221 protein-coding genes, 1 tRNA gene, 1 other RNA gene and 1 pseudogene (2 of these 224 cut by a window edge) are annotated in these 220,776 nt (G+C 66.8%); 98 read left to right on the forward strand and 126 right to left on the reverse strand.

Annotation, left to right across the window (positions count from 1 at the left end; all coding sequences use genetic code 11):
* The 3 genes in view from AC5FRZ_RS13525 to AC5FRZ_RS13535 are tightly spaced (each overlapping or abutting the next) and all read left to right on the forward strand, a layout consistent with a single transcriptional unit that may run on beyond the window.
* Nucleotides 1-934: the 3' portion of a DUF58 domain-containing protein gene (locus tag AC5FRZ_RS13525; RefSeq protein WP_493564846.1), read on the forward strand. The gene continues 488 nt to the left of window position 1, outside the view; only the last 934 of its 1,422 coding nucleotides appear in the window; the start codon falls outside the window, past its left edge; the stop codon is at nt 932-934.
* Nucleotides 931-1,428, forward strand: coding sequence for a DUF8163 family membrane protein (locus tag AC5FRZ_RS13530; protein WP_493564847.1), 498 nt, complete (start codon nt 931-933; stop codon nt 1,426-1,428). The genes AC5FRZ_RS13525 and AC5FRZ_RS13530 overlap by 4 nt, the downstream gene beginning before the upstream one ends.
* A complete protein-coding gene (locus AC5FRZ_RS13535) occupies nt 1,418-2,302 on the forward strand; it encodes a DUF7982 domain-containing protein (RefSeq protein ID WP_493564848.1) in 885 nt (294 codons plus the stop codon). The genes AC5FRZ_RS13530 and AC5FRZ_RS13535 overlap by 11 nt, the downstream gene beginning before the upstream one ends.
* 8 nt (nt 2,303-2,310) lie before the next feature.
* On the opposite strand, the gene AC5FRZ_RS13540 is transcribed toward AC5FRZ_RS13535, so the two are convergent.
* From AC5FRZ_RS13540 to AC5FRZ_RS13550, 3 genes are read right to left on the reverse strand one after another with little or no spacing between them, the layout of a single operon-like run.
* Entirely contained in the window at nt 2,311-3,333 is a 1,023-nt protein-coding gene (locus tag AC5FRZ_RS13540) for an AAA family ATPase (protein ID WP_493564849.1), read from the reverse strand.
* Nucleotides 3,326-4,432 (reverse strand): DUF4350 domain-containing protein, encoded by a 1,107-nt coding sequence (locus AC5FRZ_RS13545; protein WP_493564850.1) that lies wholly within the window; start codon nt 4,430-4,432, stop codon nt 3,326-3,328. Before AC5FRZ_RS13545 ends, AC5FRZ_RS13540 begins: the two co-directional genes overlap by 8 nt.
* 1 nt (nt 4,433) lies before the next feature.
* A complete protein-coding gene (locus AC5FRZ_RS13550) occupies nt 4,434-4,709 on the reverse strand; it encodes a DUF8044 family membrane protein (protein ID WP_170092437.1) in 276 nt (91 codons plus the stop codon).
* Between the two features lie 93 nt (nt 4,710-4,802).
* On the opposite strand from AC5FRZ_RS13550, the gene AC5FRZ_RS13555 reads away from it, so the two are divergent.
* From AC5FRZ_RS13555 to AC5FRZ_RS13570, 4 genes are all read left to right on the forward strand, one after another.
* Entirely contained in the window at nt 4,803-5,408 is a 606-nt protein-coding gene (locus AC5FRZ_RS13555; RefSeq protein ID WP_493564851.1) for a metal-dependent hydrolase, read from the forward strand.
* A 553-nt stretch (nt 5,409-5,961) separates the two neighbouring features.
* Nucleotides 5,962-7,182, forward strand: coding sequence for an aminotransferase class V-fold PLP-dependent enzyme (locus AC5FRZ_RS13560; protein ID WP_493564852.1), 1,221 nt, complete (start codon nt 5,962-5,964; stop codon nt 7,180-7,182).
* 62 nt (nt 7,183-7,244) lie between these two features.
* Nucleotides 7,245-8,393, forward strand: coding sequence for a galactonate dehydratase (gene dgoD / locus AC5FRZ_RS13565; protein WP_153554267.1), 1,149 nt, complete (start codon nt 7,245-7,247; stop codon nt 8,391-8,393).
* Between the two features lie 38 nt (nt 8,394-8,431).
* A complete protein-coding gene (locus tag AC5FRZ_RS13570) occupies nt 8,432-9,181 on the forward strand; it encodes an IclR family transcriptional regulator (protein WP_372480330.1) in 750 nt (249 codons plus the stop codon).
* An 865-nt stretch (nt 9,182-10,046) separates the two neighbouring features.
* Here AC5FRZ_RS13570 and AC5FRZ_RS13575 read toward each other — a convergent pair.
* Complete coding sequence (locus AC5FRZ_RS13575) at nt 10,047-11,111, reverse strand: aldose 1-epimerase (protein ID WP_170092441.1); 1,065 nt, start codon at nt 11,109-11,111, stop codon at nt 10,047-10,049.
* A gap of 667 nt (nt 11,112-11,778) precedes the next feature.
* Here AC5FRZ_RS13575 and AC5FRZ_RS13580 point away from each other — a divergent pair.
* Nucleotides 11,779-14,535: a methyl-accepting chemotaxis protein gene (locus AC5FRZ_RS13580; RefSeq protein WP_493564853.1), complete on the forward strand. Its 2,757-nt coding sequence runs from the start codon at nt 11,779-11,781 to the stop codon at nt 14,533-14,535.
* A gap of 70 nt (nt 14,536-14,605) precedes the next feature.
* Here the strand turns inward: AC5FRZ_RS13580 and AC5FRZ_RS13585 are convergent, their stop codons facing one another.
* From AC5FRZ_RS13585 to AC5FRZ_RS13595, 3 genes are read right to left on the reverse strand one after another with little or no spacing between them, the layout of a single operon-like run.
* A complete protein-coding gene (locus tag AC5FRZ_RS13585) occupies nt 14,606-15,328 on the reverse strand; it encodes a class I SAM-dependent methyltransferase (RefSeq protein ID WP_493564854.1) in 723 nt (240 codons plus the stop codon).
* Complete coding sequence (locus AC5FRZ_RS13590) at nt 15,329-16,213, reverse strand: aldo/keto reductase (protein ID WP_493564855.1); 885 nt, start codon at nt 16,211-16,213, stop codon at nt 15,329-15,331.
* A 41-nt stretch (nt 16,214-16,254) separates the two neighbouring features.
* Nucleotides 16,255-17,199 (reverse strand): ABC transporter permease, encoded by a 945-nt coding sequence (locus AC5FRZ_RS13595; protein ID WP_153554273.1) that lies wholly within the window; start codon nt 17,197-17,199, stop codon nt 16,255-16,257.
* A 195-nt stretch (nt 17,200-17,394) separates the two neighbouring features.
* Here AC5FRZ_RS13595 and AC5FRZ_RS13600 point away from each other — a divergent pair, with 195 nt between their 5' ends.
* Genes AC5FRZ_RS13600 through AC5FRZ_RS13610 form a run of 3 tightly spaced genes read left to right on the forward strand, consistent with a single transcriptional unit; the run spans nt 17,395 to nt 20,885 of the window.
* Nucleotides 17,395-18,579 (forward strand): ABC transporter permease, encoded by a 1,185-nt coding sequence (locus AC5FRZ_RS13600; protein ID WP_153554274.1) that lies wholly within the window; start codon nt 17,395-17,397, stop codon nt 18,577-18,579.
* A gap of 1 nt (nt 18,580) precedes the next feature.
* Complete coding sequence (locus AC5FRZ_RS13605) at nt 18,581-19,627, forward strand: ABC transporter ATP-binding protein (RefSeq protein ID WP_493565087.1); 1,047 nt, start codon at nt 18,581-18,583, stop codon at nt 19,625-19,627.
* Nucleotides 19,620-20,885 (forward strand): oligopeptide/dipeptide ABC transporter ATP-binding protein, encoded by a 1,266-nt coding sequence (locus AC5FRZ_RS13610; protein ID WP_372480324.1) that lies wholly within the window; start codon nt 19,620-19,622, stop codon nt 20,883-20,885. Before AC5FRZ_RS13605 ends, AC5FRZ_RS13610 begins: the two co-directional genes overlap by 8 nt.
* Before the next feature lie 11 nt (nt 20,886-20,896).
* On the opposite strand, the gene AC5FRZ_RS13615 is transcribed toward AC5FRZ_RS13610, so the two are convergent.
* From AC5FRZ_RS13615 to AC5FRZ_RS13630, 4 genes are read right to left on the reverse strand one after another with little or no spacing between them, the layout of a single operon-like run.
* A complete protein-coding gene (locus AC5FRZ_RS13615; protein ID WP_493564856.1) occupies nt 20,897-21,703 on the reverse strand; it encodes a hypothetical protein in 807 nt (268 codons plus the stop codon).
* Nucleotides 21,704-21,752: 49 nt separating this feature from the next.
* Entirely contained in the window at nt 21,753-22,262 is a 510-nt protein-coding gene (locus tag AC5FRZ_RS13620) for a DUF7519 family protein (RefSeq protein WP_493564857.1), read from the reverse strand.
* Complete coding sequence (locus AC5FRZ_RS13625; protein WP_493564858.1) at nt 22,259-24,184, reverse strand: DUF58 domain-containing protein; 1,926 nt, start codon at nt 24,182-24,184, stop codon at nt 22,259-22,261. Before AC5FRZ_RS13625 ends, AC5FRZ_RS13620 begins: the two co-directional genes overlap by 4 nt.
* Complete coding sequence (locus AC5FRZ_RS13630; protein ID WP_170092451.1) at nt 24,181-25,068, reverse strand: DUF4129 domain-containing protein; 888 nt, start codon at nt 25,066-25,068, stop codon at nt 24,181-24,183. Before AC5FRZ_RS13630 ends, AC5FRZ_RS13625 begins: the two co-directional genes overlap by 4 nt.
* 285 nt (nt 25,069-25,353) lie before the next feature.
* Between AC5FRZ_RS13630 and AC5FRZ_RS13635 the strand changes: the two genes are divergently transcribed.
* Nucleotides 25,354-26,772, forward strand: a complete 1,419-nt coding sequence (locus tag AC5FRZ_RS13635; RefSeq protein ID WP_170092452.1) for a sodium-dependent transporter — start codon at nt 25,354-25,356, stop codon at nt 26,770-26,772.
* Nucleotides 26,773-26,782: 10 nt separating this feature from the next.
* Here the strand turns inward: AC5FRZ_RS13635 and AC5FRZ_RS13640 are convergent, their stop codons facing one another.
* From AC5FRZ_RS13640 to AC5FRZ_RS13665, 6 genes are all read right to left on the reverse strand, one after another.
* Entirely contained in the window at nt 26,783-27,571 is a 789-nt protein-coding gene (locus AC5FRZ_RS13640; RefSeq protein WP_170092453.1) for an inositol monophosphatase family protein, read from the reverse strand.
* Nucleotides 27,568-29,082, reverse strand: coding sequence for an oligopeptide/dipeptide ABC transporter ATP-binding protein (locus AC5FRZ_RS13645; protein WP_170092454.1), 1,515 nt, complete (start codon nt 29,080-29,082; stop codon nt 27,568-27,570). Before AC5FRZ_RS13645 ends, AC5FRZ_RS13640 begins: the two co-directional genes overlap by 4 nt.
* The gene (locus tag AC5FRZ_RS13650) at nt 29,079-30,065 is read right to left on the reverse strand and encodes an oligopeptide/dipeptide ABC transporter ATP-binding protein (RefSeq protein WP_170092455.1); all 987 of its coding nucleotides are present in this window, start codon (nt 30,063-30,065) and stop codon (nt 29,079-29,081) included. Before AC5FRZ_RS13650 ends, AC5FRZ_RS13645 begins: the two co-directional genes overlap by 4 nt.
* Nucleotides 30,062-31,546, reverse strand: a complete 1,485-nt coding sequence (locus AC5FRZ_RS13655) for an ABC transporter permease (RefSeq protein ID WP_170092456.1) — start codon at nt 31,544-31,546, stop codon at nt 30,062-30,064. Before AC5FRZ_RS13655 ends, AC5FRZ_RS13650 begins: the two co-directional genes overlap by 4 nt.
* 1 nt (nt 31,547) lies before the next feature.
* A complete protein-coding gene (locus AC5FRZ_RS13660; protein ID WP_012807646.1) occupies nt 31,548-32,567 on the reverse strand; it encodes an ABC transporter permease in 1,020 nt (339 codons plus the stop codon).
* Between the two features lie 78 nt (nt 32,568-32,645).
* Entirely contained in the window at nt 32,646-34,568 is a 1,923-nt protein-coding gene (locus AC5FRZ_RS13665; RefSeq protein WP_493564859.1) for an ABC transporter substrate-binding protein, read from the reverse strand.
* A gap of 151 nt (nt 34,569-34,719) precedes the next feature.
* Here AC5FRZ_RS13665 and AC5FRZ_RS13670 point away from each other — a divergent pair, with 151 nt between their 5' ends.
* Together AC5FRZ_RS13670 and AC5FRZ_RS13675 are read left to right on the forward strand one after the other, a co-directional pair.
* The gene (locus tag AC5FRZ_RS13670) at nt 34,720-35,184 is read left to right on the forward strand and encodes a DUF7529 family protein (protein WP_493564860.1); all 465 of its coding nucleotides are present in this window, start codon (nt 34,720-34,722) and stop codon (nt 35,182-35,184) included.
* Nucleotides 35,181-36,119 carry a metallophosphoesterase family protein gene (locus AC5FRZ_RS13675; RefSeq protein ID WP_493564861.1) on the forward strand — a complete coding sequence of 313 codons (939 nt, stop codon included), beginning with the start codon at nt 35,181-35,183 and terminating at the stop codon, nt 36,117-36,119. The genes AC5FRZ_RS13670 and AC5FRZ_RS13675 overlap by 4 nt, the downstream gene beginning before the upstream one ends.
* 89 nt (nt 36,120-36,208) lie before the next feature.
* Here AC5FRZ_RS13675 and rdfA read toward each other — a convergent pair whose 3' ends face one another.
* Entirely contained in the window at nt 36,209-36,814 is a 606-nt protein-coding gene (gene rdfA, locus AC5FRZ_RS13680; RefSeq protein ID WP_493564862.1) for a rod-determining factor RdfA, read from the reverse strand.
* A gap of 135 nt (nt 36,815-36,949) precedes the next feature.
* Here rdfA and dgoD (AC5FRZ_RS13685) point away from each other — a divergent pair, with 135 nt between their 5' ends.
* The 12 genes from dgoD (AC5FRZ_RS13685) to AC5FRZ_RS13740 all read left to right on the forward strand — a co-directional run bounded on the left by dgoD (AC5FRZ_RS13685) (nt 36,950) and on the right by AC5FRZ_RS13740 (nt 51,071).
* Nucleotides 36,950-38,083 carry a galactonate dehydratase gene (gene dgoD / locus AC5FRZ_RS13685; RefSeq protein WP_493564863.1) on the forward strand — a complete coding sequence of 378 codons (1,134 nt, stop codon included), beginning with the start codon at nt 36,950-36,952 and terminating at the stop codon, nt 38,081-38,083.
* A 61-nt stretch (nt 38,084-38,144) separates the two neighbouring features.
* The gene (locus AC5FRZ_RS13690; RefSeq protein ID WP_493564864.1) at nt 38,145-38,840 is read left to right on the forward strand and encodes an IclR family transcriptional regulator; all 696 of its coding nucleotides are present in this window, start codon (nt 38,145-38,147) and stop codon (nt 38,838-38,840) included.
* A 705-nt stretch (nt 38,841-39,545) separates the two neighbouring features.
* The gene (gene dgoD / locus AC5FRZ_RS13695; protein ID WP_493564865.1) at nt 39,546-40,700 is read left to right on the forward strand and encodes a galactonate dehydratase; all 1,155 of its coding nucleotides are present in this window, start codon (nt 39,546-39,548) and stop codon (nt 40,698-40,700) included.
* Between the two features lie 49 nt (nt 40,701-40,749).
* A complete protein-coding gene (locus AC5FRZ_RS13700) occupies nt 40,750-41,556 on the forward strand; it encodes an SDR family NAD(P)-dependent oxidoreductase (protein ID WP_493564866.1) in 807 nt (268 codons plus the stop codon).
* Between the two features lie 309 nt (nt 41,557-41,865).
* The gene (locus AC5FRZ_RS13705; RefSeq protein ID WP_493564867.1) at nt 41,866-42,834 is read left to right on the forward strand and encodes a DHH family phosphoesterase; all 969 of its coding nucleotides are present in this window, start codon (nt 41,866-41,868) and stop codon (nt 42,832-42,834) included.
* 159 nt (nt 42,835-42,993) lie between these two features.
* Nucleotides 42,994-44,649: a long-chain fatty acid--CoA ligase gene (locus AC5FRZ_RS13710; RefSeq protein ID WP_493564868.1), complete on the forward strand. Its 1,656-nt coding sequence runs from the start codon at nt 42,994-42,996 to the stop codon at nt 44,647-44,649.
* Nucleotides 44,650-44,733: 84 nt separating this feature from the next.
* Nucleotides 44,734-46,947 carry a type II/IV secretion system ATPase subunit gene (locus AC5FRZ_RS13715; protein ID WP_493564869.1) on the forward strand — a complete coding sequence of 738 codons (2,214 nt, stop codon included), beginning with the start codon at nt 44,734-44,736 and terminating at the stop codon, nt 46,945-46,947.
* Nucleotides 46,937-48,829: a type II secretion system F family protein gene (locus AC5FRZ_RS13720; RefSeq protein ID WP_493564870.1), complete on the forward strand. Its 1,893-nt coding sequence runs from the start codon at nt 46,937-46,939 to the stop codon at nt 48,827-48,829. Before AC5FRZ_RS13715 ends, AC5FRZ_RS13720 begins: the two co-directional genes overlap by 11 nt.
* Nucleotides 48,826-49,533 (forward strand): DUF7289 family protein, encoded by a 708-nt coding sequence (locus AC5FRZ_RS13725; protein ID WP_493564871.1) that lies wholly within the window; start codon nt 48,826-48,828, stop codon nt 49,531-49,533. The genes AC5FRZ_RS13720 and AC5FRZ_RS13725 overlap by 4 nt, the downstream gene beginning before the upstream one ends.
* Nucleotides 49,530-49,979, forward strand: coding sequence for a DUF7266 family protein (locus AC5FRZ_RS13730; protein ID WP_170092473.1), 450 nt, complete (start codon nt 49,530-49,532; stop codon nt 49,977-49,979). The genes AC5FRZ_RS13725 and AC5FRZ_RS13730 overlap by 4 nt, the downstream gene beginning before the upstream one ends.
* Nucleotides 49,976-50,674 carry a DUF7263 family protein gene (locus tag AC5FRZ_RS13735; protein WP_493564872.1) on the forward strand — a complete coding sequence of 233 codons (699 nt, stop codon included), beginning with the start codon at nt 49,976-49,978 and terminating at the stop codon, nt 50,672-50,674. The genes AC5FRZ_RS13730 and AC5FRZ_RS13735 overlap by 4 nt, the downstream gene beginning before the upstream one ends.
* Nucleotides 50,667-51,071, forward strand: coding sequence for a DUF7262 family protein (locus AC5FRZ_RS13740; protein WP_372480298.1), 405 nt, complete (start codon nt 50,667-50,669; stop codon nt 51,069-51,071). The genes AC5FRZ_RS13735 and AC5FRZ_RS13740 overlap by 8 nt, the downstream gene beginning before the upstream one ends.
* A 49-nt stretch (nt 51,072-51,120) precedes the next feature.
* On the opposite strand, the gene AC5FRZ_RS13745 is transcribed toward AC5FRZ_RS13740, so the two are convergent.
* Complete coding sequence (locus AC5FRZ_RS13745) at nt 51,121-51,627, reverse strand: DUF3592 domain-containing protein (protein WP_208627093.1); 507 nt, start codon at nt 51,625-51,627, stop codon at nt 51,121-51,123.
* Nucleotides 51,628-51,786: 159 nt separating this feature from the next.
* On the opposite strand from AC5FRZ_RS13745, the gene AC5FRZ_RS13750 reads away from it, so the two are divergent.
* From AC5FRZ_RS13750 to AC5FRZ_RS13760, 3 genes are all read left to right on the forward strand, one after another.
* Nucleotides 51,787-52,485, forward strand: a complete 699-nt coding sequence (locus AC5FRZ_RS13750; RefSeq protein WP_493564873.1) for a DUF7261 family protein — start codon at nt 51,787-51,789, stop codon at nt 52,483-52,485.
* Nucleotides 52,482-53,291: a helix-turn-helix transcriptional regulator gene (locus AC5FRZ_RS13755; RefSeq protein WP_493564874.1), complete on the forward strand. Its 810-nt coding sequence runs from the start codon at nt 52,482-52,484 to the stop codon at nt 53,289-53,291. The genes AC5FRZ_RS13750 and AC5FRZ_RS13755 overlap by 4 nt, the downstream gene beginning before the upstream one ends.
* A 224-nt stretch (nt 53,292-53,515) precedes the next feature.
* Nucleotides 53,516-53,749 (forward strand): HTH domain-containing protein, encoded by a 234-nt coding sequence (locus tag AC5FRZ_RS13760; protein ID WP_012807666.1) that lies wholly within the window; start codon nt 53,516-53,518, stop codon nt 53,747-53,749.
* On the opposite strand, the gene AC5FRZ_RS13765 is transcribed toward AC5FRZ_RS13760, so the two are convergent.
* The 11 genes from AC5FRZ_RS13765 to AC5FRZ_RS13815 form a co-directional block, all read right to left on the reverse strand.
* Complete coding sequence (locus AC5FRZ_RS13765) at nt 53,746-54,294, reverse strand: DUF8054 family protein (protein WP_153554324.1); 549 nt, start codon at nt 54,292-54,294, stop codon at nt 53,746-53,748. The two genes, AC5FRZ_RS13760 and AC5FRZ_RS13765, sit on opposite strands and share 4 nt — an antisense overlap.
* The gene (locus AC5FRZ_RS13770; RefSeq protein ID WP_372480296.1) at nt 54,291-55,058 is read right to left on the reverse strand and encodes a nucleotide-binding protein; all 768 of its coding nucleotides are present in this window, start codon (nt 55,056-55,058) and stop codon (nt 54,291-54,293) included. Before AC5FRZ_RS13770 ends, AC5FRZ_RS13765 begins: the two co-directional genes overlap by 4 nt.
* Nucleotides 55,059-55,119: 61 nt before the next feature.
* Nucleotides 55,120-57,870 (reverse strand): hypothetical protein, encoded by a 2,751-nt coding sequence (locus tag AC5FRZ_RS13775; protein WP_493564875.1) that lies wholly within the window; start codon nt 57,868-57,870, stop codon nt 55,120-55,122.
* A 260-nt stretch (nt 57,871-58,130) separates the two neighbouring features.
* A complete protein-coding gene (locus AC5FRZ_RS13780) occupies nt 58,131-58,784 on the reverse strand; it encodes a cob(I)yrinic acid a,c-diamide adenosyltransferase (protein ID WP_170092480.1) in 654 nt (217 codons plus the stop codon).
* A complete protein-coding gene (locus AC5FRZ_RS13785) occupies nt 58,777-59,502 on the reverse strand; it encodes an adenosylcobinamide amidohydrolase (protein ID WP_493564876.1) in 726 nt (241 codons plus the stop codon). Before AC5FRZ_RS13785 ends, AC5FRZ_RS13780 begins: the two co-directional genes overlap by 8 nt.
* Nucleotides 59,495-60,544, reverse strand: coding sequence for a threonine-phosphate decarboxylase (locus tag AC5FRZ_RS13790; RefSeq protein ID WP_170092481.1), 1,050 nt, complete (start codon nt 60,542-60,544; stop codon nt 59,495-59,497). Before AC5FRZ_RS13790 ends, AC5FRZ_RS13785 begins: the two co-directional genes overlap by 8 nt.
* A gap of 47 nt (nt 60,545-60,591) precedes the next feature.
* Entirely contained in the window at nt 60,592-61,137 is a 546-nt protein-coding gene (locus AC5FRZ_RS13795; protein ID WP_372480789.1) for an NTP transferase domain-containing protein, read from the reverse strand.
* Nucleotides 61,137-61,892, reverse strand: coding sequence for an adenosylcobinamide-GDP ribazoletransferase (gene cobS / locus AC5FRZ_RS13800; protein ID WP_372480292.1), 756 nt, complete (start codon nt 61,890-61,892; stop codon nt 61,137-61,139). The genes AC5FRZ_RS13795 and cobS overlap by 1 nt, the downstream gene beginning before the upstream one ends.
* The gene (cbiB, locus tag AC5FRZ_RS13805; protein WP_493564877.1) at nt 61,889-62,830 is read right to left on the reverse strand and encodes an adenosylcobinamide-phosphate synthase CbiB; all 942 of its coding nucleotides are present in this window, start codon (nt 62,828-62,830) and stop codon (nt 61,889-61,891) included. Before cbiB ends, cobS begins: the two co-directional genes overlap by 4 nt.
* A complete protein-coding gene (locus tag AC5FRZ_RS13810) occupies nt 62,827-63,471 on the reverse strand; it encodes an HAD family hydrolase (protein WP_493564878.1) in 645 nt (214 codons plus the stop codon). The genes cbiB and AC5FRZ_RS13810 overlap by 4 nt, the downstream gene beginning before the upstream one ends.
* A 291-nt stretch (nt 63,472-63,762) precedes the next feature.
* On the reverse strand, nt 63,763-64,746 hold the full coding sequence (locus AC5FRZ_RS13815; RefSeq protein WP_493564879.1) for an aldo/keto reductase: 984 nt from the start codon (nt 64,744-64,746) through the stop codon (nt 63,763-63,765).
* Nucleotides 64,747-65,598: 852 nt separating this feature from the next.
* Here AC5FRZ_RS13815 and AC5FRZ_RS13820 point away from each other — a divergent pair.
* Nucleotides 65,599-67,452 carry a S9 family peptidase gene (locus AC5FRZ_RS13820; protein ID WP_493564880.1) on the forward strand — a complete coding sequence of 618 codons (1,854 nt, stop codon included), beginning with the start codon at nt 65,599-65,601 and terminating at the stop codon, nt 67,450-67,452.
* A gap of 71 nt (nt 67,453-67,523) precedes the next feature.
* A complete protein-coding gene (locus tag AC5FRZ_RS13825) occupies nt 67,524-68,567 on the forward strand; it encodes a glycosyltransferase family 2 protein (RefSeq protein ID WP_493564881.1) in 1,044 nt (347 codons plus the stop codon).
* Nucleotides 68,568-68,671: 104 nt separating this feature from the next.
* Here the strand turns inward: AC5FRZ_RS13825 and AC5FRZ_RS13830 are convergent, their stop codons facing one another.
* From AC5FRZ_RS13830 to AC5FRZ_RS13840, 3 genes are all read right to left on the reverse strand, one after another.
* Nucleotides 68,672-70,003: a hypothetical protein gene (locus tag AC5FRZ_RS13830; protein ID WP_493564882.1), complete on the reverse strand. Its 1,332-nt coding sequence runs from the start codon at nt 70,001-70,003 to the stop codon at nt 68,672-68,674.
* A 186-nt stretch (nt 70,004-70,189) separates the two neighbouring features.
* Nucleotides 70,190-71,035, reverse strand: coding sequence for a DUF7847 domain-containing protein (locus AC5FRZ_RS13835; RefSeq protein WP_372480287.1), 846 nt, complete (start codon nt 71,033-71,035; stop codon nt 70,190-70,192).
* A gap of 155 nt (nt 71,036-71,190) precedes the next feature.
* Nucleotides 71,191-71,264: transfer RNA gene (locus tag AC5FRZ_RS13840), tRNA-Tyr, on the reverse strand.
* Between the two features lie 211 nt (nt 71,265-71,475).
* Here AC5FRZ_RS13840 and AC5FRZ_RS13845 point away from each other — a divergent pair.
* The 4 genes from AC5FRZ_RS13845 (at nt 71,476) to AC5FRZ_RS13860 (ending at nt 75,983) form a co-directional block, all read left to right on the forward strand.
* Nucleotides 71,476-72,063 (forward strand): double zinc ribbon domain-containing protein, encoded by a 588-nt coding sequence (locus tag AC5FRZ_RS13845; protein ID WP_493564883.1) that lies wholly within the window; start codon nt 71,476-71,478, stop codon nt 72,061-72,063.
* A 227-nt stretch (nt 72,064-72,290) separates the two neighbouring features.
* Nucleotides 72,291-72,479, forward strand: coding sequence for a transcriptional regulator CdrS (cdrS, locus tag AC5FRZ_RS13850; RefSeq protein WP_012807698.1), 189 nt, complete (start codon nt 72,291-72,293; stop codon nt 72,477-72,479).
* A gap of 2 nt (nt 72,480-72,481) precedes the next feature.
* Nucleotides 72,482-73,675: a cell division protein FtsZ gene (gene ftsZ, locus AC5FRZ_RS13855; RefSeq protein WP_153554343.1), complete on the forward strand. Its 1,194-nt coding sequence runs from the start codon at nt 72,482-72,484 to the stop codon at nt 73,673-73,675.
* A 220-nt stretch (nt 73,676-73,895) separates the two neighbouring features.
* A complete protein-coding gene (locus tag AC5FRZ_RS13860) occupies nt 73,896-75,983 on the forward strand; it encodes a hypothetical protein (RefSeq protein ID WP_493564884.1) in 2,088 nt (695 codons plus the stop codon).
* 2 nt (nt 75,984-75,985) lie between these two features.
* Here AC5FRZ_RS13860 and AC5FRZ_RS13865 read toward each other — a convergent pair whose 3' ends face one another.
* Entirely contained in the window at nt 75,986-76,123 is a 138-nt protein-coding gene (locus AC5FRZ_RS13865; RefSeq protein ID WP_493564885.1) for a DUF7503 family protein, read from the reverse strand.
* Nucleotides 76,124-76,360: 237 nt separating this feature from the next.
* Between AC5FRZ_RS13865 and AC5FRZ_RS13870 the strand changes: the two genes are divergently transcribed.
* Together AC5FRZ_RS13870 and AC5FRZ_RS13875 are read left to right on the forward strand one after the other, a co-directional pair.
* Nucleotides 76,361-76,951 (forward strand): DUF7504 family protein, encoded by a 591-nt coding sequence (locus tag AC5FRZ_RS13870; RefSeq protein WP_372480284.1) that lies wholly within the window; start codon nt 76,361-76,363, stop codon nt 76,949-76,951.
* A gap of 43 nt (nt 76,952-76,994) precedes the next feature.
* Nucleotides 76,995-77,573, forward strand: coding sequence for a HalX domain-containing protein (locus AC5FRZ_RS13875; protein WP_493564886.1), 579 nt, complete (start codon nt 76,995-76,997; stop codon nt 77,571-77,573).
* An 82-nt stretch (nt 77,574-77,655) separates the two neighbouring features.
* Here AC5FRZ_RS13875 and AC5FRZ_RS13880 read toward each other — a convergent pair whose 3' ends face one another.
* The 5 genes from AC5FRZ_RS13880 to AC5FRZ_RS13900 form a co-directional block, all read right to left on the reverse strand.
* A complete protein-coding gene (locus AC5FRZ_RS13880) occupies nt 77,656-78,924 on the reverse strand; it encodes an FG-GAP repeat domain-containing protein (protein WP_493564887.1) in 1,269 nt (422 codons plus the stop codon).
* A 60-nt stretch (nt 78,925-78,984) separates the two neighbouring features.
* On the reverse strand, nt 78,985-79,983 hold the full coding sequence (ncsA, locus tag AC5FRZ_RS13885; RefSeq protein WP_493564888.1) for a tRNA 2-thiolation protein NcsA: 999 nt from the start codon (nt 79,981-79,983) through the stop codon (nt 78,985-78,987).
* Between the two features lie 122 nt (nt 79,984-80,105).
* A complete protein-coding gene (locus AC5FRZ_RS13890; RefSeq protein ID WP_493564889.1) occupies nt 80,106-80,807 on the reverse strand; it encodes an alpha/beta fold hydrolase in 702 nt (233 codons plus the stop codon).
* Between the two features lie 66 nt (nt 80,808-80,873).
* On the reverse strand, nt 80,874-81,932 hold the full coding sequence (locus tag AC5FRZ_RS13895) for a DUF2332 domain-containing protein (RefSeq protein WP_493564890.1): 1,059 nt from the start codon (nt 81,930-81,932) through the stop codon (nt 80,874-80,876).
* A gap of 61 nt (nt 81,933-81,993) precedes the next feature.
* A complete protein-coding gene (locus AC5FRZ_RS13900) occupies nt 81,994-83,613 on the reverse strand; it encodes a sensor histidine kinase (RefSeq protein WP_493564891.1) in 1,620 nt (539 codons plus the stop codon).
* 82 nt (nt 83,614-83,695) lie between these two features.
* Here AC5FRZ_RS13900 and AC5FRZ_RS13905 point away from each other — a divergent pair, with 82 nt between their 5' ends.
* From AC5FRZ_RS13905 to AC5FRZ_RS13915, 3 genes are all read left to right on the forward strand, one after another.
* A complete protein-coding gene (locus AC5FRZ_RS13905; protein ID WP_170092500.1) occupies nt 83,696-84,349 on the forward strand; it encodes a DUF7095 family protein in 654 nt (217 codons plus the stop codon).
* Nucleotides 84,350-84,460: 111 nt separating this feature from the next.
* Nucleotides 84,461-84,877, forward strand: coding sequence for a CopD family protein (locus AC5FRZ_RS13910; RefSeq protein ID WP_372480276.1), 417 nt, complete (start codon nt 84,461-84,463; stop codon nt 84,875-84,877).
* Nucleotides 84,870-85,394 carry a DUF7965 family protein gene (locus AC5FRZ_RS13915; RefSeq protein WP_170092502.1) on the forward strand — a complete coding sequence of 175 codons (525 nt, stop codon included), beginning with the start codon at nt 84,870-84,872 and terminating at the stop codon, nt 85,392-85,394. Before AC5FRZ_RS13910 ends, AC5FRZ_RS13915 begins: the two co-directional genes overlap by 8 nt.
* On the opposite strand, the gene AC5FRZ_RS13920 is transcribed toward AC5FRZ_RS13915, so the two are convergent.
* Complete coding sequence (locus tag AC5FRZ_RS13920) at nt 85,369-86,160, reverse strand: class I SAM-dependent methyltransferase (protein ID WP_493564892.1); 792 nt, start codon at nt 86,158-86,160, stop codon at nt 85,369-85,371. The genes AC5FRZ_RS13915 and AC5FRZ_RS13920 overlap by 26 nt on opposite strands.
* 37 nt (nt 86,161-86,197) lie before the next feature.
* On the reverse strand, nt 86,198-86,941 hold the full coding sequence (locus AC5FRZ_RS13925) for a TrmB family transcriptional regulator sugar-binding domain-containing protein (protein ID WP_170092504.1): 744 nt from the start codon (nt 86,939-86,941) through the stop codon (nt 86,198-86,200).
* A 92-nt stretch (nt 86,942-87,033) separates the two neighbouring features.
* Here AC5FRZ_RS13925 and AC5FRZ_RS13930 point away from each other — a divergent pair, with 92 nt between their 5' ends.
* Entirely contained in the window at nt 87,034-88,569 is a 1,536-nt protein-coding gene (locus tag AC5FRZ_RS13930) for a sensor histidine kinase (protein WP_372480273.1), read from the forward strand.
* 39 nt (nt 88,570-88,608) lie between these two features.
* Here AC5FRZ_RS13930 and AC5FRZ_RS13935 read toward each other — a convergent pair whose 3' ends face one another.
* On the reverse strand, nt 88,609-89,439 hold the full coding sequence (locus tag AC5FRZ_RS13935; protein ID WP_170092506.1) for a deoxyribonuclease IV: 831 nt from the start codon (nt 89,437-89,439) through the stop codon (nt 88,609-88,611).
* 80 nt (nt 89,440-89,519) lie between these two features.
* Between AC5FRZ_RS13935 and AC5FRZ_RS13940 the strand changes: the two genes are divergently transcribed.
* The gene (locus AC5FRZ_RS13940; protein WP_493564893.1) at nt 89,520-89,810 is read left to right on the forward strand and encodes a DUF8101 family protein; all 291 of its coding nucleotides are present in this window, start codon (nt 89,520-89,522) and stop codon (nt 89,808-89,810) included.
* 12 nt (nt 89,811-89,822) lie between these two features.
* Here AC5FRZ_RS13940 and AC5FRZ_RS13945 read toward each other — a convergent pair whose 3' ends face one another.
* A complete protein-coding gene (locus AC5FRZ_RS13945; protein WP_493564894.1) occupies nt 89,823-90,653 on the reverse strand; it encodes a lipoate--protein ligase family protein in 831 nt (276 codons plus the stop codon).
* Nucleotides 90,654-90,769: 116 nt separating this feature from the next.
* Between AC5FRZ_RS13945 and AC5FRZ_RS13950 the strand changes: the two genes are divergently transcribed.
* From AC5FRZ_RS13950 to AC5FRZ_RS13960, 3 genes are all read left to right on the forward strand, one after another.
* Nucleotides 90,770-92,401, forward strand: coding sequence for an NADH-quinone oxidoreductase subunit D (locus AC5FRZ_RS13950; protein ID WP_493564895.1), 1,632 nt, complete (start codon nt 90,770-90,772; stop codon nt 92,399-92,401).
* A 122-nt stretch (nt 92,402-92,523) separates the two neighbouring features.
* Entirely contained in the window at nt 92,524-93,054 is a 531-nt protein-coding gene (gene msrA / locus AC5FRZ_RS13955; protein ID WP_372480269.1) for a peptide-methionine (S)-S-oxide reductase MsrA, read from the forward strand.
* A complete protein-coding gene (locus AC5FRZ_RS13960; protein ID WP_012807721.1) occupies nt 93,051-93,473 on the forward strand; it encodes an acyl-CoA thioesterase in 423 nt (140 codons plus the stop codon). Before msrA ends, AC5FRZ_RS13960 begins: the two co-directional genes overlap by 4 nt.
* Here AC5FRZ_RS13960 and AC5FRZ_RS13965 read toward each other — a convergent pair.
* Nucleotides 93,470-93,823 carry a DUF8062 family protein gene (locus tag AC5FRZ_RS13965; RefSeq protein WP_170092511.1) on the reverse strand — a complete coding sequence of 118 codons (354 nt, stop codon included), beginning with the start codon at nt 93,821-93,823 and terminating at the stop codon, nt 93,470-93,472. The genes AC5FRZ_RS13960 and AC5FRZ_RS13965 overlap by 4 nt on opposite strands.
* Before the next feature lie 55 nt (nt 93,824-93,878).
* On the opposite strand from AC5FRZ_RS13965, the gene AC5FRZ_RS13970 reads away from it, so the two are divergent.
* The 3 genes from AC5FRZ_RS13970 to AC5FRZ_RS13980 all read left to right on the forward strand — a co-directional run bounded on the left by AC5FRZ_RS13970 (nt 93,879) and on the right by AC5FRZ_RS13980 (nt 96,995).
* The gene (locus AC5FRZ_RS13970; protein WP_170092512.1) at nt 93,879-94,550 is read left to right on the forward strand and encodes a hypothetical protein; all 672 of its coding nucleotides are present in this window, start codon (nt 93,879-93,881) and stop codon (nt 94,548-94,550) included.
* A 198-nt stretch (nt 94,551-94,748) separates the two neighbouring features.
* Nucleotides 94,749-95,654, forward strand: coding sequence for an RIO1 family regulatory kinase/ATPase domain-containing protein (locus AC5FRZ_RS13975; RefSeq protein WP_493564896.1), 906 nt, complete (start codon nt 94,749-94,751; stop codon nt 95,652-95,654).
* Between the two features lie 396 nt (nt 95,655-96,050).
* Nucleotides 96,051-96,995 carry an NAD-dependent epimerase/dehydratase family protein gene (locus AC5FRZ_RS13980; RefSeq protein ID WP_493564897.1) on the forward strand — a complete coding sequence of 315 codons (945 nt, stop codon included), beginning with the start codon at nt 96,051-96,053 and terminating at the stop codon, nt 96,993-96,995.
* 16 nt (nt 96,996-97,011) lie between these two features.
* Here the strand turns inward: AC5FRZ_RS13980 and AC5FRZ_RS13985 are convergent, their stop codons facing one another.
* The 5 genes from AC5FRZ_RS13985 to AC5FRZ_RS14005 all read right to left on the reverse strand — a co-directional run bounded on the left by AC5FRZ_RS13985 (nt 97,012) and on the right by AC5FRZ_RS14005 (nt 102,739).
* A complete protein-coding gene (locus AC5FRZ_RS13985) occupies nt 97,012-97,896 on the reverse strand; it encodes a DUF4350 domain-containing protein (protein WP_170092515.1) in 885 nt (294 codons plus the stop codon).
* Nucleotides 97,883-98,806, reverse strand: a complete 924-nt coding sequence (locus AC5FRZ_RS13990; protein ID WP_170092516.1) for a S49 family peptidase — start codon at nt 98,804-98,806, stop codon at nt 97,883-97,885. Before AC5FRZ_RS13990 ends, AC5FRZ_RS13985 begins: the two co-directional genes overlap by 14 nt.
* Nucleotides 98,807-98,857: 51 nt before the next feature.
* Nucleotides 98,858-99,823 (reverse strand): C-terminal binding protein, encoded by a 966-nt coding sequence (locus AC5FRZ_RS13995; RefSeq protein ID WP_170092517.1) that lies wholly within the window; start codon nt 99,821-99,823, stop codon nt 98,858-98,860.
* Nucleotides 99,824-99,969: 146 nt separating this feature from the next.
* Nucleotides 99,970-101,301, reverse strand: a complete 1,332-nt coding sequence (locus tag AC5FRZ_RS14000) for an Hvo_1808 family surface protein (protein WP_493564898.1) — start codon at nt 101,299-101,301, stop codon at nt 99,970-99,972.
* Nucleotides 101,294-102,739 carry an Hvo_1808 family surface protein gene (locus AC5FRZ_RS14005; RefSeq protein WP_493564899.1) on the reverse strand — a complete coding sequence of 482 codons (1,446 nt, stop codon included), beginning with the start codon at nt 102,737-102,739 and terminating at the stop codon, nt 101,294-101,296. The genes AC5FRZ_RS14000 and AC5FRZ_RS14005 overlap by 8 nt, the downstream gene beginning before the upstream one ends.
* Nucleotides 102,740-102,823: 84 nt before the next feature.
* On the opposite strand from AC5FRZ_RS14005, the gene AC5FRZ_RS14010 reads away from it, so the two are divergent.
* Entirely contained in the window at nt 102,824-103,396 is a 573-nt protein-coding gene (locus AC5FRZ_RS14010) for a cysteine hydrolase family protein (RefSeq protein ID WP_493564900.1), read from the forward strand.
* Here the strand turns inward: AC5FRZ_RS14010 and AC5FRZ_RS14015 are convergent, their stop codons facing one another.
* Complete coding sequence (locus AC5FRZ_RS14015) at nt 103,397-104,239, reverse strand: DUF8155 domain-containing protein (protein ID WP_493565088.1); 843 nt, start codon at nt 104,237-104,239, stop codon at nt 103,397-103,399.
* Between the two features lie 193 nt (nt 104,240-104,432).
* Between AC5FRZ_RS14015 and AC5FRZ_RS14020 the strand changes: the two genes are divergently transcribed.
* Nucleotides 104,433-105,134, forward strand: coding sequence for a lipoate--protein ligase family protein (locus tag AC5FRZ_RS14020; RefSeq protein ID WP_170092521.1), 702 nt, complete (start codon nt 104,433-104,435; stop codon nt 105,132-105,134).
* A 24-nt stretch (nt 105,135-105,158) separates the two neighbouring features.
* Entirely contained in the window at nt 105,159-106,427 is a 1,269-nt protein-coding gene (locus AC5FRZ_RS14025; RefSeq protein WP_493564901.1) for a dihydroorotase, read from the forward strand.
* Nucleotides 106,428-106,439: 12 nt separating this feature from the next.
* Here the strand turns inward: AC5FRZ_RS14025 and AC5FRZ_RS14030 are convergent, their stop codons facing one another.
* From AC5FRZ_RS14030 to AC5FRZ_RS14055, 6 genes are all read right to left on the reverse strand, one after another.
* Nucleotides 106,440-106,823, reverse strand: a complete 384-nt coding sequence (locus tag AC5FRZ_RS14030; protein WP_493564902.1) for a hypothetical protein — start codon at nt 106,821-106,823, stop codon at nt 106,440-106,442.
* Nucleotides 106,824-106,872: 49 nt separating this feature from the next.
* Complete coding sequence (locus AC5FRZ_RS14035) at nt 106,873-107,229, reverse strand: DUF7268 family protein (protein ID WP_493564903.1); 357 nt, start codon at nt 107,227-107,229, stop codon at nt 106,873-106,875.
* Nucleotides 107,229-108,158 carry an ABC transporter permease gene (locus tag AC5FRZ_RS14040; protein WP_170092524.1) on the reverse strand — a complete coding sequence of 310 codons (930 nt, stop codon included), beginning with the start codon at nt 108,156-108,158 and terminating at the stop codon, nt 107,229-107,231. The genes AC5FRZ_RS14035 and AC5FRZ_RS14040 overlap by 1 nt, the downstream gene beginning before the upstream one ends.
* On the reverse strand, nt 108,155-109,198 hold the full coding sequence (locus AC5FRZ_RS14045) for an ABC transporter permease (RefSeq protein ID WP_493564904.1): 1,044 nt from the start codon (nt 109,196-109,198) through the stop codon (nt 108,155-108,157). The genes AC5FRZ_RS14040 and AC5FRZ_RS14045 overlap by 4 nt, the downstream gene beginning before the upstream one ends.
* A 6-nt stretch (nt 109,199-109,204) precedes the next feature.
* On the reverse strand, nt 109,205-110,965 hold the full coding sequence (locus AC5FRZ_RS14050) for an ABC transporter substrate-binding protein (RefSeq protein ID WP_493564905.1): 1,761 nt from the start codon (nt 110,963-110,965) through the stop codon (nt 109,205-109,207).
* 100 nt (nt 110,966-111,065) lie between these two features.
* Nucleotides 111,066-113,777, reverse strand: a complete 2,712-nt coding sequence (locus AC5FRZ_RS14055; protein WP_493564906.1) for an ABC transporter ATP-binding protein — start codon at nt 113,775-113,777, stop codon at nt 111,066-111,068.
* A gap of 200 nt (nt 113,778-113,977) precedes the next feature.
* Here AC5FRZ_RS14055 and AC5FRZ_RS14060 point away from each other — a divergent pair, with 200 nt between their 5' ends.
* Nucleotides 113,978-114,487, forward strand: coding sequence for a DUF7529 family protein (locus AC5FRZ_RS14060; RefSeq protein WP_493564907.1), 510 nt, complete (start codon nt 113,978-113,980; stop codon nt 114,485-114,487).
* 192 nt (nt 114,488-114,679) lie between these two features.
* On the opposite strand, the gene AC5FRZ_RS14065 is transcribed toward AC5FRZ_RS14060, so the two are convergent.
* Nucleotides 114,680-115,345, reverse strand: coding sequence for a DUF5806 family protein (locus AC5FRZ_RS14065; protein WP_170092529.1), 666 nt, complete (start codon nt 115,343-115,345; stop codon nt 114,680-114,682).
* 129 nt (nt 115,346-115,474) lie between these two features.
* On the opposite strand from AC5FRZ_RS14065, the gene AC5FRZ_RS14070 reads away from it, so the two are divergent.
* A complete protein-coding gene (locus AC5FRZ_RS14070) occupies nt 115,475-115,843 on the forward strand; it encodes a universal stress protein (RefSeq protein WP_153554377.1) in 369 nt (122 codons plus the stop codon).
* Nucleotides 115,840-116,364 (forward strand): GNAT family N-acetyltransferase, encoded by a 525-nt coding sequence (locus AC5FRZ_RS14075; protein ID WP_170092531.1) that lies wholly within the window; start codon nt 115,840-115,842, stop codon nt 116,362-116,364. The genes AC5FRZ_RS14070 and AC5FRZ_RS14075 overlap by 4 nt, the downstream gene beginning before the upstream one ends.
* A 74-nt stretch (nt 116,365-116,438) precedes the next feature.
* Here AC5FRZ_RS14075 and AC5FRZ_RS14080 read toward each other — a convergent pair whose 3' ends face one another.
* Nucleotides 116,439-116,885 carry a universal stress protein gene (locus AC5FRZ_RS14080; protein WP_153554379.1) on the reverse strand — a complete coding sequence of 149 codons (447 nt, stop codon included), beginning with the start codon at nt 116,883-116,885 and terminating at the stop codon, nt 116,439-116,441.
* Nucleotides 116,886-116,952: 67 nt separating this feature from the next.
* Between AC5FRZ_RS14080 and AC5FRZ_RS14085 the strand changes: the two genes are divergently transcribed.
* The 4 genes from AC5FRZ_RS14085 (at nt 116,953) to AC5FRZ_RS14100 (ending at nt 120,413) form a co-directional block, all read left to right on the forward strand.
* Complete coding sequence (locus AC5FRZ_RS14085) at nt 116,953-117,414, forward strand: universal stress protein (protein ID WP_170092532.1); 462 nt, start codon at nt 116,953-116,955, stop codon at nt 117,412-117,414.
* A gap of 5 nt (nt 117,415-117,419) precedes the next feature.
* A complete protein-coding gene (locus tag AC5FRZ_RS14090; protein ID WP_493564908.1) occupies nt 117,420-118,451 on the forward strand; it encodes a hypothetical protein in 1,032 nt (343 codons plus the stop codon).
* Between the two features lie 143 nt (nt 118,452-118,594).
* Nucleotides 118,595-119,674, forward strand: a complete 1,080-nt coding sequence (locus AC5FRZ_RS14095) for a DHH family phosphoesterase (protein WP_493564909.1) — start codon at nt 118,595-118,597, stop codon at nt 119,672-119,674.
* A gap of 283 nt (nt 119,675-119,957) precedes the next feature.
* The gene (locus tag AC5FRZ_RS14100) at nt 119,958-120,413 is read left to right on the forward strand and encodes a hypothetical protein (protein ID WP_493564910.1); all 456 of its coding nucleotides are present in this window, start codon (nt 119,958-119,960) and stop codon (nt 120,411-120,413) included.
* A 7-nt stretch (nt 120,414-120,420) separates the two neighbouring features.
* Here the strand turns inward: AC5FRZ_RS14100 and AC5FRZ_RS14105 are convergent, their stop codons facing one another.
* Complete coding sequence (locus tag AC5FRZ_RS14105; RefSeq protein ID WP_372480250.1) at nt 120,421-120,852, reverse strand: DUF5807 family protein; 432 nt, start codon at nt 120,850-120,852, stop codon at nt 120,421-120,423.
* 90 nt (nt 120,853-120,942) lie between these two features.
* Between AC5FRZ_RS14105 and AC5FRZ_RS14110 the strand changes: the two genes are divergently transcribed.
* Nucleotides 120,943-121,119 carry a hypothetical protein gene (locus tag AC5FRZ_RS14110; protein ID WP_170092536.1) on the forward strand — a complete coding sequence of 59 codons (177 nt, stop codon included), beginning with the start codon at nt 120,943-120,945 and terminating at the stop codon, nt 121,117-121,119.
* Nucleotides 121,120-121,550: 431 nt separating this feature from the next.
* Here the strand turns inward: AC5FRZ_RS14110 and arlJ are convergent, their stop codons facing one another.
* From arlJ to AC5FRZ_RS14200, 18 genes are all read right to left on the reverse strand, one after another.
* A complete protein-coding gene (gene arlJ / locus AC5FRZ_RS14115) occupies nt 121,551-123,299 on the reverse strand; it encodes an archaellar assembly protein ArlJ/FlaJ (RefSeq protein ID WP_170092537.1) in 1,749 nt (582 codons plus the stop codon).
* Complete coding sequence (flaI, locus tag AC5FRZ_RS14120; protein WP_170092538.1) at nt 123,299-124,972, reverse strand: archaellum flagellar ATPase motor FlaI; 1,674 nt, start codon at nt 124,970-124,972, stop codon at nt 123,299-123,301. Before flaI ends, arlJ begins: the two co-directional genes overlap by 1 nt.
* A complete protein-coding gene (arlH, locus tag AC5FRZ_RS14125; protein WP_153554388.1) occupies nt 124,972-125,733 on the reverse strand; it encodes an archaellum protein ArlH in 762 nt (253 codons plus the stop codon). The genes flaI and arlH overlap by 1 nt, the downstream gene beginning before the upstream one ends.
* Nucleotides 125,730-126,182, reverse strand: a complete 453-nt coding sequence (gene arlG / locus AC5FRZ_RS14130) for an archaellum stator protein ArlG (protein ID WP_153554389.1) — start codon at nt 126,180-126,182, stop codon at nt 125,730-125,732. The genes arlH and arlG overlap by 4 nt, the downstream gene beginning before the upstream one ends.
* A gap of 1 nt (nt 126,183) precedes the next feature.
* Complete coding sequence (arlF, locus tag AC5FRZ_RS14135; RefSeq protein ID WP_170092540.1) at nt 126,184-126,627, reverse strand: archaellum stator protein ArlF; 444 nt, start codon at nt 126,625-126,627, stop codon at nt 126,184-126,186.
* Complete coding sequence (locus tag AC5FRZ_RS14140) at nt 126,611-128,260, reverse strand: FlaD/FlaE family flagellar protein (RefSeq protein ID WP_493564911.1); 1,650 nt, start codon at nt 128,258-128,260, stop codon at nt 126,611-126,613. Before AC5FRZ_RS14140 ends, arlF begins: the two co-directional genes overlap by 17 nt.
* Nucleotides 128,261-128,505: 245 nt before the next feature.
* On the reverse strand, nt 128,506-129,024 hold the full coding sequence (locus tag AC5FRZ_RS14145; protein WP_170092542.1) for a chemotaxis protein CheD: 519 nt from the start codon (nt 129,022-129,024) through the stop codon (nt 128,506-128,508).
* A gap of 2 nt (nt 129,025-129,026) precedes the next feature.
* Nucleotides 129,027-130,238: a chemotaxis protein CheC gene (locus tag AC5FRZ_RS14150; protein ID WP_208627153.1), complete on the reverse strand. Its 1,212-nt coding sequence runs from the start codon at nt 130,236-130,238 to the stop codon at nt 129,027-129,029.
* 1 nt (nt 130,239) lies between these two features.
* Nucleotides 130,240-130,599 carry a chemotaxis protein CheY gene (cheY, locus tag AC5FRZ_RS14155; RefSeq protein WP_012807767.1) on the reverse strand — a complete coding sequence of 120 codons (360 nt, stop codon included), beginning with the start codon at nt 130,597-130,599 and terminating at the stop codon, nt 130,240-130,242.
* Nucleotides 130,600-130,707: 108 nt separating this feature from the next.
* The gene (locus tag AC5FRZ_RS14160; RefSeq protein ID WP_493564912.1) at nt 130,708-132,732 is read right to left on the reverse strand and encodes a hypothetical protein; all 2,025 of its coding nucleotides are present in this window, start codon (nt 132,730-132,732) and stop codon (nt 130,708-130,710) included.
* A complete protein-coding gene (locus AC5FRZ_RS14165; RefSeq protein WP_493564913.1) occupies nt 132,729-133,214 on the reverse strand; it encodes a hypothetical protein in 486 nt (161 codons plus the stop codon). Before AC5FRZ_RS14165 ends, AC5FRZ_RS14160 begins: the two co-directional genes overlap by 4 nt.
* Before the next feature lie 46 nt (nt 133,215-133,260).
* A complete protein-coding gene (locus AC5FRZ_RS14170) occupies nt 133,261-133,821 on the reverse strand; it encodes a DUF7500 family protein (protein ID WP_170092546.1) in 561 nt (186 codons plus the stop codon).
* 90 nt (nt 133,822-133,911) lie between these two features.
* The gene (locus tag AC5FRZ_RS14175; protein WP_493564914.1) at nt 133,912-134,574 is read right to left on the reverse strand and encodes a flagellin; all 663 of its coding nucleotides are present in this window, start codon (nt 134,572-134,574) and stop codon (nt 133,912-133,914) included.
* Nucleotides 134,575-134,894: 320 nt separating this feature from the next.
* Entirely contained in the window at nt 134,895-135,557 is a 663-nt protein-coding gene (locus tag AC5FRZ_RS14180) for a flagellin (protein WP_208627157.1), read from the reverse strand.
* 213 nt (nt 135,558-135,770) lie between these two features.
* A complete protein-coding gene (locus AC5FRZ_RS14185) occupies nt 135,771-136,049 on the reverse strand; it encodes a DUF7521 family protein (RefSeq protein WP_012807774.1) in 279 nt (92 codons plus the stop codon).
* A 107-nt stretch (nt 136,050-136,156) separates the two neighbouring features.
* A complete protein-coding gene (locus AC5FRZ_RS14190; protein ID WP_153554399.1) occupies nt 136,157-136,492 on the reverse strand; it encodes an ArsR/SmtB family transcription factor in 336 nt (111 codons plus the stop codon).
* 148 nt (nt 136,493-136,640) lie between these two features.
* Complete coding sequence (locus AC5FRZ_RS14195) at nt 136,641-137,366, reverse strand: RAD55 family ATPase (RefSeq protein ID WP_493564915.1); 726 nt, start codon at nt 137,364-137,366, stop codon at nt 136,641-136,643.
* Nucleotides 137,367-137,438: 72 nt separating this feature from the next.
* The gene (locus AC5FRZ_RS14200) at nt 137,439-137,864 is read right to left on the reverse strand and encodes a chemotaxis protein CheW (RefSeq protein WP_170092549.1); all 426 of its coding nucleotides are present in this window, start codon (nt 137,862-137,864) and stop codon (nt 137,439-137,441) included.
* Between the two features lie 179 nt (nt 137,865-138,043).
* Here AC5FRZ_RS14200 and AC5FRZ_RS14205 point away from each other — a divergent pair, with 179 nt between their 5' ends.
* From AC5FRZ_RS14205 to AC5FRZ_RS14225, 5 genes are all read left to right on the forward strand, one after another.
* Nucleotides 138,044-139,120 carry a protein-glutamate methylesterase/protein-glutamine glutaminase gene (locus AC5FRZ_RS14205; protein WP_170092550.1) on the forward strand — a complete coding sequence of 359 codons (1,077 nt, stop codon included), beginning with the start codon at nt 138,044-138,046 and terminating at the stop codon, nt 139,118-139,120.
* A gap of 1 nt (nt 139,121) precedes the next feature.
* Nucleotides 139,122-141,071 (forward strand): chemotaxis protein CheA, encoded by a 1,950-nt coding sequence (gene cheA / locus AC5FRZ_RS14210; protein ID WP_493564916.1) that lies wholly within the window; start codon nt 139,122-139,124, stop codon nt 141,069-141,071.
* A gap of 13 nt (nt 141,072-141,084) precedes the next feature.
* Nucleotides 141,085-141,894 (forward strand): CheR family methyltransferase, encoded by an 810-nt coding sequence (locus AC5FRZ_RS14215; RefSeq protein WP_493564917.1) that lies wholly within the window; start codon nt 141,085-141,087, stop codon nt 141,892-141,894.
* Nucleotides 141,891-143,117 (forward strand): HEAT repeat domain-containing protein, encoded by a 1,227-nt coding sequence (locus tag AC5FRZ_RS14220; protein WP_493564918.1) that lies wholly within the window; start codon nt 141,891-141,893, stop codon nt 143,115-143,117. Before AC5FRZ_RS14215 ends, AC5FRZ_RS14220 begins: the two co-directional genes overlap by 4 nt.
* Before the next feature lie 70 nt (nt 143,118-143,187).
* On the forward strand, nt 143,188-144,051 hold the full coding sequence (locus tag AC5FRZ_RS14225; RefSeq protein ID WP_208627161.1) for a CheF family chemotaxis protein: 864 nt from the start codon (nt 143,188-143,190) through the stop codon (nt 144,049-144,051).
* A gap of 12 nt (nt 144,052-144,063) precedes the next feature.
* On the opposite strand, the gene AC5FRZ_RS14230 is transcribed toward AC5FRZ_RS14225, so the two are convergent.
* The 7 genes from AC5FRZ_RS14230 to AC5FRZ_RS14260 form a co-directional block, all read right to left on the reverse strand.
* Entirely contained in the window at nt 144,064-144,942 is an 879-nt protein-coding gene (locus AC5FRZ_RS14230; RefSeq protein ID WP_153554407.1) for a CheF family chemotaxis protein, read from the reverse strand.
* An 89-nt stretch (nt 144,943-145,031) separates the two neighbouring features.
* Complete coding sequence (locus AC5FRZ_RS14235) at nt 145,032-145,460, reverse strand: DUF7112 family protein (protein WP_170092555.1); 429 nt, start codon at nt 145,458-145,460, stop codon at nt 145,032-145,034.
* A 1-nt stretch (nt 145,461) separates the two neighbouring features.
* A complete protein-coding gene (locus tag AC5FRZ_RS14240; protein ID WP_153554409.1) occupies nt 145,462-145,854 on the reverse strand; it encodes a 30S ribosomal protein S6e in 393 nt (130 codons plus the stop codon).
* Between the two features lie 126 nt (nt 145,855-145,980).
* Nucleotides 145,981-146,397 carry a dCTP deaminase/dUTPase family protein gene (locus AC5FRZ_RS14245; RefSeq protein ID WP_493564919.1) on the reverse strand — a complete coding sequence of 139 codons (417 nt, stop codon included), beginning with the start codon at nt 146,395-146,397 and terminating at the stop codon, nt 145,981-145,983.
* A 41-nt stretch (nt 146,398-146,438) separates the two neighbouring features.
* Entirely contained in the window at nt 146,439-147,518 is a 1,080-nt protein-coding gene (locus AC5FRZ_RS14250) for an aminopeptidase (protein ID WP_493564920.1), read from the reverse strand.
* Nucleotides 147,519-147,768: 250 nt separating this feature from the next.
* Entirely contained in the window at nt 147,769-147,993 is a 225-nt protein-coding gene (locus tag AC5FRZ_RS14255; RefSeq protein ID WP_372480240.1) for a hypothetical protein, read from the reverse strand.
* Nucleotides 147,994-148,075: 82 nt separating this feature from the next.
* Nucleotides 148,076-149,059: a Gfo/Idh/MocA family protein gene (locus tag AC5FRZ_RS14260; protein ID WP_493564921.1), complete on the reverse strand. Its 984-nt coding sequence runs from the start codon at nt 149,057-149,059 to the stop codon at nt 148,076-148,078.
* A 501-nt stretch (nt 149,060-149,560) separates the two neighbouring features.
* Here AC5FRZ_RS14260 and AC5FRZ_RS14265 point away from each other — a divergent pair.
* From AC5FRZ_RS14265 to AC5FRZ_RS14285, 5 genes are all read left to right on the forward strand, one after another.
* On the forward strand, nt 149,561-152,755 hold the full coding sequence (locus AC5FRZ_RS14265) for a methyl-accepting chemotaxis protein (protein WP_493564922.1): 3,195 nt from the start codon (nt 149,561-149,563) through the stop codon (nt 152,753-152,755).
* A gap of 84 nt (nt 152,756-152,839) precedes the next feature.
* Complete coding sequence (locus AC5FRZ_RS14270) at nt 152,840-154,009, forward strand: nicotinate phosphoribosyltransferase (protein WP_493564923.1); 1,170 nt, start codon at nt 152,840-152,842, stop codon at nt 154,007-154,009.
* A 25-nt stretch (nt 154,010-154,034) separates the two neighbouring features.
* Nucleotides 154,035-154,467: RNase P RNA component (rnpB, locus tag AC5FRZ_RS14275), an RNA gene on the forward strand.
* Nucleotides 154,468-154,546: 79 nt separating this feature from the next.
* Complete coding sequence (locus AC5FRZ_RS14280; protein WP_372480235.1) at nt 154,547-154,741, forward strand: hypothetical protein; 195 nt, start codon at nt 154,547-154,549, stop codon at nt 154,739-154,741.
* Nucleotides 154,742-154,836: 95 nt separating this feature from the next.
* Entirely contained in the window at nt 154,837-155,130 is a 294-nt protein-coding gene (locus tag AC5FRZ_RS14285) for a WNWW family protein (RefSeq protein ID WP_153554417.1), read from the forward strand.
* Nucleotides 155,131-155,194: 64 nt separating this feature from the next.
* On the opposite strand, the gene AC5FRZ_RS14290 is transcribed toward AC5FRZ_RS14285, so the two are convergent.
* The 3 genes from AC5FRZ_RS14290 to AC5FRZ_RS14300 form a co-directional block, all read right to left on the reverse strand.
* Nucleotides 155,195-155,317, reverse strand: a complete 123-nt coding sequence (locus AC5FRZ_RS14290; RefSeq protein ID WP_018256486.1) for a hypothetical protein — start codon at nt 155,315-155,317, stop codon at nt 155,195-155,197.
* Between the two features lie 98 nt (nt 155,318-155,415).
* Nucleotides 155,416-156,261 carry an aldo/keto reductase gene (locus AC5FRZ_RS14295; RefSeq protein ID WP_493564924.1) on the reverse strand — a complete coding sequence of 282 codons (846 nt, stop codon included), beginning with the start codon at nt 156,259-156,261 and terminating at the stop codon, nt 155,416-155,418.
* Nucleotides 156,262-156,463: 202 nt separating this feature from the next.
* The gene (locus AC5FRZ_RS14300; RefSeq protein ID WP_493564925.1) at nt 156,464-157,435 is read right to left on the reverse strand and encodes a hypothetical protein; all 972 of its coding nucleotides are present in this window, start codon (nt 157,433-157,435) and stop codon (nt 156,464-156,466) included.
* 272 nt (nt 157,436-157,707) lie between these two features.
* On the opposite strand from AC5FRZ_RS14300, the gene AC5FRZ_RS14305 reads away from it, so the two are divergent.
* Nucleotides 157,708-158,937, forward strand: coding sequence for a carboxypeptidase regulatory-like domain-containing protein (locus AC5FRZ_RS14305; RefSeq protein WP_493564926.1), 1,230 nt, complete (start codon nt 157,708-157,710; stop codon nt 158,935-158,937).
* Between the two features lie 47 nt (nt 158,938-158,984).
* Entirely contained in the window at nt 158,985-160,073 is a 1,089-nt protein-coding gene (ygfZ, locus tag AC5FRZ_RS14310; protein WP_372480231.1) for a CAF17-like 4Fe-4S cluster assembly/insertion protein YgfZ, read from the forward strand.
* Nucleotides 160,074-160,103: 30 nt separating this feature from the next.
* Here the strand turns inward: ygfZ and AC5FRZ_RS14315 are convergent, their stop codons facing one another.
* The 3 genes from AC5FRZ_RS14315 to AC5FRZ_RS14325 all read right to left on the reverse strand — a co-directional run bounded on the left by AC5FRZ_RS14315 (nt 160,104) and on the right by AC5FRZ_RS14325 (nt 161,887).
* Nucleotides 160,104-160,487 (reverse strand): type II toxin-antitoxin system VapC family toxin, encoded by a 384-nt coding sequence (locus AC5FRZ_RS14315; RefSeq protein WP_372480230.1) that lies wholly within the window; start codon nt 160,485-160,487, stop codon nt 160,104-160,106.
* Nucleotides 160,484-160,708 (reverse strand): antitoxin VapB family protein, encoded by a 225-nt coding sequence (locus AC5FRZ_RS14320; RefSeq protein ID WP_012807798.1) that lies wholly within the window; start codon nt 160,706-160,708, stop codon nt 160,484-160,486. The genes AC5FRZ_RS14315 and AC5FRZ_RS14320 overlap by 4 nt, the downstream gene beginning before the upstream one ends.
* A 93-nt stretch (nt 160,709-160,801) precedes the next feature.
* A complete protein-coding gene (locus tag AC5FRZ_RS14325; RefSeq protein WP_493564927.1) occupies nt 160,802-161,887 on the reverse strand; it encodes a geranylgeranyl reductase family protein in 1,086 nt (361 codons plus the stop codon).
* A gap of 73 nt (nt 161,888-161,960) precedes the next feature.
* Here AC5FRZ_RS14325 and AC5FRZ_RS14330 point away from each other — a divergent pair, with 73 nt between their 5' ends.
* The 3 genes from AC5FRZ_RS14330 to AC5FRZ_RS14340 all read left to right on the forward strand — a co-directional run bounded on the left by AC5FRZ_RS14330 (nt 161,961) and on the right by AC5FRZ_RS14340 (nt 164,189).
* A complete protein-coding gene (locus tag AC5FRZ_RS14330; protein WP_493564928.1) occupies nt 161,961-162,347 on the forward strand; it encodes a hypothetical protein in 387 nt (128 codons plus the stop codon).
* Nucleotides 162,348-162,421: 74 nt separating this feature from the next.
* Nucleotides 162,422-162,697, forward strand: a complete 276-nt coding sequence (locus AC5FRZ_RS14335) for a DUF7562 family protein (RefSeq protein ID WP_153554424.1) — start codon at nt 162,422-162,424, stop codon at nt 162,695-162,697.
* Nucleotides 162,698-162,875: 178 nt separating this feature from the next.
* Nucleotides 162,876-164,189: an RNB domain-containing ribonuclease gene (locus AC5FRZ_RS14340; RefSeq protein WP_493564929.1), complete on the forward strand. Its 1,314-nt coding sequence runs from the start codon at nt 162,876-162,878 to the stop codon at nt 164,187-164,189.
* Nucleotides 164,190-164,248: 59 nt separating this feature from the next.
* Here AC5FRZ_RS14340 and AC5FRZ_RS14345 read toward each other — a convergent pair whose 3' ends face one another.
* Nucleotides 164,249-164,614, reverse strand: a complete 366-nt coding sequence (locus AC5FRZ_RS14345) for a winged helix-turn-helix transcriptional regulator (protein WP_208627175.1) — start codon at nt 164,612-164,614, stop codon at nt 164,249-164,251.
* Between the two features lie 283 nt (nt 164,615-164,897).
* Here AC5FRZ_RS14345 and AC5FRZ_RS14350 point away from each other — a divergent pair, with 283 nt between their 5' ends.
* The gene (locus tag AC5FRZ_RS14350; RefSeq protein WP_170092570.1) at nt 164,898-165,071 is read left to right on the forward strand and encodes a DUF8015 family protein; all 174 of its coding nucleotides are present in this window, start codon (nt 164,898-164,900) and stop codon (nt 165,069-165,071) included.
* A 254-nt stretch (nt 165,072-165,325) separates the two neighbouring features.
* Entirely contained in the window at nt 165,326-166,291 is a 966-nt protein-coding gene (locus tag AC5FRZ_RS14355) for a phytoene/squalene synthase family protein (protein WP_170092571.1), read from the forward strand.
* A 138-nt stretch (nt 166,292-166,429) separates the two neighbouring features.
* On the opposite strand, the gene AC5FRZ_RS14360 is transcribed toward AC5FRZ_RS14355, so the two are convergent.
* Entirely contained in the window at nt 166,430-167,020 is a 591-nt protein-coding gene (locus AC5FRZ_RS14360) for a 50S ribosomal protein L15e (protein WP_170092572.1), read from the reverse strand.
* A gap of 227 nt (nt 167,021-167,247) precedes the next feature.
* On the opposite strand from AC5FRZ_RS14360, the gene AC5FRZ_RS14365 reads away from it, so the two are divergent.
* Complete coding sequence (locus AC5FRZ_RS14365) at nt 167,248-168,156, forward strand: cobalamin-binding protein (protein ID WP_170092573.1); 909 nt, start codon at nt 167,248-167,250, stop codon at nt 168,154-168,156.
* Nucleotides 168,157-168,189: 33 nt separating this feature from the next.
* Here the strand turns inward: AC5FRZ_RS14365 and ubaA are convergent, their stop codons facing one another.
* From ubaA to AC5FRZ_RS14380, 3 genes are all read right to left on the reverse strand, one after another.
* Entirely contained in the window at nt 168,190-169,011 is an 822-nt protein-coding gene (gene ubaA, locus AC5FRZ_RS14370; protein ID WP_208627178.1) for an SAMP-activating enzyme E1, read from the reverse strand.
* A gap of 36 nt (nt 169,012-169,047) precedes the next feature.
* Nucleotides 169,048-170,037 (reverse strand): methyl-accepting chemotaxis protein, encoded by a 990-nt coding sequence (locus AC5FRZ_RS14375; RefSeq protein ID WP_170092575.1) that lies wholly within the window; start codon nt 170,035-170,037, stop codon nt 169,048-169,050.
* 82 nt (nt 170,038-170,119) lie between these two features.
* Nucleotides 170,120-171,637 carry a carboxypeptidase M32 gene (locus AC5FRZ_RS14380; protein WP_493564930.1) on the reverse strand — a complete coding sequence of 506 codons (1,518 nt, stop codon included), beginning with the start codon at nt 171,635-171,637 and terminating at the stop codon, nt 170,120-170,122.
* A 352-nt stretch (nt 171,638-171,989) separates the two neighbouring features.
* Between AC5FRZ_RS14380 and AC5FRZ_RS14385 the strand changes: the two genes are divergently transcribed.
* On the forward strand, nt 171,990-173,105 hold the full coding sequence (locus AC5FRZ_RS14385; RefSeq protein ID WP_372480222.1) for a hypothetical protein: 1,116 nt from the start codon (nt 171,990-171,992) through the stop codon (nt 173,103-173,105).
* A gap of 454 nt (nt 173,106-173,559) precedes the next feature.
* Nucleotides 173,560-174,513: a M48 family metallopeptidase gene (locus AC5FRZ_RS14390; protein WP_372480221.1), complete on the forward strand. Its 954-nt coding sequence runs from the start codon at nt 173,560-173,562 to the stop codon at nt 174,511-174,513.
* An 87-nt stretch (nt 174,514-174,600) separates the two neighbouring features.
* Here the strand turns inward: AC5FRZ_RS14390 and AC5FRZ_RS14395 are convergent, their stop codons facing one another.
* Entirely contained in the window at nt 174,601-175,131 is a 531-nt protein-coding gene (locus AC5FRZ_RS14395; protein ID WP_372480220.1) for a hypothetical protein, read from the reverse strand.
* Nucleotides 175,132-175,239: 108 nt separating this feature from the next.
* On the opposite strand from AC5FRZ_RS14395, the gene AC5FRZ_RS14400 reads away from it, so the two are divergent.
* The 3 genes from AC5FRZ_RS14400 (at nt 175,240) to AC5FRZ_RS14410 (ending at nt 178,347) form a co-directional block, all read left to right on the forward strand.
* On the forward strand, nt 175,240-175,626 hold the full coding sequence (locus AC5FRZ_RS14400; protein ID WP_493564931.1) for a RidA family protein: 387 nt from the start codon (nt 175,240-175,242) through the stop codon (nt 175,624-175,626).
* Between the two features lie 125 nt (nt 175,627-175,751).
* The gene (locus AC5FRZ_RS14405; protein WP_493564932.1) at nt 175,752-177,536 is read left to right on the forward strand and encodes a PAS domain-containing protein; all 1,785 of its coding nucleotides are present in this window, start codon (nt 175,752-175,754) and stop codon (nt 177,534-177,536) included.
* Between the two features lie 49 nt (nt 177,537-177,585).
* The gene (locus AC5FRZ_RS14410) at nt 177,586-178,347 is read left to right on the forward strand and encodes a response regulator receiver protein (protein WP_493564933.1); all 762 of its coding nucleotides are present in this window, start codon (nt 177,586-177,588) and stop codon (nt 178,345-178,347) included.
* A gap of 32 nt (nt 178,348-178,379) precedes the next feature.
* Here AC5FRZ_RS14410 and AC5FRZ_RS14415 read toward each other — a convergent pair whose 3' ends face one another.
* Nucleotides 178,380-179,507 (reverse strand): M20 family metallopeptidase, encoded by a 1,128-nt coding sequence (locus AC5FRZ_RS14415; RefSeq protein ID WP_493564934.1) that lies wholly within the window; start codon nt 179,505-179,507, stop codon nt 178,380-178,382.
* Between the two features lie 92 nt (nt 179,508-179,599).
* On the opposite strand from AC5FRZ_RS14415, the gene AC5FRZ_RS14420 reads away from it, so the two are divergent.
* Entirely contained in the window at nt 179,600-180,601 is a 1,002-nt protein-coding gene (locus AC5FRZ_RS14420; RefSeq protein WP_493564935.1) for a DUF368 domain-containing protein, read from the forward strand.
* Between the two features lie 132 nt (nt 180,602-180,733).
* The gene (locus tag AC5FRZ_RS14425) at nt 180,734-180,880 is read left to right on the forward strand and encodes a hypothetical protein (protein WP_208627186.1); all 147 of its coding nucleotides are present in this window, start codon (nt 180,734-180,736) and stop codon (nt 180,878-180,880) included.
* 99 nt (nt 180,881-180,979) lie between these two features.
* On the opposite strand, the gene AC5FRZ_RS14430 is transcribed toward AC5FRZ_RS14425, so the two are convergent.
* From AC5FRZ_RS14430 to AC5FRZ_RS14475, 10 genes and pseudogenes are all read right to left on the reverse strand, one after another.
* On the reverse strand, nt 180,980-182,242 hold the full coding sequence (locus AC5FRZ_RS14430; RefSeq protein ID WP_493564936.1) for an MFS transporter: 1,263 nt from the start codon (nt 182,240-182,242) through the stop codon (nt 180,980-180,982).
* Complete coding sequence (locus AC5FRZ_RS14435) at nt 182,242-182,637, reverse strand: PIN domain-containing protein (protein WP_170092584.1); 396 nt, start codon at nt 182,635-182,637, stop codon at nt 182,242-182,244. The genes AC5FRZ_RS14430 and AC5FRZ_RS14435 overlap by 1 nt, the downstream gene beginning before the upstream one ends.
* Entirely contained in the window at nt 182,634-182,867 is a 234-nt protein-coding gene (locus AC5FRZ_RS14440; protein WP_493564937.1) for a hypothetical protein, read from the reverse strand. The genes AC5FRZ_RS14435 and AC5FRZ_RS14440 overlap by 4 nt, the downstream gene beginning before the upstream one ends.
* Before the next feature lie 88 nt (nt 182,868-182,955).
* Nucleotides 182,956-184,551, reverse strand: a complete 1,596-nt coding sequence (ggt, locus tag AC5FRZ_RS14445) for a gamma-glutamyltransferase (RefSeq protein ID WP_170092586.1) — start codon at nt 184,549-184,551, stop codon at nt 182,956-182,958.
* 86 nt (nt 184,552-184,637) lie between these two features.
* Entirely contained in the window at nt 184,638-185,012 is a 375-nt protein-coding gene (locus AC5FRZ_RS14450; RefSeq protein WP_372480213.1) for a VOC family protein, read from the reverse strand.
* Nucleotides 185,013-185,157: 145 nt separating this feature from the next.
* On the reverse strand, nt 185,158-185,565 hold the full coding sequence (locus AC5FRZ_RS14455; protein ID WP_372480212.1) for a hypothetical protein: 408 nt from the start codon (nt 185,563-185,565) through the stop codon (nt 185,158-185,160).
* Nucleotides 185,566-185,662: 97 nt separating this feature from the next.
* Nucleotides 185,663-186,415: pseudogene (locus AC5FRZ_RS14460) on the reverse strand (energy-coupling factor ABC transporter ATP-binding protein); the annotation flags it as partial.
* A gap of 50 nt (nt 186,416-186,465) precedes the next feature.
* Entirely contained in the window at nt 186,466-187,263 is a 798-nt protein-coding gene (gene cbiQ, locus AC5FRZ_RS14465; RefSeq protein ID WP_493564938.1) for a cobalt ECF transporter T component CbiQ, read from the reverse strand.
* Entirely contained in the window at nt 187,263-187,571 is a 309-nt protein-coding gene (locus tag AC5FRZ_RS14470) for a PDGLE domain-containing protein (protein ID WP_170092590.1), read from the reverse strand. Before AC5FRZ_RS14470 ends, cbiQ begins: the two co-directional genes overlap by 1 nt.
* Nucleotides 187,568-188,209, reverse strand: a complete 642-nt coding sequence (locus tag AC5FRZ_RS14475; RefSeq protein ID WP_170092591.1) for an energy-coupling factor ABC transporter permease — start codon at nt 188,207-188,209, stop codon at nt 187,568-187,570. Before AC5FRZ_RS14475 ends, AC5FRZ_RS14470 begins: the two co-directional genes overlap by 4 nt.
* A 106-nt stretch (nt 188,210-188,315) precedes the next feature.
* On the opposite strand from AC5FRZ_RS14475, the gene nikR reads away from it, so the two are divergent.
* The 3 genes from nikR to AC5FRZ_RS14490 all read left to right on the forward strand — a co-directional run bounded on the left by nikR (nt 188,316) and on the right by AC5FRZ_RS14490 (nt 191,000).
* Nucleotides 188,316-188,726: a nickel-responsive transcriptional regulator NikR gene (nikR, locus tag AC5FRZ_RS14480; protein ID WP_012807829.1), complete on the forward strand. Its 411-nt coding sequence runs from the start codon at nt 188,316-188,318 to the stop codon at nt 188,724-188,726.
* A gap of 90 nt (nt 188,727-188,816) precedes the next feature.
* The gene (locus tag AC5FRZ_RS14485) at nt 188,817-189,059 is read left to right on the forward strand and encodes a hypothetical protein (RefSeq protein WP_012807830.1); all 243 of its coding nucleotides are present in this window, start codon (nt 188,817-188,819) and stop codon (nt 189,057-189,059) included.
* Nucleotides 189,060-189,113: 54 nt separating this feature from the next.
* On the forward strand, nt 189,114-191,000 hold the full coding sequence (locus AC5FRZ_RS14490; RefSeq protein ID WP_493564939.1) for a PINc/VapC family ATPase: 1,887 nt from the start codon (nt 189,114-189,116) through the stop codon (nt 190,998-191,000).
* A 230-nt stretch (nt 191,001-191,230) separates the two neighbouring features.
* Here the strand turns inward: AC5FRZ_RS14490 and npdG are convergent, their stop codons facing one another.
* From npdG to AC5FRZ_RS14510, 4 genes are all read right to left on the reverse strand, one after another.
* On the reverse strand, nt 191,231-191,899 hold the full coding sequence (npdG, locus tag AC5FRZ_RS14495; RefSeq protein ID WP_493564940.1) for an NADPH-dependent F420 reductase: 669 nt from the start codon (nt 191,897-191,899) through the stop codon (nt 191,231-191,233).
* 209 nt (nt 191,900-192,108) lie between these two features.
* Nucleotides 192,109-192,312 (reverse strand): hypothetical protein, encoded by a 204-nt coding sequence (locus tag AC5FRZ_RS14500; protein WP_012807834.1) that lies wholly within the window; start codon nt 192,310-192,312, stop codon nt 192,109-192,111.
* Nucleotides 192,313-192,350: 38 nt separating this feature from the next.
* Nucleotides 192,351-193,232 carry a TIGR01548 family HAD-type hydrolase gene (locus AC5FRZ_RS14505; RefSeq protein ID WP_170092595.1) on the reverse strand — a complete coding sequence of 294 codons (882 nt, stop codon included), beginning with the start codon at nt 193,230-193,232 and terminating at the stop codon, nt 192,351-192,353.
* Between the two features lie 28 nt (nt 193,233-193,260).
* Nucleotides 193,261-193,668, reverse strand: a complete 408-nt coding sequence (locus AC5FRZ_RS14510; protein WP_170092596.1) for a UPF0146 family protein — start codon at nt 193,666-193,668, stop codon at nt 193,261-193,263.
* 39 nt (nt 193,669-193,707) lie between these two features.
* Here AC5FRZ_RS14510 and AC5FRZ_RS14515 point away from each other — a divergent pair, with 39 nt between their 5' ends.
* Both AC5FRZ_RS14515 and AC5FRZ_RS14520 read left to right on the forward strand, forming a co-directional pair.
* Nucleotides 193,708-194,229, forward strand: coding sequence for an archaemetzincin family Zn-dependent metalloprotease (locus AC5FRZ_RS14515; RefSeq protein ID WP_153554451.1), 522 nt, complete (start codon nt 193,708-193,710; stop codon nt 194,227-194,229).
* Nucleotides 194,230-194,357: 128 nt separating this feature from the next.
* Nucleotides 194,358-194,570, forward strand: coding sequence for a hypothetical protein (locus AC5FRZ_RS14520; RefSeq protein ID WP_018256606.1), 213 nt, complete (start codon nt 194,358-194,360; stop codon nt 194,568-194,570).
* A gap of 24 nt (nt 194,571-194,594) precedes the next feature.
* Here AC5FRZ_RS14520 and AC5FRZ_RS14525 read toward each other — a convergent pair whose 3' ends face one another.
* From AC5FRZ_RS14525 to AC5FRZ_RS14535, 3 genes are read right to left on the reverse strand one after another with little or no spacing between them, the layout of a single operon-like run.
* The gene (locus AC5FRZ_RS14525; RefSeq protein WP_493564941.1) at nt 194,595-195,065 is read right to left on the reverse strand and encodes a hypothetical protein; all 471 of its coding nucleotides are present in this window, start codon (nt 195,063-195,065) and stop codon (nt 194,595-194,597) included.
* Nucleotides 195,066-196,895 (reverse strand): ribosome biogenesis/translation initiation ATPase RLI, encoded by a 1,830-nt coding sequence (locus tag AC5FRZ_RS14530; RefSeq protein WP_153554454.1) that lies wholly within the window; start codon nt 196,893-196,895, stop codon nt 195,066-195,068.
* Nucleotide 196,896: 1 nt separating this feature from the next.
* Entirely contained in the window at nt 196,897-197,196 is a 300-nt protein-coding gene (locus AC5FRZ_RS14535; RefSeq protein WP_153554455.1) for an EMC6-like membrane protein, read from the reverse strand.
* Between the two features lie 202 nt (nt 197,197-197,398).
* On the opposite strand from AC5FRZ_RS14535, the gene AC5FRZ_RS14540 reads away from it, so the two are divergent.
* Nucleotides 197,399-197,665 (forward strand): MarR family winged helix-turn-helix transcriptional regulator, encoded by a 267-nt coding sequence (locus tag AC5FRZ_RS14540; protein WP_012807841.1) that lies wholly within the window; start codon nt 197,399-197,401, stop codon nt 197,663-197,665.
* A gap of 47 nt (nt 197,666-197,712) precedes the next feature.
* Here the strand turns inward: AC5FRZ_RS14540 and AC5FRZ_RS14545 are convergent, their stop codons facing one another.
* Nucleotides 197,713-197,979: a thioredoxin family protein gene (locus AC5FRZ_RS14545; protein ID WP_012807842.1), complete on the reverse strand. Its 267-nt coding sequence runs from the start codon at nt 197,977-197,979 to the stop codon at nt 197,713-197,715.
* A gap of 117 nt (nt 197,980-198,096) precedes the next feature.
* Between AC5FRZ_RS14545 and AC5FRZ_RS14550 the strand changes: the two genes are divergently transcribed.
* The 3 genes from AC5FRZ_RS14550 to AC5FRZ_RS14560 are packed head-to-tail and all read left to right on the forward strand — an operon-like array spanning nt 198,097 to nt 200,067.
* Nucleotides 198,097-198,270, forward strand: a complete 174-nt coding sequence (locus tag AC5FRZ_RS14550) for a preprotein translocase subunit Sec61beta (protein ID WP_153554456.1) — start codon at nt 198,097-198,099, stop codon at nt 198,268-198,270.
* A 37-nt stretch (nt 198,271-198,307) separates the two neighbouring features.
* A complete protein-coding gene (locus AC5FRZ_RS14555; RefSeq protein WP_372480204.1) occupies nt 198,308-198,682 on the forward strand; it encodes a DUF7532 family protein in 375 nt (124 codons plus the stop codon).
* Nucleotides 198,679-200,067, forward strand: coding sequence for a ribonuclease FAU-1 family protein (locus tag AC5FRZ_RS14560; protein WP_493564942.1), 1,389 nt, complete (start codon nt 198,679-198,681; stop codon nt 200,065-200,067). Before AC5FRZ_RS14555 ends, AC5FRZ_RS14560 begins: the two co-directional genes overlap by 4 nt.
* On the opposite strand, the gene AC5FRZ_RS14565 is transcribed toward AC5FRZ_RS14560, so the two are convergent.
* Together AC5FRZ_RS14565 and AC5FRZ_RS14570 are read right to left on the reverse strand one after the other, a co-directional pair.
* A complete protein-coding gene (locus AC5FRZ_RS14565; protein ID WP_493564943.1) occupies nt 200,068-201,465 on the reverse strand; it encodes an LVIVD repeat-containing protein in 1,398 nt (465 codons plus the stop codon).
* Between the two features lie 39 nt (nt 201,466-201,504).
* Nucleotides 201,505-202,086, reverse strand: coding sequence for an LURP-one-related/scramblase family protein (locus AC5FRZ_RS14570; protein WP_493564944.1), 582 nt, complete (start codon nt 202,084-202,086; stop codon nt 201,505-201,507).
* Nucleotides 202,087-202,200: 114 nt separating this feature from the next.
* Between AC5FRZ_RS14570 and uvrA the strand changes: the two genes are divergently transcribed.
* The 3 genes from uvrA (at nt 202,201) to AC5FRZ_RS14585 (ending at nt 208,312) form a co-directional block, all read left to right on the forward strand.
* A complete protein-coding gene (uvrA, locus tag AC5FRZ_RS14575; protein WP_493564945.1) occupies nt 202,201-205,221 on the forward strand; it encodes an excinuclease ABC subunit UvrA in 3,021 nt (1,006 codons plus the stop codon).
* Nucleotides 205,222-205,362: 141 nt separating this feature from the next.
* Nucleotides 205,363-206,589 carry an MFS transporter gene (locus AC5FRZ_RS14580; protein ID WP_170092604.1) on the forward strand — a complete coding sequence of 409 codons (1,227 nt, stop codon included), beginning with the start codon at nt 205,363-205,365 and terminating at the stop codon, nt 206,587-206,589.
* Between the two features lie 901 nt (nt 206,590-207,490).
* Nucleotides 207,491-208,312: a sugar phosphate isomerase/epimerase family protein gene (locus AC5FRZ_RS14585; RefSeq protein ID WP_493564946.1), complete on the forward strand. Its 822-nt coding sequence runs from the start codon at nt 207,491-207,493 to the stop codon at nt 208,310-208,312.
* A gap of 6 nt (nt 208,313-208,318) precedes the next feature.
* Here AC5FRZ_RS14585 and AC5FRZ_RS14590 read toward each other — a convergent pair whose 3' ends face one another.
* Together AC5FRZ_RS14590 and AC5FRZ_RS14595 are read right to left on the reverse strand one after the other, a co-directional pair.
* Entirely contained in the window at nt 208,319-209,554 is a 1,236-nt protein-coding gene (locus tag AC5FRZ_RS14590; RefSeq protein WP_170092606.1) for a mandelate racemase/muconate lactonizing enzyme family protein, read from the reverse strand.
* Between the two features lie 54 nt (nt 209,555-209,608).
* On the reverse strand, nt 209,609-210,691 hold the full coding sequence (locus AC5FRZ_RS14595) for a Gfo/Idh/MocA family protein (protein WP_493564947.1): 1,083 nt from the start codon (nt 210,689-210,691) through the stop codon (nt 209,609-209,611).
* A gap of 160 nt (nt 210,692-210,851) precedes the next feature.
* On the opposite strand from AC5FRZ_RS14595, the gene AC5FRZ_RS14600 reads away from it, so the two are divergent.
* Nucleotides 210,852-211,643 carry an HpcH/HpaI aldolase family protein gene (locus AC5FRZ_RS14600; protein ID WP_493565089.1) on the forward strand — a complete coding sequence of 264 codons (792 nt, stop codon included), beginning with the start codon at nt 210,852-210,854 and terminating at the stop codon, nt 211,641-211,643.
* 43 nt (nt 211,644-211,686) lie between these two features.
* Here the strand turns inward: AC5FRZ_RS14600 and AC5FRZ_RS14605 are convergent, their stop codons facing one another.
* The 3 genes from AC5FRZ_RS14605 to AC5FRZ_RS14615 form a co-directional block, all read right to left on the reverse strand.
* The gene (locus AC5FRZ_RS14605) at nt 211,687-213,183 is read right to left on the reverse strand and encodes a CoA-acylating methylmalonate-semialdehyde dehydrogenase (RefSeq protein WP_493564948.1); all 1,497 of its coding nucleotides are present in this window, start codon (nt 213,181-213,183) and stop codon (nt 211,687-211,689) included.
* A 73-nt stretch (nt 213,184-213,256) separates the two neighbouring features.
* Nucleotides 213,257-214,996, reverse strand: a complete 1,740-nt coding sequence (locus AC5FRZ_RS14610) for a thiamine pyrophosphate-binding protein (protein ID WP_493564949.1) — start codon at nt 214,994-214,996, stop codon at nt 213,257-213,259.
* 63 nt (nt 214,997-215,059) lie between these two features.
* The gene (locus AC5FRZ_RS14615; protein ID WP_170092610.1) at nt 215,060-216,037 is read right to left on the reverse strand and encodes a TIGR03557 family F420-dependent LLM class oxidoreductase; all 978 of its coding nucleotides are present in this window, start codon (nt 216,035-216,037) and stop codon (nt 215,060-215,062) included.
* Nucleotides 216,038-216,207: 170 nt separating this feature from the next.
* On the opposite strand from AC5FRZ_RS14615, the gene AC5FRZ_RS14620 reads away from it, so the two are divergent.
* Complete coding sequence (locus AC5FRZ_RS14620) at nt 216,208-216,972, forward strand: IclR family transcriptional regulator (protein ID WP_170092611.1); 765 nt, start codon at nt 216,208-216,210, stop codon at nt 216,970-216,972.
* A gap of 632 nt (nt 216,973-217,604) precedes the next feature.
* On the opposite strand, the gene AC5FRZ_RS14625 is transcribed toward AC5FRZ_RS14620, so the two are convergent.
* The 4 genes in view from AC5FRZ_RS14625 to AC5FRZ_RS14640 are tightly spaced (at most 5 nt apart) and all read right to left on the reverse strand, a layout consistent with a single transcriptional unit that may run on beyond the window.
* Nucleotides 217,605-218,495 (reverse strand): glycerophosphodiester phosphodiesterase, encoded by an 891-nt coding sequence (locus tag AC5FRZ_RS14625; RefSeq protein WP_493564950.1) that lies wholly within the window; start codon nt 218,493-218,495, stop codon nt 217,605-217,607.
* 4 nt (nt 218,496-218,499) lie between these two features.
* On the reverse strand, nt 218,500-219,639 hold the full coding sequence (locus tag AC5FRZ_RS14630) for an ABC transporter ATP-binding protein (RefSeq protein ID WP_170092612.1): 1,140 nt from the start codon (nt 219,637-219,639) through the stop codon (nt 218,500-218,502).
* A 5-nt stretch (nt 219,640-219,644) separates the two neighbouring features.
* Complete coding sequence (locus AC5FRZ_RS14635) at nt 219,645-220,520, reverse strand: carbohydrate ABC transporter permease (RefSeq protein WP_170092613.1); 876 nt, start codon at nt 220,518-220,520, stop codon at nt 219,645-219,647.
* Between the two features lie 5 nt (nt 220,521-220,525).
* Nucleotides 220,526-220,776, reverse strand: partial view of a carbohydrate ABC transporter permease gene (locus tag AC5FRZ_RS14640; protein ID WP_493564951.1) — the final stretch only. Its footprint extends 643 nt past the window's final position; 251 of the gene's 894 nt are visible here — the last part of the coding sequence; its start codon lies off the right edge, out of view; it ends in the stop codon at nt 220,526-220,528.

Here is a 220,776-nt window from a genome sequence, read left to right on the forward strand (position 1 = left end):
GGCACCCGACGACCTCCACGTCGGCGAAGGCGGGAACCCGATCGCGACGGGCTTTGGCGAGCAGGCGTCGAGCCAGCTGGGCACCGGCATCGAGCCCGCAGAGATCCGGGAGTACGTGCCGGGCGACGCCGTTCGACAGATCGACTGGAAGGCGACGGCGCGGCTCGACCAGCCACACGTCATGGAGTTCGAGGGCGGCGCAGACCGGCAGACGATCCTGGTGTTCGACCACCGTGCCACGATGGCCGACGGACGAGCCGGGACGACGAAGCTCGACTACGCACGACAGCTCGCGGTCGCGATCGTCGACCGAGCACGCACGGACGACGACGGGATCGGCTACTACGCCGTCGGCGACGACGGCGTGACGACGGCGATCAGCCCGCTGGTCAGAACCGACGCCTGGGCCACGGTCCGAGCGAAGCTGCTCGCGGCCGCGACGACCGACGGTCGATCCGGCGGCGTCGGACCCAGAGGCTCACCGAACACACGGGTCGCCAGCCGGGTCGCGAGCGACGATTCGGCGTTCGGACGGACGCTCGCACCGTTTCTGTCGGAGGGTGAGGCGTACCAGCAGCGCTTCGACGCACAGCCGCTGGCGGGCGCGATCAGGACGGCCGAGTTCCCCAGTGACACCGTCGTTCGGACGGTCATCGTGACCGACGACAGCCGCCCGGACGAACTGCGAGCGGCGGTCCGGCGTGCCAGCCGGAACGGCAGCACCGTCGCGGTGTTCATGACGCCGACGGCGCTGTTCGAGTCGGGCGAACTCACCGATCTCGCCGGGGCCTACAGCGACTACGTCGCCTTCGAGGAGTTCCGGCGCGAACTCGCCGGCATGGAGGGCGTCGACGCCTACGAGGTCGGCCCCGGTGACCGACTCTCGGCGGTGCTGTCGGCGGGTCGAACGCAGCGACGGAGGGAGTCGGCGTGAGCGTCGAGGACGGCCCCGAGGGTCTGGGCGGTGCCCTCGCCGCGGATTCGCGAACGGCCCCGGCCGTCGTGGGGGCGGGTGCATTGCTGAGCGTCCTCACGGGCTGGCTCGTCGCCGGACTCGGCGGCGCACTGGCTGGCGTGGTCGTCGTGGCCGCCTGGCTCGCCGTCTCTCCGATCGTCGTCCTCGCGGTGGGGCACGTGCTGCTGGCCGCGGTCCTGCCCGAGAACCCGCCGCTCGCGACGCTCGCGCTCGCCCAGGCCCCCATGGTCGTCGTGTTCACCGGCAGCGTCCTCGACGCCGACAGGCCGAGGCGAACGCTCTGGCAGGGCGTCGTCGCGCTGACGGCGCTGTCGCTGGTCGTCGCGGGTAGTATCGCAACGTTCGGGACGCGCTGGCAGGTGGCCGCGATCCTCGTCGCCGTGGTCGCCGTCGCCGGCTACGGACTGCACCGCTACACTGTCGCGACACTGGAGGTCACCGATGAGTACTGATCGACACGCGACCGAACACCAGCAGACGACGGAGGAATCGACACCCGACGACGAGCTGTCGCCGGAGTTGGCGGCACAACTGGAGACGCTGCGGGCGGAGAACGAACGGCTCCGGTCGTCGTACGCCCGTGCCCGTCAGAGCCAGTACCGACAGACCGCGATCGGCTTTGCCGCCGTCGGCCTCGTCGCGACGATCGGGGCCCTCGTCTTTCCCTCGACACGGACGATGCTGCTCGCACTGGGCGGGACCGGCGTCTTCGCCGCCGTGTTGACGTGGTTCGTCACGCCCGAGCGGTTCGTCTCGGCCTCGGTCGGGGACGCCGTCTACGAGGCCCTGGCCCGCAACCACGAGCGCCTCTGTCGAGAACTCGGGCTCACGGACAGGCGGATCTACGTCCCGACCACCGATCCGGCGACCGGCGTCCGCCTGTTCGTCCCACAGCAGACGCCTTTCGAGATTCCAGATGCAGACGACCTGTCGGCGCTGTTCGTCACCACGGGCGAAGCGACGACCCGTGGCGTGGCGCTCCGTCCGACCGGTGAGACGCTGTTCGGCGAGTTCGAGTCGGCGCTGAGCGGGTCGTTGGCGGACACGCCGGGCGAGGTCGCGACGCAGGTTCGCGAGGCGGTCGTCGAGCAGTTCGAGATCGCCGACGCCGTCGAACTGGACCTCGACCGAGCGGACGGCCGGCTCACGGTGTCGACGACGGCCAGCGTCTACGGCGACCTCGGTCGGTTCGATCACCCGATCGTCTCGATCACGGCCGTCGCGCTCGCACGCGGACTCGACCGGCCGGTCCGAGCCGAGCTCGCCGGCGAGGAGAACGTGGCGACGCTGCGCTGGGAGCCCGCCGAGACGGAAAGCGACGAGTGACGCGCCGGCTACTCGACGCTCCCGCCGTCGGTGGCGCTCTCTTCGACGTCGGCCATCTCCGTGGCGGCGGCCAGCTCTGCCTCAGAGTCGCCGCCGGGAGGCGTCACGTCGGCCAGTACCTCCTCGATCACCGACGCCGGAGACACGTCGCTCAGTTCCGCGTCGGCAGTCAGGACGAGCCGGTGGATCAGGACCGCACGGGCCAGAGACTTCACGTCGTCGGGGACGACGTACTCGCGGCCGTGGATCGCCGCGCGGGCCTTCGCGACCTTCAGCAGTCCGAGCGACGCGCGCAGCGATCCGCCGTGTTCGACATCGGGGTGGTCCCGAGTCGCCGCGACCAGGTCCAGCACGTACTCGCGGACGCTGTCGGCGACGTGAACCTCACTGACCGCGTCGCGTGCGGCGGTCAGTGCCTCGGTGTCGACGACCTGTTCGACGCTCTCGGCGTCCAGTTGCGGGGCGTCGTCGAAGCGGTCGAGGACGCGTCGCTCCTCGTCGCGGTCGGGGATGTCGACGGTGAGCTTCAACAGGAAGCGGTCGCGCTGGGCCTCGGGCAACTCGAAGGTCCCTTCCATCTCGATGGGGTTCTGCGTGGCGATGACCACGAACGGGTCCGGGAGCGCGAGCGTCTCGCCCTCGATCGTGACGTGGCCTTCCTCCATGGCCTCCAGCAGCGCCGACTGGGTCTTGGGCGTCGCGCGATTGATCTCGTCGGCGACGACGACGTTGGCGAAGATCGGCCCCTTCTGGAGCTGGAACTCGCCGGTCTGGCTGCGGTAGACGCTGGTCCCGGTGATGTCGGCCGGCAGCAGGTCCGGCGTCATCTGCACGCGCGTGTACGCGAGCCCGCTCGCGCGGGCGAACGACTGTGCGAGCGTCGTCTTCGCGACGCCGGGGACGCCTTCGAGGAGGACGTGGCCCCGGCTCAGCAGCGCGACCGTGAGGTGTTCGACGAGTTCGTCGTGTCCCACGAGCACCGTCCCGACTTCGTCGCGGACGGTCTCGTACAGGGCGGCTGGCTCAGTCATTGCCATCACGTTCCGTCCGTCGCGTCATAATGGCTTGCGTTACGCGCTCGACTCGCTCGTCGTCCCACTCGGGGTGGCGAGCCGTCACGCCGCGAACGACCGCCTCGCGGTCGCGTGGTCGGTGGACCGTGTCGCTCGCTCCGAGACGGCGTCTCAGCGCCGCCACCCCGTCCACCAGGGCTGCGTGACCGGCCAGGACTCCGAGCAGCGCCGTTCCGACGACGGCCTGCCAGAGCGGCGACTCTCGAAGCGTGAGCAACAGCGCCTGCAGCGGCGGGAGACGCCCGGCGTGGGACACGTCGAGGACGACGGTGTCGTGGCCGGCGACGACGGTACGGGCGAACGCGCGATTGTCGCCGTGTTCGAGCATCGCATTGATGAAGACGCTCGGGTCACTGACGGCGATCACCCGCCCGTCGCCGACGCGTTCGGTCGTGGCGACCGGGTACCGAGCGACCGTCTCGTCGTCGTCGAGTGTCTCGTTGCCGTTCCGATCGAGGTAGGCGTACGGGGAGCTGGCCGCGAGGACCGTCGCGTTCGTCGCGCGAACGGCTCGCATCGTCCCGTTGGGGTCGTCGGCGCGAGTGGCTCCGGCCGCACGGATCGCGGTCCCGTGGTTCAGGACGACCGTCTCGACGCTGTCGTTGTCCAGCCCGACCGCCGTGGCGACCGGCAGCGCCGGCCCGTTCTCGTAGCGGCGTTCGTCGCGCAGGGGTGCGCCGTCGAACCGGGTCCGTGCGCCGACACCGCGGAGCAGCTGGTTCCCGTTCGGTCCCACGTCTTCGGCGATCAGCAGCGTCCCGCCCGCCTCGACGAACTGCCGAATCGATCGACGCTCGCGGTCGGTGTAGCGCTGTTCGGGCGAGAGGAGCACGGCCAGCGTCTCGTTGGCGTCGGCGGTGTCGTAGACGCTGGTGTTTCGGGCGATCGACAGCGACTCGGCCTCGTCACCGGCCATCGACCGGAAGTCGCTGGTACCGTCCCAGGCCGGGTTGTACGAACCGAAGGCACCGCCCGAGGTGCTTCCGGCGACGAGCAGCCCCAGAGCGACGGCGACGGCGAAGCCAGCGAGTACCGCACGCGGGTAGTCTGGAGCCACGTCAGATCACCCCCGGCGGGAGGATGGCGAGGATGCGTCTGACGACGACGTAACCGAAGGCCAACAGGCCGAGCAGGACGAGCCACTTGAGGCGGGCCCGCCAGCGTGGCGTCACACTGAACGGAGCCGTCAGTTCGATCACGACCAGAAAGCCGATCAGCGAGACGACGAAGAACAGCTCCAGAGAGAGCGAGCCAAGCAGCGCCAGCGCGAGGACCGTCGCGCTCATCCACGCGACCTGTCCGACGACGAATCGCTGGCGTCGCGGCGTTGTCATTGGCCGAGTCGAACGGTCGGCGACGGTATAAGCTGTCGGGATACGGGCCGAAGGGACAGGGTATTGTCGCTGGCAGACGACCGTCGGAGTAGTATGTGGCCGTGGGGACACCTCGCCGTTGGCTATCTCTGTTACTCGCTGCTGGCCCGAGCGACCGATCGGCGCGTGTCCGCGTTCGCGGTCGTCGCCGTCGCGGTCGGCACGCAGTTCCCGGACCTGATCGACAAGCCACTCGCCTGGACGGTCGCCGTGTTGCCCAACGGCCGCTCGCTGGCGCACTCGCTGCTCACGGCAGCGGTCGTCGGCGTCGTCCTCGTCACCGTCGCACGCGCTGTCGATGCACGCGACGAGTCCCGACAGCTCGGGGCCGACGGTGGCACCACCCCGATGCGTCCGACGGCGGTCCACCTCGCTGGCGCGTTCGTGCTGGGCTACGGTACACACCTCCTGAGCGACGGACTGCGCCCAGTCCTCGACGGCGATCTCTCCATGCTGGCCTATCTGGCGTGGCCGCTGCTCCCGGCGATCCAGTACGACGGGTCCAAGAGCTTCCTCGGCCACGTCGCGGCGATGGAGCTGACGCCGTTTCTCGCACTGCAGTTCCTGCTGGTCGGCGTGTCGCTCCTCGTCTGGAACGCCGACGGCAGACCGGGCCTCTCCGTGGCAAAGCGAACACTGTGTCGGGAGCGAGATAGGTAGCGAACGCCCGTCTGGCCGTCATCGAACAGCGCCGTTCCCAATCACGACTGCTGTGCTCTCGCCAGACGAATCCAAAACAGCAGCCAACCAGGCAGTGTGACCAGTGCCTCTTCCCAAACTGGGCCAACAGGACCAACTCCTACATACAAAATGGCGAAAACGTGACCACACGCCCCATAGTAGATGTGTTATTCGCCACACATCAGCAACATTCTTGTTGCACAGATATATTCGGCCTGAAAGAGAATAAAAGAGCGATGTCTGCCCAAAGAGAGTGGTCGTTCAGAGATTGCAAACAGTACCGCAGGTCCATCGACCGTAGTCGCTGTGTGAGTATCCCAGCGGTGAGTCGAACGATGAACTCCCGAGAAGGGGACAGTATCACGAGACCAGTTCGTGTCTGTCCCCGATCCAGTCATCGCTTTGAAATTCGAAATCGAGATCTCTGGTAGGCGTCTCTCGCTGGATGTTTCTCATCCTGAAATGCCCGTCTCAGTTGGAAGACATCGGAAACCGTCACCTATTCAACGTCCCGTGTTGTTACCCGACTACTATGGGTCTGTCACCAGACGGGAGAGTCGAACAGACGGATATCTATCGCGAGCTCGGGGTCCGGGAGGTCGTCAACGCCGCCGGGACGAAGACACGGATCGGGGGCAGCCTGATTCGGGAAGAAGCACTCGAAGCGATGAACAGCGCGGCCGAGGGGTTCGTCGAACTCGGCGACCTGCAGGCGCGAGCCAGCGAACTGATCCGCGATGTCACCGGGGCCGAAGCGGGATACGTCACCTCGGGTGCCGACGCGGGCCTGCTGCTCGGCGCAGCGGCCGCCATCGCCGGCTCGGACGTACAGGCGATGGATCGCCTCCCAGACACCGACGGGCTGGCCGACGAGATCGTCATGCCCCGCACCCACCGGACGGGCTACGACCACGCGCTCCGGGCCGCGGGCGCGACGATCGTCGACGTGGGGACCAACGACTTCCACCTCGGGACTGGCGCGACCAACGTCGAGCCGTGGGAGATCGAGCGCGCCATCGGCGAGGACACCGCCGCCGTCGGCTACGTCCAGAAGAGCTACACTCAGCCCGACCTCGAGACGGTCGTCGAGATCGCCCACGACCACGACGTGCCGGTGATCGTCGACGCCGCCGCGGAGGTCCCGCCGATCGACAACCTCGAACGGTTCGTCGAGACCGGCGCGGACCTCGTCGTGTTCAGCGGCGGGAAGGCCATCCGTGGCCCGCAGACGACCGGGATCGTCGCGGGTCGCAAGGACCTCATCCAGTCGATCGCGCTCCAGCACCTCGACATGCACGTCGCTCGCGAGGCGTGGGACCCGCCCCGCGAGCTGATCGATCCCGACAGCGTCGACGGCGTCCCGCGCCAGGGGATCGGTCGTCCGATGAAAGTCGGGAAAGAGGAGCTGGCCGGACTGATCCGCGCGCTGGAAGTGTTCGTCGACCTCGACTACCAGGCGCTCAGCGACGAGTGGCAGCGCCAGGCCGAACGCGCTGCCGACGGGCTCGCCGACGAAGAACACCTGACGGCGACCGTCACCGGCGGCGAAGGCGAGAACGTCTCGCCGGTCGTCGAGGTCACCCTCGACGAGACGCTGTCGGCGGTCGAACTCGTCCGGGCGCTCCGAGACGAGGACCCGCGCGTCTACGTCGGCGCGGACGGGATGGGCGACAACGAGATCGCGATCAACCCGATGTGTCTCGACGACGAGGAACTCGACTACGTCGTCGAACGGATCCGCGCCAACCTGTAAGCGGCCGTCCGCCACGCTCGCGATCACCCGCACTTATTGTCGAGCCACACGAGCGGTCCCACATGGAAATCACGGACTACGAGCTGTACGGGGTGCCGCCGCGGTGGCTGTTCCTGCGTCTGGAAACGGACGAGGGGGTCACCGGCTGGGGCGAGCCCGTCGTCGAGGGCCGAGCCGAGACCGTCAGGGCAGCCGTCGAGGAGATCATGGACTCGTACCTGCTGGGGAAAGACCCACGCCGCATCGAGGACCACTGGCAGGCGATGTATCGGGGGAGCTTCTACCGGGGCGGTCCGATCCTGATGAGCGCCATCGCCGGGATCGATCAGGCGCTGTGGGACATCAAGGGCAAGCAGTACGGGCTGCCGGTCCACGAACTGCTGGGCGGGCGCAGCCGAGACAAGATCAGAGTGTACCAGTGGGTCGGCGGCAACCGACCCGAGGAGCTGGCCGACGAGGCCGACCAGCTGGTCGACGCCGGCTACACGGCGCTGAAGATGGACGCGACCCACCAGATGCGCCACATCGAGTCACGGGAGACGATCGAGGAGATCGTCGATCGCGTCGAACACGTCCGCGAGGCAGTCGGCGATCACATCGACATCGGCGTCGACTTCCGCGGGCGCGTCTCGAAGTCGATGGCGAAGACGCTGACCCACCGTCTCAGCGATCTCGGTCTGATGTTCATCGAGGAGCCGGTGTTGCCCGAGAACGTCGAGCACCTGCCGGCGATCGCCGCACAGACCCGCGCCCCGATCGCCGCGGGCGAACGGCTCTACTCCCGGTGGGACTTCAAGCGGCTGTTCGAGACGGGAGCCATCGACGTGATCCAGCCGGACGTGTCCCACGCAGGCGGGATCTCCGAGATGGTCAAGATCGCAAACACCGCCGAGACCCACGACGTGGCCGTCGCACCAAACTGCCCGCTGGGCCCGATCGCGCTGGCGGCCTCGCTACAGGTCGACACCTACGTCCCGAACTTCTTCGTGCAGGACCACGGCTTCGACATCCACCTCCCCGCGTCCGATCGGACCCACCAGTACGTCACGGACGATCCGTTCGTGTTCGACGACGGCTACGTCGAGGTGTTGGACGATCCTGGACTGGGGGTCAACATCGATCGATCGCTCGTCGAGGAGCGTGCCGAGGCCAACGTCGACTGGCACAATCCAATATGGCGACACGAAGACGGGAGTATCGCCGACTGGTAACGTGAACACTTATCACGCTTAGGCATCAATGCCTCCGTATGGCTACGGGGGACACCGGAGGGACACTGACCGCGCTAGGCAAGACGTTCAGGATTGTCGAATACATGACCGAGACGGACGGGAGCGTCCGCATCACCGAACTGGCGACGGAACTGGACATCTCGAAGAGTACGGTCTACAAACACTTGAACACGCTCAGGTCGGAAGGCTACGTCGACAAAGACGACGTGGCGTACCGACTGAGCCCGCGCTTTATCGACGTTGGTGAGCACGTCAAAGACTCGTTCGAGCCCTACGCCCAGGCGAAGCCGGCGATCGACAGCCTCGCCGAGACCACCGACGAGACGGCGGGACTGGTCCTCGAACACGACCGACAGGCCGTCGACATCTACTCGACGGTGGGCACTCACCCGGAGGCGTGTTCGATGACGACGACGCGTCATCTCCACTGCAGCGCCCCTGGGAAGGCGATCCTCTCGACGCTGTCGGACGAGAGCGTCGACGAGATCCTCGAAGAACCGCTCGTGTCGCTGACGCCGGACACGATCACCGACACCGACCGCCTCCGGAGCGAACTCCGACGGATCGGAGAGCGAGGGATCGCCTTCGCGCGGGGCGAACAGCGTGCCGACGTCAACAGCGTCGCGGTGCCCATCGAGTTCGCGGACTACCAGGGTGCCGTCTACGTCGCTGGCACCGCGAGCCGACTGTCGAGCAAACGGCTCGAAGAGGACGTACCGGGGATGGTACTGAGTACGGTGCGAGAGATCGAAGCCAAAATCGCCTGATACTGCCGGCTGTCCGTCTGTAACGAATGTTGCGACCCCGTGGTCGCGAATATCGTGAAACAGTGACAGCCGGCAGTATGCGCCGGAGCACGTCACTCACCGATACGTCGCTACAGCTGTCGGGACGAAACGAGTCCGCACGCACCGTCGCTCCGTCCCGACGGAGCCCGCCGAGACACCACGACACGCTGTCCAACCGACCGCACAGCCGACGGCGTCGACGGCCGAGAGAGTCGATGCCGACGGTGATCTCCGCCCGACACGCGCGTTTCACAATGAGGGACAGGCAGCGATCTGCCGTGAGCGGGTCGATCGACAGCCCGTCCCAGCGAGTGCGAGGACCACCGTCGGTAGCCGCTCCGGACGAACCTCACACGAACGGCACTGGACCGTCCACGTGCGCGTCGTCGTGACTCGTTCGTCGTCCCTGTCCACGGAGCGGCACCGATACGGGTGTCCCGGCAGTGCGACCGGCCGATCTCCCCAGGTGTTTCACATTGTAGAACGTCAGCGGCGACGCCGCCGCGGATCGGCGGCGTGTGGGAGGCGTCGATCGAAACCAGCACCGAGGGGTCACTCCGAAAGCAGACGCTGACAGTTCGCTCGTACTGTCTGTCCGTCTGTAGCGTATCTCGTCGTCCTGGACGACGCGTCTCCGAAACGGCGACAGCCGGCAGTAGCGGCCGTCGGGCACGGCGAACAGGCGGTGTGTGGCGATCGATCGAGTCCGCATCGTAGTAACGATAGTACTGTCGTTACTGCCAAAGTCGGCGGCTAGACTGTCATGCACTATAATGAAACACCTGGCGATACATAACCCTTACCGTGGGTATTGTTGACAGTGTCGAGCGACGGCGGCGTCGCGCTACTCGACGACGCCGTTCTCGACGCCCGTGACTCGTTCGCGGCCGCCGTACGTAGTCGCCGTGAGTTCGACAGAGACGGTCTCGCCCGGTTCGAGCGTCTTCATCGTCCCGTTCTCGCGCTGTGCCTCCGGGTACGAGTGGCCGGGGTAGGCCGTCGTCGGTTCGAGCCCCGCGGTGTAGTTGCGGCCCCAGAACGGGGACTCGTCCATGCCGCCGAAGGCCTGCCAGTACCACAGCGACTCGAAGTGCTCGGCCGGGTACGACAGCGCGAAGCCAACGTCGAGTTCCCTGTTGGTGACGGCGTACCACCCCTCGTCGACGCCCAGCAGGTACGCCTGGTCGTGGATCTCGCTGTCGGTCGGCGGGAACGCGGTGAGGTCCACGTCCTCGCCGTCGACGGCCTCGGCGGTCGGCCACTCGAAGTGCTGGTCGCCCGCCAGGCGGTTTGTCTCGTGGTCCTCCGGGTAGTCGTCGATGTAGCTCTCGCCCGCGGGCACGTCGAGGCGCGCGTCGGGGCCAATCAGCGGCCGACCGAGCGCGACGTGGTGCTGCCAGGCGTATTCGAGTTCGTACTCGCCTTCGTTGGTCACCGATTCGGCCACCTCCAGGCTCGACTCGTCGGCCGGCAGCGTCAGTTCTCGGGTCACCGCGAAGGGGTACCGCCGGAGACGCGTCGAGAGTTCGAGGGTGACGGCGTCGGCGTCGTCCCGCGTCACCGTCGCGTCCCACGGAATGAGCGCACTCTCGCCGTGGTGGTCGTAGTGGTTGCCCGGAATCGACATCGGACCACCAGCGACCGGCAGGTTCAGCTGCCAGCCGCCGGGGTAGTGCTCGTTCCACGTCATCTCCGTCGAGGGAATGACGCGGTCGCCGGGCGGGTCCCACTGGTAGTCGGCGTGGTACAGCACGTCCACGTCGGTACGCTTGTCGCGGAACTCCAGGATGTCGCCACCCTTGCCGGGGAGCACGAGCACGCGGAGGTGCTCGTTCTCCAGAATCGCGGCGTCCATCCCGCGATACGTGAAGTCCGTCGAGACGGACGGCCGGTCGTCGAAGTATCCCATACCCATCGCTGTCGCTCGGGGGGTATAAAAATATCCCCGCATCGCGGATCGGATCCCCGGACTTAATATTAGCGTAGTGGTTTTTCCATAGTCTCATAAGAAGACCAACTTTATTAGGCGTCGATCGAGACGGGCCGGCAACGGCGAACGCTACGCCGTCACCATCGTCGTGGCGAGCACGCCATTTATCGACGTATTCGGGCTGTATGTCCCTGTTTTCCCCACAGATTCCCTTGTCGAGACGCGGAGCGTCTGCAGTGACGACGCCGAACCAGAACACACACAAAACGGTAGATAAGACGAATTTATCGCCGTTTTTCACGCTGGAAAGTCGCCAGACAGAGACGGAGTGCTACGTCGGGGCTCGAATGGCCTGGATCTGTTCTGAGTGGCGTCTTGCCCCCAATAGTCTGCTTTCGAGGTAGTATATATTCTTGATATATAGGGATCGTGAGTCACGCAGCGAAGCCAGAGAGTACGGGCCGTCCGGCCGTGGCACAGTTCGGGGCTCCAGAGAGTGAAGTCGTTGAACAGCGACCGCCGGGGGCCGGCGCACTGACCACGTTATTTGTCCACACAAATTCCTGTATATAGCAGACAGTAGCGCAAATTTCTGCTGAGAACTGGCGGGTAATACTTACGCGTGGTTTGGTCGTCGCCCCAGACGATGACACCGCCACGTGGGCGCGACTGGAAGCGGCGATTCGTCCCCGCGCGACTGCGCGAGAGCTACATGGCCAAGTTCGGCGTCGCGCTGGTAGTCCTCCTGCTCGTGACCGCATCGGTCGGCATCTACACGCAGGAGGCCGTCGCCCGTGAACTGGAAGCCGACGTCGACAGCGAGCTACAGACAGTCGGCGAACTGACGGCCAACGACCTCGAAAACTGGGTCGAGCAGCGACGCCTCATCGCCCGCGAGGTGTCGAAGAACCACTGGCTGGCCACCGGAGCGATCGCCTCGACGCTCAACTCCGAGTACAACGACCTCCCGGACGACGTGGTCGCGCTCCACTACGTCGACACGGCGAACCTGGACGTAGCGGCCACGACGATGAACACGCTCTCACAGCAGAATCTCCGGGAGCGTGGCGATCCCTGGGCACAGGACGACGTGACGTTCGACCAGATCGACACCGTCCTGGTCTCGGAGCCGTACACGCTCGACAGCGGTCGAACGGTGATGGCGTTCGTCAGCCCGGTGCCGTCTCAGCGCAACGAGGCGGTCGTCCTGGTCGCCGACGTGTCGCGGGTGGCCGGTGAGTTCCGCAGCCCGGTCGAAGGCAGCGTGACGCGCGTCGTCGACGGCGACGGACGCGTCGCGTTCGCGAACGAGACCAGTGCAATCGGCAGCGAGTACGCCGGGGCCTCGTCAGTACAGTCGACGGCCATCGAACGCGGGCAGGCGGGCGAGAGCGGCGTGCTCGACGGCTCGACTGCCGGGACGGCCGTCGATGGCGACGCGCTCGTCGCCTACGCGCCGGTCGAGGGAACCGACTGGACGGTCGTCGTCCACGCCCCACGAGACAACGCGTACGCGCTCGTCGGAACGGTGACACGGCCGTTGCTGGTACTGATCGGAGCGGTCGTCCTCGGACTCGGGACCGTCGGCCTGACGCTCGGTCGCAACACCGTCCGGTCGCTGGACCGGCTCACCGACTACGCCGGTGCGGTTGCCGCGGGCGATCTCGACGCGACGGCCCCCGACAGCGACCGGGACGACGAACTCGGCGAGGTCGTCGCCTCCGTCGGCGACATCCACGCGTACCTGTCGACGGTCGCCGGGCAGGCCGACGCGATCGCCGACCAGCGGTTCGACGCGCCGGTGCTCGACGACGAGGTGCCAGGCGAGTTGGGGGTCGCACTCGACCAGATGGCGACCGATCTGGAGACGATGATCGAGGACCTCGACGCGGCCCGGAGGGACGCCGAGGCAGCGAGACACGAGGCCGAGCAGCTCAGCGACCACCTGGAGACTCAGGCCAGTGAGTTCGCGACGACGATGGGGCAGGTCAGGGACGGCGACCTGACCCAGCGACTCGATCCGGCCGGCCAGAGCGATGCGATGACCGAGATCGCCGAGTCGTGCAACGCGATGCTCGCGGAGATGGAGACGACCATCGAAGAGATCCAGCGCTTCGCGGACAGCGTCGCCGACGCCGGCCACCAGGTCGCAGCCTGTGCCGACGACGTGGCAGAGGCCAACCGCGAGGTCGACGAGGCCATCGAGCGGATCGACGAAGGAGCCACGACCCAGTACGACCGACTACAGACAGTCAGCGACGAGATGAGTGACCTCTCGGGAGCGATCGAAGAAGTCGCCGCCTCGGCCGACGAGGCCGCGACCGTCACCAGCGAGGCCGCCACGGAGGGCGAGCGCGGCGCGGAGCTCGCCGCCGCGTCGGTCGACACGCTCGATCAGATCGAGTCGACCACGACCGAGACGGCCGAGGCGATCGCGGCCCTCGAACAGGAGGTCGAGGCGATCGGCGAGGTGGTCACCCTGATCGACGGCATCGCCGAGCAGACGAACGTGCTGGCGCTGAACGCCTCGATCGAGGCCGCACGGGCCGGCGAGTCCGGCGACGGGTTCGCGGTCGTCGCAGACGAGGTCAAGCAGCTCGCGACCGAGACCCGAGAAGCGACGCGCGAGATCGAAGACCGGATCGAGCGCGTCCGGACGACGGCGAACGACACCGTCACCGACGTGCGCGGGATGCAACACCGCGTCGCCGACGGGATCGAAACGATCGAGGAGAGCCTCGATTCCCTGGAGCGACTGGGAGAAGCCGTCCAGCGGGCCAACGAGAGCGTCCAGTCGATCGACGACACCACCGACAGCCAGGCGGCGGCCAGCCAGGAGGTCGTGGCGATGGTCGAGGCCGTCACGGAGATCAGCGAGCGCACTGACGGCGACACCGACCGCGCCGCGGAGTCGGCCGCCGCCCAGACCGACGCGGTCGCTGCCATCGCCGACAGCGCGGGGACGCTCACCGACGACGCGGCCGTCCTCACCGATCGACTCGCTCGGTTCGACACCGCCACCGAGGGCTCGGAGCCGTCCCGAAGCGAGGACGAACCCGACGGAGTGGAACAGACGGCGCTGGAGCGCGCCGACGAGACCGAACGAGCAGTCTCGGAGCGCCCCGACGACGCGCGGCCGGCCAGGCCTGAGACGACGCCCCCGCGAGACAGCGGCCTCGTCACGGTCGAGACGGACGTACTCACCGTCGACGGCGGAGAGCCGGCGGCGGACGACGACCAGTCGGCCGCGGAAGACGAACAGTCGGCGGATGGAGACGACCAGTCAGCCGCGGAAGACGAACAGTCGGCGGCAGACGGCGACCAGTCAGCCGCGGACGACGATCGAGAGACGGCAGCGGCGGTCTCGGCGACTGCAGACCGCGAGCCTCGACAGACGGAGTAAAGAGGGGGCTCAGCACGACGCTCTCGGTCTGCGCGGAGTCGGGTGTCGGCGCTGAGCTGGCGCGGACGAGTCACGCCGGCAGCCGAAACGCGAGGCTGTACATCCGACCGACAGATTCGGAGCCGATCTCCGTCGCGAGTCGGTCGGCACGCGCTGCCAGCCGGTCGCCGATATCGCCAGGCCAGGCCGCCGCGTGGTCGCGGGCCACGTCGGCGTGGGCCGACAGATGCGCCCCAGTCCAGGGCACCGGATCGAGCAGCGTCCGTTCGCGGTCGAACGACCAGCCCCCACCGACGAAGCAGCGTCTGAGCGCGTCTGGCGGGTAGAACGTTAGCGCCGGCCCACCAGTCGCAAGCTCCGAAGCGGCGTTCTCGACGGCGAACAGCTCGCGAACGGCAGCCGTCTCGGGCAGCGGAGCGTAGTCGTCGATCACGAGGTGACAGCCGGGCGCTGCGACGCGGCGGAAGGTCGCCGCGACCGCCGACAGCGCAGCGGGATCGAGGACGTTACAGAGCCCGTGGGCCGTGATCAGGTCGATCGAGTCGTCGGACAGCGCGAGCGTGCGTAGATCCGCGTCGAGGACGGCCAGCCGGTCGGATCGCGTGTCGTCGGCTACCCGGTCGCGGGTCGTCCGGGCGTGTTCTCGGTCGTTCGTGACGGCGTAGACTCGCTCGGCCCCGGCATCGAGGAGTCCAGCGGTCGTGTTGCCGACGCCGGCACCGGCCTCCAGACAGCGTCGGCCCTCGACCGGGCGATCCGCGAGGGCGGCGGTGACCGTGTTGGGAACGGCCATTCAGTGGTGGAGCTGTTCGGGGACCGGGCTGTCGTCGTGGCGCACCTGCTCGATCAGCGAGCGCTGGGCGGCCTCGTCCATCTCTTCGTAGTCGGCGGCGGCTTCGAGGATCATCGTCACGAGCTTGGGGTCGCCCGCGCTGACGACGCTGGTCAGCCCTTGAGAGGCCGCGAAGTCGAATCGTCGCCGGATCTCGTCGGGGGCCGTGACCGGTCGGTACCAGTTCGCGAACGGGCGATCTGCTTCGGGGAGCTCGTCGGTGTCGGGCCAGGAGCCGGCGGCGAAGGCCTTGATGCCGAGGGTCCCGACGTCGGCCGCGTGGGCCCGATCGAGCACTGCCTCGTAGTCGTGATTCCCGTCGTCCTTCGCCGCGACGACCGGGTTCAGCGGGAACATCAGCGAGTCGAGGTCGTCGATGCGATCGATCGCGTCGAGGACGAGCGCCGGTTCGCTGTGACTGGTCAGCCCGACGTGGTCGATCAGTCCTTCCGCTCGGGCCTCGCGGAAGGCCCGCAGTGCGCCGTCGTCGCCGGTGATCGCGTCGAGTTCCGTCTCGTACTCCAGCCCGTGGACCTGATAGAGGTCGATGGTGTCGACGCCGAGGCGGTCGAGCGATCGTTCGAGCATCTGCCAGGCCCCCTCGTAGTCGCGTTCCTGAGTCTTGCACCCGAGGAAGATCTCCTCGCGGTGCTGGCGGAGCTTCGGTCCGAGCTTCAGTTCCGCGTCGCCGTAGGTCGGTGCCACGTCGAAGTGATTGACGCCGTAGTCCAGGACGTGTTCGACCAGCTGGTCCGCACCGTCCTGTTCGAGCCAGTTGAGCGCGATCGCCCCGAAGGTCACGACAGTGCTGTCCTGACCGGTGTCGCCGAGCGGGCGTGTCTCCATACCCGAACGTGGGGCTGGGAGATGCATAAGCGTTGCAGCGCTCAGCGGCCCGAGTCGTCGATCCGGGGATCGAGCACGCCGTAGGAGAGGTCCTGCACGACGTTGCCGACGACGCCGACCGCGATGATGACCAGCGTTCCGCCCAGCAACACCGGGAGGTCGCGCTGGTCGACGGACCGGAAGAGCAGGGAGCCAAAGCCGTCGATTCCGAAGAGCACCTCGACGACGAACACCGCCAGCACGAGCAGCGCCAGCGCCTCGGTGAACACGAGCGAGAAGATCGGTACCGCCGCGTTCCGGAGGACGTGGGTCGCGACGCGGCGCGAGCCGGCCCCCTTGGCCCGCAGGAGGCGGACGAAGTCGGCCGAGGCGTGCTCGGCGGCGTGAGCGCGGGCGTAGCTGACGACCCCGCCGAGCAGCGTCGTCGCCGTGAGGACGATGGGCAACAGGTGCTCGAAGACCAGCGGCGGCCGCGAGATCACGCCGGCACGCGCAAGCGAGACCAGCAGTCCCCCGAGCCAGAAGTTCGGGACCGCGAAGGCGAGGTAGATCGTCCCGAGCCCGACGCTCCCGAGACGGCTCTCGGGCCGGAGCGCGAGGAAGAGCCCGAAGGCGACGCCGACGGCCACTGCGAGTGCGAGAGCGGGGAGCACGTACATCGCCGTCCGTCCCGCCGCCGCGAGGACGGTCCCGAAGACGGGATCGCCCGTGACGAACGAGCGTCCCCAGTCGAGGGTCACCATGTTGCCCAGCCAGTCGAGATACTGGACGGCGAGCGGGCGATCCAGCCCGCGGGTCCCGAGGTACTGGTCGCGGACGGCCGCGATGGCGTCCTCCTCCTCGCCGGCCCACTTGAGCGCGCCGACCTGTCGCTGCAACACCCAGTCCTCGGTGAGCGTAAAGAGCCCGAACACCGCCGTCAGGACCGCCCAGGCGGCCACGCCACCGAGAGCGACGCGCCAGGCGACGACGCGGAGGAACTTCATGGCGAGTGCCGGTGTGTCCGCGAGTCGGTTCGGTGCCGGGAGCGAGCGCGATCGGCCGTCCGAAGGGCGTTCGTGGAGGGCATCGAGGGATCGTTTTGGCGTGGGGTGTGAAAAAACCTCCCACGGGGAGCAGTGTGCCCTCGAAGGAACGGATAGATTTATCAGAGTGGCTGGTACGTGTTGACACAACCCTCCATGGCAGCGCCCTCCGAGCGTCCCCGGTTCGAGCGCGTCGACTGGTCAGCGGTCGACGCCACGCGACGTACCGTCACCCCAGAGCGAACGATCCTCGCCGTCGGGCTCCTGATCGTCGCGGCCCTCTGGCTGTACGACCGATACGTGGCCCACGTCTATCTCGTCGCCGAGTGGGCCGTGACGCCGGTCGACTGGGCCGTGATGGCGGGCCTGGTCGTCCTGACCGCCTACGGCGTCGTCCCCGCGGTGCGGAACCGCGAGGCGACCCTGCGCGTCGCCAGCGCGATACGAGACCGTCCGGTACTGGTCGCGGCGCTTTGCTTTCTCGGCGGCCTCTTCGTCGTCGGCACCGTCCTGCCGCTCGTACTGGGCCGCCCCGAACTCAACTTCGGATACGTCTACCAGCCGCCGCTGGGCTTTGCAGCCGACGCCGGCTGGAGCCCGAACTGTGCCGGCGAGATCCGACAGGGAACGGGGATCCAGCGGTACTGCGAGGGATCGCTCCAGGCACCGCTGGGGACCAACGGTCGCGGCCAGCTCGTCGAATCCCTGCTGGTGTCTGGCGCGCGCGTCGCCATCTACGTCGTCGTGTTCACCCTGGCGTTCGTCGTCCCGCTGGCGACCGCGGTCGGGGTCACGGCGGGTTTCCGTGGCGGTCGCCTCGACGACGTGTTGCGGACCTACGTCGACGTACAGCTTTGCATCCCGGCGATCTTCCTCTACTTCGTCGGCTACATGTACGTCGGCGCGTCGCTGGCGCTGTTGCTGGCGACCTTCGGACTGCTGAGCTGGGGGCCGGTCGCGCGGCTGGTCCGCAGCGAAGTGCTCCAGCGTCGCGAGGACGGCTACGTCGTCGTCGCGCGCAGCCTCGGCGCGTCCGACTGGTACGTCGCCCGACGGCACGTCCTCCCGAACGTCACGAACACGCTCGTGCCCGCGGTCGTCCACCTCGTCGCGATACTGATCGTCGCAGAGGCCGGGGTCGCCTTCCTCGGCTTCTCGGACGTGGAGCTGTACTCCTGGGGCTCGACCATCGCCGAGGGGCTGAGTCCGGACCGCGGGACGGCCCACCAGGTGTGGTGGGTCTCGACGGCCCCCGCGGTCGCGCTGGCCGCGACCGTCGTCTCGCTGAAGCTCGTCGGCGACGGGCTCCGGGACGTGCTGGATCCGCGAGGTGAGCACTGAGATGTCGGGCGACCACTCCGACCCGCTGCTGGCAGTCGAGGACCTCCGAACGCTCATCCGGGCAGACCGGGGGACCGTCCGGGCCGTCGACGGCGTGAGCTTCGCCGTCGATCGGGGCGAGGCGGTCTGTCTCGTCGGCGAGTCCGGCAGCGGCAAGAGCGTCACCTGCGAGTCCCTGACCGGCATCGTCCCACAGCCACCCGCAGAGATCGTCGGCGGCTCGGTTACCTTCGACGGAATCGACCTCCGGGCGGCCGACACGGATCGCTCTGCGATTCGGGGCGCGCGGATCGGTCACGTCTTCCAGAACCCCCAGCACGCCCTCGATCCCGTCTACTCGGTCGGCGACCAGCTCGTCGAGGCGATCACGATCCACCGGGAGGTCGACGAGGCGACGGCCCGAGAGCGGGCGATCGACCTGCTGGGGCGTGTCGGCATCCCCCGGGCGGCCCAGCGCGTCGACGACTACCCCCACGAGTTCTCCGGCGGGATGGCCCAGCGGGTCGCCGTCGCGATCGCGCTGGCCGCGGAGCCGGACCTGCTGATCGCCGACGAGCCGACGACGGCGGTCGACGTGACCGTCCAGGCCCGCCTGATCGACCTGCTGCGGGGGCTGCTCGACGACGGGATGGCGCTGTTGTTGATCACCCACGACCTCCGGGTCGTCGCCGCGCTTGCGGACCGCGTGCTCGTGATGTTCGGCGGCACCATCGTCGAGCGCGGCCCCGTCGAGGCGGTGTTCGACCGGCCGGCCCATCCCTACACGCAGGCGCTGTTCGACAGCTACGACGGGACGACGCGACTCGCCGAACGGCCCTCCCGCGACGAGTTGCCCGCCGACGGCTGTCGCTTCCGCGCGGAGTGTCCCCACGCCGTCGAGTCGTGTGCCGGCGGGGAACAGCCCGGATTCCACACCGTGGGCGACGGCGCGAGCATCGACGGCCACGCCGCCTCGTGTGTCTACTACGGCGACGGCTACGACGGCGAGGTAATCCAGTCTGCGGGCCGTGCCGTCCAGCAGAGCGCGACGGGGGACGACGATGACTGAGCGACCCGACGCCGAGGGCGAGCCGCTGCTCGCGGTCGAGGGCCTGGAGCGCCACTACCCGATCACCGAGGGGTGGCTCCGTCGCGAGGTCGGACGCGTCAGGGCCGTCGACGGCGTGAGCTTCGAGATCCGCGAGGGGGAGGCGTTCGGGCTGGTCGGCGAGTCCGGCAGCGGGAAGACGACGCTCGCCCACACCCTGCTGGGGCTCGAAGAGCGGACCGGCGGCACCGTCCGCTTCGACGGCGACCCGGTGAGCGAACTCTCCGATGCGGAACGGCGGTCGTTCCGCCGCCGCGTCCAGCTGGTCGTCCAGGACCCCAACGAGGCGTTCAACCCACGCATCCGGGTCGGTGAGGCGGTCGCGGAGCCGCTCGCGCTCAACGGGATGGACGACGCCGACCGGCGACGGGCGATCGTCGAGGACCTGCTGGAGCGGGTCGGCCTCGACGCCGCGGACACCGACCGCTACCCCCACGAGTTCTCCGACGGGGAGAAACAGCGCCTCGCGATCGCCCGCGCGCTGGTCGTGGACCCGGACCTGGTCGTGGCCGACGAGCCCACGAGCGCGCTGGACGCGCGAGTCAAGTCGGACATCCTCGCGCTGCTCGAAGAAGTCCGCCGCGAGTTCGACGTGTCGCTGCTGTTCGTCAGCCACGACATCGACGTCGTCCGGCGGTTCTGCGACCGCGTCGCGGTGATGTACCTCGGTGAGATCGTCGAGCGAGGCCCCACCCACCGAGTGCTCGACGCACCCGCCCACCCCTACACGGAGGTCCTGCTGGACTCTGTTCCCAGCCTCGATCCGTCGGACCGCTCGCTCGTTCGCCCGCTCACGGACACGATCCCCGATCCCGCCGACCCGCCGAGTGGCTGTCGATTCCACACGCGCTGTCCCGCCATCGTCGGCCCGGAAGAACTCTCGGCGGCGACGTGGGAGCGGCTGGCGAGCTTCCGCTTTACCGTCCAGACGGGCGAGCTTCCGGCGTCGATCGACCTCGCCGACCCGCCCGACCCGGCGACGATTCGGTCGGTCTTCGACCTGCCGGGGGCGATCGACGACGAGGCGATCGCCGAGGGAGTCGACGACGCCGTAGCCGCGCTCGCGGACGGCGACCTCGACCGGGCGTCCGAGCGACTGGCGGCCGTCCTCCCGAGCGTCTGCGAGCAGCAGGTCCCAGCGACAGTCACCGTCGACGGGCGGCCGGTCAAGTGCCACCGTCACGACCCGGCGATCGACGCCGAGCCGCGCCCGGAGTAGACCGGACCGACTCACTTTCGTCGCCCAATTGCGTCCCCAAGTGTCGCCAGGAGATCGTCGGGGTCGGCCAGGTCGTCGATCGCACAGCGGATCGGGAACGGCCACGGCAGCGAGCGCCGAATCGAGAGCGCGTCCGTACCGTGTTCGACTGACGACAACTGTCCGGCCGGGACGAACTGGTACACGACCGTGCCGCTGGCTCGGATCAGCAGGCCCTCGTCGAACAGCTGGTAGGTTCGGCTTCGGCCGTAGAAGATCGACTGGCCGATCAACATGCCGCCGATGCCAGGCCGAACACCTACGAACGGCGTATGAACGAACACCATCGAAGCGATGGCGATGATCCCCCCGACGAGGGTCGCGATCCTGACGCGCCGGCAGTACCGCTCGTCCGGCCGTGAACGCCACTCGGCGATCGGCGAGTCGGTCCCGGTCAGCAGAGCGGCGTACCGATTCGTTGTCGCCACGTAGATGACCGCACTCGCTACAAGCACTGCAATCAGACCCAGCAAGAGCCCGTCGTCTGGTGACCCACCGAGATCGAGCGGTGGAAAGAAGAACGGGCCAAGTACGAGGACGGCAAGCGGCACGACGAGCACGCCGAGGTGGACACGAGCCCGGACGAGCGTAGCCGGGAGGGAAGGAACACGCAGCGCCAACACCGCGGCTGCGATGCCACAGAGGAGTGCAATCGAGAGCGGGATCAGAGCGACTACTGCGGTGCGGAAAAACGCGACAGCGGGCACACCGACGAGCACCGCCGTCGCAGTGCCGACGGCGACGGCGAACGATCGCCTGGAGGGGCGGAGAAACGACATACTTTCACACACGCCAGAGCGAGTCAAATCCCTTGTGGAACGAGAACACTCACCCGCCCCCTCGCGCCGCCAGCGCACCGGCCAGACACAGCGCCGCGACGAGCAGGAAGACGGGGGCCGTCAGGGGCTGGGTCCCGAGACCGAGCTGGTAGATCGACCAGCCGATGGCCGCGGCGAGACCACCGACGAGGGCCGTCCCACCGGCGTGGACGAGTTCGAGCCGGACCGTCGTTGCCGACCGACCGAGCTGTGCCCCCAGGTCGATCGCCGTCCCGGCGCTGTCCCAGGCCACCGCCGTCGCGACGGCACCGACGAGCAGCGCCGTCACCGGTGCGCCCTGGACGCCGGCCGCGAGGACGCCGACGAACAGCGCCGCGGCCCCGGTCGAGACGGCGTCGTGTCGTGCGAGGGCGACGCCCGCGAGGAAGAGCGCGACGCCGACGGTGCCGACGGCGAGCGCGATCCAGGAGGTGGCTCCGGCGGCCGCGAGCGCGACGAGGGCGGCAAGCACCGCGAGCGCGCTGCCGGTCCGGGTCGGCGATCGATCGATCCCGGTCATTCCGACCACCCCGTCCGGGCCAGCGCCACCGGCAGCGACTGCTCCCACGGCCAGTCGACGACGGGGATCCCGGCGGCCCGGAGGTCGGCGATCCGGAAGCGCCGCGCCACCGTCGCGAGCTGGCCGGCCCCGGAGGCCGTCGTCGTCGGGTCCGGGCTGACGACGGTCACGAGGTGGCCCCCGGCGTCGAGCTGGCGAGCGACGGTGGCGACGGCGGGCGAGCACAGCGGCGAGAGGAGGACGACCTGTGCGTCGCCGGGCAGTTGGCTCCGCAGGGAGGCCAGCCAGCCGAACGGCAAGACGCTCTCGGGCGTCTCGCCGGGGGCGAGCGCGGGGTGGGTCGCGAGCAGCTCCCGGGCCCGGACGCGGTGGGCGTCGCCCGCACCCGGCGCGAGCCAGCAGTCGCGAGCCCCGAGCGCGGCGATGCCGACGCGGTTGCCGTCGTCGAGCAGCGTCGTGAACAGCCGGCTCGCGGCGTCGACGGAGCGCTGGACGGCGGTCTGGCCCCGCCGCGAGGGACCGACCGCGGCGGCCTCGTCGCGGTCGATCACCAGCACCACCGTCGCGGCTCGCTCCTCGCGGAACTCCAGGGTCGCGAGGTCGCCGGTCCTGGCGTGGCGGTTCCAGTCGATCCGCGACAGCGGGTCCCCCGAGCGGTACGCGCGCGTGGCGAAGAACTCGACGCCCTCGCCGCCGGTGGCGGTCTCGACGCGCCCCGTGTGGCGAGTGGGCTGGCGGCGCAGCGGGACCGGTTCGTCGATCGGCCGGAGCGGCGGGACGCAGGTGAGTTCGGTCGCCGTCTCGGGCTCGACGGCCAACTCTCGCTCGACGCTGCCCGACAGCGTTCGGACGAGGACCTGGGCGTGGCCGAATTCGTGGTGGCCCCGCCGTGTGGCAACCTCGTAGGTGATCGTCGCACTGGCACCCGGCCACAGCGCCGTCCCGAGCCGCGGGGACCCCTCGACCACGGAGAGGGCGGGCGGAACGCCGTCGACGAGTCGGAGATCCCACACCGGCCTCTCGCCCTCGTTGGTGACGGTCAGCGTGACGGTGACGGTCTCGTCGGGCTCCGGGTCCGCGGGCTCGACAGTGCGCTCGATCGAGAGCGGCGGCGCGGAGAGCGGCCGCTTGCGAGCGGCGGCCGCGTAGGCGATCCCGACCACGGCGACGAGGACGACGCCCGCTCGTTCGGCCAGTACGCCGACGCCGAGGGCCGAAAGCGCGGCTGCGCTGATCCCGCGCCAGTGTCCCGTCGAGCGTGTCGTCGGCGTCGGATCCGCGACGGCACTGGCCCGGTCGAGGCCCGCGTCCCGGCTGTCGAGCGGGCCGACGATCCGGTCCAGTTCCGGGCGGGTGGAGCCGTCGCGGTCGTCGGTGTCGACGCCGGCCGTCTCGGCGATCGCACGGACGGTGCGCTCGATCCCCTGCCAGTACGGTGACGCACCGCCCAGGCGCGTGCGGAGTCGGTCGGTGAGCGGAGGGCGCGAGCGTTCGTCTGCGAGGAACCCCGCGGCGACGGGATCGTCGGTCCAGGTGCCCCGCTCGATCGCCTCGCGGGCCGTCGCTTCGCTATCGCCCCGGTAGCGCGTCAGTACCTCGGTGGCCACGCGCCGGAGTTGCTTCCGGCGGCGGTCGGCCGTCCCGTAGCGCGTGGGGTCGAACGCCGCCAGCACGGCGTCTAGCTCCTCGCCCGGCGAGGGAACTGCGGGCACCGCCTCCGGCATCGCGGTCTCGGCGCGCCGTCTGGGGGCGTGGCGTCGCCCCTGCACGACGCGAAGCGCCGCGGCGACCGCCAGCAGACCGATCACGACGACGGCGTAGCGCTGGATGCCGAGCCCGAACACCCCCGGCGCGACGAGCGCCCCGACGCCGACCGCGAAGGCCACGAGCCCGACGGCCGCGAGGAGACGCCCGCGGCTCACGGCTCGCCCTCCGCGTACCGGGACTCGATCCGGCGCAACAGTTCGATCGCCCGCCGTTCGTCGTCTCCGTCGATCTCGTAGTCGTCGTACCGCGCCCGCTCGAAGAGGTCGGTCAGCGCCGCCACGTCGTCGGCGCTCAGCCCCGACTCGACGGCGGCGCGCTCGAACTCGCGGGCCGTCGTCGTCTCCGGGTCGGCCACGTCGAGGCGGTCCGTCATCTCGCGGAAAGCGCGGTAGACCTCGTTGTCCACCGCCGCCGTCTCCTCGATGCGGTCCGCCGCTCGACCGGCGGCCCGCCCGACCGCGACGGCCGTGCTCGTCTCGTCGTCGTCCGGGTCGGTCCGGTCGTCGGTCGAACCGTCGGCCGGTCGTCGGTTCGCGGCGACGGCGATCCCGACCACTGCGACGGCGATCACCACCACGAGTGCGACCGACAGCACCGACGGCTCCGTCGCCGTGCCGCCACCACCGCCCGCACCCACGCTGACGTTGTCGGTGCCGGGGACGCCGCCGCTGGACGGCTTCGGGATGGGGTCGAAGGGGACGCCCTGTAGCAGGGCAGCCAGTACCAGCGAGAGAACGAGGACCGGGACGGCGACCCGGAAGAGCGCGGGCCAGTGCCGATACAGCCCCCAGAGAGCGACCAGCACGAACAGGACGGCGAGGAGCGCGACCAGTTCCGCGAGCAGTGGCACGTCGAGCAACTGTGGAAGCGGCTCGGTCGAGCGTGCGGGAATACCGCCACCCTCGCCGATCCCCGCTCCACCCGTCCCGTCACCGCGGGGCTCTCGCTGGCGGGCCGTGGGGAGAGTCCGAGCGGTCAGTGCGACTGCGACGACCGCAAGCAGCCCCAGGGCGGCGTCTCGGAGTCGATCGCGTGACACAGTGGGTGAAAGTACGCAGAGTGGTATAAAACATCACGGCGACCAGCCCACGGGCGGCCACGGCGTCGCCGTCGGGGATGTCGTACTGCCGGCTGTCACTTCGTGAAGATCTTCGCCACCACGGGGTGGCGAAATCGGTCACAGATGTACAGCCGGCAGTATCAGGACAGACATCTGTTCGCTCGCTCTGGATATCCCAGGTACGTCACCTGGCGACGGCCTCTCGGCCGGGCACGCGCCGAACCAACACCGCTTTACTTCCCCGATAGACAGATCTGTACACGAATGGCTACACGTGACTCGTGGGTATCGAACGTCGGATTCGTGCTCGCCTCCGTCGGCAGTGCGGCCGGGCTGGGGAACCTCTGGCGGTTCCCGTGGCTGACGGCCGGCAACGGCGGGAGCGCCTTTCTCCTCGTCTACCTGCTGATCGTCGTCGGCGTCGGCGTCCCGGGACTGCTCGCCGAGTTCGTCCTCGGTCGACTGGGCCGACAGACGCCCGTCGGGGCGCTGCGCTCGCTGACCGACTCGCGCTGGGGGTCCGTGCTCGGGGGCTTCAACGTCCTCACGACGCTCGTGATCCTCTCCTTTTACTCGGTCGTCGGCGGGTGGATCCTCCGCTATCTGCTGGTGTCGCCGACGGGAGCGTACTTCGACCAGCCCCAGCAGTACTTCGGCGCGGTCAACTACGGCCTCGAAGCGGTCGCGTTTCACCTGCTGTTCCTGGGGATCGTCGCCGGAATCGTCTTCTTCGGCGTGAGCCGAGGCATCGAACGCGTCTCGAAGGTGATGCTCCCCGGCGTCGTCCTGTTGCTCGTCGGCCTCGCCGCGTGGACGGCGACACAGCCCGGCACCGCCGACGGCTACGCCTTCTACCTCGGGTTCGACGCCGACTATCTGGCGGCGAACTTCCTGCGCGTGCTCGGGCCGGCGGCGGGACAGGCGCTGTTTACCCTCTCGCTCGGTGCCGGAGTGATGCTGACCTACGCCTCGTATCTCGACGAGGACGCGTCGCTGCCGCGGGACACGCTCGTCATCGCGGTCTCGAACACGCTCATCGGCGTCCTCGCGGGACTGGTCGTCATCCCGCTGCTGTTCTCACAGGGGATCGACCCCGGACAGGGAGGGCCGGGTGCGCTGTTCGTCGCGCTCGCGCGAGCGTTCGCGTCGCTGCCCGGCGGCGCGCTCGTCGCGACTGCCTTCTTCGCGGCCGTGCTGATGGCCGCCGTGACGAGCGCGATCAGCCTCCTGGAGACGCCGGTGGCGACGCTCGTCGACACCGTCGGCGTCCCGCGACGCCGGGCGACGGCGCTGATCTCGGCGCTGCTCGCGGCCACCGGCAGCGGGCTGGCGCTTGCCAGTTCGATCTTCGAGTTCGTCTCGGGAACGGTCGCGGACCTGCTGTTGACGGTCGGTCTGTTCGCCTTTCTGGCGATCGTCGCCTGGCTCCTGGGCGACGAGGCGCTGGCGGAGTTTCGCGCCGGAGCCGGTCGGTTCGACTCGCTGGCGGTGCCGTGGCTGCTGACGGTCAGCTGGGTGTTGCCGGTCGTCGTCCTCTTCTCGCTGACGAACACGCTCGCGACGCTCGCGGGCGTGTCGATCGGGTTCGGCGGCCGAGCGGTCGTCGCCGTCATCGGTACCGTCGGCTGTCGACTGGCGCTCGGACTGCGAAACACCGATAGAACGAGTGCCGTCGAGGGGTAGGCCCCGCGCGCTACCTCGCGTCGATCGATCGGGCGGCGTCGAGAACCGCGTCGTGGAGCGGGCCGTTGGACGCGACGAGCCCGCGTGCGTCGTGCGTCCAGCGGTCGCCGTCGAGATCGGTGACGCGACCGCCGGCCTCGCGGACGAGGTGGACGCCGGCGATCGTGTCCCAGGGGTTGGTCTCGACGTTCGTGATCACGCCGTCGAGTTCGCCGGCCGCGAGTCGGCCGAGGGCGGCCTGTGCCGAGCCCGGCCGCTTCAGGTCGCCGAACCGCTCGACGATGGCCCGCGTCGCGCGGGCGTACTCGTCGCGGCGGTCCATCGGCCACCAGATCGTCGGACAGACGATCGCTCGCTCGGGGTCGGTCCGGTCGCTCGTCGTGACCCGTGTCCCGTTCAGTGCGACGCCGTCGTCGACGGTCCGGTAGGTGTCGTCCATCGCCGGGAGGACGTTGGCCGCGGCGACTGGTTCGCCGTCCGCGACGAGACAGACGCTCGTCGTGAAACAGCGCCCGCCGCGGACGTAGTTGTGGGTCCCGTCGATCGGATCGACGACCCACGCGCGGCCGGTCTCGGGGACGGACTTCGCTGCCGCCGCCTCTTCGCCGACGAGCGTCGCGTCGGGGTCCGCGTCGTCGACGACCGCCGCGACGGCCGCCTGTGCCTCGCGGTCGGCGCGGGTCACCACGTCGGTCTTGCCCGACTTCGTCTCGACGGCGAGGTCGCGGCGAAAGAGGTCGTGTGCGCGCTCGGCACCCGCCCGTGCGGCCCGGAGCGCGAGAGCGTCCGGATCGCTCACGGCTCTTCCTCCTGGCGGGCACGGATCGTCTCGGCGACGCCGTCGTACTCCGCCTCCTGGCGCAGACACTGGCTCGTCCGGTCCTCGCCGCCGTCGTAGGGTTCGGGGTGTTCGCGGTCACACCGCGACCCGAAGGCCTCTCGGAGCCGTTCGGCCGCCGCGTCGTCGTCGCCGCCGGCAGCCAGCTCTACCGCCGCGTCGACGGTCGACTGGGCCGCCGGCGGGAGATCGTGGTCCGCCAGCAGGTCGGAGACGGTCTCCCGGAGGTCCTGACCGGCCACGTCGAGTCCGATCAGTCGTTTGATCGTCTCGGCCGCGGAAGCCTCGGCACGGGCCCGCGTCCGGAAGACGACGCGGAGCTCGTCCAGCGCGCGCCAGGTCCGCTCGGGCAGGTCGTAGTCGTCGGGCCGGATCTTCGCCGGACACCGCGTCGCGAACGGACAGCCGGCGGGCGGGTCCCGCGGGTTCGGTGGCGAACCGCGCAGCGTGATTCGCTCGCCCGACCAGGGGGAGCCACTCCCCGGAATGGCAGACAGCAGCGAGACGGTGTAGGGATGGTGTGGGTCGGAGTAGACCGACTCCGTGGGCCCCAGTTCGACGACGTTGCCGAGGTACATCACCGCGACGCGGTCGGCGATGTGGCGCACGACCGAGAGGTCGTGGGCGATAAAGAGGTAGGTCAGCCCCATCTCGTCTTGCAGGTCTTCGAGGAGGTTGATGATCCGGGCCTGGACGGACACGTCCAGTGCCGACACCGGTTCGTCGAGGACGACGAACTCGGGTTCGAGCGCGAGCGCGCGAGCGATGCCGATGCGCTGGCGCTGGCCCCCGGAGAACTGGTGGGGGTACCGGTAGAAGTGCTGCTCCGAGAGCCCGACCCGGTCGAGGAGGTCGAAGGCCCGATCCCGCCTGATCTCCGCGCGGGACTTCTCGACGGTGACGTCGACCGTCGGTGCGTCGCCGCTCCGGTCGACAGCGGCGCTGACCGCGTCGGCCGACAGCGGCAGTTCGTCCCGGACCGTCACGTCGCCGTCGAGGCCGATCGTGAGATCGACCGTCTCGTCCGGCTCGGCCGGTCTGACGCCGCTGCCCCGAACCGTCGCGTCGCCGTCGACGGCGGCGGTCAGGACCGGCCAGTCGTGTGCCTTCAGGGGTTCCTGGACGATCTCGCCGATCGTCATTCGGTCGTTGAGGCTCTCCTCGGGGTCCTGGAACACCATGCCGACGCGGCGCTGCCAGTCGCGGGCCTGCGCTGCGTCGAACTCGGTCACGTCCAGTCCGTCGGCTTCGACGACGCCCTCGGTCGCGTCCGCGAGCCCGATGATCGTCCGTCCGAGCGTCGTCTTGCCGCTGCCGGACTCGCCGACGAGCCCGACTGTCTCGCCTTCGCGAATGTCGAGGTCGACGCCGTCGACGGCTCTGACTGGCGGTTTCGCGCCGACGATGCTGTCGTCGTGGTAGTAGGTCTTCAGCGACTGGACCGAGACGACGGGATCTTCGCGGGCCGTCACTGTGGCTCACCCCCGTCGCTGCGGGCCGACTCGTGGAGGAGACACGCTGCCGACCGTTCCCCGTCGAGCGAGACGTGCTCGGGGGCGACGGACCGACAGTCCTCGAAGGCCTTGGGACACCGCGGCGCGAACCGGCAGTCGGTCGCCGGTCCCGTCGGCGTCGGGACCTCTCCCTCGATGGTAGGGAGGCGCTCGTCCGGGTCCGTCCGCCCCGGAATGCTCTCCAGGAGCGCCCGCGTGTAGGGGTGGGCGGGCTGGTCGAACAGCGCCTCGGTGGGCGCACGCTCGACGACCTCGCCCGCGTAGATGACGTTGACCCAGTCGGTCGCGTCCTCGATGACGCCCATGTCGTGGGTGATAAAGAGGATCGCGAGGTCCTGCTCTGCCTGCAGCTCCGCGAGCAGGTCCAGAATCTGGGCCTGGATCGTCACGTCCAGTGCCGTCGTCGGCTCGTCGCAGACGAGCAGGTCCGGGTCACAGGCCAGCGCCATCGCGATGACGGCCCGCTGGGCCATCCCGCCAGAGAGCTGGTGGGGGTACTCGTCGACGCGGCGCGGTGCGTCCGGAATCCCCACGTCCTCCAGCAACTCGATCGCGCGGTCGGTCGCTGCCCGGCCGCGCAGGTCCTGGTGGATGCGCAGGGCCTCCTCGATCTGGTTGCCGATCGTGTAGACGGGGTTCAGCGAGTTGGTCGGGTCCTGGAACACGATCGCGATGTCGCCGCGGTGGTCCGCCCAGTTGTCCTCCGTGAGATCCTCGCCGCGGTACAGGATCTCGCCGCCTTCGATCCGTCCGGGTTCGTCGACGAGCCCGAGGATCGAACGGGCGGTGACGGACTTGCCCGATCCCGACTCGCCGACGAGGCCGACCGTCTGGCCCTCGTGGATGTCGAAGTTCACGCCGTCGACGGCGTGGATCTGCTCGCGCTCAGTGTGGAACACGACTTCGAGGTCCCGCACCGACAGCAGTGGCTCGTCGCTCACGCGCCACCACCTCTGCCGGCGGCGGCCCCGTCGTCGGCGTCCGATCCGGCAGCGTCCGAACGGGGGTCGATAGCGTCACGGATCCCGTCGCCCAGCGCGTTGAAGCCGGTGACCACCAGCGTGATGAGCAGGCCCGGAATCAGCGAGATGTGCCACGAGCCGGTGTCGACGTACTCCTGGCCGAGGTTGACCGCGCGACCCCACTCTGGAGTCGGCGGAGAGACGCCCAGTCCGAGGAAGGAGAGCCCGGCGATGGCGATGATCGCCCCGCCCAGCGTCATCGACCCGTAGATCAGCAGGTAGCCCGTGATGTAGGGCAACATGTGCTGGCGCATGATCGTCCGGGGGCGCTGCCCGAAGCTCTTTGCCGCGTCGATCCACTGTCGTTCCGAGACCTGTAGTGCGGGTCCGCGCAGCGAGCGCCACATGTACGTCCAGCCCGTGAAAGCGAAGATCAGGGCCAGTAAGAAGGCACCGCTGTACAGCCCCGCGACCCAGGTGTCTTTGAGCACCGTCGTGAGCATGATCAACAACAGCAACTGTGGCATCGCCATCACCCCGTCGGAGACGAGCACCATCCCGAGGTCGACACGGCCCTTGTAGTACGCGCCGATCAGTGCCAGCGACGTGGCGACGCCGACGCTGAGTCCGACCGACAGCAGGCCGATCACCAGCGAGATGCGCGACCCGACGGCGATGAAGGTAAAGAGGTCCCGCCCGGTCGGGAGCGTCCCGAACGGGTGGAACCGTCCGAAGTCGTCGTACTCCATCGGTCCGACGCGTTCCTCGCCGTCGCCCCGAGACTGAGACGCGAGGTTGGCCTCGCCGACGAGGATCGTCTCGACGGAGTCGGTCTCGGCGTCCCAGTAGGTGAGTTCGTTGTCGTAGGAGTTGCGCATGTTCTTGTCGACGGTCGTCGGTCCGAGAGCGGGGGCGAACACCGCCATGACGACGAACATGAACACGACCGCCAGGCCGAACAGCCCCCAGCCGTGGTTGCGGAACCGATCGATCACGTCGTCTCGCGGCGTCCAGTCGGCCGCCCGGTACTCCCGGCGGTAGAGCCGGTAGCCAAGCACCGCCCAGCCCGCGACCGCGAGCGCGTAGAGGTAGACCAGGGCGACGCGGATCCCCCAGGCGACCTCGGGACGGAGGCCGAGGAACGTCCCGACCCACCGCTGGCCGTTCCAGTACCCCTCGTTGGGGACGGTCTCGCGGGACAGCAGCGTCGGCAGCTGGCGGGCCGCGGCCTCGATCCCCTCGACGAAGCCGACGCCGGGGAGGGACGCGGCCGCCAGCGCGTCACTCAGGATCGCCACGAGGAACGTCGCGAGCGCACCGACTTCGAGCGCGAGCAGTCCAGCGCCAAGACCGACCCAGACGAGCGTCGGCGACTCGGTTGGCAGGATCGTCGACGCCGTCTCCGGCGTGGCCTCTGCCGTGTCGTCGGCGTCCGAAGACGGCCCGTGTGCGCCGGCCATCTCAGGCCCCCTCCAGTCCGACCCGCGGATCGATCACCGTGTACAGTACGTCCTGCAGGAGATTGACGCCGACGATCAACAGGATGAACACGTACATCAGCGTCCCGACCAGCGGGAGGTCACCCTGTGTCGCCGCGTTGAAGAAGAGGAGCCCGATCCCGTTGATGCTGAAGACGGTCTCGACGAGGACGCTGCCGCCGATCAGCAGGAACGCCTCGCTGGTGATGATCGGGACCAGCGGAATCAGCGCGTTCCGGAAGATGTGCTTCCAGACCAGCGCCCGTTCCGAGACGCCCTTGGCTCTCGCGAGATCGACGTAGTCCTCGTTTCGCACCTCGAGCACGGCCGTGCGGCCGATCCGCATCTCGTTGCCCATCGAGGCCGAGCCGAGGACGATCGCCGCCGGGAGCACCTTCTTCGTCGCCGCGAGGAAGCCCTCGACGGTGTGGAGCCGCGAGAGGTCGGGGCTGCCGGTCAGGGCGTCGAGTTCGATCCACAGCGACTGCCAGTCGAAGCCGAAGATCGCCTGTGAACTGCCGAGCACGGCCAGCAGCATGATCCCGAGCCAGAAGTTCGGCATGGCACGCCAGACGATCCCGCCCATCGAGGCGACGTAGTCAGACGCCGTGTTCGAGCGCATTCCCGCGTAGAAGCCCAGCGGAACGCCGATACACACCGCGATCAGGACCGACCAGAACCCCAGCCACAGCGTTCGGGGCAGGAAATCGAGAATCAGGGCGTTCACGTCCGAGCCCTGGTACAACAGCCACGTCTGCCCCAGATCGAACGTCAGCAGACTCCCCATCCAGTCGAAGTAGTGCTGGAGCGGGGGCTGGTCGAGCCCGAGCTGGGTCCGTGCGGCCTCGTAGGCCGCCGGGTTCTGTGTCTGGCCCTCACTGAGCAGTCGCGTCGCGGGATCGATCGGTCCCAGATAGATGATCGCCCACGTCATCGTCGTCCCGAGCCAGACGACCGGGACCGACAGTGCCACCCGTTTGGCGATGTATCGGAGTCGGCTCACCGTCGCTCACCCCGGCTGCGGTGCCCCACCGCCCGAACGAAACCATATCCTCGAAGATACATATGTGAGAGCAGTCGGTTACTCGCCTTTCGTGACCTGGTCGAACGTCTGGTTGCCCATGACGCCGTGCATCTCGACGTCGACGTAGTCCTGCCAGAACCGCTGTGCGACGGGGTTGACCGTCGGGAGTTCCTGGACAGAGGCCCAGTTCATCTCCTCGACGGTCTGGAAGGCCTCGTTGCGGGACTGCTGGGTCGAGTCGTCGGGCTGGTACTTGTTCTCCCAGGCGTCCATCGCGGTCTGGCGGTACTCCTCGGTGTAGAAGCCGCCCTCGGCACCCCAGCGGGTGAACTGCGAACCGGGGTTGTTCCCCCAGAGGAATCGCAGGAAGTTCTGTGGCCCGGGGTACTCCATCCCGTCGCCGAGGCCGAACACTTCCATGTCGCCGTTGATCGCGCGGCTGATGATCGTCCCGAACTGGGACTCCTCGATGCTCATGTCGATGTAGGCCGACCGGAGCTTCGACTGGAGACGGGTGAACACGGAGCCGTAGGCGCTGTCGCCCGCGATCGTCGTCGCGGTGATCTCGTAGCGGTCGTTCTCGCCGTAGCCCGCCTCCTCCATCACCGACCGGGCCTCGTCCAGTAGCGTCTCGCCGTAGCCGTACGGGTAGCCGTCGGCCCCGAACTCGGTGACCGACTGATAGCCGTTCTCGGCGTGGCGGTCGTACGTCTCGGCGCTGCCGACGCCGTCCTCGAACGTCGGATACGCCGCCGGTGGCGTCATGTGGTAGGCCGGCTGTCCGGTGCCCTTGTAGACGTTCTTTGCGATCTCGTCTTGATTCATCGCGTACGCGAACGCGCGTCGGACCGGGAGCGGGACCTCCAGGCAGTTGAACACGATGTACTCGGTCCGGAGCGCCGGGATCTCGCCGTAGTTGACCGTCGTGCCGTCGTCGAAGGTGTAGGTCCCGACCGACTGGCTCCCGCTGGTCTCCTCGATGGAGACGCTGTCGGGGTTGAACGCGGCGGTCGAGATGTCCTCTTGCATGAGGTCGGCGTTGCCGTTCTGGAAGCGGCTAAAGCGCGTGTTGGCGCTCTCGACGACGGTGATCGTGACGCCGTCGAGTTCCGGACCCTCGCCGTAGTAGTCGTCGAAAGCCGTCAGGTGGAGCGCGTCGCCCTTGTTCCACTCGTCGACTTCGAACGGACCGAGGCCGGCGTAGGCGGGACCGTCCCCCGCCGTACTGAAGAACTCGTTGTACTCGTACTCGCCGTCGTACCCTTCGACGTCGCCGACCGAGCCGGCGGGGAGGATCGCGAACGTGCCTCCGGCGATCTGTGAGAGGGTGTACTGGAACGGCGAGGCGAGCGTGAACTCGAAGGTGTAGTCGTCGACGGCTTCGACCGCGAGCGAACCGGGGACGTAGTCGGTCAGGCTCTCCTCGTCTGCGGGCTCGGACCGGGACGCGTCCTTCTCGTGGTCGATCGTCATCGTCTCGCCGATGATGTCGTCGCGGTTCCGAGAGTTCTCGGAGCCGGCCAGGCGACGGAACGAGTAGGCCACGTCTTCGGCGGTGAGTTCGGTCCCGTCGTGGAAGGAGACGCCCTGTTTGAGCTGGAAGGTGTAGGTCAGCCCGTCGTCGGACATCGAGTAGTCCTCGATGACCGCCCCTTCCGGCGGGTACTCTCCGTTCGGGAAGTCCATCAGGGAGCTGCCGTACTGGTTGAACCCGACGCCCGACCCCTTGGCGTTGATCGGGTCGAGTGTCTGGACTGGCCCCGGAGACATCATCTGGAGCGTGTTGCTCACCGACGACGTGCTGTCGTCGGAAGCGTCGGAGGACTCGGTGGACTCGTCGCCGCCGTCGTCCGTGCTGTCGGTCGGTTCGTCCGTCGCGGTGGACTCTTCGGACGGGCCACTGGAACAACCCGCGAGCGCTGTGGCTGCACCGGCACCAGCAACCGTCAGAAAGCCTCGCCGCGTCGTATCCTCAGGCATCACGTCCATCTGTTTAACCCGTAGGTAACTGTGTTGCTATTATCAACCTATATTTCCTTATAGATTTCCATTGATAGCCAGATTCTATATAGAGTTACCAAAGTAACCAGTAGTGGAAACGTACTTGTACAGTCACGGGAAACGAGAACCGATGTCGGAGAACGCCAACGAGTGGGGTCGAACCCTCGAGACCGCCACGGAGATGGCCGAGGAGCTCCGGTCCGAGGGGTGGTCCGTCGAGACCGTCCGCGCGGCCCACGTCGCACCGGAGCCGCCGTCACACGGTGAGACCGATCGGTTCGGGTTCGTCTACCTGGCACAGGGCGAGGTCGCCGACGACGTGCGCGCGGCCGTCGCCGAGGGCGAGTTCGACGGCTACGAACTGTTCACACACCGGGACGGCTCGGACCTGTACGCGGTCACGCGACTGACCGACCGGGACCGCGATCTGGCGGTGTTGCTGGTCGGCGCGATCGACCTCACGGCGGCCGGTGAGCTGGCCACCGTGGCGCGGGACCGCGGCGAGATGTACTCCCACGTCCAGCTGGTCGACGGCACCCACCTGGCGACGTTCCGCCACGACGACGCCGACCCCTTCTTCCCGGAGGACGTATGACCACGTTCGACGACGCCGGGCCGGTCGTGGCCCGACTGGACGAGCCACGCGGGGACCACACGCGCTTCGCTGTGCTGGCCGACCCGCACGTCTCGACGCGCGAGGAGGGTACGTCGAAGCTGTTCGAACACACGCTCGACCACCTGGAAGCGGCCGTCGCGGACATCGCCCGCCGCGACGTCGACGCCGTCCTCTCGCCGGGCGACCTGACGAAAGACGGCGAGCCCTGGAACTACGACGCCGTGGATCGAGCCCTGTCCGAACTGGACGTGCCCTTCTATGCCGTCCCCGGCAACCACGACGTACCGAAGACCAGAGACGAACACGACCCCCTCTCCGTCGACGGATTCGCCGACCGCTACGGCCCCGGCGAACTCCCCTACCACGTCGAGGTGGGCAGCCTGGACGTGATCGGGCTCAACACTGCCGGCACGGCAGATCGCCTGTACGAGAGCCACGAGGGACGGGTCACCGAGGCGACGCTGGACTGGCTCGGCGAGACCCTGGCCGAGGCGGAGACGCCGGTGGTCCTCCTCCACCACAACCTCCCGGCGGTGAGCGACCAGATCGACGCCCACCGGGAGATCGAGTCCGAGATGGTCGAGATCCCGGCGATGGTCGACGCGGACCCGCTGGCCGAGACACTCGCCGACGGCGGCGCACAACTCCTGCTCAGCGGCCACTACCACCTGCCCGCGACCGGCGAGTACCACGGGCTCCGAGAGATCGCCGCGCCGACGACCTGCTCGTTCCCGCAGTCGTATCTCCTCTGTGAGACGACACCGGCCGGGACGACGATCCGCCTCGTCCCGATCGCCGACGAGGTCGGACTGGAAACCGCACACGCCCGCCGGACCGACGACTCCGCGACCGCGAAGGGCCTGACCGCTATCGCCGCCGCTCGGCTGGCCTCGTTCCCGCTGGTCAACGAGTGACTGTCGACTCATACTGCCGACTGTAACTTCGTGAAGATCTTCGCCATCCCGGGGTGGCGAAATCATTCACAGATGTACAGCCGGTCGTATCAGGGCTCCGGCTCGTCCTGGCAGTCACAGCCGCCGTTCGTGAGCAGTTCGTCGGCGCTGTACTGGGTCCCACAGTCCTGGCAGAACACCTGTACGTCGACGAAGACGCTGAAGTTCCCGATCGTGATGCGGTCGGTGTTGTGGAGGCTTTCGAGGTTGTTGCGGACGACGGCCTGAGTCCGGCTGACCAGTCGACTGATCGACTCCGCGGTCTTCTCGATCTGTGAGCTGTCGGAGCGCTCCTCGCTGGGCTTGGAGACGCCCCGTTCGTCGGTGAGGTAGGTGTAGATGCTCTGGTGAGAGACGAACGACGTGCGGAGCGATTCGAGGTCGATACCGCGCTGTTCGAGGCGCGTCTCGACCTCCGCTCGCGTCCCGGTCCCCACGTCGTCGTCGGTGAGGAGTTCGTAGGTGTTCTCGATCTCGCCGTCGACGTAGGCTTCGTCGGCCCGGTCGTGGGCGGCCGCCAGCAGCCGCTGATTGAACCAGTCTGCCAGCTCCCGGAGACTGTACTGTTCGTCACCGGTCCCCAGCCAGTAGTCTTCGAGTTGCTGGCCGACGCCGTCGAGTTCCCACTCGTCGATCAGCCTGGCGACTTTGCTCACCGCGTCTCCCCCCGTGCTGTGACAGCGTGCATACGCGCATCTACCGAGAGAGTGCCACATGAACGTTCGCTTCCACGAGGTCGACGCGTCCCGCCCGTCGACAACGCTTAACACGGCCGGCCGTCGATGGGGGACATGACCCGGATCGTCGACTACGAACTGTTCGAGGTGCCGCCGCGCTGGCTGTTCCTGAAGCTCGAAACGGCCGACGGGACGGCCGGCTGGGGGGAACCCGTCCTCGAAGGGCGCGCCGCGACCGTCCGGACGGCCGTCGAGGAGCTACTGGAGGGGTACCTGCTGGGCGAGGCGGCGGGTCGGATCGAAGACCACTGGCAGACGATGTACCGCGGCGGCTTCTACCGCGGGGGTCCCGTGCTCATGTCGGCGATCGCCGGGATCGACCAGGCGCTGTGGGACATCGAGGGCAAGCGGACGGATCGGTCCGTCGCCGACCTGCTGGGCGGCCCCACGCGCGAGCACGTCCCGGTCTACAAGAAACTCGTGCCGGAGCGCGTCGACAGGATTCCAGAGCGGGCGACCGACGCCGTCGATGCGGGCTACGAGACGCTCAAGCTGCTGACGACCTACCAGACTGCACCGCTGGAGTCGGGTGCCGACGTCGACGCGATCTGTGAACACCTGTCGCTCGCTCGCGAGGCGGTCGGGCGGGCGGTCGACATCGGGATCGACCTCCACGGCCACATCTCGGCGAGCATGGCTCCGCGGGTGTGTGCCCGACTCGCGGCGGACGACCCTGCGTTCGTCGAGGAGCCCGTCCGACCCGAGCACCTGCGGACGCTGGATCAGTCGGCCACGCACGACATCCCGGTGGCGTTCGGCGAGCGACTCTACTCGCGCTGGGAGTTCCGCCCGCACCTCGAAGCGGGGCGGGTCGACATCGTCCAGCCAGACGTCAGTCACGCGGGCGGGATCACCGAGATCGCGAAGATCGCGTCGCTGGCCGAGACCTACGGAGTGCAGGTGATGCCGAGTTGCTCGGTCGGGCCGATCGCTCACGCGGCCAGCACGCAGCTCAGCCACCACCTCCCGAACGCCGTCACGCAGCCCGACCTGGGCGAGCACTACGTCGACGCCTACGTCGACAACGCCGACGAACTACGCAGCGAGAACGGGCGAGTGACCCTCCCAGATCGGCCCGGCCTCGGCGTCGACGTGAACGAGGCTGGCGTCCGGGACCACGCCGGCACGGGAAGCGACTGGCGACCGCCGGTCCGACGGTACGAGGACGGGAGTTTCGTCGAGTGGTGAGCGCTCGCTGGCGGCCGACACTGACAGTGGACTTATCCTCGCGCCAGCCCAGCGAGACCGTATGGCAGATGGCGACCGCATCGCGGCGACGAAGACGGCCTTCGAACTGCTGGACGTGGTCTACGAGTCCGGCGGCGCTTCGGCCGCGGAGCTGATGGACGCGACCGGGCTCTCTCGGGGCGGCGTCTACAAACACCTGCGCACGCTCGTGGAGGTCGGCGCACTGGCGAATCGCGACGGCGTCTACGAGCTAGGACCGACGGTCGCCGAGTACGGAGTGGCGGCGAGCGCTTCCCACGCGGTCCTCGACCAGACCGACGCGGTCGATCGGCTGGCCCGCAGCATCGACGCCCCGGCGAACCTCTGGGTGAGCGACGGCGAGGAGTGTCACTGTCGATACACGGCGAACGCGGACCGCGCTGGGTCTCCCAGAGCCGTGGGCGACAGCGAACGACTCGTCGAGAGCCCGCCCGGGAAAGTGATGCTCGCTCGACTCCCGACGCGGCGGCGCACGGAGCTGGTCGGCACCCACAACGAGACGCTACTCTCACAGCTGGAGACGGCCAGAGAGCGTCAGTTCCTGGAGGAACGACTCCTGTCGGCACCCGACTGGCTCTCGATCGCGGCTCCGGTGCTCGCGCCGGGAGACGACGCCCCGGCGGCGATCGAGACCGTCGTCCCGTCCGAGCGGGCCGACCGGATCGACGTGACGACGCTCGGTGAGTCGCTCGTGGAGACGGCAACGGAGATGCAGTAGGCTGTTCCGACGGACTTTCTCGGTATTCTCGCTATTCTGTCAGTAGCGTCGAACGCAACTATATATGAGACATTTCGGCCGCACGAGGCAGTGGCACGGAGTGCGTCGGCGGCTGTCGTCGACCCGCCCGGCATCGAGGCACCGCTTCGGTCGATCTGACTCCAGTTTACTGCTACGGTTCCCCTGCATCGATCGAGTGAGGGAGCCGACGAACGATAGCAGCGGCGGCGTCGGCTCGACGACGGTCGTCCCCGATAAAACGGTCTGTAGCGGCGTCTCGTGGACAGTTGCACGGCTCTCGGTCGGCGACCTCGACAGGACCAGACGCACCGTCGAAAGTCGATGCTCTGCCCTGAATTGACAGAAGTACTCTGAAGGGAACATAGAACGCTTACTGATCTGTATTTCTTCATAGTTTTTCGTCTTCGAATGGCAGTGTCACAGCGGTCGACGTTCGAACCGCCGACGACCGTCCATCTGCGGTCGAGACGGACGATCACGGCGGGCAGCGTTGTACACAGATAGTGTACTGTAGCCACGACCTATTACAGCATTATGGCTGTAAAGCAGAGCAGAGAGTCCACAGTGAGTGTACGCCCGATGGCGACGCCGGTCCGAGAGTCGCCACCGCGAACACGCGCCTCCCGGATCGGCCAGCCCCCGAAACGACTAAACGAGCCGAAACCACACGTCAGAGCGAACACGATGAGCGAGATTACCGACTACGAGCTGTTCGAAGTGCCGCCGCGGTGGCTGTTCCTCCGAATCGAGACCAGCGACGGCCTCGTCGGCTGGGGCGAACCAGTCGTCGAGGGCCGGGCGAAGACCGTCCGCACCGCCGTCGAGGAACTGATGGACAACTATCTGCTGGGCGAGGATCCGTCACGGATCGAGGACCACTGGCAGACGATGTACCGCGGGGGCTTCTATCGCGGGGGCCCCGTGCTCATGTCGGCGATCGCCGGGGTCGACCAGGCGCTGTGGGACATCAAGGGCAAGCGCTTCGACGCCCCGGTCCACGAGCTGCTGGGCGGGAAGGCCCGCGACCGCATCCGCGTCTACCAGTGGATCGGCGGGGACCGTCCTTCCGACGTGGCCGAGCAGGCCCGCGAGCAGGTCGAAGCAGGCTTCACGGCGCTGAAGATGAACGCCACCGAGGAGATCGAGCGCGTCGACGACCCCGCCACCATCCAGGCCGCCGTCGACCGGCTCCGGCAGGTCAGAGAAGCCGTCGGCGATGACATCGACATCGGCGTCGACTTCCACGGCCGCGTCACGAAACCCATGGCCAAGCGCCTGGTCGAGGAGCTCGAACCCCACGAACCCATGTTCGTCGAGGAGCCCGTGCTGCCCGAACACAACGACGCCCTCCCCGAGATCGCTCAGCACACGACGACGCCCATCGCCACGGGTGAGCGAATGTTCTCCCGGTGGGACTTCAAGCAGGTCTTCGAGAACGGCACCGTCGACGTGATCCAGCCGGACCTCTCTCATGCTGGGGGGATCACCGAGGTCAAGAAGATCGCCAGCATGGCCGAGGCCTACGACGTGGCGATGGCCCCGCACTGCCCGCTGGGGCCGCTCGCGCTGGCGTCGTGTCTCCAGGTCGACGCCACCGCCGCCAACGCCTTCATCCAGGAACAGAGTCTCGACATCCACTACAACGAGACCACCGACGTGCTCGACTATCTCGCCGATCCCGCGGTCTTCGACTACGACGACGGTTACGTCGAGATCCCCGACGGCCCCGGTCTGGGCGTCGAGATCGACGAGGAGTACGTCCGCGAGCAGGCCGAACTCGACCACGACTGGCACAACCCCGTCTGGCGACACGACGACGGCAGCGTCGCCGAGTGGTAGCGCGACCGGAACGGAGAATACTTACCGAGTGGCCAAACACGTTCACTCGATGCCAGCAGACCCGACAGCCAACGCCGTCCCGAACAGACACGCAGACACCGTCGCCGTCGTCACCGGTTCGACCCGCGGCATCGGCGCTGGCGTCGCCCGCCGCTTCGCCGCCGAAGGGGCCTCCGTCGTCGTCACCGGTCGCTCCGTCGAGCCCGGCGAGCGGGTCGTCGCCGAGATCGAAGCCGACGGTGGCGAGGCGACCTTCCTGCGGGCGGACATGCGCGATCCCGCCGAGATTCAGGCGCTGATCGAACACACCGTCGAGGAGTATGGCCGCGTCGACACGCTGGTCAACAACGCGGGCGTCCAGACCGAGACCACCGCCAGCGAGGCGACGCTGGACGACTGGGCGTTCGTCGTCGAGACCGACTTCCGGTCGTTCTGGCTCTGTGCGAAACACGCGGTCGAGCACATGCCCGAGGGCGGCACCGTCCTCAACATGTCCTCGAACCACGCCCGCCTGACAATGCCGGGGCTCTTCCCGTACAACGCCGTCAAGGCCGGCATCGACGGGATGACCCGCGCGATGGCACTGGAACTCGGCCCCGAGGGGATCACGGTCAACACGATCAACCCCGGCTGGATCGAGATCGAACGCACCGCCGAGGAACTGGGCGACGATTACGAGTACACCGAGGAGATCCACCCCGTCGGCCGACTCGGGACGCCGGCCGACGTGGCCGGCCTCGCCGCCTTCCTCGCCAGCGACGACGCGACGTTCGTCACCGGCGAGAGCATCCTCGTCGACGGCGGACGCTCACAGGTGATGCAAGACGACGTGTACCTCGACTACCGTCGAGAGTGATCGATCGGCCACAGTCGCCGATAGCAGCGAGTGTGTGTCGGCATCGGATGGTAAGGTGCGACCATGCCAGCACAAGTGGCCCTCTTTGAGGAGTTTCTGCACACACTGCACCCACAATTGCCCACAGAGTTCAGATATTCTGTTCATAAGACCCGTTCCCGCCCCAATTTCTGGGCAATAGTCCCCAAAGAGCCCACGCCTGCTGTCGAAAAGATCCACCGTGGGAGAAAATCGCAGCAGACGGCTGCGCGTGCGGTCGATCGACACACCGCCCAAGCGCATTTGTGTCGCGATCGAGACAGCGACGGTATGGCAGATCACACAGCCGTCGCCGGCACACTCGAAGGGCAGGATTCGTGTCTGCTGGTGGTCCACGCCCAGGCCGACCTCGACACGGTCGGTGCCGCCGTCGGACTCGCACGCACGCTCGACAGCGAAACGCGGATCGTCGCGCCGGACGGCCTCAAACAGCGAGCCCGGCAGCTGGTCGAGGCCCTCGACGAGACCGTTCACACTCCCGACGCGGTCGGCGACGCCGACTGTCTGGTCGTCCTCGACGCACCGTCGAGCGACCGCATCGAGCCGGTGTGGGGAGCGGTGACGCCGGAACCCCTCGTCGTGATCGACCACCACGAACCCGACGACCTCGTCGAGGCGTCGACGATCGCCGCCGTCGACACGGCTGCCGGTGCGACGGCCGCGCTGGTCGCCGACGTGATCGACGCGCTGGATGCCACAGCGGACTCGAAAGCACGGATCGCGCTGGCAGCGGGACTGTTCGACGACACGGGCGGGCTCGCGGATGCCTCGCCCGAGGAGATCAGTCGCTTCGGCGACCTCCTGGCCGACAACGACCGCGTCGACGTGCTCTCGTCGCTGCTCGAACACGAGCGGTCGTTCGGCCAGCGAGTCGCCGCGAGCAAGGCGGTCGTTCGGGCGACGGGCTACCGTGCCGACCGGACGCTGGTCCTGACGACGACGATCAGCAGCCAGCAGAGTGTCGCCGCACAGGCGCTTCGGGCGACCGGAGCCGAGATCGCGCTCGTGTTCTCCGAGCGAGACGACCAGGTCTGGATCGTCGGCCGCGCCGAGTCCGGGAGCATCAACCTTCCCGAGGACCTGTTCGAGCCACTGGCCGCTGCGTTCGGCGGCGACGGCGGCGGCCACGCGGGTGCCGGCGTGGCGAAACTCGAAACGACGGCACTGGAGACCGTCCGCGAGGAGACGGTCGCTCAGCTGGAAGCGACGCTCGGAACGGAGCTCTCGGCGCTCTCGTAGTGCATCTAACACACGACGGCAGGCCGTGGTCCGACGAGCGACGGGTGTCCTGCCTCACGCCGTCGACTGTTGGAACACACGTTGTCTCTTCGGGGAGGCGACATCAGAGATCGGTCGAACGGGCGCACATTTATCATTATTTACCACGATGGTAGTCGTATGCCAGGCGGCAGCGATATGACCCTGCATCAGTTCCTGTGGCGCGCGGAAAACGTCTTCGGCGATCAGGAGATCGTCTCTCGAACCCACGAAGGAATCCACCGCTACACCTTCGCGGACTACGGCGACCGCGTGCGAAAGCTCGCGAGCGTCCTCGACCGGCGTGGCTACGGCGAGGGCGACCGGATCGCCACCTTCGCGTGGAACAACCACTGGCACCACGAGCTGTACTTCGGCGTGCCCTGTCAGGGCGCACAGCTGCACATGATCAACATCCTCCTGCCGGACGCACACGTCCAGCACCTCGTCGACGACGCCGAGGACGCGGTGCTGGTCGTCGACCCGACGATGCTCGACGCCCTCGAAGCGGCCTACGACGAGGAGGCCTTCGACAGCGTCGAGCTGTTCGTCGTCATGGGCGACACCGTCCCCGAGACCGACCTGGAGCCGGTCACCGACTACGAGTCGTTCATCGCCGACGGCGACCCCGACTACGAGTTCCCCGACGTGAGCGAGGACCAGCCGGCCGGGATGTGCTACACCTCCGGAACGACGGGGATGCCAAAGGGCGTCGAGTACACCCACAAGATGTACTGGGGGCACACGATGGGACTGCTCACCGGCGAGTTGGGCCTCACCGCTCGCGACACCGCGATGACCGTGGTGCCGATGTTCCACGTCTCGGGGTGGGGCCGTCCGTTCGCGACGCTCGCCGCCGGTGCCAAGCAGGTCCTCCCCGGCCCGAACCCGGAGCCCGAAGACCTCGCCCACCTCGTCGAGTCCGAGGGCGTGACCCAGAGCGCGGCAGTGCCGACCGTGTGGCGCGGGCTGCTCCAGCACGCCTCGGAGGCGGACCCGGACCTCGATTCCCTGGAGTACGTCCTCTCGGGTGGGTCGGCGACGCCCAAGGGCCTCATCGAACGCTACCGCGAGGATCTGGGCATCGAGCTGGTCTCGGGCTACGGGATGACCGAGACGACGCCGATCACGCACCTCGCCGAGACGATTCCCAGCAACGTCGACGCGGACGGCGACGAGCGGACGGCGACGCGTGCCCACGCGGGGCTACCGCTGCCCGGGGTCCAGCTGAAAGTCGTCGACGAGGACGGCGAGGAGGTCCCGTGGGACGGCGAATCGCTCGGCGAACTCCTGATGAAGGGGCCGTGGGTCACCACCGAGTACTTCAACGCCCCCGACAAGACCGAGCGGTCGATCACCGAGGACGGCTGGCTCAAGACCGGCGACATCGCACGGGTCACCGAGAACGGATACACCGACGTGGTCGACCGCCTCGACGACCTCGTCAAGAGCGGCGGGGAGTGGATCTCCAGCGTCGAACTGGAGAACCGCCTGATGGGTCACGAAGCGGTCGCGGAGGCGGCAGTGATCCCCGTCGAACACCCCACCTGGGACGAGCGCCCCGCCGCCTTCGTCGTCGTCGAGGACGACGCCACGGCCGACGACGACCTGCGCGAGACGCTTCGCTCGTTCGTCGCCGAGGAGTACCCCTCGTGGTGGGTGCCAGACACCATCGAGTTCATTCCGGCGGTGCCGAAAGGAGCGACGGGGAAGTTCTCGAAGATCGACCTGGAAGATCAGTACGTCGACGACGAACTCCGGGCGCGGGTCCGCGAGCAGGCCCCCGGACAGCGGTAGCTGCACCGCCGTCACGACTTGCCAGCAGTATAATTCTGTGCCGTATCTACAAATTTAAGTACCATCTCGGCCCGAGCAACGTCCATGCTCACAGAGGGGGAGGGAGAGACGAGCGCCCCGACGGTCCCGGCACCCGTCACGCCGGACGACCCAGACGCGTGGTACGCACCCGACGTTCGCGATCAGGACGAGATCCACCCCGGAGTCGTCGTCACCGTCACCGAGACGGCGGCCGGATTCGAGTACGACCTACGGGACCCGCTGCTGTCGGTCGAGGACGCCGACGCGCTCGCGACCGTCGAGGAGTACTTCGCCGACGCACACGTCGACCGGCCGCGCACGCGCGAGGGAGCGATCGAACGCGTCGAGTCGGGGCTCGACGAGAAACACCAGCGGGTGATCGACCGCCTCGTCGACTGCTCGCCCGCGGCCAGACGACGGCTCGACTACCACGCGCTGTGTTCGCTCGCCTGCCTCGGAGAGTTGACGCCCTACGCGCTGGACGACCGCATCGACGTGGCCGATCTGGGTGCAGAGTCCGTGCGCGTCCACACCGACGACTTCGCCCCCGCAGAGACCGATCTCGATCCCGACACGGAGTTTCTGGACCGCTTTGCCAGCGAGCGGCTCGAACAACACACCGTCACCTTCCACGAGTTCGAGATCCCCGTGATCGTCTACCGGGAGAACGTCCTGGGCGACGATCCGTTCACCACGAAGTACGCGGTCCGCGAACCGGACCAGCTTCCGGGCGACGAAGAACTCATCGAGGCTTGCAAGACGCGCGTCTGGGAGGCCAGCATCGACGGGGTGCTCGAAGACGAGGTCGCGTTCGTCCGCGACCGGGCTCGGACGCTCCTCTCGCGACAGCTGACCATCCGCAACACGCGGGCCTGGTTCGACGCCGCCCGGTACCGGCTCCGGACGGCGCTGGCGGAGTACGACCTGACGGTGCCGCCGGTCGACCGTCGCTTCGCCGACGACCGGCTGGAGGATCTGCTGTACTACGTGCTGCGAGACCTCGTGGGATACGGCAAGCTGACGGTCCCGGTCCGAGACCCGACGCTGGAGGACATCGAGGCCAACAGGGTCGACGAGCGGATCAAGGTCGTCCCGCGACTGGACGTGGGCCACAACGAACGCGTCCCGACGAACCTCTGCTTCGAGAGCGAACGGGCGTTCGTCAACGTCGTGACCAAGCTCGCGGCCGACGACGGCACCGAACTCAACGCCTCGACGCCCAGCGCGAAGGTCAACCTCAGTCCCGACGGGGTCGACGAGACGATCCGGTGTGCGGTCGCGCTCCCGACGATCAGCGAGGACGGACCACACATCTCCATCCGCAAGCAGTCGCCCGACCCGATGACGCCTGTCGACCTGATCGAGCGCGACGCGCTCCCGACGGAACTGGTCGCCCTGCTGTGGCTGCTGTACGAGCACCACGGCGTCGTGCTGTTCTGCGGGCCGACCGGCGTCGGCAAGACGACGCTGATGAACGCTCACATGCCCTTCATCCCCTATCGTGATCGCCCGATCTCGATCGACGAGGGGTCCCGGGAGGTGTTCATCCCACACGAGACCGGCGTCTCGCTGACGACCAGAGACCACGAGCGCGACCACCGCCGCGTGACGATGGCCGACCTGATGACCGAGTGCAACTACCTGAACCCCGACGTGGAGGTCATCGCCGAGGTGAACACGGCAGCGAGCTTCGAGACGTTCGCCGAGACGCTGAACACGGGCCACGGGCTGCTCGGGACGACCCACGCCGAGGACGTAGAGACGCTGGTCAACCGCGTCGTCGAGCAGGGCCTGCCCCCCTACCTCCTCCAGGAGATCGATCTCCTCGTGTTCCCCAAGCGGGTCGGCGAAGACCGCTTCGTGGGAGAAGTCGTCGAGATCGTCGACGAGACCACGTACCGAGCGCTCGATCGGGACGCCGACAACTGCGGCGTCGTCCGGAAGGCCGACGCCACGGTGTACTGGAACACCGTCTGCACGCGCGATCGAAACGGCGAGTTCGAGCTCGCGGGGCTGGTCGGCGAAGGGAGCGAGCCGATCCACGCCTTCGAGCGGCTGGCCGACCAGACCGACCAGACGGTCGACGGCGTCGAAGCCATGTTCGAGCGCCGACACCGCTACGTCCAGTATCTCGTACAGGAGGAGATCACCGACGCCGACGAGCTGTTCGCGCTGCTGGCGGACCTCGAGACCGACGAGGCGGCGACGGTCGAGCGGCTACACCGAAAACGGACGGACGAACCGACGGTCCGCGGGGAGGAGATCGATGGCGACTGAGACGCCACGGCAGCTGAACCCGATCGATCGGGGCCTGTACGCCCTGTTCGCACAGCACGCCGACAGCGGCCGCCACGACGGCGACAGAGTCCGGTACCGGGCCGCAGATCTGGACGCGAGCTTCGAGCTGTATCTGGCCCGGACGTACGGACTGGCCTGGGTGGCCGGACTCGCCGGGTGTCTCTTCACGCTGGTCGTCACCGCGGTCGTCCCGCCGTCCGTCCTGGCCGAGGTCGTCGCGTTCTTCCAGAACGGCGTCCCCATCGTCAATCAGGTCCACTGGCCGGTCGTCCCGCGACCCGTCGTCGCCGTCGGAGCCGGTCTGGTCGGTGGTGGGGTACTGCGATTGCTCGTCGTCCGGGCCGGCAGTACGTACCTGCGGTGGGTGGGCGAGGCACGGCGCAGCGACATCGAGGCGACCCTCCCCGGTGCCGTGCGCTACCTCCGCGTGCTCGCGTCGGGGGAACACGATCAGCGGGCGATGCTCCGGCGCGTCGCCGACCAGGACGCGTACGGCGAGACCGCCGTCGCCTTCCAGCGGATCCTCAACCGGGCTGCGCTGACCGGCAGTCTCGACGAGGGGCTAGAACACGTCGCCAGCGAGACGCCCTCGCGGGACCTGCTGGCACCGTTCCTGCTGAAGTTCCGCGAGCACGCCAACCAGAGCGCCGACGCGCTGGAGGGGTACCTCCAGATGGAGGGTCGGCTCCTCTCACACGAACAGTCGCGTCGTCACGAGCGCGCGACCGGGTTTCTCGAACTCCTGGCCGAGCTGTTCGTCGTGTTGCTCGTCTTGCCGGCGCTGCTGGTGTTGATCGTGACGATCATGGGCGTGCTCTCGCCGGGACTGTCAGCGCAGGTCGCCACGCCGGTGGGACCGACGACCGTCCGGAGCGTGCTCGTCTACGGCAGTGCCGGCTTCGTCCTCGCGGCGGGCGCGTCGGCGTCGCTGCTGGTCTCGACGATTCGGCCACACAGCGCCAGCGCACCGTCCTACGCCGCTCCGGCGTCGCTCCGCTCGATCGTCGAGACGGCGAGTCGGAACCCGGCGAGTGCTGCGCGCGTGCTGGCCCCGACGGTGCCAGTCGTCGTCGCCGTCCTCGTGGGACTCGGCTATCGGCCGGTCAACGTCGCCCTGCTCGCCTACGTCGCGTACGGACTCCCGGTCGGGGCCGTCGCAGTTCGACGCGCCAAAGTCGACGACGCGAAAGACCGCGAGATTCAGGACTTCGTCCACGCCGTGTCGGGCCACGTCAGTCTGGGTCGGCCGTTCAGCGAGGCCGTCGAGCGGGTGGCCGAGGAGGTCGACCTGGGCGCGCTCCAGTCGGACGTGGACCAGCTCGCGTTCACGCTCGGCCTGACCGCCAGTCCGGACGACGACGCCACCGACGGCCGGGCCGCGGCACTCGATCGGTTCGTCGAGCGAGTCGGGACGCCGATGGCAGAGCAGACGATCGGGCTCGTCGTCGGCGCTCTCGACGCCGGCAGCGACGCCGAAGACGTGTTCGAGACCCTCCAGACGGAGATCGGGAAGCTCTACCACGAGCGCAAGGCGCTCCGCTCGTCGCTGCTCGTCTACGTCGCCGTCGGCTGGACGACGGCACTGCTCGTGGTCGGCATCGTCGTCGCGGTCAACGCCTACGTGCTGGACGGGTTCGCACAGCTCTCGACGGTGTCGAGTGGCCCCGGCATCACGATCGATCCGACCGCCGTCGATCCACCCCGCGACCGCTATCGGTTCTACGTCGTCACGCAGGCGACGATGCTTGGCTGTGGGTGGTTCGCCGGCACCGCGAGCCGCGGGCGCTACGAGGCGCTCCTCCACTCGGGTGCGCTCGTCGCCGTGGCCTACGTCGTCTTCACCGGGGCTGGGATGGTATGACCGACCGCGCACAGTCTCACGTCGTCGGTGTGGTCTTGCTGCTCGGACTGACGGCCATCGCGATGGGCGGGCTGACCGCGACGATCGGGACGATCGTCGACGACCAGACGGCGAGTGCGGACGCGACCCGCGTCGCAGACGACCTCGACGCCGCGTTGCGGCCGGTCGAGACGACGGGCCACCGCTCGGCGACGGTCACCTTCGCCGACGGGACCCTCGGCGTCGAAGACCGGGAGCTCCGCGTCCTCGACACCAGTGGCGTCGTGGCGACTGTCGAGACGGACGCCGTGGTCTTCGAGAACGAGCAGCGCCGCGTCGGGGCCGTCGCCGGTGCGATCACCCGCGGCCGGGACGACAACACGTGGCTCAGAGCGACGCCACCGATCACGAGCGGGCCTGACGTTCTCGTCGTCGGCGCACAGCGGCTCAACGGCGGCGGCAGCGTCGGCGGGACGGGCGGCGTGACGACGACACTTCGGACCAACGTCACACACGACCGGCGGGCGCTCGGGAGCGGCGAGTACCGGGTCGCGATCGAGACGGCGACCCCCGGCGCGTTCGAGCGGTTCGCACGGGAACGCGGTCTGGACGCGACGGTCCGGGACCTCGACGGCGACGGTGTCCCCAGCGTCGTAATCGAGTACGAGGGGTCGCGGACGGCGTATCTGGTCGTCCACGACATGCGACTGGAGGTGGGAGCGTGAACGACCGCGCGGTCACGCCGGTCGTCGAGAAGACGATCACGATCGGACTGGTCGCGCTCTTTCTGGCCGGCATGACTACCGCGCTGTTCGGCGGGGCGGTCCCGGCAGCCCGCGACGCCGCCGGTGCGTCGATCGGCGATCGGACGCTGGCAACGGCGACCGAGCGCGTCGAGCAAGCGATCCCGCCGAACGTCGCGAACGTGACCGTCCGCGAGCGCGTCAGGTTGCCGGCGACGATCCGGGGCAGCGGCTACGCGATCGAGGCCGACGGTCGATCGCTCGTCCTCGATCACCCCGACCCCGCCGTCGGCGGCCGGAGTCGACTGGTCGTGCCACCGAGCGTGAGACGGGTGACCGGCTCGTGGGAGAGCGCCAGCGAGTCGATAGTCGTCGTCCGGACGGTCGAGGGCGATCTGGTGGTCACGCTCCGGGAGGGACGGCCGTGAACGGGCGCACACGTGGGGCGAGCGAGCGCGCACAGACGGCGTTACCCGCCCTCGCGATCGCATTGCTGGTCCTGACGATGGTGACGGGGATCGGCCTCGCACTGGCCGACGGCGCGATCGGAGCGGCCGACCGCGAGCCCGGTGAGCGACGCGTCGCCGTCTCGCTGGCGGCCGGCCTCGTCGCGCCCGAGTCGCCGCTGACGGAACGCGCGAACGTGCTCGACGAGGAGCGGCTGTCGAACGTAGACCAGCGCCAGCTGCGAACGGCGTTCCCGGTCACCGACGAGACGGCAGTCAGGGTCGAGCTTGACGGCGACTCGCTGGTGACGACTGGCACGCCGCGAACGGGAACGACGATCCGTCGCCTCGTGGTCGTCGAGGAGCGAACGACAGAACGGATCGAGCCGTCGCTGGGCTGGCAACGGCGCGTGACGCTGCCACAGCGGGGCGCTAGCGCACGCCTCACGCTCGTGCCGCCGGCCGGCACGAGCGTGACCACGGTCCGAGCGAACGATCGCGTCGTCCTCCACGACGAGGACGGACTCGCCGGCACCTACGAGATCGACCTCTCCAGATTCGAAACCACGACGTTGCAGTTCTCGGCGAGCGGACCGCTACCGGACGGCAGCGTCGAAGTGGAGTACGACGCGCTCCGGACACGCAAGGCGACGCTGGCGGTGACTACCGATGGATAGGGCGCAGCTACCGGTCTCGCTGCTGGAGGCCGCACTCGGCGTCGTCGTGATCCTCGCGGTCGCGCTGGGGTTCGTCGTCGGCGTGCCCACGCCCGACACCCGAGAGCCACAGTTGACGGCCTACGCGAACGACGCAGCGACGATCCTGGTGAACGAACCGCCGGAACACCGAGATGCGACGCGGTTGGCCGAGATCCTCGCCGACGAGCGGTCCTTCCAGCGCGAGCGAGGCGAGCTACGGGATCGGACCGATGCGATCCTGCCCGACAACATCATGTTCAGGGTCGAGACACCACACGGAGCCGTCGGGTTTCCCGTCCCCGGGGGCGTCGCTACCGGCGAGGCCACCGTGACGACCGTCGAGGGGCCACTGACGATTCGAGTGTGGTACTCGTAGTCGGTGCACGAAGTCGGCCGGAACGACGCGGAGCGAGAGTGGTGAGCGGTCACTCCTGGGCGGCGTCACCGCCAGATCGAAGCGTGGAGGCGGCACCGACGAGCGCAGTCACGCCGCCGACGACGACGAACTGCACGGGTCCGTCGGACGGCTGGTTTTCGAGGAATGCCTGCCCCGGCGAAGCCGGGTTGACGTACGCCGTCACCGTCTCGCCGACCTCGTACTCCGCAAGAGCATCCTCGGCCGCCGAGCGGGTGTCGTAGTCCGTCGCGATGCTCGACGGGCGAATGTCGTTGCCGGTGTAGGTCGTGCCGTCGTACTGGTACTCGAAGGTGACCGTCGGCTCGTAGTCCGTGCGGCCGCGCCGCTGGGGTATCGTCTCGACGCCGGTGTCGGTGATCGTCGCCTCGATCGTCGTCGTATCCGACAGCGTTTGAGCCTGTTGCTGGTAGTCGTACGCGCCGTAGCCGGCGATGGCGACACCGACCACGAGGATGAAGACGCTGCCCTGGAGGAGGTCGAGTTGTTTGCCTGCGAGTGAGAGTTTCGGGGACACGCCGGCAGGTGAAAAGCCGGAGCGACTTAAACCCCAGAACCTCGCGACGGGACGGACGACGGCCTCGTACTGTCGAGAGGGCCTCGCGTAGAGTCACGGCAGGTCGCTCGCTCCGAGAGGCGATACTTTATATTCTATCGAGTGGGAGTGAATGATACTGTGTCTTCGAGATGCCCGGACGCCCGGCGTGGGCAACTCGTCCTCGTCGCGGCAGTCGTCGTCGCCGTCGCGCTGATCCCGATCGTGGTGGCGTATCTACAGCTGGGCTATCACGCCGACGTGCGCGCTGGTGGAGACTACGACGATCCGACGGCCGACGCGACTCGAACGCTGACGCGGGCGCTGGCGACGGCAAGCGCAGACGTGCCCGCAGCGCACGGGTGGACCGACCGCGACGACGCGGCGACGACCGTGCGTGATCGGCTCGAACCCCGCATCGAGCACGTCGAGCGGGCACGCCTCGACGCCGGTACGGCGCGATCGCTGAGCTACAACGCGACGGACGCCCAGCGGTGGGCGGCGTCGTCGTGTCCGAGTGGCGACGGACGGTCGTTTGGTCGCTGTGTCGCGATCGACGGCGTCGTCGTACAGGAGCGGGCCGATCGGACGCACGTCCTGGGCGTCGCCGTCGACCCTCACCGTGACGAGCGAGCGTGGACGGACGATGGCGACGGTACGGGTGCCGACGGTGGCGGGCCGCGAGAGCTGATACTGCCGGCTGTACCTGTTTCGACATATTCGCGACCACGGGGTCGCGAAATTCTTCACAGACGTACAGCCGGCAGGATGACGAAGACAGATCGCTGCGAGCGTCAGGTATTTGTTTTCGAGACGATAACTCCGGGAGAGTACCGATGACAGACCGAGAGGTGATGAGCGATCTCCAGTTCCTGACTGGATCGCGTCACCGGGCGACGATACTCGCCGCACTCAGCGAGGAGCCGCTGCGCCCGACGGAGCTCTGTGATCGCGTCGAGGCGACGCGGACCACGGTCCAGCGGATCCTCGCTGGTTTTCGAGAGCGGACGTGGGCCGAGAAGATCGACGGGCGATATCGAGCGACGCTGACGGGGCGACGAGTACACGAGCGATATCGAACCCTCTGGGAGACCGTCGAGCGAGCCGACAGGCTCGCACCGCTGGCGACGCATCTGGATCCGTTCGACGAGCCGCTCCCAGCCGAAGCGTTCGAGCGCGGAACGATCACGGAGGCGACCGAGCAAGAGCCCCTGGCGGCCGTCGACCGCATCGTCGAGTGGCTGAAAGACAGCCAGGGCGACCACATCGAGACGACGACGCCCATCGTCGCCAACACGTTCAACGAGACCGTCTCGGGACTGCTGGAGACGGAGCTCAGCGTCGAGATGGTGATCGACGAGAACGTGTTGGAACGATCGATGACCGACTTCGAGACCGCACTCGAACGGGGGCAGACACACGAGTGTGTCGACGTGTGGGTCGCGCCGGAACCGTTGACCGACGGACTGATGGTCCGCTCGGACCACGCTGCCGTCGTCGCCTACGACGAGACGAACAACGTCCGTGCGGTGCTCGAATCGGACGACGAGACTGTCGTCGAGTGGGTACGCCGGCAGTTCGAGACGACGAAAGACCGGGCACGACCGCTGGCAGACGTACTCTCCGAGAGTAGCGTCGAGGAGTAGCGCGAATCGTCAGCGGGGTGGTGCTCGACGCCGCCGGGCGACAGACGACGGGTCGAACCACGGGCTCGGCTACGGGGCGGTCCGAGGTGGCGACGCCACCACGTATCGATAGCAGTTCTTGGAACACCTATAGTTACCTGCCGCCAAGTGTTACAGGGGCTGTAACAGCACTGTCGGAGCGATCCTGCACATCGTATATATACTCGCCGACCGAACTGATAGACATGTCACCGCCCGGACGTGAAGTCGAGTACACAGAATCCGACGTGATCGAGGTGTTCAAAGACCGCGACGACTACGCCGAGCCGTTGACGGCCTCGGAGGTCGCGGAGTTGCTGGGCTGTTCTCGACGGACCGCCCTGAACAAACTGCACGACCTCCAGGAGAGTACAGATCTGACGAGCAAGAAGGTCGGCGGTCGGAGCCGCGTCTGGTGGATCCCGGTCCGGATGGACTAGTCGAAGCCCCACTCTTCGGCCCGTTGCTTGGCTTCCGCTCTGGCCTGTTGTTTGATGGCGTCGATCTTCGCTTCGTCGTCGAGAAACGCCTCGACTGCACCGGCCTCAGAGCGGTCGGGATCGTCGTCGGTTGGCGTTTCCGTCTCTCGGTCGGCCGGGGCAGCGCGCCTGGTACTGGCCGCGAGGGCGGGATCACCCGCGAGACGTTCGGCGGGCATCCCGGGTGGCACTGCGAGTTCGGCGTGGTCGCCGATCCGGGCCAGTGCCGCGTCGTCGAGCGCGACGAGTTCGACGTGGTAGGGTCCCGGCATCCCCAGATCGGCCAGCGCACTGGGGCCGCCACGATCCGTCCCGGTGTAGTAGGCCTGTTCGGGCACGCCGTCGCGAAACGTGACGATTCCGTGGCCGCCAGCGTCCAGCAACAGCGTCTCCTGGGGCTCGAAGACGGCGTAGCCCGTCAGAGACCGATCGAGCGCGGCCGCCAGCGGATCGCGCGGATCGGCGACGACCCGCGAGTGGACCAGCCTCCCCTCGGGAACGTTCATGGCGAGTCGGGGATCACGGCACTCCGGAACCGATCCGCCACTGCCTCGGAGCCACGGTCGCGAACGTCGATCCGCGTCGCCGCCCGCCTGAACGACGTTGCCGGCGGCGAAGACGGCGCGTGAGCCAGCAGTGGCCGGCCAGCCCGCCGAGCCTCACGAGCAGCCTCACTGGCCGGCACCGTCGCCAGCGTCGGCCCGTCGAAGTACTGCTCGGTCTTGGCCGCGATCTCGTCGATCGCGTCGTCGTCGTGGACCTTGTTGAAGAGGAGTCCGGCCACGTCGGTGCCGTAGGAGGTCGCGTACTCCTGTACTTTGAGCGCGTCGGACAGCGCCGGAATCGTCGGCTGCAAGACGACGATGACGCGATCGGCCAGTACGATCGGCAACACGGCCGAGCGACTGTCGAGGGCCGCGGCCGAGTCCAGCAGCAGGATATCGGTCGCCGCGGCGAGATCGGCCACGACGGCACGCAGACGGGTCGGGTCGGCGTCGCGAAAGTCGTCCAGGCTCGTTCCACAGGGGACGACCGTCATCCCGAACCGTTCGTAAGTCGCCGCTTCGACCGGCGCGTCGGCCGCGAGCACGTCGTGAAGCGTCGTCTCCACGTCCGCAAGCCCCGCGTGAAACAGCATGTTCGCCATCCCCGTGTCGGCGTCGACGACCGTCACGTCGTACTCCTCGGCCAGAGCCATCCCCAGCGCAAGCGTGCTGGTCGTCTTGCCGGTCCCACCTTTGCCGCTCGCCACCGCGAAGGCCTCGACCATCGTACGATCGGCTGTCTCGCCTTGTTTTAAACAGTTGTGGATGTGGATCGAACGCAGCCGGTCAGTCGCGCCGCCCGACAGCCGCCAGCGAGGTCGCTGCCAGTCCGGCGAGGAAGATCGGCGGCAGTGGCCCCGAACCACTGGGTCCCGACTGGGAACTTTGACCCGGCGGCGGTCCACAGGAGGTCGCCGTGCCAGCAGTGCCCCCGGCAAACTGACACTCGTCGGTCGCAGATTTGACGACGACCGTCGAGATCGACTGTCCGGCGCTCCACTCGACCGTCACGACTTCCGACTGTCCGGTCCCGCTTTTGTACTCGGTCGGAGTCATCGTCACGCCCATCGAATCGCCGCCCTCTGGCACGAACGTCCCGTCGCCCTGGTCCTCGAATTTGACCAGGAGGCGCTCGCCTTCGGGACACGGATCGTTGCCCGGTCCCTGTTCGCCCGGGACACAGAACGCGACGAAGCTGATCGCCGCGAGATTCTGTGGCGTGTCGGTCGGCGTGTCGGTCGGAGTGTCGGTCGGCGTGTCGGTTGGCGTGTCGGTCGGGGTGTCTGTTGGCGTGTCGGTCGGGGTGTCCGTTGGCGTGTCTGTCGGCGTGTCCGTCGGAGTGTCGGTCGGGGTGTCCGTCGGAGTGTCGGTTGGCGTATCAGTCGGCGTGTTCGTTGGCGTGTCGGTTGGCGTATCCGTCGGAGTGTCGGTCGGCGTGTCGGTTGGCGTATCGGTCGGGGTATCGGTCGGAGTGTCTGTCGGCGTGTCGGTTGGCGTATCCGTCGGGGTGTCCGTCGGGGTATCGGTCGGAGTGTCTGTCGGCGTGTCGGTCGGCGTGTCGGTTGGCGTGTCGGTCGGAGTGTCCGTCGGCGTGTCCGTTGGTGTATCGGTCGGGGTGTCAGTCGGCGTATCGGTCGGGGTATCGGTCGGAGTGTCGGTTGGCGTATCCGTCGGAGTATCGGTCGGGGTATCCGTTGGCGTATCTGTTGGCGTGTCGGTCGGAGTATCGGTCGGGGTATCAGTCGGAGTGTCGGTCGGCGTGTCCGTTGGCGTGTCCGTTGGGGTATCCGTCGGTGTGTCCGTTGGGGTATCCGTTGGCGTGTCTGTCGGCGTATCCGTCGGCGTATCGGTCGGCGTGTCGGTTGGCGTATCCGTCGGCGTGTCCGTCGGGGTATCCGTCGGAGTGTCGGTTGGCGTATCCGTCGGCGTGTCCGTCGGGGTATCCGTCGGCGTATCGGTCGGAGTGTCCGTTGGCGTTTCGAGCACTTCACAGTCGCTGTTCACCACGTACGTCGCTCCGGCGTCGGCTGCGGTACTGTCGTTCCGTGGCGCACCGACCGCGATGTCGTCGAAGCTGTCGTTGTCGAGATCGCCAGCGTCGGCGACCGCACGGCCCGCTCGATCGCCGGCCGCTTCGCCACGGAAGATCGCGTCGGCGTCACTCAGCGAGACGTTGCCCGAGAACGACTCGCTGCCGGCGACGACGTAGGCCGCACCGGAGGCGTTCTCGTTCGAGTCGTTCTGTGGCGCGCCGACGAGCACGTCGTCGACACCGTCACAGGTCACGTCGCCGGAGCCAGCCGATGAGACGGCAACGCCCGCCCGGTCGCGGGCACCTTCGCCGTCCAGGCGCACGTCCGCGTCGGCCAGTGACACGTCGCCGGACAGGTCGCGCTCGCCGTAGACGACGTACGCCGATCCTGCTGCGACCGTTCCGTTGGGATCGGTAAACGGTGCGCCGACGATCACGTCGGCAGTGCTGTCGTTGTTCACGTCGCCCGCGTACGCGACCGACCAGCCCGCGCGGTCCGCACCGTCGACGCCGCGGAGTCGGAGGTCGGCGTCGCCGAGATCGCGCTCGCCGCCGACCGCGCCGTAGACGACGTAGGCCGCGCCGCTACCGGTCGATCCGTCGGCGGCCGTGTAGTTGTTCGCACCGACGATCACGTCGGCCGTGCCGTCGGCGTTCACGTCCCCGGCGTGCGAGATCGACCAGCCGGCCTGATCGCCCGGCGACTCGCCCGTCAGCGTAGCGGTCGACTCCGCCCCGAGGTCGACGGTGCCAAACAGCTGCTCGCCGGAGACGAGATAGGCCGCTCCGGCGCTGTCGTTGGCGAAGGGTGCGCCGACGGCGACCCCGTCGGGACCGTCGAGTCCGCTGGCGTTCGAGACCGACCAGCCCGCGCGGTCGCCCGGCGACTCGCCTGTCAGCGTCACGTCTGCGTCGGCGAGACTCATCCGGTCGGCCATCGTGTCGCCGCCGTAGACGACGTAGGCCGCCCCGGCGTTGCTGGCTGTGCTGTCGTTGCCCGGTGCGCCCACGATCACGTCTGCGTAGCCGTCGTCGTTCACGTCACCCGCGTACGACACGTCGTAGCCGGCGCGGTCGGAGGCCGCCGCGCCGGTGAGCGTCACGTCGGCGTCGGCCAGCGAGACCGTGCCCGGATCGGTCGGGCCGAAGACGATGTAGGCCGCTCCGGCGTTGGTCCCGCCGGTGTCGTTCTCCGGTGCGCCGACGACGAGATCGTCGATCCCGTCACCGTTCACGTCGCCCGCGTACGCGACCGACCAGCCCGCCGTGTCGTTTTCGGCCGTGCCGACGTACTTCGTTTCGGCGTCCGAGAGGTTCGTCTCGCCGGAGAAACCACTGGGTGCTGACTGCTGGGCGGCGATGTCGTCTGTTCGCTGTGAGATGCCCGCGTCGTCGCCGAGTGCTGTCACGCCCGCGGCGATGGGGCTCGTCGCGACGACGGCGGCGATCAGGACGACGATCGTCGCCCACCTGGTCCGCGATCGGATCTGAGAGCTGTCACTCATTACGATAGATGGAGTCTGTGATACACTTCGTTATGGAGACAGAATTGGCGGAAATCCGAGCTAACTCCTCCGAAATCGGCGACTATCGTGGCAACTGACACGGACGGTGGTCGCGATGGCCCGGTGAGCGTCGGGACTGGTAGACGCTCACCGGTAAGCAACGACGACGTTCCGCATGTAACGGTCGACACAGCAACAGTCGATCACGATGCCGAAGAACTGCGATAGGGCCAGATTACCGGTGACACTCGACCCCGAACTCAGAACTCGGTGCCCTTGCGCGCACCCTGGCCGTCGTCCAGCGGGTGGCGTTCCTTCGCGACGTTCGTGACGAGGTCGGCGTGCTCGGTCAGGAACGCCGGGCGCTCGTGGCCGCCGGTCAACACCAGTTCGAGACCGTCGGGCGCTGCCTCGATCAACTCGATCACGTTCGCAGGCGCGATCAGGTCGCGGTTGGCGGCGTAGAGGATCTCGTCGAGGACGAGCATGTGGAGCCCGTCTTCGGGCGGGCCATCGAGTGCGAGCGGTGCCGAGAGGTCGGCGACGGTGGCGGCCTCGATCAGTTCCTCGGCGCGGGCCAGCGCGCCCCGCGCACGAGCACCGTGTTCGTCGTCGTCGCTGCCGTCGAGGAAGCCGTGCCAGCCGTAGTGGCCGGCGTTCTCGTAGGAAAAGCCCGGCAGCGCCGCGATCGCGTTGTACTCGCCACGCACGTCCTCGACGCTGCTGGTCCCGCCTTTCATGAACTGCAACAGGTGGACGCGATAGCCGTGGCCGGCCGCTCGCATCGCCATCCCCAGCGCGGCCGTCGTCTTCCCCTTGCCGTCGCCCCACCAGGCCTGTACGAGGCCGAAGTCGTCGGGTGCGCTGGCTGTGATCGGTTCGGCCCGCGGACCGCCGTCCGTGTCCTCAGTCATGCTCGCAGTTCCGGGGCGCGAACACATCGGCCTGACGGTCGGTCGTGACCCCGTACTGTGCCTCCGCGACCGACGCCGGCGGCTCGTCGTCTGCGTACCGCGCCTCGAAGCTGGCCCGGACGGCCTCTCGCACGCAGGCTCGCGCGGCCGACCCGACCGTCGTCGCACTGCCGGCGAAGTCGGCCGGGTCGCCGTGGGTGACCGTTCCCACGAGGACGGCGTCGCTCGTCGTTCCCGGAACTCCGACCAGTTGGGACAGCGTCGCGGCCTTGGCTTCGACGCAGGTGGCCAGCAGTTCAGCCAGCGTGCCGTCGTCGAGGGCCCGGTCGGTCCCGACGACGAGGTTGACCGTGCCGGGACGCCACGCATCGTCGGTGTCTTCTGCTCTGTTTCCCTCGTGAGAACCTGGGTCGAGTGGCAGGGCGGCCGGGTTCGAGAGCCCGACCGTCGCCAGGACCGCGACCGGTCCCACACTGGCACAGCGGGCGTGAGTCACGTCGACGCCCGTGAGCAGACCGGGGCCGTCGGTCTCGAATCCCGCGCGTCGGCGGCGTTCGACGACGTAGCTCGACAGGTCCGTGCGGTCGAACCCCGCCGGGACGGTGACGTTGTAGACGGCGTCGGCGCGTCGATACCCCCCGGCTGGACCGGTCCCCAGCCAGCGGCTGCCGTCGCCGCGACACTGACAGACGCCGTCCCGGATCTGGGCCTCAAACATCGAGAGCGCCCAGCAGCTGCTGGTTCTCGTCTGGCATCCGCACGGCGACCCGGACGTGTGCGTCCAGCCCGCGGAACGTGCGGGCGTCCCTGATCGCCATGTCGTGTTCCCGGACCGTCGCGAGCAACTCCTCGACCGTGTCGCGCCCGTCGAGTTCCAGCAAGAGGAAGGGCGCGTCGGAGGGAGACACCCGGAACCGACCGGCAAGCTGTGTCCGCATTCGCTCGCGCTCGGCGCTGACGCGCTCGCGGGTCGCCGCGACGAACTCCGTATCACGCAGGCAGTGGGTCCCGACGGCGGCCGCCGGCCCGCTCAGCGACCACGCGATCCGGGCGGTGTCCAGTCGGTCGCGGTGTCGCCCGGTGGCCACGGCGTAGCCGGCTCGCAGCCCCGGCAGCCCGTAGAGCTTCGTCAGCGCGCGGGCGACGACGACGCCCGGCGTGCCGGCCAGCGAGGGCTCGTCGGTGAACCCCAGGAACGCTTCGTCGACCAGCAGGGTCGTGCCCGCGTCGCGACAGCGCTCGGCGAAGGCTCGCAGTCGCTCGGCGTCGTAGCACTCGCCGGTCGGGTTGTTCGGGTTGCAGACGATAGCGAGGTCGTGACCGGTCGGGTCGGCGTCGAGGATCGCGTCGTGATCGACGAAGGTGGGCGTGGCTCCCTGCAGGCGGACCTCGCGGGCGTACTCGCCGAAGCTCGGTGCCGGGACGAGGACGGAGCCGCCCGGTTCGACGCTCGTCTGGAGCGTGAGCCGGATCGCCGCCAGCCCGCCCGCGGTCGGAATGACTTCGCGGGCCTCGCAGTCGACGACCTCCGAGGCGGCGGCACGAAAGGCACAGTAGTCGTCGGGCGGATACCGGCGGGCCGACGCGAGCGACGACTCGTACACGCGGGCGGCCCCGTCGGGCGAGCGCGGATTGGTGTTCGCGCTGAAATCGAGCACCCAGGGGTCGTCGGCGCTCCCGTGTGGCACGCGGCCCTGCTCGTCGACGGCACCGTCCTCGCTACCGGACTCTCGTAGCTCATCGACGGCGTCGGGAAGCATACAGACGATACCGGCCCTAGCGCGGATAATTCTTTCGCGCGTGCCGATCAGGAACGGAGCCACTCGCGGGCGACGGCCGCGTCGCCGGGACGGTTGACGTTGACCGCCAGCCGGGGCTCGTCGACCACGAGCGTGCGGGACGGATCGCCGCCGACGACGTTGACGCCGGTCGGTGCGACGGTCCGACCGTCGTGGTCGAACGTCGTGTCGACGCTGACCCCGAGCTCGTGTTTGCGGGCGGCCGGCACGGCGACGGTGAGCGACCCCGACTCGTGGGCGCGACGGAGCCGGTCCAGAACAGCGCCGGTCAACAGGGGGAGATCGGCCGCCACGGTGAGCGTCGGTCGGGCCAGTCGGTCGTCGGCCAGCGCCGCGTCGAGGTCGGCGACGTACCCCTCGCCCGGCGTCTCGACGGTCGGAACGGAGACGTGGGCCGCCGTCTCGGGCGTCGACGGCGAGGTCGCGACGACGACCGACGCGACGCCGCTTGCGTCGAGCGCGTCGAGCACGTGGTCGATCAGCGGACGGCCGGCGAGCGGGAACAGCGGTTTCTCGCCGTCGGTGTCGAGGCGAGTGCCGCGACCGCCGGCCATCACCAGAGCGTCCACGCGATCACCCCCAGGTGGAGCGCGGCCAGTCGCGCCAGGTCGTTGGTCGCGCCGAGCACGTCGCCGCCGACGCCGCCCAGCGTGACGGCGGCCCACCGCTCGACGGCGAGTGCGACGACGACGGCACCGACGAGAGCCGTGCCGGTCGCGAGCGGACTGCCAGCGAGCCAGCCGAGCGCCACCGCAGGGAGCGCGACGACGACGGGGAGCCACAGGTCCCGTCCGTCGGCCTCGTTGAGAAACGAGGAGCCAAAGCCCTCGTGGCTCGGCGTCCCCCGACAGATCAGCGTCGCCATCGCGAGCTTCGCGCCGACCTCGCTGGCGAGAACCACGACGACGGCCCCGGCGATCGGCAGCGCGGCGAGGGCCAGACCGGCGAGTGCGATCCCCACGAGGTCGACGCCGAGAGCCAGCAGCGCCCCGACCCCGACGGTCGTATCGGTCATCGCCGCCCGCCGTCGCTCGGCGTCGCCGTGGACGACCGCGGCGTCGCCGAGGTCTGCCAGCCCGTCGGCGTGGTTGACACCGGTGACCAGCACGACGGCGACGACGAGCGAGAAGGCGACCGTCGGTGCGGGCACGGGGAGCGCGACGGCCGGTGCGAGCAGGAGGCCGACGACGTAGCCGGCGAGGGGAAAGGCTGCCGGCGTCGCCCGAAAGGCGTCGAAAGCCTCCTCACCGTGCCCGACCGGGAGTCGGGTGAGGAAGCCGAGTGCGCCACGAAACGCGGCACCGATCACGGCAGTCCTCCCACAGCGGCCGTCGTGGCGACCGCGAGTGCGTACGCGAGTCCGCCCGCAACGGCGACGGTTCGGACCGCTCGCAGTGAAATTTCTTTCGAAGGCAACTGTTCGCCGCCGTCGAGTGCGTACACGCCGGGCTTTTCGAGACGAACGTCGTGGGCGGCCGCGAGTACCCCCATCGGCCAGCCGGAGTTGGGCGAGGGGACCCCGTCCAGCCACGGTCGTGCCGACAGGAGCGCCGCCGGGTCGCGTGCCGCCGCGGCGAGCAGGAGCGCGCCGATCCGGGCCGGGAGCCACATCACCGCGTCGTCGAGTCGCGCGGGAGCCCACCCGACCGGCTTCGAGCGATAGCCCAGCATCGAGTCCAGCGTGTTGACGACCTTGACCCACGCCGCCCCGCCAGCGCCGAGTGCGAGCGACGGGACCGGCGAGAGCGTCGCCGCCTGCCCCACGACGACGCCCGCGACGAACGCGGCGAGTGGCGCGACCAGCCCGTCGGCGAGGTTCTCGGCCGCGCTCTCGACGGCCGCGCTCCGGATCTGCCCGGCCGAGAGCGTCTCTGCGTCGCGACCCGCGAGCGCCCGCAGCGACCTGCGAGCGGCGTCGAGATCCGTCGGCGTGGCCGCGATCGTCGAGCGGGCTTCCGACAGGAGCATCCGGAGGCTCGTCGCGACGAACAGCGCGACACCGGCGACGGCGGCCGCGAGCCAGGCCGACACTCGCCCAGCCGCGACCACGAGGATGGCCACGACGACCGCGGCAGTGAGCGGCACCGCCAGCGCTCCGACGGCACCGACGAGTCGAGGTCGTCCCCACTCGCGATCCAGCGGCGCGACGACACGGCCAAGCCAGGCGACCGGGTGAACACGGGCCGGGGGCTCGGCCACGAGCAGTTCGAGCGCCGCCGCGATCAGGACTGCGAGAGGCGCGATCACGGTGGCTCCTCCCCGGACGCTCCGTCGGCGACGGCGGCCGCGAGCCACTCGGGCACCGCCGAGAGCGCCACGTCGTCGAGCACGAGCGCAGTCGCGCCGACGCGGTCCGCACCGCCGTCGGTACGGGCGTCGTCGCCGACGTGGACGAGTTCGTCGAGCGGGACCCCGAGCGCCGCCGCCGTCCGCTCGAAGATCGTCGGGTGGGGTTTGCGCCAGCCACAGTCGACGCTGGTCACGACGGAGTCGACGGCGAGGTCGGCGCGGTCGAGCGTCCGTTCGACGAGGCCGAGGACGCTGCAGTTCGAGCAGACCGCCACAGGACCGTACTCTCGCGCGCTCGCGAGCGCGTCCCGAGCGCCGTCCCGAACGGTCACCGGCGAGTCGAACGCCGCCAGCGTCGCGTCGTGTGCAGTCTCGGCCTCGACATCGACGCCGCGGCTGGCGAGCGCGAGTCGGACGTGCTCGTCCAGCGGGGCCTCCGCACCCCGTTCGTACTCTCGATGGGAGCTGCGGTAGGCCGCTTCCCAGTCGGACGGGACCGTCACGTCGCGGGCGGCCAGCGCGTCGGCCACGGCCACCCACGGCTCGTCGGGTCGGTCGGCGTCTACGAGCGTGCCGAAACAGTCGAACGAGACGACCACGAGCGTGTAGTTACAGCAAGCACACTTGAACTGTGCGGTGGCGGAGGCGACAGATCTGACGACGGGCGTGCGCCTGGCAGACGGTCGTCAGACAGTACTCACAATTCTGTTACTTCCCTACCCGATACCTACCAAATATCGTATGATTCGGATCGCGTTTACAGTCAGATTTGGGAAATGAATCGCTATACTCGAAAGCCACGGTTCGTTTTCGAATGGGCGACGTTTGGCTGCCAGATAGTCACGCAGTTCCCCGTAAACACGGTCAGTAAACCGACACGATAGGGCGGGCTACCAGCGGTGGTGAACGTCGTCGAAGACGTACTCCTCGTAGACGTCACGGATCGCGCCGTGGGTCTGATGGGAGAGGGGATCGGCCTCGCTGGCGGCGGCGTTCTGTCGGATGTGCTCGGGCGAGGTCGAGCCGGGGATCACCGTCGACACCGCTTCGAAGTCGAGGATCCAGCGCAGCGCGGTCTGGGCCATGGTGAGTTCCTCCGGGACGTGCTCGCGGAGCGCGTCGACGGCGTCGAGTCCACGCTCGAACGGGAGCCCGGCGAAGGTCTCACCGCGGTCGAAGGCCTCGCCCTCGCGGTTGTAGTTGCGGTGGTCGTTCTCCGGGAACGTGTCGTCACGGGAGAGTCCACCGGTCAGCAGTCCCGACGCCAGCGGTACGCGGACGATGACGCCCACGTCGCGGCGCTTGGCCTCCTCGAAGAACAGATCGGCCGGACGCTGGCGGAAGGGGTTGAAGATGATCTGGACCGTCTCGACGCCGGGGTATTCGATGGCCTTCAGCGCCTCCTCGACCGTCTCGACGCTGACGCCGTAGTGTTCGAGCGCGCCCTCGTCTTTGAGTCGATCCAGCGCCGCGAACGTCTCGGGCTGGTAGAAGGCGTCGGTCGGCGGACAGTGAAGCTGGAGGAGATCGAGCGTGTCCTGATCGAGGTACTCCCGAGAGCGGTCGACGAACGCCGAGAGGTGCTCGTAGTCGTAGTCTTCGGCCACGTGGGGGTCGAGCCGGCGACCGGCTTTCGTCGCGACCGTCACGTCCTCGTCGCGCTCGTCCAGGACGTGTGCGATGTGGCGCTCGCTGCGGCCGTCGCCGTACACGTCGGCCGTGTCCACGAAGTCGATCCCCGCGTCGAGTGCGGCACGGATCGCCTCCCGGCCGTCCTCGTCGGAAACGTCGCCCCAGTCGCCGCCGACGTTCCACGTCCCCAGTCCGACTTCCGTCACGTCGATGCCCGTCGTGCCCAGTGTGCGATGGCGCATACCCGACCCGACGGGCCTTGGCTACTTGTGCCTGTCACCTCCGACGGCCGGGAAGCCCGATGCGCTGTCGAGGCCGACCGTCTTCCGGCACCGCGGCTGGGAGGTATGTCAAAAAATGTCGGACAGGGTGGTCGCGGACCGTGACAGGGCGGACCGTCCCACGGCGAGCGAGCGGGAAAACGGCGACAGGACTCCGTCTCATACGGACGTAGCGATGTACCGGTGAGCGTCTCCCCCGTCCCAGCGCGCACCGGTACGCAACGACAGCGTTCCGTGTCAGACCCACTCGGCGCGGCGGATGTCGTACCCACCGCAGGCCGGGCAGGAGTGATACTGGACCTGGAAGGCCGCCTCGCATCGCATACACAGATACGGGCAGTCTCCGTCAGTGTCCCCGAGGTGGGAAACGTTTCGTGCCTTATCGAACACTCCCATTGACGACCACACCCCAGGGTTGACGCCACGTCGCTAAAAAGAGAGATGATCGTTCACGTCATTTTATCCGCCTCTCGTCGCAGGGTTGTTTCGATTCGTCGCCAGACAGTACACGACAGAGACACGGTCGGCGGCCGACTGTCTCCGCGTTGCTCGCGGGTCCGTCGGGAGAGGCGACGACAACCGTGGCCCGAGTAAGGGGTTTCTACGGGCCGTACGATGCGGGCCGTAGAGAGCGACTAACACGTCGGCTGTACGTCTGTGACGAATTTCGCGACCTTGTGTCGCGAATGTCTCGAACCAGTTGCAGCCGACAGTACAACGCCACGCCGACGATCCCGCATCGTCCCGGCCACGACCGCGGAGATGCGTGCCACTGTCCACAGATTCATTGTTCGTCCGGGTGCACCGGGCCCCATGGACGAGGACCTCCTCGAAGCGCTGGCGAGCCTGCCGACCTTCCACCACGCGACCGTCTCCCCCGACGGGAGCGAAGTCGCCGTCTACTACGACGAGACAGGGCGCAACGAGTTACACGTCGTCGACGTAGAGACCGGCGAGCGAACGCGGTGGAGCGACGGCGAAGTGCCCCGGAACGCCCGCTGGCACGTCGAGTGGGGAGCCGACGGCGAGCGCGTCTTCTTCCACCTCGACGACGACGGCAACGAGCAAAACGACGTGTACGCGATCGCTCGGGACGGCTCGGTCGAGCCAGTCGTCGAGTTGGACGGGCAGACGATCCTGCAGGACGTCGGCGAAGACGGCGAGACCCTGCTGGTCGGATCGACGGCGAGCGGTCAGATGCAGCTGTACCGTCACGACTGCGCGACGGGAGCGACCACCCAGCTGACGGCGTACGACCGAGCCGTCGCTGCGGGCGTGCTGTCGCCCGACTGCGAGCGGATCGCCTACGCGACCAACGAGACGGACACCTTCGAGAACACGGACACCTACGTGGCCGACGCCGACGGATCGAACCCCCGGAACCTGGAGATCGGCGAGACGGGCGCGGAGGTCGCGCCGGTCGACTGGAGTCCAGACGGCGACCGGCTGCTGGTGACGGACAACACCGCGGATCTGGGCCGGTGTGGGGTCTACGATCTGTCGACCGACGAAGTGACCTGGTACGGGGGCGAGTTCGACGAGGACGCCGAGTCCTTCCTGCCCGGTGGCGATCGGTTCCTCGCGGTTCGGACACGCGAGTGTGCGAAAGAAGTCGTCGTCTACGACGCCCGGACCGGCGCGGCGACGACGCTCGACCTGCCCACGGGCGTCGCGTCGCTCGGACGTGCGGGCAGCGCCGTCGTCGACGAGGAACGGATCGTCTGCTCGCACACGACGCCGGATCGGCGACCCGAACTGCTGTGTTACGACCTCGCGACCGACGAGACCGAGCAGCTGATCGCGGCCGACTACGGCGACCTCGACCCGGATCGCTTCGTGGACGCCGAGTACTTCACCTTCGACTCCGCGGGCGTCGCCGAGTTCGACGACCGCGCCGGCCAGGGCGTGGAGAGCGACCCTGCCTCCCGCGAGATCGAGGCGTTGCTGTACGACAGCGGCGAGCGTCCGTCGCCAGCGATCGTGAACCCCCACGGCGGTCCGCGGGGACAGGACACGCGCGGCTTCGACCTCTACACGCAGTTCCTCTGTTCGCAGGGGTACAGCGTCCTCAAGGTGAACTACCGGGGCTCGACCGGCCGCGGCCGCGAGTTCGCACAGGCGATCTACGACGACTGGGGCGGCAACGAGCAGGCCGACATCGCGAAGGGGACGACGATCCTCGCCGAGAAGGAGTGGGTCGACGACGACCGGATCGCCGTCTTCGGAGGCTCTTACGGTGGCTACTCGGCGTACTGTCAGCTGACGATGTACCCCGAGCTGTACGACGCGGGAGTCGCCTGGATCGGCGTCACCGACCTGCGGGACCTCTACGAGAACACGATGCCCCATTACCGGACCGAACTGCTGGAGAAGAACGTGGGCTCACCCGAGGAGAACCCGGAGCTGTACGACGAACGCAGTCCCATCACTCACGCCGAGAACCTCGCCGCTCCGCTGTTGGTGCTCCACGGCGTCAACGACCGGCGCGTCCCGGTCTCGCAGGCCCGACTGTTCCGTGATCGCCTCGACGAACTCGGCTACGAGGCGGGCGAAGACGGCGACTACGAGTACGTCGAACTCGGCGAGGAGGGCCACGCATCGACCGACGTGGACCAGAAGATCCGCACGTTCCGCACGCTCGCGGACTTCCTCGAACGCCGACTCTGAGCGAACGAGGCCGTTTCTCACCGCGGCGTAGGAGTCACATAACGAAGGTGCGATCGGTCGTCGTCGCTCTCGTGTACGAGACACGAGCGACGGCCGACGGGGCCAGCCCAGAGACAGCCACTGTCGAGAGAGACGAGCCGGAGCTGTCGGTCGTCGTCGTCACCTACAACGAGGCAGCGCGCATCGCCGACTGTCTCGACGCCGTGTTCGCGGCGTGTCGTGGCGTCGCCAGCTTCGAGGTGCTGGTCGTCGACTCGAACTCGACGGACGGGACGGTCGCGATCGCAGACGACTACGACGCCACTGTCCTCCGGATCCCCGACGACGCGCTGACGACCCCCGGCGCGGGCCGCTACGTCGGCACGCAGTGGGCCCGCGGTGACGCCGTGCTGTTCGTCGACGGCGACGTGGTCCTGACCCAGGGCGACTGGCTCGCCGAGGCTCGAGAGACACTCGCGAGCGATCCCTCGGTCGCGGGCGTCGACGGACACCTGAACGAACGCCGGACCGAAGAGCCGACCAGCGTCGACTATCTGCACGGCGTCGCGCTGTACGACCGCGAGGCCCTGGCCGAAGTGGGCGGCTTTCACCCGTTTCTGACCGCCTGGGAGGACGTTGATCTGGGGTTCCAGCTGACGCTCGCGGGGTACGATCTGTGCCGGCTGCCGACGGTCGTCGGCACCCATCCCGTTCCGGAGTCGTCGCTCGATCAGTTCCGTCGCTGGCGACAGGGGTACTACCGGGCCGGCGGCCAGGTCTGTCACAAAGCCCTGAGCCGACCGGCGCTGCGCTGGCGGTGGCTGTGGTACTTCCGGGACAAGATCGCTACCACGGCCTGGCTCGGCCTGGGCGCGCTGCTCGCGGTCGCGCAGCCGCTGCTCGCGGGCGGGTGGCTGCTCGCGACGCTCGCGGCCGCCGGGCTGGTCTGTCAGCGGCTCGGCGTCGACGGCGGCCTCCGACGCGCGATCTCCGCGATACTGTTCCCGCTGGGCTTTGCCCTCGGGTTCGAGGCGGTTCCCGACCGGGACGCGTTCCCGCTCGACGCCGTCGAGACGATCCGACGCGGGTCGGTGTGTGACGCCGAGGCGTCGCCCCGTCCCTCGCCGACAGACTGATACTGCCGGCTGTCACTTCGTGACGAGCTTCGCCACCCGGGGTGGCGAAATCGGTCACAGATGTCAGCCGGTCGTATGATACTGTTTGCCACCTCAGAGCGCGGTCAGTTGTACGGTTTCGGCCGTAGTCGGTCGTAGACCGGATAGAGGTACTCGTAGAGCTCGTACGGCGCGTTTCGCGCGCCCACGCGAAGCAGCTTCACCCAGGCGGGCTGGGTCGACCGCTCGACGTTGTCCGCGAAGTCGTTGTCCGCGAGCCACGCGAGGAACTCGCTAGCTCCGTCGTCCTCGGGCCACTCCTCGGCGGGGAGGTGGTCCTGGATGTCTTCCCAGTAGTACCGGACGTGCTCGTCCAGCGCCCAGTCGTTCGTCTCGAAGCGCTCGACGGCGTAGTCGTACCACTCCTCGTCGACCCGGTAGCCGAAGTCGTTGGGATCGACGCCGGCCAGCAAGAGCCCGGTCGCCGTCCGGACGCACTTCTCACAGCGGTTGCAGTTCCCGCCCGCGTCGTCGTACGTACAGGTCCGGATCACGAACGGAGCTCCCGTTTCGCGGGCGTAGTCGGCCAGCAGCTCCAGCTTGTCCTGGCGCGTGATCTCGAAAGCGTCGTGGTGGCCCCGCGTGCCCGCCCACCGGACGTTGTCGTCGATGTCCGGATGCGATCCCCACGGCGACCCGCGGCCCGGCCAGGTGACCGACTCCAGCTCGAACCCGTCCCAGTGCGTCGAGCCCATGTGGACGACGCCGTACCCCTGGCTGTAGGCCAGCGGCGCACAGACTCCGAGCAGCCCGATACCGTGGCCGACGCCGCTGTACCACCCGCCGTCTGTGTGGTGCTTGTAGTGGACGTTCAACATCGTGTGATCGAGGAAACCAGAGATGTCCGCCGTGACGCTGTGAGTCGGACAGTCCTCTCGCTGGGCAAATCGGTCCACGTGACCCATGGCCCGCTCCCAGCGATCGTCCTCGTCGACGCCGACGACCCAGCCCTGGATCGCGATCAGCGCGGGGTCGGCCTCGCGATGTCGGACGTACGTCGCCAGCGAGTCGACACCGCCGCTGAAAAGCTGTGCCGTCCCGTCGAACGAACCCGGTTCGTGACGGTGCTCCGTGATCCGCTCGGCCCGGAGCGCCCCGCCGTCGATGAACGCGGGGTACATCCGCGACAGCGTGTCTCGGACCGCGTCGAGGCTGTCGACGAACTGCCGGTCGACGGCCTCCACGACGACGGTGCTGTCGGTCGCCCACGCGACCGGACAGACCTGCGCGAGGACCGGAATCGTCGCGATACCGTACGGGACCTCGCTCACGTCTACGTCGTACGACACCGAAAACGTCGACGCGTCGAAGAAGCGCCGCAGGTCCCGCGAGTAGTCGACGGTGTACTCGATCGAGCGCTCCCCGATCGACACGTCCGCGACGACGATCTCAGACATCCTCGCCCTCCCAGCCAGGTCGCCGCCGATCGACGCCGTGCGTGGTCCGTGCAGTAATCATCCACTCCGGTCCAGGGGTGACGATCGGTTAGTTACGACGCGCCTGCGAGCACCGCGGCTGGCGGGTAGGCGGTGACTGTCACGACCGTCGAACGCGCCAGAGAGGACCGAGGAAGGCGCTCGGGCTTACCCCTCGGTGTGGTTGTCGTAGAACGCGACGGAGAACGCGGATCGGAACGGCGTCAGGACGACCGCAACGACGAACGAGTAGAGGATGACGCCGACCCGGGACGCCAGTGCCGTGCCGGTCAAACTAGTCGGTCCCATGGCCCCACCGGCCGCCGCTCCACTGTCGAGTCCGCCACCCAGCAGTGGCAACAAGAACAGCGCGATCGTCGGCACGGACACCAGCAGGCCGATCACGAGGTTGATGACGCTGAAGCCGAGCGACTGAACGAGGTTGTCGATGACGACGCTGATACTGTTGCGGAAGCCGTCGACGACGCCGACGTCGTCGACCACGATCGCAGTGGCGTAGAACTGGATGAAGAACATCACCAGCAGGAACACGAGCACGAGAACGGCCACCAGGAGGATCGAGACGATGCCGATCCCGCCCAGCATCGAGTCACTCGTCGCGCCAGCGCCGCCGTTCGTCATGGCCATCGCACCGAACCCGACGACGAACAGCGCCACGATGGCCGCGATGAACCCGTAGGCGATCGTGAACACAGCCTGGATCAGGTTCCCGACCAATACGGGCACGTACCGGTCTTTCCCGACTTTCTTGAACGTCTCGAAAGACGTGTCTCTGACCCGCCCCTCGTAGACCATCGCCAGCAGGCCAGCGACGACGAAGGGCGTGATGAAGAACGTCACCAACTGAAAGAGCGCCGGAACGAACGGGATTCCGAACGTCGAGAGAGCAGTCTGGGGGAGTATGATCACCGCGTACAGCGCCCCAATCGCAAACACGATCGGGTTCCGGCGCAGTACGCCGAACGATTCGACGAATGATTTGATCGTCGCCATATCAACCAAGCCGCAAGACACCTACAAATAAATTGATATCGGGGATGCACGCCGCCGAGCGCGGAGCCGTCGGCGGTGAGACGACCAGCGCCGAGTCGGGCAGGTGCGAAGAAACCAAATCAGCTGTCACTGCTCACTGTCGTTCGCAGGAAAAATCCGCCCTCCCCGATTTGAACGGGGGGCAAGTCGATCTACAGTCGACTGCTCTACCAGTCTGAGCTAAGGGCGGTTGCACTCGAACGTAGCGCCGGTGGCAGACTTAACGGTTATCATTCTGTACGAGGGCGGGAGGGTCTCACAGCCACACCGGTCCGTCAGACACTGCCGGCGACGCCCGCGTGGTGGGGCGGACCGAAGGAAGACCCAAAACGGTGGCAGACGGGTGTCAGACGCCGCGGGAAGATTAAAATACCCCGGCGATAATGTGTATGACGAGTCGAATGAGTAAGATCACGTTTCGCGCCGACGACGACCTCATCGATCAGCTCGAGGAGTTCGACGCCTCCAAGAGCGAGGTCATGCGCGAAGCGCTCCGGGAGTATCTGGAAGCGCCAGACGAATCGCCGGGGGCCGTCGACGGGTCCGACGGCGGCGACGACAGCATCGACGATCTGATCGTCGACCGCGTGGACGCGATCATCGAGAAGCGTCTGAACGGCCGACTCCAGCCACAGCGTCCCCAGGACGTGAACGTAAACATCACGCTGGAGGGCGAAAACGCCAGCCGAGAGGCGGTGTCGGACGATCAGTCGGAGGTGTCACACGATGGTCGGCGCGAGTCGTCACACGCCAGCACCGATCGTAAGACACCCGGTCGTGAGGACGACGGCACACCCGCGGGCGGACGTAAGACGTGTGGCCAATGTGGCGAAAACGTCACGAGCGACCACGTTTACTGCCCGAACTGTGGTGAGAAGGCAGCCCACCGCGTGTTCTGTGACTGCGGTGACGAGCTCCGGTCGGACTGGGGTTTCTGCCCGAGTTGTGGGCGTCGAACCCCGGCAGCGGACGTTCTCGAAAACAACTAAAGTGGCGAAATTAGACGTTACAACCACCTTACTGTCGTAAACGCGTGGTTGTCATACACCCGCCACAACCTTTATTATACTACACTCTGTGGTATGTTCTGCGTAAGACGGTCGTCTTACACGGCGCGCCACACGGTGGATGTCCCGCCGTCGTCCGGCGATTGCGCGGTGTAAAACGTGCGGTCGGCGTGTAAACGCCTGCCGTCTTACCGGGGAACGAGATAACTATGGAGCGTGTGACACTACGGATTCCGAAGCAGCAGATCGAAGAGGTCGAACGAATGGTCGAAACCGGGGAGTACCCCAACCGCAGCGAGGCCATCAGGTCCGCTGTGCGTGAGATGCTCGCCGAGCAGGAGGGCGGGAAAGAGCGACCATCCGAGAAACGCGAGCGTCGCACCTACGTGAGGGCCTAACGATGCAGGACATCGTCAAGGAAGCCCTCGAGCGCGACGAAGCGGAACAGCAGCAACTGTCCGACGCGGACGTGGACGGTTTCGGTGACCCCCGGATCGTCATCGTCGGCTGTGGCGGAGCCGGTAACAACACGGTCAACCGTCTGTACAACATCGGCGTCGAGGGTGCTGACACGGTGGCGATCAACACCGACAAGCAGCATCTCAAGATGATCGAGGCCGACACGAAGATCCTCGTCGGCAAGTCCCTGACAAACGGCCTCGGTGCCGGTGGCGACCCCTCGATGGGCGAGCGCGCCACCGAGATGGCCCAGGGCACGATCAAGGAAGTGCTGGGAGACGCCGACCTGGTGTTCGTCACCGCCGGCATGGGTGGCGGGACGGGTACCGGTGCAGCACCGGTCGTCTCCAAGATCGCCAAAGAACAGGGCGCGATCGTCGTCGGCATGGTGTCGACGCCGTTCAACGTCGAGCGCGCCCGCACGGTCAAGGCCGAAGAAGGCCTCGAACGACTGCGCAACGAGGCCGACTCGATCATCGTGCTGGACAACAACCGCCTGCTCGATTACGTCCCGAACCTCCCGATCGGCAAGGCGTTCTCGGTGATGGACCAGATCATCGCCGAGACGGTCAAGGGGATCAGCGAGACCATCACGCAGCCGTCGCTGATCAACCTCGACTACGCCGACATGACCTCGATCATGAACCAGGGCGGCGTCGCGGTCATGCTGGTCGGCGAGACCCAGGACAAGAACAAGACCGAAGAGGTCGTCAAAGACGCGATGAACCATCCGCTGCTGGACGTCGACTACCGCGGCGCGAGCGGCGGACTGGTCCACATCACTGGCGGCCCAGACCTCACGCTGAAGGAGGCCGAAGGGATCGCACAGAACATCACCGAACGGCTCGAAGCCAGCGCCAACGTCATCTGGGGCGCGCGCATCCAGGAGGAGTACAAGGGCAAGGTTCGCGTGATGGCGATCATGACCGGCGTCCAGTCGGCGCAGGTGCTCGGCCCGTCCACCCAGAAGCAGGCCGACAAGTCCCGCGAAGCGATCCAGGAAGTCGGTGACGACACCAGCTTCGACGCCAGCCAGAACGTCGAGGAGTTCGACGATCAGGGCGGCCAGAGCTACGGACACACCGACGGCGGCCGAGACACCAAAGAGAAGAACAACGGAATCGACGTCATCTGACCCGGCGACGCGGTACCTGGCTCGGACTGTCGACTCACTTTTTGGCCGCGACACCGTCCAGAGACAGGTGATGACACACGAGTGCCGGCGACAACCGAACGACAGATATCAGCGAGTAGTAAATAGTACTTTTGTCCTGCAGGCCGTTCATGACGTGTAGAACACCGGTCGTCCGCCGACCCCCGTCCCGAATCCTATGGTTACCGATACGACGCCGTCGATGACAGCGGTCGAAGCACCCTACGGGTTGCGACTCTCCGATCCGATCGAGGGAGCACAGTTTACGCTGCTCACGCAACGGCCAGTGACACCGACCTCGATCGACCCGTCGACGTTCGCGCCGCCCGTCGATACGGCCGCCGCGATTACGGCCACGACGCTGGAGACGCCCTATCAGGTCGACGCGCTCGTTCGTGACGACGACCTCTCGATCGTCGCCGAATGTACCAGCAGCGAGCGGACCGCCGTCGGACCCGGCAAGTACTACGTCGAGCTCTCCTCGGCCAAGATGAAGCTGTACCTCTACGTCGAGGGTGAGGTCGTGTTCGAGCCGGGAACCGATCAGGTGCAACTCTCGTTTCCGGGTGCCAGCGAACTCCGCGTCGGCGTTCGGTCGCTCCACGAGCAGCCGGCGGCGACGATCACGACGACCGACGACCCCGAAGCGCTGGCGACCGCGCTGTCACAGCTGGGCTCGGCACTGAAGACGACGAGCTGTGAGCGGTCGTTCCCGACACTCCGGGGACACCCGCCGCTGATCGAACGCGGCCCGGAGCTTTCGGTCCCGACGGCGCTGTCCGCGCCGGAGACGGGAGTGACAATCGAGGTCCCGCCGCGACTGGATGCACTCTTGCCGGTCACGTCCCTGGCCTACTATCTCGGTGCGACCGTCGAGATCGGGTCGCAGCCGAGGCTCCACGCCGCCGGCTGGTCTCGGCCTCTCGACGACGGCGACGGCTTCGAGACGACCGTCGCGCGCGTGCTCAAGCAGGTGTTTCTGCTCGACTGCGTCACCCGGACGGAGGGGATGTACGACGTGCCGCTGTACGAGCGGGATCGCGTCGAAGCGGCCGTCGATCTGGACTTCCCGGCGCTGTACGACCAGCCACTCGCCGAACAGGTCCGCCAGTACCTACAGGTGCCCTACGAGGCGATCGCGGAGGCCGTCCCGACGTGGAAGCTGACCGCCGACGTGGTTCCGGAGTCCTCGGCACTCCCGGTGTTGCCCTTCCTCGCCGACGAGCTCGCGGTCGTTCGCTGTCCCGACGATCCCACGATCACAGACGGCGCGAAGGCGGACCTCTCGCCGAAGGTGACCTCCTTCTTCGATACGTCGGACCGCGGCGGCGAAGCGTTCGTCAGATCGACGGCGACCCGAAGCGAGACGGCGACGCGCGGACTCGACCAGACGGTGTTCACGCCCGAGCCAGCGGACAGCATCGAACAGACCTACGTCGGCGACGGCATCCCGCTGGGCGCGAGCAAGATGAGCGTCGAGGAGTACGACCGACGACTGGAGTTCGACGCAAGCTCCGGCGAGCGGACACGCATTCTCGTCGTCTGCAACGACCCCCAGATGAGCGACGAGAACGTCGTCGGCGACATCTACGGGACCCGCGAGTGGATCGAGTTCGACATCACCACGCGCGAGCAGGTCACGACCGACGAACTGGCGACGCTGCTGACGACGGACGCCGACTTCTTTCACTACATCGGTCACGTCGACCCCGACGGGATCCGGTGTACCGACGGCCACCTCGACGCCGAAACGCTGGAGTCGGTCGGCGTCAACGCGTTCCTGCTCAACGCCTGCCAGTCCTACAGCCAGGGCCGCGCGCTCATCGACGCCGGTGCGATCGGCGGCATCGTCACCCTGACCGACGTGCTGAACAAGACCGCGACAGAGATCGGCCGGACCGTCGCTCGATTGCTCAATCAGGGATTCTCGCTGCTGTCGATGCTCGGCCTGCTCAAGAAACGGAACCGACTCGCCCAGCGCTACATGGTCGTCGGCGACGGCAACGAGACGCTGGTCGAGAGCGAATCGGGAACGCCCATTTCTGCTAGTATTAGCCAAAGAGAGACGGACGGTTGTGATGTAAGTATCAACGCATATCCAACCAAGTCATATCCTATGGGTTCACTGGTCCGACCACATATAACCAGCAAAAGACAACGCTATCTGAATGCAGGGGAACTAGAAACATTTGATGTCTCTATAGACCGCCTGAATGAATTTTTCGAGTTGCAGCTATTCCCAGTTATATCAAACGGTAATCTCTACTGGAGCGACGAGTACTCTGTCTGAAATTATGGACCGGCAAATGTCGAAGCAGCCGCGCCAGCGGCAGCGCCAGCTTGCGTCAGCAACAGTAGCACGGTGAAGATCATGCCGATGAGTTTCGGGTGCGATGCGAGCGTGTCCTTGACAGACTGTGTTTGGCTCATAGCCACTTGTGGACAGGGACCATGGCGAGATATATTTATCTAAAGAATAGTAATAAATTATTCGTTTAATTATCTCTCGTAAATTCGGGAACCGGCGCGGTCTGTCGAATGGGGGCCAGAGGAACGCGGGTCGTATTGGGGATCTAAGACGAGTGAAGATATTTGTCGGTGTAGAGCCATCAGTACGGTAGTGAACGACAGAACCCACACCGTGATCGTAGTGAGGAGGGCGGTGCTGTGACCGAGAGCTTCGATCTCGGGCCGGCCGTCGCGGACGCGACGAACGTGTTGCTGGTCGCGCCGGGCGTCGGGGACACCGCAGACCGACTCTGCTGTGACGTCCTGACGGCCGACGAGCCACCGGAGCACGTCGTCGGGGTGACGATCAGTGAGGGGCCAGAGGAGAAGGCGTCGCGCTGGCGAGAGTTGCTCGGCCCGGCACCGTCGCTGTCGATGCTGGGGCTCGACGGCGTGACCCGCTCGGCCGCGGTCCAGCAGGCACCGACGGCCGACGACACGACCGTCGAGTATCTCGACAGCTCCGAGCCCATCCGGGAGCTCGGCGAGCGGATCGCGACGAAGATCCACCGAGAGACCGACACCGCGGTCTGCTTCGACTCGATCACCGACCTCCAGGAGTGTATGGGGCGCGAAACCGCCTTCGAGTTCCTGCACGTGCTCGGCTCGCGCGTCAGAGCCGGCGGTGCGACCGGCTACTACTACATCGACCGGACGGTCCACGACGAAGAGACGATGACGCTGTACTCCACGCTGTTCGACGCCGCGATCGAGGTCGGCTCGGACGCGGGCACCACCGGAGGCAACTGATCGTGCAGCGCGTACGCCGTGCTCGAACGACGCTGGGGAGACGATGAGCAACGCGACGTTCGACATCTCGGTGACCGACAACGTCGTCCTGGTCTGTATCGACGACGACGACTGTCGCCAGCGGGTGACGGCGGTGCTGCGCGAGGAGTGGCCCGTCAGGACGGCGATCGACGCAGAGACCGCCGTCGACAGCCTCGACGAGGCGGTGTCGGTCGTCCTCGTCGACGCCAGAGACGGTATCGAACAGGCGATTCCACGCCCCCAGCGCGACGAGCGCCCGTTCGAGCTGGCGGCGCTCGTCGACGAGTCGGTCGACGGCACCGACAGAGCCGTCGAGTGTGTCACCAAACCGATCTCGCCAGAGACGCTTCGCGCGACGGTCGAGCGCCTCCAGCGCCGCGTCGAGTACGACCAGCTCCTCGGGCGCTACTACGCGGTCGCCAGCGAGTACGCTGCCACGGCCAGCGGACACGAACGAGAGCCGGAGACGGTGTCGGAGCTGAAAGAGCGGCTGTCGACGATGCGGACACGGCTGGACGAACTCGCCGACGGCCTCGACGACCACGACGCGTTCTCGGTCGCACTGGGCACGCCAGACGAGCCGGAATTGACAGAGGAGTGATACGACCGGCTGTACATCTGTGACCGATTTCGCCACCCTGGGGTGGCGAAGATCGTCACGAAGTGACAGCCGGCAGTATGAGTCACGTGGCCCCAGTCTCGTCTGAGCCGTCGACATCGTTGCCGTTCTCGTCTGAGAGCACCTCGACCGAAGGAGTTCCCAGCGGGTCGTCGACGAATCTGAGCTTCTCGTTGGTCGTCCCGACGTAGACGATCTCCGTCGCGCCGTCGCCGTCGACATCTGCCGTCGTCAGTGGCGCTTTCGTCGCACTCACGCCAGTGAGGCGTTCGGTCCCGCCACCGCTCGCTTTGCGGTTGATCAGGATTTCGTTGCTCCCGTCGACCAGTACCACTGCTGGCGTGCCGTCGCCGTCGAGGTCGGCCAGTGAGCCGGCACCGATGCCGTTGTTCGATCCGGAGCCGGCGTCGTCTATTTTCGTGATACTCCCGTCTGATTCGAGGTATCGCAAGTGCTGACTGGCGTCTGCGAAGACCAGTTCGTCGCTGCCGTCGCCGTCGATGTCGCCGATCCCGGTGACGGCCTGCGCGCCGTTTGGCGGAGTGGCGACGATCTGCGGATTGCTACCGGGTGCAACCCGGTACAGTTCGTCGTGGTTCTGATCGACGAAGAAGACCGACCGCGGCTGTCCGTCCCAGCGACCCGTGGCCAGCCGCGTCTTGCTGGTCTCGATGGAGCCGCCGATGTCGCTGCTGGAGGCGAGTTCCGTCACTTCACCCTCGGCGTCGACGACTCCCACCGTCTCGCTGCCGTCGACGTATGGGATGTCGTCGGTACCGTCACCGGACACGTCGGGCCCGATCGCGCCGATCGCTTCGACGGTGTCCGTGTTCGGAATCGTCGTCACACTGCCGCCGTCACCCTCGACAGCACGGACGCCGGCAGTACTGCCGGTAAAGACCGTGCCGTCGCCCAGCCCTTCGACGACGGCTCCAGGATCGAGGTCGAACTCGGCGAGGATGTACGACGAGGGGTCGTCCGAGCCGTCCTGCCAGACGAGACGGATCGTCTCGCGTCTGGGCAACAGCGGAACCTCGGTCCCAGCGACCAACTCCTCGCCGGCCAGTGTGTCGGGGTCGTCGACGCCACGGACGGTGACACGGGTGCCGTCGATCCGGTCGCCCGAGTGGTGAACGAGGGCGTACTGTTCGCTGTCCGCGATCGGTTCGAGCGAGAGTTTCGCCGTCGGCGCGGGAGTCTGTTGGTCGGCCAGACCGAACACGAACGTCCCCGCCGCCGCGACAAGCAGGACGACGATCGCGACCAGCAGGACGACACCGACGACCGGCGAGACGCTCCGATCACCGAGCCCAGAGAGTCGTGGACCGCCCATTTCGTACAGGGTAGAGACTCGAACGACAAAGAAGCCAGTGTCGGCTCTTCGAGAGAGCGATCAGACAGCTTCGAGTGCGTCGAGCAGATTGCACTTGCGACAGCGGTCTCGACCCGTCGGAGCCCCGCACCGCTCGCACTCGCCGAAGTCGGCGTCGCGGTCGGCCTCGCTGCGGTAGGCCTCGGCGGCCAGTGCGGCGAGTTTCTCGTAGCCGGCCATGATCGAGTGGCGCGTGCCGGGGTGGTTCTCTTCGAGGCCGAGCATGAGGTCCTGGATCTCGCCGCGATAGGCCTCCTCGGCGTGGGGACACTCGGTGATGTGGGCCGGCAGCTCCTCGAAGCGAGCGTACAGAGCGACCTCCTTTTCGGGGATGTCACGGAGTGGCTTGGCCCGCGGGATGTGCTGATCTGTCTCGGGGCGCTCCCGGTCGGCGGGGCCGTCGCCGTCGGCGTCGAACGGCCCCAGCGACGAGTCGAAGTGCTGGGCGATCTGGGTCACGTCGCCTTCGAGGAAGTTCATCAGCGCAGTCTCGGCCTCGTCGTCGAGGTTGTGACCCGTCAGCAGCTTGTCGGCGTCGAGTTCGTCGGCGTACTTCGAGAGCAAGTCCCGGCGAAAGACGCCACAGTAGGCACAGGCGGCCATCCCCTCGGGGTCGTCCTCGACGACCTCGTCCATGCGAACGTCGAACTCCTCGTCGTAGCTGACGACCTCGTGCCGGATCCCGAGCTCGTCGGTCAGCGCCACGGAGGCGTCGAGGCTCTCGTCGCGGTACCCCTCGATCCCCTCGTGGATCGACAGCGCGACGAGTTCGATCCGGGGGTCCTCGGCGAACACGTCCTGTAGGATCTGGGTGAGGACGACGCTGTCTTTGCCTCCCGAGAGCCCGATCACCCACGTCTCCGGGTCCTCCGGCGTGGCATCGCGAGGCACCAGTCCGTCCTCGCGGATGCGGCGACGCACGCGCTTCTCGACGGTCCGACAGAAGTGCTCTTCGCACATGTGCAGCCCCGAGTAGGCCGCGTGCATCACCGCCGACGCGCCACACTTGTCACACTCCATCGCCTGCCCGTAGCGGACGTGGGTGCGTCAGGGTTTCGTTCTCATACTGTCGGCTGTCACTTCGTGACGAGCTTCGCCACCCCGGGGTGGCGAAATCGTTCACAGATGTACAGCCGGTAGTATCAGACGACCGCGTCGGCACCCCGATCGAGCGCCGACAGCAGCGTCGGCACGTGCTCGTCGCGAGAACGCGAGGAGAACAGTTCGTGGCCGCCGTCGTACAGCACCGTCCGGGCCGCGGGCATCCGCTCACCGATCGCGCGTGTCGAGACCACGCGATCGGTCAGCGAGCAGAAGACCACCGCCTCGTCGTCGATCTCGGGGAGCGTTCCGTGGGCTCGCTTCGTCGCCCGGAGGAAGGCCGGCGAGACGCGATCCGGACCGTCGGCCAACTGCTCGTCGGTCGCGTGCTCGCCGATGAGCGATCGGTCGCTGACCCCGCTGGGGAGGAGCTTGGCGTTGCCGGGAATCGCGGCGAAGAGACCGACGATCGGTCCCTGTCGGGACGGCGGGTCGTCCCACCACGGGCTGAGATACGTCGTCGTCGCCGCGTCGAGGTCGGCGTGAGCGACGGTGAGACCGCCGGCACTGTGGGCCAGTACGGCCGGCTCGTCGAGATCCGCGGCGTAGGACTCGACCGGTCGGACCCACTGCTCGGACACGTCGGTGACGTGTGGCGGCAGGGTCGCGGTGTGGACTCGCCAGCCGTCGGCGGCGATGCGATCGATCAGCCAGCGGACCGGCTCGTGTTCGGGACGGTTCCCCCACCCGAGGACGAACAGGCAGTCTGGGGCAGACGCCTCCCCGAAGGTGCGAAACTCCATAGCCCGACGAGGGCCGCCACGCTCAAAAACCCGGCTGGATCCCACGACGAGGGCGTTGTCTCCCGTTCACGGCTCGTCGGCGTACCACTCGATCCACGCCCCGTGGGGGTGAAACCGTGCCAGCCGGTCCGACCTGAACGTTCCCCCGACCGAGCGGTGCCAGTGGAGGTCGAGCCCGTCACCGGGCTCGTCGAAGGCACCGCTGCCAGTGAGCCAGTGGAGCGTGCGCTCCTTGGCCCGCGTGGCGATCAGGTCCCGGAGCGCCGCTCTGACCTCGTCTGGCACCTGATACAGAACGAGCGTGCTGTAGACGACGACCGGCACGTCCGCCGGGATTCCATCGAGAATCCCGGGGAGTTCGTCGAGCACGTCCCCCTCGACCAGCCGTGGCGGATCCCGTCGAGCGACCGTGACGGCGTCGGCGAGGACCGCCCGGCGCTGGTCGTGTTCGGGCCAGGTCAGTGCCCCGAGCCACTCGACGTCTGTGTCGTCGGTCACGTCCAGCGGATTCAGGTCGATGCCAACGCGAGAGTGGACGGCGGGCGGTGTCGTGGGCAGTGGCGGCGTCCCGCTGTCCACGGACGACCGAATCGTCACGGCCGCGTCGGAGGGGCCGACCCGGCGAACGTCGCCGTCCGACGCCGTCTCACGGAACTCGTAGCCGTACTGATCCCACGAGAGGTTCAGCCCTGCGCTCGGCCCGATCTCGACGAGCGCGATCGGATCGGCCGTCCGTGCTGCGACGTGTGCGAACGCGGGATAGAGGACTGCAGAGCGGCGCACCTCGTTCGTCTGCGTTCGACGGTCTGTGAGAAGCGGACGCAGGTCCGCCGCGTAGACCTCGCAGAAGTCGACCAGCGTCGATGCGAGGTCCGCGTCGGGCGGTCGCGGCTCGTCGGTCACGCTCGGGTAGTAGTCCGCGAGCGGATGATCGACACCGCGACGGACGACACAGTGGACAGCGGCGAGAAAGACGTTCGCGACGGCACGGTCCGCGGGGACGGCCTCGGCGACGGCGAGCAGTTCGGGAGAGTCGGCGACGATCCGACAGAGACGTTCGTACAGCGGAGAGGTGTCAGCGGCCCACTCGGCCAGGTCGAGAAACGACTCCCGAATGGCGGTCATACGGGCCGTTCCAGTGGGACCGACAAGACGCTTACCGTCGAGTGAGGGGTGGTCACACGCGTCACTCCTCGTGGACGTGTGGGAGCGTGATCGTGACGGTCGTCCCGTCGTCGAGGGCGACGTCGATCGAGCCGTCGAGCCACTCGACGACCCACTTGACGACCCACAGCCCCAGACCGGAGCCGTGTTCCGTCGGCGTCTCGACGAACGACTCGGTGAGCAGTCGTCGCTCCACGTCGGGCAATCCGGGGCCGTCGTCGTCGACCGTGATCGAGACCGTCTCGGGCGTCGTGGTCACGTCGATCGACACCGTCGGCTCCGCGCAGCCGTGGATGATCGCGTTGCGGATCAGTTCGTCGACGACGACGGCGACGAGGTCGCCGTCGGGGACGAGGGCGCTTTCGGACGACCACTCCGTCACGACGGTCGCGTCGGGGTACTCGGCCCGGAGGTCTGCGACCGTCTCCTCGACCAGCGGTCCGATCGGTCTGGGCGGGGACTCCGAGCGGTCTGTCCGGAGCGACGTCTCGACGATCCGTGCGTGATCTGCGAGCTTCAGCAGCGACTCGCCGCGGCGTTTGATGAGGCTCGCGTCCTCGATCAGGCGCTCCTCTTCGGCGGACTCTTCGATACGGGCGGCCGTCCCGGAGACGACCGTCATCGCGTTCCGGAGGTTGTGTCGGAGCACGCGGTTGAGGACGGTCACCTCGACGCGGCGGCGAGCCAGCGTCTCGCTGAGTTCGTTGAAGTGTTCGGCGACGTTGGTCCACTCGGTCGGCCCCGACAGGGAGACTGTCGTGCCGTACTCGCCGGCCACCAGCGCGTTCAGCCCGCCCTGGAGCCGCTCGAAGTTGGCGACGTACTCGCGATAGAGCCACCACCCGAACACCGACAACGACGCGAGGACGAGCCCCAGCGTCCCGAGGCCTAGCAGCGTGATCGACTGGAGGTCCGACCGAACGGCACTCTCGGTCCGTGTCGTCGACACCGTCCAGCCGGCCCGGTCGACGGTCGCGTTGGCGACGGCGACCGCCCCTTCGTCACCTGGCTGGGGACCCTGCTGGTACAGCGTCGTGCCGTTGGCCGCGACGAGGACACCGCCCGCGGTGCTTTGCTCCTGGCGGATCGGCGCGAGGAAGTCACCCCGACGAACGTGAAACGCCGCGTTGAACGTCCCGACGATCGACCCACCGGAGTGGATCGGGGCACTGATCGTGACGATCCGGTTGCCACTCTCCGCGGAGACCGGTTGGCTGACGTACGTCTCGCCGGCCATCGCCCGCTGGAAGTACTCCCGATCGCCGAACTGCTGGCCGACGAGCGCGCGCGACTGAGCCGGCGCGGTTCCCTCGGAGTACAGTGCCGTCATCGTCCCGTTGGCGGCGATGACGGACGCGCCGCTAAAGGAGGTCGACAGGACGAACGAACGGACCGACTCCGCCTGTCGCTGTGAGTGGTGGTCGGCCAGCGCCGGCGTTTCGGTCCACAGGCCGACCGTCTGGCCCTTCTCGGTGAGCAGTACGTCAAGCTGGGAGGCCATCGTCTCGCTGACTCGTTCGAGAGCGGCCTCCTCCTGTGCGATCGTCGCATCGCGATACAGCGTGAAGCCGGCCAGCGAGAGCACCGAGAGCACCACCGTCAACACCAGGAACGCGACGAGGAAGCGTCGCCGAAGTCGCATTGTCGGCAGTTTCGCCACGGAACACATAAAGAGTGGGGGCACGACGGCAGACATATTTTCCTGTGACCAGTAGGGTCGGGCGATGAGCGAACTCGCGCGCGAGGCGGCGATCGATCGAGCCGTCGAAATCGTCGACGCCGTCGCCGAGCAGACCATGCCGGTACCGGTACGGGAGGTCTGGGTGTACGGCGACGTGGCACTCGGACTCGATCCGATCGACCGACTCGACGTGTATCTGACGAAGGACATCCTGCTGCGCGACGACGCAGACCGAGAGCCGGAGTTTCGCGAGCGACTGGGCGTCGAGGGCGTCGGCAAGACCGTCCGGGCGGCGTGGGCCGACGAGTACCCCGAGTACGTCCGTGCGAACGCCTCGGGCCACGCCGCCCCCGAGCAGTGTCTGGCCGCGCACCTGTTAGAAGAGTCCGAACCGATCCACCTCGAAGTGTGCAACGCCTCCTTCGAGGACAACGTCACCCAGCGCCTGAAGGGAGCCCGCGCACGCGGAAACTACGAACAACTGCTGGATCCCCGCGGAGTCTGTCTGTGGGCCGAGGGCCAGCGCAGCGACTCGGCCGTCCGCAAGCTCCGGGAGAGCGAACTCGCGTTTCCCACGCTGTCTGGCGCACTCGAAACGCTGGGTATGGACGCGACGGAAGCCGGCGAGGCCGCCGACGCCGTCCGAGAGTACCGGGAGCGACAGAGCGGAACGACGGTCCGGGGCGACGTGGTCTGAGACCGGAACTGGAGCCACGGACGCGTGCTTGCGACCGCAGCCGGACGCGTCGCTGGCTGCGAGTGACCTCGACGCCGTAGCTATTTTGCGCCGGGCCGTGAATCGCCGACGATGAGTCAGTCCCTCCACCTCGCGATCCGAACCGTCCACGTCCTCGCGATGGCGCTGCTGGTCGGCGGCGCGGCCGGGCTCTGGGCCGCGGCCCGGCGGCGCGTCGACGACCTCCACGTGCTGGCGAGACGCTACGAGTGGCTCTTCTGGGCCGCGCTGGGCGGACTGGTCCTCACGGGGATCGGCAACCTCGGCGCGCTCGGTGCGCCCGGCCCCGGCACTCGCTGGGGGCAGACGCTGCTCGCGAAGCTCGTGGTCGTCGCGCTGTTCGTCCTCGGCTCGGCCGTCAGAACGCTGGCCGTCACCCGGACCGACCGCTCGACGCCACTCGCCGCCTGGAGTCGGCGGGCGTACGGGCTGACGACGGCGACACTGCTCGGACTCGTCGTCCTGGCGGAGGTGCTGGCCCATGGCTGAGACCGCGGCCGCGTCCCGGACCACACGCGAGACGGTCGGACGACCGACGACGACACTCACCGCGTGGACGCTCGCGACCACGAACACGGTGGGGTTCGTCCTCGCCGTACTGGTCCCCGCCTACGCCAGCGGCGGGCTCTCGGACGTGTTGCCCTCGCTGAACACGGCGGTCGGCGTCGTGGCGTTTCTCGCCCTCTGGCTGGTCGTCGGCGTGACGACCCACTGGGTGCTGGCCCACGTCGACCCGTCCAGTGACTCGGCGGTTCGGCTGACGCTGTGGGCCGGGAGCTGCGGGGCTCTCGCTGGCGTCGTCTTCCTAGTCGGGATCGTCGTCGGGCTCGGCGTCCCGGCGGCAGTCGTCGGCTCGTTCGGACTGCGGACGGTCGTCCTGCTGGCGGCCGTCGGGACGCCGATCGCCGCCATCGTGGGAGCCGTCGTCGGCGTCGCGGCGGGACTGCTCGACGTGGTCTTGCTCCGGATCGCCGACCGCGTCACTCCCCGATCCGACCGACGGTGACGAAGAAGGGGACCGTCTCGGTCCGCTCGTACTCGCCGGCACCCATCTGATCGATCACGTCTCGGCCCATCGACCGCCAGGCTTCCCGGAGCCGATCGAACTCGTCGTCGGGGACCGACGCGGCCAGCACGTCGGCCCGGTCGGCCAGCCCCGCGCCGGTCGCCTTGCGCTGTGCCGCGGTGAGTGCGGCCTCCGAGTACGGCGGCGTGACGGTGAGTCGCTGATCGTACCGTCGCGTCGAGACCACGTCCAGCCCGGCGTCGGAAAAGAGATCGGCCGCGCGCGCTCCGAGCGCCACGTCGGTGTCGACGCCGTCGAGGTAGAGCCGGCGCGCCCGTCTGGCCAGCGTCGGTTCGGCGTCGACGGTCGACTCGACGCTGACGGCGCTGTTGTCCGGTTCGATGACGGCGACGCGATCGCTGGCGACTCTGGCGAACTCCGCGAGTGCCGCCGCGGGCTCCGGGAGGTTGATCAGGAGCGCCTGACACACCACGAGGTCGACGGCGTCGTCCGCGAAGGGCAGTCGCGTGGCGTCGCCACGAACGACCGGCTGGCGAACGGTCGACAGCAACGCCTCGTCGGCGTCGACGCCGATCACGTCGCCGGGCGACTCCTCGCGGAGCACCGCGGTGAGTTCGCCGCTGCCACAGCCGACGTCGAGCACTCGCTGGGCGGTGTCGAGTTCGAGATCGGCGAGCGCCTCGCGGGAGTCGCCCCACATCCCCCGGCGCGTGCGTTCGAGGTAGTCGGCGTCGAATCTGCGCACGACCGGGGTTGTCGTGCGACCGGCAAAAGGAGCCCGGTCACGCGCGTCGGAGCAGTAGCCGGTCGGCAGCCAGATCCTCCAAGACGGCGTGGGGGCCGCCGATCCAGTGACGACCGTCGTCTTCGACGAGGATCGAGTTCTCGATGGGCAGTGAGGAAGACGCGGGGTACACCATCCGCTGGTGGACGTTCAGGACGCGACCGTCGACGGTGCGTTCGGCCCCGGTCTCCGGATCGTGGCCGGTCGCGCGGCATCGGATCGGCACGTCGTCGCGGAGACACAGCGCGACGTTCGTCACCGCCTGTCGGATGCCGTCGTACGTCGCGGGCAGGTCGGGCACGTCCGCGGCGTGGACCTCCGACGCGAACATCCAGAAGTTCGTGACGAAGTCCCGGTAGAATCCGTGAGCGACCTCCTGGAAGTCGAAGGTGCCGACGACGTCGTCCGGGCTGTCGCCGGTGATCGACGATCCGTTGCCGATCAGGCCCCGCTCGTTGTCGACACAGCAGAACACGGGCGCGATGTCCTCCGATCTGCGTGCGACCGTCGAACAGTTCGCCAGCGACGGCAGTTCGCGTTTCGAGCGCTCGTCGTGTGGCGGGTCCCAGACCAACACGAGGACGAGCAGCCCACGATCGACGGCCGCCGAGAGCGTCGCTTCGAGCTCCGGCAACGCCGTGTGTGGCACCGAGAGAGCGACTTCCGACGCCGCACCGTCGACCAGGGCTCGAATCCGGTCGAGGATGGCGTCGCGCTCGATCACCTCGGTGTCGACAGTCATCACCGACAACAGGTACCAGATGCCGATAAAACCACCTATCACCGAGGGTGATAGAGCACACGTTTTTATCGCTTGGATTCGGCAGTTCCCGCATGGACGAGGGGACGACGGTGCTGTACGTGGGGGGATACGGTAGCACCGAGCCACGAGACCACCTCGAAGCCGCGGGGTTCGAGGTCGAGAGCGTCGTCGGAGCGGCCGACGCGCGGGCTGCCCTCCGAGAGAACCGATCGATCGAGGTCTGTGTCACCAGATACGAGGTCCCACGAGCCGACGGGATCGAGTTCCAGGGCGGGCTCGCGGTCGTCGACGTCGTCGAGGCCGAACGGCCATCGCTCCCGGTGATCCTCTTTACCCGGATGGCCAACCGAGACGTGGCACGCGAGGTTTCGGGGCGGGACCTGTTCGACTACATCCCGATCCAGTCGGGCGACGCGCCCTACGACCGACTGGTCCGGCGCACTCGAACGGCCGCGCGTCGGTACCGAACCGACCGGCGCGTCGAACAGCTGTCGCGGATCAACGAGATCGTCCGGGACGTGAACCGCGAACTCGTCCGTGCCGACGACCGCGAAGCCGTCGAGCGAGCGGTCTGTGAGGAACTCACACAGCGGGGTGCCTACGAGTTCGCCCGGTTCGAAGGTGGCGACGGGACCACGGCCCACGGCGACGAGGCCGACGGCGGGACGATCGACCCGGACGCCCTCGCGAGCCACCTCGGGGAGAGCGGGCCGGGCGTCGTCGATCTGGACGAACGCTGGCAGCCCTACACCGCAGGCATCGTCGTCCCGGTCGCCATAGACGGGGTCGAATACGGCCGAGTGTTGCTGTGTACGACCCGTCCGGACGCCCTCGACGAGACCGAGCAGGAGGTGCTCGGAGAGCTGGGCGAGACGATCGCCGACGCGCTCGACGCCATCGAGACCCAGCAACAACTGGCCGTCCGCGAGCGAGAGCTGGCAGAGCAGAACCGCCGGCTCGAACGCTTCGCCTCGATCGCCAGCCACGACCTCCGGAACCCCCTCCAGGTCGCCGACGGCTACGTCCAGCAGCTCCGCGAAGAGTCCGACGACGAGCGCCTCGACGAGATCAGCCAGGCGCTGGGACGCATCGGCACCATCATCGACGACGTGCTCGCGCTGGCCCGGAGCGGCGACGGTGCGATGACGAAGACGGCCGTCGACCTGACGGCGGCCGTCGAGCGGGCCTGGGAGACGGTCGACACCGGCGACGCGACCCTGGAGTGTGCGGTGTCGGGGACGGTCCAGGCCGACGAGGATCGCCTCGCGCGGCTCTTCGAGAACCTGTTTCGCAACGCCATGGAACACGGGTTCACGGCGTCGGCGACCCGGGACAGGCGAGCCGGCGGAACGGACACGGATCTGACCGTCCGCGTGGTCCCGGCCGAGAACGGCTTCGCGGTCGAGGACGACGGCGTCGGCATCCCGCGAGAGAAACGAGAGTCCGTCGTCGAGCTGGGCCACTCGGAGGGCGGCGGGACGGGTCTCGGACTGGCGATCGTGGCCCGAATCGCCGAGGCACACGACTGGACGGTCACCGTCGAGGAGAGCGACGCCGGTGGTGCCCGGTTCGTCTTCGCCGTCGGCGAGCCGGTGTCCGACGCGTAGGTGTCGACCCGGCGCGCGCCGTCGCGGTTCGCTCCGCTGTCAGGCGTTGCCCAGTTCTCTGGCCCGTTCGATGTTCCACTCGAAACCCCGGCCGTCTTCGGTCGGGGTCTCCAGGACGAAAGGCACGTCTTCGAGGGCGTCGTGGGTCAACAGCGCGGCCATCCCCTCCTCGCCGATGTAGCCCTCGCCGAGGTGAGCGTGTTCGTCCTTGTTGGTGCCACACTCGTGTTTCGAGTCGTTGAGGTGGATGCAAGCGAGGTTGTCGAGTCCGACCACGTCGTCGAACTCGGCGACGGTCTCGGCGACGCCGTCGGCCGTCGAGATGTCGTAGCCCGCGGCGAATGCGTGGGCCGTGTCGACACAGACTTCGAGGTCCTGCTCGGAGCGGTCCAGCACCTCGGCGAGGTGTTCGAACTCGCCGCCGAGTTTCGTCCCGCTGCCGGCGTCGGACTCGACGAGCACCGTGACGCCGTCGGGAATCGTCAGTTCGTCCAGGGCGCTGGCGGCGTTGTCGAGTCCGCCCTCGACGCCGGCCCCCGTGTGAGCACCGAGGTGGACGTTGACGTACTCGACGCCGAGCTTGTCGGCGGCGTCGACCTCCTTTTGCATCGAGTCGATCGACTTCGCCCGGAGGTCGTCTTTGGGAGTACAGAGGTTGACGAGGTACGACGAGTGGATGACCCACGGCCCGACGCCGTGTTCGTCGCTGCGTTCGCGGAACTGTTCGGCCTCCTCGTCCTCGATGTTCGGGTCCTGCCAGACCTGTGGCGAGTGGCTGAAGATCTGGCCGCAGTTACCACCGTAGTCGACCTGTTCGTCGACGGCGTTGTACGCTCCGCCAGCGATCGAGGTGTGTGCTCCGACGCGCATACCGGTGGATACGGTCGGTCGATCAAAGCACTTCCGAAGGCACCGCCGGGAGTTTTGGCCCCGGGGACCCAAGGTCGAGTGTGCCAGCAGACGCGCTCCCGCCGGACGTGTACGCCGTCCTCGACCAGTTGCTCACCGAGGCCGGTCGGGCGGTCGCCAGGGGCGACCACGAGACCGCTTCCAGCGCCGTCGACAGCGCGGCGACGGTGACCGAGAACAAGGTGCCGCCCGGGCCACAGCGGCGACTGCTCGAACACTGCTGTGAGACGGTGACCGACCTGCTCGAAGCCGAGGACACCGACGCGGCGCTGATCCGAGAGTACCTGCGAGCGACGAGCGAGCGACTCGTCGTCGAGGGTGGCAGCTCCTGATACTGCCGGCTGTCAGGCCATCGGATCCGTCCGCTCGCGGGTCCAGGCCTCCGTCCCGAACTTCTCGCTCACGCGCTCGCGCGCACGCGAAGTGATTCCGTCTGGCCACGACGTTTCCGTGACGGTCCCACCGAGCGTCGTCTCGACCCACTCGCAGAGTGTGTCACGGAGCGTCGCGACGGCTTCCGAGCGAGAACAGTCGACGTACTCCTCGATGCCGCCGACCCGATCGGCGAACGCGTCCGGTTCCGGCTCGCCGGTGAAACAGGCACAGTGGCGCGCCGGGGTCGTCTCGAAGGTGAGCGAGCCGTGTTGCACGACGGCGTCGCGCTGTCGGTACTGGGCGTTGCCGCTGATCTTGCGCCCGTCCGGGCCGACCACGTCGTGTGCCGGGTGCAACGCTCGGAGGTAACACGCGGGCTGGTACACGGCCGGTCGCTCGTCGCTCGCGAAGGTCGCGTCGACCCCCATTCCCTCGAAGGCATCGAGGATCGGCTCACAGAGCAGTTCGTAACACGCCAACAGGTCGCCCGGAACGGCGTCGCCCGGTACGACGATCGAGTACGAGATGTCGCCGTCGGTGTCGTGGTAGATCGCACCCCCGCCCGTGGGTCGGCGCGTGACGGTGATCGCCTCGCGCTCGCAGTAGTCCCAGTCGATCGTCGCCGGATCCTGGTTGTAGCCAAGCGAGAGCGTGCTGGGCTCCCAGCGGTAGAGTCGAACCGTCGCCAGGCCGCCGTCGGCGACCGTCTCGGCGGTGACCTCGTCCAGCGCCATGTTCGTCGGCCCGTCGTGTGCGCGTTCGTCGACGAACCGCCACGACAGGTCCCCCAGATCGGTCATGGGACGGCCTACGGCCGGAGCCCCGAAAGCGGTTGTGGGCGGCGTCGGGGACGTACATAAATCGGCCTCGCAATCGAGGCACAACGCCGAGGCCCGTCCCCGGCGTACCGCTCGACATGCAACAGGCCACGAGAGCATCCACAGAGCCGCTGTCGCTGCTTCCCGAGACGGCCGTCGTCGGGACCGAGGACCACGAGAACGCGCCCGCGATCGTCGTCCGTGCGGACGCCGTCGAGTCGGTCCTCTCGACGCTGAAAGCGGAGGCGGGCTACGACCACTGTGCCTGCGTCACGGCACAGGAGTACGGCGATCGCTTCGAGACGATCTATCACCTCCGGAAGTACGACGACCCGACCGACGAACTCTCGGTGGTCGTCCCGACGTTGCACGACGATCCCCACTCCGAGAGCGGATCGGGCGTCTACGAGACGGCGGCGTGGCACGAGCGCGAAGCGTACGACCTGCTCGGCATTACCTACGAAGGACATCCAGATCTGCGACGGATTTTGCTGCCCGAGACCTGGCAGGGCCATCCGCTCCGGGCGTCGTACAACCAGGACAAGCCACAGATCGTCCCGTTTCGCGAACACGAGCGCATCCTGGAGGATCGCCGTTCCGGACCGGACACGATGCACCTCAATATGGGGCCACACCACCCCTCGACCCACGGCGTCTTGCACCTGCGCGTGACGCTCGACGGCGAGACCGTCGCAGATGTGACCCCCGAGATCGGGTTCATCCACCGCTGTGAGGAGCAGCTGTGTCAGCAGGGGACCTACCGTCACCAGATCATGCCCTACCCCGACCGGTGGGACTGGAGCGGTGGCGGCCTGCTCAACGAGTGGGCCTACGCGCGCGCCGCGGAGGACCTGATCGGCGTCGACGTGCCCGAGTACGCACAGGTGATCCGGACGATGAGCGCGGAGCTGTCGCGGATCCTCTCGCACTTCCTGGCGATCGCGGCCTACGGGCTGGACGTGATCTCGGAGTTCACCGCCGTGTTCCAGTACGGCATCCGCGACCGGGAGATCGTCCAGGACATCCTGGAAGACCTCACCGGCCAGCGGCTGATGTTCAACTACTTCCGGCTGGGCGGGGTCGCCTGGGACCTGCCCGAGCCTCGCGAGACGTTCTTCGAGAACGTCCGGTCGTTCCTCGATGACCTGCCCCAGAAGCTCGAAGAGTACCACGACCTGCTCACCGGCAACGAGATCCTCCAGTTGCGAACCGTCGACACCGGCGTGCTCCCCCCGTCAGTCGCCAAGGAGTACGGCTGTACGGGACCGGTCGCGCGTGGCTCCGGCGTCGACTACGATCTGCGACGGGACGATCCCTACGGCTACTACGACGAACTCGACTGGAACGTGGTCACCGAGGACGGCTGTGACAACTTCTCTCGCGTCCTCGTTCGCCTGCGCGAGATCGAGGAGTCGGCCAGGATCGTCGATCAGTGCGTCGATCTCCTCGAAGGCTGGCCCGAAGACGAGCGAACGATCCAGGGCAACGTTCCCAGAACCGTCCGCCCCGACCGCGACGCCGAGATCTACCGGGCAGTCGAGGCCGCGAAAGGAGAGCTGGGAATCTACATCCGCTCGGACGGCACCGACACGCCGGCGCGGTTCAAGATCCGGGGGCCGTCGTTCTCGAACCTCCAGTCGCTGCCGGCGATGGCCGAAGGCGAGACGATCCCCGACCTGGTCGCCGCGATCGGCAGCCTCGACACGATCATGGGCGAGGTCGACCGATAGGCCCAACCGTTGGCAGCCGACCCCACACCACCGTGTTGGGTGTGGCTGAGCCGACAGTTCGGTGCTGGAACGGTGAACGGCCGGCGAGGCTGTTTTGTGTTCCTGGCACGTACCGTTGAGCGATGAGTGAACCACAGACCGCCACGGTCGCCGGTGGCTGTTTCTGGTGTACCGAAGCCGTGTTCAAACAGATCGAGGGCGTCGAGTCCGTCACCTCCGGTTACGCCGGTGGACACGTCGCGGACCCGAGCTACGACGCCGTCTGTTCCGGCGACACCGGTCACGCGGAGTGCGTCCAGGTCGAGTACGACCCGGACGTGATCGACTACGAGGACGTGCTGACCGTCTTCTTCGCGACACACAACCCGACCACGGAGAACCGACAGGGGCCGGACGTGGGCAGTCAGTACCGGTCGGCGGTCTTCTACCACGACGAGGCCCAGCGCGAGACCGTCGAAGCGACGATCGACGACCTCGGCGAACAGTACTCGGACCCGATCGTCACGGAGGTCGAGCCTCTGGAGACGTTCTATCCCGCAGCGGAGTACCACCAGGACTACTACGAGCGCAACCCCGATCAGGGGTACTGCGCGGTCAACATCGATCCGAAGCTCAAAAAGCTCAACGAACAGTTCCGGGAGCTGCTGGCATGAGCTTCGAGTTTACGACGACGGTCGACGTGCGGTACAACGACCTGGACACGTACGGCCACGTCAACAACGCGCTCTATGGAACCTACGTCGAGGAGGCCCGCGTCGACTACCTCGAAACCGTCGTCGGGGGCGCGGCGGCCGACATCACCGGCAGCGGCGAGGAGACCGGGATGGTCGTCGCGAACCTCCAGCTGGACTTCGAGCGCCCGATCCGACTGGCCGACGAGGTCACGGTCGGCGTCCGCGTCCCGCGCCTCGGCGAGAAGAGCTTCCCCTTCGAGTACGAGATCCGGACCGCCGACGGCGAGGTGGCCGCGACCGGGGAGACGACGATGGTCGCCTACGATCGCGGGCAGGGTTCGTCGGTCCCGATCCCCGACAGCTGGCGCGAATCGATCGGCGAGTTCGAGGGCCTCTAGGGTTCGAGGACGCGCTCGGTGCCGTCCGTCCCGTGGATGGTCACCGCGTGGTTCGTGTGTCTGACGTGGGTGTGGGCCCACCGCTTTGCCCCACCCTCTTCGATCCGTTCGACCGTCTCCGGACAGTGGCGACACTCGACGCGCCACGTGGCGACGCCGTCGGGGAAGTGGCCGGTGTGACGCCGGTGGTCCAGCGCGAACTGCTCGAAGGCCTGGTTGCCGACGGCGTCCAGCTCCTCGCCGAGGTCCCACTCGCGGCCACACCGCCGACAGCTGATCGTCGGGTCGTTCGACGGCGGTTCGGTGTCGTCGGGTCCGTTCACGGATCGCCGTTGGACGGGTAGCGCCATCAACCCCCCGCTCCGGGACCGACGGGGACATGGGGCCGGAGTGCGTTGTCGGCGTATGGACGAGCGGTCGAGTCGCTTTCGGGTCTATCGGGTCGTCGAGGCGGTCCCCCACGTCAACCTCTTCGACACCGACGGGACGCGACTCTACACGACCTACCAGCAGGGATACGGGGAACGACAGCCCGCGATCGACGGGCTCGAAACGGGCGACCTGATCGAGGGGACGGTCGCCGGAGATCCCACGGACGAGGAGGAGGCCTGGACGCTGCGCGAGTTCGACCGGGTCGGCGGCGTCGACATGGGGTTCGCTACCGACGTGGAACTCCCCGAGATCGCCAGAGAGACCTGGGACGAACAGACCAGTGGCCCGGCACACAGCGTGATCGAAGCGGACGGCCAGCCGGTCGGGGAGTGCTGGGTCCAGCCCCGGGCTCCGCTGCCGGGCGGGAGTTTCGTCCCGTCGGTCCTGGCCGGGCTGCTCCCGATGGAACCGAAGCTGACGACCGTCGCGAGCGCCGACGCGCCGACGACCGACGCCGTCTTCCTCGACCCCGATCCGGTCGACGCCGCGTCGTTCAGCCAGCCCTACGGCGTCTTGCTCCTGTTCTCCGAGCGCGCGGACGAGACGCGCCGTCGCTACCGCGAGCGGTTCGACTGCCCGCGCGGCGTCGACAGTCGTCCCGACTACGATCCCTACGAACTCTCTTCGGGCGGCTTCGGCCCGTAGCCGGCCCACCGTCGAGTCGCGTTCGATCACCTCGACAGCGCCGCGACCAGTGTCACCAGCACGAGACGCCGCGGAGGCGATGGAAGCGTCCGATCACGCAGTCTGGCCACCCAGTTTCTATATAGCGTTATCTGATTTACCGGCGACGACACGCCAGACGCGCCGAACTTATACGAGTCGGGCGACTACGGCCCGCTAATGGTCCAAACCGTCGCACGCGAGATGGCAGATCTCGAACCCGAGGACTTCCATCTCCTCTCGGGCGTCGAGCAAGGGATGCGCTTCTCGGAGTACGTCGACCGCGAGAAGCTCCCGCAGTTCTCGCGGCTGACGGCCGAAGACGTCGACTACCGGCTGGACCGGTGTGAAGACCGGGGCTTCCTGGAGCGCAAGACTATGCAGTACGAGGGATTCAAGCTCACGTTCGAGGGGTACGACGCCCTCGCGCTGCACGCGCTGGTCGAGCGGGGGACCATCGAGGGATTCGGTGCCCCCCTCGGAGTCGGCAAAGAGAGCGACGTGTTCGAAGTCCGCTCGTACAAGCCCATGGCCCTGAAGTTCCACCGCGAGGGGTACACCCAGTTCCGGGAAGTCAACAAGGAGCGGGAGTACACCGCCGACCGCGATCACGTCTCCTGGCAGTACACCGCCCGGAAGGCCGCCGAGCGCGAGTACGACGCACTGGAGACGCTGTACCCGGAGGTTCGGGTCCCCCAGCCCATCGACACCAACCGCCACGCGATCGTCATGGAGAAGATCGACGGCGTCGAGCTCTCCCGGACGAAACTCGACGACCAGCAGGTACGGCCAGTCCTGGAGTTGGTCCTCACGGAGATGGGGACAGCCTACGACGCCGGGTACGTCCACGCGGACATGAGCGAGTACAACGTGTTCGTCGGCTCCGACGGTATCACGATCTTCGACTGGCCCCAGGCCGTGCCCACCGACCACGCGAACGCCGACGAGTTGCTGACCCGCGACGTGGAGAACATCCTCGGGTACTTCCAGCGGAAGTACCCCCGGTTCGTCGACGACGTCGAGATCGACACCGTCACCGAGGCGTTGCTCGCCGGTGAGTTCGAGTCACTGTCGAACCACGACTGATACTGCCGGCTGTAACTTCGTGAAGATCTTCGCCACCCCGGGGTGGCGAAATCATTCACAGACTTACAGCCGGTAGTATGAGACGGACGGTTGGAGACGTGTACCCAGATCTCCAGCGTTCCGTATGAGACGGCGGTGATCGTCTCCCCCGTGGCGACGATCGCCGGTCAGCACCTCCGAGATCCGTGTAAGACTGTCAGCAGCACTGTTTCGAGGGATTTCCGACTGTCGCGAGTGACGCCACAGATCGGGGTCACAGTCCCACATGACCGAGAATGTCCCGAGCAGCGGGTGAGGTAATCGGCCCGTATAAATTATATATCGCTATACCAAATCCTCCGTCGGTGACGAACAGAGATAGACAGAACCATATTCGATCCAGTCGAGAGCGGCCGTATGAAAGTGTTCGTTGCCGGTGCGACCGGCGATCTGGGCAAGCGGCTGGTCGAGCAGTTCGTCGCACGCGGCCATACCGTGGTCGGACTGACCCGAGACGAGCGGGGCGACGAGATCGTGCGGGATCGTGGCGGGGAGCCCCACCGCGGAGATCTGTTCGACGTGGCGTCGCTGGTCGAGGGGGCGAGAGGTGCAGACGTGGTGATCCACGCCGCGACCGCGATCCCGACGGCGACGAAACCGAGCGCGGAAGACTGGGAACGGAACGATCGGCTCCGGCGTGCGGGCGTCGAGAACCTCACCACCGCAGCCACGCGCGTCGGCGCGGACCAGTACATCCAGCAGAGCGTCGTCTGGGTCGTCCGTCGGCCCGACGGCTCGCCGTTCGACGAGTCCGCACCGCGAAACACTGACCGCACGACCGAATCGGCCGCCGACGCGGAGCGCATCGCGGAGACTGCGGCGGAGGAGGGGCCGTTCGACGCCACGATCCTCCGGTGTGGGTGGTTTTATGCCGCCGACTCCGAGCAGACGACGACGATCGCCGAGAACCTCGAAACCGGCGACATGCCGATCGTCGGCGGTGGATTGCTCGGACGGAGCGACGCCGTCGTCTCACCGATACACGTAGACGACGCCGCGAGCGCGTTCGTCGCAGCCGCACAGGAGGGCGTCGAGGGGACCTACCACGTCGTCGACGACCAGCCGGTGACGGTAGCCGACTTTCTCGAAACGTTCGCAGCGTATCTCGACGCCGACGAGCCCAGTCGGATTCCTGGCTGGCTCGCCCGGCTGTTCGTGGGCAAAGACAACGTCCAGTTTTTCACGAGCTCCATGCCCACGTCGAACGCGGCCTTCCACGAGGCAACCGGCTGGGAACCCGAATACCCGACGTACGAAGACGGGCTCGCTGCCGTCGCCGCCGGTGTCGACAGAGAGCGATAGACACCGTGGACGGCCGCTACCGCGAGCCCGACACCAGGAACTCGAGCAGGTTCCCGACCAGCACCTCGTTGTCGGCGGTGTAGGCGTAGTCCGTGCCGAGCAGCGAGCGATCGCCCAGCGCGACGGCGTTGCCCTGGCGAGCGAGCACGGAGTAGCGGGCCTGCCGGCGAGTCGTCGAGAGTCTGGTCGACTCGTTGGTGACCAGCAGTGGAGAGCCACCGACGACCGGCCGGGCGGTGTAGGTCGTGACGCGGTCGACGCCGTCGGTCAGGGCCGTCTCGCCGGCCGGCGTCGCGTAGACGGCTCGGTGGTTCGTGTCGTACTCGGCGAGATCGTAGAGGTAGCCGCTGTCGAACCCGAGCCCGAACGCCCCGGCGAGGTTGGTCATCGGGGTCGACGCGGTGGCCCCGCGAGCGGCCTGTCGCGGGGGTTCGTTGACCAGCAAGACGCGACCACCGTCGTCGGCGAAGGCCGCGATTCGACGCCGCTCGCTCGTGTCGTACTGGTCGTCGGGGGCGATTACCACGAACGCGTCGGCGCTCGAAAGCGTCTCGTCGAGCGACTGCTGGCTGGCCATCCGGTCGGTGTAGAACTGCACGTCGTGGCCGGCCTCGGTCAGCGCCGTGACCAGCGGACTGATCTCCTCGGGCGAGACGCTGTTGTTGTGGCTCTGATCGATCACGACCGTCTTCTGGGTCCCACTGGCGTCCAGTTCGATCTCGCCGGTCTCGGCCGACTCGTCGGCCAGGATCGCCTCGGGCTGGTGACTGTCGACGGTCAGCGGGGCGGTCTCGTTGCCCTCGACCGGGACGGGGATCGACCCGAGCCCGGTCAGGGTGGCGACGACCAGGAACACGGCGACGAAGACGCCACCCTTGAGCGCCGCGTCACGCAGCTCCACTGGCACGCACCTCCCGAGCAGACGTGTTGAGGTCGCCCCAGAGCATCAGGTACTGGGGGCGTTCGATGCCACGCGTCGTCAACAGCGACGCGCGGTCGACCTGTCCGGCGTCGGTGCTGTTGGCCTCCGACCCGAGCAGCAAAGAGAGCACGCCGGGCGTCGTCGAGCGGTACACTACCTCGTAGGAGTCGAGGCCCGCCTTCTCCGCCGCGGCGGCGATGGCCGTCTCCAGCCCGCCGATCTCGTCGACGAGTCCGTTGTCGACGGCGGCCGCGCCGGAGTACACCTTCGCGTTCGTCAGCTCCGTCCTCGACAGCGCGAGTCGGTCGCCGCGTTCGGCGTACACCGAATCGACGAACGAGCGCTTGAGGGTCTCGACCTGGCCACGGATGTCGTCACCAGTGAGTCCGCCGGCCTTGTCGGGACCGGTCGTCACGGACCGGGGGACGCCGTCGGGCTGGGGGATCAGGGCGCGCACCCCGACACTCCCGACCAGTCCGCCCGGCGTCGCGTAGATCTCGTCGCTGGGCAGCGCCGTGTAGTACGCACCCGAGGCCGCGACGCCCCGGACGCTCGTGACGACCGGTTTCTCGCGGGCGAGTCGCTTGACCGCCCGGTACTGTGCTTCACTCGCCGCGACGCTCCCACCGCCGCTGTCGATGCGCAGGACCACGGCGTCGATCGAATCGTCCTTCCGGAGCGTTCGGAGTTGCCGGGTCACCTCGTCGGCGGTCGGGCCACTGATCGGTCCCTGGATGGTCACGGCGGCGATCGTTCCCTCGTCGTCGCTCTGGAACAGCGCCGACGAGACGGCGGGGCCGACCGTGGCACCGATCAGGAGGGCGACGACGATGATGACCGTGTAGGAGGTCAACAGCGTCTTGACGTGTTTGTCGATCGGATTCGCCATTCGCTAGGGTCGTTGGCGTGCTCGGATAAAAAGCCACGACGACGAGGACGATCAGAGCCAGTCGAGGTCGGGGTCGATGCGGTTGGGCGGCGTCTCGCCGTCCAGCGCGGCCGCGACGTTGCGAGCGACGGTCTCGTTGAGCTCCTCGCGGGCCTCGACGGAGTACCAGCCGGCGTGTGGCGTCAGGAGGCAGTTGTCGAGCGCGCGCAGCGGGCTGTCGTCGGCCGGGGGCTCGCGGCGGGACACGTCGAGGCCGGCGGCACCGATCTCGCCGTCGGCGAGTGCGTCGGCCAGTGCCGCCTCGTCGATCAGACCGCCACGGGCCGTGTTGACGACGATCGCGTGGTCCTGCATGGCTCCGAGCGCGTCGGCGTCGATCAGTCCCTCGGTCTCGTCGGTCAGGGGCGCGTGCAGGGAGACGTGATCGGCCCGCGCGAGCAGTTCCTCGAAGGAGACCCGCTCGACGCCGGCCTCGGCCATCTCCTCGGGGTCGACGTAAGGATCGTACGCGATCACGTCGAGGTCGAACCCGCGAACGCGCTCGCGGAGTCGGCGTGCGATCGGGCCGAAGGAGACGAGCCCGAGCGTCGTGTCGGGGAACCGGTGGACCGGCCGCCCCTCCTCCCAGGCCCACCCGCCGGCCGCGGTCGCGCGGTCGTACTCGGCGATCTTTCGCACGCAGTCCAACAGGAGCGCCAGCCCGTGGGTCGCGACCTCGTCGGTACAGTACTCCGGGACGTTGGTGACGACCACGTCGTGTTCGGCCGCGGCCTTCACGTCGACGTTCTCGAAGCCGACGCCCGCGCGGGCGACGATCTGGAGTGCCGGCAGTTGCTCGAAGACGCTCGCAGGCACCGGCGTGTTCACGTCAACCACCAGCGCCGCGGCGTCGCTGCCGGCCGCGACGATCGCGCGCTCGTCGGGCAGCGGTTCGGTTCGGATCGTCGCGTCGGGCAACGCCCCGGCGATCACGTCGGGATCGAGCATCGGATCGTCGCTGACGAGGATTTCGCTCATAGGGGCACTGAGGCCGAAGCAAGCTAAAAAACCCCGATCGCGTTCCGGGAGCGCGATAACGCCCGCCGGTGAGTGTGACTGGCGAGGCATAAATCAGTGGACGCGATATCGAATCGCGGGTCGGGCGCGTCCCCAGAGAGACGGCGCTACGACGGCCGGTCGTGTACGTCGTCGAGATCGTCGACCGTCGGAGCGTTGACGATGCGGACCCGACTTCCAGCGCGGGTCACGCGGAAGGCGTCCCCGAAGGCGTCGGCGTCGGGAACCCGGTAGACGGTCTCGCTCGGTCGCGTCGCGCCCTTGTCGTCGAGAATCGACGTGTAAGCCGTCTCGAACTCCCTGGCGTCGCCCGGCGAGTCCCACTCGATGGTCCAGACGTAGCCGTAGCCACCAGAGCCGTTGCGGTAGGGGACGATCGAGTCCCCGCCCCAGCCCTCGGAGGCGTCGCTGCGGTACCGGAACCACTGCTCGGGTTCGACGGCGTCGTTGGTGTACAGCATCGCGAAGATCGAGGCCTCCCCGGCGGTGTCGGCGACGGGGTCGTGGTCGAACCGCTCCCACTCGTCGCTACTGCGGTCGGGAACGGTCACGTTCACCGGCTCCTCGTCGGGGTACCGGTCCGGGTGGATCACCTGCTCGGTGCTGTCGGGCGGGTTCTCGTACAGTCGTTCGACGCCGTCCCAGCGGTTCCGGCCGTACTGCTGGTCGATCAGTCCCGGCCCGGTCGCGTAGGGCTGGTAGATCGTCACGAAGACGCCGTCGGTCGGCGCGCCGCCGCTGGAGCTGTCGCCGCTGCCGTCGCCGCCGGGCGCAGAGAGACACTGCCAGCGGTTCTCACAGCGGTCCTCGTAGGTCCACTGGACGTAGTTGGCCTCGCCCTCGGTGACGCTTTGCTGGGCGAGCTGGCGGTCCTGGGTCTCCGGAGACGACTCCAGGTTGTCGTACTGGTCTTGCAAGGCGTGGACCAGTTCGTGAGACAGCGTCGAGCGGTCGATGGTCGGCGTCGGCGAGTCGCTGACGATCGTGATGTTGTCCGAGGCCGGACTGTAGTACCCCTGGACCGAAGAGTTGTAGGTCTCACCCATGGCCTCGCTGGTGCCCGAGTCCTCGCCGACCAGAAGCAGTGCTTCCCACACCTGATCGTTCCAGGGATCGTCGGGGCCGGTCCCGCCGGGACCACGCGACTGGTTGCGGTACTCGGCGCGGCTGATCACCTCGACGCTGACGTTGCCGTCGAACTCCCGGTCGCGGATCCGCTCGACGCGGGCCTTGCTCCGGGCCAGGACCGCCGCCCGTTCGCTGGCGTTGAGACCGTCCTCGGTGGTCACCGACACGCTGTCGTCGTACCAGTAGCCGTCTTCCCAGCCGATCGGGTCCTCGTCGGCCGGACGGTCACGGTCGGCGGGGTTCAGATCGTTCACGGCTCCGAGACAGCCCGCGAGGACGACTAGCACGGCGAGGGCTGCGACCCTACGCATCGTGGACCGCCTCCAGTGTCGCCGCGTCGGGCGCGTTGACGACCGTCACCGTCGCGCCGGAGCGGTCGATCCTGACGGCGTCCGTGAAGGGACTGTCCTCGCCGATCGTCCAGACGTTCTCGCCGGTTTCCTCGCCACCCCAGTGGCGGACGACCGCGCTCCAGGTGTCGGCGAACTCGGCGGCCTCGGTCTCGTTGGTCCAGCGGGTCCGCCAGACGTAGCCCGACCGGTCGCCGTTCTCGTAGACGTACAGTTTGCCGCCGGCCCAGCCGCGGGCGGCCGGCACGTCGTAGTTATAGGGGTCGTTCCCGTCGATCTCGCTGCCCTCGAAGTTGAGCACGTCGTCGGTTGCCACCACACTGGCGTCCTCGTAGTCGTCGGTGACGGTGTAGGCAAGCGACGCCGCGATGGCGGACTGGCCGACGACGGCGTAGTCGGCGCGTCCCGGCGGTCGGACCCGCTCCCACTCGTCGTTGCTGCGGTCCGGCAGGGAGACGGTCGCCGGCTCCCACTCGGGATACTGTTCGGGGTAGATCACTTCCGTCGCACCGTCGGGCCGGTCCGCGAACGCGGCGTCGACGGCCGCCCAGCCGCCGGCCTCGTACCGGTGCTCGACGAAGCCGGGGCCGTCGCTGTAGGGGAAGAACTGGAGGAAGTTCAGCCCGAAGTGACTGTCACCACCGCCGCTCTGGGTGCTGTCGGCCGAGTCGAGACAGGACCAGCTCTCGCCGCAGTTGGCCGTGTAGCGCCGCTCGACGAAGGAGGCGTCGCCCTCGACGATTCCGTTGCGGCCCTGATAGGCGTCGCGAGTCGTCACGGTCCCGTTGGTCAGGTCGAACTGCTGGTCTTGCAGGGCGTGGACCAGCTCGTGGGCCAGCGTCGCCTCGCCGTCGAGCTGTGGCGTCTCGCTGTCGGCGACGATGACGATCTCGTCGCGGACCGGGCTGTAGTAACCGAGCACGCTCTGGCTCAGCGCGGCGTTCTGTGCCTCCAGCGCGTCCCTGTCCTCGCCGATCAGGAACAGCGCCTCGAACTTGCCGTTGTCGAAGCGCGCGCTCGTCGCGTTGGCCGCGGTGGTAGAGCGGTTCTGGTACGTCGACCGGTCGATCACGCTGACCGGGACCGTCTCGTCGAACTCGCGTTCTCGGACCCACTCGACGCGGGCCATCGAGCGAGCGACGACGGCCTCTCGTTCGCTCTCGTTGAGGCCGTCGCTGTTGGTCACGTCCAGCGATTCGTTGTGCCAGTAGCCGTTCTCCCAGCCGAGCCGGTCGGTCTCGGGATCGGGCAAAGCGTCCGCAGAGGCGGGCGTGGCCGTCGGCTCGGGAGCGTCGGTCCCCGTCGTCTCGTTGACGGGGGACGCCGCCGACGGGCCGGCCGACGGAGCCTGACAGCCAGCCAGAACGAGCAGCGCAGCGAGCAGGGCGGCGCGATACATGTACCGGAAGCAGGGGCCGCGGCGTGAAAAATGACGCGCAGTACGGGCCACAACGCTTTGGGCCGGCCGGTCGTAGCTCTCGCCATGGAGTTCGAACCAGCACGAACCGCACTCGTCGTCGTCGACGTGCAAAACGGCTTCTGTCACCCGGATGGGGCGCTGTACGCGCCCGACAGCGAGGCGGCCATCGAGCCCTGCCGCGAGCTGGTCGAGCGCGCACGCGAGGCCGGTGCCAGCGTCGTCTTCACCCGCGACGTACACCCGCCCGAACAGTTCGAAGACGCACACTACTACGACGAGTTCGACCGCTGGGGCGAGCACGTCGTCGAGGGGTCCTGGGAGACACGGCTGGTCGAACAGCTCGAACCCACCGAAGACGACCTCGTCGTCGTCAAACACACCTACGACGCATTCTACGAGACCCAGCTTGAGGGGTGGCTCGACGCTCACGGGATCGACGATCTCGTCATCTGTGGGACGCTCGCGAACGTCTGCGTGTTGCACACGGCCTCCAGCGCCGGCCTGCGCGACTTCCGCCCGGTGCTGGTCGAAGACGCCATCGGCGCGATCGAGGACGACCACCGCGAGTACGCACTGGAGCACGCAGACTGGCTGTTCGGCGAGGTGACCGAGCGCGGCGAGATCACCTTCGCGTGATCACCGGAACGCGACGGTCACGTCCTCGCCCTCTCGGAGGTCGAGGCCGTCGCCGACGAGTTTGACGCCGAACCGGTCGCGGGCACAGAACAGCGCCAGCCCGGTGATCGGGTCGCCGTTTGCAAGTACCGTCACGTCGTCCCACGCGACCGTTCGGCCGGTCGCAGTCCCGACCGGCGCGCCGGCCACGAAGACCGCCGTCCGGGCGTCCGCGGACGGCGCGGACCCGAGCAGTCCGCCCGCGTCGTAGTGGGCCAGCCCCCCGTCGACGACGCCCGCGGTCCCGTCCTCGGAGCCGCCGTTGGCCAGCCCGACGAACCGTTCGCCGGGCGCTGGGTGGGCCGGTTCGTCGAGTCGAGCCCACGTCGCCCCGGTGTCGACGACGGTGCCGGTGCCGTCCCAGGGGAGTGGCTCGACCTCGACGGCGACGGCGAGGGGCTCCGAGCCGTCTGCCCGGTAGGGGTTGGCCTCGTGGTCGCGATACTCCAGGTGAACGTGATCGGGCACCCACGGCGCGAAAAAGCCCGCTCGCACCGTCTCGCCCAGCGGATCGCCGACGCTCACCTCGTCGCCGGGCGCGACGGACGGCTCCACGTGCAGCAGGCGAGCCATCCACTCGCCCGTGTCGATCAGGAGGAGATAATCGTGCTCGGCGGCGTAGGGCTGGGGCGGCGCGCGCACCTGCTTCGTCTCGACGACGGTGCCCGCGACCGGCGACGGTGCGACCGCGCCGGAGGGGTAGAGATCGATCGCGCGGCCGTCGTCGTGGGCCACGAACGGGGAGTTGTACAGCGAGAAGCGGTAGTACTGCGCGAGTACGTCCGACGACAGCGTGACGACCATCACCAGCCAGTTGGCTGGCAGCGACATGTGTCTGTCGCCGAGGTTGAAGTGGGAAGGCGAGTCAGCGGTGCCCGTGATCTAACCACCGCCGCGGCGGGTACAGCGAGAGTGCGACACGGCCCGCCGCGAGCAGCGAGTGTCGCCTGTTCGCCAGCGCCCGGAGAGTTATTTCCGTCCAGCCCCTCTGAGCGGTATGCGCGTACTGCGTGGGCGGGCCGCCGACCACGAGAGCGACCACGAGCGAACGCGCCGACTGACCGCGGCCGTCGCCGAGAGCGAAGAGCCGGGGCTGCGCGTCTGGCAGCCCCACAGACAGGTCGCGTTCGGCCGTCGTGACGCCCGCGAGGACGGGTACGAGCGCGCCCGCCGCATCGCTCACGAGCGGGGGTACGAAGTCCTCGAACGCGCGGTCGGCGGGCGAGCGGTCGCGTACACCGGCCGGACCGTCGCCGTCGCGTTCGCGAGACCGGTCACCGACGAACGGACCGGCATTCGACAGCGGTACGCCGCCGCCAGCGACCGATTCCGAGAGGCTCTCGACACGCTCGGTGTCGACGCCAGCGAAGGAGAGCCACCGGAATCGTTCTGTCCCGGCTCTCACTCCCTGCAAGCGGCGGGGAAAGTCGTCGGCATCGCCCAGCGGGTCCGCCAGCGCGTCGCCGTCGTCGCGGCGATCGTCCTCGTCGCCGACCACCGCGAGGTCGCCGACGTGCTCGCGCCGGTCTACGACGCGCTCGACGTGGCGTTCGATCCAGACAGCGTCGGCAGCGTCGCCCGTGCAGGCGGACCGAGCGATCCGGCCACGGTGATCGACGCCGTCGTCGAGACGTTCGCGGACGGCCACGACACCACCGTCGAGCGCGTGGACACGGCGGGCGGACTCCGAGACACTTAGGGACGGCCACAGCGCAGAGTGGGTATGCTCATTCGGAACGCGACGCTCGCGGACGGACGGACTCGGGACGTGCGCGTCCGCGGACAGACGATCGACGCCGTGGGCGAGGACCTCGACCCGGCGGACGAAGACACCGTCGACGCGGCGGACAGACTGCTCTTGCCCGGAGCGATCGACGCCCACGTCCACTTCCGCCAGCCAGGCTACGGCCACAAGGAGACCTGGGCCAGCGGTTCGCGGTCGGCCGCGGCCGGCGGCGTCACGACCGTCGTCGACCAGCCGAACACGGAGCCGCCGACAGTCGACGGGGCGGCCTTCGATCAGAAGGTCGAACTTGCCGGCGAGTCGCTCGTCGACTTCGGCATCAACGGCGGCGTCACGGACGACTGGGAGCCCGCGGAACTGCTGGAGCGGCCCCTGTTCGCACTCGGGGAGGTCTTCCTCGCGGACTCGACCGGCGACATGGGGATCGACGCCGACCTGTTCGAGGACGCACTGGTCGCGGCGGCCCAGCGGGACGTGACCGTCACCGTCCACGCCGAGGACGCCTCGCTGTTCAACCGGGCGGCGAGAGATCGCGACGACGCCGACGCCTGGAGCGCGTTCCGCACCGCCCGCGCGGAAGCCGCCGCCGTCGAGCGGGCCTGCGAGGTCGCGACCGAACACGACGCCCGGATCCACATCGCCCACACCTCTACGCCGGAGGGGATCGACACCGCCAGCGACGCCGGGATGACGACCGAGGTCACGCCACATCACCTCCTGCTCTCGCGGTCGGACCTTGACGAACTGGGCACGCACGGCCGGATGAACCCGCCGCTGCGCAGCGAGAAACGCCGCCGAGCGGTGTACGACCGCGTCGTCGACGGCACCGTCGACATGATCGCGACGGACCACGCTCCCCACACCCGCGAAGAGAAAGACGCCTCGATCTGGGACGCCCCCTCCGGGGTGCCCGGCGTCGAGACGATGCTCCCGCTCTTGCTGGCCGAGGCCCGCACCGGCGACCTGACCTACGAGCGCGTCCGGGATCTCGTCGCCGCGAATCCCGCCGACGTGTTCGACCTGCCTGACAAGGGCCGGATCGAGGCGGGCAACGACGCCGACCTCGTACTGGTCGACACGGACGAGACCCATGAGATCACCGGCGACGATCTCCACTCGAACTGTGAGTGGACGCCGTTCGAGGGCTTCGAGGGCGTCTTTCCGGAGTGGACGATGGTTCGGGGGACGGTCGTCTACGACGCCGGGGACGACGAGTTCACCGACCAGCAGGGCGAGAACGTCCGGTAAGCGCGGCCGTTTTCAGACGGCACTATGGCTCGCACGGTCGATCCGGCTCTGGGGGATCGGACGGACGATTCCGAAGATGAAGCGGTAGCCCAGCACTCCCATTCCCATCCCGGCCAGCAGTGTGCTAACCGTCACCATCACTGAGGGGCCGACGAAGATGGCAGCCGCCGGGACTGCGAGGATGCCCAGGACGACGATACCAACCCACGCCAGGGTGTCGACGGGCGCGTAGCCGTGTTCCTCGACAGCGATAGCTCCCGCGGTCGCGAGGGCCGCGGGACCGACGAGCCACCAGAGCGTGCCGAGGACCTCCGGACCGCTGAAGAGGACACCCAGCACGAGCCAGACGAATCCCTGCACGCCGTCGAGGAGGAGGACTTTGCGGCGACCATTCATAATCGAACGTACGATTCACGAGCCATTAATTCTGGTGACCTGTGGCGGATTATACCCCAATGTCCACGAGTGCCACACTCGCCATCACTCCGAGACCGAAACCGGTGATCCGCCCCATCGCGCGCCGGGAGTCGCCCTCGGTCCAGTCGCTCGCGGTGTCGAGGTGGCGCTGCATCGCCTCGATGCCCCGTCCGGCGAAGATCGAGCCCGACCAGCCGAGCAGGCCGAAGCCGAGGACGAGCGCCCCGAGTGCGAACGCCGTGCGAACGCCTCCGGCGACGCCGTGGCCGGCGGCCGCAAGCAGCGCCGCCGCGACGGGACCGACCACCGCGCCCGCGGCGAGTGCCGATCCCACGAGCCAGAGTCGGGGGCGGACCCATCCGACGGCAGTCCGCTTGAGGGCCATCAGTCGATCGCCTCCCGCATCCGCGGGTCGAGTGCGTCGCGCATGCCGTCGCCCAGCAGATTGAATCCGAGCACCGTGATCGCGAGGAACAGTCCGGGGAAAAACGAGAGCCACCAGCGCCCGGTCAGCAGGCCGTTCTCGACGCCACGAGAGAGCATCAGTCCCCACGACGGCGTGCCGGCCTGGGCACCGAATCCGAGAAACGACAGCGCCGCGAGATCGATGATCGCCAGCCCGAAGTTCAGCGTCGACTGGACCGTGATCGGTGCGAGCGTGTTCGGGAGGACGTGGCGCACGAGGACGCGGGGATCGGCCGCCCCCAGCGCCACCGTCGCGTCGACGTACTCGTCTTCGAGTACCTTCAGCGCAGCCCCGCGGATCACGCGGGCAAAGCGGGGAGTGTACACCAGCGTCAGGGCGGCGACGGCCCGCCAGAGCCCCAGTTCTCGCGGGAAGATTGCGACGAGGGCCAGTGCCAGCAGCAGCGGTGGGAAGGCGAGCAACACGTCCATCGTCCGCATCACGACGTTGTCTGTCACGTCGCCGTAGTAGGCCGCGACGATTCCCAGTCCGACGCCGACGACGGTAGAGAGACCGACTGTGATCGTCCCGAACTGCAGGGCGAGCCACGCGCCGTAGAGACACCGCCGAAAGATGTCGCGGGCGGCCGAGTCGGTACCGAACAGGTACTGATCGACCGCTGCCGAGCCGGTCCAGCCCGGCGGGGCGCGGTCGGGGATCTCGGTCCCCAGTCGAGAGCTGGCGAGTGCCTGCGGGTCGAGTGTGAAGCGTGCGTAGAGTGCGATCGCCAGCATGCCGAGGATGATCGCCAAGCCGACGAGAGCGAGCCGATTCGACAGCAGCTTCGAGAGGAACGGCGACGCTCGGAGCCGATCGACCGCACCGCGCCGCCTGGTTTCGGTACTCATTGTTGAATGCGTGGATCGAGGTAGCCGTAGGTGATGTCGACGACGAGGTTCACGAGCGTGAACAACAGCGCGAACGTCAGGACGGTCCCCTGGACGACCGGGTAATCGAGCGCGCCGATGGCGGTGACGATCGTCAGACCCATCCCGTTGATGCCGAAGACGGTCTCGGTGAGGACGGCCCCGCCGAGTAGCGTCCCGAACTGGATGCCGATGATCGTCACGACGGGGATCAGCGCGTTCCGGAAGCCGTGTTTCAGGATCGTGATCCGGGCACCTTGCCCCTTCGCCCGGGCGGTGCGCATGTAGTCCTGGCGGACAACCTCCAGCATCGACGAGCGCATCATCCGTGAGATCAGTGCGGTGGAGTAGATCCCGATCACCAGCGCGGGCAAGAAGAGATGATGCACTGCGGAGGTGAAGGCCATCCAGTTGCCCAGCAGGAGCGAGTCGACGGTGACCAGCCCGGTCAGCGGGAGTTCACGACCGAAGAGGACCCAGGTGTCGGGCAAGAACAGCGTCGATTCGATGCGACCGCTCGTCGGGAACCAGTCGAGATACGTCGCGAAAGCCAGGATCAACAGTGGTCCGGACCAGAAGATCGGGACCGAGATGCCCGTCAGCGCGCCGAACCGAGTGACGTGGTCGGTCAGCGAGTCCTGCCGAATCGCCGAGAGGACTCCCAGAGGGAGTCCGAAACAGATTCCCGCCAGCTGGCCGAAGATCGCCAGTTCGAGCGTGACGGGGAGTCGGTCGAGCAGGACTGAACGGACCGACGCACCACGGCTGATACTGTAGGACTGCCCGAAGTCGAACCGAGCCGCGTCGGCGATGAAAGAGAGGTACTGGATCCACAGCGGGCGGTCCAGCCCGAGGTCGCTCCGAACCTGTGCGAGTTGCTCCGCGGAGGCTCGCTGCCCGGCGATCACTCTGGCTGGGTCACCCGGTGCCAGGTGCAGAATCGCGAACACGACCGAGGCGACGCCGAACAGCACCGGAACGAGCAGGGCGATCCGCTTCAGGACGAATCGTGTCGAGACCATACGGCGCTACTGCAATTCGACGGTGTTGAGGTACGGCCCGCCGACGGAGCTCACGGTGTAGGTGTCTTCGACAACGGCCTCGTTGATCGCCCGGAGCGTCTCGGCGTAGTCGACGAACACCCACGGAGCCTCGTCGTGGGCGAGCCGGTTGGCCTCTCGGTACATGCTCTCGCGCTCGTCCGTGTCGTAGGTCGCCTGAGCCTCGCGGACCAGTTGCATGTACTCGGTGTTGGCCCACGCAGAGACGTTCAGCGGGCTATACCCCTCGGTGTCGAAGCTCACCCAGTCCTGGCCGTCGGGCACCTGTTCGAGGTCGACTTTGGGGTCAAGCAGAACGTAGAGGAAGTTGTCGGGGTCGGCGTTGTCGGTGTACCACCCGAGGAAACAGGCGTCGTGGCGGCCCTGATCGGTGTAATCGAGGTAGGGGCCAAAGTCGGAGAACTGGTTGATCTCGACGGAGAGACCGATCTCCTGGAGGTCGGAGCGGACCTGGTTGGCGGTCTGTACCGGACTCGGGTTGTAGCCGCGCGGGTTCGAGAACGTCGCCAGTTCGAACTCGAAGCCCTCGCCGTAGCCGGCTTCCTCGAGCAGCGACTGGGCCTCGTCTTTGTCGGTCGGATAGGGGTCGAGATTGTCGTCGTGGCCCATCACGTCTGGCGGCAAGGGCTGGGAGGCCTGCGTCGCGAAGCCCTGATAGATCTGGTTGACGATCGCCTCGGTGTTGACGGCGAGTGAGATCGCACGCCGGACCCGACGATCGCGGAACGGTTCCATCCGTTCCATATTCATCGCCATGTAGCCGACGTTGATCCCGTTCTTGCGCAGCAGCGTCGCCGTGTCACTGCTGTCGGCCCGCTGGAAGCCGTCCGAATCGAGATTGTCGGTGACGTGTGACGCACCGTTGATCACGTCCTGGACGCGCGTGCTGTTCTCGGTGATCGTCTTGAACACGACGGAACCGACGTTGGGGCCAGGACCCCAGAATTCCTCGTTGGCAGTCAGGCGGACCCGGTCGTTAGGGTTGTCCAGTTGGTCGAAAGCGAACGGACCGGTTCCGATCGGTTCGGTGCCCAGCGCAACCTGTGCGTCCGGGTTCGCGTCGAAGCTCTCGATCTGGGCCTTCGAGAGCACTGCCGCCGCGAACATCGCGAGGTTGCGCAGGAAGGGCGCGTAGCGCTGGCTCAGTTCGATCGTCAGTTCGGTCTCTTGGCTCGCGTCGACCGATTCGATCCAGTCGCCGAGCGTGAAGGGGCCGTAACCCGAGCGGTTGGCGTCGCCGAGGTAGTAGTCGTAGTCGGGATCGGTAAAGCGCCGGAAGGTGGCCGCGAAGTCCTCGGCGGTGAACGGCTCTCCGCTGTGGAAGTTCACGTCTTCGCGAAGTGTGAGCGTCGCCGTCGTCCCCTCGAGCGAGTAGTCCGTCGCGAGCCCGGCTTCCAGTTCGCCACCGCTCCCGGCGGCGAACTGGATCAGCGTATCGAAGATCTGGTTGGTCACCTTCGCGACCTCGCCGCTCGTCGTCTGCTGGGGATCGTAGTTCTCTGGGTGGTCGCCCCGGGCGTAGACGAGCGTCTGGTCTCCGGCAGCGTCACCACCACCGCCGTCGTCCTCGGCAGTGGTGGCCGTGTCGTCTGTCTCCATCTGGCCACCGCCGTCTTCCGTCGGCGTCTCACCGTCGTCGCCGGCACAGCCAGCGAGCGTTACCGTGACGGCACCAGCGCCGGCCGTCCTGAGGAAGTCGCGCCGTCCGAGTGGATCGTCAGACTGCATGGGTTAAAATGACAATAGAACAACTATAAGGGTATGTGCGGGTTGAGAGCCGTTCGAGTTCAGACGGTACCGACGTAGTTACCACACGCCTGCCGACCGCTCACGACTGGTCGGAATCCTCGTCGTCGACCAGATGACAGGCTGCGGGATGAGGACGAGCACCGAGTTCGGGGTGAGATCGCTCACAGACGCTCTCGAAACGGTCCCGGAGGACAGCCGCGGCACGCTCCCAGTCGCCCGCCGCCAGGTGATCGAACGACTCGGCGACGACCTCGCGGTTCCGACCGGTCGGTGGGTGCTCGAACAGGTCGTCGAACAGCACCGACTTGAACGCAGACGACTGCGGGCTCTCGGGGGAGTTGCCTCCGTCGGCGACGGTCGCGCTCGTCTCGCCTCCGGCCGCATCCCGGGCCGCATCGAGGTCGAGACGCTCGTCTGCGACCCGCTGGCGGTAGTCCATCACCTCCCGGAACGTCGACTGCTCGATCTCCACGTCGTCGGGCGGGATGACCGACGGACAGCGCGTGTGGAACCGACAGCCGCTGGGCGGGTCGATCGGGCTGGGAACGTCGCCTTTCAGGATGACACGATCCGAGTCGACGGCTGGATCGGCAACCGGAATCGCGGACAGGAGCGACTGCGTGTATGGGTGTTTGGGGTCGGCAAACAGTTCCGGCGTGTCGGCGACTTCGACAATCTCGCCGAGATACATCACGGCGATCCGATCGCAGATGTGGCGGACCACCGAGAGGTCGTGGGCGATAAAGAGATACGTGAGCCCGAACTCACCCTGCAGATCCTCAAGTAGATTGATGATCTGGGCCTGCACGGATACGTCCAGCGCCGAAACGGGCTCGTCACAGACGATGAAATCGGGGTCGACCGCGAGTGCGCGCGCGATGCCGACGCGCTGGCGCTGACCGCCCGACAGCTCGTGGGGATAACGGTCGAGCTGGTCTCCGTCGAGTCCGACAGCTGCGACCAGTTCCTCGACGCGGTCGCGGCGCTGTTGTCGCTTCGATCGGTCGTCGTCCGCGTCGGGCAGGTCGTGGATCGCGAGGGGTTCCGTGATCGTTTGTCGAACAGTCATCCGCGGATCGAGACTCGACAGCGGATCCTGAAAGATCATCTGCATGTCTCGGCGCTTTCCGCGGAGCGCGTCGGCGTCGAGACTGGCCAGATCGTCCCCCGCGAACAGAACGGTCCCGTCGGTCGGCTCCAACAGTCGGAGAATCGTCCGCCCGGTCGTCGACTTCCCGCAGCCGGATTCGCCGACCAGTCCGAGCGTCTCGCCCTCGTAAATGTCCAGCGAGACGCCGTCGACAGCCCTGACAGCGTCGGGTTCCCGGCCGAGGTATCTGTCGAAGAGGTCCTCGGCCCGCGAGAAGTGTTTCTTCAGACCGTCGATCTCGACGAGTGTGCGGTCCGTCCGCGTGGTCTCGCTCGCGGCCACGCCGTCCGCGTTGTCGCCGTAGACGTCGGTGTCGAACGACTCGAAGAGACACTTCGATCGGTGATCGACGGCCTCCGGCCCGTGCTGGAGATACGGGATCTCGCCCCGTCGACAGTCGTCAGTGGCCCACGGACACCGCGGCGCGAAGTGACACCCCGGCGGCATGTCGATCAGGCTCGGCACCGACCCCTCGATGGGGGTGAGCCGCTCGGTGTCCTCGCGAGGAATCGACTCGAGCAGCGTGTAGGTGTATGGATGTGACGGGTCGTGGAAGACCTCTCCGACGGGCCCCTCTTCGACGATCTCTCCGGCGTACATCACCGCGACGCGATCGCAGGTCTCGGCGACGACCCCGAGATCGTGGGTGATGAACAGTACCGCCATCCCGAGTTCTGCCTGGAGGTCGTCGATTAGGTCGAGGATCTGTGCCTGTATCGTCACGTCCAGTGCCGTCGTCGGCTCGTCGGCGATCAGGAGTTTCGGCCGACAGGCCAGCGCGATCGCGATCAGCACCCGCTGGCGCATCCCCCCGGAGAACTCGTGTGGGTGCTCGTCGATTCGTGTCGTCGGCTCCGGAATGCCGACGGCGTCGAGCAGTTCGAGCACGTCTTCTCGGACGCGCCCCGTCACGGCGTTGCCACCGACGACGGGCAGGATTTCGCGGAGCGCGTTGGCCCAGGAGTCCGACCGCTGACGGCCGTACCGATGGAGCAACAGACTCTCGGCGATCTGCTGGCCGACGGTCAACGCGGGATTGAGCGAGGTCATCGGATCCTGAAAGATCATTCCCATGTCCCCGCCCCGCACGTCACGGAGGACCCGCTCGGGTGCTCCACGGAGGTCGACGTAGCCGTCTCGAATCGTGACCGGAGCAGTCCGTGATCCGTCGGAGGCCGCTCCGTTCGGCGGACTCCCGTCGTCGGTCGGGTGGTTCGCGTGCGAATCGACCGGTCCCAGTGCTGTCGCTGGTTCGTCCCTGACGAACCGCCGGGCCAGTTCGGCGTCGTCGAGAGTTCTGTCGAGACCGTCGGGGAGTGCCGAGCGGTCGAGGTCGACGGCGTCGAGGTGCAGATAGCCGTCGTGATCGGCCGTTGCGACCCCACGGGGGTACTGTCGCGCGAGACGGTGGACCGTCTCTGTCGCGCCGAAGTGAACGTCACCACCAGCGAGGAAACCGGGGTCGTCGACGATCCGCATGGCCGACAGCGCCGTCACCGACTTGCCCGACCCGGACTCGCCGACCAGACCGACAGTTTCGCCCGGCCGAACGGACAGGTCGATACCGTCGACAGCGTGTACCGTGCCCCGCTCGGTCTCGAAGTGCGTCTGGAGATTCGAGAGCGTGAGGAGATCGCGCATCGGTCAGAGTGTCGTCGGTGAACCGTATTACTATCCTGGCGTTTCGGACAGTAGATAGTTCCTACCAGTCGGTTTCGAGCAGCGGCAGAAACGGTTGCGAGGTGCTGGATCGATATCTACGTCGGCGGTTGGCAACTGGAACGAGTCCGGTCGCTATCAGGCAGCGACTACTATTTGCGTGTCGCCACGACCGTCGATCGATGAGTGATCCAGCCAAGCGCGCGAGCAATCCGTTCGACCGTGTCGTCGGTCCCTGGGAGCGAGTGATCGACGACATGCACGCGACAGCTGAACGGTATCGCGAGGCCGACCAGACGGTCATCGAGTGCCATCCCGGCGACGTGGCGACGCTCACCGGCGAGCCACGGACCGCCGCGGAGATGACCGGCGATGTCGATCCGGACCGTCGGACCGGCCTCGACGCCGTCCTCCCCGGCGAGGAGTTCGAGGCCGTGCGGACGGTGCTGAGGGCCCGGGATCCGGACCGCGTCGAGGTGTTTCGGGCAACGGGCAACGGCCTCGTCTTCCTGTTGCTTTCCCTCTGGAGTGGCGACAGCGTCGTCTTGCTCCCGCTGTACTACGACCGCCAAGAGGCGGACACCCTCCGAACGATCGCCAGTGACGGTGGGTTCCCGGTTCACGTTCGGCCACTGGTCGACGACGAACGAGTGAGCGTGACGATCGACGATCCCGAGCCGTGTTTTCCCTGAGCGCAGGCGTCGGCGATCGGACGCCGGTCGTCGCGACGAGTCTCGCGATACCGTCGGGGGCGGGTCGTTCTCCCGGGTGCAGCACGGTTCGTCGAACGACAGTCGCCAGTGTCATACTGCCGGCTGTCACTGTTGCAAGCGATTCGCGACCACGGGGTCGCAACGCTCGTGACAGACTGACAGCCGGCAGTGTCAGGACTCCTCGCCGTCGAGATCGTGACCGCAGTGAGGACACTCGTCGTGGCGCAAGGCCGTGGAGTGTTCGCGAACGTCGCGCATCACCTCCGAGATCTGGTCTTCGGTCGCCAGTTCCTCCTCGACGCTCAGTTCGACGCCCTCGACTTCCAGGAGGAACTTCGCGACCTCGGTGGCCTCGTACATCACGTCGTCGAGTTCCTCGGCGGTGAAGAAGTCACACATCGCGCCGTAGAGGAAGGTCGCGCCGGCCTTGCGGACCTTCTCCTCGAAGGACGCGCGGGCCTGGTTGACGGCCTGTGGCGAGTAGGTGTCGGTCATGAACGGGACCAGTTCGGGAAGGTTCTCGCCGATCTTGGTCATCTCGACGCCGGTCTCGGTCCGGAAGTCTGCACAGAGGCGGGCGATCGCCCACTCGCGGGCGGTGACGTAGGTCCGTTCCCGCAGGAACTCGTTGGCCCGGTCGTAGGTCCCGCCGTCGATCTTCTTGAAGCGGTCGTACTTGCGTACGTCGGCCGGAACGTCCGACTCGTCGGAGACACCGTCGGCAGCGTCGAGGGACTCGTCGGCCGATTCGTCCTCGTCCGGGTCCGACTCGGTCGACGACGGCCCGGCTCGTGAGCGGTGTTCGTCGGTCTCGTCGGGGGACGCGCCGTCTGTCATGCCCCACCCTCTGTGCCGGCGGTGAAAAAGTCTGCCGGCGTCCGTCCGGGCCGCGTGGAGCCGACGCCGAGCCAGGCATCGCCACCGCGGGGAGGTGGCTTTTTCACGAGTGCCCGCATTGGCCCGTCTATGCACGTCCTACTCGGTGTCGGGGGCAGCGATCTCTCCTATCAGGCCCTCGACGAGACGATCGAGCGCGCACGCGAGGCCGGCGACGAGGTGACCGTCGCCGTCTTCGACGGCCACGAGACAGACGCGGGCGAAGACGAAGTCCAGGAGCGGGTCCGCGAACGGCTCGACGAGACCGGCTTCGAGGCCGAGATCCGACGGCTCAGCGGCGATCCGGGGAGTCGACTCGTCGACGTCGCCGAGAGCGAGGGGTTCGACCGGATCGTCCTCGGCAGTGGCGAGCGGTCGACGCTTGGCAAGATCCAGCTCGGTTCGATCGCCGAGTTCGTCCTGTTGAACGCACAGACCCCGGTGACGCTGATCCGATGACGCGGCGCTATCCAGAGGAGCCGGCTGGCACGTTCCCGGCACCGCCGCGTCAGGTGACCGACCGCGAGGACCGATCGATCCAGTTGCGGTGTGCAGACGGGACCGACCGGACGGCGCTGATCGAGATGTACAAGCAGTTCGATCCCGCCGACCGCGCCCAGGGCATCCCGCCGGCCCGCGAGACGGCCATCGAGCGGTGGCTGGAGAACATCCTCGATACGGACCGGTACAACGTCGTCGCGAGCCACGAGGGCGATCTGATCGGCCACGCGACGCTGGTCCCCGACGAGGACGACGGGTACGAGCTGGCGATTTTCGTCCTCTCGGCGTACCAGAATGCGGGAATCGGGACCGAACTCGTCGAGACGCTGCTGGGCCACGGCCAGTCCGAGGGGATCGAGCAGGTCTGGCTCACCGTCGAACGGTGGAACGACCCCGCGATCGCGCTCTACCGGAAAGTCGGCTTCGAGACGTCGAACAGCGAGCGTTTCGAGCAAGAGATGTCGATCCGGCTCGCTTGACCCACGCCGGATCGGGAGAGATGGCGATCCGGCTCGCTTGACTCACGTCGCCCAGAGCAGCGACAGCCGCAGAATCAGACCGAGAGCACGGGTTGGCTGGCGTACTCGATGACGTACAGCGCGGCGCGGCCGATCGCGTCGACGGAATCCTCACTGCCCGGCTCGCGGGGGACGACGATGAAGTCGGCGTCGAGGTCTTCTGCCACGTCGAGGATCACGCTCCCGGGCGACTGTCGGAGCCGCGTCGGCGAGAAGCCGGCGGCAGTCGAGTGGTTCAGCCCGGCGTCGTGGCCGCGTTCCTCGAGCCGTGACTGCATCTCCGCGGCGAAGGCCTGATGCTGGTCGGCGATCGCGTCGGCGTCGACCTCGTCGGCCTCGATCGCCCGGATCAGCGTCTCGTCGAGGACGAACAGCAGGTGGATCTCGGCGTCGTAGGCGTCGGCGATCGCCAGCGCGTACTCGACGGCCGCCTCGGACTGGTTGGAGCCGTCCACCGGCGCGAGCACGAGGTCGATGTCCATATCGACAGGTGCCACCGGACCAGCAAAAAGCCCGCGGCTTTTTGACGCCCCCCGCGGTAGTAGAGGTATGTTCGACACCGTCGTCATCGCGACGGACGGCTCCGCAACGGCCGAGCGGGCCGTCACCGCCGCGCTCGACCTCGCCGGCCAGTTCGACGCGATCGTCCACGCGCTGTACGTCGTCGACTCGGGAGAGGTCGCCGGCTCTCCGGAGGCCGTCCGACAGGACTTCGAGCAGGCGCTCGCGACCACTGGCGGCAAGGCGCTGACGTTCGTCCGTGAAACCGCCGAGACGGTCGATCCCGACGAAGAGGACACCGTCGTCACGGCCGTTCGAGAGGGCGATCCGGCCAAGGAGATCTGCCACTACGCCGAAGAGATCGACGCCGACGTGATCGCGACCGGGACCCGCGGCCGCCACGGCGAACACGGCTACCTGCTGGGCAGCGTCGCCGAGGGGGTCGTCCGCCACGCCGAAATGCCCGTGCTGACCGTCAGACAGCTCGAAGAAGCGGCGACGGGACTGTAGACCTGATGCCTTCCACAACTCGCAGAGCACTCCTCGCGACAGTCGCGACCGGCACGGTCGGTGCCGTCGCCGGCTGTCAGTCACTCACCGACGACCGGGCGTCGCTCGGACGGCCCAGCGTCACCGGCCTCTCGACGGCGACGCTGTGGGTCGGCGACGACGTGTCGCTCCCGCCGTCGACGACCGTCGAGACGGTTTCCGATCCGACCGACGCCGACCTCGCCGTGTACCCCGCCGTCGACGGGAGTGTCGACGCCGCGATCGAGACCCTCGCCGCCGACGTGCCGGTCGCCGTCGCCGGCGACGACGCACTGGGAACACTGCTGGCGATCTGTGACGGTGCCGACCGCCCTTACGGGTTCGCCAGCAACGGGTGGAACTCCCGGACCGACGTTGCCGGCGTGGTGCCGTCGTCTGGCGCGCTCGATACACACGTCTTCGTCACGGCCGACTATCCCGACGACCTCCCGTGGGCGCTCGGCGAACTCCGCCAGCCGCCGAGCTACGAGCGTACGGTGCCGATCGAACACGTCCCGCTCCCAGAGAACGTCCGAAGACTGGGAACCGCACGCGTCCGGGGGTACAACGGCGGCGGCGAGTTCGACCGTCGCGATCGGGTCCTCGTTCGCCCGGACAGCGATCCGACGCCAGTGTTCGTCGACATCGAGGCGACCATCGTCGCGGGGCGTCGCGGCGGGCCGAGTGGTCCGTACCGTACCGACCGCGTCGAGACGGTCGCCCACTTCGATCAGCGGTTCACTGACGTGGGTCCCAGCGGCCAGACGACCGACGCGCTCCGCGTTCAGAACGTGAGCGACGCCACGGAGAACACCGCCAACACCGTGTTCACTCCCCGGAACAGCGAGACAAGATCGTCGTTTACCGCCTGCCAGCGCGCTCGAGTGGTCCTCGACGATCTCTCGGAACCGTTCCGCTACACCGGTAACGTCCGCTTTCGTTGGATCGATCCCCAACTGCTGGAGGACGACGCGTTCGTCCATCACACGCCCGGATCGGCGGTGTGGTACCCTCGTTGAAACCGAACGCTCGCCGCGTGCTCGTTCGACCGCACGGCAGTGTGGGGTCGATCCGGTAGCAGTCTACGACGTTCCCTGTGGTCAGAGAGGGCCGACGTTTCACGAACCGGACCCTTCATTGGCCAGCGGTTGCTGAACGCGGTATGGACGACTGGCTCATCGACGACGAGCGGCTCTCGCTGGAACGGAAATCGATCCTCCCGGGGGAGGGGTTCTTCCTCCCGGACTCGATCGAAGAGGAAGAGCAGGAACGCGAGGCCGCCGAGCGGATGGCGTCCTCGGAGGTCGTCGTCATCGCCGACCCGGACGCCGACGGGCTGGCCTGCGTCGCGCTCGTTCGCGAGGCGCTGGGCGAGGGATCGCTGGTCCCGGCCGGGCCCCACGAACTCGACGAAGCACTGTCCTGGGCCGCCGAGTACGTCGAGGCCGACGCCACGCTGGTGATCTGTGATCTCTGTCCCGACAGCGAGAGCGATATCGCCGCCCTCGGCGACCTGACCGCTCGTGTCGACGACGTTCGCTGGTACGACCACCACCAGTGGGACGACGACCTCGGCGCGGCGGTCGACGACAGCGGCGTCGACCGCACCGTCGGCGACTCCGACGAGGTCTGTACCGCCGACGTGGCCCTCGCACAGCTGGAGTACGACTTCGACGACCGCTTCGCCGAACTGGCCGCCGTCACGCGAGACCACGACCTCTGGATCCGCGACGACGAGCGCAGCGACGACCTCGCGGACCTCTCCTACTGGCTCGAACCCGAGGAGTACATCGAGGTCGTCCTCGAACACGGCCCGGACCTCTCGCCGGAGTGGCACGACTACCTCGCCGAGAAGCGCGTCGAGAAGGAGGCACTCATCGAGAAGGCCGTCGAGCGCGCCCAGCTGCGCGACGTGGGCGAGTGGACGGTCGGCGTCACCTACGGCCGCTGCTCTCAGAACGAGGTCGCCGAGAAACTGCGAGAACAGGGAGCCGACGCCGCCGTCATCGTCAAGCCCGCCGGCTCCGCCTCGATCCGCGGCACCGAGACCTTCGAACGCTGCCACGAGGTCGCCGCCCAGGTCAACGGCGGCGGCCACCCCCGTGCCGCGGGGTGCAAGCCCGACGTGTACGAGGACATGCTCGACTACGCCCACCACTGGAGTACGCGGGGAGCGGTGGCGAAACAGGCCATCGTCGACGCGTTCAAGCGGCTGCCCGAGGAGCCTGAGGCGGCGGAGTAGCATACCGCGAGCGACGCGAGCGGTTTCTCCGGACCGAGCAAAGCGAGGGCCGGCTTTTTCACCCATGTTTTTGCGCGAGTGGTCGCGAGCGGAGCGAGCGAACCCGAAGCGGAAAAAGATGGATGCCCACCACTGGAGTACGCGGGGCGCGGTGGCGAAGCAGGCCATCGTCGACGCGTTCAAGCGGCTGCCCGAAGAGCCTGAAGCGGCTGAGGAGTAGCATACCGCGAGCGACGCCGACAACGGTTAGTTTGAAGCGACCGGCGAACGGACCGACGATAGCATGTCACCTGCCCTCCTCGCGTGGCTTCCAGACCGTCGGGCTGTCACCGATTCGCTCACGAGAGCGATTTTCGTCGGTGGAACGCTGTACGTCGTCGAGGGGTCGCCGTCGTACGCCGCCACCGCCGGGCTCGCCTTTTTCGCTTTGCAGTTGCTGGCCGACGCCGCCGAGAACGTCGTCGGCGACTACGCCGACAACGTAGTTCTCGGGACGCTTATTCTGGCAGCGACTGGCTACGTGGCCGTGCTGGGCTCACCGTGGGGCATTCTCGTCGGCGGCGTCGTCGCTGGTGGGTGGTTCCTCGCAGACGGCGTCCAGCACCTCCGGCACGGTGTCACGCGAGCGGCGGTCGGAACGCCGTACACACACGAGGGCAGTGCCCTCACCGGACTCCCGAAGGCGCTCGCGGCGCGGCTCGCGGAGCCGATATTGCTCGAAACGCGCGACCAGCAGTAGGGCGGCGCTACTCGTCGACGACCCACTTCTCGGAGTACTTCTCGCCGCAGGGACAGACCGCGTAGGCGTGAATCACGTCCCCCTCCTCGTAGATGCCGCCGACCTCCTCGTTCTGCTCTTCGGCGAAGGCGAAGACGAACTTGGCGGTGTGGTTCTGGTCGGGCTCTTCGTCCTCGTTCGGGCAGACGCCGCCGGTCAGGTCGTCGGCGATCTCGCCGTCGGTGGCCATCGCCTCGCGGGCCAGCCCCATCGGGTCGATCCCCGTCGCCGACTGGAAGGCACTCCGACCCTGATCGCCGTCGATGACCAGCACCATCCCGTCTTCGACCTGTTCGGCGTACTCCGTGAGGGCGTCGGCGTTGCCGACCGCGTCCTCGTGGAGGAAGAAGGCCACGTCCTCGACGCGCTCGCCCGCCAGAAACTCGGTTCGCTTGCTCATACACGGTGTGTGACCGCTTGCGGGGAAAAGCCTCGCGGCTCGCGTCCGGAAACGACAGCACCTATTGTGTCACCGCTGGCACCACCGTGTATGGAACTCGGACTGGTCTTTGGCTTCCTCGGCCTCGTCGTCGCGTCGTACATCGGAACGACGCTGGCCCTGCGGGGGTACTTCGACGCGGTGTCGTTCGAAGCGGTCCAGCGGCGAGAGGCGCGGGAGCGTCGCGAGAGCGAGTCGGGAACGGACGGCTCGTCGGCCGAGGACTGATTCGGAGGGCAGCCACAGTAGGAGCTGAAGTGATACTACCGGCTGTACATCTGTGACCGATTTCGCCACCCCGGGGTGGCGAAGCTCTTCACGAAGTTACAGCCGGCAGTATGAGCATCCGGGCGACCGAGCGGTCCGAAGGACCCGGCAGGTCGCCGGCAGACTCGCTTCGCTCGACTCCCGAGCTCTGCACTCGCTTTGCTCGCGTGTCGCTTCGCTCCCGCTCGCATCGTGGTTCTCACTTCGTTCCGAACCACGCCCCGCTCGTGCAGAACGCCCGGTTCGCCGTCAGAGCAAGCTCTGACGAGCAGTGCGTTCGCGGTGCTCACGCACAACGCCGCAAGCGCGGCCGAAGGCCGCGACTTGCGGTTTTTTCGCCCACGTTTTTGCGCGAGCGGTGCGCGAAGCGCACCCGAAGCGGAAAAAGGTGGTTAGATCCCGATAAACTGCGTCACCAGCCACTTGGTGGCGATCGAGGTGACGCTGCCGATCCAGGCGAGCAGGACGAAGTGCATGTAGGTGTTGCCCTTGTGGCCGCCGTCGACCGTCCGGACCATCAGCGCCGACAGCATCGCGCCGAACATGATGATGATGATCAGCAGGAACTCGATCAGCGGGATGTTGTAGACGCCGGTGTTGATGAGCGTGCTGGCGTCGAACCCGGCGTTCGAGGAGAGGTTCAGCGACATCGACGAGAGGATGTTGACGACCTGCAGGCCGATGAAGAAGGCGAACGTCGAGGCCGCGGTGATACCGTACAGCAGACCGATCAGCGTCGTGGCGGCCTGGTTGCGCTGGGTGCGCAGCGCCTGGATCTCGTTCATGTTGGCCGCGATGAGTTCGCCAAGCAGTTTCGGCGAGCCACCCATCTCGCGGCCGATGAGGTACATCTCCGAGAACGTCTGAATCAGGTAGGACCGACAGTCGGCGGTGAAGTAGCGCCAGGCCTCGGCGGGCTCGATGCGCATGTTGAGCCGCTTGTAGAGGTCGTCGACGTTGGGCGACAGCGCGCCGAAGTCCTTCTCGCGGAGCGTCCGCAGGACCATCGACGTGGTCGACTGCTTCGCGCCTTCGGTCGCGCCGAGCGCGCGGATGAAACTCGGGAACTGATCGTCGCGACCCTTGACCTGCTGTTCTTCCTGTCGGATGACGATGCCGGGGATGAGGAGCGGGGTGATCGGGACGACGGCGTACATCGAGAGGGGAACGCTGTCCAGGAAAAAGAGGAGGTCGCCCATCGTGATCGGAGAGACGCCGAACATCCCGCCCAGCGAGATGAAGACGAGGACGGCGGTGAGAGCGACCCCGACGTAGGTCGACTTCTCGATGCGGTTCTCGACTTCGGAGGGGTACTCCTCGGGGTGGAACCACACGGGGTCGTACGGGGCCATCGAGCGGATCGCGAGGTAGAACCCCGACTGGACGAAGATGTACATGACGATGACGGCGCTGACGGTCATGGTCGGGTCGGTCCCGGTCAACACCGGCAGGACGACGGCGAACACGAGCGCGAACGTCATCGAGAGGACCATCGACAGGTAGAGGTCCTTCATGACTTCGAGGTTGTCCAGCGTTCCCTCGTACACCGTCGTGTAGTTCTGGATGATCTGCTCCTGTTCGCTGAGGAGGTAGTCCTCCAGCGACTGGCCGGCACCGAGCGTGTACGCGAGTCGGTCGAGGAAGTCAGAGACCGCCGCCGAGGGGACTTCCTTGGCACGTCGTCGGCAGGCGTCGTCGAGGCTCTGGTTCCAGGTGTCGACCAGTTCGACGATCCGGTGCATCTCGTTTGCGAGTTCGCCGTACTCCTCTTCCTGAGCCAGCGTCCGAAACACCTCCATGCGGTCGATCTTCGTCGTCGCCAGCACCGTCATGTGCGTGACCAGCAGGTGAAAACGGTTGTTGAGCTGGCTGCGACGCTGTGAGATCAGGATCTTGGGGTAGAAGATCGCCGCGGTCATCGCCAGGAACCCCAGCATCGGGATCGGGGCCCGAATCATCATCGGCAGATCGAGCAACAGCGCGGCGACGGCGCTCAGCAGGAAGAAGGCGATCGCCGGCAGCAAGATCAAAAGGAGGTACCGCTGCAGCGGGATGTGCATCTGCCGGTACGCGTCCAGCAGGTCGTCGAAGATCTCGGACAGCGTCAGGTTCAGGGAGTTCTCCGCTTCGTTGGATGCCATCAGTCGGGGCGTGCGATCGTGAAGGGAAGTCCTTCCACGCCGTCACGCTGGAAGTCCTCGATCAGTTGGTTCACTTCGTGGTAGCCGACGATGTTCTCCTGGATCGCCCGGCGGATGATGTTGGCCCGGAACTCCAGTTCGTCGTAGATCTCGCGGGTGTCCTCGTAGCCAAGCAGCGTCGCGATCTGCTCTTCGAGGACGTAGGAGTTGTTCATCGCCTGGAAGGTGATCTCGTCTTCGACGGGGTCCCAGTTGAACGCCTGTCGGGTGACGACGCCGTCCATCTCCTTCGAGTAGCCCTCGATCTCCTGGACCGAGGTGACGCGGCGAAGCACCTGGTCGCCCTGCTTGACGCGGTTCTGGAACAGTGCGATGTCTGCCACGTCCATGAACGTCTCCGGGACGTTGATGGGTTCGCCGGTAAAGCGCTGGATCATCGAGACGATGTCGCTGGCGTGGAACGTCAGCATGACGGGGTGGCCGGTCTGTGCGGCCTGGAACGCCATCCGACCCTCCTCGCCACGGACCTCGCCCACGATGATGTAGTCGGGGCGGGAACGCAGCGCGGCCGCCACGAGGTCGAACATGTCGACGCTGGTACCCTCGTCTTCGCCCTCACGCGTGAGCAGTTTCTGCCAGGTGTCGTGGGGCGGCAGCACCTCGGCGGTGTCCTCCGCGGTGTAGATCTTCGAGTCGCGGGGAATGAACGACATGATGGAGTTCAGCGTCGTCGTCTTCCCCGACGCCGTCTCCCCGACGACGAAGACCGTCTGCTCGTTTTCCAGCGCGAGCCAGAGGTACGCCGACAGCTCCGGGCTGAGCGTGTTCCACTTGGTAATCTGGAAGATCGACAGCGGCGTCTCGGTCCCCTGGCGGATCGTGAGCGAGGGCCCCTTCGCGCTCACGTCGTCGGAGTAGATCAGGTTCAGACGCGACCCGTCCGGCAGCGTCGAGTCGACGATCGGGTCGGAGTCAGAGACCGGATCGCCCATCCGCTCGCCCATGTTTCGCAGCCACTGGTCGAAGGCCGCCTCGGACTCCCACTCGACGGTGGTTTCGAGCATGCCGTAGACCTCGTGGTCGACGTGACACTCCTGGCGGCCGATGACGTGGATGTCCTCGTTTGCCGGGTCACGCATCACCGGTTCGAGCGGTCCGAGGCCGACGATGTCGCGGTTGAGCCGGTAGAGGATGTTCTCGTACGTGCTCTCGGTCACCTCGACCTGTCCGACGCTGCCGAGGTTGGCGATGCGAGTCAGGACACCGTCGTTGCCGTCCTCGTCGCGGATCTTGGTCGACTCCTGGAGCAGTTCCTCGATCCGGTCGTCGTACTCGTTTTCGTTCTGTGGCGCGGGCTTGTTGACGGACTTCTGGAGGAGCTTGTTCCGAACTTTGCTGAAGACGACCGACTCGTCTTCGTCGAGTTCCGGTTCGATGGCGTAGTACTTCATGTCCTGTCCGATGTCGCCGTAGACGTGACAGAAGATCGGGCCACCGACGGGGTAGAGGACGTTTGGCCGGTTCGACTCGTAGTCGTCGTCGGCCTCCTCGATGAACTCGGGGAACTCGCCAGTAATCTGCTTGAACTTCTTCAAGTGGTCCCGCAGGTGTGGTCGTCGTGCCGCTACTTGTCGAAGTTCGTCGGATGGTTTGGGTCGTCCGTGGTCTGTCATTAGGCAACACTCCTGGATTCGATGACGATGCCGGTCCCCGACCGCACCGAGAACCCGATAGTGTCACCGACCTGTTCGCCCATCCCGGCGAAGCGTTTGACGCTGACCTGCCGGCGCACGTCGTTGCCGACCTCGACCATCTCCAGTTCGATGAACACGTCGGCGATCGCGCGGAAGGGGCCGATCGCTTCTTCGGCCAGCGTCGAGGGGTCGACGGTCAGCATGATGCACTTGCCCCGAGAGATCACGTCCCGGAAGAAGGAGATGATCTCCAGGGCGGCCTGTCGCTCCTCGTTCTGGCGGACCAGTGCCTCGAACTTCGGGTCGTTACGCAGGATGGCGTCGAACGTGTCGATGATGATTACGTCCGACTCCCACATCACCTCGGCTTCCATCAGCCGACGGAGCAGTTCCTTGCGGTCTTGCTCCTCCTCGTTGCCCGAGAAGGTGTTCCCGTCGCCGATGTCCGCGTGCAAGAACAGCAGGTTCTCGTCGAGGATGTGATCGACCACGTCGTACGACAGCGAGTGCATCTGGTCGAGGAAGCTCCCGACTGTCAGCTCCGTCGACAGCATCGTCACGTCGTTGTCCTCCTCACAGAGGCCGTAGCTGAACCGCTGGCTCATGGCCGACTTCCCCGCCCCGTAGTCGCCCTCGACGAGGATGATACTGCCCGGGGGGATTCCCCCGCCCAGCTCCTTGTTCAGTCGGTCGTGATCGTCCAGTCCCAGCGAGTACAGATCGTTACGTGCGATACTCATGTTCGGAATTCGAACACCTCCTCGTCACCGTTGACGACGATCTTCACCCGGTGGTCGCCGGGATCGAGCGGTTCCGAGATGTCCACGCGGACCACGTCACCAGCGCCCCAGACCTCGGCTCCGCCCACCAGTGTCACCTCCGCGTCCGTCTGGTAGGCACCGTCGACGAAGATGTCGAGCCGGTCGGCTCTAGCCGGCAACTGTAACGTGCCGGTGTTCTTGACGTGGAGCGTGATGTTCTCGTTGCCGTCGGCGTTGTAGATCGCGTCGCTACCGCTGTCGGAGATGATCTCGATGTCGCTGCGAACGTCGGAGCTCACGTCGACGCCTTGTTCGCTGATAGCGTCGCTGAGCTGGCCGACGCTGTCGGTGAACACCCCGACGACGCTGGCGGCGACCATCATGCTCGCGATGAAGATGATCAGGTGGGACGCAGAGACGCCTGCCATCTCAGGCCACCTCCGTCGTCGTCGCCGTGTCGGCGACGCCGGTTCCGGAGACGACCTTGACGCGCCCCGGATCGTCGTTGATCTCCGTCACGGTGATCGTCAGCTGCTCCTGTGAGAGCCACAGATCGGTGTCACGGTCGCCGTCGACCGACGTGTTGTACCCCGACTGGTAGCTGTTGTTGGCCAGCAAGTCGACGTCGCTGACCGCCAGCGACTCCGCGCCGGTGTTGTTGACCGTGACCGTCAGCGTCCGACTGGTGGTGTTCCAGGTCGCGCTGGTCACGTCGATGGCCGTGTTCTGCTGGGCCAGGGTCCGGTCGGTCCGGTCCTCCTGGGCCTCGGAGACGCGCTCGAAGCCGTTGGTCGTCGCCGTGTGGAACATGCCGAAGGCGATGAACATCCCGGCGAAGACGATCGCCGCCGAGCCACTAACGCTGAAGCCCATCGGAACCACCTCCGCGAACCAGCTTCGACAGGGCCACTGCATCGGCCCCGCTGTCCTCGTCGAGCTGACTGATGTAGTGGAGACTCCGCGTGTGGTGGTCGATCGTCAGCCCGCCCTGACCGCCGGACTCGTCGAAGCCACGGAGGACCTCGTGGAGGTCGTCGGCGACGGCCTCGTCGATCCAGTCGATCCGCTCGTAGTAGTCGATGGCGCGTGCGGCTTCCCGGTAGCTCGCCTGTTCGAGGAGGTATTCGAGCCACTCGACGACGATCAGGTCGCTGGCGAAGCCGCCAGGAAGCTCCGAGAGGTACGGCTTGCCGCCGTCTTCTGCCGACGCGTTCGTCGTCTGTTGCGTCGTCGGCTCCGGTTCCGATTCGGGCTCCGGCTCTGGCTCGGGTTCCGGTTCCGCCGTCGTCGTCGGCTCTGGCTCTGGTTCGGGTTCCGGCTCGGGTTCCGGTTCCGCCGTCGTGGCCGGCTCTGGCTCCGGTTCTGTCTCCGGCTCCGGTTCGGTCGCGTCCGCCTCGGCCGCGAGCTCCTCGTCGTCGTCCTCGATGACGTCGTCGAACAGGTCGTCGTCCGCGAGACCGTCGAGGTCGTCGTCCTCCTCCTCCTCGACGCCCGAGGAGAGTTCGTCGTCTTCGAGGGCCATCTCGTCGTCACCGTCCTCGTCGAGAGCCATGTCGCCGCCGGGACTGTCCTCTTCTGCCCACTCGGCGTCGCCGGAGTCGTACTCGTCTTTGAGCTCCTGAAATGATTTGCCGCCCTCCCCGTCGCCACCGTCGTCCATGTCCATGCTCATGTCGTCGTCCTCCTCGTCGAAGTCGCCGAGGTCGTCGCCCCCATCGTCGAAGTCGTCGAAGTCGTCGTCGAAACTGCCGCCGTCGTCCTCGAAACCGCCGTCGTCACTACCGTCGTCTGAAAACACGTCGTCGACGCTGTCACCGCCGCCGCCGAGGTCGTCGCCGTCGTCCTCGACCAGATCCTCGTCGAAGAATCCCTCGGCGTCCGCGTTGGCGATGTCCTCGTCGATGTCCTCTTCTGCTTCCTCGTCGCCGTCGTCGAAGAGGCCGAAACCGCCGCCTCCGCCGCCCATGCCGCCACCACCGCCCATACCGGCGTCGATGTCGTCCGCGAAGGGGTTGACGCCACGGGTGACCATCTCGTAGATGTCCAGCAGCTTGCGGACGTTCTCTTCGACTTCCTCGACGGACTCGCTGATCTGCTCGTTTTCCGTCCGGACCGTGTTGACCGTCGACGACAGCGACCCGACCTCGTTTTCGAGTTCGTCGAGCCGGTGTTCGAGTTCGTCGGTGTCCTGGCCCGCATCGTCCATGTCGCCGAACTCGTCGCCACCGAACCCGTCCATGTCGTCGCCGCCACCCATGCCGCCGAGGTCCCCGAACTCGTCGTCACCGCCGTCGTCGGCCATGAGCCCCCCGCCGTCGGCGAGTTCGTCGCCGTCGTCACCACCCGCGTCGTCCGACTCCTCGTCGTCCGAGAGAATGGAGTCGAACATGTTCTTGATGCTCATCCCGACGAGCCCGCCAGTGAGGAGAACGACGAGAGCGGGCGCGAAGATCGATCCCTCCGGGATCGCCACCTGAAGCGTCGGGAAGAGCGCAATGCTACTCATCGTACCTAAAACTGGATGTTCATACCCTTCAATATTCCGTCTACCCTATCATATCTGATAACAGACCTGTTGGTTACTGGAATGAGAAGTGAAATAAACGGTGGAGTAGCTGGTGAGATCGTCAGCAAGATCCTTCCGGCACGCAATCGTGGGAAGGATCGTCAGACGAACGGTATCGACCGCGCCCCCGTCCGTCGCGTGTCTGGCATGCGTCAGACGCAGTGGCCGACGGTACCTCGCGCGGGCTACAGCGTCGCGGTGCCCTGACTCGCACTCTTGACGATCAGGTCGCCAGTCGCAGCTTTGAGACGAAGCGAGCGGCCGTAATCGCCGCCGACGTCCTCGCCGAGGATCGGGATGTCGTTGGCCGCGAGCGTCTCGCGGACGGTGGCGGCGTTGCGAGAGCCGATGCTGGAGCCGTTCTCCGAGAAGTCGAGCATGTCGCTCCCGCCCGCGATCTTCGCCTCCATGGAGTGACGCTGCGCGCCGGCCTGTTCCATCTCTTCGAGTAACACCTCGACGCCGGTGTCGGCGAACTTCGCACGAGCGCCCTCGCCCTCGTCGTGTCGTGGCAACATCACGTGAACGAGACCCGCGGTGTTCGAGTCCGGGTCGTACAGTGCGACCCCGATACAGGATCCCAGCCCGCTGGTGGTCAACACCGCCTCGTCCGTCGTCACCGCGTACTCGGCGATCCCGACCTTCTTGCGCTCGGGCTGCCCGACCGACTCCTGTTCCGTCTGGCTCCCGTCGTACACTTTCATTGTCAGAATATCTGTTCTACGTCGGCGTCAGTCTGGTCGGCCCTGTCCACTTCGAGTTCCTCGAGGGCCTGACGGAGCTCTTTCTCGTCGGGGAGGGCGTGGATCTCGCTGCTGAACTCGATCTCGTCGGTCCGCATCTCCGATTCGATGATGAACGAGTGTTCCTGGTGCTGGCCGACCTGTGCCGCGAGCGGATCGACGATCGCCTGCCCGATGTCGTGGACGAGCTGTGGCGGAGTGTGATCGACCGACGTCTGGAGGACGTTCGCCCAGCCGTCGACGAAGCCACTGGTCATGATGTTGCCCAGCTCCTCGATCGCGGCCTTGTGTTGGTCGGTGAGCCCCTCGCCGTCCGGTTCGGTCGGCATCAGCGCTTCGGCGACGTTCTGGGCCGAGACCTCGTCGAACAACACCAGGAGGTAGCCACTGGGGACGCCAGTGAACTCCACGACCGTGCCGACGTAGGTGTCGTCGCCGACCTGTTTGGGCACGTCTTCGATGGGTGCGAAGCTGATCTGAGTCACTTCCGCCTCCGTCGGGATGCCGGTCATCATCTCGACGTTCTCGGCCGCCTGTTCGGTCCCACTGGTCGTCATCTCGTTGAACACGCTCAGCTTGTCGATCGGGATGGCGTCGCCGCCCGGCTCTGCGTGGTCGGTCATCAGCTCCGCGAGCGTGTCGTACTCGGGGAGCATGTAGATGTAGAAGTTGAGCGACTCGCCGACCCACTCGATCTGGGACTTGAAGACGAACACCTGCGGCTGGTCGGCCACCGTCGGCGCTGGCGGGAGTACGTCGGCGCCGGTCGCCTCGATGTACTCGGGCGGACTGTGCTCGATGGTGGTTCCGAGATAGTCGGCCCACCCGTCGATGAAGCCGCTCATCATGATGTTGCCGATCTCCTCGACGCTGCTCTGTGCCATCTCGCCGTCCGCACCGCCGGGCACCAGCGCTTCCGTGATCGGACCGACCGAGTCCGACTCGAAGACCAGCACGGTGTCGCCGTCGAGTGCGCCCTCGAAGTCGAACTGCACACCGACGAAGTCCTGACCGGCGAGTTCCTCGCCGACGTCGTCCCGGTTCAACAGCGTGATCTTCGTCACGTCGACGACCGCGTCGATGCCGGTCATCTGGGCCAGCGACTGGGTCGCCTGTTCGGCCCCCTCGTGTGCGAGCTGGTTGAACGTACCGAGCGACTGAATGTCGACTTTCATCTTACGAGGGGACGACGTCCTCGATGGCCTCCATCACGCTGGGTTTCTGGAACGGCTTGGTGATGTATCCGTCAGCACCGGCCTTGACGGCCTCTTTCATCTTCTCTTCCTGGCCGACGCTCGTACACATGATGACGTTGGCGTCGGGGTTGGACGTCTTGATCTCGTCGGTCGCCTCGATCCCGTCCCGGATCGGCATCACGATGTCCATCATCACCAGATCCGGTGTCTGTTCTTTGTACACCTCGACAGCCTCGACGCCGTTTTCGACCTCCCCCACGATGTTGTGATCCTCTTCGAGGATCTCGCGCAGGAGGTTGCGCATAAACTCCGAGTCGTCGGCAATCAGTACGTCTGGCATACCTATCACTGCAACTGTACCGTGAATAGCTAAATAAACCCTTGCACGGAATTATCGGGCTTGATATTCGCTCGACGGCAGCCAGGTTCCGGACGCTCGAGGGGGCGATCACAGAATCGGCACAAGACGGGCGATCAGCTCGACGGCGTCGAACGCGAACGGGCCGTACGCGAAGTATTCCACCGACGCCAGTGAGAGGTAGACGGTCGTCGCGCCACCGGCCAGCGCCATCCCGACGGCGACGGATCGGGGCGAGACGCGAGCGGGAGCGAGGGTCCGACCGACGACGAGGACGGCCGCGACAGCCGCGATACAGAGCCCGAGCAGCGCGTGGAACTGGATCGCTTCCCCGAGTGCCGGATCGAGGACGCCGAGAACGACCGCGACCAGAACCGACCCGGCCAGGACCGTGCCGGCGTAGACACCAGCGGTCGTCCGGGGCGCCCCGGTGATCGCCTCCCGAACCGCAGGGAGACGGAAGGGACAGTACGACGCCAGTGCGATCACCGGCAACAGGTATCGGACGGTGAGCTGGCTGAACAGCGGAAGTCGGGGGAGATAGACGAGCGTGAGGACGACGGCGTAGCTCGCGACGAGCAGATCCGTCTGGCGTCGCGGTCCCAGCCGAGCGGCGGCGACGCCGTGACGCCGGAGGCGGACGACGGCGACCGCCGGGAGCGCGAGGAGCGTCCCCACGATCGGCGTCGACTCGACGACCGAGAGATCGATCGGCTCGTAGTCGTTGACCCCAGACAGGGACGCCGAGTGGCCGCGCCGGACGAAGATCTCCCAGAGCCGTTCGTGTTCGCCCGCGGCTGCGACGCCGTCTGAAACCGCCGAGACGGCGTAGGTGCCGATGAATGCGAGTTGCGTCAGGACCGTCTCGGCGAGCGTCACGAGCACGAAAAGCGGCGACAGGAGTCCGAGGAGTTCGTCGAGGAGTGTCCGCTGTGTCCCGTCGCCACCAGTCGAGTCGGCGTCCACGCCGTCACCAGTCGGGTCAGCGCCCACGTCGCCACCGGCCGTTCCCGAACCCGTGTCCCCGCCACTGGACTCGGGTCCACCGGTCGGTGCGAGTTCGACGCTCTCGGGCCCGACGCCCGGGAGAAGTCGCGGCGGTCGGAGCGGATTCCCGTTGATGAGCACGTTCGTGACGGCCATCGGGAGCACGGAGAGCGCGAAGATACCCCCGGCGACGGCGAGACGGCGGCGGCTCTTCCGGGGTTCGGTGAAGAAGTCGACGGCGAACAGCGCGGCGGTGAGGAAGAACCCCTCGAAGGCGTGGACCCACGCGACCAGCCCGAGCGCACCGTACGCGAGGCCGTGTGCCACGTAGCTCGCTCGGCCGTCCAGTTGCCGGCTCCGCGCGAACGCGAACACGGAGCCGAAGACGAGCGCCGTGACCAGCACGTGGCGCTTCGGAATCGTCGCCCAGAAACCGACCGGCGTCGCGAGCGCGAGGGCGACCCCCGCGGCGACGGCCACCCGCCGGTCGTGGAACGCACGGACGAGCCGGTAGCACGACACCGCAACCAGTCCAGCGGCCGCGAGCGTACTGAGCTGGAGCGCGACCAGCGGCAGCTGAGATCGGTCGAGCGCGGTCGCGAACACGACCGCAACGGCGAACCAGGCGCTCGCGACGACGACGGCGACGAGACGGAGCCACCGTCGATCGAAGTGGGCGGCCAGCCGTCGCCCGAGGCCGACGACGCCGAGCGCCCACCCACCGGCGAGCACGAGCCGGGGCGGCGCGACGGCGCTGGCCCCCTCAAGGAGCCAGAGGAAGGGCAGCGCGGCCACGACCTGCCCGTAGTTGCGGGCGTAGAACCGACCCCCGTACTCGTGGAGGCCGGGCTGGGTGCCAAGGGTCAGCGAGTACTGGAAGTCCGTCGGTGTCATCGCGAGGCGGCCGTCCCCAAGATTCGCGACGGCGTTGGCGATGGGGTACGTGTCCGTGATGAAGAAGCCGACCCGCCAGGACAGCGCCAGCACCAACACGACAGCGAGCCACAGCGTCACGCCGACGCCGTCACCGAAGACGAACCGGCCGGCACGATTCCCATACTGTGAGAGCCTCTCCGACCAGACCGAACGGAACTGGGCCTCGACGCCGCTCGGACGATCACCGTTCATGGACGAACCTCGACGGTTTCGTCGGTCTCGAACACCGTCTGGTCGTACTCGAAGCTCTGGACGCGAACGGTGATCGTGGCCCGGTACCGCTGTTCGGTGACGCTGTCGGGATCGAGGCCACGATCACGCATCCCGAGACGAACGGTCCCGGACTGTCCGCCGGAGAGCAGTTTGGTCGTGGTGCGATCGACGCCGAGTTCGGGCACCGACACCCGGTAGACGAGCCGTGGCCGCCCCTCGATGTCGGAGACTGCGACGGTCGCATCGGGGATCCGAAGATAGTCGACGCCCGTGCCGAACCGGCCGCCCTCGACGAGCAGCCCGCTCGTGTCGAGCCGTTCGACCGTGGCGTTGGCCCGCCCGTCGCCGACGGTCGTCGGATTCCGTGCGGTCGCGTCGACGACCCCGAACGGACCGGTCAGAAGGAGCGTGACCGCGACGACGGCGACGGCGAGCCGTTCGAGACGGGCCACGGAGAGCATACTACCAGAGCTACTGCCACGACCGACATTAAATGATTCGCACCACCTACAGCTGGACGCCGTCCTCGCCTTCGACGGCCGCCAGCAGCTCTGCGATAGAGTCGTCCGGGGAACAGCCGCTCGTCTTGACGAGCTCTCGCAGACTCTCTGGGGGGTAGCGGACGGGAACGTTCGACTCGCTCAGGAGAATACCGAGCACCTCCTCGACCGGCGTCGAGCCGTCGACCTGACGGGCGTACCACAGCATGAGGCTCTCGAAGACGGTGATGATGTCGTTCGAGACCATCCGCTGTTGGCTCACGGTGCCGTCGAACTTGGCCGTCACGTCGAAGCCGTAGCGGGAGTTCCCCTCGTCCATGTTCTCCGCGAGCCACTCGTGGACGGTCGCGTCGTCCAGCGTCGGCTCGGGCTCTGGCGTCGGCTCGGGTTCGGGCGTCGGGTCCGGTGTGGAACGAGATGGCGTCGTCGAATCGGTCCGAACGTCGGGCGAGACGACGTACCTGCCCTCGTCGATCTGCTCGACGTGGTCGTCGTCGGAGATGTCGAGCTCTTCGGGCGAGAGGATCTTCCCGTCTTCCGGATTGGGCTCGTCGGGCCCCTCAGACATGTGTAACAGTGTGACACACTCAAATATAAGTCCGTCGCCCCGCAGCGGCGCTGGCCAGTGAGGTGAAAAACAGAGAAGTGTCGGCGTCAGTTAGAGGCTGACCGCAGATTTCCCGGAGAGGGATTCGGGCACGACCAGCGTCGCCGTCGTCTCGCCGCCGGCCTGCGTGTTCAGCTTGATCGTCGCGGTCGACCCTTCGTCGAGGTCGGCCTGCACGAGGTCAGCGTCGTCGAGGTTCCCGTCTTGATTGTTCGTCGAGTCGGTCTGGAACTTCATCGTCGCGCGGTCGGCCGGGTCGTTCAGGACGTTACTGTTGCCGATCGAGCTGTCGTCGTCCTGGAACGTCGAGGTGACGAACGCCGCGTCACCGGACGTGCCGCCGCCTTCGGTCAGTGCTTGCTTACTCACCACGTCGAAGGTCCCGTCGGAGGAGACCCACTGTGCCGTCGTCGTCGTCAAGTCCACGTTGTCTGCACCGGGTGCCTTCTTGACGGTCAGTTCCACCGTCGTCACCTCGTCACCGTTGTCGTCGACGATGTCACTCCCGACGGCGTTGACCACTTGTAGTCGGTTCGTGACCTGCGCACTGGACTGTTCACCGCTCTCTTCTGCACTGGACTGCAGGAACCCGGCGGTGTTGATCAGCACACCGGCGGCGATCGCCGCGACCAGGACCATCGCGATGAACACGATCAGCGTCCCGATCCCGACCTGCCCGCGGTCGTTCTCGTCGTCGTCGAATAGTTCGATCATGGTTGTGTCGTGTCCCGAGTGCGAACACTCCGGACGCTACCAGAATGTGGTCACTACCCGGTAATAAGGCTAGGCCGCCAATTATCAACGAATGAATCGGCGATGTCGACGAGAGTCTCGGTTCTTGAAACTGAAAATCGGGATGCAAAGTCGAAGAACAGTCGATACGGACGGCACGATCGCCGGCATCTCTTCGAGAGAATTGACCACGGCCCGAGCGAAGACATCTTCCGACAGGGAACGTCGCGGCTCGATGCCACCGGGTGATCGCGAGCGTGTCGCTATCGGCTCTGGCAAAAACAGAGAAGTGTCGGCGTCAGTTAGAGGCTGACCGCAGATTTCCCGGAGAGGGATTCGGGCACGACCAGCGTCGCCGTCGTCTCGCCGCCGGCCTGCGTGTTCAGCTTGATCGACGCGGTCGACCCCTCGTAGAGGCTCGCACCAACGAGGTTGCCGGACAGATCAGAGTCGGGCGACGGGTTCGAGTCGGTCTGGAACTTCATCGTCGCGCGGTCGGCCGGGTCGTTCAGGACGTTACTGTTGGAAATCGAGTTGTCGTCGTCCTGGAACGTCGAGGTGACGAACGCCGCGTCACCGGACGTGCCGCCGCCTTCGGTCGTGGCGGTGTAACTGACGATGTCGAAGGTCCCGTCGGAGGAGACCCACTGTGCCGTCGTCGTCGTCAGGTCCACGTTGTCTGCACCGGGTGCCTTCTTGACGGTCAGCTCCACCGTCGTCACCTCGGAGCCTGCCTCGTCAGAGGTGATGTCGTTCCCCACTGCGTTGACCACTTGCAGTCGGTTCGTGACCTGCGCACTGGACTGTTCACCGCTCTCTTCGGCACTGGACTGCAGGAACCCGGCGGTGTTGATCAGCACACCGGCGGCGATCGCCGCGACCAGGACCATCGCGATGAACACGATCAGCGTCCCGATCCCGACCTGCCCGCGGTCGTTCTCGTCGTCGTCGAATAGTTCGATCATGGTTGTGTCGTGTCCCGAGTGCGAACACTCCGGACGCTACCAGAACGTGGTCACTACCCGGTAATAAGGCTAGGCCGCCAATTATCACAGTTGAAACGGATATCTCCAGACGAAACAGCCGGTTTCACGAGTGAGAAATTTGGAAAGGAACCGGATAGAACCGGCGTTTTCCGGATCGGTCCGGAAATCGAGCCGCGAGCCACGACAAAGCGGTCAGCTATCGTAGGCGACGAGACTGTACATCACGAACAGGAACCCAAACGTCGTCAATCCGCTGTTGACCAGCAGGAGCGACCGGACGCCCTCGAAGTCGTTGACGAACGCGCTGATCATCGTCGCGGCCGCACCGGCGACCGCCAGCGCGAACCCCAGCGAGAGGTGCAACATCGCGTCACGGGACGTCTGGACGTACGCACGCATAGCCATCCCGACCATCGTGAGTCCGGCGACGACGAAGACGAGCGTAGAGATAGCGTACAGGAGTTCTATCATCGGCACTAACGTACGCTATTCCGTTCCCGCTAATAAATCCACCCTCGAAAATATTGTTGCTGATAATCGAATGCGATCGTGATAACGGACCGGTCGCGCGTGCGTGACTATCCTTCCGAGAGGGTCCGCCAGGCCTCGTCGAGTTTGTTGGTCACTTCCGACCGGTCCTCGACGTGGACGGAGAGTTCGTCGTCGAAATCGACGGTGACCTCGTCGACAGAACGGCGATAGACCTTGATGCGGCGGCGGTCGTCAGAGAGAATGTTGTCGTGCAGTTCGAGCAGGTCGTGTTCGGTCAGCTCGTCGATCCGGCGGTAGCACGTCGCGATCGGGATTCCCAGCTCGTCGCTGAGTTCCTGGGCGGACGCGGGCTCGTCCGTGGCATCCAAGATCTCTGCGCTGTATTTGTTCCCCAGCGTTTGCAGAATATCCACTGAAGCCATCGGTTATCAAATAATATATTCTGTCGATTATAAAGCTATCGCCCGTGATACTGGCCGATATCGATCTGATTTCGCCGAGGCCCCGATCGCCGAGGAGCGCGAAAAACCGTCGCCATACTGCGTTTTTGTCGATAATAATAACGGCTGGTCAGATCGGCGAGTCCTCTTCGCTCATCATCGAGAACGCGCTGGCGTTTTCGTGGACCTTGATACCACCCCACGAGATCTCCATGGGGTAGATGTCCGTCTCGATGTCCTGTTTGCGCATCTTCGCGACCCAGACGTATCGGTTGACGCCGGTGTCGGTCGGCGTCTGGATCAGGTAGATGTTGCCGTCGGTGAGATAGTTCTCCAGGCCGATGTCCGTGTCCGGGAACACCGCACCCTGTTCGTTGGTCAGGAGGCTGGTCAGGTTGTTGTTGTTGAGGATGTCGGTGAACTTCAGCAGGTACGTGCGCTTTTCTTTCTCGTCTTCGAAGAACAGCTCGAACATCGTCAGCGAGTCGAGCACCAGCCGGTCGTACTTGTCGTCTTCGAGGTCGTCGAGGAGCAGTTCCAGAGAGGAAGAGAAGTCGTTCTCTCGAAGCAAGACCTGCTTGTCGTACACTTTGATGTCGCCGTTCTCGACGAATTCGGGCCACTTGTCGAAGCCGATCGACTCCGCGGCCTCTCTGAGGTCGGACTCGTTTTCTTCGAACGAGAGGTAGATCCCTTTCTCGTCGAACTGCTCGACGCCGTTGTAGATGTACTGGAGGCCGAGAATCGACTTCCCGGCACCGGGGTTCCCACTCACCAGCGTCGTCGAGTTCGTGACGATGCCACCGTTCAAGATTGCGTCGAGGCCGTCGATACCTGTCTTTGTGAGTTCGATCATTGTTGCTGTATCCGGAGATAGCGGTGCGGAATTGAGTTGAAATCTCGGGGCTGAGTAAAAAAGTCTTGCTCCCTAATTCGAGTGGACGACCCGGGGATCGACCCAGATGACGAAGTCGTCCTCGCGCTTGACGACGCCGCGGATCGACCCGTCGCTGTCGGCGGCCGGCGAGTCGTCGACCTGCTCGTCGGAGATCTGGACTACCTGGTCGACTTCGTCGACGAGCCAGCCGGCGGCGCTCTGGTCTTCGATGATCTCCGGATCGAAGACGATGATCCGCTGTTCGGCACCGCTATCGCCGATCCCGAACACCGACTTGGGGTTCACGATCGACGTGGTCCGCCCGCGCAAGTCCATCACCCCTTCGACGTGGCGGGGCGCGTTCGGGACTGTCGTCAGGTCGCCCACGTCGACGATCTCCGTGACGTAGTCGATGCTGACGCAGTACGTCTCTTCGCCCAGTTCGAATTCGAGTACCTGACCTTCTGTTGTTGACATACCTGACGACTCCCGGTTACGAGTACCGAGCCGATACGCCGACTTAAGCCTGCCCTCTGTGCTATCAAAGTTGATTACGTGGGCGGAGTCTTTATTTTGGTGCCACGCCCGCCTTTCAGGTAGCAATGGATCTGGCTCGACTGCGAACTATCGTCGACCTGCGCGGGCACGGGTGACCGATGGCCGGTAGTACACCCCGCGCCGTCGTCGCAGACGACTCTCACTTCATGCGTAGTGTCATCTCCGACATCCTGAACGAGGGTGGTGTCGACGTCGTCGCGGAGGCCAAAAACGGTCGCGAGGCGGTCGCGCTCGTCGACGAACACCGGCCGGACGTCGTGACCATGGACGTGGAAATGCCCGAGATGGACGGCATCAGTGCCGTCGAGCAGATCATGGAACAGTGCCCGACGCCGGTCCTGATGCTGTCGGCTCACACTGACGAGAACGCGGACGTGACCTTCGAGGCACTCGACGTGGGTGCGGTCGACTTCTTCACCAAACCCGGCGGAGAGGTCTCGATGGAGATGTCGCGGCTGAAAGATCAGCTCCTCGAGATGGTCCTGTCCGTGGCCGATGTGGACGTGTCGGGCACGTCGGGACGGACACCGACAGCGTCGCCGGATCGGTCGCCGACCAGTACGCCGGAGGCGGTCGCGGACGACTACGATGCGGACCCGACGCTGATCATCGGCTCCTCGACTGGCGGACCGAAGATGGTCGAGTCCGTCCTCTCGGAGTTGCCCCTGGCGGCGGACTTCCGGGTGCTGGTCGTCCAGCACATGCCCGGCGGTTTCACCGGACGGTTCGCGAAGCGAATCGACGCCCGGAGCGACTACGACGTACGGGAAGCCAAAGACGGTGACCGCATCGCGGGCGGCGAGGCGTTGATCGCGGCCGGCGATTACCACCTGCGGGTCAAGAACTACCGGAACGGCCGGCTGCGAGTCAAACTGTCTGACGACCCGCCGGTCAACAGCGTCCGACCGGCCGTCGACGTGACCATGGAGACGGCCGCGGACGTGATCGACGACCCGCTGGTGGGAGTGATCCTCACCGGAATGGGCAACGACGGTGCAGCGGGTATCGAGCGGATCAAAGCGGCCGGCGGGCGGACCATCGCACAGGACGAGGCCACGTCGGCGGTCTACGGAATGCCACAGCGAGCGGCCGAGACGGGCTGTGTCGACAGCATCCTGCCGATCGAGGAGATCCCGGCAGGTATCGTCGAGACGATCAAACGAGAGGTGACATAACATGAACGATCAGTACCTCGATGCGTTTATTCGAGAGAGCGAAGAGGCGATCACGGAACTGAACAACTCCCTGCTGGATCTGGAGTCGGATCCGGAGGACACGGAAGCGATGGAGTCCATCTTCCGGACGGCACACACGCTGAAGGGGAACTTCGGCGCGATGGGGTTCGACGACGCGTCGTCGCTGGCCCACGCTATCGAGGACCTCCTGGACGAGATGCGGGACGGCAACATGCCCGTCACGCCGGACGTGATGGACCTGATCTTCGCGGGCGTGGACAAGATAGAGGCCATCGTCAGCGAGATCGAAGAACACGGCGAGTCCCAGACCGACGTAGACGAGATCGTCGACGACCTCCGAACGGTCCTCGAAGAGGGCGTCGACGCCGCCGAGAGCCCGGCCGACGACACGGACGGTTCGGACGAGACTGTGGACGACCAGACCGACACGGACTCGTCCGGAGACGAGGACGTTCCCGTCGAGACGAACGTCAGTCCCGACACGGCCGACGACAACGTCATCGCCGCGGAGATCGACATCGGCGACTCCGACATGCTGGGTGTCGACGCGATGCTGGCGATCGAGGCCGTCGAGGACTACTTCGAGGTGCTCGATGCCGCTCCGCAGCGCGAAGCCGTCGAAGACGGGGAGTTCAGCGATACGTTCACGCTCTACCTCGACGCCGAAGACGCCGGGACCGTCGACAACACGCTCTCCGGAATCGGCAAGATCGAGAGCGCGGAGACGGCGGACGTGACCGACGCGCTCAGCGAGAAAAGCGGGAGCACCAGCGACGAGACCGAACACAAGGTCGACGAGATCAAGTCCGTCCGCGTCGACGTCGACCAGCTCGACGACCTCCACGGACTCGTCGAGCAGCTGGTGACCAGCCGAATCAAGCTCCGCCGTGCCGTCGAGCAGGACGACCTCGACGGGGCCGGCGAGAACCTCAACGAGCTGGACAAGATCACGGCGAACCTCCAGAACACCGTGATGGACATGCGTCTGATCCCGCTGAAGAAGGTCGTCGGGAAGTTCCCGCGGCTGGTTCGGGACCTCTCGCGGGATCTGGGCAAGGAGGTCGACTTCGAGATCGAGGGCGAAGACATCGAACTCGACCGGACGATCCTCACGGAGATCTCCGACCCGCTGATGCACATCCTGCGCAACTCCGTCGACCACGGGATCGAGCCCCCGGAGGTCCGCGAGGAGAAGGGCAAGCCACGCACGGGCTCGGTCGAACTCAGGGCCTCCCGCGAACGTGACCACGTCATCATCCAGGTCGAGGACGACGGGGCCGGTCTCGACGTCGAGGCGATCAGAGACAAGGCCATCGAGAAGGGCGTCCGTTCGCCCGAAGAGCTAGAGGCGATGGACGACTCCTCGATCTACGACCTGGTCTTTCACCCCGGCTTCTCGACGGCCGACCAGGTCACCGACACGAGCGGCCGCGGCGTCGGCATGGACGTGGTCCACGACACCGTCACACAGCTGGACGGCTCGGTCAACGTCGAGTCGACGCCGGGCGAGGGGACGACGGTGTCGCTTCGCCTGCCGGTGACGATGGCGATCGTCAAGGTGCTGTTCGTCGAGGTCGGCGACGAGGAGTACGGGATCCCGCTGAAGAACGTCGACGAGATCACCCGGGCCGACGACCGCAAGCAGGTCAACGGCAAGGACGTGATCAAGCACAACGACGAGATCTACCCGATCATTCAGCTGGGCGAGACGTTCGACGTACCCGGTGAGACCGCCAACGGCGACGGGATGCTCGTCCGCGTCCGGGAGTCCGAGCGCCAGGTCGCGTTGCACTGTGACTCGGTCAACAGCCAGGAGGAAGTCGTCGTCAAACCGCTGGAGGGGATCCTCAGCGGAACGCCCGGCCTGTCGGGGACCGCAGTGCTCGGCGACGGAAACATCGTCCACATCCTCGACGTGGTGACGCTATGACGAGGGCAGTTCGATGAGCCAGGGCGACCAGCGGCAGTTTCAAGAGCTACTGGAGTTCATCGGTGCCGAGATGGACTTCGAGTCGGGGTTCTACAACGACGCGTACCTCGATCGCCGCATCACGGCTCGGATGCGCCGGACAGACATCGACAGCTACCGCGAGTACCAGCGGCGACTGGAGCGAGACGACGACGAGCGAGCGGCGCTGCTCGACTCGCTGTCGATCAACGTCACGGGTTTCTTCCGCAACCCAGAGGCCTGGGAGAGTCTCCGGAGCGTCCTCCGAGATCTGACCGACCAGCACCGCCGCGTGAACCTCTGGAGTGCACCCTGTGCCGACGGTCGAGAGCCGTACTCCGCGGCGATGCTTGCGCTGGACGACCCGCAGGTCGACGACCGGTCGATCTCGATACTGGGGACCGACATCAACGAGGACATCCTCCGGGCGGCACGCGAGGGCACCTACGAGACCTCACACACCACGGACATCGCAGACGAGCTCGCCCCCCTCGACGACTACAGCCAGTACATCGAGCGCGAGGGCGACTCGTTTCGCATCCGGAAGCCCGTCAGCGACATGGTCGAGTTCGAGCAACACGACCTCATCCGCGGTGCGTCGAAGCGGGACTTCGACCTCGTGTTCTGTCGGAACCTCCTGATCTACATTGACGGCGAGTACAAGGTGCCGATCTTCGAGACGATCGAGGAATCGCTGCGTGAGGGTGGCTACCTGATGATCGGGATGACAGAGACGCTGCCGACCGCCTGCCGAGACAGCTTCGAGGCGGTCGACAAGCAACACCGCATCTACCGGAAGGTATGAGCCTCTACCAGCTGGAACGGGACGGCGAGGTACAGGAGATCATCCGGACACTCCGGGAGTCGGACAACCCGAAGGTCAGAGCGCGGGCGGCGGAGCTACTCGGGAACTTCCCGAACCACGACGACCGGCGGGACGTGGTCAACGCCCTCGTCGAGGCGGCCCAGGGCGAGGACAGTCGGATCGCCGCGACGGCCGTCGACTCGCTGGACGAGCTGGGCGGAGATGCGATCGAGCAGCTGATCGCCGACATGGCCGGCGTCGACTTCGGCGACGACGGAGCCGAGTGGGTCCGCGCGAAGGCGTTCACGCAGGCCCTCGACTCGGACGTGCCCGAACTCCGGATGGCGGCGGCCAACGGCCTCGGACAGCTCGAACAGGCGGATACGGTCGGTCCGCTGTCGAACTGCTTCGACGACGACGATCCGCGCGTTCGGGCGCGGGCCGCGCGGGCCTGCGGGAAGATCGGCGATCCACGGGCGGTCGACCCACTGGAATCCCTGCTCCGGGATCCGAAGGCGGCCGTCCGCAGGGAGGCCGCCGACGCGCTGGGCTCGATCGGGAACCGGCAGGCCCTCCAGGCGCTGCTCCCGCTGTACGAGGACGACAACGAGCGCGTCCGGCGGATCGCCGTCGGAGCCTTCGGCAACTTCGGCAACGACCGGCCCGTCGACTACCTCGTCGAGTCGCTCACCGACGACTCGTCCGGCGTCCGCCAGACCGCCGTCTACTCGCTGATCGAACTGCTCTCGAACGTCCCGACCGAGCAGAGCCACGAGATCCGGGACACCGTCGTCGAGCGACTCTCCTCGACCGACGACCGCAGCGTGGTCGTGCCGCTGGTCGAGATCCTCGAAGAGAGCACACAGAGCGCCCAGCGGCGCAACACCGCGTGGCTGCTGGGCCGGGTCACCGGCGAGCAAGAGCGCGTGCGCGTCATCGAATCCCTGATCGACGCGCTACACGAGGACGATCAGATGCTCCGGCAGTTCGCCGCGACCAGCCTGGCCGAGATCGACGGCGACGACGTGGAGCGGCGGCTCCTGTCGGTCGTCGAGGACGAGCAGGTCGACCCCGACGTGCGCGCACAGGCGATCTTCACGCTCGGGAAGGTCGGGAGCGAGCGCTCGCGCAAGACCCTGGACCGCATCATCGACCAGACCGAGAACGAGACGATCCGCAAGCGAGCGTTCTCGGCGATCTCCAAGCTCGGCGGCCGACGATGAACGCGAGGGCATCGTCTCGAACGCGGAGATCGACAGACCGATACTGGCCGAAGACGACGGGAGAGACGGGATGAGCGACGGCGAACAGAAGCTGGCCGACGCCAACGGGAAGTTCGTCCAGGTCGTCAAGGACGGCCGCAAGCGCAACGACATCGACTGGCGAGCAGGCCGGATCATCCTCTCGAACAAACGGCTGGTACTCGTCAGCAACGAGGGCAAGCGGACCATCCCGCTCTCGAAGATCACCTCGATCACGGGCCGCGACAACGTCAACAAGGCCATCGCGAAGGTGTCGGGCTATCTCTCCTTGCAGGTCGGATCGAACGTCACTCTGATCGCCCCACAGGACATCGAAGCGTTCGAGGCGAAACTGTACAGCGCGCTGCTGGACCAGACCGTCGTCCTGGTGAAGCACCCGGCCGTCGAGGGCGGCGTCGTCCAGGACACGGAGTGGGAGAAAGGACGGCTCAAGATCGACGGCGACAGCGTCGATCTCGCGATCGCGTCGGGATCGTTCGTCGAACTGGAAGTCGAAGACGTGGGCAGCGCCGAACTGGAGACGAAGACGGTGATGGACAGCCAGCGCCGCGTCGCCGAGATCGAACACACGATCGAGGGGACCAGCGTCGAGACCCACGTCTCGGGCTCGAAGAGCGACGTCTCCGTGCTCGCCTCGTTCGTGCGACGGGGCGAGCAGGCCGGCGAGGTCGACGTGGAGCTCAGCAAGGAGGAAAACGAGGTCCTGATGGCGCTGTACACCGGCGTCTCCCCGTTCCAGATCCCCGACTTCGTCGGCATGGAGATCGAACAGGTCGAGGAGATTTACGACCGACTCATCGAGTACGGTATTCTGGAGCCGGTTCGGACTCGCCGCGAGGTCCAGCTAGAGGCCCGTGGCCGCTCGATCGCTGGCGAAGCCGTCGACGATCAGTGAGAGCCGACAGTATCAGGAGTTCACGTCTTCGAGGTGTCGGCTCGCGACGACCTCGCCTTTGGGGGTGAGCGTCGGACCGTCGGACGAGTCCTGGACGAGCCCGTCTTCTTCGAGGTCTCGCAACAGCATCGTCACCGCGGAGCTGTCGGTACCGACGATGTCGGCCAGTGGCATCCCGTCCATGTCGCCCGTCGAGTAGATGGCGACGAGGATCTCGGTCTTGTCGTCGGTGAGTTCGATGTCTTGCAGCTCTTCCATGAGGTCGCTGTACTCGATCCGGAGGTACCGACCCAGGATCGACATCTTGCGTGGCGACGCCATCGCGGCCATGGTCGTGACGGCAGTGCCCTCCATCATGTGGCGGAAGGTCAGCGTCGGGCGGTCGGAGCCGGCGATCTCGCGGGTCGTCCGCTGGAAGTCGGTGACGGTGGCCAGATCGACGGCGAAAGTGCCAGAAGACGAACGGAACTCGACCGATCCGTCCGAGACGAACAGCTTCGCCGTCGAGAACGCGTCGTCGGTGACGCGGCCACCGACGCGTGCCCGCTCTTTGACGGTCGTCTCGGTGCCGTTGAGAATCGCCTTGAACAACACCGTCGAGAACTTCGAGATCTTGTCGTCGTCGCCCTCGACGACGGCGACGTGTCGACTGTCGTTTCGTTCGAAAGCGACGGTGACCGTCGAGTCGAAGAAGTCTCCCAGATCCGGCGGCACGTGCCCGACAGCGACGTCGAAGATCGACGACAGCGGAATGGTAAACTTGTCGTTCTCGTTGGCCGCCAACACCAGTCGCTTCTGGCTCAGCAACACCCGCCCCTTGACCGGCTCGGTCGTCGCCATCACCTCCGCGTTGAAGTTGCCGACGAAATCAGCGATGACGGATTCCGACATTGATCACTCACCGAGTGGTACTGCGGGCAGAATCTTATGGGTTTCGAGCGAATATCATTCGAGAGAACGGAGAACCGCCCCGCTGGCGGTCACTCGCCGAGATCGTCCGCGATACTGGCCAGGGAGTCGTCCGGGGAGTCCGTCGCCGTGTAGACGACCCGAGAGCCCGGTGTCCGCAGGCCGTAGGTGTATCCCGCAGTCACGATATCGAGGTGGACCGAGCCACCGATCGTGCAGTCGCTGTCGGCGAACCACTCGACGAGTCGGTTCTCGCCGTCGCCCTCGCGGGCCAGTCGCCGATTGTCCGCGGCGTGCTGGAGCATCGGCTCGCCGTCCAGCGTCGTCTCGACGCGCGCGTGGTACTGCTCGCCGTCGAGCACGCACTCGATCACGTCGCCCGCGGCAACGTCGAGGTCCGCCGGCAACTCGATCCGTGGGCGGTCGGTGCGGCCGACGGAAGCGACCTCGACGCGGCGAGTCTCGACGGCCTCGTGGTCGCTCGGGAGGCGATCTGCCACGTTACTCGTCGTCGCTCTCGCCCAGCAGGTCCGCGACGTCACCGCTGCCCTGTTCGGTGATCTTGGCGTTGATCTGGGCGGTCTCCTCGCTGACCTCGCGGCCGCGGATGGTGATGCGCTTGCGCTCGCCGTCGCGAGTGGGCTTGTAGCCGACGCCGCCGTCGGTGAGGATCGACTTCGTGCCGACGCCGCGCACGTCCGCTCGCATCGGTCGGCCGGCCGTGTCGGAGCCGCCGGTCAGTTCGAGCGTGAAGCCGTCGAGACCGACCGCACTGCCCTCGACTTCGTCGCCGAGTTCGCGGCCCATGAAGCGGTTCGCGTCCTGTCCGTCGACGTCTAGCTGGTAGGTCGTGCCTGTCTCCGGGTCCGAGAGCGCAACGGTGAATTCTGCCATACCCACCGATATTCGACGGCGCTTAAAAAGCGCGTCGGAACCGACTTTCGACTGGGATCGCGCGTGACACGCGTGGGAGAAAGCTCACACTGTGTGCCGGGGACGGCGTCTGACTGCCCGGCGGTATCACTCCTCGGCGTCGACGATCGTACTCACGCGCGCGTTCTCCTTGATCGCGACGCCGGCACCGCCGACGGTGATCGGAACGCGAGGGAGAGCGTCGACGTGCAGCGTCGGATGACTGAGCCCGCGTTCCAGCAGCTCGGTGCGTGGCTGGAGCGTGACCGTCGCCGCCCCGGTCAGCGACTCGTTGTACTCGATCAGGTACTGGCCCGCTCGTAGTGTCCACCACTCGTAGTCGTCCTCGGGGTCGCGCTTGGCCGACGCGTGCGGCGTCGTCTGGGCCGGTTCGAGTTCCCCACCCCCGAAGTCGACCCGACCCGGCGCGCCGATCTCGAAGACGTTCGCGACGGTGAGATCGAACCCCGAGTCGGCTGTCTGGGTCGGTTCGTGGACGGCGTCCTCGACGTACTGCTCGTACATACGCGAGCCCTCGGAAGCCGGACACAAAAGCGTCGGCCGTCTCAGCGCTTCCAGCGGAAGCGACCGTCTTCGAGGACCGTCTCGCCGTCGATCACCAGTCGGCCGTCCTCGCGGAGATCGGTGATGAGGTCGACGTGGATCGCGCTGTCGTTGCCGGTGTCGGGAACGCAGGCGTCGTAGGCCCGGCCGAGCGCGAGGTGGACCGTCCCGCCCATCTTCTCGTCGAAGAGGATGTTGTCCGTGATCCGGTCGATCCCGCGGTTCATCCCGATCCCCAGCTCGCCCAGCCGGCGAGCGCCCGCGTCGGTCGCCAGCAGTTCGCCGATCGTCGACTCGCCCTGAGCGGCGCTGTAGTCGACGACCTCGCCGTCCTCGAAGACGAGCCGCACGTCTCGCACGCGCGCCCCGTCGACGGTCATGGGCACGTCGAAGGTGACCGTCCCCTCGGTGGCGGTCGGTGCGGTGAACACCTCGCCGGAGGGGAGGTTGTGCGAGTCGTAGGCCACGGAGGCCGCGGAGTTGACGGCCACGCGGTCGGCGATCGACATCGTGAGATCTGTCCCCTCGCCCAGGAGGTGGACCTCGCTGCCCTCGTCCAGCAGCGTCTTGAGCTGGCTCATCTCCTCGGCCAGCGCTTCCCAGTCTCGCAGCGTCGCGTCGTAGACGAAGTCACGGTAGGCCTCGTAGGAGAGGCCGGCCTGCTGGGCCATCGCGCGGGTCGGGTGCTGGGTGGAGACCCAGTCGGTGTCCATCCGGGCCGCTCTGATTTCGGTGCGAGCCCGGCGGTAAGACTGCCGGCGGTCCCCCGGTACGTCGCTGGCCGCGGCGGTGTTGCGCGATCCGCCCAGCGAGAGGACGCTGTCGGCCCGCTCGTAGAGCGCGCGCTCGAAGTCGGGATCGGCGTCGAAGTCGCCGTCGTGGGCCCGCAGGTAGGCTCGCGTCATCTCGTCGGAGCCGTAGGTCGCGAGCAGATTCGCTCCGCGCTCGCCAAGCGCCGCCGCGACGGCCACCCCGAGGTCGTGCGCGCCCTCGTCGACTTGAACGATCACGTCGTCGCCCGCTTCGATCTGTGCGCTCCAGTCGACCAGTACGTCGGCGTGTTCGCGAACTCGGTCGTCCATACCGGACGGTGGTCTGGCCCGGATAAAACGTCACTGCCACTGGTCGGGGCGGGGGTCGTCGGAGTCACGACGAGTGATCAGTGCGAGAATTCGACGAATCGCTCGTCGTCCGGGGCCAGAGGGCATCGTTCGACAGTGTGATTCTCACAGAAGGCGATATCTGAAAGAGAGATACACTGTCAGTGTGCCTCTGTGTCGATATCGGGACGGTCGAGTGGCGGATCGCTCGAAGCAGTTGTAGTCGATCGGCTCAGAAATACGCTGCTCTGATGATAGACAGCAGCCAGGCGGTCGGTACGAAGACGAGGAGCACGCCCACGACGCCGATCAGATACTCCCCGTCCAGGAGCCCCCTCGCCAGTCCCGCTCCGAGCCTCACGACGAAGAGGAAGAGGACGGACAGGATGGCATTCCGGAGCGAAAACGCCAGCCCTTCGCTACTGTAATCGACTGGTGCCATTTCGTAGTACTCCACGCCGCCTCGTGAAAAGAATGCTTCCCAGACGACCACACCGGTCGAGTGGCTGGGGTCACTTGCCGACGATCCAGGTACCGGCCTAGACGCTGTCGACGGCCGCGGGCTCGCCCGTCTCGGCGCTCTCGTAGAGGGCGTCGATGACGGCCATGTTGTTGACCGTCTCCGTCCGGTCGACGGGCGGCGTCTCGTCGGCCGCGACGGCGTCGGCGAAGCGCTCGACCTGGCGGCGGTAGTGGTCGACACCCTCGATGGTCTCGGTGTGTTCCTCGCCGTCGACCTGGTAGGTGAGCGACACCGACTGGTCGGGAGCCACGTCGAAGGCTTCGGGGACGTGGAGCCAGCCGTCTGTCGTCATGATCCGGTACTCGTGGGTCATCGGCGTGTCGAAGCTGCTGGTGACCTGCGCCGTCACGCCGTCGTCGTAGGTCAGCAGGCCCGAGAGCTGGGAGTCGACGCCGGCATCGTAGGTGTCGGCGGCGTGGGCGAACGCGCGGTTCGGCTCGCCCAGCACGTTCCGGACCGCGCTGACGGCGTAACAGCCGATGTCCATGAGCGAGCCGCCGTCCAGTTCCGGATCGAGTCGGATGTCGTCGGTCCGATCGCCCAGTCCGAAGGTGAACGTCGCCTCGACGTGGCGCACCGCGCCGAGTTCCTCGCGGACGATCTCGCGGGCGCGCTCGGTGCGGGGATGGAAGTGGTACATGAACGCCTCCATCAGGGTGACGCCCTGCTGGTCGCAGTAGTCGAACAGCGCGCTGGCGCGCTCGGCGTCGGGCGTCAGCGGTTTCTCACAGAGGACGTGGAGTCCGTGGTCGGCGGCGCGGCGTGTCCACTCCGCGTGGAGGCCGTTGGGAAGGGGATTGTACACGGCGTCGATCCCGTCGTCGGCCAGCAGCGCCTCGTAGCTGCCGTACGACCGATCGATGCCGAGTTCGTCGGCGACCGACCGGGCGCGTTCGGCGTCGCGTGAAGCGATCGCACCGACAGCGTGTTCGCTGGCCTGGATCGCCGGGATCACGTCTTCGCGGCCGATCGCCGCCGTACTGAGCACTCCGAATTCCATGCGTGAGCGTGCGGTCGGGACGGGCATAAACGCTGAGTTCCGCGGCGACGAAGGGGTGCCACGGCTTCGAGATGGTCGGGGGGATACACGGTCACCAGCATCCGCGCGAGCGAAGCGAGCGCAGTTCACCGACGGCGAGACCGATGGTCGAGCCTCGGCCTTTTTCACCGACGTTTTTCGAGGAGCGGTTCCCGCAACGAGCGCAGCGAGTGAGGAAACCCGACGCAGAAAAACACGGTCAACGGAGAATCTGTAAACGACCTCGCCAGGACAGCCCGGAGACGCTTCATACTGCCGGCTGTAACTTCGTGAGGATCTTCGCCACCCCGGGTGGCGAAATCGCTCACAGATTTACAGCCGGTAGTATCAGGAAGAGACGGCCGCCATGATCGGCCGCGGCGAGCGATCGGTCGGAACGGGCTATTTGGTTAGGGACTCCCGGTATCAAAACAAAAAACGCGGCACGTGGAGTTAAGAGCAGAAGTTCTGGTACGTATGAGTATGGACCTGAAGGTAAAGTTGGTCGTGCTGATGTTGGCGATCTCGCTGTTGCCGCTTGGCAGTGTCGGAGCCCTGGCGACACAGAACATGGGGTCGCTCAATCAGGACGCCCAGGACCGGAGCGCCCAGGAGTTGCGCGGGGCGATGACCGACAACCTGAACAACAGCGTACAGGCACGGCAGTCGTCGCTACAGAACCAGTTCGACCAGCGGGAGGTCGACATGCGCTCGCTCGCCCAGTCGGGCGCGATGGACAACTACCAGGCCGCTCGACAGGGAGAGATGCAACTCGTCCAGGAGGCCAGCCAGCGACAGGTCGGCTACACGGCCCTGGAGATGCGCAACGCCATCGAGAGCACGACCCAGACCGTGCTTGACACCCAGTACGACGGGCGCGAGTGGGAGGAACTGTCCCCCAGCGAGCAGCGCGCGGTCAAGGAGCGCGTCGAGCGGATCATCGCGGGCACTGCCGGCGACGGGACGACCGCCGACGGGACGATGAACGAGACGTTCCAGCCCGGCTACATCGGCGAGACCGGCTACGCCTACGTGACCGACCTGGACTCGAACGTCGTGATCCACCACCGTCTGGAAGACGGGCACAACTTCGCCGACGACTCCGGCGGGAGCCTGACCGTCTTCGACGACATCAAAGCGAACATCGAGTCGACGCCCGCGCTGCGCAACGGCGAGACGTGGGGCGTCGCCGAGTACGAGTGGGAGGACACGACACAGGACGGCAACCCCACGGAGACCCAGCTGGTCGCCTACACCTACTACGAGCCCTTCGACTGGATCGTCGCACCCAGCGTGTACTACTACGAGCTCCAGGAGCGAGCCGTCGCTGACAGCGAGGCACGGCTGGCCGATTCCTTCGAGCGATACCTCGAGACGCGGACCGTCAGCGTCGACAGGCAAGAGCGCTACGCCTACGACGAGATCATCTTCGTCGACAAGCGAGGCCGCGAGGTCGTCAGGGCGACTCGCGAAGGCGAACGGGCGGTGACCGAGCGCGACGGTTCGGGGTGGTACGCCGACAAGAGCTGGTTCACCAGTGCCGGCTCCGTCGCCAACGGCGAAGTCGCGTTCAACCGGATCGAGGAGGAAAACGGTAGTCAGCGGATGTACGTCTCGACGCCGGTGTACCAGGACGGGCGGTTCCAGGGCGTCGTCGTGGCCCAGTTCAACTACTCGATCGTCACGGAGATCACGAACGGCGTGTCGGTCGGCGAGACCGGCAGCCTCTACGTCGTCAACGACCGTGGCGAGATGGTGAGCCACCCCAACGAGACGAAGGTGGCACAGCGTGTCGACGTGGCCGGGGGCGAGTACGGCGAGGAGCTCGGCAACATCACCACCGAGCAGATGCTGGCCGCCCAGTCGGGCATGGCCACGCACACGCGAACAGTCGGCGGCGAAGCGACCACCCGATACGTCGTGTACGCACCCCTGCAGGTCGGAGACAGGCAGTTCTCGCTCGTCGGCACCGTTCCCGAGAGCGACATCGAAGGACCGATCACGGCGCTGGGAGACGCGCTCCAGCAACGCACCGACGACGCCCGCAACCTCATCCTGTTGCTGTCGGGCATCGCGGCGCTGGTCGTCGTCGCCGCGGGCTACGCCGTCGCGCGTTACGTCGCCAGTCCGATCGAACAGATGCGCGACCGGGCCACAGAGATGGCACAGGGACGGTTCGACGGCGAACTCGACGTGGACGACCGCGACGACGAGATCGGGGAGATGGTCGAGGCCTTCGAGGAGATGGAGGCGAATCTGACCCGCCAGATAACCGAGATCGAGGCCGTCTCGGCGTCGCTCAGCGAGGGCGAGATCGACGACGACCTCCACACGGATCTGCCGGGCTCGTTCGGCGACATCATGACCGACCTCCAGGAGGGCATGACGCAGTTGCGGACGAGCTTCGCCCAGATCAGCCGGGCCAGCGAGAACGTCCGGACCGGCGAGCTCGATCAGGAGATCGACAGCGACCTCCCCGGAGAGTACGGCGCGGTGATGGACGAACTCGACGCGGGGCTCCAGCAGCTCTCCGAGAGCTTCGACCGGCTCCGGACGGCGAGTACGGCGCTCAGCGAGCGACGGCTCGACGAAGACCTCGACACCGACCTGCCCGGCGCGTACGGCGACGTGATGGGCAACATCGACGCGGGCCTCGACGCCGTCGAGGAGAGCATCGCACGAGTGCAGTCGATCGCACGCGAGGTGAGTTCGGCCACGGACGACGCCGCGGCCAGCGCACAGGAAGTCGAGCGGGCCAGTCAGGAGGTCGCCGAGTCCGTCCAGGAGATCTCTCACGGCGCGGACCGCCAGTCCGAACAGCTCCAAGAGGCCGCCGCGGAGATGAACGACATGTCCGCGACGGTCGAGGAGGTCGCCTCCTCCGCCGTCGACGTGGCCAACACGTCGGAACGCGCCGCGGACCGCGCCGAGGCCGGGAGCGAGCGGGCGAGCGAGGCCTCCCGCGAGATCGAAGGGATCGAAGCGGAGACCGAGCAGGCGGTCGAACAGGTCGCGGCGCTCGAATCCGAGATCGACGAGATCAGCGAGATCGTGAGTATGATCACCGACATCGCCGAGCAGACGAACATGCTGGCGCTCAACGCCTCCATCGAGGCCGCTCGGGCCGGTGAGGCCGGCGAGGGCTTCGCCGTCGTCGCCGACGAGATCAAGGGGCTGGCCGGCGAGGCCGCCGCGGCGACCGAGGAGATCGACGATCTCATCACCGAATTACAGGCGACGACCGGGGAGACCGTCGACGACATCGAGTCGATGCGCGACCGCGTCGAGAGCGGTGCCGACACGATCGAGGACGCGATCGCCATGTTCGACGAAATCGCCGAGAGCGCCACCGAGGCCGAGCACGGCGTCCGAGAGATCACCGAGGCGACCGACGACCAGGCCGCCTCGACCGAGGAGGTCGTCGCGATGGTCGACGAGGTCAGCAGCGTCAGCCAGCAGGCCGCGGCCGAGGCGACCAGCGTCTCCTCTGCGGCGGAAGAACAGGCCGCCTCGGTCAACAACATCTCCCAGAACGTCCGCTCGGTCGCCGACATGGCCGACGACCTCGAAGCACTGGTCGACGCCTTCGAGGTCCAGCAGTCCGCGGCCGACGGCGACGCGAGCGCAGCGGGAGCCAGCGCCGACGGCGGCTGGTCGCCCGACGACGGCGCGGAGTGACGGCGCGGAGCCGCCAGGACGCTGTCGACGGCGGACAACGCGGACACGGGTAGCTTTTTTCGCGGGGCTCCCGAACGTCGGCCAATGACAGAGTCGTTCGATATCGTCTCGCCCGAGCAGATTCGCTCGGGTCGGGCGACCGATGCCTACTTCGACCGGACGATCGAGGCGCTGGACCACGCCGGCAAGAACCCACACGTCGTGGCGGAGGTGACCGCAGACCAGTTCCCGACCGGCGAGTGGGAGCTCCTCGCCGGGCTGAAAGACGCGGCCCACCTCTTCGAGGGACGGGGCGTCGACGTGGACGCGATTCCGGAGGGGCGGCTGTTCGACGGCGGCCCGGTCGCGCGGATCGAGGGGCCGTACCGAGAGTTCTGTCGCCTGGAGACGGCGCTCCTCGGATTCCTCTCTCACGCGACCGGCGTCGCCACGCGGGCGCTGGAGGCCCGCCGTGCGGCCCCCGACTCGCAGGTCCTCTCCTTTGGCTCTCGGCACGTCCACCCCTCGATCGGCGCGATGGTCGAGCGGTCGGCGCTGCTGGCCGGCCTCGACGGCATCTCGAACGTCGCCGCTGGCGAGGTGCTGGGCCGGGCAGCCGGCGGGACGATGCCCCACGCGCTGGTGATCTGCTTCGGCCGAGGCAACCAGGAGGAGGCGTGGCGGGCCTTCGACGAGGGCGTCGACGCCGACGTACCGCGGATCACGCTGTGTGACACCTACAGCGACGAGGTCGACGAGTCGCTGCGCGCGGCCGCTGCCGTCGACGACCTAGAGAGCGTCCGCATCGACACGACCGGCTCCCGGCGCGGGGACTTCGAGCACATCCTGAAGGAAGTTCGCTGGACGCTCGACGCCCACGGCCACGAGGACGTGGGCATCTTCGCCAGCGGCGGCCTCGGACCGAGGGAGCTGGCGCGGCTGTCCGGCGTCGTCGAGGGGTTCGGCGTCGGCGGGTACGTCAGCAACGCCGATCCCGTCGACTTCGCGCTGGACATCGTCGAGGTAGAAGGCGAGCCGGCCGCCAAGCGAGGGAAGCTCACGGGCACGAAGCAGGTGTACCGGACGCCCGACGGCAGCCACCACGTGGGCCTGGCCGACCGCGACGGGCCGGCTGGCGGGGAGGCCCTGCTCGAACCGCTCGTGCGCGACGGGACCGTCGTCCGCGAGTTCGATCTGGACGCCGCCGCCCAGCGGGCGGCTGACGACGCCGACGCCGTCGGGTTCGAGCCCGTCGACGGCGGGACGAAGGCTTAATCACGCCCACCGGCTAGGTTCCGGTGGCAGAGGGAGACCGGCTTCCGTGAGCGCACACCGTGCGCGCATGAGGAAAGTCCCCCCACCCGCTGGGCGGGTGACCGGGCGCAAGCCCGGGGCGGGAGACCGTCGGCGCTGGAACAGAAACGAGACCCCTCCACCCGACCGATGAGGCGTGCGAACCCGGACCGACGCGGCACGAGCCGATAAGGAATGGGGAGTCGACCCGCCGAGGGAGGTGCCATCCCGTCAGGGATGGCCGACGGGCGATCGGCAGACGCCGTTCGCTCGACTCGTCGCGCCCCCGGCGCGACGCAGACGGTGGAGAACGGATGGAACGGCGAATCCTCACCGGTGCAAGTCCGTGCCGACAGGTAGCCCGGTACCGCGCGAACGCGCTGGGTACGGACGCTGAGCCGAATGCCGAGAGAACAGAAGGGGGCTTACTCCCCTCAGCCACGAACTCGCCAGCGACGCCACCGGTCACCAATCTGTTAGCCAGATGTCTTATCTGCCAGTAGTTTGTTACCACACGGCATGAAAGGGTTGCTCAACGAGTCGACGGCGACGGTCCACAAGTACGAGCCACAGCGTGGCCGGGGCGTCGCCGAGTGCGGTGCGACGACGACCGTCACCCACGATCAGCTCCGAGTGCTCCCGGTCGAACGGGCCCTCGACGAGCGAGACGCGAGCAAGTGCGGTCGCTGCTTCGGCGACGGCGGCGGCTACTGACGGTGTGGACCGACCGAGTGTCTGGACACGCGGGTCGTCGGGAGCCGAACGAGGACCGCCAGTACGTTCAAGAGAGTCCAGGCTAGAGGGTCGGTGTGGACAGACAGGCACTCGACGAGGCGCTGGCCGATCGCTACGACGCCGACGAGCGGAGCCGGCGGATCGTCTCGCGGCAGGCCCAGGATCTCGCGGACTCGTGTCGCATCGCGCGGGATCTGGGCTACCCGCTCTCCGTCGAGGACGTGCTGGCGAACCTCGACGACGCGCCCGACGGGCACACGCTCGTCGAGCGGTGGAACTGGTGGCTCGGGGCACTGGACCTCTCGCACGGCGGCTACGAGCGGTTCCGCGTCCGCCCGGACGTTGCCGGGCTCGATCAGTCCGAGTGAGACGCCGTCTGGCGGCGTCGCTCGTCGATTCGGCGTCGAAAAAGCGGTATCGCTGCCAGCGACCTCAGAATACCGAGAGGCCGTGTGCTTCTCGCGCGTGTTCGAGAAGCGCGTCCGTGCTGTCGAACTGCTCGCCACAGCTGCACGTGTGATACGTCGGCGTCGTGGTCGACTGGCGTGTCGCCATACCTACCCAATGGGGCGTATCCATAATGAATGTTTATGGAGAATGTGTAACATACGCACGGGTGGCGGTACGTCGACACACGCCGGTCGCCCGCCCGTTCACTCGGTCAGACGATTGTACTGGTCGGTCGTCAGCTCGATCGTCGAGGCGGCGACGTTCTGTTCGAGGTGGTCGACGCTCGACGTGCCGGGAATCGGGAGCGTCACGTCGGAGTGAGCCAGCAGCCACGCCAGCGCGATCTGGTACGGCGTCGCGTCGTGGGCGTGGGCCACGTCCTCGACGACCGAGCGCTTCTCGCCGAGGTCGCCGGCCCCGAGCGGGAACCACGGAACGAAACCGACACCCTTCTCCTCGCAGGCTTCGAGGACCGCCTCGTCCTCGCGATTGGCGACGTTGTACTCGTTTTGGACTGTCGCGATCTCGACCATCTCCTCGGCAGTTTCGAGTTGCTCGACGGTGACGTTCGAGAGCCCGACGTGGTCGATCAGTCCCTCGTCCTTGCACTCTGCGAGTGCCGCCACGGACTCCTCGAACGCCACGTCGGGGTCGGGCCGGTGGAGCTGGTAGAGGTCGATCCGGTCGGTGCCGAGCCGATCGCGGCTACAGAGCACGGCGTTTCGCAGGTAGTCCGGGTCGCCGTGTGGGAGCCAGTCGCCGTCGGTGTTGCGCAACAGGCCGCCCTTCGTCGCGACGACGAGGTCGTCCCGGTCGACGTGCAGGGCCTCGCCGATCAGACGCTCGCTGACCCCGGGGCCGTAGGAGTCGGCCGTGTCGACGAAGTCGACGCCGATCTCGTCGGCGTGTTCGAGCACGTCCCGAGCCGCGTCCTCGTCGGCCGGCGGGCCGACGATGTCCTCGCCGGTCAGTCGCATCGCGCCGTAGCCGAGCCGGTTGACCGTCAGTTCGCCGCCGATGTCGAACGTGTCGCTCTCGTTGTAGACCATCGTGTGAACGGTCGGGGGCGAGCCGTTTGAGGGGTCGTCCCGTGACACCCATGTTTTGTACCCGAAGCGCGCGAACACAACACCGACCAGCGGCGAAGGGATCGTCCGTGCCGCCCGGCAGTCATACTGCCGGCGGTACCTTCGTGACGAGCTTCGCCACCCCGGAGTGGCGAAATCGGTCACAGATGTACAGCCGGTCGTATCAGTCGGCCGAGTTCACGTACACGTCGAAGCTGTAGAATCGGCCGTCGTACTTCAGGTAGATACCGGTCTCGAACCGCGAGCGCTGGCGTTCGGGGTCGGCGTCCAGCAGGTCGTGGCGCTCCAGTCTCTGGAGCAGGCCGCGGTACTCCTCGGACAGCGGTGTCGTCTCCTCGTACTCGCCCGCGGCGGCCCGCTGGAACAGCCGCCGCTGGTCGTCCGGGAGCGGTTCGTCGACGCGAACGTCGACCAGCGCGCCGTCGAGGGCCCGCTCGAAGGCGGCCTCCGAGTCGGCGACTTCGAGGGCCATCGCGGTGTAGACCGGTTCCTCGAGTGGCACCTGTGTGACCGACACTTCGAGGATCGTGTCGTGGACCACGACGTGCTGGTGGTCCGGGTCTGGGGCCAGTTCGCTCTCGCCGTCGTCGAGGAACCGGTAGACGGAGCCACCCTCCTCGACGATGTCGTGGGGGTAGCCGCCGCCGTACTCGCGAGCGCGGGCGACCACGTACGCCGGGAACACGGCGCGGGCGTCGATCGGCGGGAGGTCCTCGCGCTCGATCGCCGCGGGCGGGTCGTCGAGTTCGTCGCGCCGGCCGACCCACTCCAGTCGCAGGACCGACCGCTCGATCTCGCGCAGGCCGGTCGTCGTCGAGTGGAGTTCGTAGTAGGTGCCATCGTGTTCGACGTAGGTCTGCTCGTCGGGAACCAGATCGTAGCCGACAGTGGTGTATCGCTCCCCATCGAGGACCGCGTCGTAGAGGCGGCGTTGCTCGGCTGCCCAGGGCGCGTCGCCGTCGTCGGGCGACCAGCCGACCCTGTCGAGCAGCGTCTCGCCGATCTCGTCGACCGAGAGCGTGTAGGACAACTGTGGTTCGTCGACGGTCGATTCGAGCGCGGAACAGCCGGCCAGCGAGCCGACGCCAGCGAGACCGACGGCTGTCAGGAGGGAACGCCGGGACCAATCGGACATACACAGTGGTGACACGCCGTCCGGCAAATGTATTGTGACCGACCGGTCCCGGCTGGCGGGGACGGACTCGTCACTGGGGGCAGTCGGCAGCATTAGCGAGACGATACGGGCCGACGTTCGCGAGGCGCGTCGGTGTTCTGTCTGTGGGTTGGGACGCACGGCGGGGACTCGACCGCACGACAGCACAGTGGCGCTCCGTCGGCGTCAGTCGCGAGATCACACCCCGTGGTAAGTTCTCAATACTGATGTGGCGGTCTGTCGTGTACCGTCACATGTCCGGAACTCGCAGTACGCTCGCTCTGCTGTGTGTGGGGCTACTCGTGTCTGCAGGCGCGGTGGGTACCGCTGGGGGCCAGTCGACAGAGCAGGAGACGTTGACGGTCACCGTCGTCGACCGCGACGACGAATCGCTGGGAGGTATCGACCTGACGATATCGTGGGAAGCGGCTGGAGGGGGCTCGATCAACGAGACGACCCGTGCGAACGGACAGGTCCTGGTCGACGTACCTGCGGGGGCAGACGTGACGATCACAGTCCACGACGATCGGTACGTGCGCAACGAGCCGTTCACCGTCGAGAACGCGACGACTGAAGCTGTGACGGTGCCGGCCACCGCGGCCGGAACCGCTGCGATCGAGGTCGTCGACGCCGACGGGCCGGTCGACGACGCAGTCGTGGGGCTCTCCCGCTCTGGCACCACCGTGATGGATACCCGCACGAACGACAGCGGAACGGCCACGTCTCAGATGATCGAACAGGGGACATACACGCTGATCGTCCGGAAGGACGGCTATCTCCGTAACCGGACGCGACTGACCGTGGACGGTGACGTGACCCGTCGGGTAGAGATAAAGCAGGCGTCCCGGCTGGTGACGTTCGCCGTCGTCGACGACCACTTCGAGGAACCACGTGCGGTCAGCGACGCCCAGATTACCGTCGCCGGGAACACCGTCACCACGCTCTCGGACGGCGAAGCGACGATCCAGCTTCCGGTCAACAGCGACTACGAGGTCGAAGTCACGAAGGACGGCTACGAGACGGTCTCCCGGTCGCTGACGGTCCGGGAGTCGACGGTCCGACAGAACGTCTCGCTCCAGCGCATCGACTCGATCTCGGTCGAGCCAGACCAGACACAGGTCGTCGTGGGACAGTCGGTACGCGTGACGGTCACCGACGAGTACGGTGCCGCCGTCGAGAATGCGAGCATCGCGGTCGGCGACGACACCGTCGGCCAGACGGACGAGAACGGCGAGGTCACCGTTCCCGTGAACAGTGCGGGCGAGACAGTGATCGAAGCGACCAGCGGTGATCTTGGGGCGACAGCGACCGTCGAGGGCGTCGATCCGAACGCCGACGCCGAGACGACGACAGCGGGCGACACGGCGACCGCTACCGAACAGACGACCACGGAGCCGACCAGCCTCACCGGGCCGGGCTTTACTGTACTCGGAGCGTTGTTGGCCGGACTGGTCGGGATCGCACTGCTCGCACGCCGACTGTAGCCCGGAGTGCGCCACCCTTAATTCGCCGAGGCACCCACTCCTGAGCAATGACTGTCATCGAGGGCGTTCACGAGGATCGCGGCGCGACGTTCCGGACGATGGGCGGGAACCGCGTCGTCGCCAACTACGGTCGCCCCGAACGAGTCCACCGGGCGGTCCGGCAGGTCGTCGGCGTGATCGAGATGGGGTACGGCGTCGTCACGGTCACCGGCGACGACCGGATCGACTTCGTCGACAACGCCGTCTCGAACCGCGTCCCGACGACCGACGGCGAGGGTAGCTACTCGCTGCTGCTCGACCCGCAGGGCCACGTCGAGACCGAGCTCTACGTCTACAACGCGGGCGAGCGACTGCTGCTTTTCGTCCCGCCGGCCCGCGCCGAGCCGCTCGTCGAGGACTGGCGCGAGAAGACGTTCATCCAGGACGTGACGATCACCGACGCGACCGACGAGTTCGCGGTCTTCGGGGTCCACGGCCCCAAGGCGACGGAGAAGATCGCGAGCGTCCTCAACAAGACCGCGACGCCCGAAACGCCGCTCTCGTTCGTCCGCGGGTCGATGGTCGACGCCGGTGTGACCGTCGTGCGCAGCGACGGGCTGGTCGGCGAGGAGGGGTTCGAGGTCGTCTGCAGCGCCGACGTGGCCCGCGACGTGTACGACACGCTGGAGAACCGCGGGCTCAACGCCGCCCCCTTCGGCTACGACACGTGGGACGCGCTGACCCTGGAGGCGGGGACGCCGCTGTTCGACACCGAGATCGAGGGCCAGATTCCGAACGTCGTCGGCCTCGACAACGGCGTCGACTACGAGAAAGGCTGTTTCGTCGGACAGGAGGTCGTCTCCCGGGTCCACAACCGGGGGCGGCCCTCGAAGCGACTCGTCGGACTCACCTGTGGTGTCGTCCCCGCGTCGGGTGCCGCGGTCTTCGTCGACGACGCCAGCGTCGGCGCGGTGACGCGGGCCGTCGAGAGCCCGACCCGCGAGGAACCGATCGCCCTCGCAAGCGTCGACTACGAGCTGCCCGACGGGACGCTGTCGGTCCGGGTCGACGGCGAGGAAGTCGAGGCTGCGGTCGCCGACCTGCCCTTCGTCACCGGTTCGGACGAGTCCGCGCGGCTTCCGCGGTACGCCGAATAGGACAACGGCCGACCGGTCGGAGAGCGTCGATCAGTACGACTCGGTTTCGAGGGCAGAGACCCGCTCGAAGTGTTCGTCTCGCGTGACGAGCGACGCGCCATTGTGTCGGCAGACGGCGGCGATGAGCGTGTCGCCGAGATTGATTCGCTCTCCGGCATCGAGGAGTTCGGCTTCGATCAGAGCGGCTTCCCTCGTCACTGGTTCGGACAACGGGAGTGGCTCGAGCCAGTCGAGCGCGGATGCAACGCGCTCGATCCCGTCGACACCGTCGGTCCGAGCGGCCCCGCGATACACCTCGAAGAGCGCCAGCGACGGCGTGAAAAGGGGCTTGTCTTCGTGGGCTTCGAGGTACGCCCCAGCAGCGTCGACGCCGTCGAGGTAATCCAGGAGAAAACAGGTGTCGAACGCGATCATCGTTCGGATCGTTCTCGGAGGTCGCCATCCAGATCGTCACGCGTCGCCGTGACGGCTTCCCGAAAGCCGTCGACGCCGCTCATCGCTCCGAATCCTTTCATCACGTCGCGGTCGCTCCCGGTGAGACGGTTGATCACGTCGGTGAAGCTCTCGTCTTCGCGTTTGTGTTCCCGTAATCGCTCGTACGCTTCGTCCGTGATCGTGAGACTCTTCGTGCCCATAGATGTACGTGTAGGTGTATACCCAGTTATAGCTTCTGCGCTCGCACGGCTGGGCAGGCGACGAAAACAGCGGCTGCCCGTCACGGAGCGCCTTCAGGACCGACCCAGTAGCGCTTTCAGTTGCTCGCGAGAGAACAGCGTCGACGGGCGGTCCATGTGGACGCCGATCTCACCCTCGAAGGCTCGCATGCCCGCTTTCTGGACCACACCGGGCAGCGAGTAGCCGGCACGCACGAGGTGGCCCAGTCGGATGTCGGTCCGGAGGTCGTCGCGCCAGGCTCGCTCGTAGTCGCCCAACGTCCCCGGCCTGTCGGGATCGATCTCGCGGGCCGCGTGGTCAGCGGCGGTCATGCCATAGAGGATGCCCCCGCCGGTGAACGGCTTCGTCTGGGCCGCGGCGTCGCCGATCAGGAACGAGCGGCGGCCGGTGACGCGCTTCGGTGGCCCGATCGGGATGAGCCCCGAGCAGCGCCGGTCCGTGTCGACGCCGTACTCCGCGGTGAACGACTCGAAGCGCTCGCTCACGTCGTGGCCGGGCGGGGTCGCTAGTCCGTACTCGACGCCGGCTTCGCCGCGGGGAATGCGCCACGCGAAGAACCGTGGCACGGAGAGGTGTACGTCGACGAAGTGCTGGCGGTCGACCGTCTCGGTGAAGCCGAGCACCCCGTGGAGGAGTTCACCGGGTTCGGGCAGGTCGAGCGCGCGCCGGACGCGAGACTGCGGGCCGTCACACCCCGCGACCATCCGCGCGTCGTGAGTCGCCGTCCCGTCGGGACCGCGGACCTCGACGGTGACGCGATCGGTGTGTTCGGTCACGTCGAGCACCGTGTGGTCCTCCCGCAGATCGACGCCGGCCTCGCGAGCGCAGTCGGCCAGCCGCCGGTCCAACCCCACGCGGTCGATGACGTTCGAGATCACCTCGTCCTTGTAGAAGCGGTGGGCCTCGCTGTCGGGGCCGCCGCGATGGAACCGGGCACCGCGAATCTCGTTCTGGAAGAGTTCGTCGCGGGCGTCGTCGGGGACGAACTCCCAGATATCGGTGCTGACGTGGCCCGAGCAGGCGAGTGGCTCGCCGACGGTGCCCTGTTCGAAGGCGAGCACGTCGTGGCCGGCCTCACTCGCCCGCCGGGCGAACCGCGCGCCCGCCGGCCCGCAGCCAACGACGACGAAATCGTGCATACCGACGAGTCGGCCAGCCGAGACAAATACCTTGTCAGTTGCCCTTTTGCCGGTCGACTCCCGAAGGCCACACATGGCAGGCTACCAGCCAGGCGTCTGTAACATCGGTCGGGACGAACGACGCAAGCGACGCGTCGCCGGGATCGCCGGCTTCCTCGGTGCGGCGGCCTACGTCGCGGCGGTGCTGTGGTTCGGGCTCTCAGAGCGGTACCTGCTGGGCAGTTTCGCCTTCCTCTTTGGCGGCTTCGTCGGCGTCTTCCAGGACTACGTTCGCTTCTGTGTCGCCTTCGGAGCCCTGGCACGGTACGACCTCTCCGGATCGGCCGACGATGCCGGCAGCGTCACCGACGCCGAAGCCGTCGCACGCGACCGCAAACGCGCAGTGCAGATTCTCGCTGCCGCCGCCGTCTCGGCCGCCGTCGTCACCGGGATCGTCTACGGCGTCGTCGCCGTCCTGTAGCGATCGTCGGTGTGATAGGAGTGCCTCACTAGCGGGGCAGATACTATAAGTGGGATGGCGTACAACCCGAATATATGCTCGGTTCCCGGAGTTCCCGGGACGTCGTCACCTGCATCGCCTGCGGGGAGTCGGTCTCCCGGTCCGACGCGCGCGAGTACGACAAACACGGCGACCGCTGGGACCGCACGGACAAGGAGTTCGAGTACCTGTGCAAGCCCTGTCACAGTGACCTGACCCACCAGCCACGACCCGGGCTGGAAGACCTCCTCGAAACAGTCGAAGCAGACGCCGACGATCGGGACTCGTTCCTCCAGCGGTACGTCGAACTGGCCGAAGAGAAACGCCGCTAACGGCGGTCGTCTTTTCGAGGCGCTCCTTGCTGTTCGCGAGTCGCCGCTCTGCACCGCACAGCCCCGCTGCTCACGGCTCACTCCGTTCACCGCTCGCATTTCCGAGGGCCGCGGTTCACTGCGTTCACCGCGCCCCTCGCTCACAACGCATATCTGTCCACTCCCCGTACCCAGCGCCATGACAGACGAGGACGCGCAGGCCGAGGCCGGCACGCCGGAGGGGCAAGGCCCCGTCGAGATCGACGAGGAGATGGCCCGTCACATGGCCAACAAGCGCGAGGAGCTGTTCGAGAAGTTCGAGATCCGCGACGCGTTCCCGCCCGAGGTGATGGAGGAGGCCGAAGCGCGGACCACCGACGTGCAGGCCGAGATCGCCGACGAGGTCGACGAGCGCGAGGACCTGCGAGAGCTGACGACGTGGACCACGGACCCGATCGACGCACAGGACTTCGACGACGCCATCTCCGTCGAGGAGCGAGACGACGAGTACGTCCTGTGGGTCCACATCGCCGACGTGACCCACTACGTCAACCCGGATACGGCGATGTGGGAGGAGGCCGTCGAGCGAGGCAACACCGTCTACCTGCCCGGCTACACCATCCACATGCTGCCGCCGATGCTGGCCGAGACGGTCTGTTCGCTCGTCCCCAACGAGGATCGGCTGGCCCACACCGTCGAGATGCACCTCGACAAGGACGATCTGGGCTACGAGGAGATCGACATCTACAAGTCTGTGATCCGCAGCGACGCCCGACTCACCTACACCGAGGCCGAGCGCCTGCTCGACGAGCCCGAGACCGCCGAGGAACTGCTCGAAGACCAGCGCGTCGACCTGGCCGAAAAGACCGAACTCATCTGGAACCTCGCGGACGCGATGCACGAACAGCGCAAGGAGGAGGGATCGCTCGTGCTCAACCCCGCCCGAGACCGTGCCCACACCATCATCGAGGAGTGTATGCTCAAGGCCAACAAGGCCGTCACACACGAGCTGATGTGGGATCGCGGCGTCGAGGCGATGTATCGGGTCCACCCCCAGCCCAGTCCCGAAGAGTGGGACGAGGCCCTCGTCGAGATCCAGGAACTCGACGGCGTCTCGATCCCCGGCGACGCCTGGGACGACCCACGGAAGGCCGTCAACGCGACACTGGAGCAGGCACCGGGCCGACAGCTGGACAAGATCCAGTGGGCCGTCATGAAGGTGATGCCCCGCGCGAAGTACATGAACGACCCCTTCGGCGGCCACCACGCCCTGAACTTCGAGATCTACGGGCACTTCACCTCGCCGATCCGACGGCTCTCGGACCTGATCAACCACTGGATCGTCTACACGAACGACGTGCCAGAGGACCTGATCGCGCTGTGTGACCGCGCCAGCGACAAGCAGAAGGCGGCCGAGACCTGCGAGCGCGAGTACAAGCAGTTCCTCGAAGAGATCGGTCTCGATCCCTCTGCGGTGAACAATCGCGGGCTGGAAGTAGTGGACGAGGACTGATCGACCCAGCGAGCAGTCCGTTCTGTAAGTCGTCGATCAGTGCGATTGCAGACGACGACTCACTCCCCAGAATCGTCGGTGCGGTCGAGATATCGCGTGCCCCACTCGTCCATCGCAGTGACCACTTGCTCCAGCTCTTCGCCCCACTCCGTCAGCGAGTACTCCACCCGGACCGGCTTGTCGTCGATGACGGTCCGGTGGACGATATCGCGTTCCTGTAGGTCGTCGAGGCTCTCGGAGAGGACCTTGTCCGAGATCCCGTCCACGCTCTCTTTCAGGTCGTTGAAACCGAGCGGTCCGTCGCGCAGCAACTCGACGACGATGCGTGGGTGCCACTTTTTCCCCACGATCGCCGCCGCCGCAGTCAGTGGGCCCATGTCGTGTCCCCCGTTTCCCACCGAGTACTCGTCCCCCGTTCTGTCCATGCAGTGTACGGCGGGCCCCCGCCAAATAAATACTGCAGTTCCCGGAGAGTATTTTTCGTGAGTCGATGTGTGGAACGGCCGTCGGTGAATGAGCGCGGGTCGAATAATATTGAAATTATACGAGAGTTATTCGAGAGTGTGTCGAGTGACCACGTGGTGTGTTCGGAGCGGTTTATCGGCGTAGGATTTTAGTGAGAATCGTACGTAGAGACACACGAGGAGGTGAATAGTGATGACTGCCAGTACGAAACGGAGACTGCCTCGGAACAGTAATCGAACTGCGTTGTCGCGGTACGACCTCGTGCTGGCCGTCATTCCGACGGCCTTCGTCGTCGCGCTGCTGTCGAACGTCCTCTTTGGCATCCCGCTCCGAACGGTGTTGCCGGCCAGTTCGCTGGTCGGCGTCCTCGCGCTCGCCGACACGCTGTACTTCAATCCGCCGATCGACGGGACCTGAGACGGACGGGCGAGCAACCCCTGTGCGTCGGAACCGCTGGTGATCGGTGCATCGAAGCGGTAGGGACAGACCGCGAGCGAGTGCAGACGGCGGGATCTCGCCAACCTGGTTGGGCACACGTTTTATGAGTCTGGTTACCGTATATAACAGTCACGTGACCATCTCACTCTCGTCGGTCGACCGTTTCAATCCCGACGAGGCAACCGGATTCGACGACTGGCACCGCCTGTAGATCCCGACAAAATGCACTTCCAATGGTAGACACTGACGATATCAAGACGAGTAAATCGATTCAACAGCGCACTGGCCGGACCTTCCACCTGGCGACCCGCGTGCTCCCCAAGCGGATCCGCCACGCCACGTACGTCCTCTACGCGTTCTTCCGGGTGGCCGACGACGTGGTCGACCAGCCCGACGGTCCGGGGGCGGCGGTCCAGCACGAGCGCCTCGAAGAGATCCGAGAGGCCGCCCTCGGCCACGCCTCGGCGACGGGCGAGGACGCGGCGGTGCTGGAAGCGTTCGCGGAGTTGCGCGAACGTCACGACATCCCCGACGAGGAGGTCAACGTCTTCATCGACGCGATGGAGATGGACATCGCCCAGGCTCGCTACGAGACGTTCGACGACCTCGTGGAGTACATGCGCGGGTCGGCCGTCGCCGTCGGCAACATGATGATGGACGTGATGGACGTCGAACAGCAGGAGACGGCGCGGCCACACGCCGCGGCGCTGGCCGAGGCGTTCCAGCTGACGAACTTCCTCCGAGACGTGCGCGAAGACATCCACGAGTACGGTCGGGTCTACCTGCCCCAGGCGACGCTTGCGGAACACGGCGTCACCGAGGACGACCTCGCCGAGGCGAACGTCACCGACGACTTTCGGGCAGTGATGCAGACGGAGCTGGCCCGGACAGAACAGCTGTACCACGAGGGTGTCGCCGGGATCAGGTACCTCCCCGAAGACAGCCAGTTCGCCGTGCTCCTGTCGGCGGTGCTGTACGCCGAACACCACCGACTCATCAGAGCACGGGGCTACGACGTGCTCACCGAGACGCCCGAACTCACCCGCCGTCGACGACTCTGGCTGCTGGCCCGGACCTGGTGGCACTGGCGTCGCCACCACGATCCCGAGGCCGCGTTCTACGCGGTCAGTGCGATCTCCGAGCCGTCGCCCGCCGCGGAGACGCCGGTCGGCGTCCGAGATTCGAGCCAGCCGGCCTGACGCCCCGGGAGTCTACAGCGCGGTCCGGAGTTGCGACTGCCCCGTTTTACTGGCCGCAAGCAGCGTGAGCGAGCGCTCCTCGTCGGTGGGTTCGGCGGCTGACGGACGAGTGAACGAAAAACGAAAAACGAGCGAGCGTTACTTCCCGCGGCCGCGGTTGCTACGGAGGCTCGGGCGGATGTGTTCGGCACCCTTGCCGCGCGTGTCCAGTCCGCGGTTGCGCTTGCCCGCACCGGTCAGGCCGCGCAGCGCGCGGTCGGTGTGGTCGTCGTCTGCGATCCAGCCCAGGTCGTCGTCGTTCTGGATCGCGGGGTGTTCGGGGTCGACGAGGATGATCTCGTGCCACTTCTGGCGGCCGTCTTCCCCGACCCAGTAGCTGTTGAGCACGCGGAGGTTCGGGTACGTGCGAGTGGCCCGTTCCTCGGCGACGCGCTGGATGTCCTTGCGGCGCGTGATGCGGGTGACGCCCTGGCGCTTCGAGCGTCGACCGGCCGTGAATCGCTCCTTGCGAGCGCCGCCCTTGCGGACGGACGTTCGCACGACGACGACGCCCTGCTTTGCCTTGTAGCCCTGCGAGCGGGCCTTGTCGAGGCGGGTCGGGCGTTCGATGCGCTCGATAGCGCCCTCTTCGCGCCAGTCCTGCTGTCGCTGCCACTGGAGTTCGGCGAGCTTGCCGTCGTCCGGGTTCTGCCACGCTTCTCGAATGTAGGAGTACGAACTTCGTGCCATGTGTGTATCACCACGGGCGTTGCGTGGTTCAACGCCGGAATCGTCCGGAGTCACATCCCGACCTGTACGACCCGTCGATCGGTCCATGCAGGTGCCCGCTGGTGCCCGTCGTCCAGCGAGTTACCCACTGCTTCCCGGCTTGCGCCCTTAAGCCATTCGAAGCTGATCGAGACGGACCCCCCTGTGACCACCAACACGCTGATTGCTGGTCGGTCGCAACGGGTGGTATGCGCGTCGTCACGCTGTTGCCGTCGGCGACCGAGATCGTCTACGCGCTCGGCGTCGAGCCGGTCGGCGTCTCCCACGAGTGCGACTATCCCCCGGCTGCCAGCGAGCAGCCGTCGGTGAACCGCTCGCGGGTCGATCCGACGGCCGCGAGCGGCGAGATCAACGAGCAGGTCGCCGCCGCGGAGGACGAGGGAGTCTACGCCATCGAACGAGAGACCCTGGCCGCGCTCGATCCCGACCTGATCGTCACGCAGGGCGTCTGTGACGTGTGCGCCGTCGACCACGTCGTCGTCGAAGACGCGGTCGCGGAACTGGGTCTCGACGCGGAGGTACTGACACTCGACGTGCACACGCTCGACGACCTCTTCGAGTCGATCCAGCGCATCGGAGACGTACTCGGCCGTGGCGAGCGGGCGAGCGAGCTGGTCGGCGACTTGCGCTCGCGGGTGGCCGCGGTCGAGACGACGGCCGCGCGAGCCGAGGCGACGCCGAGCGTCGCCGTCCTCGACTGGACGGAGCCGGTCATGGTCGCCGGCCACTGGGTGCCCGAGATGGTCGCCAGCGCCGGTGGCGAGTACGGGCTGGAGTCGGCGGGCGCACACTCGCGGCCCCGCGAGTGGGACGAGATCAGAGCGTACGATCCCGAGCGGTTGATCGTCTCGCCCTGTGGGTTCGACCTCGCGCAGATCCGCGAGAACCTCGCGGACCTGACCGAGCGGCCGGGGTGGGCGGAGCTGTCGGCAGTCCGGAACGGACACGTCACGCTCGTCGACGGGCACCACTACGTCAACCGGTCGGGACCGCGCCTCGTCGACACGCTGGAGTTCCTCGGCTGGGCGATCCACCCGGCTCTGTTCGACCGACCGCCGAGAGACGCCGTCAGCGAACTGGAAGCGCTCCAGCATTGAGACCGGACCGCCCGGCGAACGACGAGCGCACCGTCAGTCGCCGGCAGCGTCCGGGAGCGAGCAGCGGCCGTCGTACTCGGCTTCGGTAACCGAGGACAGCACCGGCTCCGACCCACAGACCGGGCAGTCCGGGTTCGGCGCGATCGGCACCTCGTCGACGCTCATCTCGCTCGCGTCGTACACGAGCAACCGTCCGTCGAGGCTCTCGCCCTCGTCGAGGAACCACTTGACGACCTCCGTCGCCTGGAAACAGCCGATCGTCCCCGGCAACACGCCCAGCACGCCGGCAGTCGCACAGTCGGGGACGGCCCCCTCCGGCGGTGCCGACGGGAACAGACAGCGATAGCAGGGTCCCTCGCCCGAGAACGTCGTCACCTGCCCTTCGAAGCGATAGATCGCGCCGTGTGACACCGGCGTTCCGGCCAGCGTGCAGGCGTCGTTGACCAGGTACCGGGTCCCGAAGTTGTCGGACGCGTCGACGACGAGGTCGTAGTCGGCGATCAGCTCGTCGGCGTTGTCCCGCGTGAGGCGGGTCTCGTAGGTGTCGACGGTCACGTCGGGGTTGCGGTCGGCGACGAACTCGCGGGCACTGTCGACCTTCGGTCGGCCCACGTCGTCGTCGGTGTGGAGCACCTGCCGCTGGAGGTTCGACCGTTCGACCACGTCGTCGTCGACGATGCCCAGCCGTCCGATGCCCGCGGCCGCGAGGTACTGGAGCACCGGCGAGCCCAGGCCGCCGGCACCGACGACGAGGACGCTGGCGTCCAGCAGTGCCGCCTGGCCGGACGGCCCGACGTCGTCCATGATGACGTGGCGCGAGTACCGGTCGAGCTGCTCGGGATCGAGATCGACCATGGCGAAAGTGGACTGCCGAGAACAATAAGCCGTGCGCTACCGCTGGGCCTGCCAGTCGGCGACGAGCTCGTCGACGGCGCGGTTGATGTCTGCGATCTGTTCGGTCTGGTCGTCGGCTTCCTCGGCGATTGCGGCGGTCGACTCGGCGATCTCCTCGGCGGCGGCCGTCGCCTGGTCGACCATGCTCGCGACTTCCTCGGTGGAGGCGGCCTGCTGATCGGTCGCGCTCGCGACCTCCGCGATCCCGTCGTTGACCTCCCGGACCGCGTCGCCGATCTCGTCCAAGATCTCGACGGACTCCTCGACGGATTCGATCCCCTCGTCGATCTCGGCGTTGGACGTTTCGAGGCTGTCGACGGCGTTTTCGGTGTTGCCCTGTATGCGACCGACCATCTGCTCGATCTCGCTGGCCTCGGACTGGGCCTGCTCGGCGAGTGACTTGACTTCGTCGGCGACGACGGCGAAGCCTTCACCGGCTTCACCGGCACGCGCGGCCTCGATAGAGGCGTTGAGCGCCAGCATGTTCGTCTGGTCGGCGATGTCGTTGATCACCTCGACGATCTCGTCGATCTCCGCGACGCTTTGCTGGATGGTTCGGACGTCTTCGGTCACGCTGTCGGCGGCTCCCTGTATTCGCTCCATCGCACCGTACACGTTCTGTGCGTTCTCCTGGCCCCGATCGGCCAGCGCCGTCGCTTCCTGTGTCGCCGTCGAGACCTGTTCTGAGGAGGAGGCGATCTCCTCGACGGCCGCGCTGAGGTTCGACACCTCGTCGGCGATCTGGCTCATCCCCTCGTGCTGTTCGGCCGCTCGGCCCCGGATGTCGTCGACTTCCGTCGCGATGTCTTCGGACGACGCCTGTAGTTCGGCGATCGAGCTCTGGATCTCGCTGGCAGCCTCGTTGTCGTAGCCCGCCTGCCGATCCACCCGCTGCTCGATCTGATCGTCGATGTCCGTATCGAGGTCCTCGTCGATGTCACTGGCTGTCGAGAGGTCCGGCTCCGCCTGGGGCTCGGTGTCTGACATTGGTAGCCGTTTGCCGCAGTTCGGTTAAAAATGGTGTGCCCAACAGAATCAAACGAGAGAATCGGCCGACGTCGTCGGAGCTTCAGCAGTCGTACAGGTCGCGGTACTTCGACTCGGCGTACTCGAGGAAGTAGTCGGCGGTGAAGGGTTCGCCGGTCGCTTCCTGGATGAGGTCGTCGGTCTCGTAGCGTGCGCCGTGGCTGTGGACGTTGTCCGTGAGCCACGCGTGGAGGTCGTCGAACTCGCCGTCGCGGAGCTGTCCGTCCAGATCGCCGATGTCGTCTTCGGCGGCGGCGAACAGCTGTGCGGCGAGCACCGACCCCAGCGAGTACGTCGGGAAGTAGCCAAAGGAGCCGTGGCTCCAGTGGATGTCCTGCAGGCACCCCTCGGCGTCGGTCTCGGGCCGGACTCCGAGGTACTCCTCCATCTTGTCGTTCCAGACCTGCGGTACCTCGGACACGTCGAGGTCGCCGTGGATCAGGTCCCGCTCGATCTCGAAGCGCAAGACGATGTGCATGTGGTAGGTCAGTTCGTCGGCCTCGACGCGGATGAGGTTGTCCGGGTGGACCGTGTTGGCCGCCTCGTAGTACTCACGGGGCGTGGCCGACGTACCGAGGTGGTCCTCGACGGTCGGCGCGAAGCCCTCCCAGAACGGCTGGGAACGCCCGACGTGGTTCTCCCAGAGTCGAGACTGGGACTCGTGGACCGAGAGATCTCGGGACTCGCCCAGCGGCGTCCCGTAGTGTTCGTCGGGGAGCCCGAGCGTGTAGGTCGCGTGGCCGAACTCGTGGATCGTCGAACTGAGTGCTCCGAGTGGGTCCGCCGGATCGAACCGCGTGGTCACGCGGGCGTCGAACTGCGTCCCCGTCGAGAAGGGATGGGGAGCGGTGTCGAGTCGCCCGCGGTCCCAGTCGTAGCCGAGATAGTCCAGGGCCGACCGGACCAGGTCCTCCTGTGAGGCCTCGTCGTAGCTCCCCTCGAAGGGATCGGCCAGCGTCACGTCGCTGTCTTCGATGTCGTCGATCAGTGGGACGAGCGTGTCGCGGAGGTCTTCGAGTGCCGCCTCGGCGGTGTCGAGGCCGAGGTACGGCTCGTACTCCTCGAACAGCACCGCGTAGGGGTCGCGGTCGGGGTCGATCGCCTCGGCGTACTCGCGCTTGAGCTGGACCAGCTCTTCGAGCGTGTCGGCGTAGATCTCGAAGTCGTCCTCGGCCCTGGCCTCCTCCCAGACCGGGAGCGCGTTCGAGGTCGCCTCCGAGATCTGCTGAACGAGGTCGCTCGGCACCTTCACGGCGCGGTCGTGCTGCCGACGGACTTCCCGAATGACGGCCTCCTGTTCGGGATCGAGGTCCGATCCCTCGAGTTCGTCCAGCCACTCCGCCACGTCGTCGTCGGTCAGGAGGTCGTGCGAGAGGGTCGACAGCGCCGCCGACTGCTTCGAACGGGCGGGTGTCCCCTCGTCGGGCATCATCACTTCCTGGTCCCACTGCAGGACGCCGGCGGCGTCGCCGACGTAGGTCAACTGCTCCACGTGGGCCCGGAACTGCTCGTAGGTGTCTGGCGTCTCCGCCTCGGCGTCAGGGTCGGCTTCCGTTGCCATACGCTCGCATAACGGCGGCGACCCTATAGACCCGACGCTCCCGTCACTCTCTCACTCAGGAGCAGTCGTGGAGAATATGGATCCTATAGACGATTTTCGAGTGGATGGTGTCCTCAATTTCACGACGGCAGCAATATCAGTGGGCCCTGCTGAACGAGTCTATCTATACGAATGTGCGTTTTATTATCATCAGTTCTGTCCTCAGGTGAGTATACCGAGAATAAGATGTGGAAACCCCTCAAAGTGAATTCAGACCTGTCTGTTTGGGGGATTCACATGCCCCCATTTCTATTAATATTATCAGTTTTAAATTGATATATTTATATTGATCCTAATTCCATCTGCTACTGTAATGTCGGATGATAATGGAGTCAATGGAGTCGACATGAATAAACGTGAGTTATTGAAAGCCATTGGATCGGTGGGTGCAACTGGTGGTTTCTTATCAACCACGGCATCAGCAGGACAAATCGGAGAAGAAGAGATTGATTTGGATGAGTTTGAAACAAAACCGATATATGAATTGGCCGTTGATGTAGCTGAGCATCCTGAACAGTCAATGCTGGCTTTCACTACGCCAGTAATTGATGAAAACCTTGGACTTTATATTGCCACGGACGTATCCAAGCCAAAGAATTCGTATCTCCCTCGAGAAGGGACTCCACCAGGTCGGCGTGCCACGGAGGTAATCAAGGTAGCGGAAGCCAAGACCGGCGCAATAATGCAACTCGAATGGCACAGCAAGACCGAAATTAGCTACTGGGAAGCTGGCGAGATAATTGCTGCTGATATCTCAGATATAACCAATGTATTAAATGGAAAAAAGAATGGACGACGGTCACATCGGAACAATTCCAAAGGCCCATCAGTGGAAATTCAGTCTCAGCCTTCGGATCGAAAAAAGAGAGTTATAAATAGGCAGACTGCTCCAGACTCTCTTCAAGGTCTTATAGAAACAAAATCCAAGACACCATCTACTCAAATAACCACGCAAGATTTTGATCCATCCCGTTGTAATATCCCAAAGCTACCACAGGTCGGTGTTGAAGAGTGCCATGATGCTGGTGGATTCGGTGAATACTGTGCAAAAACCAGCTCAATAGGCTGTATGAGAAAGCAATGCAGTTGGGGTAAGACTCCACCGCTACTTTCAGCCCCTGTGACAATTGCTAAAGGAGATGTTGGAGATGCAACAGTATTTTTAGATATGTGGGTTGGATTAGAAATTACAGATTCAGGAAAATATTGCGTCTGGCTCGGAAGTGAAGCTGCTGGGGCTTGCGTAACAGACTGTTACCAAGAACGACCTGATACGGCTGAAGCAACTAAGCTTGCAGAGGATTTCGTTCCTGAAATAGATCTTTGGGGGGCTGCGAAATTTGTTGTTGAAGTTATTGTCACACTGATAGCACTAATTATAATCGCCATCGTTGCAGCGGTCGCAGGGATAACCGGTGTAGGCGCATAGAGAACGTAGACAATATTATTGATTGCAGATCAAACAAACACACAGTACATTCCAGAATGATGAGAAAGCTCCTGCTGCTCGCTTTTGCGCATATTGTAATCATACTGACCATTTGGTTCCCGGAAAATTTTTCAAATGATGTGTTTCAAACCTGGCTGGTGGTCGTGGGTCACACCATTTCTCCAGTTTTAATTTCAGCTATTCTGTGGGATTTGAGTCGAACTGAATGGAAATTCGCCCGTTCAAACATTCATCTCCCTATAGTCTTACTTATACTTACTGCTATAATAAATGTAGTTTTTCTTTTAACTATCCCATTTCAGATGGCTGAATTGTTAATCCTTCTCGCTATTCTTCTCTCACTTCTTGTTGAAGCACGAAGTCTTTTTTACGTTTATAGCCAACTGTCGAAGAAGGATTGATTACTATCAGCGACATCCGGCTTCCAGTCAGCATGGTCCTCGCCCTCGTCTTCGTCGTGCTCGCCCCAGTCGTTCTCACCGCCACAGTCTACGGGATCGCGCTGGCCGTTCTGGGGGAACCGCTCCTCGCCGGCACCGTCGCACTCGTCTGTGGTGCTCTGCTCCTCAGTACGGAACTCCTGTTCGGCGAGCACCTCATTGAGCGTATCGCGAACGCCTCGAGGGAGAGAAGCGGCGACGAGCAGTTGGAACGAGTCATCCAGCGCTTCTCTCAGCAACTGGGTATCGTTCCGCCGACGTTGGTCGTCGAGGCAGGGGACGTCCCGACCGCGTACACGATAGACGGCCCCCTCCGGAAGCCCCAAGTCGTCGTCACCGAGGAACTGGTGGAATTGCTGGACGACGACGAACTGGCGGCCGTGCTCGCCCACGAGTGTGCCCACGTCGCGAACCGCGACGCGACGGTACTCACGATGGCTACTGTCCTGCCGACACTCCTCGGAACGGCCGCTTCTGTGGCGAATTTCCACCAGCGTGATATGCGCCGGACTCCGATTCCCTACTTCTATCCACTCATCTGCGTCTTTGCCGTCCTGTTCGGCCTGCTGACGATCGTGTGGGGGGTGACGCACGCGGTCGTCACCGTCCTCAGCCGACAGCGAGAGTATGCCGCCGACGCTGTCGCTGCCCAACTGTGCGGGGGTCCAGACACTCTTGCGAGCGCCCTCACGAAGATGCAATCCGACGTGGCGACCAGACCGGTCGAGGACCTCCGAACCCGGGTCGACAGACAGTCGTTCCAGATACTCCCGCTCGCTGAGTCCGGACGGCGTCCAGACGACCTCGCGGGGTTCGAGCCGCTCCACCCGTTGCTGATGGCCGCTTCCATCGACAACTCGTACGTCCAGCGCCTTCTGGCGACACATCCACCCACGAAGCGGCGTCTCGACAGGCTGGAACGCGACCTCGTCCGACAATCCGCGTGATCACGCGGTTTCCTGGAGGATGTCGGTGGTCGCTGACGTCGGCCGACGCGACGTTCGACCGGGCCGGCTCGTCCGCTCGGGACGCCGTCAGGAGCAGTCGTACGAGCGTGTCCCGTTCTCGACGGGGAGACGACGTGTCGTGTCCAGCAAGGACGCTCCCTCGGAGCGGACTCGAATCTGGAGGCGTGCGTCGTCGCCGACGGCGAGCGTCTCGGTGTCCTCGACGGTCCAGGACAGCAAGACACGCTCCACGCCAGTCTCTTCGAGAGTGTGTGTCGTCGACTCGTCGCGGTGGCCGAGGCTCACGTTCACCTCGAACGGCCCCGGCCCGTACCCCGACGGGACATCGACGCTCAACGGTCCGACGACGCCGACGCTGTCCGGGGGCGGTCCGGTGGAGACACACGTCTGGACACCGTCGCCAGACGGCAGCGTGAGTTCGTCGTTCAGCGTGACCCGGACCTCGCTCGCGTCGACAGTCACGTTCTCCTCGGGCGGCTGGTCAGTGACACCGCTCACCAGGGCCAGCGCCCCGAGCACGAGTGCCGTCACGACGACCAACCTGACCCCGAGGGCGAACGGGAGGCGACGCCCGAACAGCCACGAGTGGCGTTTCATTGTCGGGTGATCGACAGCGGATGAAACAAATCTTGTCATCCGGGTGACGGCGTGGAGTGACCGACGGGGAGTGAAGGTTTTACGACCGCGGTTGGAGAGGGCACAGTCATGGAACGTCAGCATATTTCGAGCGGCACCGAGTGGGAAGCCGAAGTCGGCTACTCCCGAGCGGTTCGGGTCGGGGATCGAATCGAGGTGTCGGGGACGACCGCCACCGACGAAGACGGCGCTGTCGTCGGCGTCGGCGATCCGTACGCACAGGCCACGCAGGCGATCGAGAACGTCGAGAGCGCGCTCGTCGAGGCCGGCGCGACACTCGACGAGGTGGTCAGGACGCGCATGTTCGTGACGGACATCGACTGTTACGAGGCAGTCGGTCGCGCCCATCGCGAGGCGTTCGGTGACGTGGGGCCAGCGACGAGCATGTACGAGATCGAGCGCCTCGTCGATCCGGACCTGCTCGTCGAGATCGAAGCCGTCGCAATCAGGGAGTGAACGGGCCACTCACGTGACGACGACCCGAGCGAAGCGAGTCCGCTCGACGGCAGTGTCGGCCCCCAGTTTCACGACCGATAACGAGGGGAGCAGTACTATAACTGTTCACCTGATTGGTACTAGCCATGGCACCGAGTCACACAGAGCCCTCGCGACTACTCCACGTCGGCGAACGCGAGGCGTTGCTCCGGGAGGCGAGCGGTGCAGTCGACGCCGGACAAGGCGAGGTGTCGGTGACGACCGTCGACAGTGTCGAGGCGGCCCGCGAGCAGATCGACCACGGGAACGTCGACTGCATCGTCTACGAACACGGTGCCAGCGGGGACGAACCGGGGTCGCTCCGGAAACTGGCCGATCAAGCGACGGCGACTCCGTGGCTGTTCCTGACGAGCGACGAGACGGCCGTCGACGACGCCTTGCGGGCCGGTGCGAGCGACGTGGTCGTCCTGCGTGAAGACACCGGCCGACGGCTGCTGTCTCGGCGACTGGAACAGATCCTCGCCCGAGGGCGGTCCGACGAGCGCGACGCACAGGAAGCAGGATCGACGGACAACGAAGCGTTGCGGTCGGACCAGGCTGCGACCGATCTCCTGCTTGACACGCTCGACGACGTGTTCTACCTCGTCGGCACCGACGGGACGCTCGAACGGTGGAACGAGAGCCTCAAGACCGTCACCGGCTACTCGGACGCGGAGCTGGCGGAGATGAACGCGATCGATCTCTTCGAGAAGTCGGACAAGAAACGAATCGACGAGGCCGTCGCCGAGACGCTCGAAGACGGCGCAGCGAGCGTCGAGGCGTCGTTCGTGACCACGGACGGAGAGACGATCCCCTACGAGTTCACTGGCGCGAGACTCGTCGACGACGGCGACGTGCGCGGGCTCGTCGGAATCGGACGCGACATCTCGGAACGGAAGGCCCTCGAAGCGGAACTCCGGCGGAAAGCGAGCCTGCTGGATCACATCTTCGACCAGGTGCCGACCGCGCTGTACGTCAAGGACACCGAGGCCCGTCACGTCCGGATGAGCGAGTTTCACTCGGACGCCGAGGGAACCCTCGGGAAGACGGACCCGGAGATCTACGGAGAGACGGAGTACACCGAGTCGACGTACGCCGACGACATGCGAGTCATCGAGGAGGGCGACCGGATCATCAACCAGGAGGAGTACAATCCCAGAACCGGCGAGTGGTCGCTCACGTCGAAAGTCCCCTGGCGAACGGAGGACGGCGAGATCCAGGGACTGATCGGCGTCACCCGCCTCATCACGGAGAAAAAGGAGTTCGAACAGAAGCTGAACCTCCGGAGCCGGGCGATAGCGGAAGCACCGATCGGAATCACGATCCACGACGCGATGGAGCCACCGGGCCGAATCGTCTACGCGAACGACAGCTTCCAGTCGCTGACGGGCTACGACGAGTCGGCGCTGGACGGGGAGGACCTCACGATACTGGCCGGTGCGGAGACGGAGCCCAGCCAGCTCGATCGACTCGACACCGCGTTCCACGACAGCGAGTCGAGATCGCTCGTCGCACTCCTCTACCAGAGAGACGGAACGCCGTTCTGGGGCCGTGTCACCGTGGCTCCGGTGACCGACGACGACAGGGTGACCCACTTCGTCGGGTTCCTCCAGGACGTGACAGAGACCAAAGAGCGTGCAGAAGAGATCGAGCGACGGCTCGACGAGTTCGGCGAACTCATCGCAGAGGAGCTACGGACACCGCTACAGCGTGCCGAACAGTCCGTCGCGGCGATCGCCGACCCCAGCCAGCAGGCTGCCGTCGAGAACGCAGTCGAGTCGATCCGGCGGGCCGACAAGCTCGTCGACGACTTGGCGACGGTCCACTCGTTCTCGGTCAAGTCACGCGACGTGTTCGAGACGGCGTCGACGAGCCAGAGTGAGGACCGATGAGAGGGCACGCTCGCCCGAAGACAGCCACAGACACCTGAGAGAACGGCCGATGGACTTCCCGGCAAACAGCGTCGTCGTCTTCGAGGAAAACAGGACGCGCGGAGAGCTGTATTCGCTCTGGCTCGACGAGTACGACGTGGACGTGGCCGCGACCAAACGGGAGGCCGATACGGCACTGGACGGTGCCGTCGTCGTCGCCGTCCTGAATCAGGGGTTCGCGGACGGTGCCGCCTCGAAGCTGCTGGAGATCGTCCGGTCGCGCGCACCGCTCTGTCGCGTCGTCGCGACGCGGGAGCGGTCGGACCCGTTCCCCGAACTCAACGTGGACCACCAGCTCGTCAAGCCGGTGTTCGAGGAAGAGCTGGTCGATCTCGTCGAGACGCTCCTCTGCCGGGCGAACTACCACCTCGCACTGAGTCGGTACTACCAGACGAACGTCGACCTGTCCTCCTTCGAGATCCACGACGGCGACCACCCGCCGGACAGAACCCAGTACGACGAACTCCAGCAGCGGGCCTCCAAGCTACAGAAGTTCATCGCCCGCCTGACCAAGCAGATGGAACAGGAGGACATCCGCGCCGTCAAGCGCGACATCCTCCTGGAGCGCGACATCGAGGAGACAGACAGTACAGAGAAAATCGACAGCAAGTACCGACCCGGGAAGTGTACGAACTGCGGTCAGCGGTGGGACGGCGACGCCGACGGAGAACCCGCGGTCACACAGCTCGGTGCGTACGTCTGGCGGTGTGGGGGCTGTGGCCACGTCCAGATGGCGGCAGATCCCAGCCACCAGCACGTCAACCGCTGGTAGCGGGCGACACGCGAGCGGCGAGCAACGGGCCGCTACCGCGCGATCTCACTCGCCACGTCGCGGTAGATCGCCACGCAGCGCTCCAGCACGTCGATCGAGACGGACTCGTCTGCGGTGTGGGCCTCGCCGGGCTGGGCCGGCCCGACGACGACGCAGTCGGTCCCAGCGCCCGCGAGGTTGCCGGCGTCGGTCGCGTGGGGCTTGACGACGTGTTCGGGCGTGCCGTCCTGTGTCGCGGTGGCCGCGTCCAGCACGAGGTCGGCGAAAGCCCCGTCGTCGCAGGCCATCGGCGGCAGGTCCTGGTCGACGGTCCACTCGACGCCGTCGATCGCCTCGACGCGTTCGATGGGAGCCCGCTCTCCGGGCACCGTCCGCTCGTCGACGGTCACTGCACACGATTCGGGGATGACGTTCCACGCGCTCCCGCCGTCGATCTCCGTGACGGCGACGCTCCCGCGGACCTCCCGGCCCATCACCGTCGTCGACGGGAACTGGAGGTTCCGTACCACGTCGACCGCGTCGCTGGCCCGGTAGATGGCGTTCTCGCCGCTCTCGACCTCGCTGGCGTGGGCGGCTCTGCCGGTGGCCGTGATCGTACTGCCACGGCGGCCCTTGTGGGCGACGGCGACGTCCGTGACGCCTTCGGCGGAGTAGCCCGTCGAGCCCTCGCCGACGACGGCGTAGTCGGGCGCGAACCCATCGTCGACCGCGGCCGCCGAGCCCAGACAGCCCGACTCCTCGGCGACGAACGAGACGAAGACCAGTTCCGCGTCGAGATCGGTCGCGTCGACCGACTCGAACGCCAGCATGGCGGCGGCGACCGCGCCTTTCATGTCTGCGGTTCCGCGGCCGTAAAGGCGGCCATCGCGTTGCTCGACGCGGTAGGCACCGCCGTCGGTGACCTGTGACTCGTCGGGCGGCACCACGTCGTGGTGGCCCGCCAGCGCGAGCGACGTACCGCCCGCGCCGTCGCGGGCCTGGCGGTCCTCCTGGGGGTCGACGCCCGGCCCCTTGCGCGCGAAGACGTTGCCGTGCTCGTCGCGGAAGACGGCACTGTCGGTGCGCTCGCGGAGCCACTCCTCGACGAAGTCGCCCGCGGTGGTCTCGTCCTCGTGGCTGGGGATCGAGACCAGATCGCGGGTGAGTTCGGCGACGTGCATACCCGAACAGAGAGTGGCAGATACAAAAGGCTGTAGCGACCGGCGTGGAGAGTCCACAAGAGCCATTGTGTACACGGGTGAACAGGCGTCCAATGACGACCTCGTCGGACGAGGCGACCGAGCCCGTCTTCAGTTCGGTGCCGCCCCTGCGTCGCTGGCTCAAGACGTTCGTGATCGGCCTGTGTATGGGGTCTGCCGACGCGACGCCGGGCATCTCCGGTGGCACCGTCGCACTGATTATGGGCATCTACGAGCGCCTGATCGCCGCGATCACGGCGATCACGCCCGAGCGAGCGATGCGGTTTCTCGGCGCGCTCTCGCCAGACGGCGGCGTCTCGATCCGGGAGGCCGTCGCCGTCCTCGAAGAGGTCGACGTGTGGTTCCTGCTGGCGCTGGTCGGCGGCGTCGGCACCGCCGTCGTGATCGTCGCCCGGATCGTCCACGTCGCCAGCGAGGAGACACCGGTCCTGCTGTACGGCGCGCTGTTCGGCCTGATCGGCGCGTCCGCTCTGATCTTGCTGCGAGCGCTCAGCATCGAGACCGCGACTCACGCGGTCGCCGCCGCGTCGGGGTTCGTCCTCGCGTTCGTCCTGTCCGGTCCCGCCTCGCCGCTGGGGACCGACGGACTGCTGGTCGTCTTTCTCGGCGGTGCCGTCTCGGTGAGCGCGATGATCCTGCCCGGCATCTCCGGCTCGCTCCTGCTGGTCGTGCTCGGCCAGTACGAGCGACTGTCCGGCGCGTTGACGACGTTCGTCGACGGCCTGCTGGCCGTCCTCACCGGGCGACCGGCGGCGGGACTGGTCGACGCCGGGACGGTCGTCGTCACGTTCATCCTCGGCGGGCTGGTGGGCCTGTTCACGATCTCGCGAGTGATCCGGCGAGCGCTGGACAGGAACCGGGGGGCGACGCTGGCCTTCCTCGTCGCGCTCGTCGTGGGCGCGTTGCGAGCGCCGATCACCGAACTGTCGAGCCGAGATGCAGTCACCTGGACGACCGAGACGATCGGCGTCTTCGCCGCCGCCGCGGCCGTCGGCGCAGTGGTCGTCCTCGTGCTGGACTGGTACGCCGTCGACCTCGACTTCGAGGCGGTGTGAGACCGCGACCACCCACATCGTCAACCTGAGGGCGACATTATAGGACAGAGACGCAAATATCACGGACACTACCTCGGAGATCGCCACATTACGAGAGGAATAATTAAGAGTGTCGGGACGAATGGGGTATCCATGGCGGATCGTTTCAGCTACCGGGAGATTCGCGCGATGGAACGCGAGTACTGCCGCGAGAACGACAACATCGTCGGGTTCTTCGGCGGTACCGACGACAGCGGGACGGAGCGACCGTCGAACGACGACGAGCAGCGAAGCCGCTGATACTGTCGCGTACGTCTGTGAACGATTTCGTCACCCAAGAGTGGCGAGTCGCTGCACGAAGTGACAGCCAACAGTACGAAGCAGGGCACCGCCGCAGTGTCAGGCAGGTTCTCGTCGGGTGCCGACTCGTGACAGTGCCACGGCCAGCGCCGCGCCGAGTACCGGGAAGGCCGCCAGCGCGAGGAAGGTCCCGTCGGTGCCGACCGCCGAGAGGAGGATGCCGGACAGCGCCGCACCGCCCGCACCGACGCCGAAGTTCGCCAGGTAGGTGAACCCGTAGGACAGCCCCCGGTCGTCTGGCGGGCTGTACTCGGCAATAGTCGCCTGGTAGAGGGGCTGGATGGCAAAGAGGACGAAACCGAGCACCGCGCTGACGGCGAGCAGCGGCCCGAGACCGGCCCGGGCGGCCGGGACGAAAAGCACCGCGACGACCGCGAGGGCGGCGAAGACCCCGATCAGGCCGGTCGTCACCGAGATTCGGTCCGTGAGCTTCCCGCCAGCGTACTGGCCGGCGATCCCGACGGTCAGCAACCCGGCGTAGACGTAGGAGGCGAGGTCGAACTCCTCGGCCATCGGACTGCCGGGCTCGAAGAGTCTGACGTAGTCGGTGATCGGCGGGAGAAAGCCGCCGAGCACGTCCGGCAGGAAGGTGAGGACGCCGCGGTAGAACACGCCGTTCATCAGCACGACGCAGATCGCCAGCGCGAAGCCCGCGGTAAACAGCGTCCGCGTGCCGGTGACGAACTCGCCGAGCGAGGACGGCCCACCGTCGCGGCCCTCGTCCTCGCCGCCGTCCGTGCTGACGGCCGCCATCTCGTCGAACTCGGCTGTCACCGCGTAGCCGACCGCCAGCACCGCGGGGATCGAGAGCAGGCCCGCGACGGTCCGCCAGTCGAAGGCCAGCAAGAGCAACGCGGTCGCCAGCGGTCCGAACGCGATCCCGACGTTGCCGGCCATCCCGTGGTAGGCGAAGCCGGTGCCACGCTCTGACACGCCCGTCGAGAGCAAGGAGAGTCCGGCCGGGTGGTAGACGCTGGCGGCGACGCCCCACAGCCCCAGCGCGAGGGCGATCGTCGGGATGCCCGGCGCGAACCCGAGCAAGAGGAACGAGCCGCCCATCCCGAGCAGACAGCCGATCACGACGGTGCGGGCGCTCAGCAGGTCGGCGAGCACGCCACCCGGGAGCGCGCCGATGCCGAAGAGGGCGTAGCCGACGGCGACGATCGTCCCGAGCAGCGCCGTCGTCGTCGAGAACTGCTGGAGCCAGACGACGACGAAGATGGGGATCGACAGCTCGTAGGTGTGGACCGTCGCGTGTGCGAGCATCGCGAAGCCGACGATCGAGCGGTCGTTGTCGTTCATCAGTAGGTCCCGACGGGGACGCCGAGTGTCTCGAAGTCGCCCGGATTTGCTGTGAGGACTGGCTCGTCGAGAATAGCTGCGACGGCACCGATGTACGCGTCGTTCGTCTCGACACCGCTGTTCTCACCGGCATCGCGATCAGCGTCGGCGAGCAGTCGGCTCGCAGTCCGGGCAATCTCCTCGTCGACATCGACTCGGGGATAGCCCAGGAGCGCGTTCTGGACCTGTCGACGTTCTTCTTCGCTCGCCGTGTGGGTGACCCCGTAGTAGACCTCGGCGACGACGGGCGTCGGGAGCCACTGGACTTCCCCGCTGTCGGTCAGTTCCCTCCCGCGATCGATAGCTGTACGCTCGCCGTCCATCAGATCGAACACGTACGACGAATCGAGAATCACTCGTCGAATGCCTCCCGCGCCCGCTCCAGTCGGTCCTCGTCACGGCCGCCAAACCGCTCGGCAGCTGCCCGCGCTTCGTCGACTTGCTCCGACGAAAGAATCCCGGCGAGAGCTTCCGGTTCGGGTTCGCGAGTCAACCGTCTGAGCGTCTCGAACATCGTCTCGTCGTCCCGGTTGTGGGCTTTGACCCACGCGTGGTACTCGTCCGGAACCCGGATCATCTTGGTCATGGTGTAAATCCCGATTTACAGAGTGAAAAATCTGCTGCAGAGCCACCCCGGGGTGGCGAAATCATTTACAGATGTACAGCCGGCAGTATCAGAACCCGACGCTGCTCCCGTCCTTGCGCGGTTCGGTCGCGCCCGACAGCGTCCCGTCGGGCTCGCGGCGCGCGATCTGGCCGCCGCCGAACTGCCGGGGCGGGAGGACGGCCACGTCGTGTTCCCGTCGGGCGAGATCGGCACCGATCTCGCCGGCCAGCCGTTCCTCCAGCGCGAGGCGACCGTCCTCCATGTAGCGCCAGCGCGGCGCGTCGAAGGCCCGCTGGAGGGGCATCTCGTCGTCGACGAGGTTGCTGAGGACCTGGACGTGACCCTGCGGTTGCATGTACCCGCCCATGACGCCGAAGGCGGCCCAGTCCTCGTCGTCGAGTTCGACGAGGCCGGGGATCAGCGTGTGGAACGGCTTCTTGCCGGGTTCGAGCGTGTTCGGGTGGTCCGGGTCGAGCGAGAACGACGCGCCGCGATTCTGGAGGACGATCCCCGTGTCGGGGACGACGACGCCGCTGCCGAAGCCGTTGTACAGCGAGTTGATGAAGGAGACGACGTTGCCCGCCTCGTCGGCGACGGTCAGCAAGACCGTGTCGCTGTCCTCGTCGGGGAGTCCCGGCCCGCCGACGCTGACCTCTCCGGCGGTGTCCCCGACCGTCGCCGCCCGCTCGCTCGCGTACGCCGGGTCGTGGAGGTCCGGAACGGACTCGAAGTCGGGGTCGGTGATGTAGTGGTGGCCGTCGTGGAAGGCCCGCTTCATCGCCTCGGCGAAGTAGTGGACGCGCTCGGGCGAGCCCGCCGGGTGGTCTCCAGCGCCCAGTTCCGCGGCAATGTTGAGCGCCTCCAGCGCGATGAGTCCCTGGTTGTTCGGCGGCAGCTCGTAGACGGTCGCGCCGCCGTACGTCGTCGAGACGGGATCGACCACGTCGGGGGTAAAGCCCGCGAGGTCGTCGGCCGAGAGGAGACCGCCCTCGGCCTGCACGGCGTCGCCGATCTGCTCCGCGATCGCGCCCTCGTAGAAGGCGTCGGCTCCCTCGCGGGCGACGGTCTCGAACGTCTCGCCCAGCCCCGGCAGCGTGACAGTCTGGCCTACGGCGGGTGCCTCGCCGCCCGGCAGGTACGCCTCGCGGCCGGCGTCACTGACGAACCGCTGGGCACAGGCGGCCCAGGCGTCGGCGATGATCTCGCTGACGGGGTACCCCTCCGTCGCGTACTCGATGGCGGGCTGGAGCACCTCATCGAAGGCGAGCCGACCATGTTCCTCGACGGTGTGCTCCCAGCCCCGCGCCGCGCCCGGAACCGTGATCGCCAGCGGCCCGAAGTCGGGCATCTCGCCGTCGTCGACGCGGTCCCGGACGGCCTCGCGTGTTGCCCGCTCGGGTGCGCCCCCACAGCTCCGGAGCGCCCCCACCTCCCCGTCGGCCGTGCGATACAGCGCGAAGGCGTCCCCGCCGATACCGGTGCTCATGGGCTCGACGACGTTCAGCGCCGCCGCCGTGGCGACGGCCGCGTCGAAGGCGTTGCCGCCCGCACGGAGGAGCCTGATGCCCGCCTGTGCGGCCAGTGGCTGGCTCGTCGAGACGACACCGCGGTTCGCGTAGACGGTCGAACGACGCGAGTCGAACCGATCGAGGTCTGGGTCCATACTGCTGGCAAACGGGGACACGGGCAAAAACGTTGGTCCAGACCCCCATACTGCCGGAACTGCGGCGACGGTCCTGCTGGCTCGGACTATCGGGAGTCGACGCTGGAGCCGACCGGCGGCGTTTCGTGCTGAAACGCCTGGACTTCGACCGTCCGGCCGTCCGGGTCGGTCGCGAAGAACTGGTAGATCCCGAAGTCGTCGTTGGCCTCGGGCCGACCGGTGGCCACGTCGGCGAGGTCGGCGTGGCAGTCGTCGACGGCGGCCTCGTCTCCGAGGACGACGGTGACGATCCCGTCGGTTTCCGTCTCGGTCCCGTCGCAGAAACCCACGAGGAGGTTGTCGTACGAGAGGATCGTACAGCCCCCCTCCTGTTCGAGCCACACGTCGAAGCCGAGTCGATCGGTGTAAAACGAGACGGTCTCGGCACGGTTCTCGGTCCGGAAGAAGACGATCCCAGACATACCGCCACCGAGACGCGCCAGCCACGTGAGCGTGCCGGCGTCCGACCGTAAGCGGATTCGATCGCTGCCAGTGAACCAGAGACGGGATCGTGTGCAGGTGGACAGAAGCCCAGAGAATGCGAGACGACACCGCTCGACTGGACCGTCAACAACTGATGTCTACGTTTTGCAGGAACGCCGGTTTCTCGCCGCTACATCTGAAGGTGACGCGGAGACACGTCTCGCGCACCTCGCGCTCGTTACTGGTGAGAAGATCGCCGCGTGCCGTCTGGTCATCGACAACACCGTGGATTCCCACGGGCTCGAAGTTCTCGTCTGACGCTGTGACGACGGTCTCGCTGGTGTGTGACGAGACCTCGTGTGAGTGCCACGCGCGGAGTCTCTCGGCCGTCTCGACGGCGAAGTGAAACACCTGGTCTTCCCCCGTTCGGTTGTCGAGCGTAACCGCTAGCTTGGCGATGCGTGACTCGCTGGCAGTCGGTGCCGTACAGCCAGAGAGGAGCGCGACCACGGCACCGGTTCCGGTGAGAAAGCTGCGTCGAGTGGAGGGCACGTTTGTCTCGGACGGATCGTTCGGGTTAGATTTTTGAATATGTGTCGACCGGGCGAGGCCGGTCCCGGTCGTCACTGATGCTGGGAACTGGACGGTATCAGTCCCGGCACAGCCGTTCGACCGCTTCCTCGACGCGGACCGGGAGGTCCTCGAAGCCCGCCCGGTCGAACAGTTCGACGACGGTCGGGGGCGCGAGGCCGGCCTCGCGGAGTCGGTCGACGTCGGTCAGCACCTCGCGGGTCGATCCCGTCGCGACGACGCGCCCGTCGCGGCCGAGCAGGACGACCCGGTCGGCCACCGCCGCGACGAGGTCGGTGTCCGGTGTCGACGTGACGATCGTCACGCCGTCGTCGGCGAGATCGTCGAGGAGATCGAGCAGTGCGGCCTCGTTGTCACCGTCGACGTTCGACAGCGGTTCGTCCAGCAGGAGGACCTCCGGGTCGACCGAGAGCACGCTGGCGATGGCGGCGCGGCGCTGCTCGCCGCCGCTCAGCCGGAACGGGGGGCGATCGAGGAGGTGTTCGAGGTCGAACCGCCGGGCCAGCTCGGCGACCCGGCGGTCGGCTTCGGCGGCCGACAGCCCCAGCTGGGAGGGGCCGTACTCGATGTCTTCGCGCACGGTCGGGTTGAACAGGTACTCACCGGGGTCCTGAGTGAGCACGCCCAGCCGGTCGCGAACGGCGTCGGCCGGCTGGTCCGTCCCGAAGTAGCGAACAGCGCCCTCGTCGGGCGCTAACAGCCCGCCCAGCAGGAGCAAGAGCGTGGACTTGCCCGCGCCGTTGGGGCCGAGCAGCGCGACCCGTTCGCCGGCCTCGATCGTCAGGTCGACGCCGTCGACGGCGGTCGTCCCGTCCTCGTAGCGGTAGGCCAGTCCCGACGCTTCGATCACCGGGGCCGCCGTCACGCGGCGATCACCCGAACCACGACGGCGGCGACGAGCAACAGCGCGAACGCCGCGTCGGCACGGCCCAGCGACCCCGACCGGTCGTACGGTCGCATGCGCGTGCCACCGCGAGCGCGAGCGGCCCGCTGGACCCGTTCGCCGCGGTCGAGCGAGCGCAGGAGGAAGGTGCCCAGAAACGAGCCCGACCGTGCCCAGCGACCCTGGAGCGAGCCACGCGAGAACGTGCGGCTCCGGCGAGCGTGGGCCATCCGTTCGAGTTCCCGGAAGAACAACAGTAGCGACCGGTACGTGACCGCGAGGAGGGTGATCGCCAGCGGCGGGACCCGAAGACGACGAAGGGCCGTCACCAGCGGGCCGAAGCCGGTCGTCAGCAACAGCACGGACAGCAGTGCGAGCGAGGCCGTCACACGGACCAGGAAGACCGCGACGTAGGTCACTCCCGTCGCCGAGAGCGAGAGCGGGCCGAGCGCCGCGACGGTCGGTCCCGGCTGGAGGACAGCCTGTGGCGCGACGACGGCGGCCGAGGCCAGCACTGGCAGTGCGATCCGTCGGCCGAGCGTCAGGGGCGCGATCCGCGAGCCGATCGCCAGTCCCAGCGGGAGGGCGGCCAGCCCACAGAGGATCACGAGGTCGTCGGTCACGACCGCGATCACGAGAAGCGAGAGGACGCCGACCAGCTTCAGCGCCGGGTCGACGGCCTGCATGAAGCCGTCGCGTCGCGGCGTCCGGGTCGTCACGAGAAACGACTGGGCCTCGTCGCTGACCGCCGCGACGGTGCGGTCGAGTGCGTCCATCAGTCGGCGAGCAGCCGTGCGATCGCCGTGGCGACGACGAGGGTCAGCGCCGTCCCGACGACCGCCGAGACGAACGTCCCCACCAGCGGGTCGACGCCGGGGATCGTGTAGTCCGGCAGCAGTCCGGGGTTGTAGGTCACCTCGTGTGCCATCGCACCCGTGCGCTCTGCGGCGTTCTCCAGTGGTTCTGCGTAGCCGACTCGGCCGGCCGCCCACGCGAACAGCGGCGAGACCGCGACGAGTGCGCCGATCGCGAGCAGGCTCCGGCGAACCCACGAACGGTCCCAGGCGTCGCTGGCGACGCTCACGCGGCCACCTCCGTCGTCGTCGCGGTCGGGAACAGATCCGGTCGGGCGTCGGCGACGTAGCGGTAGACGACGGCCGTGATCCCGCCCTCGATCAGCCCCAGGAGGAGGTGACCGACCCCCATGATGGAGACGGTCGTCACCAGCTCGTAGGCGAACGCCGAGGAGGCACCGAGCTGGAGCGCGGCGGCCACGGCACCGGCCGTGATCCCCAGCCAGCCCGCGACGAAGGCGGCCACGAACTCGTTGTGGCCGGCCAGCAGCCGGTAGAGACCGTAGCCGACGTACACCTCGACGACGGCCATGTTCAGGACGTTCGCGCCGAGGACGACGAGCCCCCCGTCACCGAACACGAGCGCCTGGATCGTCACGACGGTGGCGACACAGAGCGCACCGAGGTGGGGACCGAGCAAGATCGCGGCGAACGCGCCGCCGACGAAGTGAGCGCTGGTGCCGCCGGGAATCGGCCAGTTGAGCAGCTGTGCAGCGAACAGGCCGGCGGCGACGATACCGAGCACCGGCGCAGTGGTGTCCGTGAGGTCGCCGTCGGCACGCCGTGCGGCGACGACGAGCGTCCCGCCAGCGAGGACGGCACAGACGACGGCGATCCACAGATCGAGAAATCCGTCCGGAATGTGCATACGCTCCGGTCCGAGCGCGAACAAATAATACTTTCTCATTGCTCAGTAATACTCGGGGAGAGCGCAGTTGGACACGCTCTTGCCCGCCCCCGTCGTAGCCGGGGTCATGAGCGACGATCTGGACCGGATCAGTCTCACGCTCCCGGCAGAGATGACCACGCGACTCGACGACATCGTCGACGACTGGGAGTACGACAGCCGTTCGGAGGCGATCAGAGACGCTCTGCGTGACTTCTTCGGTGCCTACGAGTGGGAGTCGGCCGACGACACCGTCCACCACGGCACCGTCGTCGTCGTCCACGACCACCACGTCGACGGGATCGCCGACCAGCTTCAGACGATCCAACACGAGATGGCCGACCTGATCACGTCGGTCCAGCACATCCACCTCTCGCACGACACCTGCATGGAGACGCTGGTCGTCGAGGGGGCGGGCACTGCGATCACCGAACTGGCGAACCGCCTGCGGGCGATCGGCGGCGTCAATCAGGTCAAGGTCGTCGTCGTCGGCGACTGATCGCGCCGGGCGTCGGGGAGCGCCGCGTCACCACCGCCCCGAACTGCGAACCCACCAAGCTATTACGACGGCGTGAGCGTCCCGTCGCGTATGCCGGCCAAATCAGGCGCTTCACACTCGACGGGCTATCTCGTCAGCGTCGTCGTCAGCGGACTGTTGATCGAACACATCCTGGCGTTCGCGCCGTCGTTCCGGCGCGTGTCCCGGATCGCCGGTGAGCTCCTCACCGCGTACACGAACGTCCCGATCTCCGAGGAAGCCGCCGGAATGTTGCTCGTGACGGCGGTCCTCGTCGGCGTCTGGGGCGTCGGCTACCACCTCTATCGGCACTGAGGGCTGTCGTGCCGCGAGGGACGGGCTTTTTACCACCTGTCCCGAAGGCAGGATATGGATATTGTACCGGACACGAGCGTGGTCATCGACGGCCGCGTGTCCGAGCGGATCGAAGCCGACGCGGATCCCGACTCCGAGGTCGAGGGGACGGGCTTTGCGGGCGCGACCGTCGTCGTCCCCGAAGCGGTCGTGGGCGAACTCGAAGCACAGGCCAACGACGGCCGAGAGACCGGGTGGGAGGGGCTCGAAGAGCTCCAGCGCCTGGTCTCGCTGGACGAGGACGGCACCATCGACGTGGAGTACGTCGGCCGTCGCCCCGACGCCGTCGAGAAGCGCGAGGCCGGCGAAGGCGAGATCGACGCGCTCATCCGGGACGTGGCACAGGACCGCGGGGCGACGCTGGTGACCAGCGACGACGTGCAGGCCGAGGTCGCCAGCGCGAAGGGCATCCCCGTGGAGTTTCTGGACCCGATCGAGCGGACGGTCGATCGTCTGACCATCGAGAACTTCTTCGACGAGGCCACGATGAGCGTCCACCTCAAGGTCGGCGTCGCGCCCTTCGCCAAGCGCGGGTCGATCGGCGACATGGCCTACCAGCCGATCCGAGACGACCCCGCGACCGAGGAGGAGCTGCGATCGTACGCCGCCGACATCGAGGAGGCGGCCCACGCCAGTCCCGAGGGGTTCGTCGAGCTGTCCGAGCCGGGCATGACGATCATCCAGTACCGGGACTTCCGGATCGCCATCGCGCGTCCGCCCTTCTCGGACGCCCTTGAGATCACGGCCGTCAGACCGATCGTCAAGACGGAACTTGACGACTACGAACACGCCGACGAGCTGCGCGACCGGCTCACCGACCACCAGCGGGGCGTCCTCATCTCGGGCTCGCCCGGTGCCGGGAAGTCGACGTTCGCCCAGGCCGTCGGGGAGTTCCTCGTCGACGCCGACTACGCCGTCAAGACGATGGAAAAGCCCCGCGACCTCCAGGTCGGCGACGAGATCACCCAGTACACCGAGCTGGGCGGCTCCATGGAGAAGACCGCCGACTCGCTGTTGATGGTCCGGCCGGACTACACCATCTACGACGAGGTGCGCAAGACCGACGACTTCGAGGTCTTCGCCGACATGCGACTGGCCGGCGTCGGGATGATCGGCGTCGTCCACGCGACGCGGGCCATCGACGCCCTGCAACGGCTGATCGGCCGTGTCGAACTCGGGCTGATCCCACAGATCGTCGACACCGTCATCTACATCGAGGCCGGCGAGGTCCACACCGTCTACGACGTGACGACGGAGGTCAAGGTCCCCGACGGCCTGATGGAGGAGGACCTGGCTCGCCCGGTCATCCTCATCCGAGACTTCGAGACCGGCGAGCCCAAGTACGAGATCTACACGTTCAACCGGCAGGTCGTCACGGTGCCACTGGACGACGGGGACGGCGGGCCGGGCACCGACTCGGGCGTCGACCGCATCGCGAAGCAGGAAATCGAGCGAGAGATCCGCTCGATCGCACACGGCCACGTCGAGGTCGAACTCAAGAGTCCCGACACCGCCGTCGTCTGGGTCGAAGAGAGCGACATCTCGCAGGTCATCGGCAAGGGCGGCGGGCGCATCACGGACGTAGAGAACCGCCTGGGCATCGACATCGACGTGCGCACGCTAGCCGAGAAGCCGAGCGGCTCCTCGGCGTCGAGTACCTCGGGGTCGGGCGCGAACGCGCCGGGCCAGATCGTCACCCCGGATATCACCTCCCGGCACGTCCAGATCCCGATGGACGGCCACCAGGGCGACACCGTGGAAGTGCAGGCCGACGGCGAGTACCTCTTCACCGCGACGGTCTCGCGGGGCGGCGAGATCCAGGTCTCGCGTGGCTCCGCCATCGCCGAAGAACTAGAGCAGGCCATCGACCGCGGCAAGACGATCACCGTCGTTCCATCGTAGCGAACGCATCCGCGCCTCTGGCGCGGTTCACAGCCACGAGCGAAGCGAGTGGCTGCCTTTTCATCGACGTTTTTGCAAGTGGGGTGCCCGCAGCGAACGGAGTGAGCGAGGACATCCCCCGCAGCAAAAAGGTCGTGGAGCAGGCCATCGACCGCGGCAAGACGATCACGGTCGTCCCCGCATAGACGAGCGGGGGACGGGACAGCTGCCGTTGTGAGTGGTTCCCGCGACTACCGGAATCGGACGCCGAGGTCGTGGAGCCCGTCGTTGTGTCGGGCGACGTTGATCAGCAGCGGCGTCAGTCCCTCGATCTCCGCGGCGTTGGCTAGCGGGCCGCCGTCGAGCGCGCGCAGTCCCTCGATCGACTCGGCCAGTTCGATCACGGTGTCTTTGGCGTCGGGCTCGTCGCCGACGACGACGGTGTCCCAGTCGAGGTCGGCGTCGAGGTCGGCGAGCCGGCCGGCCGCGAGGTTGTGGAACGCGCCGACGACGGGTACGTCGTCGGGCGCAGCGTCGGCCGCGAGCTGCGTGACGCTGCCGACGCCGGGCCGGTTGTAGTGGAAGCCGTCCTCGTCGCGTTTCATGCCCACCGCGGGGGAGACGAGTACGTCGTCCGAGGAGAGTTCGTCCGCGATGGACTCGACGGTGTCGGTGAGGTGGTAGGCCGGGACGGCAGTGACGATCACGTCCGCGCGCTGGGCGGCCTCGACGTTGCCCAGTCCCTCGACGCTCGCGTCACGGCCGCGCTCGTCGAGTGCCGTCGCGTACTCCGTCGCTTTCGCTGCTGCACGTTCCGGATCGCGCGAGCCGACGAGCACGTCGTGGGCGGAGTCAGCGGCCCACCGCAGTGCCAGTCCCTCGCCGATGTCGCCAGTGCCACCGAGTAGGGCGATTTCCATACCGAAAGGCTGGAGCGAACACCGAATAAGTGTTGTCACACTCCCGCTACTTGCCGATGTCTGGCGCTCGTGTGTCGCCCAGACAGCTGTAGAGAGAGTCGTCGTACGGTCGACCGGGCGAACGGCGACGAGACTCCGTCTCGTACTGCCGGCTGAACCTTCGCCACCCCGGGGTGGCGAAATCGGTCACAGATGTACAGCCGGTCGTGTCAGTCGTCGCCCAGGAGCGGCGGTCCCGGCTCGCCCCGGAGCACGATCAGGTACGCGAGGACGAGCGACAGCACGACCCACTGGACGCCGACGAACAGCTGCGAGGCGGGGTCCGGGGGGACGACGAGTACGCCGAGGACGAGCCCGAACACCGCGAGCGTCACGGTGAGGCCGACGAACCACAGCAGATCCGTTCGATCCATACCGTTCGATCGGTCCCGAACGGGCAAAAAGAGCGACCCTAACGGTCCGTCGACCGCGGGGAGAGCAGGTCGGGGAGGTCGTCGACGCTCTCGACGACGGCGGCCGCGCCGGCACGGCTGAACTTCTGTCGTCCCGTCTCGCCCGTGAGCCCACCGGTGAGGACGCCGATACCGTCGTACACTCGGTCGTCGGCCTCGTTGGCGTTGACGGCCGTCCGCACGTCGTCGAGCGTGTCCCCGGCGAAGGCGATCCGGTCGGCGTCGAAGCGCTCGGCCAGCGTCACCAGCGCGTGGGGGTCGGGCTTGCCGGCCTCCCAGTCGTCCATCGTGAAGCGGTGCTCGTCGGCCACGTCGAGGCCGGCCCGTTCCAGCGCGATGTCGGCCTCTGCGGCCGGGCGGCCGGTGACGACGCCCACGTCGTAGTCGGCCTGCAGGGCCGCGATCGTCTCCGGATCGACGATGACCGGCTCGTCGTTGACGAACCCCGGCTCGGCGATGCGGGGCTCGCGGCCCTCGATCTCGCGGTACAGCTCCGCGCCCAGATAGAGCAGCTGGAACACGTCCCGGAGCTGGTCGGGGTCCCAGGCGTCGAAGACGTCCTCGCGGGCGTTTGGCGTCAGCGCCTCCCGGACGATCGCCTCGGCGGCGTCTCGTCCACCGCCCCGCTTGGCGATCCCGTCGGTGAAGGTCTCGACCGTCTGGTCGAGCCCCTCGCGGCTCGCGAGCACGTACAGCGCCCCGGCGTGTGTCAGCTCCCAGTCGTTGTTGAACCCGCCAGCGTCCTTGAACGACTGGATCGCCGACCGGTCGATCGTCTCGCCGTACAGCCGCTCGATGGACTCGACGATGGCCCGTCGGTAGGAGTCGGCCACGTCGACGAGCACGCCGTCGATGTCCAGGACGACCGCATCCACGTGCATACCACCCGGAAGGTGGCCGCCGGTCATTTCACTTGTCTTTCGGACCGTCCTCGCGGACGCGGTACAGCGTCTCGCCGCCGGGCAGTTGCTCGCGGTCGACCGCGACGGCGGGCGGGTCGCCGCCGAGCGTCGTGAAGGAACACGCCAGACCGTGCTCGCGGGCGAGGGCGCGCAGCGGACGGTGCAGTTCGGGCGGGCAGTTCAGCGCGTAGACGGCCTCGGCGTCGTCGTAGACGCCCGGTGCTGGATCGGTCACGTCGTCCAGGACGAAGGTGAGCCCCCGCGGCACGTCTCGCCGAACCACGTCCGTGACGGTCACGTCGACGCCCCGCTGGGCGAGTCGTCGTGCCACGTCCGGCCGTCGGCCGACGCCGACCTCGACGACGCGCTCGAAGTCGGCCAATCGAGCGACGAGAGCGCTGCGTGGGTCGTTCACGGCGGGATGTTTATGTCACATCGGCACATATGGCTTCGCATGCACGTTGACGTCGTGCCGGTGGGAGACGTCTCGGCACGGGTCAAGCGCGAGGCCTCCAAGGGACTGCGGACCGTCTACGACTGCGAGGTCTCGATGCACGAACCCCAACCGATCCCCACCGGTGCGTACGACGGCAACCGGGACCAGTACCGGGCCGAGGAGTTCATCGATCTCGCCCAGCGGATCGGGAGCGGTGAGAAGAACATCGCGATCACGCCACAGGACCTGTACTACCGGCGGCGCAACTACGTCTTCGGCCTGGCCTACCTCAGTGGCAGCGGGAGCGTCATCTCGACACACCGGCTCCAGACCTCCTCCGACGGCGGCTTCTCGAATCGGTCGGCGAGCGACATCTTCGGCGACCGGGTCCGGAAGGAGGTCGTCCACGAGATCGGCCACACGCTGGGCCTGGAACACTGTGACAACGAACGCTGCGTGATGAAGTTCTCCCCCACGGTCCGCGAGGTCGACGTCAAAGAGCAGTCGCTGTGTGGCTCCTGTGCGACACAGGTGACGTAGTCGCTCTCCTGAGTGCGGTCTCGTCGCTGACTCCCGTCGACGAGCAGCCGCTGACGACGACGAGAGGCGATGGTGCCAACTCAGTTAGGTATCGTCGTTATTGTGCATGTTAACTTATGCCACAGTGTATGAGCAAGACACAGGAGTCCGCCCGTATCGACGAACTCGGAGACATCTTCGTGTCGGTCACCGGTGACGACGCCGTGACCGAGTCACAGGACCGGGCGGCCAAGCGCAGCGACCGCGAGCTCCCAGACGACGGCGGCGGCGTCGACATTGAGGACGGACTGGACGACGCCGTCGACGGGGCAGAGGTCGGAGAACCGGATCCCGTGTCCTAGAGCCGCGGGTCTCTCGATCACCACTTACTCGGCCGGATCGAACCCACTGAGCCCCAGCGCGGTCCCGGCGGTGCTACAGAGATAGCCAAGCACCGTGAGCGGTCGGTTCGGTTCCCCGAAGCACGTGTATCCCAGCTGCGTCTCCTGGGGCCATCCGAAGTAGAAAACGTTTGCACCCCAGTCGTACGCGAACTGCCAAGTCGCGTTCTCCCGGAGCAGCGGCTGTCGACACGCGCCACCGGCGACGCCGATCCAGAACACGAGCACGCCGAGGAAGAAGAGACCGGCAGGACGACGATACCGCTGGAACCGTCCGATGGCAGCCACTCCGAGCAGGAGCGCCGAGAGCAGGACGACCGCGCGGAAGAACTGGCGGTCCCACCCCCACTCCGTCCCGAACGTGACGAACAGCGACCCACCGAGCAGGACCGCTGTGAGGACGAACGATAGGAGCAGACGGGCGGGGCGAACGTCACTCGCTTCGCCCGGAATCATCTACGGCGCGTAGTAGTACTCACCGTCGCGTTTCTGCTGGCGGTCGAGCTGCGATCCCGGTTTGTTGATCCGGGGCCGGGAGGTCCGTTCGTCCCGGCGGAAGGTCACGTCGAGGTTCGAGAGGAACTGGTTCATCCCCTCGCGCATCTCGACGGGCGGGCTGGCGTGGCCCTGCTTTGCCGGCTCGCCGTCGAAGACCAGCAGTCGATCCGAGAGGAGATCGATCATGTAGATGTCGTGGTCGATGACCATCGCCGTCGCGTCGTGGTTCTCCGCGTACCGTCGGATCGCGCTCGTCGCGAGCACACGCTGTTCCACGTCTAGGTGGGCCGAGGGCTCGTCCAGCAGGTAGAGGTCGGCGTCCTCCGAGAGACACGCCGCGATGGCGACGCGCTGGCGCTCCCCGCCAGAGAGATCGGTGAGTTGCTGCTCCATCACCGCATCGAGCTGGAGGGGCTGGGCGATCTCGGTGTTCCAGTACGACGAGCCAAAGTCGTCCGTGATCGAGGACAGGAAGGCGTCGACCCGCATCGGCTGGTCGATCTCGATGTACTGGGGCTTGTACGCGATGTCGAGGTCGGCGTCGACGGTTCCCGCGTCGGGTTCGAGCCGTCCAGCCAGCAGCTTCGCGAACGTCGACTTCCCGATTCCGTTCGGGCCGACGACGCCCAGCACCTCGCTCTCGCGGATCTGGCCGGCCTCGACGTCCAGCGAGAACTCGCCGTCGCCGTAGGACTTCGTGAGGTCGGGGTACTCGGCGACCACGTCGCCCGTCGACACCGAGCGTGGGGCGTGTTCCTCGAACTCGATCTCCTGCTGGCGAAAGCGCATGTTCTCGTTGTCGAGATAGCCAGAGAGGTACTCGTTGATGCCGTTTTTCGTCGACTTCGGGCTGGTGATGATCCCGTACGCGCCGGGCTCACCGTAGGCGACGTGGAGCGCGTCGGCCAGCAGGTCCAGGATCGCCAGGTCGTGCTCGACGACCAGCATCGACCGGTCCTCGTCCTCGGCCAGCTCCTGGATCAGCTGGGCGGCGGTCATCCGCTGTCCGATGTCCAGGTACGGGGTGATCTCGTCGAGGAAGTAGAAGTCCGCGTCGCGAGCGAGCGTCGCGACCAGCGCGACCCGCTGGAGCTCCCCGCCAGAGAGGTCGTCGATGTGGTTGTCGACGACCGGGGCGATCCCCGTCCGCTCGATCAGGTCGTCCAGCGCACCGCGTTCGTCGGTTCGTTCGAGCAGCTCGCTGGCTGTCCCGTCGAACTGATCGGGGATCTGGTCGACGTACTGGGGCTTGCGTGCGACGGTCATGTCGCCGTCCCGCAGGTCTTCGAGGTAGTCCTGCAGTTCGGTGCCCCGATACTCGTCGATGACGGCCTCCCAGGCCGGCTCCTCGTCGAACCGACCGAGGTTCGGCGTCATCTCGTCGGCGAGGATGTGGACGGCCGTCGTCTTCCCGATCCCGTTCGGGCCGAGGATCCCGGTGACCCGACCCTCCTGGGGGGCGGGCAGACCGTACAGCGCGAAGGAGTTCTCGCCGTAGCGGTGGACCGGCTCGTCGCCGAGTTCCTGTGGGAGGTTGATGATCTCGATGGCGTCGAAGGGACACTTCTCGACGCAGATCCCACAGGACTCGCCCAGACAGATCTCCTCGGAGATCCACACCTGGTCGTCGCTGCCGGCGTAGTTGTCGTCCTCGTCGTACGCGTCGCCGCGCTTGACGATGCACTCCTTGCCCGTCCGGTTGGGCGGGCAGAAGTTCATGCACTCGTAGTTACAGCGGTCGGGCTGACATCGGTCGAGGTCGACGACCGCAATGCTATCGTCGGCCATGTTAAAGTGTCGCCGTTGTCAGGAGGATTCCCCACGAGACGAACCAGAGCGAGAACGTCATGAACGCGACGAACAGGTAGTCCTTCGCGGAGAAGTCGTCGATGTCGACGCCCAGTACACTCAGGATCGGGAACTGAACGACGATCGCTGCGATCAGCACGGCGACCGCGAGTCGATCACCCGCGCCGGCCGCTATCTCGTTGGCCGCGACACCGGCGGCTAACCCAGAGAGGGCCGCCAGTGTCGTGACAGTGAGTCCGCGCAAGTGCGAACTCATGCCCTCGACCGTGTCCGTTGCCATACGCTATGGTCCGCCGTCGGGGACCAAAAGCCGCCCGGTTCGGGCACGGTCGATAGCGCGATCACGACGGGTCGGCGTCGAGTGCGGTCGCGAGTCGAACCACTCCCAGAACGCCCGCGATACGGAGCAGTACGGGCAGCACAGTTCGTTGCTCGGCGCAACTCCTCAATCTTTATGGAGCCCGCGCCACTCGTGACAGGTGATGACCGAAACCGACGGGGAGGCCATCGCGGACCTTCCACCGAGCGCGAAGCTCGTGTACAAGGTTCTGGAGTACGACGGTCCACTCACCCAGAAGGGGATCGTCGAGGAGTCGATGCTCTCGGCGCGGACCGTCCGCTACGCGCTCGAACGCCTCGACGAGGTCGGCGTCATCGAGGAAGACGTCTACTTCGCAGACGCGAGACAGAACCTCTACGAGATCACTGACTCCGGAGCCGAACAGGCCGACGCAGCCGTCTCTGACTGACTCGTTTTCGCGGCCGGACGTGTACGTGAACGGTGAGAACGGGGAGACTACGCCGAAGCCTGCTGGAGGGCGTCTTCGAGATCTTCGCGCTGGGTGACGCCGACGAACCGTTCGACGATGCCGTCGTCGTTCTCGACGATCAGCGTCGGCAGCGAGCGGACCTGATACTCGTTGGCCACGTCCTGCTCTTCGTCGACGTTGATCTTCTCGAAGCTCACGTCGCCCCAGTCGGCTTCCAGTTCTTCGAGGATCGGATCCTGCGTCTTGCACGGACCACACCAGTCTGCGTAGAAGTCCTTGAGCGTGACTGTCATCGGTACTCGTTGGAGGTAGCCGGTGGGCCCAGATAAGGATTGTCACCACGACGGATCCTGCCCGTGGCGAGGGACGAAAGGGAAAGGCTTACTCGGCGGGACCGACGACGGTTCTGTATGAGCAGCAGCGACAGCGGCGGACTGATGTCCAGTGCCGGACTCGTCCGGTACTTCGACGCGGAAGACAACAACACGATCCGAATGGATCCCCGGTCGGTCGTGGCATTCGGCGTCCTCTTTGGCGTGTTGATCCTCATGCTCAACGCGCTGTTCATGCTGGGCGCAGTGTAACAGCGGGCTTTTCATCGCTCCGTCGCAACGGCCGTCCATGCACTTCAGCCAGCGCGAGCAGCAGGCACTGGCCGAGGCCGGCCTCTCGACCGACGAGATCGCCGCCGCCTCGGAGGCCGTCGTCGCGGCCACCGACGAGGCAGCCACGGCCCTAGAGGCGTTTTTCGCGGACCGAGAGACGATCTACTCTGACATGGAGATGGCACACAGCGCCAGCGACGTGCAGGAACACGCCCTGGCGTATCTCGACCTCTTTACCCACGCCGACGACATTCGGGGCTACCTCCGCTTTGACTCGTGGGGCGTCCCGGTCGAGGGCGGACGCGTCCTGGGCGAGGACGTGGTCGAACTGACGCTCGGTCCGACCGTCGACGACCGCGTGCGCTTCGCGCACGACGACGACGCGCTATGACCGTCCGGATCAGGGGGATCTACACGACCGCACTGACCGAGTTGTTCCGGGACGAACCCGGCGTCGTCCAGCCCTCGCCGCCGATCGTCGACCGGTTCGACGCCGAGTTTACCCACGAACCGGCGACGGCGACAGTCGAGACGACAGCCGACCGGCAGGGCGTTCGCGTGACCGGCGAGCCCGACGCCGTCGAGACGGTCTCCGAGCGCCTGGCGGACGTGGGTCGGGACGCGCTGGTCTGGCCGGATCCGACCCCCCGCGGCGCGATCTACGACGGAGCGGTGACCGAGACGCTGGGCGGGGGCGCGATCGTGTCCCTCGGAGACGGCGAGGGGTACCTGCCCTACGGCGAGACCGATCACCGGATCGAGGACGGCGATCGGCTCCGCGTCCAGGTCGACGAGCCGAGCCCGCCCTGGAGCGGCGACCGCGCGACGCTGTCCACGACGATCCGGGCCCACGGCTCGCTGGTGACGCTCGTCCGCGGCGAGACGATCGAGCACACCGGTCCGGAACTCGCCGACATCCTCCCGGCCGATCCCGTCGACGGCTGGGGAAGCTCCTGGCACCGCCACAGCGACGACGCCGGCCTCGACGCACTGGGCGATGCGCTGGAACGGGCCAACGACCGCGCGGCGGCGCTGGACGACGCCCTCGCCGACGCGCCCGCACCGGCCGACGACGCACCGCAGCGCCACGCCGCCCCCGAGTCGACGGCGTGGGTCTGGTTCGGCCGCGAGAGTCGCTTCGCACTGGACGACGTGCGGGACGCGGTGACGGCAACGATGCCGGGTCACCACCGGATCAAGGCGGGCTCGCGGAGTGCCTCGGCCGGCGTCGACCTGGCCGAAGCGGTCGCCGACGGCTTTCTGACCGGCGAGCAGGACTTTCCCTTCACCGCGGTCGCGAGCCAGTTCGGCCCCACGGCCGGCGACACGGTCCGCCTCGATCACGGCAAGCCCGACGGTCGGCTGTACACGCTGGGCGACGCGGCGGTCCAGTCCGTCGAGCCCGACGGCACGGTGACCGTCGAGCGAGAGATGTCGCCGGGGGGCACCTACGACGCGCTCGGCGTCGACCGCCAGGCCGGCGACGTGGCGACGACGAAGGTCAAGGAAGGGCGCTGGTGGTATCCGACCGTCTACGAGGGGGCCGACGGGACCAAACGAGGCACCTACGTCAACGTCTGTACGCCCGTCGAGGTGTTCCCCGACGCGGTCCGCTACGTCGACCTCCACGTCGACGTGGTCAAGCACGCCGACGGTCGCGTCGAACGGGTCGACGACGACGAACTCGACGCCGCGGTCGAGGCGGGCCACGTCTCAGCGGCACTGGCCGAGAAGGCCCGCAGCGTCGCGAAGGCCGTCAAACACGGCCTGGAGTGATCACCCGGAGCGGCGTCGGTACCACGCGCCGGCACCGAGCAGTCCGAGCAGCCCCGCACCGACACCAGCGCCGGCTCCGGTCTCGCTGGTGGGCGTCGACGCCTGTTCCGACGTGCCGTCGGTCGTCGGCGCGCCGTCGGCCGGGCGCTGGTCTGGAAACGCGAACAGCGCCGACTCCAGGGGTGAGTCTGCACTGGTGTTGACCCCGAACGCACCGATGCTGGCCCCCAGAAAGAACTCGCCCGGCGCGGCGAGCTGTGCGGTCCAGAACTTCCCGCGGCCGGCGTCGCGCCAGTGGAACCGCTCGACGGGCTCTGTCGCGTCGGTCACGTCGTGGACGGTGACCCCGCCCTGGTACCAGGCGGCGTAGCAGCGCCCGTCGACGAGGTCGAAGTTGTGGGCGGTCGTCCAGACGCCGCCGCGGGTGGGATCAGGCGTCGGCGGCGGGTCGATCGCCCCCAGCCGCCTGGGCGCTGCCGGGTCGCTCACGTCGTAGAACGCGATCCCACCCGGACCGGTCGAGCCCGAGGCCGCCGCCCAGGACTCGGTCCCGATCCCCAGCAGGTCGCCGGTCTCGTCGACGGTGACGAAGTGGTCGTTGCCCGGCGGCTCCGTGCGCTCGCGTCGCCTGTTGGCAACGTCGAGCAACGCTTCGAGCGGGCGGCCACGCACCCGCGAGACGAGCGTCGGCTCGTCGGGATCGGACACGTCGAGACACCACGTGCCGGCGTCCCAGTAGGCCAGATACGCGCGGTCGTCGTGGACCCACACGTCGTGGAGGTTCACCATCCCGAAGGGCAACTCGCCCCAGCGGTCGTCGACGTCGACGACGCTCCAGCGGGCCAGTTCTGTCCCGCTCTCGGGATCGACGACGACCAGGGGCGAGCCGTCGATCCCGCCGCCGGTGAAGTAGCCGACGCCGTCCGCGAGCACGCAGTTGTGGGTGTAGAACTCGACCTCGTGTTCGGCGAGGACCTCGGGATCGGCGGGATCGGACACGTCGACGTAGCCAAAACCACGGACCGAGTCGCGCCCACCGTTTGCCGGGCCGGCCACGAGCAGCCGGTCGCCGTCACAGTGCAGGTCCCAGATCCCCGACAGCGGCCCGTCGGCGTGGTCGGCCAGGAGCTGCTCGCGAGCCAGCACCCGCATCTCGGTCGGGTCGGCGACGTCGACGACGGTGAAGCCGTCGACGGTGGCGACGTAGGCGACCGTCCCGTCGGGACTCAGGACCATCTCGCGGACGTTCTCGATCGAGACCGTCCCGAGGGGCTGGCTGTCCGGCGTCTCGGCGGGCGGCGTCCCGTCGCTGGTGGCAGTCGGGTGGGCGCTCGCGAGGCCGGCGCTCCCGAGCGCGAGACCGCTGCCGAGCGTTCGAAGGAGGGGGCGGCGACGCATACGCTCACTGAGGAGCGTGGACGGAGAAGCTTTGGGGCGTCAGTTCCCCTGGATCGCGTCGATGACCATCGAGGCGGCGATGACGGCCTCCTTGGGGACGTTGCTCGCGTTGTCGATGGTGATCTCGTAGCGGTCCCGCAGCGAGAACTGTCCCTCGATGGAGCCGACGTGGTTGCCGTCGACGTCGGTGATCTCGTACTTGTGGGGGATGATCGCGCCGAACGGGAGGAGGTTGCGCGCGAGCGTCACCGCGGCACCACGAGAGTCGATCTTCGCGATGGCGCGCTCGTCGCCCGCGTCGCGGATCGTCCAGGTGTCCTGCATGACCGAGTAGTCGTTGTCGAGGACCACGAGGTCCTCGCCGGTCTGGGCGTCCGAGAGCACGTAGTTGCCGGCCACGTCGATGATGCCGCCGGCTTTGACCGTGAAGACCTCGTTGCCGTCCCCGTCCGTGAAGGGGAACTCCTCTTTCATCTTGAACATCTTCTGCTTGCCGCGGACGACGACGTTGCCGGCGGCGTCCATCGCTTTGTACTTGTTGCGGACCAGCGACTGTTCGACGGTGTAGCTGTTGTCGGTCAGATCCAGTCCCTGGATGTCGTACTTCGAGAGGGCACTCATGTCCAGACGCTCAGGCGATTTCGCCATTAATTTTGTGTCTGATGGTGACAGAGCCAACGAGTGGCAGCGACGGACCGACAGCGTTTCACGCCCCCAGTGCTCAGGGGGCCGTAGATGACACGAGAGTACATCGAGGTCCGCGGTGCGGAGGAACACAACCTCAAGGACATCGATGTTGAGATCCCGCGAGAGGAGCTGACGGTCGTGACGGGGCTGTCGGGATCGGGCAAGTCCTCGCTGGCCTTCGAGACGGTGTACGCCGAGGGACAGCGCCGCTACATCGAGTCGCTGTCGGCCTACGCCAGGAACTTCCTGGGCCAGATGGACAAGCCACAGGTCGAGACCGTCGAGGGCCTCTCCCCGGCCATCTCGATCGACCAGAAGAACGCCGCCAACAACCCCCGCTCGACGGTCGGGACCGTCACCGAACTCCACGACTACCTGCGCCTGCTGTACGCCCGCATCGGAACGCCACACTGTCCGGAGTGTGGTCGCGAGGTCGGCGAGCAGTCCGCACAGAACATGGTCCGTCGGATGCTGTCCCTGCCCGAGGGGACCCGCGCGAAGATCGCCGCACCGGTCGTACGCGACCAGAAGGGGGCCTTCGAGGAGCTGTTCGAGGAGCTGGTCGGCGAGGGGTACGCCCGCGTCGAGGTCGACGGCGAGCCCTACGACCTGACGATCGACGACCCCGAACTCGACGAGAACTACGACCACACGATCGACGTGATCGTCGACCGCGTGAGCGTCAGCGCTGACGCCCGCTCGCGGATCACCGACTCCGTCGAGACGGCCCTCGAAGAAGGGGAGGGTATCACGAAGGTGATCCTCCCGGACCCGCCGGAGGGCGTGTCCCTCGGCGGGGCGACGGCGCGCTCGACGGGCGATCTCGCGGGGACCGGCGACAGCGAGGACCACAGCGACCGCGACCGCCTCGTCGTCGAGTTCTCCGAGGACCTCGCGTGTACCCACTGCGGGATCGACATCTCCGAGATCGAGACTCGCTCGTTCTCGTTCAACAGCCCTCACGGGGCCTGCCCGGAGTGTGAGGGACTCGGCGAGACCAAGGAGGTCAGCGAGGAACTCGTCATTCAGGACCGCTCGAAGCCGCTCAAGCACGTCTTCGAACCCTGGAGCTACGATCGTACCTACTACTCCCGGCAGCTGGACAACGTCGCGGACCACTTCGGCGTCTCCCTGGAGACGCCCTTCGAGGAGCTGGACGAGTCGATCCAGCGCCAGTTCCTCTACGGAACGGACTCACTCGTCCACTTCGAGTGGCAGACGAAGAACGGCACCCGCGAGAAGACCGAGCGCTTCGAGGGCGTGATCCCGAACCTGGAACGTCGCCACGTCGAGACCGACAGCGACCGCGCCCGCGAACACATCGAGGAGTTCATGGCCGTCACCACCTGTCCCGAGTGTGAGGGCACCCGCCTGAAAGCGGAGTCCCGGCACGTCCTCGTCGGCGGGAGTTCCGCGAGCGATGCGAGCGGAACGTCGTCGGAGGTTTCCTCCGACGGTACGTCGATCACCGAGGTCAACCGGATGTCGATCGGCGACGCGCTGGAACACTTCGAGGGGCTGGAAGCGTCGCTGGACGAACGCGACACGAAGATCGCCGAAGAGATCCTCAAAGAGATCCGCGCTCGGCTCGGGTTCATGGAGGAAGTCGGCCTGGAGTATCTCACCCTCGACCGAGAGGCGTCGACGCTGTCCGGCGGCGAGAGCCAGCGCATCCGGCTGGCGACCCAGATCGGGTCCGGACTGGTCGGCGTGTTGTACGTGCTCGACGAGCCCTCGATCGGACTCCACCAGCGGGACAACGACCGACTGCTGAACACGCTGGCGGAGCTGCGCGACCTCGGCAACACGCTCCTCGTGGTCGAACACGACACCGAGACGATGCGCCGGGCCGACAACATCATCGACATGGGCCCCGGTCCGGGCAAACGGGGCGGCGAGGTCGTCGTCAACGGCTCGATGGACGACGTGATCGAGAGCGACGACAGCGTCACCGGCGAGTACCTCTCGGGCGAGCGGACGATCCCCGTCCCCGACGACCGCCGAGCGTCGGACACCCACCTCACGATCGAGGGGGCACGCCAGCACAACCTCGCAGATCTGGACGTGGACCTGCCGATCGGCTGTTTCACCGCCATTACGGGCGTCTCTGGGTCGGGCAAGTCGACACTGATGCACGACGTGCTGTACAAGGGCCTCGTCCGGCGGATGAACGACACCGACGTGAACCCCGGCGAGCACGACGACATCGAGGGGATCGACGAGATCGAGACCGTCCGTCTCATCGACCAGTCGCCCATCGGTCGCACGCCGCGCTCGAACCCCGCGACCTACACAAACGTCTTCGATCACATCCGCGAGCTGTTCGCCGAGACGAACCTCGCGAAGCAGCGAGGCTACGAGAAGGGCCGTTTCTCGTTCAACGTCAAAGGCGGTCGCTGTGAGGCCTGTGGCGGCCAGGGCAACGTCAAAATCGAGATGAACTTCCTCTCTGACGTGTACGTCCCCTGCGAGGAGTGCGACGGGGCGCGGTACAACGACGAGACGCTGGACGTCACCTACAAGGACGCCACCATCTCCGACGTGCTGGACATGAGCGTCGCGGAGGCCTACGACTTCTTCGAGGGCCACACCGGCATCCGCCGCCGCCTGAAGCTCCTGAAAGACGTGGGCCTGGACTACATGCGGCTGGGCCAGCCCTCGACGACGCTCTCGGGCGGGGAGGCCCAGCGGATCAAGCTCGCAGAGGAACTGGGGAAGAAAGACTCCGGCGAGACGCTGTACCTGCTCGACGAACCGACGACCGGGCTCCACCCCGAAGACGAGCGCAAGCTGATCGACGTGCTCCACCGCCTCACCGACGAGGGCAACACCGTCGTCGTCATCGAGCACGAACTCGATCTGGTGAAAAACGCCGACCACATCGTCGACCTCGGCCCGGAAGGCGGCGAGAACGGCGGCCGAATCGTCGCCGAAGGGACGCCGGAGACCGTCGCCCGCACGGACGACTCCTACACCGGCCAGTACCTCCGAGACTTGCTCCCGAAGGTCGATCTGGAGGGGCCACGCGCCGACCGAGACGTGGCCCAGCCCGCCGCGGACGACGACTGATACTGTCGGCTGTCGTCTGTGACCGAGTTCGCCACTCCGAGGTAGCGACTCTCTGCACGGCGTTCGAGCGAACCGGACGACTCGGGTCGCCAGCGAGCGAGCCGACACGTATTTCCGTCAGAGCGGGCCACTGCCCGTATCGTGACCCTCGCCGCGCGCCTCCGCGGGCTGGCTCGCTTCGACGCGCTGGTCCTGACGGCGTCGCTGTGGTTCTTCGGGAAGTTCCTCCGCTATGCCTTTCCGCCGCTGTTCGGAACCCTGGGTGAGAGCTACGGCGTCTCGCGGACCGTGCTGGGGACAACCTTCACCGGATTCATGCTGGTCTACGCGGCGATGCAGTTTCCCTCGGGGGCACTGGCCGACCGGCTGGGGTCGGTTCGAGTGCTGGTCGCCGGCACGGGCGTCGCGGCGGTCGGTGCGCTGGTGCTCGTCGTCGACGCCCCGCTGTGGGTGCTCGTGGCCGCGATGCTCCTGATGGGGGCCGGGACGGGCGCGTACAAGACCGTCGGCGTGCGCCTCCTCTCCGGGATCTACCCGTCGCGGACCGGGCGGGCGCTGGGGGTGTTCGACACCTTCGGGACCTTCGGCGGCGTCGCGGCACCGGCGGCGGTCGTCGCCGTCACCGGCCACGACGCGGTCGGCGGTGCCGGCTGGCGGACGGTGTTTCTCGCGGGCGGGCTAGCGACGGTCGGCCTGGCCGTCGCCTTCGGCAGGCGAGTCCCGCGCCGACTCGCGTCGTCGAGTACCGCCTCGACCGGGAGCGGCCGCGGCGACGTGACCGCCTCGCCGGGCAGTTACCTCACGATGTTTCGCGAGTGGCAGTTCACCGGCTTCGTGCTCGTGACGATCTGCTTTTCGTTCGCCTACAACGGCGCGGTCGCCTTCCTCCCGCTGTATCTCGCCAGCGAGACCGCGCTGTCCAGCGCGACCGCGAACCTGCTGTTTTCGGCCCTGTTCGTCGTCAGCCTCGTCCAGCTGGTCACCGGCGAGGTGAGCGATCGGATCGGGACCGCCCCCGTCCTGCTAGTGACACTCGCCGTCGCCACCGCGGGACTGCTCGCGATCCTGACGCTCGCGCCGACCGGCGGGCCGCTCGCGCTGGGCGGAGCCGTCGTCGCGCTCGGCCTGGGAGCGCACGGATATCGGCCGGTCCGGGGTGCGTATCTGATGGCGGTCGTCCCCGAGGACGTGGCCGGCGGGAGCCTCGGCGTCGTCCGGACGCTGCTGATGGGGGCCGGCGCGGTCGCCCCGGCGATCGTCGGCTGGCTCTCGGACGTGGCGAGCTTTCGGGTCGCGTTCGGGCTGCTGGCGGCGGCACTGGTCGGCGCGACCGGGCTCACGGCGGCGCTGTGGCTGTTCGACCGCTGAGCGGGGAGACCGACGCGAGCCGAGAACGGGGGTACCTGGCCGACTCGACGGAACGGAGATCACGGCAGGAGAGAGTGATCGATGTTTGTCCGTCGAGATAGCTAGTCTACACTCATTTAACACGCTACCGGCGATAGGTTCGAAGTTTCGACGAGACTATCGCCCTAGTTTCGAGTTTTCGGCCAGAAAACGAGGAAGTATAGTTTCAATATAGGCCTTTTCGAGATAGACCGTCTGTTTTATACCTGCCGACCGAGGAGAGTCAACACATACGACGCATCTGGCGGAAGTACATGCGTTTGGAGCGAGCGAACGAAAAACTGAGACAGAGCAGAACGCAATCGCCCAGTACGAGCCTGAAACGCTGGCGACGACTAGCTTTCTGGCGTGTGCGGAGATCGCTGGGGAAGGGCCTTCGATCGACGTCGTTCGGGCAGGACGAACGGAGGAGATTACCAGAAATTCCGCGAACCGACGCCTGAAGCGTGCTTCCAGCCGAAAATCGGGACCGACGATCCGTGCGGAGAACCCGGTAACAGACCACTCGTCGGTGGCGTTCGAATAACAGCAATACGGTCGTTATGTGATCGATCGGTCGGCCGCGTCGCCAGAGAGTGTTACGTTCATTTCGTTCGCATCTCACGAACGCCGCTATCGTGGGAAACAGCGCGAACGCCCCAATACGGAGCTACGAGTCCGGAATCCGGTGTAGACGGCCAGCAGCGAGTCAGAGTCGTTCGCCACCGCCGAACAACAGCGAGAGCGACAGACCGTCGTCTCATACTGTCGGCTGTACGTCTGTGAAGCATATCGCGACCTCGTGGTCGCGAGGTCTCGAAACAGTGACAGCCAGCAGTATCAGTCGGAAGCTATTTTTCGGCGAGTCGTGATAGCCCGACACATGGGTACCGGATACACGGCGATGATGTACGACCCGACAGACGTCGAGACCGCGATCAGCGACATCGGTGCCTGTCGGTACGACGGGATCGAGATCGGCCTCGGGAAGGTCCGGGACAACGACACCGCGACGCTGAAGCGGTGGCTCGCCGATGCGGACCTCGAACTGTACTGCGTGATGAGCGAGTGGATAGAGAGCGATGAGGCGGTCGAGCGGATCGTCGAAGACGTGCCGACGATCGCCGATCTCGGTGCCGAGTTCCTCGGCTTGCTCCCGCCACAGCGAGGGCGACACGACGAAGCGACGGTCGAGACGTGGTTGAGTCGGGTCAGCGACGCGGCGCTGGACGCCGGCCTGCGTCCGGTCGTTCACCACCACGGCGCGACGGCGGTCGAACGGCCGTCGGAGATCCGTCACTACCTCGACGCCGTCGAGGGGCTGGAACTGCTCTTCGATACGGCACACTACTACCCGTACGGCGACCACTTTCCCGAGGGCGACGTGACCGACGCCGTCGAGCGGTTCGGCGACGACATCGCGTACGTCCACCTCAAGGACGTGGCTCCCGGTCAGGGGTTCGCCGACAACCGGGACGCGCTCACCGACGGGGACTTCCACCTGGACAACGTGATCAACTACTTCCGGTCGTTCACGGACCTCTGCGACGGCGTCCTGGAGTTCGGGGCGCTCGCGGACGCCCTCGACGCGGCGGGGTACGAGGGCCACTACACGATCGAGATCGAGAACCAGACCGAAAAGCGACTCGTCCACGCCAAGGAGAACATCGACCGCTGGAACGAGCTGTCTGTCGACGGGCGATAGCGCCGATCAGTGCTTGCGGTGGTCCTCGACGGCGTCCCAGTCGAGTTCGACGCCGAGGCCCGGTCCGTCGGGCACCTGAATGCGGCCGTCGCTGATGAACGGCTCGTCGCGGACGAGCAGGTCGTCCCACCACGAGACCTCGCGAGCGTGGTACTCCAGGGCCACGAAGTTGGGGACCGTCGCACCGACGTGGACCGTCGCCGCCGTCGCGACGGGGCTGCCGATGTTGTGGGGGACGAGCGCCTGGTAGTAGGTCTCGGCCAGCTCGGCGATCTTCTTGGTCTCGGCGATGCCGCCGGTCTTCGGAACGTCCGGGGCGAGGAAGTCGACGGCCTGCTCGGCGACCAGGTCGCGGAAGCCGTGGCGGCCGTAGCGGTTCTCGCCGGTCAACAGCGTCACGTCGACCCGGCGTTTCAGTTCCCGCATCGCGTCCGTGTTCTCGGGCGGGAGCGGGTCCTCGATCCAGGCCAGGTCGTACGGTTCGATCGCACGGCAGAGTCGCTCTGCCGTCTCGGGGCTGAAGTTCCAGTGGAGGTCGACCGCGACCTCGGCGTCGTGGCCGATCTCGTCGGTGACGGCCTCGACGACGCGGCGCTTGTGTTCGATCTCCGGCGGGTCGAAGTGCCGCGAGAGCGTGTCGATCTCCCGGCCAGAGGGCACGTCGAGGTCGAACTTCACGATGTCGAACCCGTCGTCGACGGCCCCCCGGGCCGCCTGCGCGTACGCTTGTGGGTCGTACGTCGAGGTCTCCTGCCCTTCTCTGGCGGATTCGACCATCGCCTCGCCAGCGTGACAGTCCGCGTAGACGGCGACCGATTCGCGCAGCTTGCCGCCCAGAAGCTGATAGATGGGCTGGCCGAGGAGTTTCCCCGCGGCGTCCCACAGCGCGATCTCGACGCCGCTGATCGCGATCGTCCCGATCCCCTGCTGTGAGCCGCGTCCGGAGAGGCTCTCGCGCATGAGGTTGTACAGTCGCTCGACGTCGGTCGGATTTTCGCCGACCAGCACCGGTCGGAGGTAGTCGGTGATGACCTCGTGGACGCCCGGCGACGGGTAACACTCCCCGATCCCGGTGACCCCCTCGCTGGTCTCGACGGTGACGATCGTCCACGGGAAGTTGCCGTCGACGACCACCGTCTGTACGTCGGTGATCTCGCCCGGCGGACCGTCCGCCCGGCGGGGCTGTTCGTCGAAGTCGGCCCACATAGTCGCTGCGAGCGTCGATGCGAAGTCTTCGTACATGTGTTGTCGTGTATCGACGTGTGGTTTCGCTTAGTGGTTACGGTCCGTCTCGCGTCAGTAATCGCCCAGCAGCGGCGCTCCCTGAGTCTGTCGGAACAGATCGGCGATCAGGCGCACGTCGGCCCGTCCCTCTTCGAAGGGGGTCCGGACCTCGGCGTCGCCGCGGATACAGGCGACGAAGTGCTCGACCTCTCGCTTGAAGCTCTCCTCGTAGGAGGGCGTTCGGGTCTCGTCGGAGATCTCGTCGGTGCCGCGCTTGACCCGTACCGACGGCGGCGAGTTCCGGATGAAGGGGTCGTCGAAGGACAGTTCGATCATCCCCGTCGGCGAGTCGACGCGGACGAACTCCTCGAACCACTTGCGATCCGAGAGCCCGGAGTCGAGCGTACACCGCCGGCCGCCCTCGTAGACGAGGTTCGCGGTCGCGTACCGTCCGTCGGCGTACAGGTCGACGTGGTCGATCGACTCGACGCCGCCGAACAGCCCCCGCAAGAGGTTCACGTCGTGACAGATGTGTTCGAGGTGCCAGTGGTAGTCGTCGGCCAGCTCGTCGTCGTCGCTGTCGATCACCTGCTTGCTGTCGGCGAGTTGCTTCTCGCGGGTCGTCTCGATGACCGACTCGGGGACCGCTCCGTCGACGAGGTCGTACACCTCGTCGATGTTGCGTCCGTGGTTCGGGTCCACGTCGTAGGCGGTGATCTTGTCGACCTGATCGAGTGCCGCGATCTCCTCGCGAGCGGCCTCGACGGCGGGCGCGTAGCGCTTGTTGTAGGCGACCATCGCGGTCGCGTCGGCCGCCTCGGCCGCCGAGACCATCCGATCGGCGTCCGCGACCGAGACCGAGAGCGGTTTCTCGACGAGCGTGTCGATCTCCGCGCCCAGCGTCGTCTCGACCACGTCGGCGTGCTGGCTCGGCGGCGTCAACACGATCACGGCGTCGAGTTCCGCGCCGCGTTCGGCGATCATCTCGTCCGCCGACTCGTACCGGTGGGGGACGTTGTACCGCTCGCCCAGCGTCGTGACCCGCTCGGTAGCGGGATCGGCCAGCGCGTACAGCTCCAGGTCGGGCAGTTCCGTCACGTACGGGATGTGCATGATCTGCGCGATCGTGCCACACCCGATGATACCGAATCGCATATACGCCGTATCCGGACAGTCGGTGTTATAACTTCCGATAGACGGGGTGGCCGGTGTCCGCGACCCCGTGATTTATTTGCACTGGCGTCCCAGAGGGGAGACGAAGACACACGACGCAGCGACCGGCGAGTGCCCAGGAGTCGCTGTGTCATCCCCACAAATGACACACGTCAAAGACGCAATCGAGGCCGGAGAGTCGCCCCTCGGGACGTGGATCTCCGTCGGCCATCCCACGATCGCAGAGGCGGTAGCACAGCTCGATATCGACTTCCTCCTCGTCGACATGGAGCACACGACGATGGGGTTAGAGACCGTCGAGAGCATCGCGCGGAGCGTCGACGCCGCCGACGGCGAGACGGAGACGGTCGTCCGGGTCCCGTGGAACGATCCCGTCCGACTGAAGCGCGTCGTCGATATCGGCGTCGCTGGCGTCATGGTCCCGATGGTCGGGACGGCCGAGGAAGCCCGCGAACTCGTCCGCGCAGTGCAGTACCCGCCCGACGGCATCAGGGGGATCGCGGGCAGTCGAGCGACAGAGTACGGCCGGAACTTCGAGGAGTACGTCGCGAACGCCAACGGGACGATCCTCACGATCGCACAGATCGAAACCGAGGAGGGACTGGAAAACGCCGCCGAGATCGCCGCCGTCGACGGCGTCGACGCCCTGTTCGTCGGCCCCGCGGACCTCTCGGGTGCGCTGGGGAAGTTCGCGGAGTGGGACTCCCAGTCGCTCACGACCGCCATGGCGTCGGTCATCGAGGCCGGGAACGACGCGGACGTTCCGGTCGGGACGCTGGTCACCGACCTCGACGACATCGACACACGGGTACAGCAGGGCCACGACTTCCTCATCGCCGGGAAGGACGTCGCACTGCTGATGGACGGCGTCGACGAAGCCATCGACCGGTACGACGCCGCCTTCGAGGAGACGACCCCCGCAGAACAGGACTGACGATCGGCGCGCTCGGTCGGCGTTCGAGGCGGACAGCGTCGGACTAGCTGTACCAGCGCTCGATCTCGATCGTCTTGTCCGTGTAGAAGGCGACGGCGTCCTCGCCCTGCGCGTGGAGGTCACCGAAGAACGACTCCTTGGTGCCACCGAAGTGGAAGAATCCCATCGGCGCGCAGACGCCGACGTTGACGCCGATGTTGCCGGCGTCGACCTCGTATCGGTACTGGCGTGCCTCGCTGCCGTCCTCGGTGAAGATCGAGGAGGCGTTGCCGTACTCCGTACCGTCGACCATCTCGATGGCGTCGTCGAGTGACGGCTGTGCGGCGAGACACAGCACCGGGCCGAAGATCTCGGTCTGGGCGATCTCCATGTCGGCCGTGACGCCCGCCAACAGCGTCGGCCCCAGGAAGTTGCCGTCGGGATAGTCGGGGTGTTCGAAGCCGCGTCCGTCGACGACGACCTCCGCGCCCTCCTCGACGGCCTCGGCGATCAGTTCCGTGACCCGTTCGCGAGACGCGCCGGTGATGAGCGGGCCGACGTCGGTGTCTTCCTCGAGGCCACGTCCGACGGTCAGGTCCTCGACCGCGTCGACGAGAGCGCCACGCAGTTCGTCGTACACGTCACCGACGGCGACGACCACGTCGTTGGCCAGGCAGCGCTGCCCGGCGTTGGCGTAGCCCGAGCCGACGATGTTTGGCACCGACTGGTCGAGTTCGGCCGACGGCGTGACGACCGCGAAGTTCTTCGCGCCGCCCTGGGCCTGGACGCGCTTGCCGTGCTGGGCGGCGGTCTCGTAGACGTGTCGAGCGACCGGCGTCGAACCGACGAACGAGACCCCCTCGATGCCGTCGTGTTCCAGCAGCGCGTCGACCGTCTCGACGCCGCCGTTGACGAGATTGACGACGCCGTCGGGAAACTCGACGGCTTCGATCGCCTCGAAGATGAGCTGTGCGGTGAGGGGCACCTTCTCGCTGGGCTTGAGGACGAAGGTGTTCCCCGTCGCGACCGCGTAGGGGAGGAACCACAGCGGGATCATCGACGGGAAGTTGAACGGCGTGACGGCGGCGAAGGTCCCCAGTGGCTGGCGGACGGCCGTCTCGTCCATCCCAGGGGCGACGTCTTCGACGGTCCCGCTGGCCTCGCGGAGCATGTTCGGGATGCCGGTGGCGACTTCGACGTTCTCGATCCCGCGGCGGATCTCCCCGCGGGCCTCCGCGACGGTCTTGCCGTGCTCCCGAGAGAGCGCGTGCGCGATCTGTGCTTCCCGCGCTTCCAGTTCGTGTTTCAGGTCGAAGAGGTACTGGACCCGCTCGACCGGTGGCGTTCGCCGCCACTCCTCGAAGGCGTCGTTGGCCGTCTGGACTGCGTCGTCGACGTCGTCGGCGCTGGAAAACGGTACGTCGGCGAGGGACTCTCCGGTAGCCGGATCGACGACCGGCTGGCCGTCCGCCGACCCGGACGCCCACTCGCCGCCGACGTAGTTCCGGACGGCGTCGGGGATCGCAGTCGCTGCTGAGGGCTGCTCGTGCTTGCGTGTCATGCGTTGATGGAGTCAGGACGAGACCACATAGATGTTACGACAGCCGGGACCGCCGGCAGCGCGCGGCCGAGGCTTACTCTTCGAGGTCGGCGAGATCCCACTCGCCGGTGACGATCGCGCCGGAGTCGGGGTTGTCGGGCTCGACGACTGCCTCGACCATCGCTGGCCCGTCGTGGGCGACCGCGTCTTCGAGGGCGGCGTCGAGGTTCTCGGGCTTGACGACGCGCTCGGCGTAGTCGAGGTTGAACGAGTCGGCCATCGCCATGTAGTCGACCCCGGCGTCCTCGTCGAACTCCGTGTTGAGGACACGGTCCCAGCCGTACTTGTCGACCTGGAGGTTCCGGATCGACTTCCAGCCGCGGTTGTTGAGGACCAGGTAGGTCACGTCGACGCCGTGCTCGACGGCCGCGGCCACCTCCTGGTTACACATCAGGAAGCTCCCGTCGCCCTCGATGTCGACGACGGGGCTGTCGGGCTTGCCGAGTTTGGCACCGATCGCCGCCGAGACGCCAAAGCCCATCGTCGAGAAGCCGCCACAGGAGACGTTCGTCCGGGGCTCGTACACCGGGAACTCGGGGTTGACCGTCTCCTGGGGCTGGCCGGCACTGGAGACGACGACGCCGTCTCTGGGCAACACCTCGCGCAGCGACGCCAGCACGCGGGAGATGCTCATCGGGACACTGTCGTCGTCCCAGCGCTCCTGGACCATCGCCGCCCACTCGTCCCACAGCTCCTGAATCTCCGCGTAGTAGTCGTTGTCGTCGGTCGAGACCGGCTCTATCCGCTCGCGCAGTTGCTCGGTGAGCTGGCGAGTGACCACCTTCGCGTCGCCCTGGATGCCGACCTCGATGGGGTAGTTCTTCCCGATCTCCTGGGGATCGATGTCGACGTGGATCAGCTTGCTCGGCGGGATCTCGAAGCTGACGCCCGCCTCGAACGACGAGGTGTGCATATCGGTGAAGCGACAGCCGACGGCGAGGATCGTGTCGGCGTTGGACGCGAGTTCGTTCCCGGCCGTCGAGCCGATCCACCCCGCGTAGCCGACGAACAGGTCGTGGTCCTCGGGGATGATCCCCTTGGCCTGGAACGTCGGGACGACGGGTGCCTGGAGGTGTTCGGCCAGCGCTTGCACCTCGTCCCAGGCCTCCGCGAGCATCGTCCCGCCGCCGGGAACGATCACCGGCCGGTCGGCCTCGGCCAGCAGCGTCGCCGCCTCCGAGACCGTCTCCGGATCGCCACCGGGGCGACTGTGTGGCCGGTGCTGGGTGGGTTCGGGCAGCGTCACGTCGGCGGCAGCGCCCTGTACGTCCATCGGCACGTCGACGTGAACCGGACCCGGACGGCCGGAGCGGGCGATCTGGAAGGCCCGCCGGAGCACGCGTGGGAGCTGCTCGACGGAGCGGACCTCGAAGCTCTGTTTCGTGACCGGCTCCATGACGCTCGGGAAGTCGCCGGGCTTCTGGCGTTCGATCTCCTGGAGGATCCCCTGGCCGTACTCGTGGGTCTGTGGCGCGCCGGTGAAGACGACCATCGGGATCGAGTCGACGTAGGCCGTCGCGACGCCGGTGACCGTGTTGGTCGCGCCGGGGCCGATCGAGGTGAAAACGGCCAGTGGCTCGCCGGTCACGCGGGCGTACCCGTCTGCGAGGTGAGCGGCACCTTGCTCGTGACGCGGTTGGACGACCGATACGTCGGAGTCGTTGAAGGCGTCGAGCAGGTTCGTGCTCCCGTGGCCGGGAATCCCGACGAGGTACTCGACGCCCTCCTTCTCCAGATACGTGGCGATAATCTCGCCACCGTTCATTCGAGACATCTCGTGCGTACCGACGGAACCCCAATTATTAAACGTACCTCAAAGCGGCCGACCCGATGACGCTCACAGCGACGGGATGACCTCGTCGCCCATCACCTCGAAGAACCGTTCCGGCTCCGGACTGGTGTTGCCGAGCGCGATCCGGTCGAAGCCCATCTCCGCGTACGCTTCGAGCTGGCCGGCGATCTCGGCCGGGTCGTCGGCGATGAGGAACTTCGCCTCGACCTGTTCGCGCGTGGCCTTCTCCCCCTCGCGCTCGATCGCCTTCGGGTTCGCCAGCGCGCGGTCGAAGACGTCCTGCGTGGTCGCCCACCACGGTCGGGTCGATTCGCGTGCCCGCTCGCGGTCCTCGTCGTAGGACGCGATCACGAGCAGCGTCGTCTCGATCTGGTCGGGGTCTCGGCCGGCGTCTGTCGCGTACCGCCTGATCGCCGGGTACATCCGTTCCGTGTACTCCTCGCCGGTCTTGACCGTGATGAACCCGTCCCCGTACTCGCCGGTCAGCGACGCCGTGCTGGGACCGTTGGCCGCGATCTGTACCTCGGGTCGTTCGTCGGGCATCGTGTAGAGGCGGGCGTCGTCGACCTCGTAGTGCTCGCCCTCGTAGCTGTAGAAGCCGTCGTTCTCCCAGAGCCCGTGGACGATCTCCAGCGTCTCTTCGAGGCGGTTGCGCCGGACGTCGTACTCGGGCCACTCGTGTCCGAGCGGTTTCTCGTTCATCGCCTCGCCGGTCGACAGCCCGAGGACGACCCGCTCGTCGTGCATCGACTGGAGCGTGGCGAAGGCCTGGGCGACCAGCGCTGGGTGGTAGTGTTCGCCTGCCGGCGTCACGCACGTCCCGACCGGGAGGTCGACGCGCTCGATCGCCGCCCCGAGCCACGACCACGCGAACCCCGCCTCTGCGTCCGTGTGAAACCAGGGGTGGAAGTGATCCGAGGTCCAGATGAAGTCAAAGCCGTTCGCCGCAGCGAGCTCGGAGAAATCCAGTAGCTCCGACGGACTGTACTGCTCCTGGTGGGCCATGTAATCGACTGCGACCATCGTATCCCGGGATTTCGGCGAGAACCGTATAGCCTTTTCCCTGTGGGACAGACCGCCGTGGTGTCGCGTCGAGCGTCGCCGCCACTCGACGGTCCGTTCGGATACCACGAACGTACCATACCGTTCGCACTAGCCGAACGACTATGTATCAGTAGCCTGTACGGCCGGGCATGGCCAGCGAGCACCAGTCCCGAACGGTGGACGCGGTACAGACGAGCCTGAACATCATCGAGTTCCTCCAGTCGGTCGAGAGCGCCGGGATCACGGAGATCGCCGACGCGGTGAACCGATCGAAAGGGACGGTCCACGGACACATGGCGACGCTCGTCGACAACGAGTACGTCGTGAACGACGACGGCACGTACCGGCTGAGCCTCCAGTATCTCGACCTCGCAGAGACGGTCAAAGACCGCCTCCAGATCTACGACGTGGTGCGCAAGGAACTGGACGATCTGGCAGAGGAGTGTGGAGAGCTCGCGCAGTTCGCCACCGAGGAGCACGGAAAGGCGGTGTACATCTACAAGACCGAGGGCGAAGACGCCGTCCAGACCGCGTCGTCGGTCGGCAACCGGGCGCATCTCCACTGTCTCTCGCTGGGCAAGGCGATGCTCGCACGGATGGACGAGAGCCGGGTGGAAGCGATCGTCGACGAGCACGGACTGCCGGCGTTCACCGACGCGACGATCACCACCCGGCCGGAGCTGTTCGACGAACTCGAAGCGATACGCGAGCGTGGCTACGCCTTCGACCGCGAAGAGCGCATCGAGGGGCTTCGCTGTGTCGCCGCTCCGATCACGATGAACGACGAAGTGATGGGCGCGATCAGCATCTCCGGGCCGGCCAGTCGCTTCAGCGGACCGCTGTACGAAGACGAACTCCCGAACCTGGTGACGCGGTCGGCCAACGTCATCGAGATCAACGCGCAGTTCTCCTGATACCGTCGGCCCTACGTCTGTACGATAGTGCCGCATCGAGGATCAGACCGGCCAGCCGTCGAGCGGTGGCGAAAGTCGTTCGTCTCTCGCAAACGATTTGCCGTCGCTCAGCGGCCGGCGGTCGTCTCAGCGACGCCACACAGAGTCTATCAGGAATAATCACGGTGTTTCGACAATAGAATAACACGAGTACCGTTGATACGGGATTGTTTCAGCCCCGTCGATTCGCAGAGAACTCGTCGAGCGCCATCTCGTTTGGGAGTGCCGAACGTCCGCGGTGTCGTGACGCCGAGGGCGGTGTGGAGAGACAGCGAGCGTTTCCTCCAGCATTGCACGGCACGATCGTCGAAGCCCCAGAGATCGGGCACCGTCTCGGCGCGGCTCGCGATCGATCGGCCGCGGGCTCTCGACGCAACCGGCGGGGCAACTGTCGACAGAACGGGACTCTCACGACGTTTTGTTCGATCTTCCCGAACAGCGCTCGACGACTCGACGCCGGTTTCGGACGGTGCAGGGCGTTGTAGAACAGGGACGGCAGACGGTTCGCGGTCGTAGTTCGGACGGTGAGCGACCGTGCGGGGTTCGCGACTCGGGCCGGGGCGTCGTCGTGGCCGTTCAGCCGACCGTCTCGATCACTCCGTCAGGAGGTCCCACCGATCGACGAACAGTCCGTCGACGCCCGCGTCGACGAGTCGTCTGGCGGTCTCCGAGTCGTCGACGGTCCACGTGTTCACCTCGAACCCCTCGGCGTGTGCCCGCTCGACGAAGTCGGTGTCGAGAGCGAGGTCGACGCCGGGGTTGACTGCCACGCAGTCCATCTCGTCGGCGAAAGAGAGGCTCCGTTCCGGCGCGTCGCTGACGAGGAAGGCGAGTGCCGCGTCGTCGTCGCGCTCGCGAATCTCCCGGAGCGCGTCCGGCGAGAACGACGAGAAGAGAACCTCGTTGTCGCACTCGTCGGCGGCGGCAACGACCTCCTCGGCCATGCCGTCGTGCTTGAGCTCGATGTTGACTGCCGTGTCCGACGGGACCGCCGACAGGAACGCCGAGAGTCGCGGGATAGTCTCCTCGGAGTCGAGGATCGTGAGCTCGCGCAGCTTCGCCCAGTCGGTCGTCGCGACCGATCCCGTCGCGTCGGTCAGCCGGTCGAGTTCGTCGTCGTGGAACACGACGAGTTCCCCGGAGCCACACCGCTGTACGTCGAACTCGATCATGTCGATGTGTGGCGCGGACTGCTCGACGGCGAGGATCGTGTTCTCTGGGTACTGGTCGGCACAGCCGCGGTGACCGATGAGCCGAACGTCGTCCTCCCGAGTGCTCGAACCCGTCTCGGTTCCGGGACCCGAGCCCCCGGTACAGCCCGCGAGGAACGTGGCGAGACCTCCGAGCCCCGACTGGACGAGTCCACGCCGTCCCACCGGGAGCGAGAGCGGGCGAGTCGGACTCGCGCCGTCGTGCCAGGCTGCGGTGAGAGAGGCTGCCGGCGCGTCCGCACACGCGACACCGTTCGCGAATGGCTGCCACATCGTGTTACTCCGTGACCACCGCTTCGGACTTCGTCGCTTCGGGAGCCGTCGAGTGATACAGCGCGTCGCCCGACCGGGCGTCGAAGAGGTGGAGACGATCCGGATCGAATCCGACCTCGATCGTCTCGCCCGGCTGGATCTCGCTGCGTGGCTCGACTTTGACGTGGATCTCGTCGTCGCCGAGCTGGCAGTGCAGCAACAGCAACTCGCCGAGCGGTTCCCTGACCGTGGTCTCGACCGTGAACGTCTCGGCATCGTCGGGCAGGTTCGAGGCCAGCGAGATGTCCTCCGGTCGAACGCCCATCGACACCGAGGAGTCGCTCGCGGCGTCGAGCCCCTCGCCGTCGGGGAGCGGGATGGTGAAGCCGGCGTGGTCGGCGACGTAGTGTCCGTTGCGCTCGTGGACGTCCACGGGGAACACGTTCATCGCCGGCTCGCCGATGAACTCCGCGACGAACCGGTTGGCCGGGAAGTCGTACAGCTCCTGGGGTGGCGCGACCTGCTGTAGTTCGCCCGCGTCGAGGACGGCGACGCGGTCGCCGAGCGTCATCGCCTCGGTCTGGTCGTGGGTGACGTAGACCGTCGAGGAGTCGAGTTCCTCGTGGAGCCTGAGCAGTTCGGCGCGCATCTGGACCCGGAGCTTGGCGTCGAGGTTCGAGAGGGGCTCGTCGAGCAGGAACACCTCCGGCTCGCGGACGATCGCGCGGCCGATGGCGACGCGCTGGCGCTCCCCACCGGAGAGCTCCTTTGGCTTGCGGTCGAGGAGGTCGGCGATGTCGAGTGTCTCGGCGGCCTCCTCGACGCGCTGGTCGATCTCCTCGGTGGAGAAGTCGCTGACCGACTTCATGCCGAACTTCATGTTCTCGGCGGCGGTCATGTGGGGGTACAGCGCGTAGTTCTGGAACATCATCGCGATGTCCCGGTCTTTCGGGGGCACGTCGTTGACGACCTCGTCGTCGATCCGCAGGGTCCCGGCCGTGATGTCTTCGAGCCCCGCGATCATCCGCAGCGTCGTCGACTTGCCACACCCCGACGGACCGACCAGGACGAGGAACTCCCCGTCCTGTGCTTCCAGATCGATACCCTTGACTGCGAGTACGTCGTCGTACTGTTTCTCGAGATCTGTGAGTTGTATCCTTGCCATAGTAATCACTTCCGTTGGACAGCGAACGTCTGCAGGAGCGGTCGGTGAAGCACGATCAAGACGACCAGCGGCGGCAGCAGGGCGATGCAGGCACCTGCCATGATCAGGCCCCAGGGCGTCAGTCCGGCCTGTGCCGAACCCTGGAGGTAGCTGATCCCGACCTGAACCACCTGCGAACTCTTGTCGTTGACCGCGACGAGCGGCCAGAGGAACTGGTTCCACGAGTAGATGTAGGTGATGACACAGACGCCCGCGATCATCCCCTTCGACATCGGGATCAGGACCTTGAACAGGAATTTGGCCGGTCCGATCCCGGTCATCCGGGCCGTCTCGACCAGCGAACTCGGGATCGACATGAAGTGCTGGCGGAACAGGAACACGGCGGTCGCGCTGGCGATGTACGGTCCCGTCAGTGCGAGCATCGTGTTCGTCCACCCCAGGTCCGCCATCAACTGGAACAGCGGGACGATACGGACCGGCACCGGCAACAGCAGCGTCAGGAGGATGAACATGAACACCGCACGCTCGTAGGGGAGTTCGTAGTAGACCAGCGCCAGCGCCGCCAGCAGCGAGATACCGACCTTGCCGACGACGATGATGATGCTCATCACGAACGAGTTGAGCAGGTACGTGGTGAACTGGTACTCCGAGAGGACCGTCTGGTAGTTCGACAGTCCCTGACTCCCCAGGCCGAGGTTCGTCACCTCGTACACCTCGGAGGTCGTCTGCGTGCTCATGATGATCGCGAGCAAGAGCGGGGCCGCCATCGCGACGATCGAGAGGATGATCCCGACGTGCATCGCCAGGTTGTCGGGCAGTCGCTGGCTGATCGTCCGTGATTCGTCGACGGGCGTTGAGTCTGTTTCCGTTGTAGTTGCCATCGTAGTCACGCTCCGTACTGTGCGTGGCCCTCGGTGGCCCTGAGCTGGATGTACATCAGGATCGCCACGAGGACGAACAGGATAACGGACTCGGCAGACGCCAGCCCGTAGTTACTGAACTCGAACGCGTCACGGTACAGCTTGAAGATCAGCAGGTTCGTCGCCCCGCTGGGGCCACCGCTGGTCATCAGATCGACCAGCGGGAACGTCGAGAAGAACGAGTAGATCGTGTTCATCACGACGAGGAAGATCAGCG

This window comes from Halomicrobium sp. HArcht1-1 (genome assembly GCF_058933285.1).

Bases quoted from the DNA above. Each gene is read 5' to 3' on its own strand.
- AC5FRZ_RS13535 (WP_493564848.1), top strand. From the start codon at position 1,418: ATGAGTACTGATCGACACGCGACCGAACACCAGCAGACGACGGAGGAA.
- AC5FRZ_RS13540 (WP_493564849.1), bottom strand. From the start codon at position 3,333: ATGACTGAGCCAGCCGCCCTGTACGAGACCGTCCGCGACGAAGTCGGG.
- AC5FRZ_RS13550 (WP_170092437.1), bottom strand. From the start codon at position 4,709: ATGACAACGCCGCGACGCCAGCGATTCGTCGTCGGACAGGTCGCGTGG.
- AC5FRZ_RS13555 (WP_493564851.1), top strand. From the start codon at position 4,803: ATGTGGCCGTGGGGACACCTCGCCGTTGGCTATCTCTGTTACTCGCTG.
- AC5FRZ_RS13560 (WP_493564852.1), top strand. From the start codon at position 5,962: ATGGGTCTGTCACCAGACGGGAGAGTCGAACAGACGGATATCTATCGC.
- dgoD (WP_153554267.1), top strand. From the start codon at position 7,245: ATGGAAATCACGGACTACGAGCTGTACGGGGTGCCGCCGCGGTGGCTG.
- AC5FRZ_RS13570 (WP_372480330.1), top strand. From the start codon at position 8,432: ATGGCTACGGGGGACACCGGAGGGACACTGACCGCGCTAGGCAAGACG.
- AC5FRZ_RS13575 (WP_170092441.1), bottom strand. From the start codon at position 11,111: ATGGGATACTTCGACGACCGGCCGTCCGTCTCGACGGACTTCACGTAT.
- AC5FRZ_RS13580 (WP_493564853.1), top strand. From the start codon at position 11,779: ATGACACCGCCACGTGGGCGCGACTGGAAGCGGCGATTCGTCCCCGCG.
- AC5FRZ_RS13585 (WP_493564854.1), bottom strand. From the start codon at position 15,328: ATGGCCGTTCCCAACACGGTCACCGCCGCCCTCGCGGATCGCCCGGTC.
- AC5FRZ_RS13590 (WP_493564855.1), bottom strand. From the start codon at position 16,213: ATGGAGACACGCCCGCTCGGCGACACCGGTCAGGACAGCACTGTCGTG.
- AC5FRZ_RS13595 (WP_153554273.1), bottom strand. From the start codon at position 17,199: ATGAAGTTCCTCCGCGTCGTCGCCTGGCGCGTCGCTCTCGGTGGCGTG.
- AC5FRZ_RS13600 (WP_153554274.1), top strand. From the start codon at position 17,395: ATGGCAGCGCCCTCCGAGCGTCCCCGGTTCGAGCGCGTCGACTGGTCA.
- AC5FRZ_RS13605 (WP_493565087.1), top strand. From the start codon at position 18,581: ATGTCGGGCGACCACTCCGACCCGCTGCTGGCAGTCGAGGACCTCCGA.
- AC5FRZ_RS13610 (WP_372480324.1), top strand. From the start codon at position 19,620: ATGACTGAGCGACCCGACGCCGAGGGCGAGCCGCTGCTCGCGGTCGAG.
- AC5FRZ_RS13615 (WP_493564856.1), bottom strand. From the start codon at position 21,703: ATGTCGTTTCTCCGCCCCTCCAGGCGATCGTTCGCCGTCGCCGTCGGC.
- AC5FRZ_RS13620 (WP_493564857.1), bottom strand. From the start codon at position 22,262: ATGACCGGGATCGATCGATCGCCGACCCGGACCGGCAGCGCGCTCGCG.
- AC5FRZ_RS13635 (WP_170092452.1), top strand. From the start codon at position 25,354: ATGGCTACACGTGACTCGTGGGTATCGAACGTCGGATTCGTGCTCGCC.
- AC5FRZ_RS13655 (WP_170092456.1), bottom strand. From the start codon at position 31,546: ATGGCCGGCGCACACGGGCCGTCTTCGGACGCCGACGACACGGCAGAG.
- AC5FRZ_RS13665 (WP_493564859.1), bottom strand. From the start codon at position 34,568: ATGCCTGAGGATACGACGCGGCGAGGCTTTCTGACGGTTGCTGGTGCC.
- AC5FRZ_RS13670 (WP_493564860.1), top strand. From the start codon at position 34,720: ATGTCGGAGAACGCCAACGAGTGGGGTCGAACCCTCGAGACCGCCACG.
- AC5FRZ_RS13675 (WP_493564861.1), top strand. From the start codon at position 35,181: ATGACCACGTTCGACGACGCCGGGCCGGTCGTGGCCCGACTGGACGAG.
- dgoD (WP_493564863.1), top strand. From the start codon at position 36,950: ATGACCCGGATCGTCGACTACGAACTGTTCGAGGTGCCGCCGCGCTGG.
- AC5FRZ_RS13690 (WP_493564864.1), top strand. From the start codon at position 38,145: ATGGCAGATGGCGACCGCATCGCGGCGACGAAGACGGCCTTCGAACTG.
- dgoD (WP_493564865.1), top strand. From the start codon at position 39,546: ATGAGCGAGATTACCGACTACGAGCTGTTCGAAGTGCCGCCGCGGTGG.
- AC5FRZ_RS13700 (WP_493564866.1), top strand. From the start codon at position 40,750: ATGCCAGCAGACCCGACAGCCAACGCCGTCCCGAACAGACACGCAGAC.
- AC5FRZ_RS13705 (WP_493564867.1), top strand. From the start codon at position 41,866: ATGGCAGATCACACAGCCGTCGCCGGCACACTCGAAGGGCAGGATTCG.
- AC5FRZ_RS13710 (WP_493564868.1), top strand. From the start codon at position 42,994: ATGCCAGGCGGCAGCGATATGACCCTGCATCAGTTCCTGTGGCGCGCG.
- AC5FRZ_RS13715 (WP_493564869.1), top strand. From the start codon at position 44,734: ATGCTCACAGAGGGGGAGGGAGAGACGAGCGCCCCGACGGTCCCGGCA.
- AC5FRZ_RS13720 (WP_493564870.1), top strand. From the start codon at position 46,937: ATGGCGACTGAGACGCCACGGCAGCTGAACCCGATCGATCGGGGCCTG.
- AC5FRZ_RS13725 (WP_493564871.1), top strand. From the start codon at position 48,826: ATGACCGACCGCGCACAGTCTCACGTCGTCGGTGTGGTCTTGCTGCTC.
- AC5FRZ_RS13740 (WP_372480298.1), top strand. From the start codon at position 50,667: ATGGATAGGGCGCAGCTACCGGTCTCGCTGCTGGAGGCCGCACTCGGC.
- AC5FRZ_RS13755 (WP_493564874.1), top strand. From the start codon at position 52,482: ATGACAGACCGAGAGGTGATGAGCGATCTCCAGTTCCTGACTGGATCG.
- AC5FRZ_RS13760 (WP_012807666.1), top strand. From the start codon at position 53,516: ATGTCACCGCCCGGACGTGAAGTCGAGTACACAGAATCCGACGTGATC.
- AC5FRZ_RS13765 (WP_153554324.1), bottom strand. From the start codon at position 54,294: ATGAACGTTCCCGAGGGGAGGCTGGTCCACTCGCGGGTCGTCGCCGAT.
- AC5FRZ_RS13770 (WP_372480296.1), bottom strand. From the start codon at position 55,058: ATGGTCGAGGCCTTCGCGGTGGCGAGCGGCAAAGGTGGGACCGGCAAG.
- AC5FRZ_RS13775 (WP_493564875.1), bottom strand. From the start codon at position 57,870: ATGAGTGACAGCTCTCAGATCCGATCGCGGACCAGGTGGGCGACGATC.
- AC5FRZ_RS13780 (WP_170092480.1), bottom strand. From the start codon at position 58,784: ATGACTGAGGACACGGACGGCGGTCCGCGGGCCGAACCGATCACAGCC.
- AC5FRZ_RS13785 (WP_493564876.1), bottom strand. From the start codon at position 59,502: ATGTTTGAGGCCCAGATCCGGGACGGCGTCTGTCAGTGTCGCGGCGAC.
- AC5FRZ_RS13790 (WP_170092481.1), bottom strand. From the start codon at position 60,544: ATGCTTCCCGACGCCGTCGATGAGCTACGAGAGTCCGGTAGCGAGGAC.
- AC5FRZ_RS13795 (WP_372480789.1), bottom strand. From the start codon at position 61,137: ATGGCCGGCGGTCGCGGCACTCGCCTCGACACCGACGGCGAGAAACCG.
- AC5FRZ_RS13815 (WP_493564879.1), bottom strand. From the start codon at position 64,746: ATGCGCCATCGCACACTGGGCACGACGGGCATCGACGTGACGGAAGTC.
- AC5FRZ_RS13820 (WP_493564880.1), top strand. From the start codon at position 65,599: ATGGACGAGGACCTCCTCGAAGCGCTGGCGAGCCTGCCGACCTTCCAC.
- AC5FRZ_RS13830 (WP_493564882.1), bottom strand. From the start codon at position 70,003: ATGTCTGAGATCGTCGTCGCGGACGTGTCGATCGGGGAGCGCTCGATC.
- AC5FRZ_RS13835 (WP_372480287.1), bottom strand. From the start codon at position 71,035: ATGGCGACGATCAAATCATTCGTCGAATCGTTCGGCGTACTGCGCCGG.
- AC5FRZ_RS13845 (WP_493564883.1), top strand. From the start codon at position 71,476: ATGAGTAAGATCACGTTTCGCGCCGACGACGACCTCATCGATCAGCTC.
- cdrS (WP_012807698.1), top strand. From the start codon at position 72,291: ATGGAGCGTGTGACACTACGGATTCCGAAGCAGCAGATCGAAGAGGTC.
- ftsZ (WP_153554343.1), top strand. From the start codon at position 72,482: ATGCAGGACATCGTCAAGGAAGCCCTCGAGCGCGACGAAGCGGAACAG.
- AC5FRZ_RS13860 (WP_493564884.1), top strand. From the start codon at position 73,896: ATGACAGCGGTCGAAGCACCCTACGGGTTGCGACTCTCCGATCCGATC.
- AC5FRZ_RS13865 (WP_493564885.1), bottom strand. From the start codon at position 76,123: ATGAGCCAAACACAGTCTGTCAAGGACACGCTCGCATCGCACCCGAAA.
- AC5FRZ_RS13875 (WP_493564886.1), top strand. From the start codon at position 76,995: ATGAGCAACGCGACGTTCGACATCTCGGTGACCGACAACGTCGTCCTG.
- AC5FRZ_RS13880 (WP_493564887.1), bottom strand. From the start codon at position 78,924: ATGGGCGGTCCACGACTCTCTGGGCTCGGTGATCGGAGCGTCTCGCCG.
- ncsA (WP_493564888.1), bottom strand. From the start codon at position 79,983: ATGGAGTGTGACAAGTGTGGCGCGTCGGCGGTGATGCACGCGGCCTAC.
- AC5FRZ_RS13890 (WP_493564889.1), bottom strand. From the start codon at position 80,807: ATGGAGTTTCGCACCTTCGGGGAGGCGTCTGCCCCAGACTGCCTGTTC.
- AC5FRZ_RS13895 (WP_493564890.1), bottom strand. From the start codon at position 81,932: ATGACCGCCATTCGGGAGTCGTTTCTCGACCTGGCCGAGTGGGCCGCT.
- AC5FRZ_RS13900 (WP_493564891.1), bottom strand. From the start codon at position 83,613: ATGCGACTTCGGCGACGCTTCCTCGTCGCGTTCCTGGTGTTGACGGTG.
- AC5FRZ_RS13905 (WP_170092500.1), top strand. From the start codon at position 83,696: ATGAGCGAACTCGCGCGCGAGGCGGCGATCGATCGAGCCGTCGAAATC.
- AC5FRZ_RS13910 (WP_372480276.1), top strand. From the start codon at position 84,461: ATGAGTCAGTCCCTCCACCTCGCGATCCGAACCGTCCACGTCCTCGCG.
- AC5FRZ_RS13915 (WP_170092502.1), top strand. From the start codon at position 84,870: ATGGCTGAGACCGCGGCCGCGTCCCGGACCACACGCGAGACGGTCGGA.
- AC5FRZ_RS13925 (WP_170092504.1), bottom strand. From the start codon at position 86,941: ATGACTGTCGACACCGAGGTGATCGAGCGCGACGCCATCCTCGACCGG.
- AC5FRZ_RS13930 (WP_372480273.1), top strand. From the start codon at position 87,034: ATGGACGAGGGGACGACGGTGCTGTACGTGGGGGGATACGGTAGCACC.
- AC5FRZ_RS13935 (WP_170092506.1), bottom strand. From the start codon at position 89,439: ATGCGCGTCGGAGCACACACCTCGATCGCTGGCGGAGCGTACAACGCC.
- AC5FRZ_RS13945 (WP_493564894.1), bottom strand. From the start codon at position 90,653: ATGACCGATCTGGGGGACCTGTCGTGGCGGTTCGTCGACGAACGCGCA.
- AC5FRZ_RS13950 (WP_493564895.1), top strand. From the start codon at position 90,770: ATGCAACAGGCCACGAGAGCATCCACAGAGCCGCTGTCGCTGCTTCCC.
- msrA (WP_372480269.1), top strand. From the start codon at position 92,524: ATGAGTGAACCACAGACCGCCACGGTCGCCGGTGGCTGTTTCTGGTGT.
- AC5FRZ_RS13960 (WP_012807721.1), top strand. From the start codon at position 93,051: ATGAGCTTCGAGTTTACGACGACGGTCGACGTGCGGTACAACGACCTG.
- AC5FRZ_RS13965 (WP_170092511.1), bottom strand. From the start codon at position 93,823: ATGGCGCTACCCGTCCAACGGCGATCCGTGAACGGACCCGACGACACC.
- AC5FRZ_RS13970 (WP_170092512.1), top strand. From the start codon at position 93,879: ATGGACGAGCGGTCGAGTCGCTTTCGGGTCTATCGGGTCGTCGAGGCG.
- AC5FRZ_RS13975 (WP_493564896.1), top strand. From the start codon at position 94,749: ATGGTCCAAACCGTCGCACGCGAGATGGCAGATCTCGAACCCGAGGAC.
- AC5FRZ_RS13980 (WP_493564897.1), top strand. From the start codon at position 96,051: ATGAAAGTGTTCGTTGCCGGTGCGACCGGCGATCTGGGCAAGCGGCTG.
- AC5FRZ_RS13990 (WP_170092516.1), bottom strand. From the start codon at position 98,806: ATGGCGAATCCGATCGACAAACACGTCAAGACGCTGTTGACCTCCTAC.
- AC5FRZ_RS13995 (WP_170092517.1), bottom strand. From the start codon at position 99,823: ATGAGCGAAATCCTCGTCAGCGACGATCCGATGCTCGATCCCGACGTG.
- AC5FRZ_RS14000 (WP_493564898.1), bottom strand. From the start codon at position 101,301: ATGCGTAGGGTCGCAGCCCTCGCCGTGCTAGTCGTCCTCGCGGGCTGT.
- AC5FRZ_RS14005 (WP_493564899.1), bottom strand. From the start codon at position 102,739: ATGTATCGCGCCGCCCTGCTCGCTGCGCTGCTCGTTCTGGCTGGCTGT.
- AC5FRZ_RS14010 (WP_493564900.1), top strand. From the start codon at position 102,824: ATGGAGTTCGAACCAGCACGAACCGCACTCGTCGTCGTCGACGTGCAA.
- AC5FRZ_RS14015 (WP_493565088.1), bottom strand. From the start codon at position 104,239: ATGGTCGTCACGCTGTCGTCGGACGTACTCGCGCAGTACTACCGCTTC.
- AC5FRZ_RS14020 (WP_170092521.1), top strand. From the start codon at position 104,433: ATGCGCGTACTGCGTGGGCGGGCCGCCGACCACGAGAGCGACCACGAG.
- AC5FRZ_RS14025 (WP_493564901.1), top strand. From the start codon at position 105,159: ATGCTCATTCGGAACGCGACGCTCGCGGACGGACGGACTCGGGACGTG.
- AC5FRZ_RS14030 (WP_493564902.1), bottom strand. From the start codon at position 106,823: ATGAATGGTCGCCGCAAAGTCCTCCTCCTCGACGGCGTGCAGGGATTC.
- AC5FRZ_RS14035 (WP_493564903.1), bottom strand. From the start codon at position 107,229: ATGGCCCTCAAGCGGACTGCCGTCGGATGGGTCCGCCCCCGACTCTGG.
- AC5FRZ_RS14040 (WP_170092524.1), bottom strand. From the start codon at position 108,158: ATGAGTACCGAAACCAGGCGGCGCGGTGCGGTCGATCGGCTCCGAGCG.
- AC5FRZ_RS14045 (WP_493564904.1), bottom strand. From the start codon at position 109,198: ATGGTCTCGACACGATTCGTCCTGAAGCGGATCGCCCTGCTCGTTCCG.
- AC5FRZ_RS14050 (WP_493564905.1), bottom strand. From the start codon at position 110,965: ATGCAGTCTGACGATCCACTCGGACGGCGCGACTTCCTCAGGACGGCC.
- AC5FRZ_RS14055 (WP_493564906.1), bottom strand. From the start codon at position 113,777: ATGCGCGATCTCCTCACGCTCTCGAATCTCCAGACGCACTTCGAGACC.
- AC5FRZ_RS14060 (WP_493564907.1), top strand. From the start codon at position 113,978: ATGAGTGATCCAGCCAAGCGCGCGAGCAATCCGTTCGACCGTGTCGTC.
- AC5FRZ_RS14065 (WP_170092529.1), bottom strand. From the start codon at position 115,345: ATGACAGACGGCGCGTCCCCCGACGAGACCGACGAACACCGCTCACGA.
- AC5FRZ_RS14070 (WP_153554377.1), top strand. From the start codon at position 115,475: ATGCACGTCCTACTCGGTGTCGGGGGCAGCGATCTCTCCTATCAGGCC.
- AC5FRZ_RS14075 (WP_170092531.1), top strand. From the start codon at position 115,840: ATGACGCGGCGCTATCCAGAGGAGCCGGCTGGCACGTTCCCGGCACCG.
- AC5FRZ_RS14080 (WP_153554379.1), bottom strand. From the start codon at position 116,885: ATGGACATCGACCTCGTGCTCGCGCCGGTGGACGGCTCCAACCAGTCC.
- AC5FRZ_RS14085 (WP_170092532.1), top strand. From the start codon at position 116,953: ATGTTCGACACCGTCGTCATCGCGACGGACGGCTCCGCAACGGCCGAG.
- AC5FRZ_RS14090 (WP_493564908.1), top strand. From the start codon at position 117,420: ATGCCTTCCACAACTCGCAGAGCACTCCTCGCGACAGTCGCGACCGGC.
- AC5FRZ_RS14095 (WP_493564909.1), top strand. From the start codon at position 118,595: ATGGACGACTGGCTCATCGACGACGAGCGGCTCTCGCTGGAACGGAAA.
- AC5FRZ_RS14100 (WP_493564910.1), top strand. From the start codon at position 119,958: ATGTCACCTGCCCTCCTCGCGTGGCTTCCAGACCGTCGGGCTGTCACC.
- AC5FRZ_RS14105 (WP_372480250.1), bottom strand. From the start codon at position 120,852: ATGAGCAAGCGAACCGAGTTTCTGGCGGGCGAGCGCGTCGAGGACGTG.
- AC5FRZ_RS14110 (WP_170092536.1), top strand. From the start codon at position 120,943: ATGGAACTCGGACTGGTCTTTGGCTTCCTCGGCCTCGTCGTCGCGTCG.
- arlJ (WP_170092537.1), bottom strand. From the start codon at position 123,299: ATGGCATCCAACGAAGCGGAGAACTCCCTGAACCTGACGCTGTCCGAG.
- flaI (WP_170092538.1), bottom strand. From the start codon at position 124,972: ATGACAGACCACGGACGACCCAAACCATCCGACGAACTTCGACAAGTA.
- arlH (WP_153554388.1), bottom strand. From the start codon at position 125,733: ATGAGTATCGCACGTAACGATCTGTACTCGCTGGGACTGGACGATCAC.
- arlG (WP_153554389.1), bottom strand. From the start codon at position 126,182: ATGGCAGGCGTCTCTGCGTCCCACCTGATCATCTTCATCGCGAGCATG.
- arlF (WP_170092540.1), bottom strand. From the start codon at position 126,627: ATGGGCTTCAGCGTTAGTGGCTCGGCGGCGATCGTCTTCGCCGGGATG.
- AC5FRZ_RS14140 (WP_493564911.1), bottom strand. From the start codon at position 128,260: ATGAGTAGCATTGCGCTCTTCCCGACGCTTCAGGTGGCGATCCCGGAG.
- AC5FRZ_RS14145 (WP_170092542.1), bottom strand. From the start codon at position 129,024: ATGAAAGTGTACGACGGGAGCCAGACGGAACAGGAGTCGGTCGGGCAG.
- AC5FRZ_RS14150 (WP_208627153.1), bottom strand. From the start codon at position 130,238: ATGAAAGTCGACATTCAGTCGCTCGGTACGTTCAACCAGCTCGCACAC.
- cheY (WP_012807767.1), bottom strand. From the start codon at position 130,599: ATGCCAGACGTACTGATTGCCGACGACTCGGAGTTTATGCGCAACCTC.
- AC5FRZ_RS14160 (WP_493564912.1), bottom strand. From the start codon at position 132,732: ATGAACGGTGATCGTCCGAGCGGCGTCGAGGCCCAGTTCCGTTCGGTC.
- AC5FRZ_RS14165 (WP_493564913.1), bottom strand. From the start codon at position 133,214: ATGCTCTCCGTGGCCCGTCTCGAACGGCTCGCCGTCGCCGTCGTCGCG.
- AC5FRZ_RS14170 (WP_170092546.1), bottom strand. From the start codon at position 133,821: ATGTCTGAGGGGCCCGACGAGCCCAATCCGGAAGACGGGAAGATCCTC.
- AC5FRZ_RS14175 (WP_493564914.1), bottom strand. From the start codon at position 134,574: ATGATCGAACTATTCGACGACGACGAGAACGACCGCGGGCAGGTCGGG.
- AC5FRZ_RS14180 (WP_208627157.1), bottom strand. From the start codon at position 135,557: ATGATCGAACTATTCGACGACGACGAGAACGACCGCGGGCAGGTCGGG.
- AC5FRZ_RS14185 (WP_012807774.1), bottom strand. From the start codon at position 136,049: ATGATAGAACTCCTGTACGCTATCTCTACGCTCGTCTTCGTCGTCGCC.
- AC5FRZ_RS14190 (WP_153554399.1), bottom strand. From the start codon at position 136,492: ATGGCTTCAGTGGATATTCTGCAAACGCTGGGGAACAAATACAGCGCA.
- AC5FRZ_RS14195 (WP_493564915.1), bottom strand. From the start codon at position 137,366: ATGATCGAACTCACAAAGACAGGTATCGACGGCCTCGACGCAATCTTG.
- AC5FRZ_RS14200 (WP_170092549.1), bottom strand. From the start codon at position 137,864: ATGTCAACAACAGAAGGTCAGGTACTCGAATTCGAACTGGGCGAAGAG.
- AC5FRZ_RS14205 (WP_170092550.1), top strand. From the start codon at position 138,044: ATGGCCGGTAGTACACCCCGCGCCGTCGTCGCAGACGACTCTCACTTC.
- cheA (WP_493564916.1), top strand. From the start codon at position 139,122: ATGAACGATCAGTACCTCGATGCGTTTATTCGAGAGAGCGAAGAGGCG.
- AC5FRZ_RS14215 (WP_493564917.1), top strand. From the start codon at position 141,085: ATGAGCCAGGGCGACCAGCGGCAGTTTCAAGAGCTACTGGAGTTCATC.
- AC5FRZ_RS14220 (WP_493564918.1), top strand. From the start codon at position 141,891: ATGAGCCTCTACCAGCTGGAACGGGACGGCGAGGTACAGGAGATCATC.
- AC5FRZ_RS14225 (WP_208627161.1), top strand. From the start codon at position 143,188: ATGAGCGACGGCGAACAGAAGCTGGCCGACGCCAACGGGAAGTTCGTC.
- AC5FRZ_RS14230 (WP_153554407.1), bottom strand. From the start codon at position 144,942: ATGTCGGAATCCGTCATCGCTGATTTCGTCGGCAACTTCAACGCGGAG.
- AC5FRZ_RS14240 (WP_153554409.1), bottom strand. From the start codon at position 145,854: ATGGCAGAATTCACCGTTGCGCTCTCGGACCCGGAGACAGGCACGACC.
- AC5FRZ_RS14245 (WP_493564919.1), bottom strand. From the start codon at position 146,397: ATGTACGAGCAGTACGTCGAGGACGCCGTCCACGAACCGACCCAGACA.
- AC5FRZ_RS14250 (WP_493564920.1), bottom strand. From the start codon at position 147,518: ATGGACGACCGAGTTCGCGAACACGCCGACGTACTGGTCGACTGGAGC.
- AC5FRZ_RS14260 (WP_493564921.1), bottom strand. From the start codon at position 149,059: ATGGAATTCGGAGTGCTCAGTACGGCGGCGATCGGCCGCGAAGACGTG.
- AC5FRZ_RS14265 (WP_493564922.1), top strand. From the start codon at position 149,561: ATGGACCTGAAGGTAAAGTTGGTCGTGCTGATGTTGGCGATCTCGCTG.
- AC5FRZ_RS14270 (WP_493564923.1), top strand. From the start codon at position 152,840: ATGACAGAGTCGTTCGATATCGTCTCGCCCGAGCAGATTCGCTCGGGT.
- AC5FRZ_RS14280 (WP_372480235.1), top strand. From the start codon at position 154,547: ATGAAAGGGTTGCTCAACGAGTCGACGGCGACGGTCCACAAGTACGAG.
- AC5FRZ_RS14290 (WP_018256486.1), bottom strand. From the start codon at position 155,317: ATGGCGACACGCCAGTCGACCACGACGCCGACGTATCACACGTGCAGC.
- AC5FRZ_RS14295 (WP_493564924.1), bottom strand. From the start codon at position 156,261: ATGGTCTACAACGAGAGCGACACGTTCGACATCGGCGGCGAACTGACG.
- AC5FRZ_RS14300 (WP_493564925.1), bottom strand. From the start codon at position 157,435: ATGTCCGATTGGTCCCGGCGTTCCCTCCTGACAGCCGTCGGTCTCGCT.
- AC5FRZ_RS14305 (WP_493564926.1), top strand. From the start codon at position 157,708: ATGTCCGGAACTCGCAGTACGCTCGCTCTGCTGTGTGTGGGGCTACTC.
- ygfZ (WP_372480231.1), top strand. From the start codon at position 158,985: ATGACTGTCATCGAGGGCGTTCACGAGGATCGCGGCGCGACGTTCCGG.
- AC5FRZ_RS14315 (WP_372480230.1), bottom strand. From the start codon at position 160,487: ATGATCGCGTTCGACACCTGTTTTCTCCTGGATTACCTCGACGGCGTC.
- AC5FRZ_RS14320 (WP_012807798.1), bottom strand. From the start codon at position 160,708: ATGGGCACGAAGAGTCTCACGATCACGGACGAAGCGTACGAGCGATTA.
- AC5FRZ_RS14325 (WP_493564927.1), bottom strand. From the start codon at position 161,887: ATGCACGATTTCGTCGTCGTTGGCTGCGGGCCGGCGGGCGCGCGGTTC.
- AC5FRZ_RS14330 (WP_493564928.1), top strand. From the start codon at position 161,961: ATGGCAGGCTACCAGCCAGGCGTCTGTAACATCGGTCGGGACGAACGA.
- AC5FRZ_RS14335 (WP_153554424.1), top strand. From the start codon at position 162,422: ATGCTCGGTTCCCGGAGTTCCCGGGACGTCGTCACCTGCATCGCCTGC.
- AC5FRZ_RS14340 (WP_493564929.1), top strand. From the start codon at position 162,876: ATGACAGACGAGGACGCGCAGGCCGAGGCCGGCACGCCGGAGGGGCAA.
- AC5FRZ_RS14345 (WP_208627175.1), bottom strand. From the start codon at position 164,614: ATGGACAGAACGGGGGACGAGTACTCGGTGGGAAACGGGGGACACGAC.
- AC5FRZ_RS14355 (WP_170092571.1), top strand. From the start codon at position 165,326: ATGGTAGACACTGACGATATCAAGACGAGTAAATCGATTCAACAGCGC.
- AC5FRZ_RS14360 (WP_170092572.1), bottom strand. From the start codon at position 167,020: ATGGCACGAAGTTCGTACTCCTACATTCGAGAAGCGTGGCAGAACCCG.
- AC5FRZ_RS14365 (WP_170092573.1), top strand. From the start codon at position 167,248: ATGCGCGTCGTCACGCTGTTGCCGTCGGCGACCGAGATCGTCTACGCG.
- ubaA (WP_208627178.1), bottom strand. From the start codon at position 169,011: ATGGTCGATCTCGATCCCGAGCAGCTCGACCGGTACTCGCGCCACGTC.
- AC5FRZ_RS14375 (WP_170092575.1), bottom strand. From the start codon at position 170,037: ATGTCAGACACCGAGCCCCAGGCGGAGCCGGACCTCTCGACAGCCAGT.
- AC5FRZ_RS14380 (WP_493564930.1), bottom strand. From the start codon at position 171,637: ATGGCAACGGAAGCCGACCCTGACGCCGAGGCGGAGACGCCAGACACC.
- AC5FRZ_RS14385 (WP_372480222.1), top strand. From the start codon at position 171,990: ATGTCGGATGATAATGGAGTCAATGGAGTCGACATGAATAAACGTGAG.
- AC5FRZ_RS14390 (WP_372480221.1), top strand. From the start codon at position 173,560: ATGGTCCTCGCCCTCGTCTTCGTCGTGCTCGCCCCAGTCGTTCTCACC.
- AC5FRZ_RS14395 (WP_372480220.1), bottom strand. From the start codon at position 175,131: ATGAAACGCCACTCGTGGCTGTTCGGGCGTCGCCTCCCGTTCGCCCTC.
- AC5FRZ_RS14400 (WP_493564931.1), top strand. From the start codon at position 175,240: ATGGAACGTCAGCATATTTCGAGCGGCACCGAGTGGGAAGCCGAAGTC.
- AC5FRZ_RS14405 (WP_493564932.1), top strand. From the start codon at position 175,752: ATGGCACCGAGTCACACAGAGCCCTCGCGACTACTCCACGTCGGCGAA.
- AC5FRZ_RS14410 (WP_493564933.1), top strand. From the start codon at position 177,586: ATGGACTTCCCGGCAAACAGCGTCGTCGTCTTCGAGGAAAACAGGACG.
- AC5FRZ_RS14415 (WP_493564934.1), bottom strand. From the start codon at position 179,507: ATGCACGTCGCCGAACTCACCCGCGATCTGGTCTCGATCCCCAGCCAC.
- AC5FRZ_RS14420 (WP_493564935.1), top strand. From the start codon at position 179,600: ATGACGACCTCGTCGGACGAGGCGACCGAGCCCGTCTTCAGTTCGGTG.
- AC5FRZ_RS14425 (WP_208627186.1), top strand. From the start codon at position 180,734: ATGGCGGATCGTTTCAGCTACCGGGAGATTCGCGCGATGGAACGCGAG.
- AC5FRZ_RS14430 (WP_493564936.1), bottom strand. From the start codon at position 182,242: ATGAACGACAACGACCGCTCGATCGTCGGCTTCGCGATGCTCGCACAC.
- AC5FRZ_RS14440 (WP_493564937.1), bottom strand. From the start codon at position 182,867: ATGACCAAGATGATCCGGGTTCCGGACGAGTACCACGCGTGGGTCAAA.
- ggt (WP_170092586.1), bottom strand. From the start codon at position 184,551: ATGGACCCAGACCTCGATCGGTTCGACTCGCGTCGTTCGACCGTCTAC.
- AC5FRZ_RS14450 (WP_372480213.1), bottom strand. From the start codon at position 185,012: ATGTCTGGGATCGTCTTCTTCCGGACCGAGAACCGTGCCGAGACCGTC.
- cbiQ (WP_493564938.1), bottom strand. From the start codon at position 187,263: ATGGACGCACTCGACCGCACCGTCGCGGCGGTCAGCGACGAGGCCCAG.
- AC5FRZ_RS14475 (WP_170092591.1), bottom strand. From the start codon at position 188,209: ATGCACATTCCGGACGGATTTCTCGATCTGTGGATCGCCGTCGTCTGT.
- nikR (WP_012807829.1), top strand. From the start codon at position 188,316: ATGAGCGACGATCTGGACCGGATCAGTCTCACGCTCCCGGCAGAGATG.
- AC5FRZ_RS14485 (WP_012807830.1), top strand. From the start codon at position 188,817: ATGCCGGCCAAATCAGGCGCTTCACACTCGACGGGCTATCTCGTCAGC.
- AC5FRZ_RS14490 (WP_493564939.1), top strand. From the start codon at position 189,114: ATGGATATTGTACCGGACACGAGCGTGGTCATCGACGGCCGCGTGTCC.
- npdG (WP_493564940.1), bottom strand. From the start codon at position 191,899: ATGGAAATCGCCCTACTCGGTGGCACTGGCGACATCGGCGAGGGACTG.
- AC5FRZ_RS14500 (WP_012807834.1), bottom strand. From the start codon at position 192,312: ATGGATCGAACGGATCTGCTGTGGTTCGTCGGCCTCACCGTGACGCTC.
- AC5FRZ_RS14505 (WP_170092595.1), bottom strand. From the start codon at position 193,232: ATGCACGTGGATGCGGTCGTCCTGGACATCGACGGCGTGCTCGTCGAC.
- AC5FRZ_RS14515 (WP_153554451.1), top strand. From the start codon at position 193,708: ATGCACGTTGACGTCGTGCCGGTGGGAGACGTCTCGGCACGGGTCAAG.
- AC5FRZ_RS14520 (WP_018256606.1), top strand. From the start codon at position 194,358: ATGAGCAAGACACAGGAGTCCGCCCGTATCGACGAACTCGGAGACATC.
- AC5FRZ_RS14525 (WP_493564941.1), bottom strand. From the start codon at position 195,065: ATGATTCCGGGCGAAGCGAGTGACGTTCGCCCCGCCCGTCTGCTCCTA.
- AC5FRZ_RS14530 (WP_153554454.1), bottom strand. From the start codon at position 196,895: ATGGCCGACGATAGCATTGCGGTCGTCGACCTCGACCGATGTCAGCCC.
- AC5FRZ_RS14535 (WP_153554455.1), bottom strand. From the start codon at position 197,196: ATGGCAACGGACACGGTCGAGGGCATGAGTTCGCACTTGCGCGGACTC.
- AC5FRZ_RS14540 (WP_012807841.1), top strand. From the start codon at position 197,399: ATGACCGAAACCGACGGGGAGGCCATCGCGGACCTTCCACCGAGCGCG.
- AC5FRZ_RS14545 (WP_012807842.1), bottom strand. From the start codon at position 197,979: ATGACAGTCACGCTCAAGGACTTCTACGCAGACTGGTGTGGTCCGTGC.
- AC5FRZ_RS14550 (WP_153554456.1), top strand. From the start codon at position 198,097: ATGAGCAGCAGCGACAGCGGCGGACTGATGTCCAGTGCCGGACTCGTC.
- AC5FRZ_RS14555 (WP_372480204.1), top strand. From the start codon at position 198,308: ATGCACTTCAGCCAGCGCGAGCAGCAGGCACTGGCCGAGGCCGGCCTC.
- AC5FRZ_RS14560 (WP_493564942.1), top strand. From the start codon at position 198,679: ATGACCGTCCGGATCAGGGGGATCTACACGACCGCACTGACCGAGTTG.
- AC5FRZ_RS14565 (WP_493564943.1), bottom strand. From the start codon at position 201,465: ATGCGTCGCCGCCCCCTCCTTCGAACGCTCGGCAGCGGTCTCGCGCTC.
- AC5FRZ_RS14570 (WP_493564944.1), bottom strand. From the start codon at position 202,086: ATGAGTGCCCTCTCGAAGTACGACATCCAGGGACTGGATCTGACCGAC.
- uvrA (WP_493564945.1), top strand. From the start codon at position 202,201: ATGACACGAGAGTACATCGAGGTCCGCGGTGCGGAGGAACACAACCTC.
- AC5FRZ_RS14585 (WP_493564946.1), top strand. From the start codon at position 207,491: ATGGGTACCGGATACACGGCGATGATGTACGACCCGACAGACGTCGAG.
- AC5FRZ_RS14590 (WP_170092606.1), bottom strand. From the start codon at position 209,554: ATGTACGAAGACTTCGCATCGACGCTCGCAGCGACTATGTGGGCCGAC.
- AC5FRZ_RS14595 (WP_493564947.1), bottom strand. From the start codon at position 210,691: ATGCGATTCGGTATCATCGGGTGTGGCACGATCGCGCAGATCATGCAC.
- AC5FRZ_RS14600 (WP_493565089.1), top strand. From the start codon at position 210,852: ATGACACACGTCAAAGACGCAATCGAGGCCGGAGAGTCGCCCCTCGGG.
- AC5FRZ_RS14605 (WP_493564948.1), bottom strand. From the start codon at position 213,183: ATGACACGCAAGCACGAGCAGCCCTCAGCAGCGACTGCGATCCCCGAC.
- AC5FRZ_RS14610 (WP_493564949.1), bottom strand. From the start codon at position 214,996: ATGTCTCGAATGAACGGTGGCGAGATTATCGCCACGTATCTGGAGAAG.
- AC5FRZ_RS14615 (WP_170092610.1), bottom strand. From the start codon at position 216,037: ATGGTCGCAGTCGATTACATGGCCCACCAGGAGCAGTACAGTCCGTCG.
- AC5FRZ_RS14620 (WP_170092611.1), top strand. From the start codon at position 216,208: ATGGCCAGCGAGCACCAGTCCCGAACGGTGGACGCGGTACAGACGAGC.
- AC5FRZ_RS14625 (WP_493564950.1), bottom strand. From the start codon at position 218,495: ATGTGGCAGCCATTCGCGAACGGTGTCGCGTGTGCGGACGCGCCGGCA.
- AC5FRZ_RS14630 (WP_170092612.1), bottom strand. From the start codon at position 219,639: ATGGCAAGGATACAACTCACAGATCTCGAGAAACAGTACGACGACGTA.
- AC5FRZ_RS14635 (WP_170092613.1), bottom strand. From the start codon at position 220,520: ATGGCAACTACAACGGAAACAGACTCAACGCCCGTCGACGAATCACGG.